200 protein-coding genes, 2 pseudogenes, 4 riboswitches and 2 other annotated features (1 of these 208 cut by a window edge) are annotated in these 230,686 nt (G+C 44.0%); of the genes and pseudogenes, 161 read left to right on the forward strand and 41 right to left on the reverse strand.

The window, feature by feature from the left end; translation table 11 throughout:
- Positions 1-188 precede the first annotated feature (188 nt).
- Positions 189-614, reverse strand: a complete 426-nt coding sequence (locus tag GK047_RS19065) for a MarR family winged helix-turn-helix transcriptional regulator (protein ID WP_163950887.1) — start codon at positions 612-614, stop codon at positions 189-191.
- 148 nt (positions 615-762) lie between these two features.
- Between GK047_RS19065 and GK047_RS19070 the strand changes: the two are divergent.
- From GK047_RS19070 to GK047_RS19105, 8 genes and pseudogenes are all read left to right on the forward strand, one after another.
- A pseudogene (locus GK047_RS19070) lies at positions 763-953 on the forward strand (MFS transporter); the annotation flags it as partial.
- A 171-nt stretch (positions 954-1,124) separates the two neighbouring features.
- Entirely contained in the window at positions 1,125-1,832 is a 708-nt protein-coding gene (locus GK047_RS19075) for a DNA alkylation repair protein (RefSeq protein WP_163950343.1), read from the forward strand.
- A 269-nt stretch (positions 1,833-2,101) separates the two neighbouring features.
- Positions 2,102-2,899, forward strand: coding sequence for a phosphonoacetaldehyde hydrolase (gene phnX, locus GK047_RS19080; protein ID WP_163950345.1), 798 nt, complete (start codon positions 2,102-2,104; stop codon positions 2,897-2,899).
- 2 nt (positions 2,900-2,901) lie between these two features.
- Positions 2,902-4,044: a 2-aminoethylphosphonate--pyruvate transaminase gene (gene phnW, locus GK047_RS19085; protein WP_205516892.1), complete on the forward strand. Its 1,143-nt coding sequence runs from the start codon at positions 2,902-2,904 to the stop codon at positions 4,042-4,044.
- Positions 4,045-4,165: 121 nt separating this feature from the next.
- The gene (locus GK047_RS19090; RefSeq protein WP_163950349.1) at positions 4,166-5,281 is read left to right on the forward strand and encodes a putative 2-aminoethylphosphonate ABC transporter substrate-binding protein; all 1,116 of its coding nucleotides are present in this window, start codon (positions 4,166-4,168) and stop codon (positions 5,279-5,281) included.
- Between the two features lie 154 nt (positions 5,282-5,435).
- Positions 5,436-6,482: a putative 2-aminoethylphosphonate ABC transporter ATP-binding protein gene (locus GK047_RS19095; protein WP_163950352.1), complete on the forward strand. Its 1,047-nt coding sequence runs from the start codon at positions 5,436-5,438 to the stop codon at positions 6,480-6,482.
- Complete coding sequence (locus tag GK047_RS19100) at positions 6,482-8,206, forward strand: putative 2-aminoethylphosphonate ABC transporter permease subunit (RefSeq protein WP_163950356.1); 1,725 nt, start codon at positions 6,482-6,484, stop codon at positions 8,204-8,206. The genes GK047_RS19095 and GK047_RS19100 overlap by 1 nt, the downstream gene beginning before the upstream one ends.
- A gap of 52 nt (positions 8,207-8,258) precedes the next feature.
- Positions 8,259-9,044, forward strand: a complete 786-nt coding sequence (locus GK047_RS19105) for a DeoR/GlpR family DNA-binding transcription regulator (RefSeq protein ID WP_163950359.1) — start codon at positions 8,259-8,261, stop codon at positions 9,042-9,044.
- Here GK047_RS19105 and GK047_RS30205 read toward each other — a convergent pair.
- Positions 9,041-9,172, reverse strand: coding sequence for a hypothetical protein (locus GK047_RS30205; protein ID WP_275901695.1), 132 nt, complete (start codon positions 9,170-9,172; stop codon positions 9,041-9,043). The two genes, GK047_RS19105 and GK047_RS30205, sit on opposite strands and share 4 nt — an antisense overlap.
- A gap of 182 nt (positions 9,173-9,354) precedes the next feature.
- Between GK047_RS30205 and GK047_RS19110 the strand changes: the two genes are divergently transcribed.
- The 8 genes from GK047_RS19110 to GK047_RS19145 are packed head-to-tail and all read left to right on the forward strand — an operon-like array spanning position 9,355 to position 16,032.
- Positions 9,355-9,786: a phosphonate C-P lyase system protein PhnG gene (locus GK047_RS19110; RefSeq protein ID WP_240344055.1), complete on the forward strand. Its 432-nt coding sequence runs from the start codon at positions 9,355-9,357 to the stop codon at positions 9,784-9,786.
- Between the two features lie 9 nt (positions 9,787-9,795).
- On the forward strand, positions 9,796-10,395 hold the full coding sequence (gene phnH, locus GK047_RS19115) for a phosphonate C-P lyase system protein PhnH (RefSeq protein WP_163950364.1): 600 nt from the start codon (positions 9,796-9,798) through the stop codon (positions 10,393-10,395).
- A 3-nt stretch (positions 10,396-10,398) separates the two neighbouring features.
- Complete coding sequence (locus tag GK047_RS19120) at positions 10,399-11,517, forward strand: carbon-phosphorus lyase complex subunit PhnI (RefSeq protein WP_163950366.1); 1,119 nt, start codon at positions 10,399-10,401, stop codon at positions 11,515-11,517.
- Complete coding sequence (locus GK047_RS19125; protein WP_163950369.1) at positions 11,514-12,383, forward strand: alpha-D-ribose 1-methylphosphonate 5-phosphate C-P-lyase PhnJ; 870 nt, start codon at positions 11,514-11,516, stop codon at positions 12,381-12,383. The genes GK047_RS19120 and GK047_RS19125 overlap by 4 nt, the downstream gene beginning before the upstream one ends.
- Positions 12,376-13,209, forward strand: coding sequence for an ATP-binding cassette domain-containing protein (locus GK047_RS19130; RefSeq protein WP_163950372.1), 834 nt, complete (start codon positions 12,376-12,378; stop codon positions 13,207-13,209). The genes GK047_RS19125 and GK047_RS19130 overlap by 8 nt, the downstream gene beginning before the upstream one ends.
- A gap of 56 nt (positions 13,210-13,265) precedes the next feature.
- Positions 13,266-13,979 (forward strand): phosphonate C-P lyase system protein PhnL, encoded by a 714-nt coding sequence (phnL, locus tag GK047_RS19135; RefSeq protein WP_163950374.1) that lies wholly within the window; start codon positions 13,266-13,268, stop codon positions 13,977-13,979.
- Positions 13,979-15,175: a phosphonate metabolism protein PhnM gene (gene phnM / locus GK047_RS19140; protein ID WP_163950377.1), complete on the forward strand. Its 1,197-nt coding sequence runs from the start codon at positions 13,979-13,981 to the stop codon at positions 15,173-15,175. The genes phnL and phnM overlap by 1 nt, the downstream gene beginning before the upstream one ends.
- Positions 15,172-16,032 carry a PHP domain-containing protein gene (locus tag GK047_RS19145; RefSeq protein WP_163950380.1) on the forward strand — a complete coding sequence of 287 codons (861 nt, stop codon included), beginning with the start codon at positions 15,172-15,174 and terminating at the stop codon, positions 16,030-16,032. Before phnM ends, GK047_RS19145 begins: the two co-directional genes overlap by 4 nt.
- 95 nt (positions 16,033-16,127) lie before the next feature.
- On the opposite strand, the gene GK047_RS19150 is transcribed toward GK047_RS19145, so the two are convergent.
- Positions 16,128-17,354: a DUF418 domain-containing protein gene (locus GK047_RS19150; protein ID WP_240344047.1), complete on the reverse strand. Its 1,227-nt coding sequence runs from the start codon at positions 17,352-17,354 to the stop codon at positions 16,128-16,130.
- 118 nt (positions 17,355-17,472) lie between these two features.
- Between GK047_RS19150 and GK047_RS19155 the strand changes: the two genes are divergently transcribed.
- Positions 17,473-18,186, forward strand: a complete 714-nt coding sequence (locus tag GK047_RS19155; protein WP_163950383.1) for a response regulator transcription factor — start codon at positions 17,473-17,475, stop codon at positions 18,184-18,186.
- Positions 18,183-19,946, forward strand: coding sequence for a sensor histidine kinase (locus GK047_RS19160; RefSeq protein WP_163950386.1), 1,764 nt, complete (start codon positions 18,183-18,185; stop codon positions 19,944-19,946). Before GK047_RS19155 ends, GK047_RS19160 begins: the two co-directional genes overlap by 4 nt.
- 80 nt (positions 19,947-20,026) lie before the next feature.
- On the opposite strand, the gene queF is transcribed toward GK047_RS19160, so the two are convergent.
- Entirely contained in the window at positions 20,027-20,527 is a 501-nt protein-coding gene (gene queF, locus GK047_RS19165; RefSeq protein ID WP_163950389.1) for a preQ(1) synthase, read from the reverse strand.
- Positions 20,528-20,631: 104 nt separating this feature from the next.
- Positions 20,632-20,675, reverse strand: a riboswitch (PreQ1 riboswitch).
- A gap of 259 nt (positions 20,676-20,934) precedes the next feature.
- On the opposite strand from queF, the gene GK047_RS19170 reads away from it, so the two are divergent.
- The 4 genes from GK047_RS19170 (at position 20,935) to GK047_RS19185 (ending at position 24,561) form a co-directional block, all read left to right on the forward strand.
- Positions 20,935-22,764, forward strand: a complete 1,830-nt coding sequence (locus GK047_RS19170) for a PAS domain S-box protein (RefSeq protein WP_163950392.1) — start codon at positions 20,935-20,937, stop codon at positions 22,762-22,764.
- Positions 22,765-22,830: 66 nt separating this feature from the next.
- A complete protein-coding gene (locus GK047_RS19175; protein ID WP_163950395.1) occupies positions 22,831-23,775 on the forward strand; it encodes a thymidylate synthase in 945 nt (314 codons plus the stop codon).
- A gap of 30 nt (positions 23,776-23,805) precedes the next feature.
- The gene (locus GK047_RS19180; protein WP_163950398.1) at positions 23,806-24,294 is read left to right on the forward strand and encodes a dihydrofolate reductase; all 489 of its coding nucleotides are present in this window, start codon (positions 23,806-23,808) and stop codon (positions 24,292-24,294) included.
- 3 nt (positions 24,295-24,297) lie between these two features.
- Complete coding sequence (locus GK047_RS19185) at positions 24,298-24,561, forward strand: YciI family protein (RefSeq protein ID WP_163950401.1); 264 nt, start codon at positions 24,298-24,300, stop codon at positions 24,559-24,561.
- 55 nt (positions 24,562-24,616) lie between these two features.
- On the opposite strand, the gene GK047_RS19190 is transcribed toward GK047_RS19185, so the two are convergent.
- The 3 genes from GK047_RS19190 to GK047_RS19200 form a co-directional block, all read right to left on the reverse strand.
- Entirely contained in the window at positions 24,617-25,255 is a 639-nt protein-coding gene (locus GK047_RS19190) for a YcnI family copper-binding membrane protein (RefSeq protein WP_481856019.1), read from the reverse strand.
- Positions 25,256-25,354: 99 nt separating this feature from the next.
- Positions 25,355-26,026 carry a response regulator gene (locus tag GK047_RS19195; protein WP_163950409.1) on the reverse strand — a complete coding sequence of 224 codons (672 nt, stop codon included), beginning with the start codon at positions 26,024-26,026 and terminating at the stop codon, positions 25,355-25,357.
- Complete coding sequence (locus tag GK047_RS19200) at positions 26,026-26,838, reverse strand: sensor histidine kinase (protein WP_163950411.1); 813 nt, start codon at positions 26,836-26,838, stop codon at positions 26,026-26,028. The genes GK047_RS19195 and GK047_RS19200 overlap by 1 nt, the downstream gene beginning before the upstream one ends.
- Before the next feature lie 171 nt (positions 26,839-27,009).
- On the opposite strand from GK047_RS19200, the gene GK047_RS19205 reads away from it, so the two are divergent.
- From GK047_RS19205 to phnE (GK047_RS19220), 4 genes are all read left to right on the forward strand, one after another.
- The gene (locus GK047_RS19205; protein WP_163950413.1) at positions 27,010-28,035 is read left to right on the forward strand and encodes a HoxN/HupN/NixA family nickel/cobalt transporter; all 1,026 of its coding nucleotides are present in this window, start codon (positions 27,010-27,012) and stop codon (positions 28,033-28,035) included.
- 170 nt (positions 28,036-28,205) lie between these two features.
- On the forward strand, positions 28,206-28,976 hold the full coding sequence (gene phnC / locus GK047_RS19210; RefSeq protein WP_163950415.1) for a phosphonate ABC transporter ATP-binding protein: 771 nt from the start codon (positions 28,206-28,208) through the stop codon (positions 28,974-28,976).
- Complete coding sequence (gene phnE, locus GK047_RS19215; protein ID WP_163950418.1) at positions 28,976-29,755, forward strand: phosphonate ABC transporter, permease protein PhnE; 780 nt, start codon at positions 28,976-28,978, stop codon at positions 29,753-29,755. The genes phnC and phnE (GK047_RS19215) overlap by 1 nt, the downstream gene beginning before the upstream one ends.
- Positions 29,752-30,540, forward strand: coding sequence for a phosphonate ABC transporter, permease protein PhnE (gene phnE, locus GK047_RS19220; RefSeq protein WP_240344048.1), 789 nt, complete (start codon positions 29,752-29,754; stop codon positions 30,538-30,540). The genes phnE (GK047_RS19215) and phnE (GK047_RS19220) overlap by 4 nt, the downstream gene beginning before the upstream one ends.
- Positions 30,541-30,610: 70 nt before the next feature.
- Here phnE (GK047_RS19220) and GK047_RS19225 read toward each other — a convergent pair whose 3' ends face one another.
- The gene (locus GK047_RS19225) at positions 30,611-30,868 is read right to left on the reverse strand and encodes a hypothetical protein (RefSeq protein ID WP_163950424.1); all 258 of its coding nucleotides are present in this window, start codon (positions 30,866-30,868) and stop codon (positions 30,611-30,613) included.
- A 144-nt stretch (positions 30,869-31,012) separates the two neighbouring features.
- A complete protein-coding gene (locus tag GK047_RS19230) occupies positions 31,013-31,936 on the reverse strand; it encodes a phosphate/phosphite/phosphonate ABC transporter substrate-binding protein (RefSeq protein ID WP_163950426.1) in 924 nt (307 codons plus the stop codon).
- Between the two features lie 146 nt (positions 31,937-32,082).
- Between GK047_RS19230 and GK047_RS19235 the strand changes: the two genes are divergently transcribed.
- Complete coding sequence (locus GK047_RS19235) at positions 32,083-33,678, forward strand: bifunctional metallophosphatase/5'-nucleotidase (RefSeq protein ID WP_240344049.1); 1,596 nt, start codon at positions 32,083-32,085, stop codon at positions 33,676-33,678.
- A 67-nt stretch (positions 33,679-33,745) separates the two neighbouring features.
- Here GK047_RS19235 and GK047_RS19240 read toward each other — a convergent pair whose 3' ends face one another.
- Together GK047_RS19240 and GK047_RS19245 are read right to left on the reverse strand one after the other, a co-directional pair.
- Positions 33,746-33,994: an HD family phosphohydrolase gene (locus GK047_RS19240; protein WP_163950430.1), complete on the reverse strand. Its 249-nt coding sequence runs from the start codon at positions 33,992-33,994 to the stop codon at positions 33,746-33,748.
- Positions 33,991-34,311 (reverse strand): YbjQ family protein, encoded by a 321-nt coding sequence (locus tag GK047_RS19245; protein ID WP_163950432.1) that lies wholly within the window; start codon positions 34,309-34,311, stop codon positions 33,991-33,993. The genes GK047_RS19240 and GK047_RS19245 overlap by 4 nt, the downstream gene beginning before the upstream one ends.
- Before the next feature lie 42 nt (positions 34,312-34,353).
- On the opposite strand from GK047_RS19245, the gene GK047_RS19250 reads away from it, so the two are divergent.
- From GK047_RS19250 to GK047_RS19305, 12 genes are all read left to right on the forward strand, one after another.
- Positions 34,354-34,575: a hypothetical protein gene (locus GK047_RS19250; protein WP_163950434.1), complete on the forward strand. Its 222-nt coding sequence runs from the start codon at positions 34,354-34,356 to the stop codon at positions 34,573-34,575.
- Between the two features lie 602 nt (positions 34,576-35,177).
- Positions 35,178-35,465 carry a CD3324 family protein gene (locus GK047_RS19255; RefSeq protein ID WP_163950436.1) on the forward strand — a complete coding sequence of 96 codons (288 nt, stop codon included), beginning with the start codon at positions 35,178-35,180 and terminating at the stop codon, positions 35,463-35,465.
- Positions 35,466-35,608: 143 nt separating this feature from the next.
- A complete protein-coding gene (locus tag GK047_RS19260) occupies positions 35,609-37,432 on the forward strand; it encodes a sensor histidine kinase (protein ID WP_163950438.1) in 1,824 nt (607 codons plus the stop codon).
- Positions 37,425-38,945 carry a response regulator transcription factor gene (locus GK047_RS19265; RefSeq protein WP_163950440.1) on the forward strand — a complete coding sequence of 507 codons (1,521 nt, stop codon included), beginning with the start codon at positions 37,425-37,427 and terminating at the stop codon, positions 38,943-38,945. Before GK047_RS19260 ends, GK047_RS19265 begins: the two co-directional genes overlap by 8 nt.
- Positions 38,946-39,122: 177 nt before the next feature.
- On the forward strand, positions 39,123-40,604 hold the full coding sequence (locus GK047_RS19270; protein WP_163950442.1) for an ABC transporter substrate-binding protein: 1,482 nt from the start codon (positions 39,123-39,125) through the stop codon (positions 40,602-40,604).
- A 71-nt stretch (positions 40,605-40,675) separates the two neighbouring features.
- A complete protein-coding gene (locus GK047_RS19275) occupies positions 40,676-41,614 on the forward strand; it encodes an ABC transporter permease (protein ID WP_163950443.1) in 939 nt (312 codons plus the stop codon).
- Between the two features lie 28 nt (positions 41,615-41,642).
- Positions 41,643-42,566: an ABC transporter permease subunit gene (locus GK047_RS19280; protein WP_163950446.1), complete on the forward strand. Its 924-nt coding sequence runs from the start codon at positions 41,643-41,645 to the stop codon at positions 42,564-42,566.
- A 43-nt stretch (positions 42,567-42,609) separates the two neighbouring features.
- Entirely contained in the window at positions 42,610-43,929 is a 1,320-nt protein-coding gene (locus GK047_RS19285; protein WP_163950448.1) for a glycoside hydrolase family 125 protein, read from the forward strand.
- Positions 43,926-47,045: a beta-galactosidase gene (locus tag GK047_RS19290; RefSeq protein WP_163950449.1), complete on the forward strand. Its 3,120-nt coding sequence runs from the start codon at positions 43,926-43,928 to the stop codon at positions 47,043-47,045. Before GK047_RS19285 ends, GK047_RS19290 begins: the two co-directional genes overlap by 4 nt.
- A gap of 3 nt (positions 47,046-47,048) precedes the next feature.
- Positions 47,049-49,784 (forward strand): alpha-mannosidase, encoded by a 2,736-nt coding sequence (locus GK047_RS19295; protein ID WP_163950451.1) that lies wholly within the window; start codon positions 47,049-47,051, stop codon positions 49,782-49,784.
- 201 nt (positions 49,785-49,985) lie between these two features.
- Positions 49,986-50,360 (forward strand): response regulator, encoded by a 375-nt coding sequence (locus GK047_RS19300; RefSeq protein WP_163950453.1) that lies wholly within the window; start codon positions 49,986-49,988, stop codon positions 50,358-50,360.
- A 49-nt stretch (positions 50,361-50,409) separates the two neighbouring features.
- On the forward strand, positions 50,410-52,164 hold the full coding sequence (locus GK047_RS19305; protein WP_240344050.1) for a response regulator: 1,755 nt from the start codon (positions 50,410-50,412) through the stop codon (positions 52,162-52,164).
- Positions 52,165-52,329: 165 nt separating this feature from the next.
- On the opposite strand, the gene GK047_RS19310 is transcribed toward GK047_RS19305, so the two are convergent.
- Complete coding sequence (locus GK047_RS19310; protein ID WP_163950455.1) at positions 52,330-52,524, reverse strand: YgaP family membrane protein; 195 nt, start codon at positions 52,522-52,524, stop codon at positions 52,330-52,332.
- Between the two features lie 162 nt (positions 52,525-52,686).
- On the opposite strand from GK047_RS19310, the pseudogene GK047_RS19315 reads away from it, so the two are divergent.
- From GK047_RS19315 to GK047_RS19345, 7 genes and pseudogenes are all read left to right on the forward strand, one after another.
- Positions 52,687-52,838: pseudogene (locus GK047_RS19315) on the forward strand (DsrE/DsrF/DrsH-like family protein); the annotation flags it as partial.
- 37 nt (positions 52,839-52,875) lie between these two features.
- On the forward strand, positions 52,876-53,136 hold the full coding sequence (locus tag GK047_RS19320; protein ID WP_163950457.1) for a metal-sensitive transcriptional regulator: 261 nt from the start codon (positions 52,876-52,878) through the stop codon (positions 53,134-53,136).
- A gap of 24 nt (positions 53,137-53,160) precedes the next feature.
- A complete protein-coding gene (locus GK047_RS19325; RefSeq protein ID WP_163950459.1) occupies positions 53,161-53,547 on the forward strand; it encodes a rhodanese-like domain-containing protein in 387 nt (128 codons plus the stop codon).
- Positions 53,548-53,743: 196 nt separating this feature from the next.
- On the forward strand, positions 53,744-54,217 hold the full coding sequence (nikR, locus tag GK047_RS19330) for a nickel-responsive transcriptional regulator NikR (RefSeq protein ID WP_163950461.1): 474 nt from the start codon (positions 53,744-53,746) through the stop codon (positions 54,215-54,217).
- Positions 54,218-54,275: 58 nt separating this feature from the next.
- Complete coding sequence (locus GK047_RS19335; RefSeq protein ID WP_163950463.1) at positions 54,276-56,015, forward strand: sensor domain-containing diguanylate cyclase; 1,740 nt, start codon at positions 54,276-54,278, stop codon at positions 56,013-56,015.
- A gap of 42 nt (positions 56,016-56,057) precedes the next feature.
- Positions 56,058-56,459 carry a DUF2203 domain-containing protein gene (locus GK047_RS19340; RefSeq protein ID WP_163950464.1) on the forward strand — a complete coding sequence of 134 codons (402 nt, stop codon included), beginning with the start codon at positions 56,058-56,060 and terminating at the stop codon, positions 56,457-56,459.
- An 11-nt stretch (positions 56,460-56,470) separates the two neighbouring features.
- A complete protein-coding gene (locus GK047_RS19345; protein ID WP_163950465.1) occupies positions 56,471-58,120 on the forward strand; it encodes a copper resistance CopC/CopD family protein in 1,650 nt (549 codons plus the stop codon).
- Between the two features lie 267 nt (positions 58,121-58,387).
- On the opposite strand, the gene glsA is transcribed toward GK047_RS19345, so the two are convergent.
- On the reverse strand, positions 58,388-59,344 hold the full coding sequence (glsA, locus tag GK047_RS19350) for a glutaminase A (RefSeq protein ID WP_163950466.1): 957 nt from the start codon (positions 59,342-59,344) through the stop codon (positions 58,388-58,390).
- A 52-nt stretch (positions 59,345-59,396) separates the two neighbouring features.
- Positions 59,397-60,317 (reverse strand): aldo/keto reductase, encoded by a 921-nt coding sequence (locus tag GK047_RS19355; RefSeq protein ID WP_163950468.1) that lies wholly within the window; start codon positions 60,315-60,317, stop codon positions 59,397-59,399.
- A 178-nt stretch (positions 60,318-60,495) separates the two neighbouring features.
- Here GK047_RS19355 and lepB point away from each other — a divergent pair, with 178 nt between their 5' ends.
- The gene (lepB, locus tag GK047_RS19360) at positions 60,496-61,017 is read left to right on the forward strand and encodes a signal peptidase I (RefSeq protein ID WP_163950470.1); all 522 of its coding nucleotides are present in this window, start codon (positions 60,496-60,498) and stop codon (positions 61,015-61,017) included.
- A gap of 56 nt (positions 61,018-61,073) precedes the next feature.
- Here the strand turns inward: lepB and GK047_RS19365 are convergent, their stop codons facing one another.
- Entirely contained in the window at positions 61,074-62,648 is a 1,575-nt protein-coding gene (locus GK047_RS19365; RefSeq protein ID WP_275901697.1) for an MDR family MFS transporter, read from the reverse strand.
- Between the two features lie 113 nt (positions 62,649-62,761).
- Positions 62,762-63,190, reverse strand: coding sequence for a MarR family winged helix-turn-helix transcriptional regulator (locus GK047_RS19370; RefSeq protein ID WP_163950472.1), 429 nt, complete (start codon positions 63,188-63,190; stop codon positions 62,762-62,764).
- A gap of 206 nt (positions 63,191-63,396) precedes the next feature.
- Positions 63,397-63,661 (forward strand) — a binding site (T-box leader).
- A 59-nt stretch (positions 63,662-63,720) separates the two neighbouring features.
- Here GK047_RS19370 and pheS point away from each other — a divergent pair.
- The 4 genes from pheS to GK047_RS19390 all read left to right on the forward strand — a co-directional run bounded on the left by pheS (position 63,721) and on the right by GK047_RS19390 (position 69,467).
- Positions 63,721-64,755: a phenylalanine--tRNA ligase subunit alpha gene (gene pheS / locus GK047_RS19375; RefSeq protein ID WP_163950474.1), complete on the forward strand. Its 1,035-nt coding sequence runs from the start codon at positions 63,721-63,723 to the stop codon at positions 64,753-64,755.
- A 99-nt stretch (positions 64,756-64,854) separates the two neighbouring features.
- A complete protein-coding gene (gene pheT, locus GK047_RS19380; protein ID WP_163950477.1) occupies positions 64,855-67,308 on the forward strand; it encodes a phenylalanine--tRNA ligase subunit beta in 2,454 nt (817 codons plus the stop codon).
- 92 nt (positions 67,309-67,400) lie between these two features.
- A complete protein-coding gene (gene zapA, locus GK047_RS19385; protein WP_163950480.1) occupies positions 67,401-68,906 on the forward strand; it encodes a cell division protein ZapA in 1,506 nt (501 codons plus the stop codon).
- Positions 68,907-68,918: 12 nt separating this feature from the next.
- Entirely contained in the window at positions 68,919-69,467 is a 549-nt protein-coding gene (locus tag GK047_RS19390; protein ID WP_163950483.1) for a CvpA family protein, read from the forward strand.
- Between the two features lie 77 nt (positions 69,468-69,544).
- Here GK047_RS19390 and GK047_RS19395 read toward each other — a convergent pair whose 3' ends face one another.
- The 3 genes from GK047_RS19395 to GK047_RS19405 all read right to left on the reverse strand — a co-directional run bounded on the left by GK047_RS19395 (position 69,545) and on the right by GK047_RS19405 (position 71,336).
- A complete protein-coding gene (locus GK047_RS19395; protein WP_163950486.1) occupies positions 69,545-70,237 on the reverse strand; it encodes an SDR family NAD(P)-dependent oxidoreductase in 693 nt (230 codons plus the stop codon).
- Positions 70,238-70,397: 160 nt separating this feature from the next.
- Entirely contained in the window at positions 70,398-70,775 is a 378-nt protein-coding gene (locus tag GK047_RS19400; protein WP_163950489.1) for a cupredoxin domain-containing protein, read from the reverse strand.
- A 192-nt stretch (positions 70,776-70,967) separates the two neighbouring features.
- Positions 70,968-71,336 (reverse strand): phage holin family protein, encoded by a 369-nt coding sequence (locus tag GK047_RS19405; protein WP_163950492.1) that lies wholly within the window; start codon positions 71,334-71,336, stop codon positions 70,968-70,970.
- A gap of 242 nt (positions 71,337-71,578) precedes the next feature.
- Between GK047_RS19405 and GK047_RS19410 the strand changes: the two genes are divergently transcribed.
- The 22 genes from GK047_RS19410 to GK047_RS19515 all read left to right on the forward strand — a co-directional run bounded on the left by GK047_RS19410 (position 71,579) and on the right by GK047_RS19515 (position 92,642).
- On the forward strand, positions 71,579-73,942 hold the full coding sequence (locus tag GK047_RS19410; protein ID WP_163950495.1) for an endonuclease MutS2: 2,364 nt from the start codon (positions 71,579-71,581) through the stop codon (positions 73,940-73,942).
- A 130-nt stretch (positions 73,943-74,072) separates the two neighbouring features.
- The gene (locus tag GK047_RS19415; protein WP_163950497.1) at positions 74,073-74,753 is read left to right on the forward strand and encodes a PspA/IM30 family protein; all 681 of its coding nucleotides are present in this window, start codon (positions 74,073-74,075) and stop codon (positions 74,751-74,753) included.
- A gap of 82 nt (positions 74,754-74,835) precedes the next feature.
- Positions 74,836-75,255 (forward strand): DUF350 domain-containing protein, encoded by a 420-nt coding sequence (locus GK047_RS19420; RefSeq protein WP_163950500.1) that lies wholly within the window; start codon positions 74,836-74,838, stop codon positions 75,253-75,255.
- A gap of 156 nt (positions 75,256-75,411) precedes the next feature.
- Positions 75,412-75,912, forward strand: a complete 501-nt coding sequence (locus tag GK047_RS19425; protein WP_163950503.1) for a hypothetical protein — start codon at positions 75,412-75,414, stop codon at positions 75,910-75,912.
- A gap of 113 nt (positions 75,913-76,025) precedes the next feature.
- Complete coding sequence (locus GK047_RS19430; RefSeq protein WP_163950505.1) at positions 76,026-77,351, forward strand: MFS transporter; 1,326 nt, start codon at positions 76,026-76,028, stop codon at positions 77,349-77,351.
- 86 nt (positions 77,352-77,437) lie between these two features.
- Positions 77,438-78,346, forward strand: a complete 909-nt coding sequence (gene cysK, locus GK047_RS19435; RefSeq protein WP_163950900.1) for a cysteine synthase A — start codon at positions 77,438-77,440, stop codon at positions 78,344-78,346.
- A gap of 147 nt (positions 78,347-78,493) precedes the next feature.
- Positions 78,494-78,784: a GNAT family N-acetyltransferase gene (locus GK047_RS19440; protein ID WP_163950508.1), complete on the forward strand. Its 291-nt coding sequence runs from the start codon at positions 78,494-78,496 to the stop codon at positions 78,782-78,784.
- Between the two features lie 185 nt (positions 78,785-78,969).
- Positions 78,970-79,461 carry an Lrp/AsnC family transcriptional regulator gene (locus GK047_RS19445; protein ID WP_163950510.1) on the forward strand — a complete coding sequence of 164 codons (492 nt, stop codon included), beginning with the start codon at positions 78,970-78,972 and terminating at the stop codon, positions 79,459-79,461.
- A gap of 15 nt (positions 79,462-79,476) precedes the next feature.
- Entirely contained in the window at positions 79,477-80,682 is a 1,206-nt protein-coding gene (locus GK047_RS19450) for an aminotransferase class I/II-fold pyridoxal phosphate-dependent enzyme (RefSeq protein WP_163950513.1), read from the forward strand.
- A 67-nt stretch (positions 80,683-80,749) separates the two neighbouring features.
- The gene (locus GK047_RS19455; protein WP_163950516.1) at positions 80,750-81,016 is read left to right on the forward strand and encodes an aspartyl-phosphate phosphatase Spo0E family protein; all 267 of its coding nucleotides are present in this window, start codon (positions 80,750-80,752) and stop codon (positions 81,014-81,016) included.
- A gap of 62 nt (positions 81,017-81,078) precedes the next feature.
- On the forward strand, positions 81,079-81,606 hold the full coding sequence (locus GK047_RS19460; RefSeq protein ID WP_163950518.1) for a hypothetical protein: 528 nt from the start codon (positions 81,079-81,081) through the stop codon (positions 81,604-81,606).
- A gap of 63 nt (positions 81,607-81,669) precedes the next feature.
- A riboswitch (cobalamin riboswitch) is annotated at positions 81,670-81,872 on the forward strand.
- Positions 81,873-82,030: 158 nt separating this feature from the next.
- Entirely contained in the window at positions 82,031-83,053 is a 1,023-nt protein-coding gene (locus tag GK047_RS19465) for an ABC transporter substrate-binding protein (RefSeq protein ID WP_163950521.1), read from the forward strand.
- On the forward strand, positions 83,054-84,091 hold the full coding sequence (locus GK047_RS19470; protein WP_163950524.1) for a FecCD family ABC transporter permease: 1,038 nt from the start codon (positions 83,054-83,056) through the stop codon (positions 84,089-84,091).
- A gap of 5 nt (positions 84,092-84,096) precedes the next feature.
- Entirely contained in the window at positions 84,097-84,873 is a 777-nt protein-coding gene (locus GK047_RS19475) for a heme ABC transporter ATP-binding protein (RefSeq protein ID WP_205516882.1), read from the forward strand.
- 32 nt (positions 84,874-84,905) lie between these two features.
- Complete coding sequence (gene cobT / locus GK047_RS19480; RefSeq protein WP_240344060.1) at positions 84,906-85,946, forward strand: nicotinate-nucleotide--dimethylbenzimidazole phosphoribosyltransferase; 1,041 nt, start codon at positions 84,906-84,908, stop codon at positions 85,944-85,946.
- A 51-nt stretch (positions 85,947-85,997) separates the two neighbouring features.
- The gene (gene cobU, locus GK047_RS19485; RefSeq protein ID WP_163950530.1) at positions 85,998-86,564 is read left to right on the forward strand and encodes a bifunctional adenosylcobinamide kinase/adenosylcobinamide-phosphate guanylyltransferase; all 567 of its coding nucleotides are present in this window, start codon (positions 85,998-86,000) and stop codon (positions 86,562-86,564) included.
- Between the two features lie 27 nt (positions 86,565-86,591).
- Positions 86,592-87,584: an adenosylcobinamide-phosphate synthase CbiB gene (gene cbiB / locus GK047_RS19490; RefSeq protein ID WP_163950906.1), complete on the forward strand. Its 993-nt coding sequence runs from the start codon at positions 86,592-86,594 to the stop codon at positions 87,582-87,584.
- On the forward strand, positions 87,560-88,399 hold the full coding sequence (gene cobS / locus GK047_RS19495; RefSeq protein ID WP_163950533.1) for an adenosylcobinamide-GDP ribazoletransferase: 840 nt from the start codon (positions 87,560-87,562) through the stop codon (positions 88,397-88,399). Before cbiB ends, cobS begins: the two co-directional genes overlap by 25 nt.
- Before the next feature lie 15 nt (positions 88,400-88,414).
- A complete protein-coding gene (gene cobD / locus GK047_RS19500; RefSeq protein ID WP_163950536.1) occupies positions 88,415-89,527 on the forward strand; it encodes a threonine-phosphate decarboxylase CobD in 1,113 nt (370 codons plus the stop codon).
- Positions 89,520-91,121 (forward strand): cobyric acid synthase, encoded by a 1,602-nt coding sequence (locus GK047_RS19505; protein WP_163950538.1) that lies wholly within the window; start codon positions 89,520-89,522, stop codon positions 91,119-91,121. Before cobD ends, GK047_RS19505 begins: the two co-directional genes overlap by 8 nt.
- Positions 91,122-91,134: 13 nt before the next feature.
- Positions 91,135-91,704, forward strand: a complete 570-nt coding sequence (locus GK047_RS19510; protein WP_163950541.1) for a cob(I)yrinic acid a,c-diamide adenosyltransferase — start codon at positions 91,135-91,137, stop codon at positions 91,702-91,704.
- Entirely contained in the window at positions 91,701-92,642 is a 942-nt protein-coding gene (locus tag GK047_RS19515) for an RluA family pseudouridine synthase (protein ID WP_163950544.1), read from the forward strand. Before GK047_RS19510 ends, GK047_RS19515 begins: the two co-directional genes overlap by 4 nt.
- Positions 92,643-92,735: 93 nt before the next feature.
- On the opposite strand, the gene GK047_RS19520 is transcribed toward GK047_RS19515, so the two are convergent.
- Entirely contained in the window at positions 92,736-93,368 is a 633-nt protein-coding gene (locus GK047_RS19520; protein WP_163950547.1) for a pyridoxamine 5'-phosphate oxidase family protein, read from the reverse strand.
- Positions 93,369-93,554: 186 nt separating this feature from the next.
- Here GK047_RS19520 and GK047_RS19525 point away from each other — a divergent pair, with 186 nt between their 5' ends.
- The 5 genes from GK047_RS19525 to GK047_RS19545 all read left to right on the forward strand — a co-directional run bounded on the left by GK047_RS19525 (position 93,555) and on the right by GK047_RS19545 (position 98,660).
- The gene (locus GK047_RS19525; protein ID WP_163950549.1) at positions 93,555-93,923 is read left to right on the forward strand and encodes an arsenate reductase family protein; all 369 of its coding nucleotides are present in this window, start codon (positions 93,555-93,557) and stop codon (positions 93,921-93,923) included.
- A 3-nt stretch (positions 93,924-93,926) separates the two neighbouring features.
- On the forward strand, positions 93,927-95,021 hold the full coding sequence (locus GK047_RS19530; RefSeq protein ID WP_163950552.1) for a site-2 protease family protein: 1,095 nt from the start codon (positions 93,927-93,929) through the stop codon (positions 95,019-95,021).
- A gap of 55 nt (positions 95,022-95,076) precedes the next feature.
- On the forward strand, positions 95,077-96,252 hold the full coding sequence (locus tag GK047_RS19535) for an aminotransferase class I/II-fold pyridoxal phosphate-dependent enzyme (RefSeq protein ID WP_163950554.1): 1,176 nt from the start codon (positions 95,077-95,079) through the stop codon (positions 96,250-96,252).
- A gap of 90 nt (positions 96,253-96,342) precedes the next feature.
- Positions 96,343-97,479, forward strand: a complete 1,137-nt coding sequence (locus tag GK047_RS19540) for a DNA sulfur modification protein DndB (protein ID WP_163950556.1) — start codon at positions 96,343-96,345, stop codon at positions 97,477-97,479.
- The gene (locus GK047_RS19545; protein WP_163950559.1) at positions 97,479-98,660 is read left to right on the forward strand and encodes a DNA sulfur modification protein DndB; all 1,182 of its coding nucleotides are present in this window, start codon (positions 97,479-97,481) and stop codon (positions 98,658-98,660) included. The genes GK047_RS19540 and GK047_RS19545 overlap by 1 nt, the downstream gene beginning before the upstream one ends.
- Before the next feature lie 74 nt (positions 98,661-98,734).
- Here the strand turns inward: GK047_RS19545 and GK047_RS19550 are convergent, their stop codons facing one another.
- Positions 98,735-101,089 (reverse strand): glycosyl hydrolase family 18 protein, encoded by a 2,355-nt coding sequence (locus tag GK047_RS19550; RefSeq protein ID WP_163950563.1) that lies wholly within the window; start codon positions 101,087-101,089, stop codon positions 98,735-98,737.
- 975 nt (positions 101,090-102,064) lie between these two features.
- Between GK047_RS19550 and GK047_RS19555 the strand changes: the two genes are divergently transcribed.
- The 6 genes from GK047_RS19555 to GK047_RS19580 all read left to right on the forward strand — a co-directional run bounded on the left by GK047_RS19555 (position 102,065) and on the right by GK047_RS19580 (position 110,726).
- Positions 102,065-102,676 carry a hypothetical protein gene (locus tag GK047_RS19555; protein WP_163950566.1) on the forward strand — a complete coding sequence of 204 codons (612 nt, stop codon included), beginning with the start codon at positions 102,065-102,067 and terminating at the stop codon, positions 102,674-102,676.
- Between the two features lie 796 nt (positions 102,677-103,472).
- Positions 103,473-103,736: a DUF7667 family protein gene (locus GK047_RS19560; RefSeq protein WP_481856020.1), complete on the forward strand. Its 264-nt coding sequence runs from the start codon at positions 103,473-103,475 to the stop codon at positions 103,734-103,736.
- Between the two features lie 89 nt (positions 103,737-103,825).
- Positions 103,826-107,041 (forward strand): glycosyltransferase family 39 protein, encoded by a 3,216-nt coding sequence (locus tag GK047_RS19565; protein ID WP_163950583.1) that lies wholly within the window; start codon positions 103,826-103,828, stop codon positions 107,039-107,041.
- A 161-nt stretch (positions 107,042-107,202) separates the two neighbouring features.
- Positions 107,203-107,745, forward strand: a complete 543-nt coding sequence (gene ssuE / locus GK047_RS19570) for an NADPH-dependent FMN reductase (protein WP_163950585.1) — start codon at positions 107,203-107,205, stop codon at positions 107,743-107,745.
- 358 nt (positions 107,746-108,103) lie between these two features.
- Positions 108,104-110,443, forward strand: coding sequence for an RNA polymerase recycling motor HelD (helD, locus tag GK047_RS19575; protein ID WP_163950587.1), 2,340 nt, complete (start codon positions 108,104-108,106; stop codon positions 110,441-110,443).
- A gap of 55 nt (positions 110,444-110,498) precedes the next feature.
- On the forward strand, positions 110,499-110,726 hold the full coding sequence (locus GK047_RS19580; RefSeq protein ID WP_163950589.1) for a hypothetical protein: 228 nt from the start codon (positions 110,499-110,501) through the stop codon (positions 110,724-110,726).
- Between the two features lie 85 nt (positions 110,727-110,811).
- On the opposite strand, the gene GK047_RS19585 is transcribed toward GK047_RS19580, so the two are convergent.
- The 3 genes from GK047_RS19585 to GK047_RS19595 form a co-directional block, all read right to left on the reverse strand.
- Positions 110,812-111,822, reverse strand: a complete 1,011-nt coding sequence (locus GK047_RS19585; RefSeq protein WP_163950590.1) for a 5'-3' exonuclease — start codon at positions 111,820-111,822, stop codon at positions 110,812-110,814.
- 515 nt (positions 111,823-112,337) lie between these two features.
- Positions 112,338-112,634 (reverse strand): hypothetical protein, encoded by a 297-nt coding sequence (locus GK047_RS19590; RefSeq protein WP_205516884.1) that lies wholly within the window; start codon positions 112,632-112,634, stop codon positions 112,338-112,340.
- 98 nt (positions 112,635-112,732) lie between these two features.
- The gene (locus GK047_RS19595) at positions 112,733-113,026 is read right to left on the reverse strand and encodes a DUF3055 domain-containing protein (protein WP_163950592.1); all 294 of its coding nucleotides are present in this window, start codon (positions 113,024-113,026) and stop codon (positions 112,733-112,735) included.
- A 199-nt stretch (positions 113,027-113,225) separates the two neighbouring features.
- On the opposite strand from GK047_RS19595, the gene GK047_RS19600 reads away from it, so the two are divergent.
- Entirely contained in the window at positions 113,226-114,239 is a 1,014-nt protein-coding gene (locus GK047_RS19600) for an HRDC domain-containing protein (RefSeq protein WP_163950595.1), read from the forward strand.
- Positions 114,240-114,300: 61 nt separating this feature from the next.
- Positions 114,301-114,537 (forward strand) — a binding site (T-box leader).
- A 58-nt stretch (positions 114,538-114,595) separates the two neighbouring features.
- Positions 114,596-115,855: a tyrosine--tRNA ligase gene (gene tyrS, locus GK047_RS19605; RefSeq protein WP_163950598.1), complete on the forward strand. Its 1,260-nt coding sequence runs from the start codon at positions 114,596-114,598 to the stop codon at positions 115,853-115,855.
- Positions 115,856-115,924: 69 nt separating this feature from the next.
- On the opposite strand, the gene corA is transcribed toward tyrS, so the two are convergent.
- Complete coding sequence (gene corA, locus GK047_RS19610) at positions 115,925-116,860, reverse strand: magnesium/cobalt transporter CorA (protein ID WP_163950601.1); 936 nt, start codon at positions 116,858-116,860, stop codon at positions 115,925-115,927.
- Between the two features lie 628 nt (positions 116,861-117,488).
- On the opposite strand from corA, the gene GK047_RS19615 reads away from it, so the two are divergent.
- The 13 genes from GK047_RS19615 to GK047_RS19670 all read left to right on the forward strand — a co-directional run bounded on the left by GK047_RS19615 (position 117,489) and on the right by GK047_RS19670 (position 134,956).
- Positions 117,489-117,857: a hypothetical protein gene (locus GK047_RS19615; protein ID WP_163950604.1), complete on the forward strand. Its 369-nt coding sequence runs from the start codon at positions 117,489-117,491 to the stop codon at positions 117,855-117,857.
- 137 nt (positions 117,858-117,994) lie between these two features.
- Complete coding sequence (locus GK047_RS19620) at positions 117,995-118,180, forward strand: hypothetical protein (protein ID WP_163950607.1); 186 nt, start codon at positions 117,995-117,997, stop codon at positions 118,178-118,180.
- Positions 118,181-118,633: 453 nt separating this feature from the next.
- Entirely contained in the window at positions 118,634-120,271 is a 1,638-nt protein-coding gene (locus GK047_RS19625; RefSeq protein ID WP_163950610.1) for an RNA dependent RNA polymerase, read from the forward strand.
- 448 nt (positions 120,272-120,719) lie between these two features.
- Positions 120,720-121,661 carry a hypothetical protein gene (locus GK047_RS19630; RefSeq protein WP_163950613.1) on the forward strand — a complete coding sequence of 314 codons (942 nt, stop codon included), beginning with the start codon at positions 120,720-120,722 and terminating at the stop codon, positions 121,659-121,661.
- A gap of 4 nt (positions 121,662-121,665) precedes the next feature.
- Positions 121,666-122,433, forward strand: coding sequence for a hypothetical protein (locus tag GK047_RS19635; RefSeq protein WP_163950616.1), 768 nt, complete (start codon positions 121,666-121,668; stop codon positions 122,431-122,433).
- 722 nt (positions 122,434-123,155) lie between these two features.
- Positions 123,156-123,446 carry a hypothetical protein gene (locus tag GK047_RS19640; RefSeq protein WP_163950618.1) on the forward strand — a complete coding sequence of 97 codons (291 nt, stop codon included), beginning with the start codon at positions 123,156-123,158 and terminating at the stop codon, positions 123,444-123,446.
- Between the two features lie 12 nt (positions 123,447-123,458).
- Entirely contained in the window at positions 123,459-124,181 is a 723-nt protein-coding gene (locus GK047_RS19645) for a hypothetical protein (RefSeq protein WP_163950620.1), read from the forward strand.
- A 48-nt stretch (positions 124,182-124,229) separates the two neighbouring features.
- Positions 124,230-125,009 carry a hypothetical protein gene (locus tag GK047_RS19650; RefSeq protein ID WP_163950622.1) on the forward strand — a complete coding sequence of 260 codons (780 nt, stop codon included), beginning with the start codon at positions 124,230-124,232 and terminating at the stop codon, positions 125,007-125,009.
- Between the two features lie 126 nt (positions 125,010-125,135).
- The gene (locus tag GK047_RS19655; protein WP_163950624.1) at positions 125,136-125,606 is read left to right on the forward strand and encodes a hypothetical protein; all 471 of its coding nucleotides are present in this window, start codon (positions 125,136-125,138) and stop codon (positions 125,604-125,606) included.
- 31 nt (positions 125,607-125,637) lie between these two features.
- On the forward strand, positions 125,638-125,772 hold the full coding sequence (locus GK047_RS30210) for a hypothetical protein (protein WP_275901696.1): 135 nt from the start codon (positions 125,638-125,640) through the stop codon (positions 125,770-125,772).
- 153 nt (positions 125,773-125,925) lie between these two features.
- Positions 125,926-131,226: a phage tail tape measure protein gene (locus tag GK047_RS19660; RefSeq protein ID WP_163950626.1), complete on the forward strand. Its 5,301-nt coding sequence runs from the start codon at positions 125,926-125,928 to the stop codon at positions 131,224-131,226.
- Positions 131,227-131,279: 53 nt separating this feature from the next.
- On the forward strand, positions 131,280-132,065 hold the full coding sequence (locus GK047_RS19665; RefSeq protein WP_163950628.1) for a phage tail domain-containing protein: 786 nt from the start codon (positions 131,280-131,282) through the stop codon (positions 132,063-132,065).
- Between the two features lie 17 nt (positions 132,066-132,082).
- Positions 132,083-134,956 carry a phage tail spike protein gene (locus GK047_RS19670; protein ID WP_163950629.1) on the forward strand — a complete coding sequence of 958 codons (2,874 nt, stop codon included), beginning with the start codon at positions 132,083-132,085 and terminating at the stop codon, positions 134,954-134,956.
- Positions 134,957-134,969: 13 nt separating this feature from the next.
- Here GK047_RS19670 and GK047_RS19675 read toward each other — a convergent pair whose 3' ends face one another.
- Positions 134,970-135,635 (reverse strand): stalk domain-containing protein, encoded by a 666-nt coding sequence (locus tag GK047_RS19675; RefSeq protein WP_163950632.1) that lies wholly within the window; start codon positions 135,633-135,635, stop codon positions 134,970-134,972.
- Between the two features lie 175 nt (positions 135,636-135,810).
- On the opposite strand from GK047_RS19675, the gene GK047_RS19680 reads away from it, so the two are divergent.
- From GK047_RS19680 to mqnC, 10 genes are all read left to right on the forward strand, one after another.
- Positions 135,811-136,956, forward strand: a complete 1,146-nt coding sequence (locus GK047_RS19680; RefSeq protein ID WP_163950633.1) for a hypothetical protein — start codon at positions 135,811-135,813, stop codon at positions 136,954-136,956.
- 95 nt (positions 136,957-137,051) lie between these two features.
- Complete coding sequence (locus GK047_RS19685) at positions 137,052-140,516, forward strand: hypothetical protein (protein WP_163950635.1); 3,465 nt, start codon at positions 137,052-137,054, stop codon at positions 140,514-140,516.
- 60 nt (positions 140,517-140,576) lie between these two features.
- Complete coding sequence (locus GK047_RS19690; protein WP_163950637.1) at positions 140,577-143,567, forward strand: peptidase G2 autoproteolytic cleavage domain-containing protein; 2,991 nt, start codon at positions 140,577-140,579, stop codon at positions 143,565-143,567.
- Between the two features lie 54 nt (positions 143,568-143,621).
- Entirely contained in the window at positions 143,622-143,933 is a 312-nt protein-coding gene (locus GK047_RS19695; protein ID WP_163950640.1) for a hypothetical protein, read from the forward strand.
- 117 nt (positions 143,934-144,050) lie between these two features.
- Positions 144,051-144,269, forward strand: a complete 219-nt coding sequence (locus GK047_RS19700; protein WP_163950641.1) for a hypothetical protein — start codon at positions 144,051-144,053, stop codon at positions 144,267-144,269.
- Complete coding sequence (locus tag GK047_RS19705; RefSeq protein ID WP_163950643.1) at positions 144,269-145,018, forward strand: glycoside hydrolase domain-containing protein; 750 nt, start codon at positions 144,269-144,271, stop codon at positions 145,016-145,018. The genes GK047_RS19700 and GK047_RS19705 overlap by 1 nt, the downstream gene beginning before the upstream one ends.
- Before the next feature lie 186 nt (positions 145,019-145,204).
- Positions 145,205-145,336, forward strand: a riboswitch (SAM riboswitch).
- 99 nt (positions 145,337-145,435) lie between these two features.
- Entirely contained in the window at positions 145,436-146,374 is a 939-nt protein-coding gene (metA, locus tag GK047_RS19710; RefSeq protein ID WP_163950644.1) for a homoserine O-acetyltransferase MetA, read from the forward strand.
- 16 nt (positions 146,375-146,390) lie between these two features.
- Complete coding sequence (locus GK047_RS19715) at positions 146,391-147,581, forward strand: aminotransferase class I/II-fold pyridoxal phosphate-dependent enzyme (RefSeq protein ID WP_163950646.1); 1,191 nt, start codon at positions 146,391-146,393, stop codon at positions 147,579-147,581.
- Positions 147,578-148,750, forward strand: coding sequence for a trans-sulfuration enzyme family protein (locus GK047_RS19720; protein WP_163950648.1), 1,173 nt, complete (start codon positions 147,578-147,580; stop codon positions 148,748-148,750). The genes GK047_RS19715 and GK047_RS19720 overlap by 4 nt, the downstream gene beginning before the upstream one ends.
- Before the next feature lie 172 nt (positions 148,751-148,922).
- Positions 148,923-150,059, forward strand: a complete 1,137-nt coding sequence (gene mqnC / locus GK047_RS19725) for a cyclic dehypoxanthinyl futalosine synthase (protein ID WP_163950649.1) — start codon at positions 148,923-148,925, stop codon at positions 150,057-150,059.
- A 58-nt stretch (positions 150,060-150,117) separates the two neighbouring features.
- Here the strand turns inward: mqnC and GK047_RS19730 are convergent, their stop codons facing one another.
- Positions 150,118-151,188, reverse strand: coding sequence for a GGDEF domain-containing protein (locus tag GK047_RS19730; RefSeq protein WP_163950652.1), 1,071 nt, complete (start codon positions 151,186-151,188; stop codon positions 150,118-150,120).
- Positions 151,189-151,389: 201 nt separating this feature from the next.
- Here GK047_RS19730 and ytxC point away from each other — a divergent pair, with 201 nt between their 5' ends.
- The 4 genes from ytxC to GK047_RS19750 all read left to right on the forward strand — a co-directional run bounded on the left by ytxC (position 151,390) and on the right by GK047_RS19750 (position 156,386).
- A complete protein-coding gene (gene ytxC, locus GK047_RS19735) occupies positions 151,390-152,337 on the forward strand; it encodes a putative sporulation protein YtxC (protein WP_240344051.1) in 948 nt (315 codons plus the stop codon).
- 344 nt (positions 152,338-152,681) lie between these two features.
- Positions 152,682-154,616, forward strand: a complete 1,935-nt coding sequence (gene thrS, locus GK047_RS19740) for a threonine--tRNA ligase (protein WP_163950655.1) — start codon at positions 152,682-152,684, stop codon at positions 154,614-154,616.
- A 429-nt stretch (positions 154,617-155,045) separates the two neighbouring features.
- Positions 155,046-155,567, forward strand: a complete 522-nt coding sequence (locus GK047_RS19745) for a 3D domain-containing protein (protein WP_481856022.1) — start codon at positions 155,046-155,048, stop codon at positions 155,565-155,567.
- A 441-nt stretch (positions 155,568-156,008) separates the two neighbouring features.
- Positions 156,009-156,386 (forward strand): hypothetical protein, encoded by a 378-nt coding sequence (locus GK047_RS19750; RefSeq protein ID WP_163950661.1) that lies wholly within the window; start codon positions 156,009-156,011, stop codon positions 156,384-156,386.
- A gap of 70 nt (positions 156,387-156,456) precedes the next feature.
- Here GK047_RS19750 and GK047_RS19755 read toward each other — a convergent pair whose 3' ends face one another.
- Positions 156,457-157,746: an ammonium transporter gene (locus GK047_RS19755; protein ID WP_163950665.1), complete on the reverse strand. Its 1,290-nt coding sequence runs from the start codon at positions 157,744-157,746 to the stop codon at positions 156,457-156,459.
- 315 nt (positions 157,747-158,061) lie between these two features.
- Between GK047_RS19755 and liaF the strand changes: the two genes are divergently transcribed.
- The 14 genes from liaF (at position 158,062) to GK047_RS19825 (ending at position 173,412) form a co-directional block, all read left to right on the forward strand.
- A complete protein-coding gene (gene liaF, locus GK047_RS19760) occupies positions 158,062-159,156 on the forward strand; it encodes a cell wall-active antibiotics response protein LiaF (protein WP_163950667.1) in 1,095 nt (364 codons plus the stop codon).
- 23 nt (positions 159,157-159,179) lie between these two features.
- Positions 159,180-160,196 (forward strand): HAMP domain-containing sensor histidine kinase, encoded by a 1,017-nt coding sequence (locus GK047_RS19765; protein ID WP_240344052.1) that lies wholly within the window; start codon positions 159,180-159,182, stop codon positions 160,194-160,196.
- A 25-nt stretch (positions 160,197-160,221) separates the two neighbouring features.
- On the forward strand, positions 160,222-160,869 hold the full coding sequence (locus GK047_RS19770) for a response regulator (protein ID WP_163950673.1): 648 nt from the start codon (positions 160,222-160,224) through the stop codon (positions 160,867-160,869).
- 77 nt (positions 160,870-160,946) lie between these two features.
- Complete coding sequence (locus GK047_RS19775) at positions 160,947-161,360, forward strand: YugN family protein (protein WP_163950677.1); 414 nt, start codon at positions 160,947-160,949, stop codon at positions 161,358-161,360.
- A gap of 199 nt (positions 161,361-161,559) precedes the next feature.
- Complete coding sequence (locus tag GK047_RS19780; protein WP_163950679.1) at positions 161,560-163,164, forward strand: S1C family serine protease; 1,605 nt, start codon at positions 161,560-161,562, stop codon at positions 163,162-163,164.
- A gap of 116 nt (positions 163,165-163,280) precedes the next feature.
- A complete protein-coding gene (locus tag GK047_RS19785) occupies positions 163,281-163,970 on the forward strand; it encodes a response regulator transcription factor (protein ID WP_163950682.1) in 690 nt (229 codons plus the stop codon).
- Positions 163,971-163,973: 3 nt separating this feature from the next.
- Positions 163,974-165,452, forward strand: a complete 1,479-nt coding sequence (locus GK047_RS19790) for a sensor histidine kinase (protein ID WP_163950685.1) — start codon at positions 163,974-163,976, stop codon at positions 165,450-165,452.
- A 56-nt stretch (positions 165,453-165,508) separates the two neighbouring features.
- Entirely contained in the window at positions 165,509-166,465 is a 957-nt protein-coding gene (locus GK047_RS19795) for a 4-hydroxy-3-methylbut-2-enyl diphosphate reductase (protein WP_163950688.1), read from the forward strand.
- Positions 166,466-166,524: 59 nt separating this feature from the next.
- On the forward strand, positions 166,525-167,046 hold the full coding sequence (locus GK047_RS19800; RefSeq protein WP_346010365.1) for a DUF2062 domain-containing protein: 522 nt from the start codon (positions 166,525-166,527) through the stop codon (positions 167,044-167,046).
- A gap of 137 nt (positions 167,047-167,183) precedes the next feature.
- A complete protein-coding gene (gene aroF, locus GK047_RS19805; protein WP_163950692.1) occupies positions 167,184-168,227 on the forward strand; it encodes a 3-deoxy-7-phosphoheptulonate synthase in 1,044 nt (347 codons plus the stop codon).
- A gap of 238 nt (positions 168,228-168,465) precedes the next feature.
- The gene (gene glnA / locus GK047_RS19810) at positions 168,466-169,890 is read left to right on the forward strand and encodes a type I glutamate--ammonia ligase (RefSeq protein ID WP_163950695.1); all 1,425 of its coding nucleotides are present in this window, start codon (positions 168,466-168,468) and stop codon (positions 169,888-169,890) included.
- Between the two features lie 188 nt (positions 169,891-170,078).
- Complete coding sequence (locus GK047_RS19815) at positions 170,079-170,627, forward strand: NADPH-dependent FMN reductase (protein ID WP_163950697.1); 549 nt, start codon at positions 170,079-170,081, stop codon at positions 170,625-170,627.
- Between the two features lie 213 nt (positions 170,628-170,840).
- A complete protein-coding gene (locus GK047_RS19820) occupies positions 170,841-172,154 on the forward strand; it encodes a DUF1800 domain-containing protein (protein WP_163950700.1) in 1,314 nt (437 codons plus the stop codon).
- Positions 172,155-172,173: 19 nt separating this feature from the next.
- Positions 172,174-173,412 (forward strand): DUF1501 domain-containing protein, encoded by a 1,239-nt coding sequence (locus GK047_RS19825; protein WP_240344053.1) that lies wholly within the window; start codon positions 172,174-172,176, stop codon positions 173,410-173,412.
- Positions 173,413-173,453: 41 nt separating this feature from the next.
- Here GK047_RS19825 and GK047_RS19830 read toward each other — a convergent pair whose 3' ends face one another.
- The gene (locus GK047_RS19830; protein WP_163950703.1) at positions 173,454-174,344 is read right to left on the reverse strand and encodes a GNAT family N-acetyltransferase; all 891 of its coding nucleotides are present in this window, start codon (positions 174,342-174,344) and stop codon (positions 173,454-173,456) included.
- A 131-nt stretch (positions 174,345-174,475) separates the two neighbouring features.
- Between GK047_RS19830 and GK047_RS19835 the strand changes: the two genes are divergently transcribed.
- Both GK047_RS19835 and GK047_RS19840 read left to right on the forward strand, forming a co-directional pair.
- A complete protein-coding gene (locus GK047_RS19835) occupies positions 174,476-174,994 on the forward strand; it encodes a uracil-DNA glycosylase family protein (RefSeq protein WP_163950919.1) in 519 nt (172 codons plus the stop codon).
- The gene (locus GK047_RS19840; RefSeq protein ID WP_163950921.1) at positions 174,994-175,614 is read left to right on the forward strand and encodes an NUDIX hydrolase; all 621 of its coding nucleotides are present in this window, start codon (positions 174,994-174,996) and stop codon (positions 175,612-175,614) included. Before GK047_RS19835 ends, GK047_RS19840 begins: the two co-directional genes overlap by 1 nt.
- On the opposite strand, the gene thpR is transcribed toward GK047_RS19840, so the two are convergent.
- A complete protein-coding gene (thpR, locus tag GK047_RS19845) occupies positions 175,589-176,221 on the reverse strand; it encodes an RNA 2',3'-cyclic phosphodiesterase (protein ID WP_163950705.1) in 633 nt (210 codons plus the stop codon). The genes GK047_RS19840 and thpR overlap by 26 nt on opposite strands.
- Before the next feature lie 143 nt (positions 176,222-176,364).
- On the opposite strand from thpR, the gene serC reads away from it, so the two are divergent.
- The 4 genes from serC to nrdF all read left to right on the forward strand — a co-directional run bounded on the left by serC (position 176,365) and on the right by nrdF (position 181,736).
- On the forward strand, positions 176,365-177,453 hold the full coding sequence (gene serC / locus GK047_RS19850) for a 3-phosphoserine/phosphohydroxythreonine transaminase (RefSeq protein ID WP_163950708.1): 1,089 nt from the start codon (positions 176,365-176,367) through the stop codon (positions 177,451-177,453).
- 436 nt (positions 177,454-177,889) lie between these two features.
- Positions 177,890-178,097, forward strand: a riboswitch (cobalamin riboswitch).
- A 184-nt stretch (positions 178,098-178,281) separates the two neighbouring features.
- Positions 178,282-178,641: a class Ib ribonucleoside-diphosphate reductase assembly flavoprotein NrdI gene (nrdI, locus tag GK047_RS19855; protein WP_163950711.1), complete on the forward strand. Its 360-nt coding sequence runs from the start codon at positions 178,282-178,284 to the stop codon at positions 178,639-178,641.
- The gene (gene nrdE / locus GK047_RS19860; protein ID WP_163950924.1) at positions 178,628-180,712 is read left to right on the forward strand and encodes a class 1b ribonucleoside-diphosphate reductase subunit alpha; all 2,085 of its coding nucleotides are present in this window, start codon (positions 178,628-178,630) and stop codon (positions 180,710-180,712) included. The genes nrdI and nrdE overlap by 14 nt, the downstream gene beginning before the upstream one ends.
- A gap of 22 nt (positions 180,713-180,734) precedes the next feature.
- Positions 180,735-181,736 (forward strand): class 1b ribonucleoside-diphosphate reductase subunit beta, encoded by a 1,002-nt coding sequence (gene nrdF / locus GK047_RS19865; RefSeq protein ID WP_163950713.1) that lies wholly within the window; start codon positions 180,735-180,737, stop codon positions 181,734-181,736.
- A 191-nt stretch (positions 181,737-181,927) separates the two neighbouring features.
- Here the strand turns inward: nrdF and GK047_RS19870 are convergent, their stop codons facing one another.
- Complete coding sequence (locus GK047_RS19870; RefSeq protein ID WP_205516886.1) at positions 181,928-182,803, reverse strand: AraC family transcriptional regulator; 876 nt, start codon at positions 182,801-182,803, stop codon at positions 181,928-181,930.
- Positions 182,804-182,934: 131 nt separating this feature from the next.
- On the opposite strand from GK047_RS19870, the gene GK047_RS19875 reads away from it, so the two are divergent.
- The 9 genes from GK047_RS19875 to GK047_RS19915 all read left to right on the forward strand — a co-directional run bounded on the left by GK047_RS19875 (position 182,935) and on the right by GK047_RS19915 (position 199,032).
- Positions 182,935-185,442 (forward strand): glycoside hydrolase family 2 TIM barrel-domain containing protein, encoded by a 2,508-nt coding sequence (locus GK047_RS19875; protein ID WP_163950715.1) that lies wholly within the window; start codon positions 182,935-182,937, stop codon positions 185,440-185,442.
- Between the two features lie 72 nt (positions 185,443-185,514).
- Positions 185,515-186,624, forward strand: coding sequence for a glycoside hydrolase family 88 protein (locus GK047_RS19880; RefSeq protein ID WP_163950928.1), 1,110 nt, complete (start codon positions 185,515-185,517; stop codon positions 186,622-186,624).
- A gap of 96 nt (positions 186,625-186,720) precedes the next feature.
- Entirely contained in the window at positions 186,721-188,358 is a 1,638-nt protein-coding gene (locus GK047_RS19885; RefSeq protein ID WP_163950718.1) for an SGNH/GDSL hydrolase family protein, read from the forward strand.
- Positions 188,359-188,577: 219 nt separating this feature from the next.
- The gene (locus tag GK047_RS19890) at positions 188,578-190,896 is read left to right on the forward strand and encodes a helix-turn-helix domain-containing protein (RefSeq protein ID WP_163950721.1); all 2,319 of its coding nucleotides are present in this window, start codon (positions 188,578-188,580) and stop codon (positions 190,894-190,896) included.
- Positions 190,897-191,102: 206 nt separating this feature from the next.
- Positions 191,103-192,749 (forward strand): extracellular solute-binding protein, encoded by a 1,647-nt coding sequence (locus tag GK047_RS19895; RefSeq protein WP_163950724.1) that lies wholly within the window; start codon positions 191,103-191,105, stop codon positions 192,747-192,749.
- 97 nt (positions 192,750-192,846) lie between these two features.
- Positions 192,847-193,803: an ABC transporter permease gene (locus GK047_RS19900; RefSeq protein ID WP_163950727.1), complete on the forward strand. Its 957-nt coding sequence runs from the start codon at positions 192,847-192,849 to the stop codon at positions 193,801-193,803.
- Positions 193,804-193,817: 14 nt separating this feature from the next.
- Complete coding sequence (locus GK047_RS19905; RefSeq protein WP_205516887.1) at positions 193,818-194,696, forward strand: carbohydrate ABC transporter permease; 879 nt, start codon at positions 193,818-193,820, stop codon at positions 194,694-194,696.
- A 36-nt stretch (positions 194,697-194,732) separates the two neighbouring features.
- Complete coding sequence (locus tag GK047_RS19910) at positions 194,733-196,958, forward strand: glycosyl hydrolase family 95 catalytic domain-containing protein (RefSeq protein WP_163950730.1); 2,226 nt, start codon at positions 194,733-194,735, stop codon at positions 196,956-196,958.
- Positions 196,959-197,163: 205 nt separating this feature from the next.
- Positions 197,164-199,032: a chondroitinase-B domain-containing protein gene (locus tag GK047_RS19915; protein WP_163950734.1), complete on the forward strand. Its 1,869-nt coding sequence runs from the start codon at positions 197,164-197,166 to the stop codon at positions 199,030-199,032.
- Positions 199,033-199,263: 231 nt separating this feature from the next.
- Here GK047_RS19915 and GK047_RS19920 read toward each other — a convergent pair whose 3' ends face one another.
- On the reverse strand, positions 199,264-199,977 hold the full coding sequence (locus tag GK047_RS19920; protein WP_163950737.1) for a response regulator transcription factor: 714 nt from the start codon (positions 199,975-199,977) through the stop codon (positions 199,264-199,266).
- Positions 199,978-200,121: 144 nt separating this feature from the next.
- Between GK047_RS19920 and trmL the strand changes: the two genes are divergently transcribed.
- Positions 200,122-200,586 (forward strand): tRNA (uridine(34)/cytosine(34)/5-carboxymethylaminomethyluridine(34)-2'-O)-methyltransferase TrmL, encoded by a 465-nt coding sequence (gene trmL, locus GK047_RS19925; RefSeq protein WP_163950741.1) that lies wholly within the window; start codon positions 200,122-200,124, stop codon positions 200,584-200,586.
- A gap of 182 nt (positions 200,587-200,768) precedes the next feature.
- A complete protein-coding gene (locus tag GK047_RS19930) occupies positions 200,769-201,023 on the forward strand; it encodes an AbrB/MazE/SpoVT family DNA-binding domain-containing protein (protein WP_163950744.1) in 255 nt (84 codons plus the stop codon).
- A gap of 290 nt (positions 201,024-201,313) precedes the next feature.
- Here the strand turns inward: GK047_RS19930 and GK047_RS19935 are convergent, their stop codons facing one another.
- The 4 genes from GK047_RS19935 to GK047_RS19950 are packed head-to-tail and all read right to left on the reverse strand — an operon-like array spanning position 201,314 to position 206,253.
- A complete protein-coding gene (locus GK047_RS19935; RefSeq protein ID WP_163950747.1) occupies positions 201,314-202,381 on the reverse strand; it encodes a phosphodiester glycosidase family protein in 1,068 nt (355 codons plus the stop codon).
- Positions 202,381-202,809 (reverse strand): hypothetical protein, encoded by a 429-nt coding sequence (locus GK047_RS19940; protein WP_163950750.1) that lies wholly within the window; start codon positions 202,807-202,809, stop codon positions 202,381-202,383. The genes GK047_RS19935 and GK047_RS19940 overlap by 1 nt, the downstream gene beginning before the upstream one ends.
- A gap of 52 nt (positions 202,810-202,861) precedes the next feature.
- A complete protein-coding gene (locus GK047_RS19945) occupies positions 202,862-204,493 on the reverse strand; it encodes a response regulator (RefSeq protein ID WP_163950753.1) in 1,632 nt (543 codons plus the stop codon).
- The gene (locus GK047_RS19950) at positions 204,490-206,253 is read right to left on the reverse strand and encodes a cache domain-containing sensor histidine kinase (RefSeq protein WP_163950757.1); all 1,764 of its coding nucleotides are present in this window, start codon (positions 206,251-206,253) and stop codon (positions 204,490-204,492) included. The genes GK047_RS19945 and GK047_RS19950 overlap by 4 nt, the downstream gene beginning before the upstream one ends.
- Positions 206,254-206,439: 186 nt before the next feature.
- Between GK047_RS19950 and GK047_RS19955 the strand changes: the two genes are divergently transcribed.
- The 5 genes from GK047_RS19955 to GK047_RS19975 all read left to right on the forward strand — a co-directional run bounded on the left by GK047_RS19955 (position 206,440) and on the right by GK047_RS19975 (position 212,035).
- A complete protein-coding gene (locus GK047_RS19955) occupies positions 206,440-207,324 on the forward strand; it encodes a carbohydrate ABC transporter permease (RefSeq protein WP_163950760.1) in 885 nt (294 codons plus the stop codon).
- Positions 207,324-208,160, forward strand: coding sequence for a carbohydrate ABC transporter permease (locus tag GK047_RS19960; protein WP_163950764.1), 837 nt, complete (start codon positions 207,324-207,326; stop codon positions 208,158-208,160). Before GK047_RS19955 ends, GK047_RS19960 begins: the two co-directional genes overlap by 1 nt.
- 174 nt (positions 208,161-208,334) lie before the next feature.
- On the forward strand, positions 208,335-209,651 hold the full coding sequence (locus GK047_RS19965) for an ABC transporter substrate-binding protein (protein WP_163950766.1): 1,317 nt from the start codon (positions 208,335-208,337) through the stop codon (positions 209,649-209,651).
- Positions 209,652-209,762: 111 nt separating this feature from the next.
- Positions 209,763-210,998, forward strand: coding sequence for an MFS transporter (locus GK047_RS19970; protein WP_163950769.1), 1,236 nt, complete (start codon positions 209,763-209,765; stop codon positions 210,996-210,998).
- Positions 210,999-211,084: 86 nt separating this feature from the next.
- Positions 211,085-212,035 (forward strand): NAD(P)/FAD-dependent oxidoreductase, encoded by a 951-nt coding sequence (locus GK047_RS19975; RefSeq protein WP_163950772.1) that lies wholly within the window; start codon positions 211,085-211,087, stop codon positions 212,033-212,035.
- 22 nt (positions 212,036-212,057) lie between these two features.
- Here GK047_RS19975 and GK047_RS19980 read toward each other — a convergent pair whose 3' ends face one another.
- Complete coding sequence (locus GK047_RS19980; protein WP_163950775.1) at positions 212,058-212,852, reverse strand: DUF2161 domain-containing phosphodiesterase; 795 nt, start codon at positions 212,850-212,852, stop codon at positions 212,058-212,060.
- A 269-nt stretch (positions 212,853-213,121) separates the two neighbouring features.
- Between GK047_RS19980 and GK047_RS19985 the strand changes: the two genes are divergently transcribed.
- The 9 genes from GK047_RS19985 (at position 213,122) to GK047_RS20025 (ending at position 219,654) form a co-directional block, all read left to right on the forward strand.
- Complete coding sequence (locus tag GK047_RS19985; RefSeq protein ID WP_163950778.1) at positions 213,122-214,021, forward strand: D-alanyl-D-alanine carboxypeptidase family protein; 900 nt, start codon at positions 213,122-213,124, stop codon at positions 214,019-214,021.
- Positions 214,022-214,151: 130 nt separating this feature from the next.
- Complete coding sequence (locus GK047_RS19990; protein WP_163950781.1) at positions 214,152-216,047, forward strand: PrkA family serine protein kinase; 1,896 nt, start codon at positions 214,152-214,154, stop codon at positions 216,045-216,047.
- 117 nt (positions 216,048-216,164) lie between these two features.
- A complete protein-coding gene (locus GK047_RS19995; protein WP_163950784.1) occupies positions 216,165-216,392 on the forward strand; it encodes a hypothetical protein in 228 nt (75 codons plus the stop codon).
- Entirely contained in the window at positions 216,364-216,684 is a 321-nt protein-coding gene (locus GK047_RS20000) for a hypothetical protein (protein ID WP_163950787.1), read from the forward strand. Before GK047_RS19995 ends, GK047_RS20000 begins: the two co-directional genes overlap by 29 nt.
- Before the next feature lie 117 nt (positions 216,685-216,801).
- Positions 216,802-217,122 carry a hypothetical protein gene (locus GK047_RS29285; protein ID WP_205516888.1) on the forward strand — a complete coding sequence of 107 codons (321 nt, stop codon included), beginning with the start codon at positions 216,802-216,804 and terminating at the stop codon, positions 217,120-217,122.
- A gap of 252 nt (positions 217,123-217,374) precedes the next feature.
- On the forward strand, positions 217,375-218,298 hold the full coding sequence (locus GK047_RS20010) for an NAD(P)/FAD-dependent oxidoreductase (protein ID WP_163950790.1): 924 nt from the start codon (positions 217,375-217,377) through the stop codon (positions 218,296-218,298).
- A 33-nt stretch (positions 218,299-218,331) separates the two neighbouring features.
- Positions 218,332-218,571 carry a glutaredoxin family protein gene (locus tag GK047_RS20015; RefSeq protein WP_163950793.1) on the forward strand — a complete coding sequence of 80 codons (240 nt, stop codon included), beginning with the start codon at positions 218,332-218,334 and terminating at the stop codon, positions 218,569-218,571.
- Between the two features lie 68 nt (positions 218,572-218,639).
- Positions 218,640-219,206, forward strand: coding sequence for a peroxiredoxin (locus tag GK047_RS20020; RefSeq protein WP_163950794.1), 567 nt, complete (start codon positions 218,640-218,642; stop codon positions 219,204-219,206).
- Positions 219,207-219,417: 211 nt separating this feature from the next.
- Entirely contained in the window at positions 219,418-219,654 is a 237-nt protein-coding gene (locus tag GK047_RS20025) for a hypothetical protein (protein ID WP_205516889.1), read from the forward strand.
- Positions 219,655-219,765: 111 nt separating this feature from the next.
- Here GK047_RS20025 and GK047_RS20030 read toward each other — a convergent pair whose 3' ends face one another.
- Entirely contained in the window at positions 219,766-220,839 is a 1,074-nt protein-coding gene (locus GK047_RS20030; protein ID WP_163950797.1) for a LacI family DNA-binding transcriptional regulator, read from the reverse strand.
- Between the two features lie 231 nt (positions 220,840-221,070).
- Here GK047_RS20030 and GK047_RS20035 point away from each other — a divergent pair, with 231 nt between their 5' ends.
- Positions 221,071-224,196 carry a beta-galactosidase gene (locus GK047_RS20035; protein ID WP_205516890.1) on the forward strand — a complete coding sequence of 1,042 codons (3,126 nt, stop codon included), beginning with the start codon at positions 221,071-221,073 and terminating at the stop codon, positions 224,194-224,196.
- 78 nt (positions 224,197-224,274) lie between these two features.
- Here GK047_RS20035 and GK047_RS20040 read toward each other — a convergent pair whose 3' ends face one another.
- Entirely contained in the window at positions 224,275-224,511 is a 237-nt protein-coding gene (locus GK047_RS20040; protein WP_163950806.1) for an AbrB/MazE/SpoVT family DNA-binding domain-containing protein, read from the reverse strand.
- Positions 224,512-224,657: 146 nt separating this feature from the next.
- Between GK047_RS20040 and GK047_RS20045 the strand changes: the two genes are divergently transcribed.
- On the forward strand, positions 224,658-225,425 hold the full coding sequence (locus GK047_RS20045) for a DUF817 domain-containing protein (RefSeq protein WP_163950808.1): 768 nt from the start codon (positions 224,658-224,660) through the stop codon (positions 225,423-225,425).
- Positions 225,426-225,532: 107 nt separating this feature from the next.
- Positions 225,533-226,063, forward strand: a complete 531-nt coding sequence (locus tag GK047_RS20050; protein ID WP_163950809.1) for a hemerythrin domain-containing protein — start codon at positions 225,533-225,535, stop codon at positions 226,061-226,063.
- Between the two features lie 71 nt (positions 226,064-226,134).
- On the opposite strand, the gene trhO is transcribed toward GK047_RS20050, so the two are convergent.
- The gene (trhO, locus tag GK047_RS20055) at positions 226,135-227,040 is read right to left on the reverse strand and encodes an oxygen-dependent tRNA uridine(34) hydroxylase TrhO (RefSeq protein WP_163950811.1); all 906 of its coding nucleotides are present in this window, start codon (positions 227,038-227,040) and stop codon (positions 226,135-226,137) included.
- A gap of 80 nt (positions 227,041-227,120) precedes the next feature.
- Positions 227,121-230,686 carry the 3' portion of a response regulator gene (locus tag GK047_RS20060; protein WP_163950816.1) on the reverse strand. 217 nt of this gene lie beyond the right edge of the window, so the window shows 3,566 of its 3,783 coding nt (coding positions 218-3,783); the start codon falls outside the window, past its right edge; its stop codon occupies positions 227,121-227,123.

Below are 230,686 nucleotides of genomic sequence, written 5' to 3' on the forward strand. Positions count from 1 at the left end.
AAGAAACCGTCTCCTTTGAAATGGTTGGGTGGTACCTCCATTTTACCAAAGAACGGTTTCTTTTTGTTGCATAAAATGAAAAAGAGGCCCTCCCTCAGTCATTATTCATGACTTTTGGGACAGCCTCCTTTGTGCAATAAATAAGGCAGTTTCGTGATGGGCATAGCTTCCTAACTGTCCTACCGTATTCAATCAATGAAAGTTCGATTTAAGCGGCTAAGCAGCTCAACGAATTTCTGTCGATCTTCCGTTGACCAATCCTTCAGTAGTTTGTTGAAGCGATCTAATCGGGTTTGCTTCGTATTTTGCAGCTCTTGTTCGCCGTATTCAGTTAATTGAAAGAAGCTGGCACGCCCGTCTTCGGGATCGGGCAATCGCTCAACGTAACCCTTGGCTTCTAATGCTGCGGCTTGGCGACTAGCTGTAGACATATCCAAATGAAAAGCGTCAGCGAGAGCCTTTACACCCATCGTTCCATTTCGGGATAGCTCATAAAGCATAAGGTAATGGGAGCGTTCCAGATTCCCGAGTCTCTTATCGATAGCCGCTGAGGTAGCTCGGCGTACGAGTAAAGTTAGTTCATAGTCAATTGCTTTCAGATCGTTGTCTTCCATGCTCATGTTCATGTCCACCTTTTCGGCATATTGTCTCTATTGTAACGTAATTTTGGGGGGTTGACAGTCAAAATAGTAATTGTGTAATGCAAATATAACTATTTGATTGCTTATACTACCTTGTGATGGTGATTTGACAATCAACTTAGTGAGCGGGGGAGGCCCTGCTGAGGTTATTATTTTGTATGAAGCTGCCCTTGGCTTTGCATTGCAGTTGGACTGCTGTCAGGCGGCGAGCTCGGATCTATTTCTTGGCGTGGGCCGTTATTTGGCGCAGGTGTGTTAATGCTTATCGCTTTTCTTGCTATCTTGGCGCTGCTTCCCAAAATACCGAAGCCCGGTGTTTCACCCTGAGTTTTTGTTGAATGCGGGCCCGATTGCGGTTTTGTGTGGAATTGCTTTTATTCGGACTGGCCGTCACTACTTAAAGCCTATTGAACCTGCTGCTATGCATATCGATGAGTTCAATCGTGGTACACTATAGAAAAGTAATTCGATGTAGGTGAACCTATGACATTTGAAGAAGTTATGAGTAAGCTGGAAGAACTAGGAAGCGAGCAAACAAAGAAGACTTTTCTAAGGCATGGTGCAAGGGAACCGTTTTTCGGCGTAAAAGTCGGCGAGCTTAAGAAGCTAGTGAAATTCGTTAAAAAAGATCGTGAGCTAGCGTTAGCGCTGTATGAATCAGGCAATCATGATGCGATGTATTTGGCTGGACTTTCGGTTCAGCCGAAGACGCTTAGTAAAGATGAGCTTCAGAAATGGGCGAAGCAAGCTTATTGGCATTTGCTTGCTGAGTATACGGTAGCAGGTGTAGCAGCAGAAAGCGGTTATGCGCTTGAATTAGCTAGAGAATGGATAGCTTCATCTGATGAAATGATCGCTGTATGTGGATGGAGCACCTATGCGAACTACGTGTGCATGACACCGGATGAGCAGTTGGATTTTACGGAAATTCGCCTTCTCTTAGAGCAAGTGCAAACAACCATTCATACGGAGAAAAATCGGGTTCGTTATGCAATGAACAGTTTTGTTATCGCAGTAGGATGCTGTTGTGAAGCGCTGCATGAGGAAGCGATGGATGTAGCTCGTAGGATTGGAACCATTCACGTCGATGTTGGGCAAACGGCGTGCAAAGTTCCGTTGGCTGTCGAATCGATTGATAAAGTAAAGGCAATGGGCAGGGTTGGAACAAAGAAGAAGACGTGTATGTGTTAGGAATAAAATGTGGAATTGACGATTAGAAGCACGGCTGAAAGGGCTGCTGGGCTTGTAATCGTCTTTTTTATGCAATAAAAACAATTAAAACAATACAAAAAAAAGAAAATACATAGATTTTACGTGTATTTAATCTTATGATTACAAACGTCCTGTAACATAGATTTTAGAAAGAGCTTATTTCATTCATGAGGTGCTTCATATTAATGGAAGCTTACCTTGCGCTAGGTCGAGCAAACTTTAAACACAGATAAACTGGAGGCAGACAGATGATACAAGCAGTTGTTTTTGATTGGGCTGGTACGATGGTAGATTACGGTTGCTTTGCACCGTTGAATGTGTTCATGGAAGTTTTTCGTAAAAGAGAGATAGCGATTACGATCGAAGAAGCTAGAGCGCCGATGGGGCTGCTCAAACGTGATCATATCCGCGAGATTTTGCGCATGGAGCGAGTCGCTGGCCTCTGGCAAGCGCGTTATGGTGAACTTCCGCAGGAAGCTGATGTCGATGCGCTCTATGCCGATTTCGAGCCGATGATGCTTGCGGTTGTGCATCAATATGCAGAACCGATTCCAGGAGCGCTTGCGCTTGTTCAGCGTCTGCGGGAGCAGGGGATACGCATCGGCTCCACAACGGGCTACACCGCGGAGATGATGGCGATTGTGACCATGGAAGCAAAGAAACGAGGCTACTCGCCAGACCATCTGGTCACGCCGAATGACGTGCCTGCGGGGCGTCCTTATCCATGGATGATGTACAAGAACGCGACTGCGCTGAACGTTTATCCGATGTCTAAGATGGTCAAGGTTGGGGATACGGTTAGCGATGTGCAGGAAGGTGTTCATGCGGGCGCTTGGACAGTCGGCGTTGTGAAAGGCGGCAGCGAGCTGGGAATGAGCGAAGAAGAAGTGGCGACTTGCGGAGCGGACATTCTCCAGAAGCGAATGGATGTGGTAGCGACCAAGTTCCGCACTGAAGGAGCTCACTATGTGATCGATACGGTTGGCGATTTGGATGCGGTTATTGAACTTATTAATCAACGCATAGAAAGAGGAGAAAGACCATGATGATGAAAGCAACTGTGCATGTAAGCCAACTACCTGATAACCCTTATATCTTATTAACACCTGGCCCCTTATCCACAAGTAAAAAAGTAAAAGCAGCCATGCTCCGCGACTGGTGTACATGGGATCAAGACTATAATCAACTTGTGCAGTCGATTCGCAGCAGGCTCGTTCATATGGCTTCAAGCGACCCAGAGGCCTATACGACTGTATTGATGCAGGGAAGCGGCACCTTTTGTGTAGAAGCCGTAATTGGCTCCGTTATTCCTAGAAACGGCAAGATCCTTATTATGACGAACGGAGCCTACGGTAAAAGGATTGCGCAGATGGCGGAAGTACTCGGCATATATGCCATTGTGCTGGATGCTGGAGAAACGAGCCCGGTTAGCGTCAAACAACTAGATGAGATTTTGAAGGTAGACACATCCATCACACACGTAGCGGTCGTTCATGTGGAAACGACAACAGGCATGATAAATCCGGTTGCGGAAGTGGCGCAAGTGTCTAAGAAATATGGCAAGACAGTTATCGTCGATGCGATGAGTTCCTTCGGTGGAGTTCCTCTGGACGTTGCTGAACTGGGAATTGATTATTTAATTAGCAGCGCGAACAAGTGCATCCAAGGCGTTCCAGGATTTGGTTTTATTATTGCTCGTAGAGAGGCACTTCACAGCTGCAAAGGCATTGCACGTTCCCTGTCTCTAGATCTGTATGATCAGTGGGAAACAATGGAGCAAGGTAACGGCAAGTGGCGTTATACTTCTCCTACGCATACTGTACGCGCATTTGATCAAGCACTCACCGAATTGGATGATGAGGGCGGCGTGACGCAAAGATTTAATCGGTTCACTCTTAATCAGCGGACATTGGTCGAAGGAATGGAGAAACTCGGCTTCAAGACCCTGCTGTCAACTGACCTGCAATCGCCGATTATTACTTCTTTCTTATACCCTGATTCTCCTGTGTTTTCATTCGATGAGTTCTACGCGCGTATTAAACAGGAGGGGTTCGTTATTTATCCGGGCAAAATAACAGCGGCTGCCACGTTCCGTATTGGGAATATTGGCGATGTTCATCTAGCGGATATTCAACGTCTTCTGCAAGGTGTAGAGAAGCAACTTTTCTGGAAAACAACAAAAAACAACTAAATAAATATAAAAACAATATCTTAACTTGTATTTAATACTCATTTTACAAAACTATTTTATAGTTAAGGTATCAGGAAGAAGTTAACCAACTGATACATAGGAAAAGGAGTGGGGAAAAGAAATGAAGAAGTCATTCGTAAATGTAATTGCCTTGTCGATGGTTGTACTGTCCTTATCAGCATGCGGAGGTAAGGCAGCGAATCCAGCAGATGCATCCAAAGGAACTGCTGCGCCAAGTCCGGCTGCAAGCGCAAGCACACAAGCAAGTGTAGATACAACTAGCAAAGATTTAACGGTTTACACAGCTTTGGAAGACGATCAAATCAAAACCTATCTCACTACCTTTAAAGCGAAATACCCGGATGTTAAAGTAAACATCGTGCGTGATTCCACAGGTATCGTTACAGCGAAGCTGCTTGCTGAGAAAGATAACACACAAGCAGACGTTGTATGGGGGCTAGCGGCAACAAGCTTGTTGGTTCTTGATCAACAAAGCATGCTTGAGCCTTACGCGCCAAAAGGTGTGGATCGCATTCTTCCGGAATTTAAAGATAAAAATGCAGTAACCCACTGGGTAGGTATTGATGCCTGGGAAACAGCTTTTATCGTGAATAAAGTAGAAATGGAAAAACGTAAACTAGCGATTCCACAATCCTATGAGGATCTGGCTAAACCAGAATACAAAGGGCTAATCACGATGCCAAACCCTTCGTCTTCTGGAACAGGCTTCCTGACTGTATCTGGTCTTGTTCAACTGAAAGGCAAAGATGCAGCCTGGGATTATATGAGTAAATTGCATGAGAACATCGCGATGTATGTTCACTCCGGGTCGAAGCCAGCTAAATTAGCAGGCACTGGCGAATATCCAATCGGTATTTCCTTCGGCTACCGCGGTATTCAAGAGAAGAAGAATGGCTCGCCAGTTGAAGTGGTATTCCCGAAAGAGGGTTCTGGTTGGGACGTAGAAGCGAATGCGTTGCTGAAAAAGAAAGCTGTTAAACAAGTAGCTAAGGACTTCCTTGACTGGGCTATTACAGATGATGTGATGAAAGAATACAACAAAAACTACGCGATTCTAGCGATTAAAACAGATTCAGCCAAAACGCCAGACGGTTACTCTGTTGATCCCGTGAAACAATTGATCAAAAACGATTTGAATGATGCTGCGAAAAATCGTGATAGCGTTCTAGCTGAGTGGGACAAGCGCTTTAACGCGAAAAGCGAACCGAAAAAATAAGCGTAAAACCAATAAAACAGCTGACTGCGAACCAAGCTTTGCAGCCCGCTGTTTTTCTTTGAAGAGGCAGGAAGGGCATCATGAAGACGATGAGAATAGGCAACCTCGTCAGGGATCTTATACGAAAACGACTAAGAAAAAGGAGGCTCTTGTGATGACACAAGCTTACCTGACCATACAAGGCGTAGATAAATCATTTGGCTCTTTTAAAGCCTTAAAAGAGATTAACATTGAGATTCAAAAGAGCGAATTCATTTGCCTGTTAGGTCCAAGCGGGTGCGGCAAAACAACGCTGCTGCGTATCATCGCGGGGCTTGAGAAGCCCTCGTATGGTCGCATCACTGTAGGCGGTAAGGACATCACGGCACTGCCCCCAGCTAAAAGAAATTTCGGGATGGTGTTTCAATCCTATGCGCTATTTCCAAACCTAACTGCGTATCAAAATATCGCCTATGGGCTGCAAGGCAAGAAATTCTCGAAAAAAGAAATCGACGAGAAAGTGAAAGAAGTGCTCGCGCTTGTAGATCTGACGACCTTGCAAGATCGGTATCCAGCGCAGCTTTCCGGTGGACAGCAGCAGCGGATTGCGCTGGCTCGAGCCATCGTTTTGTCTCCTGATTTTTTGCTGCTAGACGAGCCTTTATCTGCTCTGGACGCCAAAGTTCGGGGCAAGCTGCGCGAGCAAATTTGCGATCTGCAAGAAAAGCTAGGCATCACAACGGTTATGGTGACGCATGATCAAGAGGAAGCGCTCACGATGGCGGATCGCATCGTCGTTATGAAGAACGCGGAAGTTGTGCAGATCGGAACGCCTGAACAAGTCTACGATGAGCCCAACTCCCCCTTCGTTGCCGACTTCATCGGTTCGATTAATTTCTTGGCCGGAGAGAAGGGACAAGGCAGTAACGGCGCTCACAGGAACATGGCCGTTAGACCTGAGCATATTCGCATATCTGCTCCTGGCTCAGCGACTGGGATTCCTGCGATTGTGAAGCATGTGGAATTCAGGGGGGCTTTCTATCGCTTGCTCCTCCAGCCTTCACGGGGCTACGGCAGCGAAGCGGGTGATCAACTTATTACTGTCGACGTATCAGCCCACGTATCGCATCATCTCCAATTAACGAAGCATTCGGAAGTTATGGTGGAATTTCCGCAGGAGAAGATGATTAACTTCGGCTCGCAAGCGATGGTGAATGTCTAATGGAAAAACAAGCCGTCATCATGAATCCGCCCATTCGACGCAGTTGGGGAGAGTTTTTATCCTTGCAAAATGTGCTCATCGTCGTGCTTGTTCTGACCTTGTCGCTGAGTACGCTCATCCCTCTTATTTTGTTATTTAGCAAAGCCTTTCAGAATACCAATGAACAATTCGTTGGATTCGCGAATTTTATTAAATACTTCTCGACGCCTTCATTGGCGCAATCGTTAACGAATACGATTTGGATCTCAGTTCTTTCAACGTCGGTGGCCGTTGCACTCGCTTTCGTTTATGCTTACGGGATAAGTCGGACAGCAATTCGCGGCAAAAGCTATTTTCATTACATCGCGCTGCTTCCGCTATTCGAGCCTACCATGATGCACGGTATCGCCCTGACCTATTTGTTCGGCAATCAAGGATTGCTCACAACAGGATTCTTCGGCTTGCTGCCTACGGGCTTGCACATTCCGATTTACGGGCCTGTCGGCATTGTCATTTCGGAAGTTATTTACTTGTTTCCGCAGGCGTTTCTAATTTTTATCACCGCTTTATCGATTACCGATCAACGCCTTTATGAAGCGGCGGAGTCGCTTGGCGCGGGTAAATTCAAAACATTCATGACGGTGACCTTGCCGTCCGTTAAATATGGCTTAATCAGTGCTATTTTCGTTTGCTTTACGGCAAGCTTCACCGATTTTGGAGCGCCGCAAGCGATCGGCGGGAAGTTTAACGTACTGGCTACCGACATCTATAAGCAGGTTATCGGCCAGCAAAATATGTCCATGGGTGCGACGGTTGGCATCTTATTGACCATTCCGGCCATTATTGCTTTTGCAGTGGACCGTTTCGTAGATCGGAAGCAGCGTTCGATGCTTTCATCGAAGTCTACGCCCTATCAGATTCCTGCGGGCGGCCTACGGGATCGCATTTATCGTGTGTTTTGCTGGGTCATTTCGATTGCGATTTTGATTCCTTTAATCACGATTTTGTTCGCCTCGCTCATCAAGGTATGGCCTTACAATTTAAGTGTGAGTTTGAAACACTATGACTTTTCGAATGTGGCGGGATCAGGTCTTGAGCCATTTTGGAACAGCATAAAGGTATCGCTGATTACCGCAGTAGTGGGTACGATCATTACCTTTGTATTTGCTTACCTGATTGAGAAGTCACGTACGATGAAAGGGATGCGACAAGTCGGTTACTTCTTATCCGTTTTGCCGCTTGCTTTACCAGGGATGGTTATTGGGTTGGCTTACATCTTCTTCTTCAACGATCCAAGCAATCCCTTGAATTGGATTTATGGAACGCTTGCTATCATCGTGCTTGCGAATATTACCCATTTCTACGCGGTGCCGTTCATTACAGCCACAACAGCGCTCAAAAAACTCGATAAAGAGTTCGAGCTTGTTTCCGAATCGATGCGGGTTCCTTTTTACAAAACGTTTTTGCGGGTTACTGTACCTATGTCCCTGCCAGCTATTGTTGAGATTGCGATGTATTTCTTCGTTAATTCGATGGTTACCGTTTCTGCGGTTGTTTTTCTGCGGTCTGCGGATATGAACTTGGCTGCCGTTGCCTTGGTGAACATGGAGGATGCCGGGGATGTAGCTGCCGCTGCAGCGATGTCTACCTTAATTGTCGTGACGAATATTATCGTCCGCATGATCTATGAACTGATTTTGAAAAAAGTGAAGAAAAAAACCTCAGCTTGGCAAATTCATAAGTAAAACCATATAATTACATTAGGATATTGCATAGGAACTGGGGGCTTGAAAAGAGATGTCTTTGATTGGCGAAGAGCGGAAGGATTATATCCTGAACCAGCTCAATTTGGAAGGCAAGGTAAGAACGAACGATTTGGTTGAGAAGCTGAACGTGTCTTCGGAGACGATTCGTAGATATATGGAAGACCTCGAAGAGGAGAACAAGCTGAAGCGGGTGTACGGCGGCGCCGTGAAGATCAATCTTTCTCGCGAGGAGCCCTCTCATTTGAAAAGGGAAGTGCTGTATGCGGATGAGAAGCGCAAAATTGGCCGGGCCGCAGCAACGCTGGTTGAGGATAATGACGTTATTTTCATCGACGATGGAACGACAACGCTTCATATGATTGACTATTTGCTGAACAAGAAGAACATTACGGTTCTTACGATATCTGTTCCGGCCCTTTATTTATTGATTGATTACAAGAATAAGGAGCTGTTCTCGGGCGATATTTTCTTTATCGGAGGTAAAGTAAGCTCAATGCAATCGCGGGTTGCGGGTTCACTTGCCGAAAAAATGGTGGAAAATTTCTACGCTGATAAAGCGTTCATATCTATCGATGGCATCATGATGGATAAAGGCATTACTGGCTTTGACGAAGAGCGTGGCCAGTTAGCTAAGAAGATTATGGAGCATTCCAAGACGAGTATCGTCGTCACGGATCACTCCAAGTTTGGACTTGTGCAATTTTATAAAATCGCCGATTTGAAAGAAATTGATTTGATCGTAAGCGATGTTCCTGCGCCTAAGGAATGGGAAACCTATTTATCGAAAAAAGACGTAACTTGGGTTGCGGCTACTTAAGTGCTTTTGAATGTTAGCAGGTCGGCTGCAAAAGCATGAAGAAGGCGTGAGATCGGCCCGACAGGTTCCGCTATGTAATTGAACGCGATCATAAACAAGTTACAGCGGGCATCAGTGGCAAGTAACATGACAAATACCCCTCCTGGAATACGGAGGGGTATTTGTTTTGTTTAAAACAACATAAAAACACTTTAATTACGACATTTACACAAAATTAACGTGTTTTTAGTTGTTTTTACTTGTATATTTGACGTGTGAGTCACAGAAATGATGCGTAATTCAAACTTGCCGAGGGGGAATAGGCTTGAACATGAGGGAACGAACGGAGATTGCCGCCACAGTCCCAGAGTCAATTTGGGGGTCATGGAAACAGCGGATAGAGGCGCTGGGAACGATTGAAGTCATTCATCCAGCCAGCATGGGGTTGGTCATGATGAAAGCGGAGGAATCCGTGGCGAAAGAAGTGTTCCATGTTGGGGAAATTTTGACGACGGATGCTACGCTAACACTGGATGGGGTATTAGGGTATGGCATCGTTATGGGCAATCATCCAGACAAAGCGTTTACGTTCGCTCTTCTCGATGCCCTTTACCATAGTACGGACAAGAAATGGATAATCACGAAGCAGGGAATCGATGCCGAACTGATGCGGCAAGCAGAAGAACAGAAACAGCAAAAGCAGCGCCACTATCAACTGATAAAGCGGACCATGGTTAATTTTGAAGTCATGGATGCCGAATAGGAGGCTTCGATGGGTACAGGTACAGTTCAGCATGACGAAAGAATTCACTATACACAGCGTTTGTATCGTTCACTGCTAGATACGATGGCTAGACCAGGGAGCCTCATTCAACTTGAACCTTATGCCTATAGCGGCTGTCCGAGTGAGCATTACTTTAGGATTGGCATCGCACTTACCTTATTGGACCAAGAAGTCAGCTTTCATGAGACAGCAACGGAGAAAGAGTTAACGCAGCACTTACAGTTGTTGACCCGTTCTACGGCAAAGCCGCTTAGCGAGAGCGATTATATATTTGTACAAAGTGGCGAAGCTCCTGACTTGACGGAAGCGAAGCGTGGCACAGATTTGTATCCTGACCAAAGCGCGACGATCGTCTGTCAGGTGAAACGAATTGCTCAGGATGGCAACGGCGAAGTCAGACTAAAGCTCAAAGGGCCAGGCATACAAACAGCTCGTCAGCTCAGTTTAGATGGATTTAGCCCCGATTTGCTGCCTGAATTGATAGCCAGTAGCGAGCAGTTTCCACTTGGCTTGGATTGGATTCTTGTGGATGCTGAGGGGCGATTATGTTGCTTACCCAGAAGCACCAAGATCGTGAAGGAGGCGTAAGGTATGGCTTATGTAGCAGTTAAAGGCGGTCAGCAAGCGATTAAAGAGGCGGAGAAGCTGCTTCATTATTATCGCTTAAAGGATGGGGAACAGCCCATCGCGATTAACCAGATTCGCACACAGATGCGGCTTGCCGTAGATAAAGCAATGAGTGAAGGCTCGCTGTACGATCCTGATCTAGCTGCACTTGCTTTAAAGCAAGCAGAAGGAGATGCGATCGAAGCGTCGTTCCTGCTTCGTGCGTTTCGCTCCACGCTTCCGCGCCAAGCGTATACGCTCGCTATAGATACCTCACAGATGGAAATTGTTCGCCGTATTTCGGCGACCTTCAAGGAAGTGCCAGGCGGCCAATATTTGGGCCCGACGCGGGATTACACCAAGCGCCTGCTGCGGATGGAGTTGACGGAAGAAACGGATACCGAGGCGCAGGAAAGGTTGGCTGTGTTTTTGAAAGAGTTGAATCTTGATGCGGCCGCACTGGCCTCTGAAGAAGTTCCTACGTTCCCTCGTGTGATTGATTTGCTAAAAGAGGAAGGCTTGATTGCGGGGGCTCAAAAAGTGACGTCCAACGCAGCGGGAAGTGTTGACGACATTACCCGCGATGCGATCTCCTTCCCGGCCTCCCGCTCCGTTCGCTTGCAAGCGATGTCGCGCGGTGAAACGGGCGCCTTGCTCGCTTTTGCTTACTCTAGCGTGAGAGGTTACGGTGACGTGCATCCCACGATTGGAGAGCTTCGCGTAGGGTACGTTCCTGTGTATATGCCGCATCCGATTTACACAGAGGAGACAATTGCGCTAGGAACTGTGCTTGTGACCGAGGCAGAGATCGTTGTGCGACAGCAGGATGAAACGACGGACGGCGCAGCGCAGTTCGCAGTCGGCTATGGCCTATGCTTCGGACATAACGAGGACAAGGCGATTTCAATGGGGATTTTGGATCAAACGATGCAGGCTGAGAACCCGACTTCGCCCGCGCAGGATGAGGAATTCGTTCTTTATCATATCGATGGGATTGAATCTTCTGGATTCATCTCCCACTTCAAGCTGCCGCATTACGTTGATTTTCAAGCGGAGTTACAACGAGTTCGCTCGATTAACAGGCAGGAGGAGAACGAAGGATGAGCATGTACAACTATGGCTTCCTTGATGAGAATACCAAGCGCGAGCTGCGCAGAAAAACGCTGAAGGCCTTAGCGATCCCAGGATACCAAGTGCCTTTCGGCTCTCGCGAAATGCCCGTGGCACGCGGATGGGGAACAGGCGGACTTCAAGTTACCTTATCGCTAATCGGTCATGGAGACATATTGAAAGTCATTGATCAGGGCAGCGATGACAGCGTTAACGCGTGCAATCTTCGGGATCTCATCAGTGAAACGAGCGAAGTGGGAACGACAATCGATACGTTGGAGGCTACGGTCATTCAAACTCGTCACCGTATCCCGGAGGAAAAGATGACGGCAGAACAGATTCTTGTATTTCAGGTGCCGACACCGGAAATTTTGAGAACCGTGGAGCCCAGTGAGCAGGAATCCCGCCGCATGCATGCAGAGCGAGATTACAGTAGATTATGGGTTCACTTGTACGAGGACATTGTGCAATGGAAAGAGATTCGAATCTCCTATGATTATCCCGTTCTCGTTAACGGTCACTATATTTGCGATCCATCGCCAATCCCAAGGTTTGACGTGCCGAAGCTGAATCAAGCCGAGACATTATTCTTGTTCGGAGCAGGTCGCGAGAAGCGAATTTACGCGATACCGCCGTATACGGATGTTGTCCCGCTGCAATTCGAGGACTACCCTTTCGAAGTCGAGAGCTACGAGACAGGCTGCGAGAAATGCAGCAGCACGCACACTTATTTGGAGGAATCGTTCGGTGCAGGGACAGGTCAGCGGCATCTGTATTGCTCGGATACAAGCTATTGTGGGAAGCGACAGCTTCGAGCGCACAATCAACCAGTCGAAATAGGAGTGGGTTGGAATGGATAATCGGGTAACGATTCGAAATGTTAGTAAAATTTACGGAAAAGGCTGCGGCAGCTGCGTAGCGCTCACGGGCCCTGAGTACGCTCGCAATCGTTGTCCCGTATGTGGGACGATCGTCGCATGCGCAGACATTGGCTTTGACGTGTACCCTGGAGAAGTGCTAGGGATTGTCGGCGAGAGTGGATCTGGCAAAAGCACACTGGTTAAGACGCTTTATTTCGATGAAGTCCCGACTACTGGGGAGTTTTATTTGCAAGATTTTGAAGAGGGGCGCAGTAATATTTATGGGCTTAACTCCTTGCAAAAGCGCTACATTCGCAATCATCTCATGGGCATGGTGTATCAGAATCCTCATCTTGGCTTGCGTCTTGATTATTCCGCAGGGGGAAATATTGCAGAGAAGCTGCTTATGGCCGATTGGAACCACGTTGGCGACATTCGCGAGCGTGCTAGTGAACTTTTGACGAAGACACAAATCCCGGTAGAGCGGATGGATGATAAACCCAAATACTTCAGCGGAGGCATGCAGCAGCGGGTGCAAATTTCCAAAGCGTTGGCGAACAATCCGCCGCTCTTGCTGCTCGATGAAGTAACGACTGGACTTGACGTTTCTGTTCAAGCGTCTGTGCTCGATCTGATTCGTCAGATTCAACGTGAGCTAGGTATCAGCATGATCGTTGTATCTCATGATTTCTCGGTTATTCGCATGCTGACGAATCGCACAATTGTGATGAAGAACGGGCGGATCGTCGAGCAAGGTTTGACGGATCAAATCATGGAAGACCCACAGCATGCCTACACCCAGCTATTGATCAACTCGTTGATTTAATGGGATGAAGCTTACGGAATCAGTTTTGTAACGAAAAAGCGAAAGGAGCGATAAGCATGACGAGACCTCATTTGCATATTCAGAACCTAACGAAAGCTTTCACGCTCCACCAATTTGGCGGCAAGCAAATCGTGGGCTGCAGTGATATTCATTTGGAGCTGGCGCATGGCGAATTTATAGGCATTACAGGTAAAAGCGGCGCTGGCAAATCAACGATTTTGAAATGTATTTACCGTACGTATATCCCATCTTCAGGCCGTATGATTTATCATTCAGACACGCATGGGTTTATTGATTTGGCGGAGGCCAAGGAGCGCGACATTCTCGAAATCAGACAAAAAGAAATCGGCTATGTCTCCCAGTTTCTTAAGGTCTTGCCTCGTGTGACGGCTTTGGATTGCGTAGTAGAAGTGCTCGTAGAAACAGGAACGGATAAAGAAGCGGCTGTTGCGGAGGCTCGAACAATACTACGTCATTTTCAATTATCTGAATCTCTGTGGGATTCCTATCCCAATACGTTTAGCGGGGGGGAAAAGCTGCGCTTGAATCTTGCCAGAGCGATGGTTAAACGTCCTAAATTCCTGCTTTTGGATGAACCCACGGCTTCGTTAGATCAAGGATCTAAAGCATCGGTACGAGACATGATTATTGAATTGAAAAAGGGCGGTACGAGCATGATTGGCATTTTTCATGATTTGGACTTTATGGAAACTGTTGTAGATAAGGAATTTAATATGAGAAATGGTATCATGGTGGGAGGACATGCGTAATGAGAACCCATGAAGTATGGATAACAAACGCCAAGCTGATTTTACCTGAAGAAATCATAGAGGGACACGTACATATTCGACAAGGCAAGATAGCAGCCATTGTGACAGGGGAGATGAATGAGGTTGAATGCACGTCTTATGTTCAAGTGATTGATGCGGCTGGACTTCATCTGATGCCTGGGATTATCGAAACCCACAGCGATGCGATTGAGAAAGAAATCCAGCCTCGTCCGAACTCTGTATTTCCATTAGAAATGGCGATGCATGAGCTGGAAAAAAAGATGGCTGCGGTTGGCATTACCACCCTGTATCATTCTATCTGTTCGTCAGATGGTACGCCTGTTCGCAACGATAGAATGGTTGCCGATATCATTGAGTTTGCTGCCCGCAGACGCCAGGAGCCTTCTATGCTAAGACATCGTGTTCATCTTCGTTATGAAGTGACGAATGTGGCTGGCATCCCGATGGTGCAAGAGATGTTGGAGCTAGGTCAAGTTGATCTGCTTTCTTTCATGGATCATACGCCAGGGCAGGGTCAATACAAGACGAGAGAAACGCTGCGCGATTATCTCATCGGAACGGAGCACATGAGCACGGAAGAAGCGGAAGCTACCGTCGATCAACTGATTGCCTGCCAGCAGCAGGTAGATTGGGAGAAGCTCAAGGATTTAATCCAACTGGCTAAAGAGAAACGTGTACAGCTTGCGTCGCATGATGACGATACAGCAGATAAAGTTCAATTTATGAGAGAGCTTGGTATATGGATTAGTGAATTTCCGGTTAGCTTAGATGCCGCAAAAGCCGCAAAAGCTCAGGGTATGTACGTGAGCGTAGGGGCGCCGAATATTGTAAGAGGCGCTTCACATAACAAAAACTTACGAGCCATGGATGCCATTGAGGCAGGCGCCGTTGACATTCTGTGCTCAGATTACCATCCGCCATCATTGCTTCCTGCAGTAAGCAAAATCAGTGATACGGCCGTAGGGTTGGCACAAGCGGTTCGAATGGTTACATTGAATCCTGCACAGGCGTTAGGCATCGATCAAGAGTTTGGTTCAATTGAGGTTGGAAAAGTAGCGGATTTGGTTTTGGTGGAAATGAGAAACGGTTATCCACTCGTGCGTAAAACCTTAATCGCAGGTAAGTTCGTATACCAGTCGGATTATTTTCAAGTGCAGGGAGAGGAACTACGATGATTGATCTTCATTGTCACACACATATCTCCGACAATTCTTACTCGATCGAAGAGGTTATTGGCTTGGCCAAGGAGCAAGGCGTCCAGCATCTGGCCATTACAGATCATGATACGACGATAGGCTTACCCAGCGCCATTCTTCATGGAGCGAAATATGGCGTGAATATTATTCCTGGCATTGAAATCTCCGCTTACGATCATAAGCGCGGGGTACGCGCTCATATTTTGGGGTTGTTTGTTACACCTGGACATTCGGCGCTCTCCCAGCTGTGCGATCCATTGATCCAACGAAGGCATGAGGCCTCCTATGAGATGGTAGAGCAAATTATAGCCGCTGGCTACAACATTTCATGGCAGCAGGTTGGTCAGTATTCCGCCAGAGGTACTGGCGTGTACAAGCAGCATATTATGCATGCTTTGCTCGACGCTGGTTATACATCAACCATCTATGGTGAATTATATAAAAAGCTATTCGCCCGTGGCGATCAGGCCAAGGGGATCGCAAGAGGTCTTGCCTACCAAACCATCACCTACATCAATATGTTTGATGCGATTAAGGCGATAGCCGAGGCTGGAGGAATTCCTGTTCTCGCGCATCCTGGACAAATGGGCAATTTCCCAGCAATTCCAGAGTTAGTTGACGCAGGCTTGCAAGGAATTGAAGTGTGGCATCCTTCACATAATCAGGCAGCGGAACAGCAAGCCAAAGATGCTGCGGACGCTTTTAATCTTTTACAAACGGGAGGTTCGGACTTTCATGGCTTTTATACCGATTCTCCAGGTTTCCCTCTGGGTAGCAAAAGTCCTGGCAAGGCAAATCTAGAAGCATTGATGAGCAGAGTAGGCAAGCACCTATAACTTGAATTGTATTAAAAGAAAAAACCACCCTTGGCAGGATGGTGAAAATGCGAAACTTATTGAAGTTAGTGCTGCGTACAAGTCTGATCTTAGAGCTATGAAGCTGAGGTTGGGGAGGACTTGGACGCAGCACTTCTTTTTGATTCTCCAGATAAGGAAAAGTAGGTCCACATGCGCAGCAGCCGCTCAACTGGCCCCGAGTCAAAGCGTGTTAAATACCAACGACTGGCAAAGAGCTGTGCCGCATAGATAGCAAGTGCGAGCGCACATCCTGCGATAACGCCGATCTTGCCGAACCATCCAAGCCCGTAGCCGTAAAAGAGCGTCGTGCAGATGATCGTTTGCAGCAGATAATTCGTCAAGGATAGCTTCCCGACGGCTTCGAAGCGTAGAAGCCAAGGCGAAGACTTCGCTGCCATGTATAGCGCGGCAAAGGCGAATATATATCCAAATGATAAGAGGCTCGCGCCGATCATCTCACCTGCTGCACTCCAACCTTGCCCTGGAAATAGGTGCTTTAGGGATTTCAGGAGCAGTCCTGCGGGAAGGAAGAGCAACATTCGTTTTAAATAAACGAGCCGCTCGTCATCCGGATTCTGGAACCATTGTTTCTTTGCGGCATACATACCAAATAGAAATAATGGTGCAGCAATGAGTGGAGCGAACAGCAGCGCGATGAGAATAAATAAGCCATCCATACCAAGCGGATCTGAAGTATTCCGGTGGTGCTTGATTTCTTCGTAGGTGCCCGTTCCATAAATATGGATTGTTTCCTTGACGTATGTTTCCATACGAGTGCTGCTATCCTTCGTGGAAGGATGATTTGGATCTTCAGGCGCAAACCCGAGCATGCCGGACAGCGACAATAGGATCAGCCCCCATATTAGCAGCGTTTTGGCCTTCCGATTCATAAATAGGAGCAGAAAAAAGCCCATGCAGCCATAAAAGGTTAAGATATCGCCTTCCCACAAAAAGTTGGCATGCACAGCGCCAATAGCGAACAGGAGAAGAAACCGGCGGGACAAATATCGTTTCGGTTTCAAACCTTTGCGCTCTAGATTCTCTTTCATCTTAATAAGCCCAAAGCCGAATAGGAATGTGAAAATCGGCATGAAACTGCCCTCGACGAGAATGTTTACGAGAATTTTTGCAATCGAATCTGGTTGAGATAAGGAATAGAACTGCATTTCGTCCTTTCCCCATATCCCATATTGAAAAATAAGCATGTTTGCCATCAAAATGCCCAATAAGCTGAATCCCCGCATGCCATCGACGATTCGCATTCTGTGTTGTCGTTCAACCAAATCTATCACCTCGACCATAATATAACATGACAGATTGAAGACCAGCTAAAGCTTATCTTAATTTTGGCTTAACACGGAGGAGCAGCGTTTAGCTCGAATTAAGGTTTATTCGGTATAATACCTTTGGAGGGATTTCATGCACAACGCAAAAATATTATTGATCGATGATGAGAAGTCGATTGTTCAATTGATTGAAATGGTATTGCGCAAAGAGGGGTTTCGTCATATTTATTCAGCAGGGACGGGGCAGGAAGCGCTCATGCTGCTTGCCAAGCACGGGGCGGATATTATTTTGTTGGACGTTATGCTGCCCGACCTAACCGGATTCGAACTGTGTCCGAAAATTCGTGAGCTATCGGATGCGCACCTTATTTATTTAACAGCAAGAACGTCCGATCTTGATGTACTGACCGGTTTTGCTACTGGTGGAGATGATTATGTGACCAAACCGTTCAATCCGCTCGGAATCGCGGCAAGAATCAAGGCAAGGCTGCGAAGAGGCGTTCAATCTTCGATACAGCGGACAGAGGACACCCGGAACCGATATGACTTTGGAGCGTTCGTGTTGGACGAATATGCAGGGGAGCTATTAGTGAATGGCGACTCGGTTCCTTGTCCAGCCCAGGCGTATCAATTGCTGCAGTTTTTGTGTAAAAATCCGAATATCGTTTTCTCCAAGTCGCAATTATATGATGCGGTATGGGGAATCGGGGGAGTCGGAGACGACAATACGGTGATGGTTCATATCCGCAAAATTCGCGAGCGGATTGAACCGGACCCAAGCGAGCCTCGTTATCTGGTAACGGTACGCGGGCTTGGCTATAAATTAATGAAGGAAAAAAACGGATGAGACAGATCAGAAGGAGGCTTGCCATTCACTTCACTGTTCAGTTTTTTTTCTTATGGGTGTTTGTTATGGTTACCTTGATAGCAGCCCTGCTCTTGATCATTCAATATTTAGTGAATCAAGATTTGAAAAGAAACTTTCCTTCAGGGGCCATGGATACCATTATCACGGAAACTGTCTTAAAAGGCGGGGACCTAACAATCCCTTCACGGTGGATTTCGCGTCTTACTGAGCGGGGCTACTGGCTGCAAGTCTTAGACGGCAACGGACAAGTTATTTATTCGGCAAACGTGCCTGCACAGTTAAAAACATCTTATGGTGTAAGCGATCTTCTCCAAATCCAAGAGACAGGACACTATGAGGTATTTCGAGTAATGACGAAGCTGGATACGACAGAAGGTAAGCCGTTTCTTTATATGCTCGGAAGCGAGGATCACGGGGCGGAGAGGCTGCAGGCCTGGTTAAGCTCCTATGTAGAGAATGGGCTGATCCGTTCTGATGCAGTCATAGAGCTTGAATCACAGCTTACGCAGTCCAAAGAAAATTTACAAATTATTGATGCTGGGGGACAAATTGTTCAAACGGTCGGCCCCTCGGTGCGCCAGGAGCCTTACCGTCCTCTGGACTTGATCTCGATGCAGTCGGAACCTGGTAGCTATCCATCGAACATGTCCTTTTATTACGACCAATCTTCGGGATATATCTGGATTCTGCAAGTTCCCAAGGAAGGGGGCGCTTTTGCCAGCCAGCCCATCCTTCATGATGTCATCCTAGTGCTTGTCATTTCGGGCCTATTCGTGCTGCTGCTGACCTTCGCTTTCGCAGTATGGCACGGTTACCGTTACGGTCAGCCGTTGCTGCTGTTTGCAGATTGGTTCGAGCGGATGGGACAGGGACACTATCATGAAGCATTAACCGAGAAGGACCGGAAGAAGGTGTTTCGTAAAAATGGCACAATCCGCTTGCGCTACCGGCTGTATAAAGAAGTCATTGCTGGCTTCTATGACATGGCTACAAAGTTGGACGCTTCGGAGCAGGAACGGGGGCGTTTAGAGAAGACGAGGGAGGAATGGATGACGGGCATCTCGCATGATCTTAGAACGCCATTGTCGACGATACAAGGCTATGGACACCTGCTAGAAAGCGGTCAATTTGAATGGACGGATGCCGAGCTGGAAGAGATGGGAAAGATGATCAGAGAGAAAGGGAACTTCATGCTTGATCTGCTTCAGGACTTCTCCTTAACGTTCCAATTAAAAAATAAAGCGATTAGCTTTCCACTCGAAGACATCGAACTGAATGAATTTGTGCGTCGCGTCGTGCTCAGGTATGTGAATGATGTAACCATTCAGCACGTTTCCTTTGTTTTTGAAGAGGAAGAAACGGATTTGATCGTGAAAGCCAATGCCAAGTGGTTTCAGCGGATGTTGTACAACTTGATTACGAATGCGGTCAAGCATAATCCAGCAGGTACGCTGATTAAGGTAAAGATGAGAAAAGAGGGGGATGCTGCTCTCATCGTCGTGGAAGATAACGGCAAGGGGATGGATGAGGAGACGAAACGGAATTTGTTCGAACGATATTACCGCGGTACGAATACGGAGGAAGGCACTGATGGAGCGGGACTTGGCATGAGCATTGCCAATGCGATTGTTACCGCACATCATGGCACGATCAAAGTGGAGTCCCAAATAGGCAGGGGGACGAGAGTTATTTTGCGGTTTCCTCAGGCCCCGTTTCGCAGCCCTGACACGGTTCATTAGATGAGCATCGAACCTGTGTTTAATAAAAAAATCTTCCTCATTTCATGCTGAGGAAGATTTTTTTATTAGCTTTTTATAGATTACCGATTATCTATTTTTTCCGGATACAGGTCATGGTTCATGAGTCGATGCTCAGCCATAGCTTCGTATTTGGTTCCAGGCTGTCCATAATTGCAATAAGGATCGATGGAAATACCGCCGCGTGGCGTGAATTTTCCCCATACTTCGATGTAGCGCGGGTCCATAAGGTCGATTAAATCATTCATGATGATATTGACGCAGTCTTCGTGGAAATCGCCGTGGTTCCTGAAGCTGAACAAATACAGTTTGAGCGATTTGCTCTCAACCATTTTAATGTTCGGAATGTAGGAGATATAGAGCGTTGCGAAGTCCGGCTGTCCCGTTACAGGACATAGGCTTGTGAATTCCGGGAAGTTGAATTTGACGAAATAAGCGCGGTCAGGGTGCTTGTTATCGAAGGCTTCCAATAATTTCGGGTCATAGTTGAAAATGTACTGGGTCCCTTGGTTACCTAACAAGGTAATGTCTTTCAAATCTGCGTGACTTCTTCCTGCTGACATGGGTAAAATCCCCTTTCTTTTCTAAACGAAAAGAAGACTCAGACGCTTGAAATCGGCTCTGTTTCAAACTAATAAACACGAAAAAAACGATACCTAGGGTACGTTTCTCCTTAGTTTTTTATAGAGGGAATTTGCGAACCTCTCCTATGAGCGTTAATAACTCGTAGATGTGTCTTCTTTAGTTTTCACTAGAAACTCTACCACAACCACTCAAAAAATGCATCAATAATATGTTAATACACATTATTTGGAAACGGAGGGTGCTTATAGCCAAGTCGAGGAGCGCCATTGTATACTGTCTATAAGCTTTATTTCCGCTGTTTTGCAGCAAGATAATTAGGATTCCGTAAGAAGGTTCAAAATGGTTTTTTAAATATCCGAATTGGGTAGGTAGGGTGAAATGAACCATGACAATTGTAAAAGGAAATTCTCTTAAAGATCCAGTGACTGCCCTTTTTGAACTTGCGCCAATCGGTGTAGTGATGATTGAGGAAAATGGTCAAATCTTAAAAGTAAATGCCATTTTCTCTCGATTTATTGGCTATACAGAAGAAGAATTACTTCAAATGAGTGTTCATGAGTTTACGCATCCTGAAGATCGCATAATTACAAGTAAGCGTCTTACCTTTATCGATCAAGCCCCAGCCACTTTTCACATGGAGAAACGGTATTTGCATAAAGAAGGGCATATTATTTGGGGGCTTGTTCAGGGATTAAGCAAAAACAGCGACATTTCACAACAACATACAACTAACTACATAGCATTGATTCAAGATATAACCCAGATAAAAAGACAAGAGGAAGAGTTAAGAGCAACGAAGGAGAAATACGAATCTTTCATTCAAAACTCATCCGATGCCATTATGATTTATGATTTAGAAGGCCATGTGCTGCAAGTTAACAAGGCTTTCACGCAATTATCTGGCTGGCAGGAAGATGAAGTAATGGGTGTGAAGCTGCCAATAACGTCTTCGGACCAACGATTAAAGTTTGAAGGGATTATTCATAAAGTAATTCTTGGCCAATTCGTACATAATTTAGAGACTGTACAAAAACATAAGGATGGAACGGATATAGAGGTGAGTATGTCCGTTTCGCCCATCAGAAATGTGCATGGAGATGTCATTATGCTGGCGGCTATTTTGCGCGATTTGACTGTACAGAAAGCGTTATCTCGTCAAGCCAAGCAGCATGAAGCTTCATTTAAACATCTTGTGGAAAATTGGCCGGATGCGTTCATGATTGTAAAAAAAGGCGTCTGGGTATATAGCAATCCGGCAGGTCTAGCCTTGCTTGGAGCGAGTCAAGCCGAGCAAGTGATAGGTCACTCTGTGTGTACTTTCCATGATCCCGAAGAACATCCGGATATTCAGAAGCGGTTAGCAAAGGGCCATCAAGGTAAAATTTACCGTGCGCAGCTTCAGAAATTTACACGTTTGGACGGTCAGACCATCCACGTTGAAATGACGAGTATACCTGCTGTTTATGAGGATGAGCCCGCTTTTCATCTGCTGCTTCGCGATGTGACAGAACATATCAAAACCGAAGAGCTAATGCGTGTATCGGATAAACTTAACGCCGTCGGACAGTTGGCGGCTGGCATCGCTCATGAGATCCGTAATCCGTTAACGGCTATTAAAGGTTTCGTTCAGCTTACGCAAATCAGATACCCAGACTCCCATCATTATTTTGACATTATTAGATCAGAAATAGAGCGCATCGAACTTATTACGGGGGAGCTCCTTCTTTTAGCGAAGCCCAGTCTTAAGACCGAACAAGCGATGGATTTATGCGAAATCATTAATCAAGTGAGTCCTCTAGTAGAAACACAAGGGATGCTGAATAATGTGCAAATCGTACGCGATTTCAAGGCAAATCACCTTGCTGTTCTATGCGATAGTAATCAGTTGAAGCAGGTGTTTATCAATTTACTTAAGAATGCCATCGAAGCGATGCCAAGCGGTGGAGAAATCAAAATTGTAGTCGAGCTAGAAGAAGGAAATATTAAAGTGACCATTACGGATCAAGGTCCTGGCATTCCTTTCGATCAGTTGAGCAGTATCGGACAGCCTTTTTTTACAACGAAACTAAATGGTACAGGCCTGGGTCTTGTTGTTAGTTATAAAATTATTCAAAATCACGGAGGGACGATTTCCGTTGAAAATATGCCCGATCAGGGCGCCGCTTTCACCATTAAGCTGCCTCGTGTAGGTTCAGATTCCGGGGATTCGCATTGATGCCTGTTCGGTTAGCGTGTAAAATAGAAAGTAGATTAGGTGAGAGTGAGATGGAGGTAACAAAGGTTGAAGGCGTATCTAGAGCTATTGCAAGACATCTTAGACAACGGCACGAGAAAAGAAGATCGTACAGGAACCGGAACGATCTCGGTATTTGGAAGGCAACTTCGTTTTGACCTATCCAAAGAATTTCCATTACTAACGACCAAAAGAGTGCCCTTTCGATTAATTGCCAGTGAATTACTGTGGTTTATTAAAGGCGATACCAATATTCGCTATCTGCTTCAGCATAACAACCATATTTGGAATGAATGGGCGTTTAAGAAATGGGTAGAAAGCGTTGATTATTCTGGACCGGATATGAGTAACTTTGGTCTTCGTTCGCAGCAGGACGAGTCGTTCAAGCAGGAATATGACATGCAAATGAGCATATTCGTTCAGCGTATACTGGAAGACGAGGTCTTTGCGGGGCAATATGGTGAATTAGGGGACGTTTACGGTAAACAATGGCGAGATTGGACAACGCGGCAGGGAGGAACGATTGATCAACTGAAAGAGGCTATTCACACGATCAAGACGAATCCGGATTCCCGTAGAATCCTTGTATCGGCTTGGAACCCCGAAGATGTGCCGAGCATGGCGCTCCCGCCATGTCATATGTTGTTCCAATTTTATGTGGCGGAGGGCAGGCTGTCTTGTCAATTGTATCAACGAAGCGGAGATACGTTTCTTGGCATCCCTTTCAATATTGCCAGTTATGCGCTTTTAACCCATCTGATTGCTCATGAGTGCGGCCTTCAAGTTGGAGAGTTCGTACATACGATCGGAGATGCTCATATTTACACGAATCACCTTGAACAAATTCAGACGCAGCTCGGTCGCGAACCGCGAGATCTGCCAACCCTCAAGCTGAATGCAGATGTGAATTCGGTGTTTGAGTTTGAAATGAGCGACATTGAGATCGTCGACTATCATCCACATCCAACGATTAAAGCTCCCGTAGCTGTATAATTATAATGAACGGAAGGACGTGAGCTTGTTATGAGTATCTCATTTATTTTTGCGATGGATCGGAATCGAGCGATTGGTATCAACAATAAGCTGCCTTGGCATTTACCGGCGGATTTGAAATTTTTTAAATCAGTTACAATGGGGCATCCCATCCTTATGGGGCGCAAAACGTATGAATCCATCGGTAAACCGCTACCTGGCAGACGCAATATTATATTGACACAGAATGCGGAGTTCCAAGCGGAGGGGTGCGAGGTTGTTCATTCCGTTGATGAAGTGGTGGGAATGTTCCGTGACGAAGAGCTATTCGTGATCGGCGGCGCGGAAATTTTCAAGCTGTTGGCTGTCAACGTAGAGCGTAAGTATGTTACTTACATTGATGATGAGTTTGAGGCGGATACCTATTTTGCTGAAACAGACTTATCGGAATGGACATTAGTTTCTACGGAACAAGGCGAGCGCAATGAGAAAAATCCATACGACTATTACTTCCGAATCTATGATAGAAAGAAGGCTTAGTCCATGAAATATTTCGCTGTATTCCTGCAAATGAAGGATGAAGAGTTGAGTAAACAGTATCGTCCCGAGCATCTCGTCTATTTAGAGAAGCTCAGAAATGAAGGGAAGATATATGCGAATGGACGCTTTGTAGATGGCTGGGGAGGTCTTGTGATTTATAAGGCCGAGACGTTGGAGGAAGCGAAGATACTCGCTGAGGAAGATCCGATTGTAAAAGTGGGAGCTAGACATTGCCAAATTCATGAATGGGAACTGGTTATTGCTTAAAATCAAAAATCCCCGAGATGCCTCTGCCTGAGCAGAGGGTTCTCGGGGATTTGTTTTATTTGCGTTTTCTCACGAGTGAAACGATTAAGGCTAAAGCGCCTAATACGACTGCTGCGATTGACAGATACAGCGCCGTATTGGAAGAAGAAGAGGAAGAATTACTACCCTCAGCTGCTTTTCCAGTCTTTGTTTGACCATGGCTGTCTGTAGTTGTTCCGCCAGCTGCTTTTGCTTTAACCGTTGTTACAGATGCAGGTTTATCTGCTCCGTCAGCGCCAACCCATTCGACAACACTGCCATCTTTGTAAGTTTGGTAGGCTTTCCAGACGATTTGTGTAGCAGCATCCGCTACTTTACCTTGCATATTGAAATCGCCGAATTCCGTGCTAGCTAATCCGTCTCCAGCAGCTTTCCAGATGACGCCTGTGATTTTACCTGAGGTATCTTTGGTAATTTCATAAGTCCAACCTGCTTTAGGTTCAAAGCGGGAAATCGCAACGGAGTCTAATGGGAACTTCACTTCTACTTTAACAGTTGGAATTTCTTTCTCACTTGGAACACGCACGGTGAATTTCTCGTAAGTGCCTTGTGTTGTTTCTTTCGGGTATACCACGACATGGGCGCTTGCAATTCCAGCAAGCAACATGGAGCAAACAAGTAAAAGAGATAGATTTAACATTAATTTTTTTAACACAGTTTGTATTCCCCTTTCGAATCAATAGCTTATATCATGAAGTCCATCTTACCTGAACGACAAGTAAAACCATATGACTCGAACGGGCTATTTATTCGACTAATTTTGTCCTTTTCGTGTCAAACCGAATTTAATAGCGAAAGCTGTGAGCTGAACACGATTTTCAAATTGAAGCTTCTCTAAAATATTTTTCATGTGATTTTTGACGGTGTGTTCCGAGATCAGAAGAATTTCAGCGATTTGTCGATTGTTGTTGCCCATTGCCACATAAGTGGTGATTTCTTGTTCGCGTGTGGTGAGCATAGCAGGATTGGGGCCGATCGAATCGGCTCGGATTGGTGCCCGGAAGCGATGGAATAGCTTGTCCGCCATTAGCCGGGCGACTTCCGAATTATCATCCAGCAAAGCATGCAGATAAGTAAGCCACTCGTCGGGATCCATGTTTTTGAGGAGATACCCTTGTGCCCCGAATTGCAGGGCTGTGAAGAGGTCGGCTACGTCATCAGAAACGGTCAGCATGACGATGCGAGTCGATGCATGCAATTGTTTAATGCGGCGTGTGGCTTCAAGGCCATTTACAGGAGTCATATGAATGTCCATGAGGACAACGTCGGGTTTGAGCTCATTACATAAAAGAACGGCTTCTTCACCGTTAAAAGCTTCACCGACAATGAAAAAGGCGGAATCCGGTTCTAGCATACTGCGGATGGCTTTACGAGCTAAGGGGTGATCGTCTGCGATAAGAACGCGATAAGGCTGCTTGGCTACCATTAAGCTTTCCTCCTTAAACTATACACGTCAAGCCTAGTGCCACTAGGCAAATCTTCCGTTCCACTTGCGCGCAGTTCCAGTGATGCGCCAAGTTCAGCGGCTCGCTTATGCATTAATTCGATGCCATATTTCTTGCTACTCAACGCGTCTTCAAGTAACCCACAGCCGTCATCCGTGATGGTTAACCTCCATCCCATAGGAGAGACCTCGAACACAATCGTGGCTGATGTTGCCATGGAGTGCTTGCGAATGTTCGTGAAGGCTTCTTGAATGATACCGAACAGCTGTACTTCTTCTGCTGAACTAAAGCTATTTTCGGTTAGCGTAATCGTCTTCTGCAATTCAATTCCCGTCACAAGCTGCCAATCCTGCAGCCAGGTATGAATGCGTTGTTTGAAGCCCGTGCCTTCCTCAGGAGGTGTCCGTAAATTGAAAATAGCTTGGCGAAGCGAGTTATCAATCTCCGAGACGGCACCTCTTGCCTCTTCCAGATGACCTTGTTTCAATTTCACATTAAGAAAGAAAAGCGTTTGAGCCAGATCATCATGCAGTTCTCTCGCTAGCCGCTCACGCTCTTCGTAAACAGCTCTGCGAGCCTCCCCCGCAGCCAATTTTTCGTTCGTACGTTCAATGCTCTGAAACATCCATGAAGCGAAAAGATAGGATAGTAGGAAGGTAATGACTGTAATCGTGAAATTTCCTGCTTCCATCGTTAAATAATTCAATAGAAATTCATGCCGTATATACTCAAAGCCGCCGATTATGAGGACAGGCAATAAGATGGTAAACAATTTCAGTGTGCGCAGCGACATCGTATCCATTTGCTCCTTTAATAGACCTAGTAGTTGGAATGGTTTCTATTATAACAGGATAAAAATTAGAATTCTTCACAAAAAACAAGGGATCATCTTCTCAATCATGCACACGTGTGCTACATTATTAGTAATTCGTGGCACGAGATCAAAGCAGTTGGAGGGAATTCTATGTGGAAAGCGATCATGCAGCAGAAAAAAAGCTGGGGCGGGTATGTTGGTTTCATTATACTCCTGCACATTCTGGGACTCATTGGTTTGTATACGGTAGCAAAGACAGCGCCTGCTTTCTGGGCTATCGGTTTGCTTGCTTACACACTCGGTGTACGTCATGCTTTTGATGTTGATCACATTGCCGCTATTGATAACACCGTGCGCAAGCTTGTTCAGCAAAAGAAAAATCCGCTTGGTGTTGGTTTTTACTTCTCGCTAGGACATTCTTCGGTAGTTTTCCTGATGGCGATTGCAACCGCATTCTCCGTCCAGTGGGCAGCGCGGGAACTTCCTTGGTTACAACGATTCGGTGGGGTTATCGGTGCTTCAGTGTCCGGTTGCTTTCTTGTTATAATCGGTATTCTAAATTTACTTATCCTTATGAACTTGTATCGCTTGTTTAAGAAATTTCGCAATGGGGAACATAGCGACGATGAGTTTGAGGAATTGCTTCAATCCAGAGGATTCATTGCAAGAATGATGAAACCGTTATTTCGTTTTATTGGGAAAAGTTGGCATGTTTATCCACTCGGTTTCTTGTTCGGTCTCGGGTTTGATACAGCAAGTGAAATCGCTTTGCTTGCGATCTCAGCGAATGCTGCTAAAGATGCGATTCCGTTCATCGGTGTAATCTCACTTCCGCTGCTGTTCGCTGCGGGAATGAGCCTTTTTGATACAGCCGATGGCATGTTCATGACTAGGGCCTACCGCTGGGCCTTTCATACGCCCGTTCGCAAATTGTACTATAATTTAACAGTGACCACCTTGGCTGTCATCGCGGCACTTATTATCGGTGTAGTCGAGTTAGCTCAGGTTCTCTCCGAAGAGATTGGTATGGAGGGTACCTTCTGGACGTGGCTGCAGGATTTGGATTTTGGAACCCTGGGTTATGTTCTTGTCGGATTGTTTGTCTTGGCATGGGCGATTTCGGTTGGTATTTGGAAATGGATGAGAATTGAAGAACGATGGAATGCCAAAGTGTAAGAAGGAGAGCGGTAGCCGCAGTTAACATACTGAAGGCTATCGTTTTTTATTATGTCAAATAATGGAACGTTAATATTTCGTTAAGGGGAACCTAAAAAAAGGATTTTGCCGAATTACGTTGAAAGTAGTCTACTGATCTTTTTAACACCATTAAAGAAAGTAGGACTTATATGATTGAGTTTCAGCACATTTCCAAAGTGTATCCTAACGGAACGGTAGGACTGAACGATATTAACTTGACGATTCACCCCGGTGAATTTGTGGTTATCGTAGGGCTTTCGGGCGCCGGTAAATCCACCTTGCTTCGTTCCATTAACCGTTTGAATGAGATTACAGACGGTCAGATTCTAATTGATGGTAAATCCATTACTTCTGCAAAAGGTTTGGAACTACGTCGGATGCGTAGAGACATCGGAATGATTTTCCAAAACTTTAATTTAGTCAAGCGTTCTTCTGTCTTGCGTAACGTCTTGTCGGGTCGTGTAGGCTATCATTCGACATTGAAAACACTCCTGGGACTTTTCCCAAAAGAAGATATTGATTTGTGCCTGAATGCACTGGAGAGAGTAAACATTCGCGAAAAGGCTTATTCACGCGCTGATGAATTGTCCGGTGGTCAACAACAACGTGTATCCATCGCCAGAGCGCTTGCTCAAGAGGCCAAAATCATATTGGCAGATGAGCCTGTGGCATCCTTGGATCCATTGACAACGAGACAAGTGATGGATGACTTGAAGCGGATTAACCAAGAGCTAGGCATTACAACGATTGTCAATTTGCACTTTATTGATTTGGCGAGAGAGTATGCAACTCGCATTATCGGTCTACGCGCTGGACAAGTCGTGTTCGACGGCCCAGTTTCTGAAGCGACAGACGCCAAATTCTCAGAAATTTATGGACGTGCCATTCATGAAGACGAGCTTCTGGGAGGGAACGCGTAATGAAGGGAGCCCCTCTTAAGCGTCCCGATCGTACTAAATTCTATTTGAACATGACGATAGTCGTTCTGCTGCTCGCTTGGAGCGCTTACAAGACAGACGCAAGCTTGATCAATTTGATCACGAATTCAGATCAAATGTTCCAAATTGTGTGGGAGATGCTCCCGCCCAACCTTAGCTACATGTCAACCATTTGGGAACCGATTCTGGAAACGATTCAAATGGCGATTATTGGTACAACCATTGGGGCGATACTAGCCATTCCAATTGCTTTTTTTGCCTCTCAAAATGTGTCGAAATATCCAGTCCTCTATTATCCGGCTCGATTCATATTGAACTTGTTCAGAGCGATTCCTGAGTTGCTCTATGCAACTTTGTTTGTGACGATCTTCGGTATCGGACCTTTGGCAGGGGTGCTAGCGTTGGTTGTATTCTCTTTTGGTATTGTATCCAAGCTTCTATATGAATCCATTGAAGCTATCGATCCAGGACCGCTAGAGGCGATGACAGCCGTAGGTGCAAATAAATTACAGTGGATACATTACGGTGTTATCCCGCAGGTTACGTCGGCTTTCATCAGTTATTTTCTATATACATTTGAAGTGAATATCAGAGCTTCAGCGATTCTTGGTATGGTGGGAGCAGGGGGCATCGGCTTCTTGCTTGAGAGATCCCTCAATCAGTTCCGCTACGATAATACAGCGATGATTGTCCTCGTAACCTTTATCGTCGTAATGATTATTGATTACGTCAGCAATAAAATTAGGGAGAAATGGCTATGAACCCTGTAAAACCGGCTCGCGAACGAATTCGCTTTTGGCTCATCGCAATCGTTATTGTAATTATTTATGTTTGGTCTATTCAGGGAATTCACTTTTCTTCCATTAAAGAAACAGCTGGTGAATTTACGGTAGCCATCTTTAAAGGCTTGTTTCATCCCGACTGGGGTTATGTATATATGCCTGAGGGAGAGGACTTGCTCCGCGGTATCTTAGACACGCTGGCTATCGCGATTTTAGGAACATTCATTTCAGCAGTCCTATGCGTGCCGTTTGCTTTCTGGGCAGCGACAAATATGAGTGTAAGAAAATGGATTTCTGGCTCGGGTAAGTTTGTACTGACTTTTATCCGAACGTTCCCGGAGCTCGTACTTGCCGTAATGTTCATTAAAGCCGTCGGACCTGGCGCATACGCGGGTGTTCTGGCACTTGGATTGCATTCTATCGGAATGCTGGGGAAGCTGTACTCTGAGGCTATCGAAAACATGGACAAAGGACCTACAGAGGCGCTGGTCGCTTGTGGCGCGAATCGGCTGCAAATGTTATGGTTTGCCGTTATTCCACAAGTACTGCCTGAATTTTTCTCATTCACCTTATATCGCTTCGAAATTAGCGTTCGCTCCGCTGCGATTCTTGGAATCGTTGGAGCAGGGGGGATCGGTACACCGCTCATCTTCGCTCTGGAAGCCCGTTCCTGGCCACGTGTAGGAATCATTATTCTAGGTATCATTGTAACGGTAACCATTATCGATTACATTTCCTCCTACTTGCGTAAAAAGCTCGTTTAAGCGAGCAGCATAAAAGAAGCCATCCTAAGTTGGTGGCTTCTTTTTTTCTTTTCCCCCAAATGTGACTACATTAAGTGCGGGCTAGCCTCTTGGCGAACAGATCAATAGGATTTGAACGTCTATCTTCTGTGCTTTCAGGTTCATGCAGGGTGGATGAGGCGCTGCTCTCCAGCACTTCAATTTCTCTAATACATTCAATGGGAATTAATACATTCTGGATTTTGATGAGCTGGAAGGCTTTGTAATAATTTGAGATTGTACCTACAAGGGTATGTGCCCCGCAAGTAATTTTAACCTGTTCCTTACAAATAATGAGCCATTCAAACATCAAAATTCACCTCTCTACTATACTATGACAAGCAGAAGTGTGTATTCGTCACATGAGGGCGAAAAATAATTTTCATAAATACAAAAAAGCGTACCTTTTGGTCACGAAAGACCTGGAGGTACGCTCTTTTTATAATGAAAATTATTATTTCTTCTCGCCTGCTACTGCTTTGCCATATTCACGAACGATATCGAATTTCTTGTCATCGGATACTACGTAACCTTGGTGAGAGTAAACTTCTTGAATGATTTTTTTGCCTTCTTCGTTCTTACCGATTGCGATGAATGCATCTTGAAGTTTCTTAACCCACTCAGCGCTCATGTCGGAACGAACGGAGATCGTATCATTAGGAATAGGTTGTGTATAAAGAACAACTTTGGTTTTGTCGAAAATGTCTGGCTTGTCTTTTTTCACAGTATTACGAGCATCTTCAAAGATCGCTGCTGCATCTGTGTCACCGTTCAGAACGGAAAGAACGCCTTTATCGTGGCCTTTAACTGTGATGCCTTTTACGTCTTTCTCAGGATCTACGCCAGCTTTTTTGACTTCAGCTGCTGGCCATACATAACCTGCGGAAGAAGTAACGTCCTGCCAAGCAATAGTTTTGCCTTTCAGGTCTTTAACATCTTTAATCGGTGAATCTGCTTTTGTAATGATCATTGCGCGGTAGAAGTCAACGAGATCCTTTGTGTTACCGCCTGTTTTTGGGTCTACACCAAAGCGTTGTGCTTGAAGAATAACTTCAGCTGCGCCTTTTTCTTTGGCTTGTACGTATGCGGTAGGAGGCAAGAAGCCTACGTCTACTTGTTTGGATGCCATAGCTTCTACGATTGTGTTGTAGTTAGTAGATACACTAACTTTTACAGGAATTTTCAATTGATCAGTCAAAAGTTTCTCAAGCGGTTTTGCTTTTGCTTCCAGCGTTTCAGCACTTTGGGATGGCACGAATTGAACTTTTAGTTCTTTTGGCGCATAATTTTTAGCGGATGTTTCTTTTTTTGCACACCCAGCTGCTAAACCAGCTACCACCACTAAAGACAAACTAATTGCTGCAAACTTTTTAATCATGTTTTGACCTCCGTTTAATTATTTACAATGACACAAGAAGTAATATAACATTAACACAGTAGTTATGGAAGATGGTGTAAAGTATTTGTTAATGTGACAGAATCCCTGTGAATTGTTACAAAATAATGGCATTTAGGAGTGAAAAAATGGTCGGAAAACAGAGCTCTGAGACATGTGTAATTACAATATTAGAAACGAGTGATCTGCATGGCAGCATGCTGCCCATCCACTATGCAAATAATAAGTCTAACGACGTAGGTCTGTCGAAAATTGCGACATTAATTGCTGACGAACGCAGGAAAGAACAAAATGTGATTTATATTGATAACGGTGATCTCATTCAAGGAACTCCGCTTGCTTATCATCATGCAAGATTGGACAATACGCCGATAGACCCCATGGTGTTGGGCCTTAATTACTTGCAAGCTGACGCAGCGGTTCTTGGCAATCATGAATTTAATTATGGGCTTGATGTATTAGGGAAAGCAGTGAAAGAATCACACTTTCCATGGTTGTGCGCAACCGTTGTGGATGCGGCAAGCGGAGAACCTTTTCTAGGAAAGCCTTATTTGATCAAAGAACTGCCCAATGGCGTCAAAATAGGAATTTTAGGTCTGACAACGCCTTATATTCCAAATTGGGAAAATCCGAATCATATTCAAGGGCTGCGATTTGAAGATGCGGTACAAACGGCAACGAAGTGGGTTCCTATAATGAAGGAGCAAGAACATGCGGATGTGGTTATCGTTTCCTATCACGGAGGGTTTGAAAGAGATCCTGGGACAGGCGCACCAACCGAACCGCTAACAGGCGAAAATCAAGGGTATCGGCTGTGCACAGAAGTGGAAGGAATCGATGTTTTGCTTACGGGACACCAACACCGGAGTATCGCTGATATCGAGATCAATGGCGTTGTGATTGTACAGCCGGGAAGCTTGGGCGCCACACTTGGCAAAGTCCAGGTGGAACTGGTCCAAAGCGATGGAAAGTGGCTGCTTAATGCTAAGAAGTCCGAATTGATTTCAGTCGTGGGTGTCGATGCGGATCCGAAGCTGGTTGAGCTTGTTAGTGAGTACGAGGCAAAGACGCAGAAGTGGCTCGATCAACCGATTGGCAAGCTAACAGGCGATATGCTGGTTAAGGACCCGATGCAAATTCGTTTGAAAGATAGTGCACTCATAGAATTCATTAATAAGGTTCAGATGGAGTTATCTGGCGCGACTATTTCCAATACAGCTCTGTTTGATAACATATCGCCTGGCTTTCCCGCGGATATCACGATGAGAGATATCGTATCTAACTATATTTATCCGAACACACTGAAGGTAATTCGCATTACAGGACAAGACATCAAAGATGCATTAGAGCAATCGGCGGAGTACTTTGAACTTGCACCGGATGGGGCGATCCAGGTAAGCGCCAAATTCCGAGACCCGAAGCCTCAGCACTATAACTATGATATGTGGGAAGGGATTTCTTATAAAATCAATCTATCCCGTCCTGTTGGCACTCGCGTTATCGAGCTTGATTATGCTGGTAAACCGCTTGATTTATCCGCTTCGTTTGAGGTGGTCATGAACAACTACCGCGCCGGTGGCGGCGGAAACTATGCCATGTTCCAGGACAAGCCTGTTGTTAAAGATATTCCGACAGATGTAGCTGAGCTTCTTGCAAGCTATATCATGGAAAGAGGCACGATTGAAGCAACGATCAATAACAATTGGGAAGTCATCTGGGATTAAACAGCCAAAGCCACTTACAAGCTTGGAGCATCTGCTCTTGCTTGTAAGCGGCTTTTTGGCATGGTGCTTACTCGTTCTCACGAATGTATGCTCGATCGCCAGATCGAGGGTTGTAGTATACTCTGTAGGTTAATCCGTCCTTGGGATCAATAAATACTTCAGCGGTCCACACGAAGCCATGAGATGGCTTATTCGAATGCGCCGTTTCCTTGCTTTGGTATCGTTTATCATAGACGAACCAGCCAAGAAGAAGTAGAACAATAAAGCCGATGAACCATAATCCATACATAAGAACAAGTGGGGCGAGGCTGTTCATAACCTACGCGTGCGAACGGCTGTTCCGTAAGCGACGATCTCACTCATATTCTGGCCGATATCGCCACTGTCAAAACGCATCATAACAATAGCGTCGGCACCCATGGCCGCTGCATTTTTGACCATCCGATCCATGGCTTGACGACGTCCGTCCTCAACCATCTGAGTGTACTGAGTCACCTCTCCGCCTACAAGACCTTTGAGAGAAGCCAGAATATCTCCGCCAATGCCTCTAGCGCGAACAACGACTCCGAATGCGCTTCCGAGCACCTCAGTTACCTCATAACCCGCAATGCCTTCTGTTGTAGCTACAATCATGATTAAATCGCTCCTTTTTAATAAAAAAATAGTCTATGCTCCATGGCTAGGGGATTAGATAGTATTAACTTAGTACGAATGAAAAAGCAGGGGGTTCCAAGAATGAACATGATTGAATTATGGCCTGAAGCATCCAATTGCATTCATGGCGACGGGAAGCACACCGTGGAGTTCGCGCGCGATATCCGCGCGCTGCTTGGCGCCAGTGGTGTGGTCATCAAGCGTTGGACGAGAAGTGAAGATTCTAAGACCTGCCAAGGATAGTCCAGGAAGATGACGACGACTGGCCCCCAAAATCACTTACTCTTAGTCCTTTCTCTTTAGGAGAGAATCAATATAACCATTCTTTCACTTGAGGAAGGATTGGAAATATGAGTAAATAGAGATGTAGCCGGCCGGCTTATTCCTGAGGAAAGGAGTGATCAAAGTGATTACAACAACAACAGAGGTGGTCTCTGCGTAAGCGGAGGCAATCGTTTTACGGAGGCCGAAAGGCCTCCCAATAATTTTTACATAACGAGTAGACAGCAAGAAGCTTTTTACATATAATGAGAATTATGAACCATCATGAACACCAACCAATACAAAGTGAAGGGAGTGTATTTCAATGAACAAGATGAACACAATGACAGTAGCGATGATTGCGGCAGCCGCAGAGGTACTCGTCTCCTAACTGAATATCATTCGTGGAATAACCGTTCACCTGAATTTTGTATAATTGCATATACAACCGGCAGGCACGATTATGATCGTGTTTTTTTTATTCCATTTTTTGAGAATGGTAGGAGGTTTAGGGGCGATGAAGATACTCTCTGCAAATCAGACAAAGTTTACTTTGATCTACACATTTGAGGAGGTTCTCATCCATGAGTTACAAGAACGGGAAGGACGTTCTTCCCCCAAACCTATTAAAACAATTACAAGAATATATCCAAGGTGAAATTGTATATATCCCTAAGAAAGAGCAGAAACGCGCAGGATGGGGAGAAAACAACGGAACTCGAGTTATTATTGAGCGTAGAAATCGTGAAATTTTTCGTTTGTATCAGAATGGTTCCACAGTGATGGAACTGATCAAAGTCTTTCATCTTTCTGAAGACAGCATTCGCAAAATTATCGTGAAAACTCGCGAACTAACTGCAAATCAAGCGTAGAAACAGCGACCATAGGGTTGCTGTTTTTTTTTATGTTCAAATATCGAAATATCTAGTTCATATAGCTTTTTAACCTAACATATTTTCGTGCGTCGTACATGACATGTTATAATGAAACCTGACTAACAGCAGGAGTTGATTGTATGGGGCTCGGGAAGATCTATCGGAACTACTTAAAAAATAATTTGTTTATGAGGCTGCTACTTCTGTTCTCTCTAATTACGGTGATCACAATTATTTCGTTCTCCTATTTCATGTATCACTCCATGTCACAAGCTGCGCTCAATCGAGAACTGGATACACAGAAGAAAGCAATGGCTAACGTAACTAATTATTTGGGCGATAAATATGAAGCGGCGCAATCGATTCTGTTCGGCTTATATCGGGATAGCTCGCTGTCTGCGGGAGTGTCCTTTATGCTTCAGCATCCCTTCCAGGAGTATGTGCAGCATGGTCTCGAACAGTATAATTTAGGCGGAAACAGCACGTGGAAGGATGGCTTGCAATATTTCAAAAATCGTTTGGAAGACGATGGAGATATTCGCAATTTGATGCTGTACAGCGTAGATCAACAGGTTTTGTATGTGTTAAGTCAAGATCGGCAGCTAAGGATAGCCTCTGCCAACGCGGCGCATTCTTACATTCCTGAAGCAATGGCGTTGGATAATAAGAGTGTGTCGTTGCCGAATGTTTGGCTGCGAGAAGCCGCCAACCAGTGGGATAATCATTTGTATTCGATACGTTCGCCTATTAACGATAAACAAACCTTAAAAAATATAGGTCAACAGGTTGTATATTTTAGCTCCGATGGCATTTGGAAAGTATTATCCGCAGATAAGAAGGATCTGAAAGGGACGATTCTTGTTCTAACTCCTGATGGCGGCGTATTGTTCGATTCCTCTGACCATTTCTATGGGAAGCCTTATCCTTACATGGATCAAGTTAACTCGCTGTATGAGAATAGTGATTACAAGAATGGTGACTATGTGACCAAGTTGACGCAAAATAAAGGGGATTTTATCGTTGTTGGGATAATGCCCAAAGAGGAGCTTGGCGCTTCCTCCCGGCGCATAGGGAGTACCATTTTTATGATTAGCGCGATTTGCATTTTTTTCGCGATACTATTACCTTCACTCGTCATGATGAACGTTGCGAAACGAACGAATTTGATTATTCGCTTTACTCGGAAGGTCAAACAAGGGGATCTGACCGCACGGATTCCAGATATCCGCGAGGACGAACTTGGGCAAATATCCCGCAGCTTTAATGACATGATTGATGAATTGAACCAATACATCGACCGGGTGTATAAGGCGGATATTAAGCAGAAGCATACAGAGTTGTCAGCTCTACAGGCCCGCGTTAACCCTCACTTTTTATACAACACGCTCGAAGTAATCCGCATGCGGGCCATTTCTCAAGGCGCCCATGACGTTGGTGAAATGATTTATAGCTTATCTGCATTATTCCGAAGCTTTGTCCAGCAGAAGAAAATATATACACTGAAGGATGAGCTCGAAGCTTGCCGCTTGTACTTGGAGTTATTCCAGATACGCTATAAGGATAAGTTTACATATTCGATCGAGTGGGATCGGAAGTTGGCTCACATTCGCGTGCTCAAATTGTCGCTGCAGCCGATTATTGAAAATTATATTGTGCATGGCTTACGAAACGATTTCACTGATAATGAGCTTCAAATTCGAGTGAAGCAGGTCGAAAATTTTCTTCATGTTCAAGTGAAGGACAACGGAAAAGGCATTGCAGCTGACCGTTTAATTGTTATGGAGCAATCCTTGCATGCCGAGGAAACTGAAGAGGGATCTTTCGGTCTTCGCAGTATCAATCAACGCCTCAAGCTGCTCTATGGCAGTAAGTACGGGATTAAGCTGCATAGTGAACCTGGGGTAGGAACCACGGTGGACGTGTGGCTGCCAATGGACGATGGGAGAGGGGTTTACGATGTTTAGGGTCTTTATTGTTGATGACGAGCCTTTTATTCTAGAAGGACTCTATGACATAATCGATTGGGCCGAAGTGGGGCTTGAAATTGTTGGACAAGCCAGCGATGGACAGAAGGCGTTGGAAGCCTTACAAGAAACATCAGTGGATATTTTAATGACGGATATATCCATGCCAGTGATGAATGGTCTAGATTTGATTCGAGAAGCTAGAAAGGTTCACCCTGATTTAAAAGTGATTGTCCTGAGCGGATTCGATGAGTTCTCTTATTTAAAAGAAGGCATGATGCTCGGGATCGAAAATTACTTATTGAAGCCAATTAATATTAAGGAACTTAAAGCAACGCTTCACAATACGATTAAGAAGCTCAATACGTTCAAAGAAACTAGTTTAGCTCAGGCTTTCAATAAGCAAGTTTTGAAGGATAACACGCTGCATCGCTGGTTAACTCATCAAATTGCGCCATTGGAATTTTACGAGCGGGTGGATCTGCTGGGTATCGATCTCGACCGCGCCTTTATGGCGGCTTCTGTGTTAAGGAGTGAGTCCGATACTGCGGAGATATTCGAGCACATTTCAGCTCAGGTGGAGCCGTACGACTGGATTACCTCATTTTGTGATATGGATGGGGACGTCATCGTCCTTGCTGCGATGGATGAGGTCGAGCATGGTAAAATGGAACTGATTCGTTTGTTTCAGGAGCTACAGGTCGGCATGCAGGATCAGCCTCTCCGTATTTCAATCGGCAATGTGGAGCATCTTCCCGAGCAGGCTGGACAAAGCTATGCAAGCGCTAAGAAAGTACAAGAATATTTCTGGATTTATCCGGAGCTGCAATTGATAGATGCTAGTGAGCTTGCTTTTAGTCAGGGCAATCAAAAAGTGGATTTCTCCATGATTGAGTGGGCTATCTATGCCAAACTCATTGTTGCCAGGGATCAAGAGAACTTGCGCCAACAGATTCAGGGGGATTTCAAACGGATTCAGGGACTGGCGGGAATTACGCCCCAGGATTTTCGGGATATTGCGTTCGAGATGGTGATCCGTTTTAAAATGGAGTTAAAAGCGATACGCCATACTGAGGAAAACGACGTATATAATGAAGCCTTTCAGCAAATAAGGCGCGCTGAGACGATAGAAAATCTAGAAGCTGCGATCCAAAAGATGGCAGACACTACGATTGGATTTTTAATTTCAGATGTTCGAAGTCCGATTGTTCAACAGGTGTTGAAATATATTCATCAAAGCTATGCGGAGGAGCTATCCCTTAAAATGCTCGGAGCGCACTATCATATTCATCCCGTCTATTTAGGGCAGTTGTTCCACAAGGAAATAAATGAATCGTTTACGGAGTACATCAACAGGTACCGAATCGAGAAGGCGAAAGAGCTGCTCAAAACGACACATTCGAAGGTGCATGTCATCGCCAGAGAAGTCGGATATTGGGAAGCCGGGTATTTTTATAAACAATTCAAAAAATATGTGGGGATCTCCCCGTTGGATTATCGAGGACTGCTCTAGGGAAAACTGGAGAGCTAGTCCTTTTTTGTATCGTTTTTATGAATGATAGCGTTTTTTTCTTTGATTTTTACAGCGTACATTTAATTTATCGTCTATTTGTAAATGCTTTCATGCGGTACTGTAAGGATAGCCCTTAGGGCAGAAACAATAGAGCAATCAACACAGGGAGGTATTACTATGAGTAAGGCAACCAAAAATTTTGTTAGAACACTTACACCCGTGCTTGCAGTTTCCATGCTGCTTAGTGCATGTGGCGGTAGCAAAGAAACCAGCGATGCTAAAGGAGCGGGAACGTCGGCTAAGCCAGTAGAGTTAATCTGGTACACAATCGGAACTCCACAAAAAGACGTTGATCGCGTAATGGCGGAAGTTAGTAAATACACAGCAGAAAAAATCGGTGTAACCGTAAAAATGAATATGACGGACTGGGGCGACTATCCGCAAAAAATGCAGGTTATGACGGCTTCAGGAACTCCAATGGACATTATGTTCACCTCATCATGGGCTTTTGATTATGTACAAAATGCTCGTAAAGGCGCATTCAAGCCAATTGACGAACTTCTCCAAAAAAATGGACAAGGCATCGTGAAAGCACTGGATCCTGCATTCTTGAACGGTTCCAAAGTCGATGGTCATAACTATGGCGTGCCCGCGAACAAAGAGCTTCCAGCTCAGGACGTATGGCGCTTTAACAAAAATTTAGTCGATAAGTATAACTTGAACTTGGATAACGTAAAATCGATCGAAAGCTTGGAGCCTTTGCTTAAAACGATCAAAGAAAAAGAACCGAACATTTACGGATTAGCTGTGGACAAAACCTATATGCCGTTTGTTCCTTATGACTACATCATCGAAAAAATGCCGATGGCTGTGAAAATAGAAAACACAGATTATAAAGTGGTTAACATTTTGGATACGCCTGAAATGAAGCAATCGCTTAAAACAATGAATAAATATTACAAAGCTGGTTACATCCCAACAGAAGCATCAACACTTACTTCTTTAAATGATGTACAAGTGACTGGCAAATGGTTCTCTGACAAAGCGACGAACCAACCATTCGCGGATAACCTTTGGTCTGCTAGCTATGGCTACCCGGTTGTTTCCAAACAAGCAAGTCCAGCTTATATTTACAACTGGTCCGTCATGGGCTCTATGCAAGCGATTTCGGCGAACTCCAAGTATCCAGAGAAAGCTATGGAATTCTTGAACCTGCTGAATACAGATCCAGTGCTTAGAAATATGGTCGATTCCGGTATTGAAGGCGTTCACTTCAAAAAAGTAGACAACGACAAAATGGAAAACCTGCCAGAGTCCAAAAACTATGATATGCCAACCTTCTCATTGGGTAACGTCTTGCTTACGTACAAAGATAAAAAAGATCCAGAAAACAAATGGGAAGAGTTCAAAAAGTTTAACGATACTGGTGTAGCTGCACCTCTTCTTGGCTTCAACTTCGATCCTTCCAAAGTGATCAATGAGATCGCGGCGGTTCAAAACGTGAAAGAAGAATTCTGGGCTACCTTGATGACAGGAACGGTTGATCCTGACAAATACATTCCTTTAGCGAATGATAAGTTTAAAGCAGCTGGACTGGATAAAATCATGGCTGAAGCACAAAGTCAGGTTGATGCATGGAAAGCAGCAAATAAGAAATAAATCAAGTTTTGGATTAGGCGAATGTTGAACATTCGTCTGATCCTTTTAATCTTATCGTGAGGGGTGACTTTATGAATCGGATAGGAGCATTTTTTAAAGATGTCAAACAAAGTAGAGTGCTGCTGCTCATGGCATTGCCAGCAACGCTTTGGTTTCTGTTCTTCTCTTATTTGCCGATGGCCGGCATGGTGATCGCATTTAAGCAATACCGATACAGCCGAGATGGATTCTGGGCAAGTATTATAGAAAGTAAGTGGGTAGGGCTTAAAAACTTCCAATTCCTATTCAGTACCAATGATGCTTATATCATTACCCGGAACACAATCCTTTACAATATTGTGTTCATTATTGCTGGGCTTGTGCTTTCAGTAGGCTTAGCTATTGTGCTTTCTGAGATTGCCAATAAGAAGCTGGCGAAGGTATACCAAACGGGAATGTTCCTGCCTTATTTCTTATCTTGGGTTATCGTTGGTTACTTCGTGTTCAGTTTCCTAAGCTTCGATAAAGGGATGCTCAATCATATTTTTGCATGGTTTGGCGTCGATGCAGTCCAGTGGTACAACGACAAGACGTATTGGCCACTTATTATTATTCTTGTTTACTTATGGAAGTCGGTCGGATATAGCAGCGTCATTTATTTGGCTGCGATCATGGGGATTGATAAATCGCTTTATGAAGCTGCGATGATTGATGGCGCGAGTAAATGGCAGCAAATTAGGCATATCACCTTCCCAATGTTGAAACCGCTGATGACGATTCTGACGCTATTAGCTATTGGGCGCATTTTCTATGCGGATTTCGGATTGTTCTTGCAGGTACCTAGAGACTCAGGAACCCTGTACTCTGTAACGAATGTTATTGATACGTATGTATATCGTGGGCTTAAATCCACTGGGGAGATTGGTATGAGTACGGCAGCTGGTTTATATCAATCGGTTATTGGCTTTATTCTTGTCATCACTTCGAATTATATTGTAAGAAAATTCGATAAAGACAATGCGTTGTTCTAAATTCTTCGATTGAAAGGAGGAAATTATCGTGTCTGTATTTGCAAAATCGATTAAAAGTCGTGATTTTCATAAATTGCCACCCGTGTTGAATGTGCTTTTTAATCTAGTTGCTGCGCTTTTCGCGTTGGCGTGTGTGTTTCCTTTTCTATTTGTGACGATCATTTCGTTTACAGATGAAAAAACTTTGAGTACGAACGGTTATCGGATCTTCCCTGAGAAGTGGAGTCTGGAAGCCTACAGATATTTGTTTAAAGCAGGGGATCAGCTTCTTCTCTCTTACGGTGTAACCATTCTCGTGACGGTGGTCGGTACGATCGTAAGCTTACTTTTGACCGCTACATTTGCGTATGCAATTTCAAGAAAAAGTTTTAAATTTCGCAATTTTTTTGGTTTCTTCGCTTTTTTCACGATGCTGTTCAATGGTGGTCTTGTGCCAACCTATATCGTCGTTACCCAATTGATGGGACTTAAAGATTCGCTTTGGGCTTTGGTTTTACCTTTAGCGGGAAATGCTTTTTACATTATGATTATGCGTACTTTCTTCAGTACGTCTGTTCCTGACGCGATTATTGAATCGGGGAAAATCGACGGAGCCGGCGAATTTGGGATTTTCATAAAATTGGTGCTGCCGCTTTCTCTTCCAGGGCTAGCAACAATAGGTTTGTTTAGTACTTTAGGTTATTGGAACGACTGGTTTAATGCACTGCTTTACATTGATACGCCAAATCTCGTGCCGCTGCAGTCGATGCTGATGAGAATTGAGAACAGTATGCAGTTCCTGCTTCAGAACACAAGCAATCCGTCCATTGGTATTCGCTTGCTGGAATCACTGCCTCAAGATACGTCGCGGATGGCGATGGTTGTTCTAGCTACTGGACCGATAATTTTTGCTTATCCATTTTTCCAACGTTACTTTATTCAAGGTTTGACAATTGGAGCTGTGAAAGAGTAGTTCATTAGACATTCATTAATTAAATAGACTTGGAGGACTTACCATGGAACAATTCAGACTGCCGAAAATTCCGATGCCGAAGCTAGAGCTGCCAAAGGCGATTCAAGAAGTATTGGACGAAGCCGAGGAGAAGCTGGCTCATCGCCCGAAGCTTTTACAATTATTTAAAAATTGCTTTCCTAACACCTTAGAAACAACGACCAAACTGATGGAGGATGGAACGACCTTCGTTATTACCGGGGATATTCCTGCGTCATGGCTGCGTGATTCGGTTGAGCAAGTGATGCATTACGTGCCTTTTGCCAAAAATGATTCTGATCTTCAGCGCATTATTAGCGGATTGATTAAACGGCATATTCAATATATTCATATTGATCCTTATGCCAACGCATTTAACGAATCAGCCAACGATTGGCATTGGAACAAAGCAGACCAAACGGATATGTCGCCATGGGTATGGGAGCGGAAGTTTGAGCTTGATTCACTCTGCTTCTCGATGCGCCTCGCATTTGCCTATTGGAAAGAAACGGAGCAAACGGATATTTTCGATGCTGGTTTCAAAGCGGCCATGCGCAAAATTACCGATTTGTTTAAGACAGAGCAGCATCACTTTGAACAATCCCCTTATCGCTTCATCCGGGATAATGGGATTCCTACGGACTCACTGCGCAATAACGGTCTTGGTATGCCAGTGAATTATACAGGAATGGTATGGTCAGGTTTTCGTTCTAGCGATGATGCTTGTGATTTCCATTACAACATTCCGGCAAATATGTTCGCGGTTGTTGCGCTGCGTCATATGCAAGAGTTCGCGGAATGGGTGTTCCGTGATATGGACTTCTTAAAAGAGCTGAAAGATTTGGAAGCTGATATCGATCATGGTATCCAGTTGTACGGCATTTATCGCCATCCGACATTTGGACCGATCTACGCATACGAAACAGACGGCTTCGGCAACTACTGCCTCATGGATGATGCAGGTACGCCAGGAATCATGTCTATTCCTTACCTAGGTTATGTGTCTGCTGACGATCCAATCTACCAGAACACAAGACGCTTTGCGCTAAGCAAAGAAAATCCGTTCTATTTTGAAGGCAAGGTTGCAAAGGGGATCGGAAGCCCGCATACGCCAAACGATTTTATTTGGCATATGGCTTTGTCGATGCAAGGATTGACGGCTTCTACAGCTGAAGAGAAGCTAGCGATGATCGCCATGCTGGAAGCGACCGATGCAGACACCGGATACATGCATGAAGGTTTTCATGTCGACGATCCATCCATTTTTACAAGAAAATGGTTCGCTTGGTCGAATAGCTTGTTTTCTCAGCTCGTGTATAAGGCGATGAAGGAAGGGTTGCTATGAGTCGCCCGATCCTTATTTTCTATGATCCATCCTTTCCAAGCAGCATGGCAGTTGAAGCGCCTAGCGACATATTAGCAAAGGATGGGATCGTCGTAGACGCTGACGGGCTAGGCGAGGCGCTGCGAACGGCCGAGGGCGGATGCTTCGTTAATCTGCATGCTCCTTATTTTCCGAAGTCGGTATGGCCGGAAATCCTTGCGTTTTTGAAGCGAGGCGGCGGGCTGCTGAGCATCGGCGGCGCAGCTTTCAAGCGTCCCGTGCGAAGCGAAGCGGACGGTTGGCATGTGGAAGCCGAGCAAACGGCCTATCATCAGGAATTGCACATTCATGAAATGCTTCATGTCGAAGCTGCTCCGATTCGCACGTACAAAGCCCTAGAGACCATCCCACTGCTTAATGGGTATGAATCGTTGTTCCCGATTGCAGATACATGGAACCTAGTGCCTCATACGACTCGCAATAGTGATTTGCCTCATCAAATGGGTGCAGCAGGCACGATGAGCACGCAAATTCATCCGCTGCTGAAGGGAATAAGTGCGGATGGCCGTGAGGTCGCTGCGCCAGTTGTCCTTTGGGAAAATTCCCGAGGCGCGTTCGTTGGTTCTCGTTGGATATTTGTAAATGTCTCCTTGCATGCATCATTTTGGCAGGATGGAGGAGCTCAGGCCTTACTTGAGTGGGCGGCATTTTGCGCCAAAGGGGTTACTGAGCTTTGGATCAAGCCCAATTATGCAAGCTACGAGGCGGGCGAACACGCCGTATTAACGCTCCAGACCCAAGTAATGGAACAGAGCGGAGATTCTGCATTATGGACATTCGATCTTACAGTCGAACATGTGGATGGCGTGCAGACGGCATGGACGCATCGTTTGAAGGCTGAAGTAAATAAAGAGTTTAATGTGCTGCGTATTCATGTACCTGAAGCTATTCAAAGCGGCTTGTACCGTGTGACCTGTAAGGCGGAAGCGGAAGATGGAGAGATTCGCGTACTCCGTCAGGGCTTTTGGGGACACGACCCTATTTTGCTAGCACAGGGCAATCCAATTACATGTGGCCGAGATTACTTCATCAAGGATGAACGCCCGCTTCCCGTTGTTGGGATGACGTACATGACCTCTGATGTAGCTCGCAAATTTTTGTTCTTACCTAATGCTGACGTCTGGGATCGAGATATGGCCCAAATGGCTAAAGCAGGTATTAACTGGATTCGAACTGGTATTTGGACAGCATACCGTAACGTCATGCAGGTAGATGGGCATGCTTCGGAAGAAGTCATGAGAGCCATTGATGCCTTCTTTTTAACAGCTAAGAAGCATAATTTGCAGGTGACTTTCACCTTTTTCTCCTTTACACCGGAGACTTGGGAGGGAGTTAATCCCTATTTGGATCCACAAAGCGTAGAGGCGCAAAAGCGGTTTATCCGCTCAATCGTGTCGCGTCATCGCACGACGACGCATGTGGATTGGGATTTAATTAATGAACCATCGATGTTTGATCCTGCGCAAATTTTTTCTGACGGCCCCCGCTCTTGTAAGGATGCCTTCGAACAAAAGGCATTTGTGGAGTGGCTTGAACAGCGTCACGGCAGCATTGAACTCCTACAGGAGCGATGGAATATGTCGCCAGAGCAGCTTCCTAGTTTCGCGGCGGCGACCATTCCTGAAGCGGGAGAAATTAACTTTGACGTACAGGATATGCATCGGGCGAAGAAAGGAACACGCTGGCTGGACTATTGTTTATTCGCAATGGATATGCATAACCGCTGGGCCAAAGAGCTTTATGATACGATTAAGGAGCTTTGCCCGGAGCATCTCGTTGTGGTTGGACAGGATGAAGCGCTTGGCGCGCAGCGGCCTTCTCCATTCTTTTATCAGGAAGCGGTTGATTATACAACCGTTCATTCTTGGTGGCTGAACGATAACCTTGTTTGGGACGGCATTTTTGCCAAAACGCACAATAAACCTAATGTGATTCAAGAAACAGGCATCATGTATGTGGAGACGCCAGATGGACGCGCCAAGCGTTCGGAGCATGAGCTGCGCAGCATGTTGGAGCGTAAATATGCGTATGCCTTTTCAACGGGTGGCGCTGGGGCTGTTCACTGGATTTGGAACACGAACTTCTATATGGACAATGCCAACGAATCGCATATCGGTGCACTTCGTGCTGATGGCACAGAGAAACCGGAGGCAGATGTGTCTTATGCGTTCGGACAATTTATGGGAGAAATCAGAGATTTGTTCCAGGAACGCGAGCTGGAAGATATCGTGGCGATCTTCCCTTATTCGAATGATCTGTCCAATCGGAAATTAGCTTTCGATGCAACGACTCGCTTGACTAGAGTATTAGCTTACGAAATGAATATGCCGTTCCGCGGGGCATCGGAATATCACTTGGATGTACTAGAGGATCAACCGCCGAAGCTGATTGTGCTTCCAAGCGCGCATAACATCGATGAACAAGCTTGGAATAAGCTTGTGGATATCGTGAAGCACACGGGGGCCATCTTGCTCGCAACAGGGCCGATCAGCCTGGATGCGTATTGGAAGCAAACGCCGCGTTTAACCAATGAGCTGGGAATAAGTGAACTTCAGAATGTGCGTCGCGAGGAGCTTCTTCATCTGCAAGGAACTGAGCTGCCCGTGTCATTCGGTCAACGCCGCATTGCCCAAGTGGTCAAAGAGGTGAGGACGGGAAGTGAGGGCGCCTCTTCAGAAGCAGTTACAAGAGGCGATGCTGTTGTTGATGTAGCTCTTGGTAAAGGCAGGCTCATTTGGAGTCCACTACCGCTGGAGTTAAACGAACGGACAGATACGATGATGGAGCTTTATCGTTACGCTATCCAAGAGGCTGGCTGTCAAAGTGGGCTGCACTGGATTCAAGGCGGCGATATTGCAGGTGTATATGGAAGAAAACTACGCTTTAAGAGCGGTTTTTTATATGTGTTCGTTTCTGAATTTGCTTGGAATGTGAAGGTGGAAGTGAAAGATACAGACAGTGATGCCACGTACGCTTTCACGTTAGAGAAGGAGCGGTCTGTGCTCTTTGCAGCAGACTTAGAAGGAAAGCTCCTCTCTGTTTACCGTCCGCATGAAGTTCATATTGAGAGGAGTTAGGCGATGAATACGAAGAGAACAGCGCATATTATTTCCCACACGCACTGGGATCGAGAATGGTACTTACCCTATGAGAAGCATCATGTTCGTCTCGTGAAGTTGGTGGACACCTTACTGGATAAGCTGGATAATGACCCGAATTATCGCAGCTTCTATTTGGACGGGCAAACGATCATTCTAGAGGACTACCTGCAAGTTAGGCCGGACCAAAAAGATAAACTGGAAAAATATATCCAGGATGGACGTATTTTGATTGGTCCTTGGTACATTTTGCAGGATGCGTTTCTAACTAGCGGTGAAGCTAATGTGCGTAACATGCAGATCGGGCATCAAGATGCGAGAAAGTACGGGGCTATTGCGAAGGTCGGCTATTTCCCTGATACGTTTGGTCTTGTAGGGCAAACGCCGCAATTGATGCAGCAATCAGGCATTACGAATGCCTTATTTGGTCGGGGCGTCAAGCCAACAGGCTTTAATAATACAGTTTCTGATGGCGATTATGAATCCTCCTTTTCCGAGCTTCTATGGGAAGGACCAGATGGTTCTCAAGTCCTTGGGGTTCTTTTTGCGAATTGGTATTCGAACGGAAATGAGATTCCTGTGAATCCAGAAGAAGCAAAGGCTTACTGGGAACGCAAGCTGGCGGATGCAGAGAAATACGCATCGACGGGTGAACTGCTGTTCATGAATGGATGCGATCATCAACCGATTCAGGTTGATTTACCAGAAGCGATTCAAGTCGCTCGCGAGCTTTATCCGGATACGACCTTTATCCATTCCAATTTTAACGATTACTTGCAGGCCTTGTGGCGTACATTAGGACACGAACTTTCTACGGTAAAAGGCGAGCTTCGCAGTCAACGCACCGACGGATGGTCAACGCTTGTGAACACGGCGTCTGCGCGCGTTTATTTGAAGCAAATGAACCAGCTTGGACAAGCGATGCTGGAAAAAGTGGCCGAACCGCTAGCAGCGATTGCGCATGTTCTTGAAGTTGGAGAAAAATACCCGCATCATTTGTTTACTTACGCTTGGAAAACATTGATGCAGAACCATCCGCATGACAGTATTTGCGGCTGTAGCGTGGATGAAGTGCACCGGGAAATGGTGACGCGCTTTGAGAAAAGCAGACATGTCGCCGAAGCAATTGTCGATGATAGCAAAGCTGCGATTGCGGAAGCGATCGATACGTCGAGCTTATCTGAAGCAGGCAAGGACGCGCTGCCTGTGGTCGTCTTTAATACTACGGGCTGGGAGCGTTCTGGTGTTGTTAGTATCGAGGTTGATGCCTTGCGTTTGTATTTCCGTGACGGCTATACGCTAGAAGAAGCGAGTCGTCTTGCGAAAGAAGCGGATCTAACGGGGCGCGTGCTTGTTGACACAGAAGGAGCTGTAGTTTCATGTTCGGTGGAAGATCTCGGACTGCAATTCGGTTATGATTTGCCAGACGATAAGTTCCGTCAGCCGTACATGTGCCGCAAAGTGAAGCTCACCTTCGAAGCGGAGAAGGTTCCTGCGTTAGGATTGAAAACGTATGCGTGGGTTCAAAGCGATTTGATAACGGAGCAAGCTACGCTGCTTACGGGCGAACGTGTTATAGAAAATGATTCTTTAAAAATCGAAATCGTCGATGATGGCTCATTTACCTTAGTCGATAAGAAGAGCGGCCGTATGTACAGCAATTTGGGCGTATATGAGAATACCGGCGATATCGGCAACGAATATATGTACAAACAGCCAGATGGCGAAGCACCACGAACAACGCAAGGAGTACCAGCCCAAATTCGTGTTTTAAAGGATACGCCTTATCAGGCAGCTTTTGAAATCATCCACGATTGGGAAATTCCAGTTTCGGCCGATGAGAAATTGGAGGAAGAGCAGCGCGATTTGGTTTACTTCCCTCACCGGAAAGCACAACGCTCTACTCAGCTCGTGCCTATGAGCATTCGCACAGTTGTTAGCTTAAGCCGCAGTGGCAAAGGCGTGGAGATTGAAGCTTCATTCAATAACAAAGCCAAAGATCATCGTCTTCGGATGTTGTTTCCAACTGATTTGACGACTAGCGTTCATCAGGTGGACTCGATGTTTGAAATTCCACAGCGTGATAATAAACCATCATCCGAATGGGAAAATCCTAGCAATACGCAGCATCAGCAGGCATTCGTAGATGTCAATGAAGGTGGGGCGGGACTACTCGTTACGAACCTTGGTTTGAATGAGTACGAGGTCCTACAAGACGGACGCAATACAATTGCGGTTACCTTGCTTCGAGCTGTTGGCGAGCTTGGAGATTGGGGCTTGTTCCCAACACCAGAAGCGCAATGTTTAGGCGAGCACACCGTTCGCATGGAAGTTATTGCGTATAGCGAGAATGGCATTCAATCCGGCGCTTACTCACGCGCCTACCAATTCCAAATTCCATGGACGTTGTGTCAAACGGGTCTACACACCGGACGTATCTCTCCAGTCTATACACCATTCCAGTGGGAAGGCAGTGATATGGCCTTTTCATCTCTGAAAATGAATGAAGGCACTGGGGATTTACTGCTTCGTTGGTATAACATGAACGCTCAGCCTACGGAGTTGAAACTTCATGCGCACATCCCGTACTACTATTTCTACAAGAGTACGATACTTGAAGAGCATGGAACACGCATCGATGTTGATGCAGAGAGCCAATTGGCTCTGCAGGCAGGACCATGTGAAATTATAACCATCGGAGTTAATCGCTCCCAATAAATGATGCTCATGCCAAGAAACTCTCAAACTGCTCATGCAGGATGAGAGTTTTTTGTGGTTTCATTGGAACTTTGATTTCAATATTTGTTTACGGGGCATTTCTTGCGAGCGCATTCGACGTCTCTCGACAAGATAGTTTCTTGCGTGGTCGCATAATGTTATAATTAAGTGTAATTTCACACAGGTTAAGGAGAAGCACTCATGTCTGTTTATAAAATATTACTTGCGGATGATGAAATCGCCCTTCGATTTCTGTTGACGGAAACACTCTCCGATGAGGGGTGCGAAATTACAGAAGCAGAAGACGGTCAGCAAGCCATAGACCAACTGCAAAAACAAGCTTACGACCTCGTTATTCTTGATTATATGATGCCTGAACGCACGGGTGTTGAAGTCTGTGAATGGTTACGACAAAGCGATAACATCAATCGTGACTTACCCGTTATTTTATTGACGGCCAAAGCACTGGATAAGGATAAAGAGAAGGCAAGAGCCGCAGGGGTCACCACCTATATTGTGAAACCATTCAGTCCTCTACAGCTGTTAGATACGGTTCAACAATTGTTGAAGGGCTGATCGTCCGTATAGATTAAGATTTCTTTATTACAAAGGGTGATTGTCTGAAATGAACAATGATAAGCAAGAACACATAAAGGACAAGGATTTGGACGCCGATAAAGATGCCAGAATTATGAGGCAAGGACGGAAATTATTCGTTCGGGAGTTTGACAAACAAATTCAACAGCTTCAGTTGCTTCTTACGACCATTCAATCTTCACCTATATCCGATGATGTGCAGCAATTTTATCGGATTGTTCATACGGTGAAGGGAAGCGCGCCGATATTCGGCTACCAACGCATTGGTAAGCTAGCGGAAGAGCTAGTTCGGGCTTGGGAGTGGACGCAATCGATTGCCAAGGGCAGTGAAACTGCTCTCTTGGCTGTAACTCCCCTGGAAGAAAGCGCAGCTTATAGTCAGGATGTTTTACGACAAATGAACATGGAATACGATATTTGTGTGACTGAACTTCACATGGACGAACAGCAAAGTCCAAGTGGAGGTTCTCTGCTCGGGACGTTAAAGAGTCGACTGCTGCTTGTAGATGACGATGAAGTGCTAAGGTCCTATTTGACCCGTCGGCTCCAGTTAGATGACTGTGTAGTGGATGAAGCAGCAGATGTGGAATCTGCGGTCAAATTGCTTAGAGAGCATACGTACGATCTGGTGACACTCGATTTAATGATGCATCCCCAATCAGGTTATGAGCTGTTCGAATTTCTTAAAGAAGATCCAACCTTGAAATGGCTCCCCCTTATTGTTCTTTCAGGACGAAATGATTTGCATGATAAGGTTCGATGTTTCCATCTTGGTGCCGATGATTATGTTACGAAGCCTTTTCAATATGAAGAATTAGCCGCACGGATCTATGGGTTGTTAAAAAGGACAAAAAATTTCGAGCAGCTTGCTTTTCGCGATCCATTGACAGGCGTATTTAATCGGCGTTATTTTGATTTGCAGATCGGTTTGGAGCTGCAGCGAATCGAGCGCTATCCCGCGCCTATTTCGCTTGTTTTCATCGATATTGATCGATTCAAAAGGATTAATGACGGATTTGGGCATCATGTCGGGGATTTGGTGCTTCAAGGATTGGCTCACTTGCTGCAAGTTAATTTACGTGCGACTGATTTGTTGGCCCGTTTCGGCGGTGAAGAATTTGTGATTGCCCTGCCGAATACGACGGCAGCGCAAGCGATGAGGATCGTGCAGCATATACTCGATAAGGCGCGTCAAAATCCTGTCGCGCAGTACGAAGGGAAACCTTTCTTTGTTACGTTTTCTGCGGGTGTTGCAGAGTGGCAGGCAGGACAATCCGTAGCGGAGTGGATTAGCAAAGCCGATGACGGGATGTATCAAGCCAAGCAGCAGGGGCGCAATCGCGTAGTAGGTACCCAAGATGATATCTCTACAACCCCATCAAGCAACGGGGCTAGCAGTGCAGACAAGAAGAAACGGCTGCTTATTGTGGATGACGATTCTATTCTGCGAGCCATCTTAACTTCACAATTGGAGCATTTGCCGATTACAATTACGCATGCTTCTAATGGAGAAGAAGCGTATCGTTTACTGGAAGAGAGCTCTTACGATGCGTGCATTCTTGATGGCATGATGCCCAAGGTAGATGGCTTTCACTTGCTTGAGAAGCTGAAAAAGAATCCAAGCATGGCTCAAGGGGATATGAAGATTCTTATGCTCTCAGCCAAGAAGAAGGAAGACGATCTGGTTAGAGGGTTTCAAATGGGGGCGGACGATTATATGACGAAGCCGTTCTCATTGGTAGAACTTGAAATTCGAGTCAAGCGTTTGATGAAATTAGCATGAGATAGGGCATCTGTAAATTTTAGAGAAATAGTGCATATCAAAATTGATATGCACTATTTCTCTTTTTTTGAATTCTGGATGATCTAGGTTACGACATTAAACCATCTTTATCATCTGCCAAAGTCAAAGACATTAGAGTTTTCTTCTGTTTTTTAACAATTTGTTTCAAGTCTTACGATTAGCTTTGCAATTCGATATTCCCAAAACAGCATTCAGTGGACAATAACGAGTCGCTCCCGTAACAATAGGTGCTATTCCAATAAAGCCCCACCATCTTTTGTAATATGCTCCAGCGAGAATTATAGCGGACCCAATTGTAATTCTTATCAATTGCTCTGTTTTCCCAACGTTACACTGCATAATAGAACCTCCAAGTAATGTTCATACGTTTACAGCAGACATTGACTAGGTTACCCCTCTCTAAGTCAAACAATCACTCAAATGAGCTTGTAATTTCAGGGGTTGAGGCAAACGGAAATCTTTATTATAGTAACTATATACCTATACGGGTATAGGTAATTAATCCTTTTTAGTGGAGAGCTAGATAAAGCTAATGCCGCATTCATTATCACAAATGGAGCTGCCGCCTATGATCACGAAGTTACGATTTCTTTACCTTTTGGGGACTGAATGTACTTCGTAAAGATCAAAAAAATTGCGGTGGAAAAGGGATTCCTTGGCCTTTATAGTATAATAAAAGGATGGAAGAATATGAAATACGATGATGATCTAAAAAAGAGATTAAAGCGTATGGAAGGCCAAATCCGAGGCGTCTTAAAGATGATGGAGGAAGAACAGGATTGCAAGGATGTTGTTAGCCAAATTTCCGTAGTCAGAAGCGCCGCGGATAAAGCGATTGCCTACATTGTTGCGGTCAATTTGGAGCAGTGTATCCTTGAAGAGAAGGAAGCTGGAAGAGATTCGAGCAAAATGGTCCAACAGGCTGTTGAATTGTTAGTTAAAAGCCGTTAAGAGAATCAGGAAAGAGGTTAGAATATGACGTATACATCCATTTTTAATATTGTGGCGTTAGCGTTTTTAGTCTGGTTTATTTATTCCAGGTTTGCAAGCGTAAAAGGTCTAAACAATCTATCGTCGGATCAACTTGAGGATGAATTGAAGGGAAACCATAATTGTGTTCTGATTGATGTACGTGAACTCGGCGAAGTAAAGCAAGGCTACATCCCAGGTGCGATCAATATACCTTTATCCCAAATGAAACAAAGAGTTGGAGAAATTAAAAAAAATGATCGTGTATATCTATATTGTCGGAGTGGAATGAGGAGCAAACAAGCAGCAAGGATTCTAAAGAAGAATGGTATTAACGAATTATCTCATTTGCAGGGCGGGATTATGTCCTGGAAAGGGAGTTTAACCAAATAAACAAAAAATCATTAGCCCCGTGGGTTAATGATTTTTTGTTATATATAAGTTTGATTGATGTACATATAGCTCTATCGTTAAGGACAGGCGAATCTACCAATTGTATGGGTATTCGTCAGGCTAACTTTCTGCTAGAGTAAGGATTGTAAGTAAAATCAAATTTGTTGCGTACCTATTCAGGAGAGGGGGAGTACCGTTGTCTGACAAAGATGCTCTCGTTCGATTCGGTATCTCGATGCCGCAATCCTTAATTGAACAATATGACCGACTAATCGCCCTGCAAGGCTATGATAACCGTTCAGAAGCCATTCGTGATTTGGCACGTAAAGCTTTGCTTACTTCCAGTTCAATGAAACTTGATGAAACTGTCGCTGGAACCATTGTGATGGTGTACGACCATCATGTTCGTGATTTGCCGATCACATTGATGGATCTCCAACATGATTACCATCATGAAATTATTTCTACGATGCATATCCACTTGAATCATCAGCAGTGTCTAGAAATACTTGTTGTTCGGGGCAAAGTCCATCAGCTCAGGGAACTCCAACAACGGATACAGGTGCTTAAAGGTGTTGGATATGCCGAGCTATCCGTTACACATGTGGACGAGCAGCAAGAACATCTTAGCCATACGCATAGGCATCCTCACAACCATCATGAAAGTTAAGTTGTCTGGAACTCCTTTCCTACATCACCAGCCTGTTACTTAAGTGGAGTTGATAACAATGAAAGTACATCTAAACCGTTTCCGTTTACTATTACTCTGTGTACTCATTTTATGCCTATATGTAATCGTTTCTTCGAAGGCAGAAGCAAGCAGTATGTTGGAAATCAATGATTCGAAAAATGAGTACGAGTTGATTCCTTATACAAGTGTTTTAGAGGACAAAAGCGGCAGGCTGGTTATTTATGATCTTATTCAACCAGAGCTGTCTGATAAATTCGTACAAGTGAAAAGCGAAACGCCGAATTATGGTTTCACTCCCTCCAATTACTGGACAAAGTTGAAACTGACAAATAAATCAAGCAAAGAGGATTGGCTATTGGAAATAGCGTACCCACCGCTTGATTCGATTAATTTGTATGTTATGGATGGATCCAACGTGGTCGTGCAGAAGCATACAGGCGATGATACGCCTTTCCCATACAGAGAAATGAATAATCGTAAGCTTGTTTTCAAAATTCATGCTGAGCAAGATCAACCGTTAACGTTGTACATGAGGTTTCAGACGCAAGGCGCCATGGTAATGCCGTTAAATCTTATTCTGCCCGTCCATTATGCTGAAAAGGAACAAGCTTCTTATTTATTGCTAGGGGGCTTTTACGGCATCATGCTCATTATGACTGTATACAATTGTTACTTGGCTTTTTCTTTCCGGGCTAAGGCATATTTGTACTTTGCGTTATATTGCGCCTCCGTTTTTTTGTTTTTTGCAACAATGAACGGCATTTCTTTTCAATTCATCTGGCCGTATCAAGTAGAGTGGAACAATCGTGCCGTTATCATATTTATGTGCTTGAGCGATATTGCAGCACTCCTATTTTCTAGAAATTTTTTACCGATAAAATCGATTTCTACCCGTTTGAATGGCTTATATAACCTCTTTATTATTTTTGAATTGAGTAACATTTTATTGCTAGTATTAGATTATTCGTTGGGTTTGGAAGTTGCTATGATTAAATTTGTTTTTTTTCATTTACTTATGCTCATTCCAGGAATTAGAAGCACTCAAGCAGGGTTCAAACCTGCAAGGTACTACCTGTTGGGCTGGGGAATCTTTATGCTTGGCGCTATGCTGACCACACTTGCTGAGATCGGATGGACACCAATGGATCGTTGGCGTATTTATGGTTCTCAGATTGGTTCGACGCTAGAGGCGCTCATAATGTCTTGGGGACTCGCCAATCGTATTCACTTGATGAGGAAAGAGAAAGACCTCGCTATTGAGCAAATGGAAGAAAGTAGGAAATTGGCAGATTCCGATTTTTTGACTGGACTGTACAATCGACGCTACATTATGAAAACGTTCAGTTCTGTACTAGGAAGAAGCAGTCAGAACACCATGGCGTTCCTCATGATGGACGTGGACCATTTTAAGCGTATCAATGATACGTATGGGCATGATATTGGGGATAGCGTCTTACAGAAAATAGCTGCTCTTTTACAGCAATGCTTCCGCTCTAATGATGTGATTGGCAGACTTGGCGGAGAAGAGTTTATCGTTTTAATGCCTGATACGAATATCCAACAGGCCCATCAGGCCGCAGAATATGTATTAAATTCCATACGAAGCTACCCCTTTGAGGCTGCTGGTCAACGAATGAATTGTACGGTGAGCATTGGTATTACCGTATGGAAGGGCACGGATGAAGATGATATTCACCAAGCGCTGCGAAGATCCGATGAGGCTCTCTACGAGGCCAAAAAGTTAGGCAGGAATCGGATATGCATGGCAGATTCGTAGTTGCTCTTTATTTTTGGTAGAATTAGTTGTGGGAGGTGCTTTATGTCTAGTAAATTATTCACGGTACAAGAAGCCAACGCGATGCTAACGACTGTAGATCAAGAGCTACGGAAAATTCAAACATTGAAACGTGACTTCGAGGCAAAATATATGGATCTACGCAGACTGAAGAATGAACAGGCTGAACAGGTTAGTGGGGAGAAAGATCCATTCTTCTTCATGGAGACGGAGCTTGAATTTCTGCAAATCGAGGCTAAAAGTCTGATCCAAGGTTTTCAACTCAAAGGTGTGGAACTTAAAGATATCGATACGGGCCTAGTAGATTTCCCTTGTATCATTGACGGACAAGAAGTGCTTCTCTGTTGGAAACAGGGAGAAGACGCGATCCGTTATTACCATAGCAGGCACGAAGGTTTTGCTGGGCGTAAGCCGATTTCGGAATAGAGGAGTACATTATGCAAATGTATCGAGGTTTGAAACGTTTCCAGGTGCAACTGGTCCTTGTGTTGTGCGTATTTGCTTCTGTCATGTTGAGTGCGGTAATCGCACCTCAGACGGCTTCAGCGCATGCCTCTTTGGTTCAGGCAACACCAGAGGCGGATAGTAAGCTGGAAGAATCGCCAGCTGGGGTTTCGGTTACTTTTAATGAACGTTTAGATGCAGGACTTTTTTATATCAAAGTATTTGATCATACCGGAGACGAAGTAACACGCAACAAGGCGCAAATGAATGCGCAAGAGAACGGGGTGGATTTGGCGCTACCCAAATTGCCTGAAGGCATCTATTTAATTAGTTATCATGTCATTTCAGCAGATGGACACCCTGTTGGCGGTAGTTATCCGATTACGATCGGTAATCCCCCGCAAGAGCAAAGGTTGGAAGTGCCGTCGATTCAAACGAGTCATCAACACGGCTTATCAAGCTCATTAACTACGAAAGAATTGCTTCAGTATACATTTCGAGGGCTCTGGTATCTCATGGTGTTAGTGTTAGCGGGTTGGGTCTGCTGGTTAAGGTTCCCCAGGGCTGGCGGAGCAGAAGAAAGGAAGTCCATGTCTTCGTGGACACTGAACTTGCAGCGCGCACAGCTGGTCGCTCTGCTGCTGCTTATTTTCACGCATATCGAAGATTTATTGGGTGGCGGAGGCGCAGAAGAAATATGGCAGCTCTTTAGCGCCACGAGTATCGGTATATCCTGGGTGCTGCTCTTAGTGCTAACCTTTATTGGTTTTGTACTCGTAGGCAAAGTTGCCTGGCTGGATGTGGTTTGGGCACTAGCTCTTCTAGCTGTCAAAAGTTTCAGCGGCCACGCGGCTTCCTTTTCACCAGTATGGGCAACGATTGGGCTGAACTTCATTCATTTAGCGGCATCAGCCCTATGGGTGGGTGGCTTGATCCTGTTAGTTGTGAAGTGGCGTAAGCAAGGCCAGGAAATGGGCTCCTTTCTGCGCGCTTTCTCGAAGATGGCTTTCTTATCCATTATCATTTTGACGCTAACAGGCTCTGCATCCGTGCTGTTATTTCTACCGAACTTGCACTATTTACTCTACGCTTCATGGGGGATTTTGTTAATAGTGAAAGTTGGTGTCGTGCTGTTTGTCGCGATTGTTGGTTTTATACTCCGACTGTACATGCGCAAACAGAAAGAGCAGAAGGCGTACCTGTGGGTCAAAATTGATGTTTCCCTAATGGTCATTATTATGCTGCTGGTTGGACTCATTACCTATATGGCGCCGATTCCAGAAAATCAACCTTTACAGTGGCATCAGATGGGGGAAAAGGTGCATGTGTCTGCAGACATAACGCCCAAAGTGCAGGGAACAAACACATTTATTGCTAAAGTATGGCTTCCTGAAAAAACAGGTAAACCGAAACAAGTTCAAATGATTCTCCACTATACGGATGATGAAGAGATTGCGCCAATTACTGTGCCTCTCGCAGCGTTCGTAGATAAGGTTCAAGAAGAATCTTACGGTCTTAAGAAATTCAGTTATCAAGGGGTAGGCGCTTACTTGCCGTTCCGTGGAAATTGGGACTTAGAGATGCGCGTTATGGATTCCGATGATAATGAGACGGTATATCATAAAACATTTTTAGTGTACTAGCGACAACTCACTGGAGACGATGAAGGTGGGTGTCTAATGGCTTGGTACAACGTATTAGACAGAGAGCAGTTGAATGTGAAGCCAGATGTTAAAAAGGGGCTCTCCCAAAAGGGGTTGAGTAAATGAGTGAGTCCCAAATCATGTGAAAAAACGCCTTCGAAACCACTAAGTAGTGGGGATGAAGGCGTTTTTAGATAGGTTTATTCATGTCAGAGTGGGGGTTCAAAAATCTGGAAATGATTTTTGAGACAGCCTCCTATATGACGTTTAGAACAGGCTCCAATCAAACTTTTGGGACAGCGTTCCTAGGAGGTGTACACCTGCGGTGCTGTTCCCTTTACGGTTCAGTGCGGGGCCGACAACCCCTATACCGTATCGTCCAGGCACCATGGAGAGTATCCCGCCAGACACGCCGCTTTTGGCAGGCAGTCCAACGTTCATAGCGAATTCACCAGAAGCATTGTACATCCCGCAGGTAAACATAAACGTTTTGGCGATTTGCACAAAGCGGCGCGGGATAATCTGCTTTTTCCTGATCGGATCGACGCCGTTATGAGCTAGAACGAGCGCCATTCGTGCCAAATCCGTGCAGGTTGCTTCCACAGAACAGTGACTGAAATAAACCTCTAGCACATCATCCACCTGTTGGTCCAATACGCCATTGTCTTTGAGAAAATAGGCCAAAGAGCGGTTGCGGTGCGCTGTATCGGATTCGGATTGGTGAACATCTAGGTTAATATCCAGTGTAGAATTATCGGCAATGTCCCGGAAAAAATGGAGCATTCGATCCGTCTGCTCGGCGGGACTATTACCGGCAATCAAGGAAGATATGGCGATCGCCCCCGCGTTGATGAGTGGATTGAAGGGAATACCGGGCTCCACAAGCTCCAGCTTCAGCATGGAGTTGAAATCATCCCCTGTGGGTTCCATACCAACCTTGGAGAATACAACCTCTTCACCGCGATCCATCAACGCTAGGATGAGCGTGAACACTTTGGATATACTTTGCAGCGTGAAACGGAAGTCATGATCTCCACTTAAGGCTGTTTGTCCTTGTGAATCCATGATACAAATACCTAATATGTCTTTGGGGGCATTGGCTAGCTCAGGGATATAGGAAGCAACATTTCCTTCCATACTATGCGATTTGCTTTCCATGACCCACTGAGTTAAGTTTTCATTTAAGTAATTCCATGTGTTTTCTTGCTGCTTATCATCGCTCATATAAAGCCGTTCCTTCCTGTTCGATCCTTTGCCATGCGAGTAAGCTTACCTATTAGGCTTTCCAAGCTTGAGGATGGTTATCACTGATGAGTTCAACTGCGCTAGCGTTAGCGACGACCTGCTCGGGATTTTTGCAGCCCGGAATGACGGATGTTACCGCATCATGCTTCAAGCACCAGGCAAGAGCCCACTTAGCCATATCCATACCTGCAGGAACTTCATCCCGCCTAATCAGCTGGACTTCTTCTAGTCTTAGCTTCGTGATTTCTTGATCGTGGCGATGGCGCACATCGGTCTTATCGAAGATAGCGCCTGGCTTATACTTCCCGCTTAAATAGCCGCTAGCCAGTGGGACACGAGCGAGGACGCCTAGATCCTGCTGTCTGCAAGAGGGAAACACAAGCTCTTCAGGGGCGCGGTCCAGCCGGTTATACACCACTTGGATCACTTTGGCATTTACTTTATCAGAGCTATCTGTTTGGTGAATGTTTGCATTACTTGCAATTGAAGTTCCTAAATGACGAATTTTCCCTGCTTGAATTTGCTTGTCTAGTGTTGTCCAGAGAGCGTCATTGTCGAATAAGGAATCGGGCCCGGAATGAAATTGATATAAATCGATATAGTCCGTTTGCAAAGCCTTGAGAGAGGCATCGAGCTGTTTTACCACTTCTTCAGCGCTGAATGTATCGGTTCTGGTGAAACGCTCATGAAAGTGATGTCCGAACTTCGTAGCAACGATCCAGTCCTCACGTTTACGTCGTGATAAATAACTTCCTATGAAAGACTCGGACAAATGGTCTCCGTAGCATTCTGCCGTGTCGATCAGATTGATACCTAACGCCGCGGCCTGGTCCAAAATAGCATCAGCCTCATCTTGCGTATATTCAATTCCCCACTCACCGCCGAATTGCCAAGTGCCGACACCAACGATGGAAACTTTTAATTCTGTTTTACCGAGTCTGCGATATTTCATGATGATCACTCTCCTTTTAGGGTATCCAACATCATTAAACGCTATAGCATGCTCCATGTCAAAAGAAACAGGAAAGTCTAATTATTTATTTTATATTAAGGTTAGAACTTGTGAAATCCTCTACTGTTATAAATAGAGTCAAATAAACGATAAGGAAGAAGAAAGAAGGGAGATCACGATGAAATCCATCCTAAGATTTATGAAAGAGTGGGTGCCTAGCATCGCCGTTGCTGTTATTGTGGCACTAGTAATCAATACGTATGTGGCCCAAGCTATGACTGTTCCTACAGGTTCAATGCTGCCTACGATTCAATTGAAGGACGAACTGATCGTGGAGAAAATGAAGCCGATCACTGACTTTGCAGTTGGTGACATCGTTGTTTTCTGGCCTCCTATTCCTGGTAACAAAGATCGTTATGTGAAACGTCTGATTGGCTTGCCCGGTGATACCATTGAGATTAAAGATGGAGCCTTGTATAGGAATGGCCAAAAGGTTGATGAGCCTTATGTGAAAACGCCAATGACGTACACATTTAATAAAGTTACGGTTCCTGCGGGAAACTATTTTTTTCTTGGGGATAACCGAAATGAAAGCTATGACGCTCATTTGTGGCCTACACCTTTTGTACCTGAAAAAGACTTGATCGGTAAAGCTGTTTTTCGCTTGTTTCCTTTGAGTCATATAGGCAAAATTGAATAATAAAAATGCTCCTAGCCTCTAGATGAAGAGGATTGGGAGCATTTTTTAGTTAGGATTTATGCAAGTCCCGTGGAGACTTCGGTTTCCGACTCGTCTTTTTTGGATTTACGGTCAGATAATTTGATGTTACCGATAAAGAAGGTGAGCAAGGCGCCTAACAGAACAAACGCTAAACCAATAACGAAAACTTGATGAAGTGAAGTCACGAGCGCGTCTTTTAGAATAGGAAGCATATGTTCTACGAATTCTTTCGGCATTTTGGCTAATGTTTCAGGACTAAGAAGCGATGAATAAAGGCCTTGCGGGTTCGTATGAATCATATTCGTGAGCCCAGTCGCCATTTCGTTTGCTTGTTCTGGCAGTTGTTTCACGACAGGCGTTAAATTTTGTTCCAGTAGTACGGACGATTTATGATTCATGACGGATCCAAGAATGGTCATACCGAAGGTTCCCCCGATTTGACGGAAAAATTGGCTGGAGGAAGTAACCACACCAAGCTCGGATTTCGGAAAGCTTTCCTGTAAAGCAAGCGTCAGAATCGGCATGACAAGGCCCATACCTAAACCTAGAATCAGCATATAACTAGAGGCAAGCAGTTTCGTTGTATCAATTCCCATTGTGCTAAGCAGGTAGAAGCCAACGGCCATTATAATCATTCCAGTGAACATTTGCTTGCGGACACCCAGTTTTTGTATGAACTGACCGGATACGATACTAGCTACAATCATCGTGATCATCATCGGTGTCATTACCGTACCGGACTCTGAAGCGCTAATACCAACGATGCCTTGCATAAAGAGTGGAACGAACATAATAGCTCCGAACATGCCCACGGACATCAAGAAACCGATACCGTTAATCGTTGTGAATATTCTACTTTTGAATAAACGAACGGGAAGAATCGGCTCTTTGGCTCTGCTCTCAATGAAGACGAATGAAACGAGCGAGACCACAGCGAGAACGAATAGGCTAATAATTTGCCATGAGCTCCATGCATAATCCTTACCGCCGAATGTCAAAGCAAGCAATAAACTGACAACCCCGATAATCATTGTTAGAATGCCGGGAACGTCGATTTTTACATGGCCAACTGCTTTATGCTTAGGTAGGGCGATTGCAATTAAAATCACAGCTAGAATGCCAACCGGAAGATTGATGTAGAAGACCCAACGCCAGTTCAAAGAATCGACGATCCAGCCGCCGACCTGCGGTCCAACAACGGTCGATAAACCAAAGATTGCGCCGAATACCCCTTGCCATTTGGCACGCTGTTTACCTGTGAACAAGTCCCCGATAATAATCATCGCCATAGGCATCATGATGCCGCCACCGATACCTTGTAAGCCGCGGAACCATATAAGCTCTGTCATGTTTTGGGCCATCCCGCAAAGCGCTGAAGCTCCAATAAAGATGACGAGTCCAGTTACATAGATCACGCGGCGGCCGATTAAGTCAGCCAGTTTACCCGCTATGGGCACGACAACGGTTGAAGTGAGCATGTAGGCAGTTGTTAACCACGCCATTAGGCCGAGTCCACCGAATTCACCGACAATACGCGGCATAGCCGTTCCTACAATGGTGCCGTCCAAAGCGCCGAACAGCATGGCGATGATGAGTCCTGTCAGCAGCAGCCCTCTGTTTTTAAGCTCGGGGTTAGCTGTGGCCTCGAGTGAATCTTCAGATGTCGTTTTATTGTTTTCCACAAGTACCACTCCTTTGATGTGATGTCATCTTATTAGTTTAATTAATAAAAGGAAGCTAGTTTCTCAAAAGCTTCTACGAGGATATGAAGCTCCTCTGGAGGAAGCTGTGATAAGCTTCGAGCGGTTACTTCTTTATGAACCTCCTCGGCTTTCTTTAGAACTTCTTCGCCAAGCGGGGTCAGCTCAACCAGTACAATGCGGCGATCTGATTCATGATGCTTGCGAATGACATGCTCGCTTTGTACGAGTCGATCGATCATGACCGTAATGGCGCTTGGCTTCACGCCCATTTTCTCGGCGAGATGCGTTTGCTTAGGCATACCCTCTTTGCGAATCATATGGAGCATGAAAATTTGCGGCATCGTTAAATCGGATTCCAGCTTAGCGAAAACAGCCTGCCCCAATTTGCGATGGGTGATTTCAAAGGCCGTCCGAAAACGGTCGGTGTAAGAACTTAATTGGTCGCTCATAGCAAGCCTCCTTCATTCATAAGTTGAGAGAATAATTTAAATAAAGAAATAATTAAATTGTATTATTATTACATAAGATAATTATTAAATTGTTTAAATAAAATATACACGGGATTTAGGGGTGAAGTCAACTGACATTTTCAGGAACACCTCAGCTAACTTGCATCTCTAGCGTATCTTGCATATAATAACTGATAACTATACGTGTAAATGCTTTGACGGAGAAGAGTACGCAGTGCTTCTTGACAGGGAGGGAAAGCCGAAGATTGAGAGCTATCCCCAAGAATCAGGCTGCCGAAGTTCGCTCCTGAGCAGTCCTTTGAACAGAGAAGGCGGCTGGACCGCTTCTAAGTAGAGGGAACCGGACACATCGTCCGTTATCTGGAATGAAGTGAGATACGCTTCTGTTTGCCCATCGTGGCACTCAGGCGGATCTAATTAGGGTGGTACCACGGCTTTCTCGTCCCTTGTCAGGGGAGGGAAAGTCTTTTTTTTGCGTTTATTTTTTGGCAAATTCAGGAGGGATTTCGATGAAAGAACGTTTAGAAGCGTTGAAGCAGGAAGCACTGCAGGAGCTGAGCGGCGTACAAAGTCAGCAGGAACTGAATGATCTGCGCATTAAGTATTTAGGAAAAAAGGGTCCTTTAACAGAAATTTTGCGCGGCATGGGCGCTTTAAGCGCTGAGGAGAGACCAGTTATCGGTCAGGTTGCTAATGATGTGCGCGCAGCTATCGAATCGGTTGTTGAAGAGAAGCAAGCTGCTTACCAGCAGCAGGAAACAGAAAATCGTCTACGCGCAGAAATGATTGACGTCACGCTACCAGGGCGACCATCCGAGCAAGGCGCTGTTCATCCTTTGAGCAAAGTGATTCAGGAGATCGAAGATATTTTTATCGGAATGGGTTATTCCGTAGCAGAAGGACCTGAAGTTGAACATGATTATTACAATTTTGAGGCGCTTAACCTGCCCAGGGATCACCCCGCTCGCGATATGCAGGATTCTTTTTATGTAACTGACGAGATTCTTATGCGTACTCAAACTTCCCCTGTTCAAGTTAGAACGATGGAAAAACGCAAAGGCGAAGTGCCGATTAAAATCATTTGTCCAGGTAAAGTATTCCGCCGCGATGATGACGATGCGACACATTCTCACATGTTTACACAAATCGAGGGTCTGGTTATTGACCGGAATATTCGGATGAGTGATCTTAAAGGAACGTTACTCCAATTCGTGCAAGAAATGTACGGCAATCAAACGAAAATTCGTTTGCGTCCAAGCTTTTTCCCCTTCACAGAGCCTAGCGTTGAGGTTGACGTGAGCTGTGCTATGTGCGGAGGTACAGGTTGTCGGACTTGTAAGCAAACTGGCTGGCTCGAAATTCTTGGAGCAGGTATGGTGCATCCTCGCGTGCTTGAGATGGGCGGTTTTGATCCAAAGGAATATACAGGCTTTGCCTTTGGGATGGGTGTTGAACGGATTGCAATGCTGAAATATGGCATTGAGGATATTCGTCATTTTTACACGAATGACCTGCGTTTCTTGAAACAGTTCTTGCATCTGTAACCACAAACTCAAGCTTGCCAAGGAGTTTTCATAGAATAACGGAATAACGTTTACGAACACAGTTTTGCAAAAGCAAAACGCTAAGGAGGAGTTGAAACCATGAAGGTATCTTATCAGTGGTTGTCAGAATATGTAGATGTATCAGGCCATACAGCAGAGGAATTAGCCGAAAAGCTAACTCGAAGCGGTATTGAAGTTGATATTGTAGAAAACCGAAATAAAGGTGTAACGAATGTGCTTGTCGGTTATGTGAAATCTCGCGAAAAGCATCCTGATGCAGATAAACTAAGCGTTTGTCTCGTAGATGTCGGACAAGGCGAAGATTTACAAATCGTGTGTGGCGCTAAAAATGTGGATGCGGGACAAAAGGTTCCTGTAGCTATTGTTGGCGCTGTGCTGCCTGATGGCTTGCACATCAAACGCGCTAAGCTGCGTGGCGTAGAATCACAGGGAATGATTTGTTCAGCTAAGGAGCTTGGACTTAACGACAAGCTGCTGCCAAAGGAGATCCAAGAAGGTATTCTAGTTCTTCCAGAAGATACGGAAGTGGGCAAATCCATTCTTGATGTACTGGCTATTAATGATAAAGTGCTGGAACTTGACCTGACACCTAACCGTTCGGATTGCTTAAGCATGCTTGGAGCTGCCTATGAAATCGCCGCGATCTTGGGTCGCAGCGTTAAGCTGCCGGATACGGAATCAGCTCTACAAGCTGCTGGAACAGCAGCAGGCAAAGCCGCTGAAAGTATCAGCGTGAACATTACGGCAACGGAGCAGTGCACGCATTATGCCGCTCGTTTGATCGAAGGCGTACGGGTTGGCACCTCGCCACTGTGGATGCAGAACCGCTTAATGGCGGCCGGTATTCGCCCTATCAACAACATCGTAGATATCACGAACTTCGTGATGCTGGAATACGGACAGCCGCTGCATGCTTTCGATGCGGACCAATTGAATAATGGCCACATCGACGTACGCCTGGCCCAGCCAGGCGAGAAGCTTGTTACGCTTGACGATGTTGAGCGTACGTTGGAGCCTCACATGCTGCTTATCACTGACGGCACGAAACCTGTGGCAATCGCTGGTGTCATGGGCGGTGCGAACTCCGAAGTGACTGAGAGAACTACACGGATTCTGCTTGAATCTGCCAAGTTCGCAGGTAGCTCGGTGCGCCGCACCTCACGCCAGTTAGGTCTTCGCTCGGAAGCAAGCCTTCGCTTCGAGAAAGAAGTGAACCCGGAAGCGGTGCTTCCGGCGCTGAACCGCGCAGCGGCCTTAATGGCCCAATACGCAGCGGGGCAAGTGGCAGACGGCATCGTAGAAGCCGTTGCTGGCTCTAACGAATCGGTTCACATCGAGCTTGCAGTGAACCGTGTGAACAGCTATCTCGGCACGTCACTATCGTTAGCTGAGATTGAGGCAATCATTGAACGCTTGCACTTTACTTATGAGCAAGCAGGCGACAACAAACTGCTCGTGCACGTGCCTAGCCGTCGCGGAGACATTTCACGGGATGTCGATTTGATCGAAGAGGTGGCGCGTCTGTACGGTTATGACAACATCCCGACAACGTTGATGAGCGGTGTGACGACGCCCGGCTCTCTAACGAAAGAGCAGTCGATCCGTCGTATCACGCGGAACCTGTTAACTCAAAGCGGGCTGCATGAAGTCATTACTTATGCTTTCACTCAGCCAGATCAAAATACACTGTTAACTGGCTTGTATCCTTCTGCGAAGTCGATTTCCCTCGCGATGCCGATGAGTGAGGATCGAAGCCAACTGCGTACGAGCTTGCTTCCGCACCTGCTGGAAGTAATTAGTTACAATCGTAATCGCAGCATGGATAATGTAGCGATTTTCGAGATGGCTAAAATCTATACAACGGAAGAATCAACCCTGTCCGCTCTTCCTGAAGAGAAGCTGCTTCTGTCTATCGCATTGACAGGTAAACGTCGTTCATCGCATTGGGCGCAAAAAGAAGAATCAGTTGATTTCTATGATATTAAAGGGATTTTTGACCGTCTTGTAAGCTATTTGGGCGTTGAAGGACTTGAGTATGTGTCCGCGGCTCCAGCTGGCTTCCATCCAGGGCGCACAGCTGAGCTTTATCTGAACAATGGGAATGGACAGCAGCTTATCGGCCGTATCGGGCAGCTTCATCCAGGACTACAACAACAACGTGATCTTGATGATACGTATGTACTTGAAATTGAACTAACTCCGCTGATGGCTGCAGCGAACGAAACCATTGCTTACAGATTATTACCTCGTTATCCTTCAATTGGACGCGATCTGGCCGTTGTTGTACATGCAAATGTGCCTGTTGGTCACATGGAACAGACGATCCGTCAAGAAGCTGGAGAATTGCTCGAGTCCATCCAGGTTTTCGATATTTACACCGGGGAGCGATTGGGCGCAGATCGTAAAAGCGTAGCTATCGCACTTGTTTATCGTCATGCAGAGCGTACCTTGCTTGATGAGGAAGTAACAGAGCTTCATGCCAAAGTTGTTGCTGCGCTTGAGCAGCAATATGAAGCTGAGTTAAGAAAATAGTGTGAATTTCACCCCATTGGCAGGAAAACAGGCTGGTCTTATCGAATTGATGTCGATAGGACCAGCCTTTCATCTAAGGGAGGATATGAAGAGTGAGCACTGAAGATAAAACAAGAATTACTGTTGAAATATATGGAAATCAATATAAATTAATGGCCAGTACAAGTACAAATTACATGAAGCGTGTGGCTGAATATGTAAACGATCAAATGTTTCGGATTGCAAAGGGCTATCCTCGTTTAGATTCTCAACGAATTGCTGTGCTTGCTGCCGTGAACATGGCCGATGAATACTTCCGCCAAAATGAGGTCATGGAGGATATTTCTAAAGTTCAAAAAGAGAAAGAAGCTGTGCAAGCAAGCTATGAGAATATGCTGCAAGCTTATAATGAGCTGAAACAGGAGCATGCAAACAAAGTTAATCTTGCCGCTGAGCAGCTCGAACAATTTGAAGCTAGCAAAAAACAGCTGCTTGAAGAACGTGATGCGCTGACTAAGCAGCACGCGGCTGAAAAAGAATCATTTCTTCAAAAGCAGCAGCAGGACAAGAAATTAGCTTTCCAACAGCATGAGCAAGAAAAGCAAAATATGTTAGCTAAGTATGAGGCTGAAAAAGCAGCCTATATGAAGCAAGTTCAAGAAGATAAGGCAAATACGATTAATCAGCTCAAGGAAAAGCAAGCCGGTATGATGCAACAGCATCAAGCAGATAAAGAAGCAGCAGCTCAAAGATATCAGAAGGACAAAGAGCTTTTAACACAACAATACGAAAAAGAAAAGCAAAACCTCATAACCCAACAAGAAGCAGATAAAGAGACTTACACGAAGCAGCTTCAAGAAGTAAAAGCTAGCTCTTTAAATCAACTTAAAGAACAGCAAACAATGATCACTCAACAGCACAATGATGAGCTAGAGCGGTTAGCTGAAAAACATCGGAGAGAGAAAGAATTTCTGAATCAACAATTTGAACATGATAGACAAAGCAGCTTAGTCCAACAAGAAGCAGATAAAGAAGCTTATTCGAAGTCGCTTCAAGAAGAAAAACAAGCTTTGCTTAATCAGTTCAAGGAACAGCAAGCGAATTTCATTCAACAGCATGAGGAAGATAGAGAAAGATTAGCTCAGAAGTACGAGCAGGACAAAGCTTTATTAACCCTGCAGTACGAACAAGAAAAACAAATGCTTCTAGAAGATTATGAAGCAGATAAAGCGACACATGCCAGACAGCTTCAAGACGAAAATCTAGTGATTATCAGACAGTATCAGGAACAACAAACGAATATTTTTCAACAGTATGAAATCCAGAAAACGAATATCATTCAGCAATTTCAATTACAAATCGAATCATTGGTCGAACAGCATAAAAAAGATAAAACAAACCTCGTTCAGCAATATTTGGATCAAAAAGAGCAGCTCATCGAGCAGGTTCGGAAAGATAAAGAGGAGCTCATGCAGCAAGGGCTTCATGATGAGGAATTACAGAAAGAGCTAGACAGCGTAAAGGAAGAATATCGTCAATTACGCGAAGAATATGCGAAGCTGCAGACCGAATACAACGAATGGATTCAACTTGTAGAAATTGATGCACCCGGAAGGTAACCGCCAGTGACAATGAATAGCTTAGACTATATGATGTTGGCCGCGGTAGCACTAGGGTTGCTGCTGGGTTATTTAAGAGGTTTTATTGCTCAAATTGTCTCATTAGCTGGCTTCATACTTGCCTATCTGGTGGCCTTTTACTTTTATAAGGATTTCGCGCCCCTGCTGAGCAATGCGGTTTCGCTTCCTACTTATCAGAATTACCAGAAATATGAGTTCATTGTTAAAGGGTTTAATTTAGACACCTATATCTTAAATGCGATTGCTTTTGCTATTTTATTTTTTGGGGTCAAATTTGCACTTGTTATCATTGGCAGAGCCTTGAACATGATCGCCAAAGTTCCTGGCCTTAACTTTATCAATCGATGGAGTGGAGCTCTTCTAGGCCTGGCTGAAGCGCTCCTAATCTTAATTATTGCAATTAATATTATAACAATTGTTCCTTCGGACGGACTGCAGAAGCTCCTCGCAAGCTCGACCATAGCCCCGTACTTAATCAACGAAATGCCCAATGTGGCTGGGAAGCTCCATGAGCTTTGGAAACAAGGCATCCACACATAAAAGCTACCCTCCTTTTTCTAAAAAGGTGAGGTAGCTTTTATTTTTGTTTCTTTTTGTGTATATGATTTTGTTTTGTTCTAGGAATTTATGAAGGCACCGGCTTCAACGAGTGCTCCGTTCATGCTTTGAGCTGGAAGGGATGCAAGTTGAATGAGATCCGAAGTTACTTCGAGAGGGTCGCGTCCTGTTGCGTGCATTTCCGTACGGATTGTACCTGGGTTAAACATATTGCACAGAATGTCTTTGCTGCTCATCTCATCTGCTACCGTACGAGTTAGAGACTCCAGACCTGCTTTACTGGCGCTATAGGCTACGAATCCGCCTGCTCCATTGACAGCAAGCCCGGAAGTAATGTTAATGATTCGTCCATAATTATTGGCTTCGAAGACTGGCAAACACTGTTTAATTAAAAGGAATGCGCCTGTCAGATTGTTTACAATATGGTAGTTCCAGCTGTCTAGGGAGGTTTCTTGTGTTTGTCCCGCTTCGAATACAGCGGCATTATTGATAAGAATATCGATTCGTCCCGTGAAGGATAAGGCCGCGGCAACAAGTTTCTTTACATCAGGCTCTTGAGAAACATCTGCATGTACGGCAAGGCTGCTTCCACCTAAAGAAGTAATTTGTTCATGAACGTCCTCGATCTTGTGAAGTCTTCTACCACAAAGAACGACATGTGCTCCTTCTTGTGCAAAAGTAAGTGCCATTGCCCGACCAAGACCGCTTCCGGCTCCAGTGATAATGGCCGTTTTTCCATTCAATTTCCCCATGGCCTATGCTCCTCCTCGATACATAATCTATTAGCTTCATCGTAGCAGAAGGGGAACGGGAAGAGAAATTAGACTTTCTTATACACAATTGGAGAAAATATTATAGTCCACAAAAAACCACCTCAACGCAGATGCCGCGAAAAGGTGGTTGCAGTCGAGTTTATTCAACAATTAGTGTGGATTTCATATCTGCGTGTCCTGATCCACACATAATGGAACAGATGATGGGAAAGGAGCCTGCTTTGTCCGGTGTAAACGTAACCGTTTTGGTACCATTACTTAAATTTACTTTAAAATCCTTAATTGAAGCACCGTGCATGCCTTGAGCGTTGTCAAGGGTAATCGTTACCGGCTCCCCTTTTTTAACTCTATATTCGGGTTGATCAAATTTGAAATTAGTGGCTTTAAGCGTAACTGCTTGTCCGCCTGCTTGCGCTGCAGCAGTTGCATTGGGTGCTGCGGCTTTATCTTTGTTTCCGCAAGCTGCAATGGCCAGAACCAAAGCAATACCCATTAGGAGAACGAGTAATTTTTTCATTATAGATAACCTCCGTAAATCCTATTTTAAATGTAACATCATTGTACACGACTGCTCAAAAAAAAGCAGTGACAAACTAGTGAATGAGGAGATACATGCATAGGAAAAAGATCGGCCCGGCGATTAGAATCGCTGCAGGCCGACCTTTTTTAGGGCTTTGCCATCGGTATCATTTTCCCGTAAGCGTACAGGTCAATGATGATCTTCTTTACCTGTGAGACCTTGCTCGAAAGGGGTCTTGACAGGGATAAACAGATCGATGATCCCGATGACCAAAGCGGCTAATACTGCACCTATCATACTACTGGAAACGTTGTGAACGACGAATTGAGCTGTCCAAATGACCAGCGCGCTCACAAGAAAACCAACGATTCCTCTGCCAAATGGAGTAATTCTTTTGCCAAAGATCCCTTCAATGATCCATGCGGCTACGGCAATTACCAGGGCAAGGAAAAATGCGCTCCAGAATCCACCGACCTGAAATCCAGGCACGAGCCAACTGACAAACATCAAAACCAAAGCAGATACAATAAACCTGACAACATGACCAAGAAGATGCATCTTTGGTACCTCCTCTTTTGTGATGAGACTTTTCTCACGACAAGAAGCGTTTTGTAACAGGATTTGGTGCTTTTGAAGGTTTGCGCGACTCCTTTTTGGCAAGAGAAGTAGGTGCACAGCTTAGTGTGTCCTACGTCTTTTCATAATATGGGAGGCAGCATCTTCCATATAAACGATAGTCTCCGTAGCTAATCCAGTTCCCTTTGGTTTATAATATAGCTAGAGAAAAGAGGTCGAGGACGTTGAACAAGAAAATTATTAAAACATTGGATTACCAGAAGATTTTATATAAATTGAGTCAGCATGCAGAGACTTCGTTGGGTAAAGAGGCAGCTGAGAAGCTTGAACCCATCGGAGAGTTCGAAGTAGTTAAACTGCGTTTACAAGCTACAGATGAAGCTGTTAACGTGGAGAGACTTAAAGGTAACGCGCCCTTTGGGGGGATTCGGGACATCAGAGCTTCTCTGCATCGTGCTCGAATCGGAGGTATGTTGAACCCCGGAGAGCTGCTTGATATTTCTACCACGTTGTTTGGTTCAAGGCGATTAAAGCGATTCGTCCTTGCTGTTCATGAGGAATATCCGGTTCCGATGCTGAAGGATCAAGTAGAGCTCCTGACGGAAAACAAGCAGTTGGAAGATAAAATCAACAGCTGCATTGATGAGAACGCAGTTGTGGTTGATAGTGCAAGTCCTGAACTGGGACGTGTGCGGAATGAACTTAGAACAGGTGAGGCTAGAGTTAGAGAACGCCTAGAGCAGATGATTCGAAATTCATCCGTTCAAAAGATGCTTCAGGATGTACTGATTACAATTCGTAACGATCGTTACGTCATCCCTGTGAAAGCCGAATACCGTTCCAGTTTTGGCGGTATGATTCACGATCAATCGGCTTCTGGTGCAACGCTATTTATCGAACCTGAATCTGTTGTTCAGTTGAATAATAAAATTCGAGAACTCAAACTTAAGGAAGAAGTTGAGATTGAGAAGATTTTGCGCGCGCTAACCGAGCTTGTCGCGGAGCAAGTCGACTTGCTTGTAATGGATGTTGAGCTTTTGGCGCAGCTTGATTTTATTTTTGCCAAGGCTGGCTTAGCCAGAGAACTGAAAGGTACTCAGCCTAGACTTAACGATCGTGGTTTCATTAAAATCAAGCGAGGTCGCCACCCCCTGATTGCAGCAGATGCGGTCGTACCTCTTGATCTGGAGCTAGGGAATGACTACTCGGCGATTATTGTTACGGGTCCTAACACAGGCGGTAAAACAGTTTCACTAAAAACAGTAGGTCTTCTGAGCCTGATGGCGATGTCTGGGCTTTTTGTGCCTGCGGAGGAGGGAAGCCAGCTGTGTGTTTTCGACGCCATTTATGCGGATATTGGGGACGAACAAAGCATCGAACAGAACTTAAGTACTTTTTCCAGCCATATGACGAACATTATAAGCATTTTGCGAGATATGACTCCCAAAAGCCTGGTATTGCTGGATGAGCTCGGCGCTGGGACGGACCCGGCGGAGGGTTCAGCTTTGGCGATTTCTATTTTGGACTATATGCATCAAATTGGTTGTCGCATTATTGCAACGACGCATTACTCTGAACTAAAGGCGTATGCCTATCAAAAACAAAACACGATTAATGCAAGTATGGAGTTCGATGTACAGACGCTTAGTCCGACATATCGTTTGCTTGTAGGCGTTCCAGGACGAAGCAATGCCTTTGCTATCGCTGAGCGTCTCGGCCTGTCTCGCCGAATCATTGAGCACGCCCGCGGTCAAGTAGGCGAGGAGGATCTGCGTGTCGAATCCATGATCGCTTCGCTTGAGGAGAATCGACTGATCGCCGAGTCCGAGCGCTTAAGCGCAGAACGGCTGCGGCGGGAAGCGGAAGAATTGCGTCTTGAATTGGAGGCGCAGACGAACAAGTTCCACGAGCAAAAGGATAAGCTGCTCGAGAAGGCCGAGCGCGAAGCGCGCGAGGCAGTCGCCAAGGCGCGCCGCGAGGCGGACGAGGTCATCGCCGATCTGCGGCGCATGGCGCAAGAGGAAGCCGGTGGAGTCAAGGACCACCGGCTGATAGAGGCGCGCCGCAAGCTGGATCAGGCGGCGCCGGAGCTGCGCGAGAAGCGTGAAACTCGCGCAGTGAAGAAACGGCCAGAGCAGATTGCGGCCGGTGATGAAGTGCGTGTCGTGAACCTTGGTCAAAAAGGTCACGTGGTTGAGATCGTCAGCAGTACAGAAGCAACTGTGCAGCTTGGTATTATGAAGATGAAGGTCAACCTGTCTGACCTTGAAAAAATAGGCGCTGCCTCACAGAAAAAGCAGCAGCACCAAACGGCAACAACCGTGAAGCGAACTCGCGATGAAAACATTCGTTCGGAATTGGATATGCGCGGCCTTAACATGGAGGAAGCGCTGATAGAAGCAGACCGCTTTCTCGATGAGTCGTTTTTAGGCAATCTTGGTCAAGTTTTCTTGATTCATGGCAAGGGGACGGGCGTGCTTCGCACGGGGATGCAGGAATATTTACGCCGTCATAAGCATGTGAAGAGCTATCGAATGGGCAATTACAACGAAGGCGGGGCCGGGGTCACAGTCGTCGAAATGAAATAACAAAAAAAATTATGATCTTTTTTGAAACCCTATCTTTGCAAACACGTATGTAATGTGTGTAAACACCGGTGAACAAAAAAGAATTTGCAACACCCAATCATAGATGTTCAAAACTAGGAGGAAATTACAAATGGGAATTTTCAAAAGATTACGCGACATGACAATGGCTTCGGTTAACGACTTGCTAGACAAAGCAGAAGATCCAGTAAAAATGTTAAACCAATTTCTTCGCGATATGGAAGAGGACATCCTTGAAGCGGAATCTGCAGTAGCGAAACAAATCGCTATTGAGAAAAAATTCAAGCAACAATTTGAAGAATCACAAGAGATGGTTGAAAAGCGTTCGGAGCAAGCACTTAAAGCATTGGAGCAAGGCAATGAAGATTTGGCTCGTCGCGCGCTTCAAGACAAAAAAGAACACCAAGAGCGTTTTGATGAGCTTAAGCGTCAATATGATATGGCCAAAACGAATGCGGATCAACTTCGCAATCAGTTGACTGAGATGAAAGATGAATTCGGTAAAATGAAAAACAAGAAAGATTTGTTAATTGCTCGCGCTGAAACAGCCAAAGCACAAAAGCAAATCAATCAAGCAATGTCCGGCTTCGGTACAGACAATGCGGCTAAAGGCTTTGATCGCATGAGTGAGAAAGTTCTTCAAATGGAAGCTGAAGCACAAGCTAGCGGAGAAATTCGCGCTAAAAGCCGCAGCCTAGATGATGAGCTTGATCAACTTAACAAATCCGATAGTGGCGTGGATGATGAGTTAGCTGCTATGAAAGCAAAGCTTGCTGAAAAAAAACAATCCTAATGATATAATAGTGTATGCACCTGCGAGAGACTGAGTATAGCTCAGTCTCTTCTACCTTTTGTAAGGGAAGGCAGGAGTCGATATGAACGAAGAGGTGGATGTATTGCTCAGCAACCCGTATTTGTCTACGCTCGCTTTTTTTACCGTAGCTGTTATCGCACTCGTGGTATTCCTTACTCTGTTTGAGTTGGTAACCAAGTATGATGATTGGGCTGAAATTAAAAAAGGGAACATCTCCGTGGCAATGGCTACGGGTGGTAAGATTTTTGGGATCTGTAATTTATTCCGATTTGCTATTTTGAACAATGACACGATGATTCATTCGCTCATCTGGGCAGGGTACGGGTTTGTATTACTTCTCGTGGCTTACTTCATATTTGAATTTTTAACGCCTTATTTCAAAATTGATGAGGAAATAAAAAATGACAACAAAGCGGTAGGTCTGCTTTCTATGATGATTTCGATTTCTCTCTCCTATGTAGTTGGAGCCTGCGTAACCTAATAGTCAAACTACACAGAGACCACATCCCTATTAAGTTGTGGAGGCTTGAACAATGAAATACCTCTGGGGTACCTTGTTTGCTATTGCAGTTGTGTTTATGGCGGCAGGGGTTTATTATTTATTGAAGTATGCATGAAATAGGTGGAGGATTAAGCAATGAGTACCAATGAGGAAGTCGTTTGTCCTTGGTGCCAAACAGAGATTGTTTGGGACCCTGAGATAGGGCCAGAGGACGAATGTCCGCACTGCTTTAATGAATTAAACGATTATCGCAGTATTAAACTTACTGTCAAACAAACAGGCCAACCGCTTCGTTTTCAGGAGAATGAGCAAACAGAGCCAGATGAAGATCTATCTTTGGCCTGGGATGACTCTGATGAGCCTCTCGATAGCTATGGAGAAGCCATTCAACGGATTTCGGATGAACAGGAAGAAGCGCCAGAGTGTTCAGGTTGCCACGAATTTTTGCTTTTAGCTGGCAAAGAGGTTATCAGTCAAGGCTCCTTTACACCTCACATTCCTAAAACTTTAGGAAATGCTTTTCTAACCGCTCCGGTAACACTTCACGTGTACGTATGCCCGTCCTGCTTCAAAGTGGAAAAAGTGTTATCTGATACCGATCGCCTTTTGATGGTAGAACGAATTAAAGACAAGTAAGCCAAGCCGAATCCTCGTGGATTCGGTTTTTCTATGTGGCGTTCGTTATATTTTCACCTGGTTGGGGAAGCTTAACAAGAATGATTCTATCCAGGGGAAAGGTGAGTAGACGAATGCAGCAGGATCAGAATGGGCAGCGAGTTCATCGAGGGAGGACAAAGGATGCGATCCCTACTAACTATTTTGGAAATCGGGGAAATGTTCCGACAGGGAAAGCCTCCAAAGAGCAGGATTCAAAAGGAAAGGGGAGACTTGATGCGCAAGCCATCTTGTTATTGGTTATGCATACCTTATTCGGAACTGCGAATGCGCTATCTGGGACCTTTGTTGGCGTATATCTGTGGAAGGCCAAAAATGATTACGCATTAATTGGCTGGTTTACGCTCACTACTCATTTAACGATGGCCATTACATTCTGGCTGGCCGGCAAATGGGTCAAAGAACATAATAAGATGAACTGCCTGCGAGTAGGTATGGCGGTTTCTGCGTGTTTCTACATGCTTGTACTATGGTTAGGCAGCAACAGCTTTCATTATTTTATTTGGCTTGGGATCGTGCAAGGGATATCAGCTGGTTTGTTCTGGATCTCATTTAATGTTGTTTACTTTGAAGTTACAGACCCAGATAACCGAGATCGATTTAATGGGTGGATGGGCTTATTAGGCTCTAGTGCTGGGATCGTAGCTCCGTGGATATCTGGTTTACTCATTGTGGGACTTGGCGATATTGTTGGCTACCGCCTGATTTTTTCGATTTCATTAGGCATCTTTGTTCTTGGTGTTATTGTCAGCTTTTTTTTGAAAAAGAGAAAGGTACAAGGATCTTATGAATGGTTACTACCCGTTCGTTGTTTGAAACAATCGGGAACGCCTTGGAGGCGAGTCAGCTTGGCTTTAGCCGCGCAAGGGTTCAGGGAAGGCGTATTCGGCTTCATGATTGCTCTCTTAGTCTACATAGCTACGTCCAGTGAAGCGAGCTTAGGCAAATTTGTGCTCATAACGTCGGCTGTCTCACTACTTAGCTTTTGGGTAGTGGGGAAGTTTATTAAACCGCGATTTCGCAAAGGCTCGATGCTCTTAGGCGCATTGATGATGGTAGCTGTCATCTTGCCTTTTTTTTGGAAAGTGAATTTTACCACACTTTTACTATTTGGCGTGGGTGCTTCTTTATTTCTTCCGTTGTATACGGTTCCTATGGTATCAGCCGTTTTTGACCTTATTGGTTCGGATGAAGCAAGTGCAAAACAGCGGGAAGAGTATGTTGTACTTCGAGAATTAGGTCTGAACGTAGGCCGTGTGCTTGGAGTCTTGTTATTTATAGGCGTCGTATCTTGGAGTACTACACCACTGGTTATCAATCTGCTTTTGCTCATCATAGGAAGTTCACCTTTGATCAGCTGGTATTTTATGAGAAAACAACTAACGCTAATTAAACCTTGACATCCGTAACGTTCCCGATAAAAATGTGTGTAGAGTAAGTTATTGGGAAAAGGAGCGTGTGGCCCGTGACGCATAAAAATAAAAAAATGGTTAACAGTGTTGCAGAGCTTATTGGGGACACGCCAGCCGTTAGAATTAACCGTCTCGTGCAGGAAGGCGATGCTGAACTTTATGTGAAGCTTGAATATTTCAATCCCAGCGGCAGCGTGAAAGATCGGGCAGCATATAATTTGATAACGCAGGCGGAAAAGGCAGGACTGCTTCGACCTGGGGCTACCATCATTGAACCGACAAGCGGTAATACGGGCATCGGCCTAGCAATGAATGCGGCTGCCAAAGGTTATAAAGCTATTCTCATCATGCCCGACAATATGAGCAAAGAGCGGATTAACCTCTTGAAAGCTTATGGAGCAGAGGTTGTGTTAACTCCCGCTGCGCTGCGCATGCCTGGGGCCATCGCCAAAGCGGTGGAGCTGAGGGATCAAATCCCTGGCAGCTATATTCCGCAGCAGTTCGAGAACCCCGCGAATCCGAGCATTCACCGGACTACGACAGCGCTTGAAATCCTCCAGCAGATGGAAGAGCGGCTCGATGCGTTTGTTGCTACCTCAGGAACTGGAGGTACCATAACCGGAACTGGCGAGGTGTTAAGAGAAAGGCTGCCGCACATTCAGATATACGTTGTAGAACCAAAGGGATCTCCTGTATTATCAGGCGGCAGCCCAGGACCGCATAAGCTGGTAGGAACGAGTCCAGGCTTCGTGCCAGCGAACTTAAATACAAGCGTATATGATCAAATCGTTCAGGTATCCGATGAAGATGCCCTACAAACCACAAGAGACCTCGCTAGCAAGGAAGGCATACTGGTTGGTCCGTCTGCCGGAGCATCGGTATGGACGGGCTTACAAGTGGCTCACAGGCTTGGAGAGGGCAAACGAGTGCTCTGCATCGCGCCGGATACAGGAGAAAGATATTTAAGTATGGATATTTTTTAAGGAATTGCTGGATGCAGTAAAGACCGTACCCTCTTGAGGGAGAAACAGGACTTTACTGTTTTTTTACATTCTGAATGTTGCATAAAAATTCAGTAATAAGTATAATTATAAGGGTAAAGAGGTTATTGATGAAAGGTGGTTGTTTCGTTGAAGTTAGCCTATGTGAATGAACTCCCGCAGAAAGATCAACTTGCTGAATTTATACAGATCTATACAAATGAATGCATAAAATTTGGTATTCAAACAACTAGTTTGCATATTCAAAGTCCACAATGTGTAATTTCGGTGTACGATGATAATGTGCTTGTCGGAATTGGTTGTATGGACGATGTCATGCATGTTCATGTGCGTCCTGCATACCGTCATCGCCAAATTGAAACGACTGTTCATAAGCTGCTGCAAGCCGAGTTTAAGTCTTTGCATGCGCTAGCGAAGTAACTTAAAGTAATTTGTAATGACCATGGGGCTAATTCCTGTGGTTTTTTTGCTTGCTTATAGAGGAGAAATCTGTTTTATAAAAATAATCTGCTTATTAGGTAGCACACTAATTGAATTCGGACAGCAGTTCATTGTAAGATTGTAGGATGACAGATTAACAAATCAATGAAAGGTAGGTTTAACCAATGGATGCTTTGAAGCTTAAAATTCTCGAACTACTGAAAGAAGATGCCCGCAGGAGTGCGGAACTGATCGCCACGATGCTAGGAACGGCGGAGGCCGAGGTGGCGCGAGCGATAAGCGAGATGGAAGCGGAAAAGGTCATCGTCAAATACGCGACAGTGGTCAACTGGAGCAAAGTGGATGACGAAAAGGTTACCGCCCTGATTGAAGTACAAATTACACCGGAACGCGGACGCGGATTCGATGCGATTGCGGAACGGATTTATTTATATCCGGAAGTAAGATCGGTTTATTTAATGTCTGGCGCTTATGACCTTCTTGTCGAAATTGAGGGAAGCTCGCTTAAAGAAGTTGCTTCTTTTGTATCCAATAAGCTTTCGCCAATTGATCGCGTGCTTTCAACGAAAACGAATTTTATATTAAAAAAATACAAACAAGACGGCATTATTTTCGAGGATCAGGAAGATGATCACCGAATGCTCGTCTCACCGTAAGGGAGAGATAACGCTATGATCAAAGATGACATAACGATTCCGCAAGTAAAGGCAAAGTCGATGGCGGATTATCTCGCTCCTGCGGTGCGTGAGATTAAGCCGTCGGGCATTCGCAAGTTTTTTGATTTGGTCAGTAATAGCAAGGATGACATCATCTCACTTGGTGTAGGGGAGCCGGACTTCTCGACACCATGGCATGTTCGTGAAGCAGCTGTGTACTCGTTGGAGCGCGGCCGCACGAAGTATACGCCGAACTCCGGGATTCCAGAGCTTCGTGAAGCAATCGCCGACTATTTAGACAATTCCTTCAAGGTGAAATATGAGCCTAGGGATGAAGTGCTTGTGACGGTTGGAGGAAGTGAAGCCATTGACTTGGCCCTTCGCGCTTTAGTCACACCGGGAGACGAGATTCTTATTCCAGAGCCTTGTTACATCTCCTACTCACCGATTACAAGCATTAGTGGCGGTGTACCTGTTGGGATTGAGACATCGGCTGGAAATCAATTCAAACTTACTGAAGAGTCTCTTCGTGCGGTGTTGACCCCACGTTCCAAAATATTAATTCTTTGTTATCCAAGCAACCCGACTGGCGGCATCATGACGTATGAGGATTGGCTGCCTATAGCCAAGGTTGTTGAGGAAAAGGATCTGATCGTCATCTCCGATGAGATTTATGCAGAGCTTACTTATGGTCAGAAGCATGTTAGCTTCGCCTCAATTCCTGGGATGAAGGATCGGACGATTTTGGTTAGCGGATTTTCTAAAGCTTTCGCGATGACAGGCTGGCGGATGGGCTATGCATGCGGTCACCCAGAGCTCATCTCAGCGATGACCAAAATTCATCAGTATACAGTAATGTGCGCACCTGTTATGGGACAGGTAGCTGCACATGAAGCGTTGACAAACGGTTTGGAAGAAAAGGATCGAATGATAGAGTCCTACAATCAGCGACGCAGGTTGATCGTCAAAGGCTTCCGTGAAATTGGGTTAGAGTGCCATGAACCGCAAGGCGCATTCTATGCATTCCCGAGCATCGTGAAGACGGGTATGACTTCGGACGAATTCGCACAGCGTTTGTTGTACGAAGCGAAGGTAGCTGCAGTACCTGGAGATGTGTTCGGATTAGGGGGAGAAGGTTTTCTACGATGTTCTTACGCATATAGCGTCTCACAATTGAACGAAGCGCTCGAAAGAATCGGAAATTTCCTCAAAAAATTGTAAAAATCCAGTAAAAAAATATGTTCATTGGAGACAAAAACTGGTATTCTTGAAGTAAGGAGGGGTGAGCATGGCTTTTATGGAATATCAATTGTCAACGTACCGAAACCATCTGCATATACGTGAAAATGAGTCCGAACGACGTTGGTTGTTCAAGCATGCGAAGAAATCCAACTCCCTTACTTCTTTAGAGGAAGAGATTCATTCTCTGAGACGAATGCTAGAACAGATGGTGATGGATGGAAGAGAAATGACATCGGCATCCGTAGTTGAATTAAGCACTGTCCTTGATCACAAAATAAACGAATATATGAATAAAGGGAAAAAGAGTCGGTGATGAGCCGACTTTTCTCATGACTATCGAACGCTAGAGATCGTACACGGAGGGACTGTCACAACATGAAAGTGAAACTGCTGCTCATCACGATGATTGCACTCATGATAATGCTAGTTGGCTGCGGTGGACCAAAGCCAGATGTATCTATTTTCATTATGGGAAAGAACGGTTTTCCTAGTGAATTAGGGGACAAGTTGGGAGCTTCACTCAAATCGAAGGTCGGTGAAATTCCAACCGTGAAAGTTGTTTCTTCACCGATATTTTCGATGGAGAAAATGATTGTTGAGCTTGCAGCTGGCGGCAACGGCATTTTCATTCTAGCTGATGAACAATTCCAAACCCTGACAAAGCAAGCTGGTTTTGTACCTTTGGATGATACAATTAAACCAGAGGAATATCCAGATGGTGTCGTTGAAATTGCAGAGGATGGGAAGCCAGCAGAGAAACACCTCTATGGGATTCCCCTTGCAGGTAACAAGTGGATGAAAGAACAGGGATTAGATGGTAAAGGACTTGTTGCCTTCATTCCGCAAAATGCAGAGAAAATCAATGAAGCTAAACAGGTTCTCAAGGTAATTGCTCAAAAGTAGCGGGCAGGAACCTTGTACAACAGTTGAAACTCATCTATAATCGACAATAAGATTAGATTCGTACTTATTTATGCAGCCATAGGTGTTGGCAAGCTCATCTTTGTGAGCATGCCGCTTAATAGGGAAGCCGGTTTGAATCCGGCGCGGTCCCGCCACTGTAATCGGGAAATGTCCTTGAAATGCCACTGTCCTGCTTCATGCGGAATGGGAAGGCAAGGAAGCTAATGCCCGAAAGTCAGGAGACCTGCCTGTGGTGCCGTCTACAACATCCTTCGTGGAAAAGGATTGCGTTAAATCAGGAGGCAACAGCTCGTTGTTTTGCAACCCGTGATTTATCGTCCCCTCTGTTCCTTAGGAACCCAGGGGGCTTTTTTGATTGGGGACGGCAAGTTGAACATAAAAAGATGAGAGAAGGATTAAATGAATGTTACATAGTAAAAATTGGAAACAAACGATATTGTTAGCGACAGCCTTGGCAGCAGCGGTGAGTCTAGCAGGCTGCGGCAAGAAAGAAGCTCAGCCTGAACTCTCAGATCCGGCGAAACTCGGTTCGACAACGACTAAGGCTCCTGCGGGAACAGCGGCGCCAACGGCAGCTGCGAAGAAAACACAATATCCATTGAAAATTAAAGATGCAACAGGTAAAGAGTTTAAGTTTGATAAAGCCCCAGACCGTATTGTGTCTGTGTCACCGGCAGAAACAGAAGGCTTGTTCGCACTCGAATTGGGTGACAATATCGTAGGGGTATCGGATTTCGATGATTATCCAGATGCAGCCAAATCCAAGCCGAAAATGGGCGGGATTGTTAAGCCTAACCAAGAAGCATTAATTGCTGCGAACGCTGGAGTGGTTTTTGCTGGCGTATCAATGAAAGCCGACACGGTGGAGAAACTGCGCGCGATGAACATTAATGTGTTCAAAGTGGAGCCCAAAACATTGGATGATGCGATTGCAGATATTCAGACGTTTGGAGTTATTACTGACCGTCAGGAGCAAGCGGATAAGGTTGTTTCTAAGATGAAAGCGGATCGTCAAAAGGTCGTTGACGCAGTGAAAGATGTTAAGGCTGATCTAAAGAAAAAGGTATACATTGAGTTCAGTCCAGGTTGGACTGTGGGCAGCGGGGAATTTATGGATGAGCTGATCAAGATTGCTGGCGGTGTCAACGTGGCTAGCGATACGAGCGGCTGGCATCAAATCAGCGAAGAGAAAATTATTCAACAAAACCCTAGTGTTATTTTGTATGCAAAAGGGTTTGTAGATGATAAAACAAAAAAACCACTGGATGAAATTATTGGTTCACGCAGTGGATGGGATCAAATCGATGCAGTTAAAAATAAGAAAGTTATTGGCGTTGACCAAAATTTACTAAGCCGTCCAGGTCCAAGAATGACAGAAGGATTGCTTGAAATGGCGAAAGGCATTTATCCTGAACTGGTGAAATAAATGAAAAGAAAATTAATGTTATGGGGAGGAGTAGGCGTTATACTCCTTCTTCTTTCTATTCTAGTCAGTTTATCTCTTGGAACAGCAAGGCTGCCCATACTTCAGATTGCCAGTATTTTAGTTAAACATATCCCCTTGTTGGGAGATCACATTCATATAAGTTGGCCGCAATCCTCTGACCAGATTATTATGAAGGTCAGATTTCCGCGTGTCATACTGGGCATTCTAGTGGGCGCATCGCTTTCCGTTGCTGGGGCGGCGTTTCAAGGAGTACTACGAAATCCGATAGCTGATCCTTATACGCTTGGCGTATCATCAGGCGCGTCGGTGGGTGCATCCATTCTAATCTACTTCGGATTGCAATATGCCTGGTTCGGTCAATGGTCTATACCTGTTGTAGCCTTTGGAACAGGACTCATTTCTCTGCTGCTTGTCTTGCGGCTTGCTCAGATTGATGGAAAGTTGAAAATGGAGACATTGATTTTATCCGGCGTAGTTATGCAGGCTTTCTTAGGGGCTATTGTCTCTTTCGTGGTATCTCTTTCAAATCAAGTGATTAACGAGATTGTGTTTTGGTTAATGGGAAGCTTGGCTATGCGTGGTTGGTCGTATGCATCGCTGATGTCTCCTTACATTTTGATTGGCTTTGTCATGCTCATCAGTTATGCGAGGCCTCTTAACTTGTTGGCGCTTGGCGAACGTCAGGCGGCTCACCTTGGGGTGCATGTAGAGCGAACGAAGCTTATCGTGCTCATCGTAGGCACTTTTCTCACAGCAGCTGCTGTTTCTGTAGCTGGGATTATCGGTTTTGTCGGGCTCATCGTACCGCACTTGGTACGCTTACTAGTAGGGCCGGATTATCGTTTAATCATACCGCTGTCCGCGTTAGGCGGGGGGATATATGTATTATGGGCGGATACGTTAGCTCGCACGCTGCTGAGTCCAACGGAAATTCCGCTTGGGGTGATCACGGCTTTTTTAGGTGCTCCGTTTTTTGCCTACCTGCTTCATAAGGATAAGAAAATACGAAGAGGCTGATTAGGATGATTGAAGTTGAGCAGTTGTCCAGAAGCTTCAGAGGACAGCAAGTACTAGATAAGATTAGTTTTGAGATTAAGCAAGGAGAGTTTTTTGGCATTATCGGGCCAAATGGCAGCGGGAAATCAACGCTGCTCCGTTTAATATCGGGGATCGATCCTGTAGCAAGCGGAAGTGTCCGTTTGAATGGGCAAGCCGTATCTTCTTACTCTCGGAAGGAATTAGCTAGATGGTTGGCTGTCCTTCAGCAGAATGCCTTGCCTCCCGTAGGTTTTACGGTTAGAGAAGTTATAGAAATGGGACGCTACCCCTTCCAAAGCTGGATGGGTGAAGACTCCTTAGATGCAGAAACGCTCATTGCAAGCATAATTGATAAATTAAATTTAGCTCCATTAGCCCAGCGAACGATTGAGCAGCTGAGCGGTGGCGAATGCCAGCGTGTTGCCCTTGCCAAGGTCATGGCTCAGCAGCCGCGACTCCTGATGCTTGATGAACCTACGACGTTTCTCGATATTGGTTACCAGATTCAGATGATGGACTATATTAAGGAATGGCAGCTTGAGTCGGAATTGACTGTTGTTGCCGTGCTTCATGATTTGAATTTGGCCGCGCAGTATTGCAGCCGATTGATGGTTGTTAATCAAGGAAAAGTAGTAGCCGTAGGGACGCCTGAGGAAATCATTACGAGCTCTTTAATTGCTAGGGTGTATGGAACGGAACCTATTGTTTTAAGGCACCCCGTAAATAAAGCCCCACAAATCTTACTGCAGCCAGGCAAATAATGGATAGGATAGGAGACGCAAACGTGAGTCATATGGAACAAATCATTGCAAGCATTAAGCCGATAGATCAAGCGTTTGTTCATTTAGCTGAGCAGCATTTGGATCAACTAACCAAGCCGCCGGGAAGTTTAGGTAAACTGGAAGACATCGCTCGTCAAATGGCAGGGATTACTGGAGAAATCATGCCTGTATTTGAGAAAAAAGCTGTTATCGTTATGGCTGGTGATCATGGTGTCTGCGAGGAAGGCATCAGCGCATTTCCTGCGGAGGTGACTCCGCAAATGGTGTTTAACTTCGTTTACGGCGGTGCTGCCGTTAACGTTCTTGCCAGACATGCAGGGGCTGATGTTGTCTGCGTAGATGTCGGGGTAAATGCGGATATGGAGCACCCTGCTCTCGTATCGAGGAAGGTTAGAAAAGGTACTCGAAACATGGCTCGCGAAGCAGCCATGACTCGAACAGAGGCTCTACAGGCGATTCAAGCTGGCTTAGAGGTTGTAGATGAGCTGGCTGCAAAAGGATACCGTCTCTTTGCGACGGGAGACATGGGTATTGGCAATACGACGGCCAGCGCAGCGATTCTATGCGCGCTGACAGGTATTGACGTTGGCTCCGCCGTAGGCCGGGGAACAGGTATTGACGATGCGAAATGGCTGCATAAGCAATCGGTGGTGAAAAAGGCGTTAGAAATGAATATGCCTAACGCTGAGGACGCACTTGATGTGCTTGCCAAAGTCGGCGGACTCGAAATCGCCGGCCTCGTTGGGGTGATTCTTGGCGCGGCGAAGAACCGATGTCCGGTTGTAATCGACGGCTTCATCTCGTCGGCAGCTGCGCTTGTGGCGAGCCGATTAGCCCCGCTAAGCGCTTCCTATATGCTCGCCTCTCACTTGTCACATGAGCAGGGACATGCGAAATTGCTCGAAGCTGTTGGCCTAGGGGCGATGCTACAAATGGACATGCGGCTAGGAGAAGGCACAGGTGCTGTGCTTTGCTTCAACCTGATCGACGCCGCAGGCAAGATCATGAAGGAAATGGCTACATTCGAAAGCGCAGGGGTTTCGCGCGGTTAATGGATGCTAACAAATCGAGTATCCAACTGGAAAGTTCGTAGGAGGGAAGCCATGGCGATTCTAGTTACAGGTGGCGCGCGAAGTGGTAAAAGCTCTTTCGCCGAAAGGCTCTCGATGCGCAGCAGTGAGCAGGGGATTTATATTGCGACCTCCCAAATCTACGATGAGGAAATGCGGGAGCGGGTCGATCTACATCGGCAAATGAGGCTTGAAACGGGGTACCCTTGGGAAACCAGAGAGGAGCCGTATGCGTTGCGGGAGCTTTTGCTCCAATTACAGGAGACAGGCAGCAGCGAGCGAGCTGTGGTGATGGTCGACTGTCTGACGCTTTGGCTTTCTAATTGGCTGCTTCGCTTTGAAGTTGAGCCAGATACTGCCGCTTCAGTGATCAAGCAGATCGATGCGCTTGTTGACACAGTGTCCACCTACAGTGGACATTTGGTGCTCGTCACGAACGAAGTGGGCAGCGGTATCGTACCTGAATATCCACTTGGACGGAGTTTTCGCGATTTAGCCGGAAAAATGAATCAGCGACTGGCTGAGTGTTGTGATGAAGTATTTCTCGTAACGGCAGGCATACCGATTGAATTAAAAAGATGGGCGTACCGCTTGGACTAGAGCGGCAGGTATGAAACGGTGATGGCAATGTGGTTGTATTCTTGGCAGGAAATTGTTGCGATGACGGCAGCTGCTATTTGTGTAGATTGGATCATAGGTGACCCCAAGTGGCCGACACATCCAGTCATTTTCATAGGGCGCTGGATTCGTTGGGTCGAAAGCAAGCTGCGTAAGGAGAGCGAGGGGCGGGCAGTTAGCGATAGCGGCTCTCAACTTAAGGCGAAGGGCGTTGTGCTAGCCGTATCCACTGTTCTTCTCAGCTTCTTGATGGTGTTGGCACTTGTTTGGACCGCTCGTTCGATCAACGAGTGGTTGGGCTACATCGTCTCTACATGGCTCATCTCTACAACAATAGCCATTAAGGGATTGAAAGACGCGGCGTTTCTCGTCTCTACCCCTTTACGCAGCGGCAATCTTGTTGAAGCCCGTAAATATACGGGCTATATCGTAGGTAGAGACACAGAGCAGCTCGGCGAGGAAGAGATGACGCGGGCGGTTGTGGAAACTGTCGCGGAGAATATCGTGGATGCCGTCATCTCGCCGTTGTTTTACGCATTAATCGGTGGCGCCCCGCTGGCGATGTTCTATCGGGCATCGAATACGCTAGATTCGATGGTTGGCTATCGAAATGACAAGTACCGTCATTTCGGTTGGGCGTCGGCCCGATGGGACGACGTAATGAATTGGATTCCAGCCCGGCTGACCGGCCTCCTGCTTATTTTCGTCGCTCTGCTGCAGCCGGGGCTCTCTGCGAAGCGATCAGCGACAGCGATTCGTTGCTTCGCACACCTGCACCCCAGCCCTAACAGCGGAATTCCAGAGTCGGCGGTAGCCGGAGCGTTGGGAATTGAGCTGGGTGGGCTGAATGTCTATGGGGGCGTTGCAAGCGAACGCGCCCGACTCGGTTGGCCGCTGCGGGAGAGATCGCAGCGGGATATTGTGCTCGTCGTAAGGATGCTCTACGGCGTCAGCTTTGTGGTGATGGGAGGCCTCCTATGCGTTCTACTCGCATGGCTCTAAATAATTGGCTGCATGGCGGGATAGCAGCCTTTCAGTTTTTAACGAGATTGCCAATCCCCGTGCAAATTGAATATACGGGACAAGTATTTCGAAGAAGCGTTGTTTTTTATCCCTTGGCAGGTCTTGTCATTGGTCTTATTTTATTTTTTGCAGGACAAGGGTTGAGATTTATGATGCCCGCAATGCCAGCAGCAGTGCTGCTGCTCGGTTTGTGGGTGTTTTTAACAGGCGGATTGCATTTGGATGGGTTAATGGATACAGCGGACGGTATTTTAAGCCACAGACCTCTCGAGCAAATGCTAGAAATCATGAAAGATAGTCGAGTTGGGGCGATGGGCGTTATCGTATGTGTGCTGCATCTGCTTCTCAAGTTTTCGCTCCTATTCAGCATGTTGGGCAGTGAACAAGGAGGATGGAAAGCGGCAAGTTTCTTCCTTGTGATGATTCCGATCTGGAGTCGCTGGTTTATGGTTGTCGCGATTTATGGGTGGCCTTATGCGAGAAGGGAGTCGGGTCTCGGGAGCTTATTTCACGGAGTGACCAAGGGGTACGTAGCATTATCAACAGTCGGAGCCCTATTGGTCACGACGATTGCTGCTGCGATAGGACATAGCAGGTTAACTGCTCTTTTGGGTGCCGTTCCTGCGTGGAGCTTCGTTATTGGATTCTTTGTTCTAACTTTCCTTGGAGGTTATCTAGCAGCGGTGTATATTAGCCGCAAGTTAGGCGGTTTAACAGGCGATACATATGGCGCTTTGAATGAACTGCTTGAAGCTTTTTTGCTTCTCGTGGCAGTTGCAGTATGTATAACATGAAAGGGAGAGAGAAACATGCTGGAACGATACGGACATGGGGGAGATTTATGGACAGCAGAAGAGGCGTATGGGCGTCCAAAGGAGCAATTTTTAGATTTTAGTTCTAATATGAATCCGCTTGGGCCACCGAAAGTTGTAGAGCAGATTTTGAAGCATCAATGGCGTGATATGGTGAAGTATCCAGACCCTGCTGTGCGGGAGCTGCGGGCCAAGCTAGCAATGAAATACGAAGTTCCTATTGAAAGTATTTTAGTTGGAAATGGAGCCGCTGAGCTGATTGATTTGACAGCAAGAGTATTGAAATCCTCTGTGACTGCTTTGGCGAGGCCTTCTTTTAGCGAGTATGAAGAAGCGGTAACCAAATCGGGTGGAAGGGTCTATTCCATTCCGCTAGATCCTTTGCACGAATTCGTTTTGCAAGAGCAAGATGTGGAGGGAAGCTATTCTTCAAGCGATCTTCTCTTTTTGGGACATCCGAATAATCCAACAGGACGGCTTATCCCTCAGCGATTATTAAGTCGCATCGCACAAAGCGGACGCAACTTGGTGATTGATGAAGCCTTTATGGATTTTGTTCCGAATGAGACCGAATATTCCATGCTCAACTACGCAGCTGCAAGCAAAAATGTGTTCGTGATTCGCTCAATGACGAAATTTTATTCCATCCCCGGTATTCGTCTTGGGTTTATGGTGGCACATCCAGCATGGATTGAGCAAATAAAGGAGCTTCAGGTTCAGTGGAGCGTTAATTATTTGGCTCAGCGAATCGGAACAGCGGTTCTTGATGATCTAGCCTTTGAGCATGCAAGCAGGCAGTGGCTCTATGAAGAAAAGCCTTGGCTCATTGAGCAGCTTGGAAGGTTAGGTCTAGAAGTTATCCCGAGTGATGCGAATTTCTTGCTTTTCGCTTTCCCTGTGGAGGCGGGGATTGACGTGAAGCAAGCTCAGAAGCATATGGGTCAACAAGGGATTTTAATTCGAGACGCTTCTCTGTTCGAAGGCCTCGATCGTCGCTACTGTCGTGTTGCGATCAAGCTTCGCGAAGAAAATGAGCAGCTTGTTCAAGGCATACGAATCATGATGCACGACTTAGGCGTCAGACGGAATCGAGGGAATGAAAATGAATGAATCGAATGAGACGAATGCGCAAGCTATCACCCTTATGGTTCAAGGGACAGCTTCGGATGTAGGTAAGAGTATTCTAACGGCTGCTCTGTGCCGAATTCTTGTTCAGGATGGCTGGCAAACAGCGCCCTTCAAATCCCAGAACATGTCTCTGAATTCCTATGTTACCTATGACGGTAAAGAAATTGGTCGCGCTCAGGGAGTACAAGCTGATGCTTGTAAAATATTGGCGACGACGGATATGAACCCGATTTTATTAAAACCCAAGCAGGATATGGTCGCACAGGTCGTTGTGCACGGCAAGCCGTATTCTGATCTTGATGCGCGAACGTATCGGGAGACTTACTTGCCTCAAGCGGAAATCATTGTAAAGGATGCGCTTACTCGATTAAGGAGTTCATACGACGTTGTTGTATTGGAAGGTGCGGGAAGTCCGGCGGAGATTAATCTGAAGGATCGAGATATCGTTAACATGCGGCTAGCGGGTTGGGCCGATGCTCCAGTTCTTCTCGTTGCGGATATTGATCGCGGTGGCGTATTTGCTTCGATTGTCGGCACATTAGAAATTTTGCTGCCGGAGGAAAGAGATCGTGTGAGAGGCTTTATTATTAATAAATTTCGCGGAGACGTAAGCTTGCTGAAGCCAGGATTGGATTGGCTGGAAGAGCGAACGGGTAAGCCTGTGCTTGGCGTCATTCCTTATTTGCCGCAGCTTGGGATTGAAGATGAGGATTCGGCTTCGCTGGATTCTAAAAGAGTGCAGCGTAAGTGGAACGAGAATGAGCGTATTCGAGCAAAAGATCAACTCGACATTGCCGTTATCAGGCTCCCACGGCTTTCGAACTTCACGGATTTTGACCCTCTTCAGGAAGAAGAAGACGTCCATTTTCGTTATATTTCCAACTTGTCAGAATGGGGACAACCAGACGTTGTGTTACTTCCGGGAAGCAAAAACACGATGGACGATTTACGATATTTAAAGGAATCTGGGCTTGCAGAGCGCATTGCTGCTTTTTCGCAAGATGAGCTTGGGTGGGTTGCTGGTATTTGTGCCGGATATCAAATGCTCGGTAAGAAGCTCTTGGATCCGCATAGGTACGAATCGGATCATCTGGAGCTAGAGGGTTTAGGGCTGTTGCCCACGGAAACGATTTTTACATCGGATAAACGAACTGTTCAGGTTCAAGGAATCAGCACACTTTTTGCTGATGAAGGATCTGACATTGTGATAGACGGTTACGAGATCCATATGGGGCGGACTACCTATATCGAGCCGATTAAAGCTCCTTTCAATATTCAGGCTCAAGTGGAGACAGACAGTGAGCATCAACGAACTGATTTTCATGGAGATGGGGCCTCTGTTGAAAATGGTCGGGTTTGGGGAACTTATTTACACGGTATTTTACATAATGATGATTTTCGCAGGGCCTGGTTAAATACAATTCGTACCCAAAAGGGTTTGATGCCAATCGTGGGTGGACTTCGATTCAAGGAACGAAGGGAATCGGCTTTCGACCGATTGGCTGAACATGTGCGCAATCACTTGGATATGAAGCAAGTTTATGAGATTATGGGAGTAATAAAGACCAGAATATAGGAGGGTACCGTTGATGAAAATTTATACACGTACTGGAGATGCTGGCCAAACTGGCGTGATCGGAGGAAGAGTCGATAAGGATGATGATCGTGTAGAAGCTTATGGAACGGTTGATGAGCTGAATTGTTATTTAGGTCAAGCAATGAGTTTTATGAATCCAGAGAAATACCCTGATCTGCTTGCCGATATGCTTCAAGTACAGCATGAGCTATTCGATTGCGGCTCTGACTTGGCGCTATTAAAGCAAGAACTTCGTCCATATAAAGTATCCGCAGAGATGGTGGATGCTCTTGAGGGTTGGATCGACAAGTATGATGCCGAAACGCCCGATATTACTCGTTTTATTCTCCCAGGTGGCAGCACAGTATCGTCCACTATTCATATTTGCCGCACGGTCTGCCGCAGAGCGGAGCGACGTGTCGTTACTTTGGCTCGGACCCAGGAAATTAATCCTGAAGTACGCCGTTATTTGAACCGTTTATCGGATCTCTTCTTTACGATAGCTCGGACAGCTAATCATCGCGAAGGTGTTGCTGATGTTGAGTACGCGCGCAGTGCTGAGGTGTTTAGACGTAAATCATGAGTTACTACGAACCCCTTGTTTATATCGTTCCGCCTGAAGAAGAAGGCTTTGTTCTGAAGACGATTTTGCAAAAAAGATTAATGGTTTCCCGCAAGCTGCTGTCGCGTGTCAAATTAACGGAGCAAGGCATTACGGTTAACGGAATAAGGCAGTACATCAGCGTGAAGGTCAATGCAGGAGATCGGGTCGAACTTCGTATGGAAGAGGAGCAGTCTGAAGATATACTGCCTCAAGAGCTTCCGCTCCAAATTATTCATGAGGATGAGCATTTGATCATCCTCGCCAAAGATGCTGGCATCATTGTGCATCCGACGCACGGTCATTATGTAAATACGATTGCTAACGCAGTTGTTTATCATTGGCAGCAAGCAGGCACCACTTGTCGCTTTCGTCCTGTTCATCGATTAGATCAAGAAACTTCGGGTGTGCTTGCCATTGCTAAGACTCCTTACGTGCACCAACAGATATCTGAACAAATGATTCAGCATACGGTCAAAAAAGAATATCTGGCCTTCGTTTGGGGTGTCGTTGCTGAGAAAACAGGCACAATCGATGGGCCAATTGACCGCGATCCTGACCAACCGCACATTCGTATTGTTACGCCAAGCGGTTACTCGGCAGTGACACATTACGAAGTGGTGGAACAATATAAGCAAGCAGCGTTAGTGCGCATCTGGTTGGAAACAGGTAGAACGCATCAAATTCGTGTGCATATGACGCATTTGGGTCACCCGTTGATCGGGGATAAAATGTACACACTGCCTGAATTCGAAAAAACGGATGCAGCTTCTAAGATTCTCGAACATCTTGATCGTCAAGCGCTGCATGCTTTCAAGCTAGGCTTTGTGCATCCGGGGTCACGGGAGTGGGTTGAATATAACGCACCTCTGCCGTCTGATTTGGCAGCTTTGCAAGGCTGGTTACGGTCGTGCATGTAGAAAATCAAAAACCATTAGGGTATCCTGAATGGTTTTTTGATTTATTAATCTAACTGGTTAACCATTCATCACTGGAGCCAACATCAATGTCCATCAATCTCCCTTAAAAGACTCTTGGTGGAACGGACAGTATTTACGCATCAGCTCGGCTGTTTCAAGGTCATCGGGAAGCCCGCGTTCAGAAAGATCTTGAATGATGCTTTCACGGCGTTCTTCCTTTAAATTTTGACCAAATTTGAACTTTGCAGTTAGTTCTTGGATGGAGAGACGCACAACAGATACGCCTTTGAGTTCTGCTCGGTAAGTGGGGTCGTCAGGTGTAATTGGTGCATAGCCTCCTTCTGGCTGCAGCTTCGACATCAACGCTGCAAGTACCTCGGCTTTTTCAACTAGATCATCTGCAGGCTCTGCCTCTCCTCGGATATGGACGGATTTAAAATAAGAGGTGGCCGGACAAGCTTGGCGAGGATCAGTGAAATAGGAGGGAATGATGGCATATTCTTTGGATACAGCAAAACTGACTTTCTTGGAAGCTGCTATTTCAGTCATTTTACTTCCTTTTCTGGATCCGTGAAAATAGATATGACCATTCAGATATACAAAATTGATTGGTGTTAGATGCGGCCAACCTTCTTCTCCTGTTGTTGCTAAATAGCCGTAAGAGGTTTCCTGTAAAAATTGTTCCACCTCTTCCTGTTCTTGAACAGCAAATTCTTTTCTTCTCATTTCAGACGCCTCCTTTTTAAAAAAATCATACCGAAAGAGTGGTTAGATAAAAAGAACCAATTTTCCCGAATTATTATGTACCACTCAATGGATAGCTCATCTGTATAGCTTGACTTTATGTATGGATTAGCCCAAAATTTTAAGGAATGCAACTTTTTATTTTATTTATAAAGGAGAACAATTTCCATGGGAGTTAAAGTATTTGGTTACGATAAATGCGGCACTTGTCGCAATGCAGTAAAGTGGTTAAAGGCAAATAATGTAGAAATAACTGAGAATATTCCCTTATTTGAAGCGCCACCTTCAGTGGCAGAACTAACAAAATTGTTATCGGATAGCGGTTTGGAAATTAAAAAATTTTTCAATACATCTGGTGAGGTTTATAAGGAAATGGGCTTGAAGGACAAGCTATCTGAGATGACTTTGCAACAAAAGCTTGAGCTGTTGGCATCAAATGGGAGGCTGATCAAGCGACCGATCGTGACGGACGGAACTCATGTTACAGTGGGCTTTAAAGAAGCAGAGTACGAGAAAGTATGGACAAGGGGGGGATAAGGTTTGGAACAGAAACAAAGACCTGAACGTAAGAAATCATCTTGGGCACTAGGTGGATTCGTTGCTGTGCTGTTATCTCAAGCCAAGTTAATTTTTGCAGCACTAAAGTTTGGGAAAATTGGCGGAGCCGTAATCAGCATGTTCATTACAATCTGGGCCTATGCTTATATTGCTCCGCTGCCTTTTGCTATTGGTATTGTTGTCATGATATTGATACATGAACTCGGACATGTCATTGCCGCTAAGATGAAAGGGCTTCCCGTTTCAGCGCCAGTATTCATACCCTTTCTAGGGGCGCTGATTACGATGAAGAAACATCCCACTGATGCGGCTACAGAAGCGTTTATCGGGATTGGCGGTCCTATTCTGGGCACAGTTGGAGCAACAGCAGCCTTTGCTTTGGGCGTTTATACGGACTCTGGGGTCATTGTTTCAGTTGCGTATGCCGCTTTTTATCTGAATCTCATTAATTTGCTGCCCATTCATCCGTTGGATGGAGGTCGTATATCCACGGCTGTTACACGCTGGTTGTGGATCGTAGGTTTGATAGGCGGTCTTGTGTTTATTTACTATTTGGGGAACACCGTAAACCGAGTTATCTTTTTTATCATCTGGGCTCTGTTTGCCTGGGATTTGTACAAGAAGTATGTGAAATATAGAAATCGTGAAGAAATCATCTCGGTTTCATCTCGGTTTGAGTTTTACGCGGAGCATCTTCTTCAGCAGGGTTACATGATTCCAGGTGAAAACCACAGCCGTGAGCTTGATTTTACAACATATACGGAATTAACCGGAGCGACAGAGGGGCGTCAAACGATTGTTATGTATTGGCAAGCTATCGGATTCGAAGGCCACGCCTATTTACCTCAACAAGCGCTTATTAAGAAAGTTCAAGTCGTCAAGGTGGAGCGAATTCAAAAAGGGAATGGGCTCAATTTGGCTTTGCAAGTACAAGTTGACTTTGCACCCATTGGCCAACAGGATTCGTACTATGAGGTTCCGACAAAAACTCGCTGGAAATTCGGTGGCGCTTATATTGGGCTCGTGCTGTATCTTCTATGTATGATTCGACTTGTACATCAAACTGCTGTCATGTAACAAACGTGAGTGCTAATCATTAATGTCATTAATTATTACAATAAGGTTGTGAACAATGAAACTATCAGGATCAAAGAGGTTAAGTCAGTTAGGCTCCGCTATTTTTTCAGAAGTGGCCGAGTGGAAGAGAGAGGTTATGAATCAAGGGGTAGATGTCATAGATTTAGGTATAGGAAGCCCTGATTTGCCTCCATCTGAGCGAATAATTGAAGCGATTACGCAAGCTGTTCGCAATCCTTCTTTGTATGGATATCCTTCTTCAGAAGGCAGCCTGACTTTTAGAGAAACGGTTGCTAGGTGGTATCAGTATCGTTTTGGGGTTGAACTTGATCCGACAAGTGAAATTTTAACTTTGATGGGTTCACAAGATGGGCTTGCTCATTTAGCGCTTTCACTCTGTGATCCTGGGGATATAGCAATCGTTCCAGATCCAGGTTACCCCATATATTCGGCAAGTTTAGTATTGGCAGGGGTTGAGCCATACCTGCTTCCGTTGCGGGCGGAAAACGACTTTTTACCAAAATTAGAGGACATTCCGGCAGACGTGGCTGCAAAAGCGAAGTTCATCTTGCTTAACTATCCTAGCAACCCGTTGTCTGCTGTTGCAGATCGAGCTTTCTTTGAGCATCTCGTTGCATATGCCAAGAAGCAAGACTTGCTTGTCATACATGATCTCGCCTACTCCGAAATGGCGTTTGATGGTTATCGGCCGATGAGTATTTTGGAAGTAGATGGAGCGAAGGAGGTAGCCGTCGAGTTTCATTCGTTATCCAAAAGTTTTAACATGGCAGGCTGTAGAATTGCCTTCCTAACTGGAAATGCCGACGCTGTGAAGGCACTGAAAACACTGAAGTCGAATATTGACTATGGCGTATTTCAGGCGATACAAGCCGCTGGAGTTGCAGCTCTAGAAGAAGACATGGAAAGTGACCACTCCGTTGCTGGCGTCTACGAAAGAAGGCGTAATGTCTTCCTGGAAGCTTTGGCGCAAGAAGGATGGAATATTACCCCGCCAAAAGCGACGATGTTCATATGGGCGCCAATACCAAGAGGTTGGACATCTCGACAAATTTCCCGGGAAATGCTGTACCATGCAGGTGTTGTCGCAATTCCAGGTGACGCTTTCGGAGCAGAAGGAGAAGGCTTTGTAAGGATCGCTTTAGTACAAGAAGAAAGCAGATTATTAGAGGCTGCAAAACGAATTGGCAAATGGCTTCGTACAATAGAATGAAATAAAGAGATTTTGGTAAAAATAGGAGAATGAGAGACATCGACTGGTATACATAAGTTCACAAATCTTTCATCTGAAAGGGGTACACATATGGATGCAATTTCCTCATTATCCGAGCTCTTAGCTGAGCAAAAACATTCATCGTTTGTAGAAATTCCGGGAGTTATGGGGCAGACTTTTGGTCAATCCACAATTGCTGCTACATTACCCATGAGCAAGCTGTTCTCTATTTATGAAGTTGATATGGAAGTGCAGCGTGCGATTATTCCACGCAATCTTTCGAAATTGATTGATTATGTCAACTTGTACTTGGAAAATCGGCAGCCGATCTACTTCCCGGGCATCATCTTCTCCGCAAGAGGGGCTGGTCATTATGATGCAGAGCATCAACTGCTGCGTTTGCAACCGATTGAAAAGCTGTATGTTGTAGATGGTCAGCATCGCTTGGCTGCTTTCCAACGTATTATGGAAACTCTGCAGAGTCAGATGGCTCGTGCCAAAGATCGTCGTGAGTATGAGAAGATGGAAGACATCACGGAGAAATTACGTAGATTGTACGCATTCCCCATCTCTACGATGACTTATTTGGACATTAACGCTAGACAAGAGCGTCAGCTATTTTCCGACATTAACAAGCTTCCTCGGAAACTTGGCGGGAATTTGGCGGTGCTTCGCGATCAGCGCAGGTTCTATCATGTTGCTGCAACAGAGCTTGCTTCTAAAGCGCCTGCTATGCAAACTTTAACGGTCGATATGTTCTCTGAGCGCGGCAAATCGCCAGAATACTTGTTTTCATATCACTTGTTAATTGAAATATTGGTGGCTTTGTTTGAAGGTCGAATGAAATCGGCAGCCCGTAATAACGGCTATCAATATGAAGACAAGGATCTGCAAGAGCAAATATTTTTGGCCAGTACTTATTTCAATGGGCTGCTGAATTATTTGCCAACCCCAGCCAAAGGTGAACTTGTCTGGTCCGAAAACATTCAAATCGCGTTAGCGTTGTTCATTCATGAAGAGTCGACCAAGACAGGCAGATTCAACCGTTACGCACTGGAACACGCGCTCAAAATTATTCCGCATATGAACTGGAATAGCATTTATGTTGGTGATGAGAAAGACCGCCTGCCAAGACGAACCCGCATCATGAAAGCGTATCAGCACATCAAAAACTTTTATCAAGAGAAGAACATGTTTCTCATCAGTGATAAGGAGGATGTCGGCTAATGGAAGGATTACGCTTAAAGATGACGATTCACCCGTTTTGCGACAAATTCGGACTCTCCACGGTAGCTCTACGTGTACAGGATTTGCTCAATTACACGATGATCGACCCCATGGTGCAGCGTAAGCTCAGCCATATGCAAAGGCGAAAAATATCCACGTATTTGCAAGAGCGAGAACTCGATCATGTGTTCTTTGGTCCTGTAACCCTTTCTTTACGAGAAGTGAATCAGCTGTCCAAGGGCGAAAAGGAGTTTTTGCTCAAGCATGGCGCCAAACTAAGTATTCTGGACGGTCAGCATCGTATCTTGGCTCTTGGTTATGTGAATGAACAGATGCAAAAGGAAGTTCGGCGTTATGAGAAGAAGTTAACGGTGCTAAAGATCAAGCAGCGGAAATTTCCAGAAGATGTTGAACTGAGGCAAGAGGTTGAGCAAGCGGAAGGAACAGTCAATCAGCTGGAGAGCAGACGACTGGACTTGATGGAGACACAGCTGGCTGTGCAAATCTATATCGGCTTAACAGAGGAAGAAGAACAGCAGTTGTTCGGGGATATTAATTCGAAAGTACAACTTGTGAGCAAGGAGTTGGGGCACTCGTTTGACTCGATTGATCCACTTAACCTAGTCATTCAACAGGTTGTGGATCATAATGTGTACTTAAAAGCAGCAGGTGTTGAACGCCGCAGTAACTTGACCTCGTTCAACCGTAATTTTACTTGTTTCAGTTGGTTGTACGCGACGGCTACGATGTTGTTCTCTGGAAGAATGCAGCCATCTTATGAATTGCAGCGTAGAATTCGGCATGACCCTTCCACTTATGTGGAAATCTTACATCAATTTTTCAATACCCTGCTTCCATTTATGCCTGAGCAACCCGGTTTAGCACAATATTCCTCTGCGAATCGAGTCGTTCAAGAAAGCATCGCGCTTTATGCGAATCGCTTCCTGTTTCCAAACGGCCAATACAATGAAGAATGGACAGATTCACTGCAGATCCTTGACGGCTTTGATTGGTCACACGATAATGAAGAGTTGATCTATGTGTTCGGTTCTTTGGACAATGGCAAAATCAATCTTATTCATGAGAAGTCATTGAAAAAGCATGTAAAGCTTGTTCAGTTCTTTTTGGAAGGCACGGATAACGAAAGTGCTGGTGAAGCAGAAGTTGCATCTCCAGCGTAATAGAGGTAGTTAGGAATTAAAAAACAAGACGGAGCCACCCGATGGGTGACTCCGTCTTGTTTTTTAAGCTAACCTTAGTGCGGTAGATCGTTGGAGACGATGGTTTGCAGTGTTTTATTGCTGTCGGCGTTAAGCTCCCAGAACATGCCGCCACGCAGGCCTTTGGTTTTAAGATATTCATTTTTCAAATGAATGGATTGCTCGTCGTCATAAGTGATGAAAATTTGAGTTGTGGAATTGTATAAGAACGGTGTTTTGGTGGTGTTATTCCAATAACGGGTGAACCCTTGGCCTCCGATCGTATAGTAACCGCTTACATCTTTCGACAAGAAGCCATTGCTTTGTAAGAAAGCAAAGTCATAGGTAGAGCCGGAAGAGCCTCCAGTTGCTTCGCCTGAGCAGCTTTGATACAGTCCGTTACCATTAGGGCCCGCTGAGCAGCCCTTCCAACCATAACCGTAGAATGGCTCGCCGATTGCAAGCTTACTCGCTGGAACACCCTTATTCAAGTACATGTTAACAACGTAATCGACGCTGAACTGCGTGTTTCCTGACGGATCGCTAGGGTCGTGATAAAGTGGGGCTACCATGTTGCTGGAAGAATCCCATGGACCATAGAAATCATAAGTCATAATATTGATCCAATCTAAGGATTGCGCTGCTTTGGAGATCCAATTTGTCGTACCGCCAGCCTCGGCTACGAAGCTTGAGCTTGCGCCAGATGCGATTGTCGTATAGTAGTGTTTATTGTCCTGTAGTCCTGCTTTATCAAGTTCTTGGCGTAAGGTTTGCAGCAGTAATAAATAGTTGGCTTTATCTTGTGTACGCTGGCACGTTTGACCGGATGCGCAAGGCACTCCGATGTTATTTGGATATTCCCAGTCAATGTCAATTCCATCGAAATTGTATTGGCGCAGGAAGCTGACGGCAGAAGCTGCAAAGTTCGCCCTTGTTATCGGATCGGCTGCCGTGTTGGAAAATTGATTGGACCACGTCCATCCCCCAACGGACGCGAATAATTTGAGGTTCGGGTTCGTAGTTTTGAGTTGCTTTAATTTTTTGAGGTTTTCATATCCGCCTCCCCCGCCTGTGCCTTCCGTCACGGGGTCACCAAGCACGATTGAGCCATTAGGAACGCTAATCGTTTGGCCGTCTTCATTTTGGCAAGTCCAGGTAGCGGAATTCGGGTTACCTGGATCAGTTGATGGGTTACCATGCCTGCCATTCCAACAAATGTCTAGGAAAGCGTAGTTAATGACGGTCAGTTTAGAAGCATCAACATTTGCAGGTGTGTAGGCAGGGGTATTGTAGGCAGCCCAACTAGGGAAATAGCCAACAATTTCATATTTCGTTGAGCTAACGGGGAGTGTTGTTGCTGAGACAGAAGCGCTCGGAGCGGAAATATTACCTGCCGCATCTTTAGCCTTAACCGTAAAGGTGTATGGCGTATTGGCTGTCAGTCCAGAAACGGTAAAAGATGTCGAGGAGGTTGAACCAGCCAGAGCAGATCCATTGTAAACATCGTATCCAGCAACGCCTACATTATCTGTCGACGCTGTCCAGCTCAAGGCGATTGAAGCGGTTGTAATTGTCCCTGCGGTAACATTCGAAGGAGCCGTAGGGGCTTGTGTATCTGGGGATGTAGTCAGTACGCTCAATGCTGCACTTGCAGGAGATACATTGCCCACTGCATCTTTGGCTTTGACTGTAAATGTGTAAGTTGTATGAGCCGTTAAACCGGTAACGCTATAGGCAGTTGATACCGATGACCCTACTAATGTCGCACCGCTATAGATATCATAGCCTACAACGCCTACATTATCGGTAGATGCAGTCCAAGTTAAAGCAACGGTAGTGGATGTGACCGTTCCCGCGCTAACATTTGTTGGTGCGGTAGGAGGTTGCGTGTCAATAACAGGAGAAGCTGTGAGCACGGCTAATGCCGCACTTGCAGGAGACACATTGCCTGCCGCATCTTTGGCTTTTACCGTAAACGAATACGTTGTATTGGCGGTAAGACCTGTAACCGTATACGATGCGGAAGCTGAGGAGCCTGCGAGCGTTGTTCCGTTATAAATATCATAGCCGACTACGCCAATGTTATCCGTGGACGCTGTCCAATTGAGTTTTACGGACACTGTAGTTATATTACTTGACGCGAGTGCGGTTGGAGCTGAAGGTGCCTGAGTGTCTGGCGCGCTAGTTTGTTTGGACCAAAGCGCTGGCACGTTCGGCGGTTCCCACCCGTTAAGGGAGGTATGTCCTTGAACACACTGATAAGTATTATTGCTGTAAGTGACCACATCACCTGTTTTATAGGCGGTATTCGGCGCCCACGGTGTTGCGCCAAGTGCAGTAAGCGGCAATACAGTCATTATAAGCATGAAAGCTAGAAGTAGGGAAATTCCTACTTGTTTGACTTGTTTCATTCGTCTATTCACTCTCCTCAATAGGTTGTGATTGCAGAAACTAGATGCAATAATAAGCGAATGCTCACCTCACCTCCCAGAAAACTTGGTTAATGGGCTTGTTAGACCATGAATAAACATCGATCACTCCTCTCCAAATCAACACAAATGTTCTCATTTTGAAAATTAAAGCTTGTTATGCTTATGTAGAATGATTCGTTAATCTTAACCTTTTTCCTCTCGAATACGAGGGGGAGATTTCAACGATACGAATCTTTTATGTAGAATATTATATACCCTGCGGGGGTATTTATATTAAAAAGCAATCCAATTTAAAGAACCAGGATCCACTACAAAATGTAATGGAATCCTGGTTCTTTAAAGTAAAAAGGCACTGAGCAAATTTGTCGGCTGCATAAACATTCAAAAACTACTCTTTTTTAAGTGTCCTTGAGAAAGTGGCCAGATCATAATACATAAAAAACTTTCTACCTTTTTCCGAAATGTTCCAAAAAGTTTTTCGTGAATTGATGATCTTCCTCAGAAATGTAATATTATGTTTCAAGGGATAAAGTCAGCAAGGCGTTCAGTTGGGGTCACCCTTGCACGCGAAAAATTCGGTAAGCTTCAATCGACCAGCTTAACATTCTTTCTATAGTCTGGGACAGAACACTTGCTTCGAGCTTCACTATTTATGCTGTTCGATCTCGTTCTCAAACGCAGGCAATTGGTTTTTGAGGCACTCAATTTTCATACTCATATTCTTGAATGTAGTAATAGTTTGATATTTTCCATAAAATTGACATATGGAAAATAGTTTAATATAATCCTAATAGTTGGAAAAAATTAACTTTGAGTCGCGACGAAGTGAGCTATCCCAACAATAATTAATATAATCAAAATAATTAGAAAGGATGTTATTAGCATTTTAACCATTCACCACACCACCTTTATTCATTTACATTATTATACAATAATTCTAGGAGATGATAAAATATGAAAAAGAAAATTGTAGCAACACTACTTTCCACTGTTGTTGGTCTCACCCTTGTTTCTAGTGCTATGGCTGCAACTAATGAAAGTTCAAATAGTTTAAATGCAACAAAAGTCATTAATTACAACAAACAGATTACGCAACATGCTAGTGAACTTCAAGTGACAGAGCAAAATCCTTATAAAGAAGTAACACTTGAGGATGGTACCGTTTTATTCGCAAGCATATCCGTAACTAAGCAGAATTCTTACTTGAAATCTTTTTCCACTAGTGAAGATCAGGCAACTCAAACCATGACTTCTAGTCAAGGGGCAAAAAATGCTTTTGGTTTTACACTGTATAAATTAGATTATACGACCGTGTGGACATATGACTATGATAAAGTTGTAAGTAGTTACTCTTATGCTTCTGTTGATAATGGAGTTGGTTGGTCATACAAGAGTTCCACTTCAGGTGGGCCAGGTATTAATGATAACGGGAGAGAGCATCAATGGACAGGAACTGCTTCGTTTGCAATTATTGTAGGCGGAATTGACATTTCAAATGAAACACTTATTAATTCCCATAAGGTCCGTTATAACGGGACATATGCTTGGAATTATAGTCATTCATAATTCGAATTTATCACGCAATAGATAGCTGAGGGTAATCTAACAAGCATCACTTTAATACATCTGCTGTTAGCAGTAGATAATTGGTCTCTGCTGAATTAAAAGAAAAGTGTATTTGTATCAACAAAGAAAAAAGTATCTCACTTGAGGAGCTGCTTTTTTCTTTGTTTTTTTACATATATTTACATATTAAATGAATCTAACATTCAACATCCTCGTCTTCTGATGAAACAATAACCTGATTATAAGACTAATTTGATCCCTTCAAGTATTTTGCTATGGCATCTCTACAATGAGTAAGTATTGGATAATTTCACTAGGTAAACCATATTTTTCTGGTATCAGCATGCGTGTTTTTACCCGATGCCACCAAGATTCTCTAGAAGAATAAAATGTTTACATATCATCGTTGAACAGATTGTCATATTATAAATACATCCTAATATATGTGTTTTGGTCGTTATTTTTCCAAGCAAATATTGAATTTGATTTTGAAGAACAAAGTAACTATTCTGTCTCTTTCTTACAGAACATAATGCTGCAGCGAAACCTGTAACGACAACAAGACTAATCTCACGCTCGACCAATAGTTGCTCTAAATTCGTTTTTCAGAAAGCATTTGGAATAGGTCTTGGTTATAATAAAATCCTCTTGTTCCATATGATTTTCTGGAATGAACGCCAGCTGTTCAGGACTTACGGAGTCAGCATCTTCTATATCTTGAATGGGGATCACTCCCTTTTACATAGGCAATCCTAAGAAACGGTTTTATAAATCCATTCTTTGACCATACTGCATAATGTTAGCCAATACACATGCAGGAGGCAGTTGGACGATGTTGGCCGTTCATCAACGTATGGCAGAGTTATGGACTTTACGCAGAGCGAGGGAGCTCACACGGGCGGAGCAAGATGAACTGATGCTGTGCTTGGAAGCAAATGCGACGTATGTCTGGAATCGCTTAAAGCTAGAAAATTTATCGCTTTGCGCATCGCTCACAAGCGATTATGATTGGCTACATGAAATATGTGAGCGTATTGAAAAGCTTGAACCAAAGCACTGACCCTTCCGGTCGGTGCTTTTTTCCTTTTCTGCGGAGAGGGGGGCGAGTATAATGGGAATAGTCATGTTTTGGGAAAAGGAGATTTCTACATGGTTAGCTGGTTCAAGCAACTAGGGAGACCCCCTGGAAGATTGCTGCTCCTAGGAATTATTTTATTGACAGGATTGCTGTTACGGCTCGTTATCGCACCGATGTGGGTAGGTTACGATACGGACGTTCGAACGTTCTTAGCATGGTCAGACCGCGCATACACAGTAGGTTTATCCGGTTTGTATACGAATGCCAAAGATTATTTTCTAGATTACCCGCCGGGTTATATGTATGTCCTTTATTTGGTTGGCATGCTGCATCACAAGCTCGCCATCCCTTGGGTAAGCTCGGAATCCTTAATCTTATTAAAGCTGCCTGCCATTTTAGCTGATTTGGTAACAGCCTGTATCGTATATGGGATAGCTAAAAGCGAGAACGCTAGCAGCCGAAAGTGGCTTCAATCTTTGGGATTTGCTGCCTTGTTCACATTTGATCCGGCAATCTGGGTGAACTCTGCCGTTTGGGGGCAAGTGGACTCGTTTTTCATGTTGTTTATTCTCATTACTTTCTTGTATCAGCAAAAGGGAATGCTTCCGCAGGCTTCTGTGTTCATGGCCTTATCGATTTTATTAAAACCCCAGGCTTTGTTATTTGGCATTTTTCTACTTATCGATGTCATCCGTAAACGGAATGCTATGTTATTTATCGTATGTGTTCTGAGCGGTGTGGCTACCATCGCTGTATTTACGCTTCCTTTTGCGGTTGGAAGAGGATATGGCTGGTTGATCGATCTTTATTCGGGGACATTAGCTTCCTATCCGTACGCTTCACTGAATGCCTTCAATCTCATGGCGCTGTTGGGTGGTAATTTTATGGATATGACGACAGGCGTTGGTCCTGTTTCCTATCAACTGATAGGTTGGGTGCTTATGGCGCTATCAATCGTATACACCTGTTTTTTGTATATTCGCAGTCGAGGACAACGCGGAGCCCTATTTTATCTCGCATTCCTTTTTATCACGGCTGTATTCATGTGCATGACCAAAATGCATGAGCGTTATTTACACTATGGTCTGCTGCTGGCTTTAATGAGTTTTCTATCTATTAAGGATCGAAGAATTTTAGGTTTGTTTATTGGGTTTAGTATAACGCATTTTATTAATGTGGCGGATGTGCTCTTACGAAGTTTCCATCAAGATTACCACATTCCACGCTACGATTCGTTAATGCTGATGATTTCCGCGATCAATGTCGTTATGTTTGGTTATGCATGTTTATTGGGATGGAGGCTTTTCGTGAAACCACAACAAGATCAGGGATCGGACAATGAAACTCCGCATCTGCCGAATAAAAAGAAGGTTGCTTTCACTGAGCGGTGGAACGCAATTTTTAAACCCAGTGAAGATGTGATCGAGCGAAGTGAAAAGGGGCGCTTTTTTTCCAAAAAAGATGGTTTGTATATAGGCGCTTTGGTTCTTGTCTATACATGTATTGCTTTGTTCCATCTGGGTGGACTCAAAGATCCTACAACGTTCTGGAAGCCTGCCAAAGCAGGAGAGGCGGTCATCGCCGATTTGGGCGCGCCGCACACTATTACGAGAATAAACAGTTTTGCTGGTGTAGGGGAGGGTTCTTACTCGTACTGGTTTTCCCTTGATGGTCAGGAATGGAAAGATCAAATTACCGTAAAGTCCGATCATACAAAGGTTTTAACCTGGAATACGGTAGAACCCAAGCATGAAGCAAGATATGTGAAGATCACGATGGATACGCAGGAGAGTGCTGCGCTTCATCTGCACGAAGTGGGTATTTTTGGTGATGGAAGCGACAAAATTCTAAGGGTAGCCCTGGTGACGGAACAAGAAGTGAGTGCTGCTGATGAGGGGAAGCCTGCGTTTTTATTTGATGAACCTCGTGTGGTTCCCTATACACCTACATATATGGAAGGTACTTATTTTGATGAGATTTATCATGCGCGAACAGCCTATGAGCATCTTAACAAGATTGAACCTTATGAGAGCACGCATCCACCGCTTGGGAAAATTCTTATATCGATTGGTATTTATGTGTTCGGTCTGAATCCGTTTGGTTGGAGAATCGTAGGCACATTATTTGGGGTGGCTATGATTCCGCTCATGTATGTGTTTGCAAAACGCATGTTCGGGCGATCGGAGTATGCCTTCATCGCAGCATTCCTGCTTACCTTTGACTTCATGCACTTCGCACAAACTCGCATTGCTACGATTGATGTGTACGGCGTGTTTTTCATCATGTTGATGTTTTATTACATGTATCGCTATACAACGCTTAGCTTCTACAGGGAACGACTTTGGACAACCCTGCTTCCGCTTGGGCTGTCCGGACTGTTCTTCGGTATCGGCGCAGCATCGAAATGGATTGTAATTTACGGAGGCGCCGGGCTTGCACTGCTTTTGCTCTTGTCACTGTTAGAGCGTTTCAGCGAATACCGATTTGCTAGTAGATTGCTGCGTGAAGATAGGTCAATATCAGCTATTCCTCCTGAGGAGTCAGATAAGGATATAGAAATATCCGAACACCTTCCACTTCAGAAGGATGAGCGCAGCCGACTTCAGCTCGTGCAGCGGCTCTTTATAAGGAACACGCTGCTTACGCTAGCTTGGTGCGTATTGATGTTTGTTATCGTCCCACTTGGCGTCTATATGTTATCTTATATCCCTTTCATGATGGTGCCTGGTCCAGGACACAACTTGAAAGATGTAGTCACCTATCAGGTCCATATGTACAAATATCACAAAGATCTCGTAGCGACGCATCCGTTCGCTTCGCCTTGGTGGGAGTGGCCGATGATGCTAAGGCCGATCTGGTATTATCAAGCAAAATTGATGCCGCAGGGCATGTTATCTAGTATCGTATCGTTTGGAAATCCACTCGTCTGGTGGCCAGGATTAGTAGCAGTTATCTTTTCGTTTTATGTGGCCTTTCGTAGGAAAGATCACAAGTTGCGCATGCTGCTGATCGCTTATTGTTCACAGTATTTGCCCTGGATCCTTGTTCCAAGGTTGACTTTCATTTACCATTACTTTGCGATGGTGCCGTTCCTCATTCTCATTTTGACCTACTATGTGAAGGCGTATTTGGAGGAAGGCCCGCTTCATAAGCGGCGATGGGTGCTTGGATATTTGATTGCAGTTTTTGTTATGTTCGTTATGTTTTATCCCATTCTTTCTGGAATGATGATTCCATCGGCGTATTCGTTCTTCCTTCGTTGGTTACCTGGTTGGAATTTCTTTTGATCAACTAGGGTTGACGATAGGAAATGGCGATGTTAAGATAAATCCAAGTTAATTACTATGGATTTATACAAGTTGACCAGATTGCTGGAGACTCCCCCTTTGCTCGAAAATCAAGGGTAGCGGAGTCTTTTTTTTCAATTATAAAATGGAGAGTGAATCACATGCCTAAAGTTGTCATTATTTCAGGAAGCCCAACACCAACATCTCGCTTGCATGGCGTTATCGAAGTGGCCAAAACGGTGCTGCTTCAAGCAGGTCTTGAAGTTGAATGGATCAAAGTACGCGATATCCCTGCAGAGGATCTTCTATATGCCAAGTTTGACAGTGAGGCCATTGTGAAAGCAAATGCGTCAATAGCTGAAGCAGATGCCGTATTCGTAGCTACACCTGTGTACAAAGCTTCGTACACAGGCGTTCTTAAAGCGTTTCTGGATCTTCTTCCACAAAAAGGGCTTGAACGCAAAATCGTGCTTCCTCTTGCGGTAGGCGGGACGATTTCTCATTTGCTCGCAATTGATTATGCATTAAAGCCAGTACTCTCCTCACTTGGCGCGCAAAACATCCTTCAAGGTGTGTACGTGCTGGATAAACAAGTGACTTGGAGCGATCAAGGACAAGCAATTTTGGACGATGAAATCTCTACGCGTCTGCATGAGTCTGTTTCTGAATTCATTCAAGAAATCAAATGGCATACAAGCCGCTAAGGAAATATATTCACTAAAAGTCGCGTAAACAAGTTGGTTTAGCAAAAAAACGCTCTAATGGTAACGGATCACACATCCGTTATCATTGAGAGCGTTTTTTTGTACTTGCATTAAATTATATTAAAAAACAAAAATAACCAATTCTCCTAGTCAATAAAAATAGAGAATTGGATAATTCATATATATGGTTGAAATGAAGATACGCTTATGCTAAAATCATGAATGAGGTATTTATTTACATTTATAATAATAAATTACATTTTTATAATTTAACTTTATCGAAAATGGATTGAGTTGTCAACTGCAATTTCGATGCCTTTCAATTTCTTAATTAATTCCGCATAAAGGAGTGTTTAAGATGAGCGTAAAGTATGAAAGCTGGCAAGAGGAACAAGAGCGTGTCGACAAGGTTTTATCCGAAATCGATAAACAAACAATCGAACTCCAAGGGGACGCTAACGAAAAAAAATCGGATATCGTGGAATTCCGGAAAAACTTCTGGGGGGACGTTTCCGTAAATTTTGATGATGCGGGTACCTATTCGAGCTTGAAGCAGCAGACCGAGGTCTTGTCGGAGATAGAACGGACCTACCACCAAGCGCAGAAGAAACTGAAGACGTTAGCAAAGCTTAAACAGTCGCCATATTTCGGACGTATTGATTTTCTTGATGCATTTAGTAAGGAAGATCAGCAAATTTACTTGGGCATTGCTTCATTAGTTGATGATGATGGGATTAATTTTCTTGTGTATGATTGGCGCGCGCCAGTGTCCAACTTGTACTACGATTATTCCCCTGGCCCAGCTAAGTACGAAACGCCCAGCGGAATCATTTCAGGTGAAATGACAGTAAAAAGACAATATATAATTCGGCACGCCCGCATTACGAGTATGTTCGATACCGCCGTAACGATTGGAGACGAGTTGCTGCAAGATGTGCTCGGCAAACAGTCTAATTCTCAAATGAAGAGCATCGTAGCGACCATCCAAAGAGAACAGAATCTTATAATACGTAATGTGAGCAGTCAAATGCTTGTCGTGCAAGGGGCGGCGGGCAGTGGAAAAACCTCAGCGGCACTACAACGGGTAGCTTATTTGCTGTACCGATACCGGGAGACACTTCGTGCAGATCAGATCATACTTTTCTCCCCAAATCCGATGTTCAACAGCTACGTTTCTACCGTTCTTCCTGAACTGGGCGAAGAAAATATGGAACAGACAACGTTTCAAGCGTATTTGGATCATCGTTTAGGAGGGACCTTCCAGATGGAAGATTCTTTCAGCCAAATAGAATATACCCTTTCAGCAATGGATAAAGTCGGATATGAAGAACGAATCGAGGGTATTCGATTTAAAGCTTCACAGGAGTTCATGCAGTTAATTGAGCAATATATCGTAGATTTAGGTAGCGAAGGGATGGAATTTAAGGATATCACTTTCCGTGACGAAGTTCTTTTTCCGGCTGAGCGTATTAGGGAGCAATTCTACACGCATGATTCGGCTATGCGGATTCCGAACCGGATGGCGCTTCTCTCGGAGTGGCTATTGAAAGAATTGAAGAAAAAAGCCGTTGAAGAAATGGCTAAGCCTTGGGTTGAAGACGAAATTGAACTGCTCGACAAAGAAGAGTACCTTTGGGCGTTCAAAGAGCTTCAGAAACAAAATCGGTTCGCTGGAAATACTTTCGACGATTATAACAGTGAAAGGGGTTTTCTTGCCGAGAAGGTTGTGGATCTATTCTTCAAACCGGTTCGGCAGGGGATCCAACAATTCAGGTATGTGAATATACCTTTAATATACCAGCAGTTGTTCAGAAATCCCGCATATGTCCCCTGGTTTACGGTTAACAATAGGTTCCCGCAACATTGGTTGAAAATTTGTAAATTAACGATTGAAAAATTGGAGCGTTCCGAGTTGTTTTATGAAGATGCTACGCCCTTCCTGTACCTGACGGAGTGTATAGAAGGATTTCAAGTCAATAATAGGGTTCGGCATGTTTTTATTGATGAGGCGCAGGACTTCTCTACATTCCAATTTGTCTTCATCAAGAGGCTGTTTCCAAGGAGCAAAATGACTGTGCTCGGGGATTGGAACCAGAGAATATTCATTCATGATACGGCAAGCTCCAACATGGGCACATTGAATGCTTTGTACGGGGAAAAGGCCACAGAAAGCCTCACACTAACTAGAAGCTACCGCTCGACACGACAAATCATCGAATTTACGCGTGCATTAATCGAGGGAGGGGAGGCGATTAAGCCGTTCAATCGTGAAGGTAATAAACCGACTTTAAAAAAAGCCAACGACACAGCGGAGCTCGTAACCCATGTTGTGAACAGTATTCAAGAACTGCAAGCAGACGGTCATAGGACAATAGCTGTCATATGTAAAACCGCTAAGGAGAGTAGCGAAGCGAACGAGGCATTAAAAGATAAAGTTAAGGTAAGGTTGATCGAGAAAGAGACGGCTTCCTTCCAGGAAGGCATATTGGTTATCCCAACCTATTTGGCCAAAGGGGTAGAATTCGATGCTGTTATTATTTTCGACGCTTCTCAAACACAATATGGCAGATCGAGCGAGCGAAAGCTATTCTACACCGCCTGTACAAGGGCCATGCATGATTTACATATCTGCTTCAACGGTGAAATGAATCCGTTAATTGCGAGAGCTTCACACGCAACTTACAATCTGAATGAATGAGGCTTTAGAGAAAAAATAGATTGGTGGTTGTTGGACGCTTGCAGTGTGTGTCATTATGTTTGTAATGAACGGGCTGCTGTTTTTGACGCAGTATTTTCAATTTACCAAACAAAGCAGACCATATGAAACGGGGCTCATGATGAATCTGTTCACGGCAGCAGCGAACAGTGATCCGAGAGTGGGCACCTTCTTCCAAAGTGTTCATCTCTCGGGTCACAGCTCAAAGGAACGGACTGCTTTTCATCCTTTTTTTTTCAGTTTAAGAAGATTGGTTGCGTTTTAAAGTAAGGTTTTTGCAAAGATGATGAGCTCTACATGCGTTTTCTGCATAGCTGTGTCTTCTGCTTTTCTTATACATGCAACTGATGTCAAGCCACTGTATCCGGCTCTAACAATTGTTCAAAATCTAACTCTTCAAAAGCTTGCCTTTTACCTACGCTATTAATATTAAGTTTTAGGCTCTCCAAAGTTACAGTAGACAATTCTTCTACTTCACAACAAATCGTAGCAAGTTTTTTGCTCAAGAGAGCCAGTTCTTTATGTTCGATCAACTTTTTCAGTGGCGAACGTTTTATACTTAGTGATTTGATGAGGTCTGTAACTACTTCTTGGGAATTTGCTTCAATAAAATCATAGATATTTTCTACTGAATAAAAATGTTTTAAAAGCGGAACGGATGTCTTCTCTCCTATTCCAGACACACCAGGGATATTATCTGATACGTCTCCCTCAATCGCCTTTCGATCAATGATTTGTAAGGGATTGACTCCATAGAAATGCTCTACTAATTCAGGGGTGAATTCGAAAACTCCAGTAGGTAAGTTAAGGTTCTTAGGATTTATATTAACTTCCTTATACATTTCTTTAGCCTTATTCGTAATATACCAGTGACGAACATTTTCGTTAACTAATTGTAATGCATCTTGGTCTTTCGTAAGAATAACTACCGGAATTTGATTGCTGAGATTGGATCGTAATGTGCCAATAAGATCATCTGCCTCGTAGCGGCTCGATACAAACTGAATAATATTCATTTGTTCAAGAACTCTCTGAGCCATCGGAAATTGCATGCCGAGTTCAAAGTTCAACTCACCCCTCTGTGCTTTGTATTGCGGGTAAAGCTCTCTTCGAAAAGTTTCGCGGCTCAAATCCCAGGCGACTGCAATATGCGATGGCTTTTGGTTTTTAATTAAATTAAGCAATGTTCTCACCATGGTATAGACTCCATTGGTATACACGCCTTCGCTAGCTTGCATAATCTTTTTGCGTGCTCTTGCATAGTCTTCTTCTGACTTCGCGGTTTTATATTCAAAAGGCAGTGTACCGAAGAAGCTAGTAGACAACAATGATGAACCGTCAATTAATAATAAGAAACTCATATAACCCTCCAGTGACGATGTGGGTACCATTCTTGATGGAAATCACATTGCTCTTCATGTTTTGATTCGTTCAACAACAACACTATGTATAAACTTCGCTATGTTACATAGTACCATCTTTCAGGTTGTAAGTCGTTCTTTCGTCTGATGATGCACGAACGAAGAGTTCTCTTAATGATATCATCATCTCTAAAATAATGCTTCGTGATATCTTTTTCCAGTTCATTCATCTGTTGCGTTTTCAAGTTGAACTTATATTAGTAAAAATTAGGCAGACAAAAAGACTAGAACTCAATGCGTGCTGCGTTTGATTGAAGTTATTTTTCCAAAAAAGGGACGGCCGCTGATGCGATCAAATCATTTTTGGAAAAATTTATGGAAACGAGCAGCGCCCGCAAGGGTAGCTTTCACCCCTAAGCTTCTTGAGGAACAGTACTAAGCTAGAAGCAAAACAACCCGTTGAACACTTGAGAAACAAGTGTTCAACGGGTTGTTTTGGCTTAAATAGGGAGTCCTCAGTGGGGGTCATTTTGCAGATCATCTTCACCGGGATAGTCTCGCTTTAAACCCTCATGCAGCTCACGATTCTCATAGGAGAAACTGTTGGGTGAGCGCTGATCCTTCCGCCATGGCGTGCTTTTGCCAAGGGATTCGGTGTTCAAACTCGTTCCATAGGGACCCTCAGGGAATTCCTCGGGAATGAGGTCGTTACGCTGCGATTCGACCGTTTCCAAATCGGTGTAAGCATCCCGTTCTTCATGGATGAACCCATGGGGCTGTTGCTTTTCTTGCTCTTCAAAGTCACTGGTCATGGAAAAATCCTCCTATCCAAGGGGTTTTTTCTAATGTCTATTTTAGGGGGATGCAGCTCAAGCTGCCTGTGCTTTTTCCAGTTTCCCCTTCCGCGTAATTAAATATCCGTGAAATGGATCGATCCAATGACTTGCGATAAGAAACCAACAAGCTCTTGAGCTTGTTCCTCAGTGACTTTGAAAACATGTTCCAAATAACCTTCCTCTGCCAGATCATCGGGTCCAATTACAGCGCTGCGCCCCGATTGCAGATCGATGACGAGCTTCTTGCCGTAGTAACGGGTTGTTGTCATAATTGCTAGATCGAAGCGATGTAGCGCTTCTCCAATAAAACAAACAAAACGAGTCGTTGTTTCCTCCGAATGGTCATATAAAAAGTCAAAATCAGACATGATGGCCCTCCATTCTCTTCCTAGTATGCATTCATTATACCTGAAAAAGGCTCATCAACAAAACACATCTTGCGCGCGTCTTACAAACATGGTATGATTTGGATATTCGAAAGGGAAGCACCTTTTCTACGTACGCGTAGAAGAGGTGCTTTTTTGCTTTTTTGAACCTAATTTTGAGTCGACGATTGGAGGAGAATGGATGAATGTTGTATTTTTAAACACCTTAGAGAAGGAAGCGGGGGATCATGGAGTTACATCAGCACAAGTATCAATTGGGGAGTCGCAAGGGATTTGGAATGTGTTTTGGAGTGAGCCTGATGCTCAGGGCAGAGTCAGTCAAGATCAGTGGTATCAAGGAATTAGCTGGGATGAGATGCTGGGTGCCTTCCGACAAGGTCTTCGCGAAAAAATGCGATTCGGATTTCGTCCGCTAGTTAATACAGACTGGGAATCCACACAAGGACTTTCGGGTAAAGCGAAAATGACTCAGATGCTCGCTTATTACTGTGAAGAGATTCCGAATGAAGAGGTATTCGAAAGCTTAAGAGCATGGCGAAAGGAGCAGGCTGCGCGCGAGGGAAGGGCACCGTATATCCTTGCAACGAATCGTGTACTTCGTATGATTTCTGTTTTTTTGCCGCAGACGCCCGAAGAGCTGCTGCAAATTCCCGGCTTTGGTGAGCAAAAGACAACGATGTATGCTGCTGATGTATTAAAGCTAACTGCTGAACATGGGCGCATGCATGGTTTTCCACTGGATTGGGTTTCGAGAACTGTGGATATCGCTAAGTTTGAAGCATGGTTAATTGCTCAGAAAGAACAAAAGCTTCGCATGGAGCTCGATCGGGAAGTGAGTAAGCGTAAGCTGCTCGAAATTGTAGCCAAGGGAGGTAATCTGGATGATTTGCAAGTTGCCATATCCATGCCGCGCAGGGAACTGTTGATGTGGGTAGAAGAGCTCGAAAGAGAGGGCTATGATATGGATCCGCTCGTCGATACTGAGCTTACTTCTGTTTCTGAGGAAGAGCAGATTAAGGCATGGAACGCCTTTGAGTCAGAAGGTGATCGCTATCTAAAGCCTGTGTTGCAGCGGATCAATACGACAGAGGAGCTTAAGGGCAAGGCACTGGATCGTGCTTATGAATGGCTGCGTCTTCTAAGGTTGCGCTTTCGTCGGGAGAAGGAAAGTATCGCCTCGCAGGCGGCGAGCTAGCATTGACAGGTCGCTTGGATTGTGGTTAAATGAACTCTAATCTTCATATCAACCAAAGCGATGACGGATATGGGTGGATACCCTAGTAGGAGAAATGCCGCTGCTACAGAGAGTCGGTGCAAGGTGCGAACCGACGCATGCATAGATCTGAATTACAGTCCTGAGTTGGAAAAGGGAACATGCTGCACTTGGCATAAGTAGCTTTTACCCGGCAGTAATATGCCGTTATATATCTAAGTGAAAGAGATGATTCTCTTTAATTAGGGTGGTACCGCGAGACAACCTTCTCGTCCCTTTATGGGGCGTGGATGTTGTCTTTTTTTTATTATATATAGATAAACAGAGGAGGATTTCGTATGCATGCATGGGATCAACTAACAGAAGGGCAACAGGCAGAAGTTGAGCGTCAATTATCAATCATTCGCCGCGGCGTCGCCGAAATCGTTCCAGTAGAAGCGTTGAAACAGAAAATAATAAAGGCTGTAGTCACAGGTGAGCCTTTAAAGGTGAAACTAGGTTTAGATCCATCCGCACCAGATATTCATATTGGACATACCGTGGTATTACAAAAACTACGCCAATTTCAACAATTAGGACACCATGTTCAGCTCATTATTGGCGATTACACGGGGCGTATTGGCGACCCAAGTGGCAAGTCAGAAACAAGGAAACAGCTGTCTGAGGAAGATGTCCAGCGAAACGCAGAGACTTACCAGAAACAGCTTTATAAAATATTAGATCCAAAACTAACTGAATTTTATTACAACTCATCCTGGCTAGGCGAACTGAAATTTGATGATGTTCTGAAATTAGCCGGGAAAGTAACTGTAGCACGAATGCTGGAACGGGATGACTTCGCTAAAAGGTATGCGAGCAATCAGCCGATTCATATCCATGAGTTCTTTTACCCGCTTATGCAGGGATATGATTCGGTTTCATTGCAAAGTGATATTGAGCTAGGCGGAACCGATCAAACCTTTAATATATTGATGGGAAGATCCTTGCAAGGCTCCTATGAGATCAAGGATGGGCAAGTTGCCATACTGTTGCCGCTTCTCGAAGGCTTGGACGGCGTTCAGAAAATGAGTAAAAGTCTGCGGAATTACATTGGTATCGATGAGTCGCCGACTGAAATTTTCGGTAAAACGATGTCTATTCCTGACCATTTGATGCTCAAATATTATGAATTAACAACAGGGATTTCAAATGAAGCGCTGAAAGAGCTGGAGAATGGTCTGCAAGCAGAAACCGTACATCCAAGAGATGCAAAAATGAAATTAGCTCGAGCATATGTAGCCATGTATCATGGCGAGCAAGCAGCCGAGGAAGCCGAACAGCATTTCGTAACGGTTTTTCAAAAGCGAGCTTTGCCCGATGAAATTGAAGCTGTTAATCTTCCTGTGGAGCAATTAGAGGAAGGTCGTATTGCGATGATTAAGTTATTGGTTGCGCTTGGTCTCCAAGCTTCTAACGCAGAAGCTAGACGAAGTATTGAACAAGGAGCAGTAAGGGTGAACGAGGACAAAATCAACGATATACATGCGAAAATTGTCCTGAAGGATGGCGATATTGTGCAGGTTGGCAAACGTAAATTTGTAAAAATCAAACTTAGTTGAATTAAAAATAAGGAGCCATCCTGCTGGCAGTATAACTGCTAACGGGATAGCCCCTGAACACAACATAATCTACAACCATTCTTTTTTCTTAAACAGCCAGTACATGGCTATTCCCAAAAACGCCATAAAAGCTAATACAATTTCATCGCCATGGGCCACATGAAGGCCGAGTATATTATCGAAATTCATCCCGAACACACCGGTGATGAAGGTTAACGGCATAAAGATGGTAGTCAGTGCGGTGAACACGCGCATGATTTCATTCGCTCGGTTTGCAACGCTGGATTGGTAGGCTTCTCGCAAGTTGCCCATGAGATCTCGAAGCGTATCAAATGTATCGACGATTTTTACCGCATTTTCATAAATATCACCAAAATATTTTTGCAGTCGATTGTCAATTAATCTTAAATCCTTTTTGCCGAGCGTGCCGATGACGTCCCGTTGCGGGACCAACACTTTCTTGAGCCAAAGAATTTCTGATCGAAGTCCGATGATTTCATTCAAATGCGTCTTTTTCGTTGCCATCAGGATATCTTCTTCCAGTTTCTCAATTTTCGCTTCGATACGGTCACCGACTGCAACGTAGTTATCGACGACAAGATCAACCAAATGGTACAAAAATCGATCGGCTGTGTTGACTTCTTCTTCCCAAAGAAAAGGCTTCAAGGCGCGAAGCTCGTTAATTTTTTGCCGAGTCACGGTAATAATTACGTGTTTACCTAAGAAAATATTAAGAGCGCGTAGGAAAATCTCTTCGTCATCGAATCGAATGCTATTGATAACGATGAAATAGTGCGAGTCATATATTTCAATTTTAGGACGTTGTTCTTCTTCGCTTAAACAGTCCTCTACAGCCAGATCATGAAGATGAAACATAGGCTGCAAAATTTCTAAATCTTCTACCCCCGCGTCTATCCAATAAAAGCCGGTTTGTGGCGGTGTAAGTGCGGCGGTCACATCCTCAATCAAAGTAAATACGCCGTCTTGTACCCATCGTGTTTTCATCTGATCCACCCCTTTGATTGGAAGCAGCCAGTGAAATATCCCTATCGTAATGAGACTACGAATGGAGGGAGAACCGACTGCTGTCCTGCCTATGAAATTGTTTGCTTATTGTGCAGCTTCTACTACCTGGGTCTCCGTCCATGCGTATGCCCCCCTTTTCCGTCCATGTCGAATACTTGTCTAGTATACCCCTTCATATAGCGTGTTTCAAGCTGAAAAGTTAGAAAGCTAGTAGGTTTCTATGGTTAGGATACAGTATGGAAAAAAGGCATGTTTGGTGCTTGCTGCAAACAACGGTTGCCCAAAGTAAGGTAACCGTTGTATGATCTAATTTATAATAATTGTTAAGTAACTTTGCATATAAGTAAAATTTCAACAACATGACGATATTTCGGAATCGAATTCATGAGCTTCGAAGCCTAGCTGCGTGAAAAAGCGAATTTGAATGAGACAAGCTAGCCTATTCATTAAAGTTTATGGAATTTACGTTCTTAGAGGATTTTGTAGAATGTAAACGTAAAAAAAGAATGAAAATGTTCTCGAAATTTCATTTTTTTCCATTTTTTTATTAACTTTTCGTGATATACTTATTTCCAGTAATGTCCTATTTTTGAGGGAGTTGATTTGTTTGGATCATATGGAGGAGTTGTACAAAGGGATTGGGGAGCGTTGCCCTTATAAATTAGCCAAACATCAAGGAGTCAAACTGACGTATCTCGATGATCTTGGCGATATATGCGGACTTTATAAGCAAACCACATCAGATAGTTTTCACATTTATGTGAACGCTAATGTTGATATCGAAATGCAGGAAAATGTCGTTCATCTGCTGATCGAGCATCACAACACAGAGTTGAGGGGTACTGAACGATGTTTGCTAAAAAAAGATCTGCATATGCTTCGGCGCATAGGGGAAGAAATTCGTAAAACGGATACGCTTATCGCTGACATTTTCCTACAAGGATTCCTTGGTATACGTAGAAATAAACAACGCTAAAATGACATGAACATATAAGCGAACCCTTGAGAATCAAGGGTTTTATTTTTTGACTTGAATATTCGAATTTTGAAGCTTCTTTTTAATTTTCCTATCTTTTTGGTATTATGTTAGTGTGTAAGAGAGGAGGGAATTGAATGATTAAATTGGGATTGGGTCAAGCTGAACTAGAAGCCTTGCTAACAGGCGTCCAGGATGAGCAGGCAAGGGCTGCAATAGCAACAGCTATCTCAGCTAATAATGAGGAAATTGCAAAGCAAGTACTAGCGTTAGTTTCTAGTGATTTGATGAATGCATTTAAAGCAATGGGCATGAAAGCATAAGGTTCAAAAAGGAGAAGCATCGAATAAGCGGTGCTTTTTTTTTATTTCTCTCGAATTTCAAAGTCCAATTATTTAAACTAAATCTCAGACAGTTAAGGCAGGTGTGTTTTTAGTTGTTTAAACCAACACCAACTGTAGCTTTAGACATATGGTCAGTGAATGGCAAGTTATTTCATGGGGTATTTATGTTTCAACAATCAAAACAAATGTTTTGATTTACAACACAAGCGTTTGGTATTATAATCCATACATAAGAACTTATGTTCTGTTTTTTTTGTGGGGGGATAGATCGATATGGAAAATAGAGCTTACTAATTTAACAGAATAAACGTAAGGTATGTGGAATTGAGTCAGTTCCGTTCTGTAGTGCCACACAAATAGACACCCAATAAGAACGGGGAGCTAGTCATTTATATAGATGCATAAAAATACTTATCTGAGGTGAGGAACGTATTGTCTAAGTATAAAAAAAGTTTAAGGTATGTGTATAAAATTCATAGTTCTCTTCTGAAAAACAACAAGTGGAGTTTAACGCTCAGTCCTTATGAGGCAAGAAGAAGTGGAGATGTAGTATCTTTAGCAAGCAGCCAAGCGATTGATTTTGTTGATGAACTATCAGGCAGCGGATTTTCGGAAACAAGGGTGAGGGAGTTGAAAAGTGAAATTAAACGACTTAAAAGAGAAAAAACAAGTAAACCTCACCTCAAAAAAATAAAGTGGCTGTTTGAGCAGTTAGATGAATTATTGTTTATTAAGGACTATATTTGCGTAATTATGGATAACAAAGATAAAGATTTTGACCGTGCCAATGAAGGCTTTTATTTCAATGAAATGAGATTTACAAGGTTGTATGGAACTACAGGTGGTGTTAAAAATCAAACGATTGTCTATGTTAGTGAAAAAATTAGTAGGCAATTAAAAGTGAAAATTGAAAACAATCGAAATTTACATATAGAAACGGTTCCAGCTAGACTAGAGGCTTACAAATCGCTTGTGAGCAGTGCAAGTACGCCTGTTCCTTGTCCTGATGGCGTTATACTTGTCAATGATTATGTACACGAAATTGAAGCAGATATTATCAGAATTAGTGATGATAAGCATAGCCAACAGCCTGTTTTGTCTGAAGTAAGAAGCAAGGTAAAGTTAAATATCAACGATGGATACGGCTTAATATCCCCTGAATTGAGTAAGAGGTGGGCTGAACATTTAGGGCTTGATTATATTCCGAGTGGTTTTATTGTTAGAAATAGTTTTTGCAAAGGAAGCCTATTCACCTATGATTTTAAGCTTTGGGCAGAGGAAGTAGCTGGAACCAATGAGATTTCTGACGCATGGGAAACGAAAAAGGATATTTCTAAGGCTCAAATGATTCTAACGACAAGCATGTTGAAATTGTGGGACAGTTATGAAAATATGGAGCATTACTTGCGTAGCTGCAAAGAGCATGGGTATACGTTTCGAGTAACTAAAGTAACACCAGAGGTGTTAGAAAATGAAAGGAATCTCAATTATCAATTCATTCAATCATTAGATTTATCAGATACAGCTATTGATGAACTGATTGAACCCACTGTGAATGAGATTAAAGAGGTGCTTGGCGAAGATTGGAGAAAGAGCCTTCTCTTTTTAAAAGGTACGCATCTAACTGATAAGAACATTGAATCTTTGACCTATGATTTTGCCCAAGCTTTAATGATAGATGAAGAAATGATCAACGATCCCTTTGTGAAAAGCAAAATACATCAAATGATTGATGAGCGTATCAATCATGCGAAAATTGGCGATCTCAAGATACGAGGGAACTATAGCTTTGTTGCTGGTGATCCGTACGCTTTATGCCAAGCAATGTTCAGCTTAAAGGTTACAGGATTATTGCAAGAAGGCGAATTTTATTCTAAATATTGGCTGGATAGGGATGTAGATAAAGTCGCTGCGTTTAGAGCACCTATGACTTCCCATAATAATAATAGAATTCTTAGGTTGAAGGAAACGGAAGAAATGCAAAAATGGTTTCGTTATATGAACACGGTAACTATTCTAAACGCCTGGGATACAACAACTCATGCATTAAATGGCTGTGATATGGATTAATAAATAGTCCCATATAGTAGTAATACTATACTGCAAACTCGGTGAACCTGCATATGCAGGGTGTGGCTCACGCTGCTAACGGTGAAACCCCTAACGTGAAGTCGAGGGCAATACCGTGCCAAGCCTAGCATTTAGGAAGGTGTAACGACTATTCCGCAAGGAAGTAGCTTTCAGGTGAAATTCCTGTTTGTGAAGTGCCGAGCAACCCTAGAGGTTGATGAGATAGTCTAGTCCCCATATAAATACTGTGAAAACAGGGGTGTAAACGGGAGATGCCATCCTGACAACAGATAATCAAATTGTAGTTCAGGCCATTCGTGAGCTTAAAGCTATTGTATGTGAACAAAAGACTGCTGGGAAGAAGATTGCAACAGAAGAGGACTTCATCCAAGCGAATAAAAACAGTTTTGGCGACGATATAGGAGCAATCACGAATAGAGCGACTTCGATGTATGATAAGCTGGCACAGTTTCATCCAGACAGTGAAGAGTATCAAACATTGGAATATCGGATACGTAGTTGTCAACATTATCAGCAAAATGCAATTGATAAGGCTAAAGGGATTGAAAGCAATCCAATGCCTAAGCATTGGTTCAGTTATGAATCGAATGTTGTGATCGACAAAGAGACGCGGCAAGTGATAAGCAAAGACACATTCAATCTTCGTTTATTGGCGAATAAAAAACCGTATTTTATGATTTATAGATATCCGCAATTACTGAGTGCATACAAGAAGTATATGGCAGATACTAGCCAAAACTGTCGGAACAGATTTGGTATAGAGGTTGAGGAATTACTTGTAAAAGAAGATCGAAGCGAAGCCGAGGAAGTATTCGTGACGTCTTATCACAATCAGATGCCAGTTTCAAAAGAAAAATCAGTTGTAAATAAAATATGTTGGAAAATTGAAGAACATTTTTCGAAACGAAAGAAGAGATCTGTAAAAAAAGAGATGGATTATCAAAATTTAATGTCTCTAGATCAAAAGTTTAAAAAGAAGACATATGAAGCTATAGAAGAATTATATGATGAATATAAGTATATGACACAAGCTTATATGCAGAGCATCAAATCAGGCGATATTCATGTCGAAGATGACCAAAAGGTATCTACTCAACGTGAATTATTTAAAGAGAGATTTAAGAAATTAGCTAATCAATTATGTAGTAATGAAGACGAGTTATGTAATATCATTGTCACACTTTGCTATACGAATACGAATTCCAAGCAATTTGCATGGGATATCGTCGGTGAAACAATGATTAAAAACTTACTCAAAAGAAACAATTATGTCTTAAAATATCCAGAATTCGATGTGCATGGTGATATTGAATTTGCAGGAAAGAGATTTTCAATGAAAAGCAGGCATATTCTAAAAAACGAGGAGTGATTGAATGAAAATACTTTTGAATGAGAAAGAATTAGTAGGTAAGGCTTTGAATGACAGATATATGAGCCCTAAAGTGACTGATACGATTAGAGCGCTGACTAAATTTTATTATGGGGAAGGATTAACGAAGAAACAAGTTAAAGAGGCGCTTGAAAACTTCATTATTGCTAAATACCAACACTATGATCCAATGAAGTGGGATGCTTTACTTAATCGAAATGTGAAACAGCTTGAGAAATCGGATCACAAGTTATATGTAGTGGATGAAATAAGGATTTCTCTGGATGAATTAAAAAAGATAGCGGCAATTGATAATTTGGAATATGAGAAAATTGCGTTTGCGCTGCTTGTACATACCAAAATTTATAACTATATCAAACCAAGCAATGATGACTGGATGAACAGTAGTCAAGCTGATGTATATGGAGATTCAAATCTAAGTATAAAGGCAGCTGAACGGAAATTAGTCATTCATGAGTTGACCAGTAGAGGTTTAATCTACAATCCAGTAGGTATCAAAAACACCAAGATTAAGATTCTATATGTTAATAACCAGTCGGATACAGAAATAATTATAAAAGATCTTAGAAATTATGTTTATGAATACCTAAGATGGAAAGGCCATAAGGATATTATGAATTGCTTGCGATGTGATTTACGTATTCTGAAAACATACAAGACGAATAAATATTGTGCGGAATGTTCTAAAAAAGTGAAGCAAGAACAAAAAAATAATTGGAAAAAAGAAAAATGGTTGCAAGAAGAGAAGTGATAAATATAGATTGAATAATGGGCCACTCCATCAGAGTGGCCTTTTGTCATTCTCATAGGAGGAGAGGGGGAAATCTTGAAAAAGAAACGGTGAAAAGCAAAAAAATAGCCAAGAAGAAAAAATAAAAAGCTCGAAATACGCAGTGTTTAAAAGGGGAAATCGCATTTTTGCATAAAAGACTAATGTGATAGATATAGGGTGGGAAAATATCGGAACGAAGGGGACATTCATTGGGAATTGGTGATTAGGAATGCTTACATACACAGTGGATAAGAACGGTGTCGTTAAAATTATTGACTATGATGTTGGGAAAAAGAAATGAAAGTTATACCTGTGCCATTTAAAGACTTACGCTTTAAGCGCATCTAAATGTAGGTGAATTTACAGCGTAAGTTTTCATGTGTATAGGCAATTCATGAAATAGCTTGTACGCATGGATTTTTATGTGGAAAGGAGAGTGTGCTGTGCGAAGAGACTTTAAGATTGAAAGTTGAAGTAAGGATGTAAATGAACGCTTTTTGAGAGGGGATGTGAAGGTTTTTGCTAAATTTACAGAGTTAAATGAACAAATGGTGACTACATTACTGAGATTAGTTTCCTCTCAAGATTTATGTAAATTAATCGAATATAATTCGAAAAATCCTTTAAGTGAAAATGATATTTCGAAACCTTCTGAATTACTATTTAAGAAAATATGTCCATTTCCTAAAGCTCCTGAACTCATGACGTCTGACACGTTGTTGACGGTCATTTTTAACAAAAGTCAATTGAGTAGATCGAATGCTGGATATAGGGAGACTACGCTTAGTTTCAATATTTTATGCCATATCGATAATTGGCAATTGGATCGTGGAATTCGACCTTATTCCATATTAGGTGAAATTGATAAGTTATTTAACAACGAGAAAGTCATTGGTATCGGGAAAGTGCAGTTTGATCGAGCGAGATTTATGACTGCAAATGAAAAGTATGCTGGATACAGGCTGGACTACACCGTCATTAATTTTAGGTAGTGGTGATAAGCAATGAATATTGAAGATATGAAGCTAAGAACCTTAGCAAATGCACCTACAAAAGTGAATGGAATTGATATTCACCCAATTCGATTAAGGGAAATTATTGATTATGGCTACTCAGCATATAATCGCTCCTTGAGTGCGATTACTTTGAAAAGAGAAAATCTAATTAATCCAGATTATCTAGCCCAGATTCCAACGGATGTAGGGGTAGTTGATATTATTTTTGAGTTGTATGACACGGACTTTCAAAATATTTTCCTTGATGGCCTAAAGCTGTTTTTAAAAACGGAAGAGGTTACTTACTTTAAAGGAAAAGGGTTATTTGTTTTCAATAAGCGAGTAAGTTTTGAGGATTTTCAAGAAATGATCGGAGTCATTAAGCTTCAAAACTGCATCATTTCAAAAGAGGAAGAGACATTCGTTCCATTAAATGAACACGCAGCTAGAATCAGAAAGAAAATGCTTGAGAATAGAAGGAAAATACAAGAGTTAAACAGGGAAGCTCCTGAAAATGATTCCTTACATCTATCGGATTTAATTTCAATCGTATGTTCGAATGCAAATGGCATCCATCTGTTAAATGTCTTCGAATTAAATATGTTTCAGTTCAATGATCAATTTAATCGTATGAAATTACTTGATGAATATGAAGTGAATATTCAAGCATTGCTGCATGGGGCGGACGCAAAAGGAATACAATTCACGCATTGGATATCTAAATTAAAGTAGGAGAAAATCCTGCTTATTATATGTAACTACTAGGAGGAATTATTTATTATGCAATACGGATCACGCGAGATTTGCAACGTTGTTTTGAAGGATATTAAAACGAAAGAACCGGTAGTCTATCTTGAGAGCTTAACGACAGCTGATATTGATGTAAAGGGAACGACGGTTTGGGCGAAGGGCGGCAGAGGCGCACCCAAGAGAATTGGTTGGGATTCTGAGAAAGATATTACGCAGAAAATGGAGTCGGCGCTAATTACTAAAGAGGCCTTCGGAGTACTAGCAGGCAGTAAATTTAGTGCAACTACGAAGCCGGTTCATAAAAAAGAGGTCCTAACCGTCGTTGATGATGCAACGGATAAGAGTGTAACACTTTCTGCAAAGCCAACCGCGACAGCGGGTTACCTTACTTTCTTTTATAAAACAGATGACGGCTCCAGTATCGGGGAGAAATTGACAGCTACTGTAACTACAACTGGAACAGGCGCGGCAGCCGTAACCAAAGCTAAGTTTACAGGCGCTCCAGTGTTAGCTACTGGCGATATTGTCATTGTTGATTATTATGTAGATGCTCCTGCAAAGTCACAAACCATCTCGATTGATGCAGATAAATTCCCTGGCACTTACATGCTTGAGGGAGAAACGATCTGGAGAAATGAAGCAGGACACGATGTACCTGCACTTTACACGATTCCCAAGCTAAAGATTTCGCCAAACTTTGTCATCTCGATGGCTATGAACGGCGAGCCTAAACCGTTCCACTTCGAAGCGGCGATTTTGAAAGACAGCAAATCACAATCCATGATTCTTATTGATTTGCTAGAAGAGTAAACATGCGAAGGCAGAGGATTAAAGCTCCTCTGCCTTTTATTTAATAAGGATTTTCTTATTGAGTGACTCTTACAATAAGGGTTTTTGAAAATGATAATTCTAAAACGATATAAGGGAGAGATTGGATTGAGTAAAAATGTAAAGAACCTGTCAGTAGCAGTAGTTAAGAAACAAAATGCACAAATGTATAAAGACAAGAAAACGATTCACTTTGAGAATGCAAAGCTGCTTGTTGATATTGTATTTCGTCCGTCTAAAAAAAGCCTAGTTATTGCTGAAATGCTGGATGTTCTAAAAGAAGCTATGTTAGAGAATCAAAAAATTGATTCTGCAAAAGGGATTGCACTAAGTACAATGTTGATTATCAAGCACTTCACTTCCATTGAAACGGATGCTCAAGGGTATAACGGTTTGCTTGATATGCTAGTACAGTTAAATGACGGTGAGTACACTCCGAAAATTATTGAATCGTTTGAGCAAATCGAACTAGAGAAAATGTTCAGTGAGCTGAGTAACTCAATGGAACTTGTAAAGAAGCAACTAGATAATGACTTTGGAGACACAATAAAAGAGGCTGAAGCTAATAGACTTCAATAATATAGAAATTTAATTAAGGAGAAACCGATTAATGAAATACGAATTTGATGAAGCAACATTGAAAAATTTGACGGTGTTTTTAGCAAGAGTGAATCTTACTGGTGCAGAAGTCTCGGAATTTAATAAGATTATTCAGGTATTATCGAATCCTATTAACGAAGAATAAATAGTGATAAATTCTAGATCGAACATTCTACATCATTTCAATGGTGTAGGACATTGGGTTAAGAATTACGGCAACAACCAAGTATTGCTTTACTATAGGGACAGTCTATTGACTGTTCCTTTTTTTATTATCCTAAAAAGGAGAGAAACAATAATGGCAGAGGAAAATCTACGCATATCCATTCAAGCTAGTTTAAATAGGGCAGATTTAATTACTGATATAAATAAAGCAATACAGCAGATTGAGAATGATCCTAAGTTACAGAGGATTAAGATTAAACTTAAAATTGATATTGAATCGAGGATTTTTGAGACGTTATCTAATTTTGATAAGATTATTAATAAAATTACACAGTCAACTAACCAGATTAAAGCATTGACACCTGCAACAGAGAACTTTAGGAGTGAGGCTTCACGTCTAACAAATGAGCTTGATAAAGTAGGCGCATCTGCTCAAGTTAGTTCTGGTCATGCTATTAATTTTGGAGAAGTGCTGAAATCTTCAATGACTAAGGTGTCTACCTTTATTATAGGTGGAAGCTTAAGCACAGCACCTTATCAATTCATAAAAGACGGGATATCTTATGTAAACGAATTGAACAAATCCTTAACTGAATTATCTATTGTTACGATGAAGAGTCAAACTGAAGTAGCTAAATACGGTACGCAGTTCCATTCAATGGGTATGGAAATGGGGATTTCAACTCAAGAATTAGCACGAGTTGGAGTAGAGTTTGCTCGACAGGGTCTGGCACCCGAAGAAGCTAAAAAGAGGATGGCAGCAACTGTTCAATTTGCTAAGATAAGTAACCTTGATTACAGCACATCAAATAAGATATTATCAGCAACCGTTAGTTCAATGGGGGTTGATATTAATAGGGCTGCTGACGTATTTTCATATATGGGTGATGCCACTGCTACTTCCGCAGATAAAATTGGTGTTGCCATACAAAGAGTCGGTGGTACAGCAGGGGCAGTCGGTGTTGAGTTTGAGAAAGTATCAAGTTGGATAGCTACAATTTCGTCAAGAACAAGTGAGTCGGCATCAACCGTTGGTGATTCGATTAAATCAATCTTAGCGAGATTTAAATCATTAAAAGAGCGTGGAATTGACAATTCTGATGGCACAAGTACAAAACAGGTTGCTAAAGCGTTTAATGAAATCGGAGTCCAACTTATCGATGCACATGGGAATTTCCGTAACTTTGGCAATGTGATGGATGAAATTGGAGTTAAATGGAGCACCCTGTCTGTTGGACAGCGTGAATTTATTGCAAATATAGGAGCAGGAACTTTACAACAAAGTAAATTTTCAAGCTTAATGGATGGCTACGGAGAGTCGGTTGGCTTATATAAAAAATCACTTGACTCTGCTGAAATTGCCCAACAGAAATTTAATCTCTACCAAGAAGGCACAGAAGCGAAACTTACAAAACTAAATAATGCATTCACTGGTATATTCCAGTCTTCATTTGAATCTAGTTCAATTAACACAGCGATTAGTGTTTTAACCAGTTTCACTACAGGAATAGACTCCCTTGTGAAGGCATCTGGAGCAATTCCTCTTTCATTTGGACTAATAGGAGCAGCTACAATAGCTTTAAATAGTCAAGTTAGAGCCACGGTAGTTGAAGGTAAACTACTTGATTCCATTTTTAAAGGTTTAGCAGTTTCTGCTGAAGTGTTTGCTAAAGCTACAAGAGTAGCTTTAACTTCTACACTTGTTGGGATTGGAATTTTTGCTATCAGTTTTGCTTTAGAAAAATTGATCGGTTTGTATTACGATACTGACAAGGCTCAAACACAAACGTTTGAATCTTTAAAGGAAAATGTTAATAAATCTCAAGAAGCAACAACTAAACTTTCACTACTGAATGATCAGTACAAGTCGAATAAAACATCTCAAGTAGAACTGAATAATGTTCGACAACAAATGATATCTTTAATGCCTGAAGTTATTGATCACTACGATTCAGAAGGTAATGCAGTATTTAAAACAGGTCAAGAAATTGATGAGCTTATTACTAAAGAAAAGGAACTTCATCTACAAAGAAAGAAAAACTTTGCCGATACTCTTACGGAAAATCTAAAACCCAATGCAGGGTATATTAGTAAAAGTTATAGTATTATTGCTGACACCACAGAAAATTCTGATTACCTAAAAGCTAGGTTGGAAGCATTGAAATATGCTGAAGACTACATAAATGAAAATAGTCTGATGAGTTTGGATAAGTTTTCTAAAGGATATACCGATAAAATGGATGCTTTACAAACAAACATACGAGAGATATTTGTTAAAAACAACTCATTTAATTCGGATACTTTTTTATCCTCCGAACTTATAAATTTCAATGGAAACCTAGGAAATGCTGTTGAGGATGCTCGAAATAAACTTGGTAAAGTTAATTCAACTGTAGTGGATGAGACTGCAAAGATAAAAGAGAACTTAAAGAAATTTTCAGAAGGATTTAAAGTAATAAACGATGTTTTAGTTGAAGAATATGGAATAAAAGATAAAAACGTTAAAGTATTTCTCGATAAATTTTCAAACAGTTTTGTTAAATCGAGTGGCGTCAACAAAGATAACTATAAGGAGATCATAGGAAACTACCGCAATCTAGCTGAAGATATAAGTACAGCAGTTACAGATAAAGAGATTGATTTGAGTAAGATGATCCAAATAGGTAACTTTGATGAGTTAGGTAAAATATTCAGTAAAAATGGGATACCTCTTGATATTTTCAATAAATCAATAGATGACTTTCAAAGAGGTCTATCTACAGGGAACAAAGAAACTGTAAAGGCAATTAATAATGCAAGTATGTTGGAAATCAACATGGCTAACGCCGAAAAATCAATTGCTACCCTAGCTACTTCGTACCAGAAACTGCAAAGCGGTGAACAGTTATCAGTTGATGAGACACTTAAATTAGCAAAACAGTATCCTCAGTTAATGGCATACCTTGTTCAACATAATGGACTTATTGAAGATAAGGGCGCAATTCTAGAAATAGTAGCAAATAAGGAGAATAATGCAAATTTAGCAGAAGCAGTGAGTTTAGAGAATAGTGTTACTAATACATATAACGCTCTTGAAGCTAAACGTAAAATGTATCTTGACTATTATGAAATGAAAGATGCCGGAATAAATATAGACGTAATTCAGTTCGGATTAGATAAAAAATATACTGGAAAATTGTCAGTAGAAGAAAAGGACGCTCTAGATAAGGAAATTGCTGCACAAAAGAAAGTAGTTCAGGATGCTCATTTAAAAGTTCAGCTTCTTTCCAAGCCAATTAATTTAGCCACCTATGGGAAATCGCCAAGCAAGCCTAAATCTGAATCTTCTTCCGTAGATGAATCAGATAAACCCAAAATTACTGATGTATATGAGCAGAAACTCACTGCTGTTGATGCTAAAATCAAAGAATCTCAAGCTATCCAGAATAATTACACCGATGCACAACAGGAATTCCGAGATGAATTAGCGACACAAATTAACTTATACAAAGAAAAGCAAAAGCTTGTTCATGAGGAAGCTGTTGCATTGCGCAGCTCTAATGTTGAAATTGAAAAGCGGTTGTCAGCTGAAAAGCTCACTCAAAAACAACAAAATGATTTAAATAAGCAGCTTAATGATAATAAAAATAAGATTTTTGATCTTTCAGCCGCGTGGTTCGATTATGAAAAATCTGCTTCTGATGCTAACAGAAAACTAAAAGAGATTTTATTTAACTCTTCAAAAGATTGGATAAGCAACGAAAAGGCATCAATGGAATTATTGGGCAAGTCCGAAGTCGAAGTCGCTCAAATGGTTTATGATGCTTGGAAACGTGTTAGAGATAATCGTGATGAGTACACGCAAGATCAAAGAGAGGAAATCAACAAAAATCTTGTGCGAGCCAATAACGAATTAAAGAAATCTCAAATGAATCATAGTGAGAAATGGATTTCCGAAGAAACTGATCGCATGATACTTGCTAGAAAGTCTGAGCTTGAAATTGCTCAAATGGTTTTAGATTCACGTAAACGTATGGCGAATGATCTATGGACAAAGGAACGAGAAATAACTTCGCTTACTACTTCTGAACAACTGAAAGCAGATAAAGAAGTTTATGAAGCACGTAAGAAGTTAGATGATTTACAAAAGACAAATCAGGATAAAGTTACTAATAATGCAAAAGATGTAGTTAGTAAAATTAAAGATGCTTACAACGATTATTATGATGGCCTGATCGAAGCGGAAAATAAGCGACATGATGCAGTTAATAAAAATCTCGATGATGAAATGTCTAAGTATGAGGAAAGTATAAATCTCATTAAGAAATCAATGAGCCGTGAATCTAATGCGGAAGAGTACGACAAGTCGTTGTCTAAAGCCCAGGCAGAAGCACAAGATATTCAAAACCAACGAAATCTTATTTCATTGGATAATTCAATAGAGGGTCAGGCAAAGCTTAAGGATATTGATAAGCAGTATGCGGATAAGCAAGATGAAATCCAGAAGATGCAAAATGATCGAACAAAGAAACTCCGTGAAGACAACTTGGATGATATGCTGGAAGCTGAAAAGAAAAAAGTGGATGCAGCTAAGAAAACTGAAGATACTCAGAACATTACAAAGAAGAATTCTTTGGACGCACAAAAGAAAGCATCTGAATTATACTGGCAGAATATCGTCAATGACACAGCTCTATTCAGTAAATTTCAAAGTGATATTATTGGCGGTCATTTTGACGAAATTACTGGTAAAATGGAAGGATTTAAAAACAATATATCCAGTATATCTTCGATTATTGGAGATGCGCTTACAAGTGGTATTACTGAAAAGTTACAGAATGCTATAAATTTAGTTAAGGCATACAGTTCAAATCCAACTAGTGATGGTTTGAATTCAAATCCTAAGAATTCTTCTGGATCGACTTCATCAGGATATTATGTACCTACCAACGATAGAGAATCGCACATTAGGGACATGATGAAACGAAATAGTGATTCTTGGAAGAACACGACGGATAGTGAAAAACGTAAACAACTTGAACAATCAAATAGAGATTGGGCTTCTGAGCTAGGTTCTGGCGTAACATATAGCAATGGGATTTGGTATAAAGGTGGTTTGCAGCTTTATCATAACGGTGGGGAAGTAGGTATAAACACATCCTCTGGAAACTGGTTGCACAGATTGCTTAATCTTGGTATTGGAGAAATTCCAACAATTTTGAAGCAAGGTGAGTTAGTACTACAAAATCCCGTTGGTGCAATAAATAATTTACTAAATAATATTAAGTTAGCTGATTTCACCAATATTGCTCCGAAGTCTGCAATCGCTGGAGCGAGTGGAGATACTAACTATCATTTTAATGTGAATATTGATAAGTTGTTGGGTGGTCAAGAAGGAGCGCATACTTTCTTTGCGGAGATAAAAAAAGGAATTCAGACAGGAAAGCATAGGTAGATATTATCGGAGGCTAGAGAAATCTAGTCTTTTTTTCATTTGGAGGTGAACTTATGACAATAGGATCAAGTATGTATTTTATTTTTAATGGTGTTACTTCTGAGTCTATGGGTATTTATAACGTCAACATGGAAAGCGGCATGCAAAAAGAGCCTTTTTCAGCTAATAGGACGATTAAGGAACAAAAAATTAGAGGGAATGATAAACCCTATTTCCAAGAAATCGAACTTCAACCACTTGTATTAACTGTATGCTTTGCCTTTGAAGATAGGTGGGATTCGAATAAAATCCGCGAAGTAGCCAGATGGCTGCTAAGTCCGAAGTATTATGTCCCTCTCATATTCATGGAAGACGATGATGTAAGTAAAATATATTATTGCCTCTGTGTGGACAGCCCTGAGCTAATCCATAACGGTTTGTCGCAAGGGTATATTAATCTGAAATTTCGCTGTGTAGATGCATATGCCTACACTCATTACTACAATAAAACGATTGATTTATCTGCAAATCCATCTACAGGCACAATTTACAGTTTTGAAAATTTAGGCGATGAGGTTTGTAAGCCGATCATTCATATTAATAAAATTGGTGATGGTCGTGTAAGTTTTATTAATTTATCTGATGGTGGAACGGAGTTTGCTATTCATAATTTGCTGAATAAAGAAATAATTGTAGTCGATTCAGAAGCCGAAATAATTGAAAGCAATATACCACTAACCAATAGATATAAAGATATAGAAGGTGATTTTGTAGGGTTACGAGCTTGGAGTATTAGCAATTTATTAATTAAAGGAACATGCGAATTGAAGTTTACCTATCAATTTAAGAGATTACAATAGGAAATAAGGTGAGAAAGTTGTACGAGAGTTATGAACATGTTAAAACTCAAAAACCTAAACTATTTATCGCAAAACCAAATCGTGAAATTATTGGTGTTCTTAATGAAGCCTACAACATCAAGCGTGAAACTAAACTTGGAACTGTTCCTACGCTTTCATTTGATTTGCCATACTATATAGATATTCAAAAGAAACATACAAGGAATCCTAATATAAATAACACTAAGAACAGATACTTAGTACAGTTTGTTCAAGGAGATATTGTTGAGTGGTATCTGATTAAGTCTCCCTCAGAGGTAATGGATGAGTCTTTTGATCATAAGACAATTGAAGCCTATGGATTAGCGTATGAATTAGCAGATAAAACAATTAGAAACTATTCTGGAACAAGCATAAACGCTTCCCAAGCTTTACAAACTGCGCTAAGTGATACTATATGGAATATTGGTAACGTTGATGCAAGCTTTAATACAATGTATCGGAGTTTTAGTTCAGTATCGAGTAGTGTTTTGGATTTTATTTTTCAGATTGCTTCAACTTTCCATGCATTGGTTGATTTTGATTCAGTCAAAAGACAGATAAATTTCTTGATTTTCGAGAACTATGGGGCAGATAGAGGGACGACAGTTTCCTACGGGAATTTGCTTAAGTCAGCTACCAAAGTAGAAAACACAGATGAGTTTTACACTCGGTTAAAAGTGTTTGGCAAGAGTGATACAGGGATTTTGAAAACGAATATTACGGGCCAAAACTATATTGAAGACTATTCATATTTCATCTCTCCGTTTAAACGTGATGCTAACAAAAGCGTACTATCTCATTCTGACTATATGAGCGATTCATTGTGTCATGCGCTACTCGATTATCAGGCGTTACTGCTTCGCTCAGGTGATTCGTATCAGACTCTACAGACACAACTGGCAAGTTATCAAACAACACGGACATCGCTTCAAACCAAATTGAAAAGCTATACAGATGAGCTTGCTATTATCGAAGATTCTATTATTGTTGCAAACAATACGGGGCAAAGCACAGCAGCATTAGTAACTCAGAAAAATGCAAAGAATGAACAAATTAAATCGCAAAATGCATTAATTGCTTCAGCGCAGTCTCAAATAGATACAGTTACTAACAATATTTCAACTTTGAGAAATAACTTTGCCATTTCAAAAAATTTTACTCCTGAGCAAATTAAGGAATGGAATCCATTTATTCTAGTTGGAACGTTTGAAAATAATAATGTTGAAGATGCTGCACAATTGTTAGCTTTGGGAAAAGAAGCGTTCGAGAAGCTAAAACAACCTAAAATTGTTGTTGAAATTAATATGGTAAACCTATTCGAATGTATTCAAGAGTATAAACGATGGGGTGAGTTTAATTTAGGCGACACGATTATAATTAAAAATTCTACCATTGGATTGAACGTTAAAGCTAAAATCATCGAAATGAATTTTGATTACGAATCAGGTGATATTAAACTAACCATAAGTAATGTCAAGGAATTGCTTACAGATAAAGCCCGTTTCTTGAAAGATTTATATAAGGCGACGACTACTGCAGCAAGTGTTGATATGAGTCAATATAAATGGGATTCGGCTTATGCAGATGTAAACGATGTTAATTCGATACTGAAGAATAAATGGGATGCTGCACAGAGAGAGATCGTTGCAGCTAATTCAAATTCAGTATCCATTGGAAGAAAAGGTGTCATAGTTAGTAAAACTGAAAATCCAGATCGGTTATTAATTTTGCAAGATGCTCGAATAGGCATATCGACTAATGGGTTAAATACAATTGATACAGCAATTGATGAAACAGGTGTTTATGCCAAAAAACTAATCGGCCAGATTGTTGCAGGGGTCAATTTATCTATTACTAATAGTGGAGGTTCGTTTCTTGTAAATCAGAATGGGGTTACAATTGCAGGAACCTCACTGACCATTACTGGTGGTTTGCCGGACGGTCAAATTACTTCTTCGGGATCGTGGAACACAGCGGCTACCCAAGCAAGTAATTCAGTTCAACTTGGAACAGGCTATGACAACGTTGTAATCAGATCAACTGGAGTAGATAAAGGATTAAGTGTCGTAGATTCCACTGTTGTGAGCAAGACGTTAATGAATTCGGGAGGATTTAAGATACAAAAAAACACTGGAACACAAGCAAGTCCAGTGTGGTCAAACCAATTCTATGCAGATGCGAATGGTAACTTGAATATCACAGGGAACATTACGGCTAACAGTGGTACTTTTAATGGGATTGTGAATGCGAGTTCAGGTACATTCAATGGCGTTGTGAATGCTCAAGACTTCAAAATTAATAACACAAGTATACTCAACGGAAATAAAATTAATGGAGCCTACGTAGACTCCATTACGACAGGTCAATTGGTGGTAACAAGTAAGCTTGGTGATAATGCCATTAACTCAGCAGGGACATGGAACAATAGTGCTGCTGTAGCTGCTAACTCTGTACAGCAGAATAATTCCTATAACGGAGTAATAATCAATACGAGTGTTGGCGTTCAGGTAACTTCGGGAAACGTTGTAACTACAGTAAATGCAAGCAATGGATTCAGTATTACAAATGGTGGTAGTAACGTCTTTTCAGTAGATAAAAATGGGAACCTATTAGCTACAAATGGCACCTTCCAAGGAACAATAAAAACTGCTGCTAGTGGAGCAAGGGTAGTTCTATCGTCAAACTACGGTGATATTAACTGTTTTAACAGTGCAAATATGAATATCTTTCAGGTCTATGATGAGACAAACGGCAACTCATCTGTTAGCAACCCCTCTGGAAACCCGATTTACGCTAAAGGAAGATGGAATTTTAGTGGGGCGGTAACTTTCACTGGCTCAGTATCTGGGGTTGTTGCAACATTTGGATAAATAAAAAAGCCCTTTATTGGGGCCCTTTAATATCCTTACTGGCTTCTACAAAAAAAGATTCTTTAACATATGTTGAGCCATCATAGTTAAAAGCTTCACAGCCATTTGCATAAGAATCGTTGTAGTTAATTTTTATAGAGCTACCTTTGAATGTTATTGACTTGTCTGAATTATTATAAACAATCTTATCCCTAATACTGTATTTAGATCCACCTGCTGATAAATTCATATAAACTATATTTCCATCTTTGTATGCATCTTTACCATTAAAATAATTTTGCAATAGTACTAATGATTGAATCGAATCTTTGTTTAGGTGAGTTACGCCTTCCTTTGCCTTATCTTCAGGTTGAGTGCCTACCTGCCCAACATCTTTACTGGGGACTGTATCAGTAGGATTGATGACCGACTTAAGCTCAATACTCTTTGTCTTATCGTTCCAACTTACATCTTTGCCAACTACCTGCCCAATACTCTTAACAGGAAGATAGCTACTACCATCGATAATCGCAACTGGCTTGTCTAGGCTGATTGTTTGGCCATCTAGTGTCACAGGAATAGAAGGATTAATGTACGCTTCTACCTTAGAGATTACACTATCAGCAAATGAACTCGTACCAATCGTTAAAACTACTCCTGCAACTAATCCAACTGTGATTCCTGAAATGAATTTTTTCATATGTCAACTCCGATATCCAGAATATGTATGAATTTAGTATAGCATGGCACAAAGTGGTTTGGAATATAATGTTCACTGGAGTCCAGTAAATCGTCCAGTGAAAAGCAATTTTTTAGTATAAAAACATTTAATCAACAGAAAGCCGTGAAATGAAGTAATGCCAAGTAATGTTTACATGTCTAGCAATACCCAGAATAGTATTACAATTGTTGTTACAAGCAATTACTATAATGCTTCTTACTTTAGATTCGAAAAAGATAGTAGTTGGGACTCAACAACTTATTATAGTGGATGGCAACAATCGCAAGCAGGTTATTACCAATATAGTTATACTTTCAATGGACTTCAAGCAGGTAGAAGCTATTACCTAAAAGCATATTCATATGAATATAATGGTCAAATTGCACCAGTCGAATCAGGAGGAACTTATTTCTCAACGCAAGCTGCACCACTTCCCCCGCAAGGAACGCCAAGCGTAAGTGCAGATACAGCATATTCTGGTGGAACTCATTATATCAACGTTTATTGGAGTGACGTTTCTGGTGAAACAGGTTACTACATATATGCAAATGATAACTATAAGGCTTTTGCAAATGCAAATGAAACATATAAACAAATTTCAGTTGATTCTGAGTACACTTTGTATACAATCAAAGTAATTCCATATAATGGTTCCGGTAACGGGAATTATGGTAGTACAAATGTAAGATCAAGAGATATTACAGCACCAATAGTAAATAGTTATTATGCAACAGACATACAAAAAGATTATATAACGATGTATGCCAGCGGTTCAGATAGCGGCTCTGGAATGAACGGATTTGATTTTTATTGTTATAGTTCCGACGGAAACACGCTTATTAATTCCGCGACGAAATATGGGAGTTCAGCGTATTGTTCATTTACAGGTCTTGCGCCAGATGTTAGCTATGTATTTAAAGTAAGAGCTTTTGATAATCAATTAAATTATGGCTCAATTGGGTCGAATTATTCTGCAAGAACACTCAAAAACAGACCATATGATTTTAGTTGGGATAATAGTAAAGCCTCTGGTGCAAGATTTAATGTGTCCTCTAGTGAATGGAATAGGTTTATTGGCAGGATAAATGAATTTAGGATTTACAAAGGGTTGAAGGGCTATGGTTTTACAACTGCGCCTTACTCAGATGGTAAATTCTATGCGTTCATGTTTAATCAAGCAGTAGCAGCGATTAATGAAATGAATCCACCTGTACACGCTCCTGCTTCACAAAGTAGTGGTGGAATCATATATGCGAGTTTATTAATTGATATTGTAAGATCATTAAATTCTGTTTCATAGTTCGTATGAGACTTATATAAAAGACGGATTTTATTTAAACTTTGACATGCTAAAACCGCATGGTAGCAAGGTTTTTTTATTAAAAGGAGGTCAAAATGGTTAATTATTTAAACTATAGTGATCCGTTAATTATTGTATGGAGAAAAGGCGATGCAAGTGATCCCTATTCAGATAAGTCTGAGTCATGGAAAGTAATAAATAATGTAGTAACTTTAGCTGAAATTCCAGATGAATTTAATCATGTTGTTATATCTGGGTACACAGAGGTGAGAAGTGAAGATGTAAGCATCCCAGCTTCAAACCAGTTTATCGTAAATTACCAAAACGGAATGATTACTTTTAATGCGAGTGAAAATGGAAAAACAATTTCTGCTCAATATAAGGGTAAAGGGATCATTTTATATCCAGCGTCACGCATTTATGTAGAAACTGATGTCCCAAATATTTTCAAAACGTTGCAAGAAGTAGTTAATAACAGTCAGGGAATTGCAGATGCGCTAAAGAACCTTACAGAAGTATTAGCTAGTGCAAAACTTACCAAGAGTGAACTGGAAACAGACATTACGGTTGGTAATGCATTAAAGACTAGCTTAGGATCAATTATTTCCGATGCAAATAGCATAAAAATGGAACTATCTAAATTGCTAGCAGATGTAGCTCCAGCAAAATCGTTGATTGATGCTTCAGTAACTACTGCCAACACTTTGAAAACAGCGTTAGACGAAAGTATTACTTCTGCGGGCGCAAAGAAAAACGATCTTGAAGGGTCAATAACAACAGGATCTGCACTAAAGCTAGCATTAGATACAGCTATAACCGATGGTGGGGCTTTAAAAACAGGACTAGATGGTGATCTCTCGCAGGGTAATAAGTTAAAGGTTGATTTAGATACTTTAATAAATACAGCGACAACCCAAAAGACAGATCTTGATACGGTGATAACGACTGCTACTAATAAGAAAATAGCATTGGATGAAAGTGTCAAAAGCTCAGAAGCAAGCAAGAATAGCTTGGATGCTTCCGTAGCGTCAGCTGCCGCTGCTAAAGCAGGGATTGATTCTTCAGTTTCTGCTGCGTCTACGCTAAAGACGAATCTTGATGCTTCTATTAGCACTGGAGCCACATTGAAAACTGGATTAGATGGTACTGTGACTAATGCAGTAGCAATCAATACTACGTTAAATGGTAGCGTTATTGCAGGTCAAAATAAAATTGAACAAGTTGATTCCAAGCTTGGCGAAATGACTACTGCGATTAATAATACGAATAGTGCTATTGGTAACTCTAATGATGTAGCTGTCAGGTTATCAGTATTTGAGAACTTCAGCGGAACAAAGGTTTATTATCCTTTAAATAAAGTCGCGTATAGTGGAAGTTCTTATGTATGTATTAAAGAAACTACAGCAGGAACGTTGCCAAGCAATCAGATTTTTTGGACGATGATCGCTCAGGCGGGTAGTGGAAACGTTAGCAGCGTAAATGGTGACGGTACAGGCGATTTAATTGTTGCCAACCCCACATCAGCTGTTCAAATTGCTTTAAACACAGGTATTGGGGCAAATAAGATCGTAAAACAAGATAGCAGTGGCAAAGTAACTGCGGATATTCTTAAGGATGGTGACACGAACCTTGTTGTAACCTCAATGGATAAAACAAAATGGGATAGAATTGCCGATTCTGTTTCTAAGACTTCACTTGCTGTGCCAAATGGTGTAGCAACACTAGGTTCAGATGGGTTAGTTCCTGTAAGTCAATTACCAAAGATTTCTTCATTGACAGTTGTAAATACAAACGAAGAATTTGAAGCTCTAAAACCACAAGCACACTCAGTAGGTGACGCTGTTATGGTTAAAAACTTCATTAATAGACTTGATGTACCAAAAATTTTATCATCCACTGTAGTAACTGGTAGTGGAAGTCAGTATATTCCAGCGGGTACTTCCACGTTCTATGTGGAAGGTCTTAACTCTGATGGGAAAACTTCTGGTGTTACAGCGGCTTATGCAATTCCTCAAGGTTCTAATCCAACGCCAAGTAGTTCATACACATTGCAAATGACTATTAGCATTCCTGCAAATGTAGTGACTATCAAAGTATATGTAAAATATGGATCAATTACAAAAACATTTTCGTTGTCAGGTGTAAATAGTATTCCTGTAACTCCTAATACTCAATATATATTTGATCCAACAGTAGGTAGTTGGACAACAGGATTTACGGGTTCAACGTTGCCAACAAGCAATACTGTGCAACCTCCAGAAACAACAATCTTTACTTGGAATGGGAACTTATTTATACAAGATGTGACGAAAACAAAAGTTGCCGCTAGTTTAGGTTACTACCCTGCGCAGACTTATATTGTTGATAGTATGACTGTATTAAATAACATAAAGGGTTTAAACAATGGAGATAGAGGTTACGTCAAGAAAATCTCATCTTCTTCTACGTATACAACTTTAACAAGCGACCTTAAAGCATATTTCACTGTTAAAAATGATCGTGGTGGATTTAATTCAGACATTAAGTTCGCCATTCTCACAACAACTGACTTGGGAGAAAGCGCACCTGTTTATGTTGATATTGCAATACCATCTGGAGGTTATTCAAATGCACGTGTTGATATTAACTTTAGTGGGCATAAGCTTCTTTCAAGAGCAAAAAACGTAACTGTATTAAGAAGTACAGATGGAGGAGTTCTTTGGTATCTGGTTAAATCTAGTCCTATCATTTTAGGACAATGGGTAACAACAGATTCAGGATTTGCCACTGCCAATTTAACGAAAACATTTACAGCGAATGCAAGCGATTTATACGTGAAACAATCTACATTCACGTATGACAGTACAATTCAATCATGGATAAGGGACAGTAATACATCAAGAGTTATTAACGTATTCCTTCCAAGTGATTTGCCTAGTATTAGCAGCGTTTCAAATATTGGTGATATTGGAGTAGTTTATGCATCAAGTCAAGAAGTGCAAATTCCAAAACCACTAGCGACTGTTTCAAACATAACACTTTCAAGAGATGCCAACATCGTTTCTTCAATTGGAACTGGATCAACTATGGACTTGCATTTTGCATTTACTGCTTTCACAGATGTAGGTGAAACAGACGCAACATTTGTGAAAATTCCAAAAGCTGATCTTCCAAGCGGTTCAGGAAACATTATTGCTACCATCAATGTTTCTGATATATATCCTAGTGGTTCATATGGCATTAGAGTTTATGCAACAGTAACTTCCAGTGAGGTTACACCCTCAAATTCTAACTTTAAATTGGCAGGTGTTTTAACTGGTGGTTATGATTCTTTCATCTATAATTTTTCTTGGAAAGGAAACGAATCCCCACCAACTGTAAACACAGCCTACAAAAATAAATATTCTTCCATGTACTATTTTGATGGAGCGCTACATCAAAAGGCGTATAGTTTATCTCCAACTGAGTTAAGTAATGTTATGAGTTCTGGGAATTTTCAGTTTAAAAATAACATTTACATTGGAACTACTGCACCACTGAATCCTACTCCAAATATGATTTGGATTGATACAACATATTAAGTCTTAATTGATAGAGAATTCATATTATTGTCCTCTATCCAATCTAAAAGGAGAAATGAAATGAGTAAATACAAAATAAATATTAACACACCTGAATCACCAGTTTGGTATGAACTTGATTTTGGCTCTAACACTAGTATTGGCACAAATACACATGTAGATGGACTAAACACCGTTGCGGCGACAAAAGGGTCATCTGCTTCTGGTATTTTATCGTACTCTGGATATGCTGAAAAGATATTGAGTGCATCAAGTATCACATCATGTACATTGGTTAATGCAGATCATAAATTCGAAGTTGGAGATATGGTGTTCGGTATACCAGATCAAGATGCTGACTCAATAAACCCTGTTGTTATAACCAGCGTAGATGTAAGAAACCTTATTTTTGATAAGCCAATTAATACATTCGGCGGTACACATGAATATGTACTACTCTGGAAGAAAGGCGTTTCCGCTCTAAATACAACACCAAAAGCGATACATGCAGAAGGCTATAATACTATCGCATCTGGTAATGGTTCACATGCAGAAGGATACTCGACTAGGGCAATTAACGACTATTCACATGCAGAGGGTTATAAAACAACTGCTTCTGGATTGAATTCACATACCGAAGGCTGGCAGACTGAAGCAAGAGGTGACTACTCTCACGCAGAAGGTTTCTTAACAAAAGCAAGAGGTGACTCCTCTCACGCAGAAGGGAAATTTACCTATTCTGGCTCTTCTGCTTCCCACGCAGAAGGTAGTGGGAATGTTGCTTCTGGAGCGTACTCACATGCAGAAGGTCTAAATAACGTGTCTGGTTACGCTGAGAAGATTGTAAGTACAAGTGGAAACTTGGCTACGTTTAGCACTAACAGTTTACTTTTCAGTGTTGGGGAAGAAGTATATGCGTACAGAGATAGTTATGACTATCCAACGTCAATGACTGTAACTGCTGTGAATGGAAACAATTTAACACTCTCTAGTTCAATTACTGGCTACTATTCTATAGCCAGAATTGGTGGAACAATAAATGGAAATGGAGTTTCAGCGCATGTAGAGGGAAGTTATAACATTGCAAGAGGAATAAGTTCTCATGTTGAAGGTAGTAAAAATAATGCGGTAGGAAATTACTCTCATGGAGAAGGTTATAATACTGTCGCATCTGGTATTGGTTCTCACGCAGAAGGAAGTAATACAGTGGCAGATGGAAATGCATCACATACAGAGGGTTATCAAACAACAGCATCAGGTGTTGCCGCTCACGCAGAAGGCGACAGCTCAATGGCGTACACAGATTATGCTCATGTAGAAGGAAGATATGCATTAGCCGCTCAAGGGAAAATTTTTAATGTAACCTCATACGATGGTGTAGGACAGACCTTAACGTTGGATTCAGTCAGCACTTTAGTAGTTGGTAGCAATATTATTATTAAAGTCAAAGACTCAATATCTGTAGAAGATGTAATTACTGCTATTAATGGAAATGTTATAACGTTAACAGCGAATGTACCAACGAGTAGCTATTCAAATGTAATTAGAAAGGCTACAGGAACAATAACTCCAGTACACGCAGAGGGATTGAATACAATAGCATCTGGTATTGCATCCCATGCAGAAGGGGAAAAAACTACGGCTTCTGGCAACAACTCTCACGCAGAAGGCTATCAAACAACAGCGTCTGGCGACTGTTCACATGCAGAAGGGAAAGTAACAATTGCATCTGGAGCAGATTCGCATGCTGAAGGAGATTATACATTGGCTAGTGGAAGCAGTTCGCATGCAGAAGGTCACGCTACAACAGCATCAGGAACATCTTCCCATGCAGAAGGCAATGATACAACAGCATCTGGCGACTATTCACACGCAGAGGGTTTGGGTGCGATTGCTGTTGGAACTGCTTCACATGCAGAAGGATCAGGAAAAGCATTAGGAGACTTTAGTCATGCTGAAGGTAGGGATACATTCGTTGGATACCAAGAAGCGGTAGCCTCATATACATCTGCAACAGCAACATTAGTCGCTAGTAATCATTTTTTTGTAGTTGGTGATGATGTAGCCTTTTATATATCTGATTCGTATTTGAGGAGAGCTAAAATTTCTCTTATTACCAATAATGTAATTACATTCACCATTAATCCTACAGGTTACTCTAAAAATATTTTCTTAATGGGAAGATCAGTATCTGGAAAAGGTGCTCAAGCACATGCTGAGGGAAAAGGTACAATTGCCAGTGGTTCATACTCACATGCTGAAGGGGAGGGTACAACTGCATCTGGCTCAGGTTCTCACGCAGAAGGTAGTCAAACAACAGCATCTGGCTATTTCTCTCACACATCAGGGTTAGGTACTGCCGCTAAATACTGCCAAACGGTTATTGGTCGATACAATACAATTTCATCTGCCGCAGACGATACTTACTCAGATACGAATGAATTGTTTATCATTGGTAACGGAACTGGTACTGGATCAAGAGGTAGCGCATTTAAAATCTTGGGTAACGGTTCAACATACGCAGATGGTGCGTATGCATCATCAGGTGCGGATTACGCTGAAATGTTCGAGTGGCTAGATGGTAATCTTTCCAATGAAGATAGAGTGGGACATTTTGTGACTCTTGATGGAGAAAAAATCCGTAAAGCAAATTCGCAAGATAGTTACATTCTTGGTGTTGTTAGTGCTAACCCTTCGATTGTTGGTGACGCTGGAGGTTTGCGTTGGAAAGGTAAGTACATTGCTGATGATTGGGGAAGAACGCAGTATCACTTTGTAACAATTCCAGAAGAGTTGGACGAAAAAGGAAATGTCAAAATTCCTGAACGTCTAGAATGGCAACCAAAAATTAATCCAAATTGGATAAATGATGAAAACTATGTTGAACGTTCTACAAGACCAGAGTGGTCGGCAATTGGCTTAATGGGGAAATTGCTTGTTCGTGACGATGGAACATGTGTTGTCAATGGATATTGCAAGTCAAACGATAATGGCGAAGCAACCAAATCAAATGTTGGTTATAAAGTAATGAAAAGAGTAACTCCAAGTATCATCCAAATACTGGTGAAGTAATTATTGATTGGGCTGTTTTTATATAAACGGTCTATTAGGAGTTGTGTAGAAACAATGGGAAACGAACTGAACGAAGGTGAGAGACTCGTAAAGTTAGAGACTAAACTAGAGACAGAATTAACTGCTATCAAAGAAGCTTTGTATGATTTGAAAAAGATCGTATTGATCAGAGAAGAAATTTATGTGACAAAGGATATTCTTGAAAGCAAACTTGAATTGCATGATAAGGAAATCGAAGGATTACATCGTGGACTAAATGAGATACGTGATAACAATAAATCCAATAAGCAACTTGCTCCAGCTTGGGGGCAGGTTGTTTTTGCGTTAGCTGCTGTAATTGTTGCGATTGTTGCTTCGTGGAAGTAACAATATTTGTATAGTTTACAAAAAGTGCAATATGCCCTGAAATTAACGCTTAACTAGACATGAGAAGAAAAATGGAGATTTATAAATTAAATTACAAACTGATAAGGAGAATTGAAAATGAATATTGATAAAGTTAAGGTGTTACGATACGTATCGCTTATTTTTGCTGTGCTTGGAATTAGTAATATGATAGCTGGTCACTATGGATACGGGCTGCCTGAAGGGGAAATTGATTTTTATGCAAATTTGATTAGTTATGCTGCTACTATTCTTTTTGGCATTACAATTGAATCCAGAGCAATTCGTTTATTGTTTAAGGGTAAGAGTGGCGTTTAATGGCTAAAGGATTTGACTGTGCGACAGCCTTAACTTCCTCCACAATTCAACCATTTGCTACGCAAGGATTTAAATTCGTTGGTAGATATCTTGCTGATGCAGGTTCTTGGAAAAGATTATCCCCCAATGAAGTAAAGATCATATCTGCTGCCGGGTTATACATCGTTTCCTTTTTTGAACGTTCATCTGACCGTGTGAAGGAGGGGGCTCTTGCTGGTACAGAAGATGGTAAATTAGCGCTCCAGTATGCCAAAGAAGTCGGTCAGATTGCTGGATCGGCCATTTATGCTGCGGTAGACTACGATGCTCCAAGTCGTGACTTCAACGCGATAGAGGCGTATATGAGAGCATTTGATAAAGAGATTGATGGGTATGAGCTTGGAATCTATGGCTCATATTCAGTCGTTAAAGCGATGTATGAACGTGGGGTAGCGACGAAATTGATGCAAACCTACGCTTGGAGTAGAGGACAGAAATTTGCTCCTATTGGTATTTATCAGTATCAGAATGACATTATTGTTAACCAAATAGGGATCGACCTAGATGAGTCTAATGGCGATGCAGGAGGTTGGAAATTAGGTATGGCTGTTGCAAAAAATGGATTTTCTTTGGATGATCGGGTTACGGACTACATCTTAGATGTATTGGGAGATTACTGGAAGCATATGGAAGGTAATAAGGATGTTCAGGAATATACGCATCAGGTTTCAAATTCGTTGCGCAGGGCAGTAGGTAGACCAGAAGAATGAAATTGAACTGGGCTTTGATATTAAAATGAGGGATAAGATGTTCATGTAAAGAAGGCGGTTCATACGCTTCTACATGTACATGTTATCCCTTTTTTTTACTTTTTCAATCGTAAACATAACATGGAATTTTTACGTGTTGACATTTTGCGAAAAACCCGTAATATTAAGATTAACTAAATAGTCAAATACTTATCAAGAGTAGGTGGAGGGACTAGCCCGATGATACCCGGCAACCGACAAACCTTTGCAAAACAAAGGAATGCACGGTGCTAATTCTTGCGGAAACGCTGCAACACAAGCGAATCTGGGAGATAAGAGTGAGGACATCTTTTTGGAATTTACATGACCTTTCTCTGATCTCAGAGAAGGTCATTTTTGCATTTCCACTAAAAAAATTGCGAAAAAGGAGTGAACAGGATGCCGATCAAGATTCCAGACAACCTGCCAGCCAAAGAAATTTTAAACCAAGAGAACATTTTCACGATGGATGAGTCCGTCGCGTATCATCAAGATATTCGTCCACTTCGTATTGCTTTGTTGAACTTAATGCCTACGAAAGAGACGACTGAGACGCAGCTGCTGCGCTTAATCGGTAATACGCCGCTGCAGGTGGAATTCGTGCTCCTGCATCCCAAAACTCACACTTCCAAGAACACATCCGCTGAGCACTTGGATACGTTCTATAAAACATTTGAAGATATTCAAGACCAGATGCTGGACGGCATGATTATTACAGGCGCACCTGTTGAGCAAATGGAATTTGAAGACGTGAATTATTGGGAAGAATTGACGCAAATTATGAACTGGAGCAAAGAGCATGTTACTTCGACGCTGCACATTTGCTGGGCTGCTCAAGCAGGGTTGTATCATCACTTTGGTGTTCCGAAGTACCCGCTTGACAATAAGGTGTTCGGCGTGTTCCCACACACAGTGGGCGTACCGAATACGAAGCTGCTGCGCGGTTTTGATGAAGTTTTCCACGTCCCTCAATCTCGTCACACGGAAGTTCGCCGTGAAGATATCTCTCGATGTCCAGATTTGGAGATTTTATCTGAATCCGAGGAAGCAGGCGTTTATATTGCTGCAACGCCAGACGGCAAGCACATTTTTGTTACGGGTCACTCGGAATATGACGCGTGCACATTGAAGTGGGAGTATGACCGTGATGCTGACAAGGGACTCGAGATCGCTATTCCTAGCAATTATTATCCTAACGATGACCCGAGCAGACAGCCATACAATACATGGAGAGCACATGCAAACTTGTTGTTTTCAAATTGGTTGAACTATTATGTCTATCAACAGACGCCATTCGACCTGAATGTCAATAAAAGTCTGGCAGGCTCACAATTGTAAGTCAAACCTGGAACTTATGAAGGAGGAATTCCCTTTGTTAAAAATCGAAAGCCAACTCGCCCAAATCGGCTCGCAAAATGAACCAGGAACTGGAGCTATCAGTTTTCCAGTCTATCAAGCTACAGCTTTCCGCCATCCGAAGCTTGGACAAAGCACAGGATTTGATTATGCGCGTACCAAAAGTCCAACCCGCACAGTGCTTGAAGATGCGATTGCCGAGCTTGAGTCAGGCGATGCAGGCTTTGCTTGTTCTTCAGGTATGGCGGCGTTGCAAACGATATTCGCCTATTTTAGCCAAGGCGATCACTTAATTGTTTCTTTAGACTTATATGGCGGGACCTACCGTTTGCTTGAGAAAATCATGGCGCGTTTCGGTGTGACTGCTTCTTATGTAGACACAAATGATTTGGATGGGTTAGAGGCGGCCTACCAGTCAAATACCAAGGGGATTGTTATCGAGACGCCAACGAATCCTTTAATGATGATAACAGATCTTGAACTCGTATGTACGTGGGCCCGTAAAAAGGGCATCGTGTCCATTGTCGATAACACGTTGTTAACGCCATTTTTGCAGCGCCCTATCGAGCTGGGCGCTGATATCGTCATTCATAGCGCAACCAAATATTTGGGTGGCCATAATGATGTGCTCGCTGGTCTTATTGTAACCAAAGGCAAGGAGCTTTCCGAGCAAATGGCGTTTCTGCATAACTCCATTGGAGCTGTACTTGGGCCGCAAGATAGCTGGTTGCTCATGAGAGGGATGAAGACGCTAGCGCTTCGTATGGAGCGCCATGAGTTCAATGCTACGGCTATTGCCAAATTTCTACTTGAGCATCCGCTGATCGATGAAGTGTACTATCCGGCATTGGAATCCCATCCAGGTTACGCGGTGCAGAACAAACAATCGAGCGGGAATACCGGGATCTTTTCCTTCAAGGTGAAAGACGCCAGATTAATTGAACCGATCCTGCGTCACATCAAGCTGATTGCTTTCGCAGAGAGTTTAGGCGGCGTTGAGTCATTGATGACATATCCTGCCGTGCAAACACACGCGGATATTCCATTAGAAATTCGTCAGCAGGTAGGTGTGGACGATCGTCTGCTCCGATTCTCCGTCGGCATCGAGCATATTGATGATCTGATTGCGGATCTATCCAATGCGATCGATCAGGCGCAAGCCGAGCTGGAAGGAGGCCTCCTCGAATGAGTTATTCCAAAGACGATAAGCGCCATCCACATGGCAAATTCGCTACTAGGCTGATTCATTTTGGAGCTGAGATTGATGAGACAACAGGAGCTTCCAGCGTGCCCATCTATCAAGCATCAACCTTTCATCAATCGGATTTAGAAGTCACTCCGGACTATGATTATACACGTTCAGGTAACCCGACTCGTCAAGCGTTGGAAGACTATATTGCACTTTTGGAAGGCGGCCATCGCGGTTTCGCCTTCGCATCAGGTATGGCGGCTATTTCATCAGCGCTGATGCTTCTTTCTCAGGGCGATCATGTCATTTGTACAGAAGATGTCTATGGTGGTACATACCGTTTGCTTACTTCAATCATGAATCGGATGGGGATTGAATCCACTTTCGTTGATATGACGGATATCGAACAGGTGAAAGCGGCGCTGCGTCCGCATACGAAAGCGGTGTTTATTGAAACGCCGTCTAACCCTACGCTTAGAATCACGGATATCGGGGAAGTGGCTGCTTGGGCTAAAGAGCACAATTTGCTTACGATGCTGGACAACACCTTTATGACGCCCTACCATCAGCGTCCTATTGAGCTAGGGATTGATATTGTGCTGCATAGTGCAACCAAATTCTTGGGCGGACATAGCGATGTTCTTGCTGGACTGGCTGTAGTCGCCAATTCTAGTCTAGGACGTCAGATGAAGCAAATACAGAACGGCATGGGCAATGTCCTCGGCATTCAAGACTCATGGCTGCTCATTCGCGGTATGAAAACCTTGCAAGCCCGTATGGAAATGTCCGAAAAAGGCGCTCGCAGATTGGCTCAGTGGCTTTCGGAGCAGCCTGATATTGATTATGTGTATTACCCTGGTTTGCCGAATCACCCTCGCAGAGAAGTTCACGAGAAGCAGTCGCTTGGTTATGGGGCGGTCGTTTCTTTTGATGTCGGTTCTGGCCAGAAGGCGAAAAAGCTTTTGAGCAAAGTGCGGATTCCGTTGGTCGCAGTGAGCTTAGGGGCTGTGGAAAGCATACTCTCTTATCCAGCAATGATGTCTCATGCGGCAATGCCTAAAGAGGTTCGCTTACAGCGCGGCATCACAGACGGTCTAGTGCGGTATTCAGTAGGTCTTGAAGATATTGAAGATATTATTGAAGATCTTGAACAAGCGCTCAGAAGCTAATGAACAAACGAGGTCTGAAGGTTAACAGAGCAGCGAACAGCTGCTTTTTTTGCCGTTTTCGTGTCAGATGGCCGTTTTGCCTTCTAGAAAGAAGGGAATAGCCGTGACGCTGCGCGGTGAATATGGTACCATAGATAGATAAAGGTATATAGTAAAAAAGGAGTGAGTAGTCGTGAAGCCTATTGATCGTATCTTACATAAATCACTTTCGGGTGGACGAATCGATGTAGAGGAATGCATCACACTTTTCGAATCCGATCAAATAGAAAAAATTGGCGATACGGCCAATCAAATTATGAAAAAATGGCATCCAGATCCGATCACGACCTTTGTCATCGGTCGGAACATTAACTATACGAACATCTGCGATGTGTATTGTAGATTTTGTGCCTTCTATCGCGCTCCAGGATCTAAGGAAGGTTACGTACTTCCCGATGAAACGATTTTCCAAAAGATTCAAGAGACGCTTGACGTAGATGGTACGGAAATTCTTATGCAGGGCGGAACGAATCCAGATCTGCCATTTAGCTACTATACGAATATTTTACGTGAAATTAAGAAACGATTTAACATTACCATGCATTCTTTTTCACCTGCTGAAATTATGAAGATGAAAGACGTTTCGGATGGATTGTCGTTGGAAGAAGTTGTACGTCAGTTGCATGAAGCGGGTCTGGATTCTCTTCCAGGCGGCGGCGCTGAGATTTTGGATGACCGTACGAGACGTAAGATCAGCAAGCTCAAGGGATCTTGGCGCGATTGGATGGACGTTATGCAAACCGCTCATAAAATCGGAATGCATACAACGGGTACAATGGTTATTGGCTTCGGTGAGTCCATGGAAGAACGAGCGCTTCACATGCTGCGCATTCGTGATGCTCAGGATGATGTATTGCTGCAGAAGCTGAAAACCCCAGGTTTCCTGGCGTTCATTCCGTGGACCTTCCAACCTGACAATACGAACATGAAGGCGGAGAAAGTAACGTCTGAGGAGTACCTGAAGACACTGGCAATTAGCCGAATCATGCTCGACAACATTCCGAACTTCCAGTCGTCATGGGTGACGATGGGACCAGAAGTCGGTAAAATGACGCTGAGCTATGGCTGTAATGACTTCGGCAGTACGATGATCGAAGAAAATGTGGTTTCGGCTGCGGGCACGACGCACAAAGTGAACGTAAGCTCCACACTTGACATCATTCGTCAAGCAGGTAAGACTCCTGCTCAACGGAATACGAAGTATGAGATTTTACGCGTGTTTAATGATGAGAATGTCAAAGTGAATAAAGATTTTGTGATGCAGAACTAACGGACAAATCAGAAAACGCGCTTTCCCCCTTCAAACCTGAAGGCGGAAAGCGCGTTTTTTAATTTGCTTCTTTGAGTGAAAGCGTATGAATGACTGTTTTGTTTTTGCCTGTTTTTTTCGCTGCGTATAAGGATTGATCGGCTCCAGCGAAGAAAACTTCTTTACCAGTTCCCTTGAGGTATTCGCAAAGTCCGATGGAGATTGTAACTGCGTGTCCGCTCAGCTCCTCATACTTTGACTGTGAGATGTACCAGCGAATGCGTTCCAAAATTTCGTATACGTCTTCCGTGCTTTTCTCCGTGAAAATGATAGCAAACTCCTCACCGCCATACCTAGCGGCAAAATCATTCAGGCCTACTCGTTCTTTCAAAATCGCACTAACTTTCGTAAGCACGGCATCGCCAGCTCGATGGCCATAGGTATCGTTCACTTTTTTGAAGTTATCAATATCAATGATAGCAAGATGAATGTTTAGATGCCCGTACTCGCTTTGTTCAATTAGTTTTTCGAGATATTCATGAAAGGTTATGTGGTTGTAGAGGTCTGTTAATGCATCGGTTTTGGACAATTTGTCCATAATAATATTCTTGATCATTAGCTCCTGCTTCAGCTCAGTCGTTGCGCGGAGGTTGATCAATATTTCAACGCCGCGTTTCATAATACCGAATGCAATGAAGGTAGCAATACCTAAGATAGGAATCGCTGCTAATAGATCGTTGACGGTAAAGAGGATGAGGATGGATACAAGCGATAATGCGACTGAAAATAAAAATTTGGAGCGTTGAAAATAATAAATCGATACGATGATAGGTAGCAATGCATGGAGTGGCGCCATTCTCACATTGTAATTGAAATAAATAATTAAAAAGGAGAGCAGAGCACCACCACTTATGATGTAATAATCTAACCTTCGCTTTGAAAATTTGTGGACAACTTCTAATAAGCCCATAACAACCACCATGATTATAAGTGGAATGACGATGTGGTTGACAATAAAATGCTCGTTATTCGGACCAGAGAGATAATAAAGGAACTGAACCGGAATTTGAACGAAAACGAGACCCCAATAGAGATGAAGCAGCTTGCGGTTCCAAATCTGTTTGTCCTGACTATATGCGTTAGTTTGCATCTATACTCACTCCACAAATATCCTACTTAAGCACTAGTGTATCTGTATCATAACATGAATATCCTGGAAATTGGAATAACTTTCCGTAAAGATTCGACAGGAATACATAATTGGAAATGGCAAATTGTTCGTTGTATATCTGATTCTGTTCGACCATATACTCTTAAAAGGATCCAACTACAGATGGAAAGGAGTGAGCCCATGGAATTGTTTACAATCATTATGATGAATGTTGATGAATCATGTGTTCGTTCGCTAAGTGCTCAAATTGAGCATGAGCTGCGGCTTTTACATATCGCTGGAGACGGTTTGATCTTTCAGGCTGATTGGCATGAAAATTACGCGCATATTCGTGGCGAAGCGGTTGGTTTAGCTGAGGAACCTCTATCTGAATCTCTAGAGAAAGAGATGAAAGCGAGGCTGGCTGACGTATTGGCGGAGCATATTATAGCAGAGAAAGAACCGCTCATTCTTCGTCATCTCATTATCAAAGAGTATAAGTATGAAGGCAAGGAAGATTTCGAACGAATTGAAGGGTATTGCAAGCAGTTTATGTATGGTGAAACGGAAATCGAAGAGGCCTCCATTGCGAATGCAGAAGCGGGAAGGCTTCGGCGGAAACAGTTGCTTACCGAGCAATTAGCGCTCTATTTTGAAGAGAAATCAAATCTTAATTTAGATGGATTTCTCAAGTTCCGCTTACAGGATTATATAGAAGAGCTTCGAGAAGTTGTTGAATACGCCGTTGATGAATATATGATGGATCGTCAATATCAGGAGTTTATTTCTCTTTTGCAATACTTTGTGTATATTCAAGAGGCGAAAATTCCGGCTGCGCACCTTATCCATAAAGGTGGCCATGAATTTGTAATTTTGAATGATCGGTTGGAGCCTATCGATGCCAATGAATTCGATGCAACATTTAAATTGGAAGTGCTTGAGAAAGACATTAATTTCGAAGATATGATCGTGAGTACGCTTATTACGGTATCACCTGCCAACATTTATATTCATACAAGGGATCCAGATATGACGGTCATCAAAACGATCAGACAAATATTTGAGGATAGGACGACAGTCTGCTCCTACTGTCGAACATGCCACACGTATTTAGGCGAGGGGAAAAAGCAGGATCAACTATACCCTTGACCTCGTACGAAGAGGCAATTATAATAGTGAACGAAGGCGTTAAGATCAAAGACATGAACTTCCTGTAAGAGCTGCTCAGAGAGAGGAGACTTGGCTGTAATCTCCTTCAGTGAAACGGTGCGTTTACCCCTTTGTAGCCGTGATGTGGAACTTGGTCTGCTGCAGGCCACTAGTATACAACACCGAATCATTCCCGTTACCGAATGCTGATGAGGATTCGCCTTATCCATTGGGATAGGTTGGCGAGTCGAACTAGGGTGGAACCACGAGCTAAGCGCACTCGTCCCTTATGGGATATAGTGTGCTTTTTTGCGTTTAAGTAGAGACTCAGGAGGATGGCAAACATGGTTGTACAGGTGAAATTACCAGATGGAGCAGTTAGAGAATATGCGGTTGGAACGACCATCGAGCAAGTAGCAGAATCCATTTCATCCGGACTAAAGAAAAATGCGATCGGTGGCAAAGTTAACGGGAAATCCGTTGATTTGACCTTTGCTTTGGAACAAGATGCAGACGTTGAAATTTTGACTGTTGACAGCGATGATGGGCTAGAGATGTACCGTCACAGTACAGCTCATTTAATGGCACAGGCGATTAAACGGATTTATGGCGAAAAAGCCGTTAAGCTCGGAATCGGACCTGTAATTGAAGACGGCTTCTATTACGATATTGATTTAGAAACACCGCTCAATCCTGAAGACCTGGTGAAGATCGAGAAGGAAATGGAACGAATCTCACAAGAAAATCTGGCGATTACTCGCCGTGTGGTTTCTCGTGAGGAAGCGATTCGCATTTTCACAGAATTGGAAGATCCATTCAAGCTTGAATTGATTCGCGATCTGCCAGAAGATGCCGTACTGACGATCTACGATCAAGGTGAGTTTTTTGACCTTTGTCGTGGACCTCATCTCCCTTCCACGGGTAGAATCAAAGCCTTTAAATTGCTAAGCGTAGCAGGTGCTTACTGGCGAGGCGATGCAAAAAATAAAATGCTTCAGCGTATCTATGGGACAGCATTTCCCAAGAAAGCACAGCTTGAGGAGCATCTTCACTTGCTTGAAGAAGCGAAGAAACGGGATCATCGTAAGCTGGGTAGAGAGCTCAAAATGTTTGCTTTCTCTCGCGAGGTAGGACAAGGTCTTCCATTATGGCTGCCTAATGGCGCTAAGCTGCGTCGTACGATGGAGCGTTATATTGTCGATCTGGAAGAACGTCTTGGCTATGAACATGTTTATACGCCTGTTCTTGCCAATGTTGAGCTGTACAAAACATCGGGTCATTGGGAGCACTACAGTGAAGATATGTTCCCGAAAATGATCATGGATAACGAAGAGCTCGTTCTTCGTCCAATGAACTGCCCTCATCACATGATGGTATATAAGAGCGACATGCGCAGCTACCGCGATCTTCCGATTCGGATTGCTGAGCTTGGAACGATGCATCGCTATGAGATGTCAGGCGCTTTAACAGGTCTACATCGTGTTCGGGCAATGACTTTGAATGACGCCCATATTTTCTGCCGCTTGGATCAGATTAAAGAAGAGTTTTCCCGTGTTATCAATCTAATTCGCCAAGTGTATGAGGATTTCGGAATCACGGATTACCGCTTCCGCCTTTCCTACAGAGATCCTAAGGATACAGAAAAATATTTTCAAGATGATGAGATGTGGGAAACGTCTCAGCGTATGCTTCGCGAAGTTGTTGAGGAGCTTGGTTTACCATTCTTCGAAGCCGAAGGCGAAGCTGCCTTCTACGGTCCTAAGCTTGATGTTCAAATCAAAACAGCGCTTAAGAAAGAAGAAACACTCTCAACCGCACAAATCGATTTCTTGCTTCCTGAGCGCTTCCAGCTTGAGTATACGGGCGAAGATGGTCAAAAACATCGTCCAGTCGTTATTCACCGTGGAATTATTAGTACAATGGAGCGCATGACAGCCTTCTTGCTTGAGAATTTCGCAGGCGCATTGCCAACTTGGTTGATGCCGGTTCAAGCTAAAGTAATTCCGGTTTCTCCTGCATTTGAGGCGTTCTCGAATCAAGTGACGGAGAAGTTGCGTGCTGCTGGCGTTCGAGTGGAAGCCGATAACCGTAATGAGAAACTCGGTTACAAAATTCGAGAAGCTCAGCTTGAGAAAATTCCTTATATGCTCGTCGTTGGGGAAAATGAAGTGAACAACGGAAGTCTTTCCGTTCGTAAACGGGGGCAAGGCGACTTGGGCACTCATCCGATCGACCAAGTGATTGAAATGATTAATGAGGAAATTCGTAAAAAACAATAGCCCTAGGGCGTCAATATCGCATTTAAGCAGAGGAGCATCAGCTCCTCTGCTTTTTTTAATTTTCGCAGCTAGATGGGCATGCATAAGTCAGTATATTTGGGAAACCTTAAGTTGTGAGTCTGCTTCCAGACGTATAAAAAAGGTAGGAATTGGACAACCTGCTATAGTAGGGGGAGGTATGAAAAATTTATGTTGAACGAATTGTTTAGCCAGTCCAAATGGTTCAGTATGCTGATGGTTGTTAACGTTTTGCTCGCTTTTTTTGGACAAGATGATGTCAAAGTCAAAGTAATGGAGCCACAACAGAAGGTGCAAGCAGTCGAAACTTCCGAGCCGCCAACTGCCTCGAGTGAGTCGGCCGATTCGTTGGCCCGTCCCAATGTAATCAATGAATTGAGTCATAACAGTGCGGCAGAAACCGTCACCCACATACAAGCCCCACAAGAAGTTGGTAGCGTAGTAAAAATGGGGCCTTTTTCGATGCCTGCAGCTCGAGAGCAACTGCAGCAAGTTAACTACCGCTATATTCCAAATCTGGACTCTGATTTGTCCAAATTAAAAGCGGTAGAAGTAGTGGCAACTGGCTATTCTGCGGGTAAGGAATCGACAGGCAAGAACCCGGATCATCCCGAATACGGGATTACCTTCTCAGGTATTAAAGTGAAGCGGGACAATAAAGCATTATCGACCATTGCTGCGGATCCATCTGTCTTCCCGCTTGGAACGGTCTTGTTTATTCCTGGTTATGGCTACGGTGTTGTCGCTGACACGGGGAGTGCCATTAAGGGAAAGAAAATTGATCTTTATTTTGACACGAAGGATCAGGTTTATAAAGAATGGGGCAAGAAGACGGTTAAGGTGTTCATCGTGAAGAAAGGGACTGGCAAAGTAACGGAGCTAATTTGGAAGCAGCTGAAAGATGAAATAATTGCGCCTACCCAAGCGCTTTAAGTTGTCATACACGTCCTAAAATTTCCAACATAATCTCTCCTGTTTGGGTAATCCTATTCGTAGGGGAGGTGATTGAACATGGCAAAGAACAAAAGCAACAAAAAACCAGCGCAAGATGTAGAATTTGCTACGGAAACATCAGTACCTAACACGCAGCAACAAACCAATACGCAAAATCCAAACAAATAGTAATCCAAAGAACAAAGTAAGCCAAAGAAGAGACCACCACAGGGGTCTCTTCTTTTTTTCTTTTCAACATTCAGGTAAGGCTATTCAAATGGCTGGCTCGCTTGTCCTCATACCTGACATCAGGTCCAATTGGGCAGATGGAACGTTATAGGCATTGATTTGATGATGAAATAATAGTTCTCAAAAAAATTATTTTAGTGTAAAATAAGATTACTGTTATGAATGCTAACATGGGGAGATAGGTGATTTATCATGTTGAATGTTTTGCGATCGGATGGTAACCCTCAGGGTTCACAAAGAAGAGCGGCTGAGGTGTTCCCTTTCTTGGAAGCTTATATCGCTCGGAAGGAGCAGCAAGCTGCAGAAATTGAGCAAGTCGTTGAGCGCTACGAAGTGAAAAGAATGAAAGAAGAGCGCGCTTATCAGTCGATGTCTTCGCTGCGTCGCATGTTCTCAGGTAAGAAACCCGATCATCATCTAGCGGTTGAGTACATTCACTATGTAAAGAAGCCGATGGAGCAAGTGAAAAAGCTCCGCGCTGAGATTAAGCAGGCACGAACTATTTTGAATGAATCCAAGCCGAATGATGTTATTTCCATTCCAGAAGAGATTGCACAAGACTTCGTTTAATTGGAATTTGATCATAAATAACCCTTCCGTATCGGAAGGGTTATTCGTTGTTAGCTAAGCCTTTTTTTCTTTATTTGCGGCTTTTTAGTTGGCCTAAATCAATGAAGCCCTCTTCTTGACTATAGGCGGGTACGCCGTGTATGCCAACATCGAGTCCGACAAGTTCTTCGTCTCTGCTTACCCGTAAAGGTATGATGAGCTTTATAAGCTTAAGGAATCCCCATGTCAGCAAAAATCCCCATAAGGAGACAATGATAAGTCCGAGCGCTTGCACGCCAAGCAGTTCAATGCCACCACCATAAAACAATCCAGCTGTCCCTTTTTTAATGGCATCAGGCTGTGCGAACAAACCTACCGCAATCGTGCCGATACTGCCGCTAATTCCATGGACAGGGAACGCGCCTACAGGGTCATCAATACCTTTGGATTCAAGAAATTCAGTTGCATAGACCATAGCGATACCACAAATGGCTCCGATGATGATAGCGGCTACATCACTAACAAAGGCACAACCTGCTGTAATGCCTACGAGCCCTGCTAGTGCGCCGTTGATAACCATTGGAGGGTCGGCTTTGCGATAGCGCATCATCGTGAATAGGATACAGGTTGCACTTCCGGCTGCGGCAGCTAGCATCGTGGTGACAGCAATATGACCGATGGAGGTGTTAGTGGCGCTTAACGTACTTCCTGAGTTGAAACCAAACCAACCGAACCATAAAATAAATGCTCCCACTGAAGCTAACGGTAGATTGGAAGGTGGTACAATATTGGCCGTGCCGTCTGGTGAGAATTTACCGATGCGTGGTCTGATTATTAAAGCTGCCGCTAATGCAGAGAAACCACCAAGTGCATGAATAACGGCAGATCCAGCGAAATCAACCATGCCTAGCTTTCCCAACCAGCCATTAACAGCCCATACCCAATGTCCCGCAATTGGATAAATGATACCAGTCATGGCGATTGTATATAAAATATAAGCCCGGAAGTTAATCCGCTCCGCTACGGCTCCAGAGACTATGGAAATGACGGCAATGACGAAGGCACATTGAAACAACCAATAGGTTTCATGTGAGATCGATAAGCTGATGTGTGTCAAGTCTCCTCCCATGAAAAAACCAGATGTACCTATCAATCCTCCTGCATCTTTTCCGTACATCAATGCGAAACCGAAGAAGTAAAAAATAAGTGCTCCGAACGAGATGTCGACAAATACCTTCATAATGATGCTTACTGCGTTTTTTTGCCTTACAAAGCCTGCTTCTAATAGCGCGAAGCCGCCTTCCATAAGTAAAATCATAGCTGCTGTCAGGACTACCCATATGGTATCTAGACCGCTGGATAGCTGTTGAATTGCATCCATTTCTTTATCGCTCCTTAGAGTTTCTAGCTGGATAAACGCAGTTTCTTAAGTTAGATTTAATGGGCTAGCAAGTAGTTGCAACAATTATACGGTTCTCATGATAAGCATGTCAACGAAATAGGTGAGATTATATAACATTTGAATCGAATGGGTTAAGTTTGGTTAAAGGATGTGAATTAACCTCTGGACGGAAGAATGAAAACTCAGTCTTGAGACCGAGGACAGCTTCAATCTCTCGTCTCTTTTCAATCTTGTCTGTATCTTATAGACTAGAAGTAACTTAACAAATGATTTACTCAAATGGAGGAAGTAAGTATGAATCCGCATATGTTTAAGCGCATTATCTGGGGGCTGATCCTCGTAGCAGCAGGAGTTTTATTTCTACTCAATCAGATGGGGCTTATTGAAATTAGTATTCGCTATTTGGTTAGCACTTATTGGCCGGTCATTCTTATTATTTATGGTCTGTTAGGTTTCGTATGGCAGCGTAAATATCATTGGGGCGGTTCGATTTGGTGTCTTCTAGTTTCTGGAGTTGGAACGATATTTCTATTAAGAAACTTAAATTTAACGGATTTATCACTGAGAGACATGTTTCAATATCTCGGCCCAGCAGCGCTTATTTTGTTTGGATTAAGCGTCATTTTCAAGCCTGGGAGAAAAGAGTCTCCTAACTGGGAATCTTTCAAGGAAGCAAAGGATCGAGCGAAGGAAGCGAAATATCAAGCAAGAGCAGCCAGACATGCGATCAGACGCGAGCAGCATCAAAAACATAGAAATCCATGGGACGCAGATCAGTGGTCGGGGACGAAGACAACGGAGACTCGCGATGATAAACCGTCGGAATTGAAAAGAGAATTGAGCGAGGAGGAGAAAGCGGTTCTCAAGGATATTCATGGTGAGTTCGTGAGTAATCATCATACGCATTGGGAGCAGCCAGAAACGCCGAAACCATCTGAAGAACCACGTAGAGCTCAAAATAAGTATGCGCATAAGTATGATGATTTCGTTCGTAACTATGATTCTGGGGATGTGCTGCATAGACACGGCTTTATTGGAGATGTTCACTTAGGTCAAGATCCTTGGGAACTGAAACCGTTGCAAATTTCACATTTTATTGGAGATTCAGTCATTGACTTGACTCGTGCTTCAATTCCATTGGGAGAAACGCCAATTCATATAACAGCTTTTATCGGAGATGTGAAAATATTCATTCCGAATGATATCGACGTGGAGGTTCGTGTCATGGCGAGCTCATTTATTGGCGACATGAAGGTGCTGGATCGACGCGAGAGCGGATTTCTACGGAACGTTAGAACGCAAACCTCACATTATGAAGAAGCTGAGCGGAAGCTGATCGTTACGACGAGCATGTTTATTGGAGATATCACGATAAAAAGGATAGGTTGAGAAGCGGCATGTACAAATTGCGAATGTATAATATGAAATGGCAACTGCTCAATTATTTTCTCATATCCAGTTTGATTACCGGATCTAGCATTTATGTTGTCCTCGAATATTTCAAAGACGAGCTGAATTCGTGGGAATTCAGACTCTGGTTTGTTGCTGCCATTCTCATTGTGTGCTTATCAATTGGCTACTTTGCAACGCGAAGATGGCAGCGTAAAGTGGATCAACTTCACTTAGCAATGTTAGAAATTTCAAAGGGGAATTTCTCAAGTCGAATTGAGATGGAACCAGTTGAGCCCTTCCTGTACCTTTACGAAGCTTTTAATACCATGGCAGCTGCTGTTGAAGAACGAGTTCACTTATTGCAAAAGTTTGGTGAAGCCGAAGCGATTCGGGATCAGGAGCTTACGGAGAGCGCGGTTACAGAGGAAAGACGACGCTTGGCGCGCGATCTTCATGACACGGTTAGTCAGGAACTGTTTGCGATCCATATGTCGGCTTCTTCACTGCCCAAAATTTTGGAGAGAAACCCGGATGCCGCACCTAATGTTATGAATCAATTGATTCAAATGTCGCACCACGCGCAAAAGCAGATGCGCGGCTTGATCTCCCAGCTAAGACCGATTGAATTGAATGATATGAGCTTACAAGAAGCTCTGGAGAAATGGTTTCCGGAATATTGCCGGGCTCATGAGCTTCAGGGCCAACTTGATGTTGTTCTCACTGGAGCGATATCCGAAGCGATCGAGCATCAATTTTTTCTTATCATTCAAGAAGGGCTTGCCAATGTGGTTAAACACGCCTCGGCAAATCAGGTAAGGCTGGCAATTTACGAACGAGAGCATCAATACGTGCTTCAGCTGCAAGATGATGGTCAAGGATTTGAGCGGAGCGAGATCCCATCGGCTTCGCACGGACTTTCGACAATGAGGGAACGAGCGCAGAAACTGGGTGGGGAAGTAGAGATTGATAGTAAGCTTGGAACGGGTACGCGAGTGCGGGTGAGGATTCCACGTTTCACGGGGCTAATAAATGGATGAATTGCGGGTAGAGAGGGAGAGTCGAATGAGTAACAATATTCAAGTAATGATTGTGGATGATCATGATATGGTTCGAGTCGGATTGCGAACTTATATTTCTCTAGAGCCAGATCTGGAGGTTATCGGAGAAGCCAGTAATGGCAAAGAGGCGCTAGAGAAGCTGGAAAAGGAATTCGATACCTTGCCGGATATTGTCCTGATGGATTTGACGATGCCCGTTATGGATGGAATTGCCGCTACGAGGCTTATATGCGAGAAGTACCCTGCGATCAAGGTCATCATGCTGACCAGTTTTTTAGAAGAGGCCAAGGTCGTGGAGGCTGTAGAGTCGGGGGCTATTAGTTATATGCTCAAAACAGTCTCCTCTGATCAGCTTATTCATGCGATCCAAAGCGCTTACCGCGGGATGCCTGTCATGAACTCAGAAGTTTCGTTAGCTCTGACGAGAGGGATTCGGCAGCGCAACGCAAAGCCTGAGGAAGAGGGGTTGACCACGCGGGAGAAAGAAGTCCTCCTTCTTATCGCGGAAGGAAAGACGAATAAAGACATTTCGGAGGAGCTTTTTATTAGTATCAAAACGGTGAAAACGCATGTTAGTAATTTATTGATGAAGTGTGAATTGGAAGATCGCACTCAACTGGCTATCTTTGCGCATCGCAAAGGATGGGTCTAACTAACACATAAAAACTATATTTTGGCACACTCTAACCGTAAGCAATAACTAATACAAACGGCTAAGGAGTGTCTGGAATGAAAACATTATCATCATCATTGGAACGTGTGCAGGAGTCTTTTGACAACGTTCGTGACCAACTCCATGAGTTTGAGTTTTCCCTGGGGGGGAACTGGGATTATGATCACGGCTATTTTGATCGATATTTAGATGAGGCCCACAAGGTGTGGTTGCGAATTCCCTTTCAAGTAGTGACTGGGAGAATTGATGGGGATACGGAGTCGACAGATGCTATTGTTGAAGTGGGAACGCCGTTCCTATTAAAGCATGTCTATAATGAGGGACTTGATTATAAGGCGGAAGCGGAGACCTATGGAGCACTGATTGATCAATTTCAGACCCCACTCGATGCTGATGCTCAAATTGAAGATAAGTGGGTTACAGAGGCGACTGAATTGCTGCAAAAAGTCGAACAAGCTTGGGTTCAATGAATTCGTTCTAAATTTAGTATTCCAAGAAATATCTTATTAGAGCACTTTTTTTACCTCCATTTTATCGTTTTTTAATATTGGTTTAAGGTTGTAGGTGCATGATAGATCCATAGACAACAAGACCTACTACTTCAACGAGAACCACCATGCATGCACTTATAACTTTATCGAAAAATGCGAAAATATGGAGGTAAAAACAATGGAAGACAATAACAAAAAAGACTACAGCGACTTCTTCAAGCCGCAGAACAATGATAGCAGCAATAATGACAGGAACGAAAACAGGAACGAAAACTCACAGGATGCAAATCAAGAAAAACCTTCCTACTATTACTCTTATGGGCCAAACAAATCAGCGTTTAGTGAAAAGAACGAATTAGAGCCCATGACAACAACTTCTGCATCGGGTTCCGAAGGAACCTCAAGTGTTGAAGTTACTCCGCCCCCCAATTTACGTCCTTTCAGTTTTCAATCTGATGGCGGACAACAAGGTCCGGGTCCATGGGATTACAACGCGAAAAAGCGTACCTCTGTGAAAAGTGTTTTCGCAGCTTTTATGGCTGGTGCCTTGGTTGTAGGCGGATTGATGTTCAGCGCTGATAAAATGAACCTATTCACAGGTCATCAACCATTAGCTTCCAGCAGTTCTTCTTCACCAATAGCGACGAAAAGCTCAAGCAGTAATGGCGGCGAAGTGAAAAATGTCGGATTAGATATCGCTCGTCCGAACAACATCTCGGAAATCGCGCAAAATGCAGGGCCTGCAATTGTTAAGGTTGAATCGTTAGTAAAAGCGAAGCAGTCTAGTCGCAGCGGCGGAAACTCACTCTTCGACGATCCGTTCTTCCGTCAATTTTTTGGCGATAATGGTGGAGGCAGCGGCGGGAACAACGACCAGAATCAAGGTCAACAGGATTCAAGCAGCGGAGGCATGCAGGCAGCGGGGATGGGAACCGGATTTATTTTCGAGAAATCAGGCTATATCTTAACGAATGAGCACGTCGTGGATGGTGCCGATGAAGTTCAGGTGACCGTTGAAGGTTATGATAAACCGTTCAAAGCCAAATTGTTGGGAAATAGTTACGATCTAGATTTGGCTGTGCTCAAAATTGAAAGTGATAAAGATTTTCCGATTCTGCCGCTTGGCAAAGCTGAGGATGTCAATGTAGGTGATTGGGTTGTAGCTATCGGGAACCCTTATGGATTTGACCACACAGTGACGGTAGGTGTATTGAGTGCCAAAGAACGTCCGATCAGCATTCCGGATTCCAAAGGTACACGGGAATACAAACACTTATTGCAAACGGACGCCTCTATTAATCCAGGCAACTCTGGTGGACCGCTTCTTAATCTCAACGGTGAAGTGATTGGGATTAATACAGCAGTCAGTTCGCAGGCGCAAGGTATTGGTTTCGCTATTCCGACGAGCACGATTTCATCGGTTCTGGAAAACCTCAAAAACAACGTTCAAATTCCTAAAGAGCCAGTTCCATATCTGGGTGTAGGGCTTTCAGATATCGGTAAGGATTGGGTAACTGAGTTGAAACTTTCAAGCACAGACGGTGCATTAGTAAGTAGTGTGCAACGTAAGAGCCCTGCGTTCCAAGCGGGTCTGCGCCAATACGATGTAATTGTTGATATCAATGGAGCCAAAGTGAAAAATTCGCAAGAGTTAATCACGAAGGTTCAGGCGGCCAAAGTGAATGATAAAGTAACATTAGGGATCATTCGCGATGGGAAGCGTGTGGAAGTACCTGTTGCTATCGGAGATAAAAATGCCTTGACTGAGAAAACAACGAAGTAAAATCAGCAAATTGCAGATAAAGGAAGTGGAGTCCAGCGGCCCCAAGCTTGCAGGCTCGACTTCTTTTTGCTTCTTGACGATTTTTGATACAATGAAGTGAGAGAGGCGGTTGTAGGATGAGAGAACAAATATTGGTTGTAGATGATGATGAGAAGATTACGTCCATGTTACGACGCGGACTCGCCTTTGAAGGCTATACAGTTACAACTGCAGGAAATGGTGCAGAGGGATTGAAGCAGATGCTTGGTAACGAACCTGATCTGCTTATTCTTGATGTTATGATGCCGCACATTGATGGATGGGAAGTTGTTCGACGCGTTCGCGAAAGCGGAAGCGAAGTCCCTATCCTAATGCTCACGGCCAAGGATGAAATTAGTGATCGAGTCAAAGGACTCGATCTTGGTGCAGACGATTACTTAGTCAAGCCATTTGCACTGGAAGAACTACTTGCGCGTGTACGCGTTCTTTTGCGTCGAAGAGCGGAAAGACCGGAGCAGCCAACGAACCGAATCAGCTATGACGATACTATTTTGGATTTGGATACGCGGGAAGTATTCCGCGAAGACAAGCTCATTGAGTTAACAACGAAAGAGTTCGATTTGCTTCATCTCTTTTTGCTAAACCCGAAGAGAGTGTTATCGCGAGATGTGATTATGGAGAAAATTTGGGGCTACGACTATAGTGGTGAGTCTAATGTCCTTGAGGTTTATATAGCGCTGCTTCGTCAGAAAACGGAAGAGTTTGGACACAAGCGTCTCATTCAAACTGTCAGAGGAGCGGGATATGTGTTGAGAGGAGATTCCTAAAGCATGTCTCTTCGCTTACGACTAACACTTTGGTACTCCGGCATACTGGCAGTAACGATGCTGTTGTTTGGGATTCTTTTGTATTTTTTCTTGAATTATTTCTTGTATGATCAAATCCGTCAGGATTTGAAAAGAGAAGCGGATGTTACCTATTCTCGTGTACAGAAAAGTTTTGCGCTTTCGCTCAAAGGACTTGTTATCGATCTGGAACTGGAGAATCGAGATTTTTATTCAACCAATACGTTTTTGCAATTATATAATGTTCAGCTCAAAACGTTTAATCGTTCTGCAAATCTTCAGTACTATAATGTTACATTACCAATTACAAATACGACCATAGATAAATTAAAAAAAGAAACAGCTCTTTTTGAGAAGACAAAGGTTGTAGGACAGGACTTTTTGATCTATCATCAAGGCATTTATGAATCGCCAGATAACCCTGAGAAGCTCATTGGTATTCTTCAGGCTGCGGTTCCAATTGGAAGCTATGAAAGAACCTCGGTCGTGCTGCGCTATACATTGATTATATGGGCGATTTTGACGATTATTGTTGCGGGCTCTCTAGGTTGGTTTTTAGCGCGAAAAGCGCTTAAGCCGATTGACCAAGTCATCGAAGCGGCCAATCAAATCGGAAGCGGCGATGATTTGGAAAAGCGCATTCTGTATGACGGACCTAGAGATGAGATCGGTCGATTGACGGACACGATTAATGGGATGCTTTCTCGCATCCAAGTTACGTACACGGAGCTTGATGAAGCTTACCGTACACAGCGGCGATTCGTATCCGATGCTTCTCATGAGCTGCGGACACCGTTAACGACGATTCGTGGTAATGTGGATTTACTGGAAAAAATGTGGAAGATGACCTCAGGCAACGCGCAGCTTGCAACTGCTGATCAAATACAGCTTTCTTTGGAAGCTATGCACGATATTTCTGGTGAGGCCCAGCGGATGAGCCGGTTGGTCAACGATTTGCTCGCTCTGGCTAGAGCGGATGCCGGCGTATTGATGGAGAAGACGGAAATTGAGATGCTCCCTCTTGTACAGGAAGTCGTAAGACGGGCTCAATTTCTTGCGCATTCGGCTGAATTTGAGATTGGAGATCTTGATGCTATACAAGATATTTTTATTTTTGGAAATCGAGACTACTTGCAGCAGCTCCTTTTTATTTTTATCGAAAATGCATTCAAGTACACACCGACTGGCAAGGTCCTATTTGATGCGTTGCGCAGAGAGGCCTTCATCGGTATTCGTGTAGCGGATACAGGGATCGGTATGGACAAAGAAGACGTCCCCCATATTTTTGATCGATTCTATCGTGCTGATCTATCCAGAGGTCAGACGACGGGTACCGGTCTAGGGTTATCTATCGCCAAATGGATCATCGACGAGCACGGAGGATCCATCGAGGTGACGACTCGGAAAGAGGAAGGAAGTACGTTTATCATCTGGTTGCCAGTCAACTTTCCTCTATCTATGTAATCAGCTATAATGGAGAGAAGACACAATTAAACATTTTTCTCGGAGCAGGTGAAAAGATGGAAGTTCTTAGAATATCCCCAAGAGGGTACTGTTATGGGGTTGTTGATGCTATGGCGCTAGCCATGCAAACCGCTAAAAATCTTAATTTGCCTAGGCCCATTTATATATTAGGCATGATCGTCCATAATGCCCATGTGACTGACTTCTTCAAAGAAGAGGGCGTCATTACATTAGATGGAGAAAACCGACTTGACATTCTTCAGCAGGTTGAGAAAGGAACGGTTATCTTCACGGCTCATGGCGTATCCCCAGAAGTGCGCCGGATAGCGCGAGATAAGGGGCTGACCGTCGTGGATGCTACATGTCCGGACGTCACCAAAACGCACGATCTGATTCGTGAAAAAGTGGCCGATGGGTATGAAATCTTATATATAGGAAAGAAAGGACATCCAGAGCCGGAAGGTGCGCTGGGCGTAGCTCCTGGACGTGTACATCTTATAGAAAAGCTAGAAGAAGCGGAACTGCTGGATTTGAAGTCTGAACGGATCATCATTACGAATCAAACAACCATGAGCCAATGGGATATTAGACACATTATGAATCGCTTACTGGAGCTATTCCCTACAGCAGAAATTCATAATGAAATATGCCTTGCCACGCAAGTTAGGCAAGAAGCTGTGGCAGAGCAGGCGAAGGAAGTTGACCTCGTTATCGTCGTTGGCGATCCCAAAAGTAACAACTCCAATCGCTTGGCGCAAGTTTCAGAGGAGATTGCAGGTGTGAGAGCGTATAGAGTATCCGATATTACTGAACTTAATCGGACATGGTTCGCGAACGTCCGCAAGGTGGGTGTTACCTCAGGGGCTTCTACGCCTACTCCAATCACTAAAGAGGTAATCACCTATTTGGAAGGTTACGATGCGAAAGATGAAACCAGCTGGGAAATCAAACGTACCATTAATATGAAGAAGCTCATTCCGGCTGTAAAATCAAAAGCTGCGAGCAGTGAGTGACTGCTTAACCATTCTACCCGATAGGATTGAGACCCAGCATGCAAAGAAGCTTACAGAAGGTGAAAACTAAAAAAGCTCGCTACGATTGGAATAGCACCAAACGTTGGTTCAAGTTTAAATACTTGCTACTTTTACGTGCCAAAGGAGGCCCTTCTAAGGTAGCTCGCGGCTTCTCAATCGGTTTGGCTGTTGAAATGTTCACGTTACCTACTGCGGGATTCGCTTTCCTCCTTATATTCCCGCTCGTTTATTTGTTAAGAGCCAATTTTGCTGGTGCATTAATTGGATTTGTTTTCGGTAAAGTGATCTACATTCCCTTTTCTATTTTGAATAAACAAGTCGGCAATTGGTTAGTGCCGAAGCATTTCAAAGTGTACCTTATTCATCATTTGCCGCATGTGCTCTCGAATATTATCAGAAGCGGCTTGGATCTTATTGTTGGCGGTATGGTTGTTGGTGCTGCCCTAGGTATCATTGCATACTTCCCCGTTATGCTGTTGCTTAGGTATCATTCTAATCGGCGTAAAGAAAAACGCAGAATTCGTAAGGCTCAGCTGGTTGCGTCAGATACAAATGAATAATGAAATAAATTAGGGCTTGACGAAAATTCGTCAAGCGTTGTATATTTACTTTAACGATTAAAAGCGCAGAAGCACAGAAGCATAAAAGCGTTGAAGTGTTCAAGTGGAATTAAATTTCTATATAGGAGCGTGTATACATGATTGCCGTTACATCCAACAAAATTTCTGATGAGCGAATTCAAGAGCTTACCCAATTTATTGAAAAGCAAGGTGTGCAAGCTCATGTGTGCAAAGGTGAAGATCGCACCGTTATCGGTATTATTGGCCAAGCCGATCCTAAATTAGCAGAACAACTGCGACAAATGTCAGGAGTGGAGCAAGTCTTGAAAATTTCAAAATCTTACAAATTAGCAAGCCGTGATTTTCATCCGGCGGATACTGTAATCAACATTAAAGGTGTGAAAATCGGTGGTGAGGAACTCGTAGTAATGGGTGGTCCTTGCGCGGTAGAAACGCCGGAGCAAATTGACGAGATCGCTCGTCTTGTCAAGGCGGCAGGCGGTCAAGTTCTGCGCGGTGGAGCTTTTAAGCCAAGAACGGGTCCTTATAGCTTCCAAGGTGTTGGGATTGAAGGGTTGATAATGATGGCAGAAGCGGGTAAGAAGCATGGGCTTCTTACGATCACAGAAGTCATGACGCCAGAGTATGTAGACGTGTGCGCGCAGTATGCGGATATTCTTCAAGTTGGAACACGTAACATGCAAAATTTTGATCTACTCCGCAAACTAGGAACGATTCAAACTCCAGTTCTTCTGAAGCGGGGGTTCAGCTCAACCTACGATGAGTTCTTGAATGCTGCCGAGTACATCCTAGCTGGTGGCAATCCGAACGTAATGCTCTGTGAGCGCGGTATTCGCACATTTGAAACGTATACACGCAATACGCTGGATCTGTCCGCTATTCCAGTCCTTAAGCAATTGAGTCACCTTCCTGTTATCTCTGATCCAAGTCACGGCACTGGACGCAGAGAGTTGGTAGTGCCTATGACCAAAGCTTCAGTTGCAGCAGGAGCAGACGGTCTTATTATTGAAATGCATACAGATCCGGACAATTCCATGACTGGCGACGGCGTGCAATCCCTGTTTCCAAACCAATTTGCAGAGCTGTTAGTTGACTTGGAGAAACTGTCACCGCTTCTCGGAAAGAAATTCGATACGAAAAAAGAAGCCATATTTGCTTAATGTTAGTCATTCATAGGGGCTGGTTACTTCTAACAAGAAGAGCCAGTCTCCTTTTTGGTATATTTAGGTCGAAATTGTGAAGAATGTGAGCATAGCTCACACCTAAATAAAAAATACCTGACATAAGTATTGACTGTGTTAGCAAATTAGCTATATAATATGTGCAAGATAACAACCAAAAAGATGAACAATAATCATGTTAAGTACGTTGAATGTACGGAAATGGGAGGGTTTTTAAATGTCAGTTCAAAATGTGTTGAACATTATTAAGGAAAAAAACATTGAGTGGGTAGATTTTCGTTTTGTTAGTCTTTCCGGTAAAGCCCACCATATTTCTCTGCCTGCAACAGAAGTAGATGAAGAAACTTTCGTAAATGGGGTAGCTTTTGACGGTTCCTCCATCGCGGGATTCCGTGGTATTGAACAATCTGACATGGTTATGATGCCAGATACAGAAACTGCATTCGTAGATCCTTTCACAGCGCATCCAACTTTGGTTATCATGAGCAACATTCATACGCCTGAAGGCGAGCGTTATGATCGCGATCCTCGCAGCATCGCTCAAAAAGCAGAAGAGTTTCTGCAAACTACAGGTGTTGGGACAACTGCATATTTCGCTCCAGAATCCGAATTCTTCATCTTCGATGATGTTCGTTATGAAAATGGTATCAATAAGTCGTACTTCGAAGTTGATTCCGAAGAAGCGGGTTGGAATACAGGCCGCAAAGAAGAAGGCGGGAACCTTGCTTATAAAGTGCCAGTTAAAGGCGGTTATGTTCCAGTAGCACCAGTTGATTCCCAACAAGATATTCGTTCCGAAATGTGCAACAGACTTGCAGATTCCGGTTTGCGTATCGAGCGTCACCACCATGAAGTAGCTACAGCTGGTCAAGCTGAAATCAACTTCCGTTTTGACACATTGACTAAAACAGCAGATAACCTGCTCAAATACAAATACATTGTTGCTAACACGGCTAGAGAATATGGGAAAGTAGCTACTTTCATGCCAAAACCACTGTTTGGTGACAATGGTAGCGGTATGCACGTACACATGTCCATCTTTAATGAAGGCGAGCCTTTGTTCTATGAAAAAGGTGCCTATGCAAATCTTAGTGAATTAGCAATCCATTATATCGGCGGTATCCTTTATCACGCTCCTGCGTTGATTGCAATCACGAACCCAAGCACAAACTCTTTCAAACGTTTGGTTCCAGGTTACGAAGCACCGGTTAACCTTGTTTTCTCCAAAGGTAATCGTTCTGCAGCAGTACGTATCCCAATTGCGGCTGTGACACCTAAAGGTTGCCGTATCGAATTCCGTACACCAGATAGCACAGCGAACCCATACCTTGCTTTCGCGGCTATGTTGATGGCAGGTCTTGACGGTATCAAAAAGAAAATCGATCCACGCGCTCTTGGATATGGTCCTTTCGATACAAACATCTATGAAATGTCTGACGCTGAAAAAGCGGAAATCCGCAGCGTGCCTGGTACACTAGACGAGGCTTTGGATGCTCTTGCAGCTGATTCTGACTTCTTGCTTGAAGGCGGCGTATTCACACAAGACTTCATTGATAACTACATCGACTTGAAACGTGGCGAAGCGAAAGCCGTTGCAATTCGTATTCACCCACACGAGTATAACTTGTACTTTGATTGCTAATTTTTAGCACTTATTCTATGTACCCAACAAGCTGTTTCTTCAATAGATATCTATTGAAGAAACAGCTTGTTTTTTGTAGAAAACCATCAAAAATTAGTGGGAGAAATAATCATTCTCCCAGCTGATGTCCAGCGTAGAAAGATGTCATATAATGTACTTATAAATAAGGTTTAGAAAGGAAAAATGATATGAAAATTGCTATTGTAGCAGGAAGCAACCGAAAAGCAGCAACTAGCACAAGTCTTGCCCATTATATCCAAACGATCATGGAGTTAGAAGGAGTTCAAGTATCATTCGTCGATTTGTATCAGTCACCAGTACCATTCTATAATCCAGATGAGGACTATGAAGAGCATCCAGCGCTGATCAACTTAAAGCGAGTCATGAATGCTGCCGATGCGATTGTGTTGGCGACACCAGAGTACCATAGTAGTATATCTGGTGTATTGAAAAATGCGCTGGATCATTTGGGGCAGGAGCATTTCTCAGGAAAAGTGGTGCTATCCGTCAGTTCAGCTGGAGGTGCAGTAGCTGTAAGTTCTTTAACGCAGCTGCAAACGATTGTCCGCAATTTACATGGAATTAACAGCCCTGAATGGATATCCATAGGCGGAGATCAAAGAAAGAGCCTCCAGTCCGATGTTCATGGTAGTGAGATCCATCCAGATTTGGAAAAACGAGTTCGCCGTGTTGTTGCTGCATTCCTTCAACTGGTGGGGCTTGTAAGTAGCAAGTAATTCATTCATTTATTGCTAGACATAATTGAAAATTAAATGAAACTTGGCGACAAGGCTGCAGGTAGGTTGATTTTTATAACTTCAATCTTTGTTATCATTCTTCCGATATTAACCGTAGGGATTTATTGCCTAGCGGTTTTTTCGTTTATACATACTTATGACATATTTCTATGTTAGGGTATGGAAATCAGGGAGAGAGGTGGGATCATGTCGATGATGTGGACTTACAAGGAAGTGACTCATTTATTAAATCGAGCTGCCTTTGGTGCGACTCAAGAGGAGATTGCCGTATGTGTCAAGCTGGGTCGAGAGGAGACGGTAAGGCGTTTAATTGAGGGCGAACCTTTAATAAACGATCAACCATTACTTGTCTCGATAGACCAAGTGACGGCGGATGGCAAGAAGGCACTTGATCCTACACAACTCGGAGACCAGCAGATGTATTGGCTATATCGAATGGTCCATTCTGGAGCGCCGCTAATCGAGAAAATGACCTTGTTTTGGCACGGGCATTTTGCCACGGCTAACTACAAAGTTAGAGATGTATCGCTGATGGTTCAGCAAAACGATCTGTTTCGTAAGCATGCCCTTGGTAATTTTAAGGAGCTTGTCCTTGCATTAACTGAGGATCCAGCGATGATGATTTGGTTGGATGTGAATAAGAACAAAAAGGGAAAACCTAACGAAAATTATGCGCGAGAGGTTATGGAGCTATTCACGCTTGGTATCGGTCAATACACGGAGCAAGATGTGAAGGAAGCTGCGCGTGCCTTTACGGGCTGGACATATGATAAGAATGAGAATAAGACCAGCTACAATCTCAAGCAGCATGATAACGAGTCTAAGACCTTTCTTGGCGAAACAGGGAAATGGGATGCAGTTGGGGCGATTGATGTCATTTCCCGTCAAAAAGCATTCTCTACCTTTCTAGCTGCTAAGCTGTTAGCTTTTTTTGCTGTTGATAACCCAACTCAGATGTGGATTCGTAGAGTTGCCGAGGATATCGAGACGAAGAAAACGATTGGCGAAGTCCTTCAAGCTTTGTTCGTATCGGAGGACTTTTATAATGAAAAGTTACAAATGTCGTTAATTAGAACGCCAGCCGAATACGTGGCGAACATTATAAAATCATGTCAGATCCCTGTATCCAAAGGATACTCACAGGCAATGCGAAAGATGGGACAGGAGCTCTACTCCCCACCTGATGTTGCAGGCTGGAGGGGTGGCGTAACATGGCTTAGTACAAGCTCCCTGCTTGCTAGGTATCAATTTGCAGAGTCTATCGCCAAGCAATTAAATGGGACCTTTTTAACATCAACCATGTACACGCCGAAGCTGGGGGATTCCTCAGAGGAATGGGTTAAGCTATGGACTCAGAATCTGGGATTGCTTCAAGTGTCGGATCAAACCATGCGAAGCCTTCGGGCATATGTGGAAGACACCTTATTACATAAAAAGCAAAAAAATGCAGGTTTACGCGGATTGCTTCAACTTGTGCTTATTAGTCCGGAAGCTCAAATGAAATAGCTAATAGGGGAGGAGATCGATGATGAAATTGACAAGAAGAGATTTTCTAATTAAGGGTACAGCCTTGTTCGCTACGTTAGGGCTTGGTGGCGGGTTGTTGTATACGCAGACTGGGAAGTCTATATTCGCAATTGGCTCCGAACAAGAAATCGATGATCCGGTACTAGTTGTTGTGCAGTTAAGTGGCGGAAATGATGGGATCAATACATTAATTCCATATGGGCAAGGCGTCTACTTCGATGCAAGACCTACCCTAGGCTATAAGCAAAGCGAAGTGCTTGCACTTGATCATCGCGTAGGTCTCCATCCAAGCCTAGAGGGGGTGGCTGCGCTGTATAAGCAAGGGAAGTTGGCTGTTGTTCAAGGGGTTGGATACCCCAAGCCCGATCATTCCCACTTTCGATCGATGGAGATTTGGCAAACGGCCGAGCCTGATAAGATAAGCCATAGCGGCTGGCTGGCGCGTTATGTCGAATCCTCCCTAAGGCAAAGCAGCAATCCACTTAAAGCTGTTCAAGTAGGCAATTCTGGCAGCAAAGCCTTCCATTCAGATACGATGAGTTTTCCGGTGATACAATCACTTGATACCTATCATTTAATTGATTCCAAAACAGGGATACAGGAGAAGAGTCGAATCCTGAAAGCTTTTCAGGACATGTATGGTCCGCAAGATCAAATGGAGCAGTTACGCATTACATGTCAGCGAGGAAGCGACGCTTATAAGAGCGTTGAGGCCATTCAAGCGCTATCCGCGAATTATTCAAATGCGATTGAATATCCGAACTCAAGTTTTGCAAAGGATTTGCAGCTTGTCTCCAAATTGCTCGCGGGGAAGTCAGGAACAAGAGTTTTCAATGTCCAGTTAGGCGGATTTGACGATCATGCGGATGAGAAAGTGCAGCATGCCAAAGTATTGAAGCAATTAGATGAAGGGTTGACCGCCTTTTACAAAGATATGGAGTCGCAAGGCTTGCAGGATCGCGTTGTTGTTATGACATTTTCGGAATTCGGACGTAGGGTGAAAGAGAATGGCAGTGGCGGGACGGATCATGGCACAGCAGCTCCAATGTTCGTGCTTGGCGGCAAAGTGAAGGGTGGGCTCTACGGCGCCTATCCGAATCTGTCGAATCTGGACAATGGCGATTTGAAATATGAAGTGGACTTTCGGTCTGTCTACAGCACGATCATTGAAAATTGGTTGGATGGGGATGCTCCTGGTGTGCTCGGTAAATCGTATGAGAACTTAAGATTTATATAATAGAAGGAAGCCGAGGGACGCGCCTCGGCTTTTTACGGTTCTCAGACATGCTGAACCATATACACTTGTTCCAACTGTAAGGTGAAGCCTGCGCGGCCCAATGCTTCAATGACAAGATGGTTTGTACTAGAAAGATTAATAGTCATTCGCTTGCACGCGCCTCTATGTGGTGCGTAGACCTCAGTTAACATCTCATTAATGATGTTAGCAGCGTTACTTACGCTAGGGTCAACTTCACACTGATATAGGATGATGGTACTAAGCTCACCTTGTTCATTATAGATACTTCTATAAAGGGAATATCCAATAACTTCACCTGAGTGCTTATTATAAGCAAGCACGAGCTCACCGCTGCGCAGACTTTCCCACTGCGTTTGCCAAGCACGATCGTTGCGATATATAGGAAGAAATCCGAGCTCGGCAGGGGATGCTTTTTTCAGTGTAAAATAATCTTCATGATTGGATCTGGGTAGGAAAGCATTAGACAGTAGCGCATCAGTCGTTTGGAACATAAGGAGACGATCCTTTGTTTGGTAACCCATGTTTTCGTAAAGTCGTATCGCTCGTTCATTCTCAGAGAGCGCTTCCAGTGTTGACACATGTACTGCTTGTTCACGATATAGGCTGATTGCTTGTTCAATAAGGAGCCTACCTATTCCCTTGCCACGATAATCAGGGATGATACCGGTACCTCCGTTCCAAGCAATTTTCTGTCCTTGGTAGGTGCGGAAAGCATTGGCAACAAAGCCGATAGGTGTCTTTTCATCAAATGCAACTATAGAGTGGTCAAGGGAAATACCTTCATTGGCAGTGCGCTGTACGAATGTATCTACAGTCAAAGTTATTGGGATTAAATAGTGCTCAAAGCCCTTGTTCCAGAGAGAGACGGCATCTTTTAATGATAGTTCGCTAAACGTATGGAAGGTAATCAAGGTGGATCACGCCTTTCGTCCTAGTCAAATTAGAGTCTATTTTCAGTTTAGCACGCTGAGGGAAATAATGGTAATATGTAGAAAAGATACAGTGAGTTACTGTGTAGCCGGAGGGAGTATATCGTTTGAAAATCAAACCTATTTCAGATCATCTGCAAGAGAACTTAAGCATCCTGTTTGTAGGTTATAATCCGAGTCTTCGTTCTGGAGAAACCGGTCATCATTATGCGAGTCCAAGCAATCGATTTTACCGAATTTTGTTTCAAACAGGGTTAACACCACGTTTATACAAGCCTCAAGAAGATGGTGATTTACTACAGCTAGGCTATGGTTTTACAAATATTGTTTCCCGTCCAACGTTGACTGCTGCTGAGATTTCACCTGATGAGTATCGTGAGGGAAGCGTAATTCTGAGGGATAAAATACAGACCTATCACCCAAAGGTTGTTTGTTTTGTCGGGAAGGGCGTCTACGAACAATATAGCGACAAACGGGGGATGCCATGGGGGGTTCAACCACAGCCTGTTGTGACTGGGGTCATCGAATACGTATGTCCTTCTTCCAGTGGGCTTGTCCGAATGAAACTGGAGGAACTGGTTGCGATTTATAGCGGTTTGCTGGCGTATAGCCAAGCAGAGAGGAGCACATGATGAATATGCCATGGTTGGAGTGGGCGAAGCAAATTCAAGCGATTAGTCAAGCAGGTCTTGAATATGGTGAAAATGGGTATGACTTAGAGCGATACGAAGCGTTGCGTACGATTAGCGTTGAGATGATGAGTTATTTTACCGACACACCCGTCGACAAGGTGCGAGAGCTGTTCGCTAGCGAGACGGGCTATGCCACGCCTAAGGTCGATATTCGCGCTGTCGTTATTCAAGAAAATACCATACTGCTTGTGAGGGAAAGAGCTGATGGCGCTTGGTCTTTGCCTGGCGGCTGGGCGGATATTGGATATACCCCCTCTGAGGTCGCCGTGAAGGAGACCAAAGAAGAGGCTGGGTATGACGTGCGGCCAGTTCGTTTACTAGCGGTTCTCGACAAGAAGCGCCATCCGCATCCTCCCTCGCCTAACCATGTGTACAAGATGTTCATCTTGTGCGAGTTAGTAGGCGGGGAGGCACTAGAGACCGGTCTGGAGACGACCGGTGTCGGTTTCTTCGACATGAGCGGGCTGCCGACGCTCTCTACGGAGCGGAATACGGCTGGCCAGCTCCAAAAGATGTTTGAACTCGCGCGAAACGCTAATTCACAGGTATTGCTTGATTAGACGGGACAAGATCCCCAAGAGGAAATACGTCTAGCCGTTCATAAGCTGGCTGTTGTCCCAGGTGACTTCGATACAGGACGATGTCTCCTGCCTGCCATGTGGGCCATCCACCAGTAGGTGCTTCTACTTCTAGCCATGATCGCTGAAACGGACCGGATGCTGCTCGAAATCGCCGGGCTAGTGTAAGATGCGGTCGATAGGGGCGAGCCTCCGTAGCGAAACCTCTGCGGTTGCAGGCATCCTCGACTTTGTGTTGAAGTTTGTTCAGCGCACTGAGATCTCCCCCCACACCTGCCCACAGAATCGATGGCGCTGCCTGAGGGCCGAATACACCCAGGCCTTCAACATGAAGAACGAGTGGAGATGAAGCGGCGGCCATCTGACGTAAGTCGGATGTGAGGAGATCCGCAATTTCAGCGGTCGTATTCCCAAGAAATTTCAAAGTAATGTGGACGTCCAGCGGGTGGGTCCACTTACTGAAAGGCAGTAACTGCTCAAGGGTGTCTTTCCAAATCGTCATCACCTCTTGGGCTTCTTGCGTGAGCTGGAGTCCAACGAACAGCCGATAAGTGTCAGCGGTCATTGAAGAAGATGGATAGGATCTCATTGTTGTTGAAAGCTCCTTTTTTTGCGAAGTAATAAACCGTTGGTCAAATCTTCTGTTAGCATTGCCAACTGAGGTTTTACTTGATGCATAGTGAGAATATTGCTATCATAGCCATAATACAAAAAGCAAAGGTGTGGTGAATCATGGGTAATCGGGCCTACAATTTCAATGCAGGACCAGCGGCACTTCCGCTAGAAGTTCTGCGGAAAGCACAGGAGGAGCTTGTCGAATTCAAAGGAATCGGCATGTCCATTATGGAAATTTCTCATCGCAGCGCGGAGTACGAGCAAGTACATAATGAAACACAGCAATTGCTCAAACAAATTTTTGGCATTCCAGATGGCTATCAAGTGCAATTTCTACAAGGTGGCGCGAGCACGCAATTCGCCATGATTCCGCTGAACTTTTTGAAACCTGACAAAGTAGGCAGCTATGTACTTACTGGGGCATGGGCTGAGAAAGCTGTGCAAGAGGCGAGCCTGTTTGGTGAAGCTGCTATCGCGGCTAGCTCTAAAGAACAAAAATTTATGAAAATTCCAGATCTGAGCGAGATTCATCTTCGTTCGGATTCCGCTTATCTCCATCTGACTTCCAATGAAACTATTGAGGGTGCACAGTTCCAAAGCTACCCGGACACAGGCAATATTCCGCTCATCGCAGATATGTCCAGCGACATCTTGAGCCGACCAGTCGATGTGTCCAAATTTAGCATGATCTATGCAGGGGCTCAGAAGAATCTTGGTCCATCTGGTGTTACTGTCGTTATTGTCAAAGAGGACATGCTGCACGATTTACCAAAAACGATTCCTACAATGCTGCGCTATGAAACGCACAGCAAAAATAACTCCTTGTACAATACGCCGCCAGTGTATTCAATTTACATTATGAACCTTGTGCTGAAATGGATTCAGGAGCAAGGCGGCCTAACTGTCATTGAGAAAAATAATCTTGAAAAATCAGGCCTAATCTATGACGCTATAGATCAAAGCGGTGGCTTCTATAGGGGACCAGTTGATAAAGGCAGTCGTTCGACGATGAACATTACCTTCCGCCTGCAGGACGAAGAGCTTGAGAAGAAATTCATTAAGGAAACAGAACAACATGGTTTTATAGGTTTGAAAGGACATCGCAGTGTAGGCGGCTTGAGAGCCTCGACCTACAATGCAGTTCCTTACTCCTCATGTAAAGCATTATCCGATTTCATGACCGATTTCCAAAAACGAAACGGCTAGTAGATAGAATCCGTTTGTGATCTTCGTTAATAAGCTATTCATGACGCACTCAGGTGCTCGTGAATGGCTTTTTTGGTGCTGGATGAATATGTAGGCATAGAACAAAAAATGATCGGTTAGAGGCCCTATTGAGACTCTAATAGACATCATCATCCTTCGTTTAATGTAAGGGCTAGAGGTTGTATTTTTAGGGTTCGAAGGTTACCAAAATGTACTTGACTATTGTTGATTAGGGGGATATTATGGAGAGCCATCTAGATGTTGTGACATTCGACAAATAGGAATTTGCAAGTAAAAAATTTTTGGATTTGTTGCAAACCTTGAGAGCCGCATCCTGCTTAGGTTTTGGTGTTTAGAGGGCAGGGAGAAGGTGAGTGTTGCCGGTTTTTATGCATTGACAAACACAATATATTGATATAAATTTGAATCTATCAACTACATATCGTGATGAAAAGGCGTGATCACGTTTCAAAGAATCGTGACTACTTAATAGGGAAAGTCAGGTTAAAAGCCTGCGCGGTCCCGCCACTGTAAGGAAAAACACCTCTTCGAAAATCCGCAGGTCTTGTCGAATAGACGGCCTGAAAAGATGGAAGAAGTAGATGATTCCGAGCCAGATGACCTGCCTTTTCTTGTGACATATCCCCTACGGCAGATAGGCGGCTGTGACGACTCCCACTTGCGCGGCAAGCGTTTATTTTCGCATGTCTTCTGTGGCGTATTCGGTCCTTGTTTATGCCGAGTGCGTCATTTTTATTTGTTCATGATACCTTTGCTTACATAGACCACTAAGATAGAAGTTTAAGATAGAGAAGGAGACAAATTCCTATGCTGATTGCGTACGATTCAAAAACGGGTAATGTTCGTAGATTTATCGCCAAGCTGCAGATGCCAGCGGTTCAAATCGAGGAAGCCTTGAAGATGGACGAGCCATTTGTTCTCGTAACCTACACAACTGGTTTTGGTCAAATTCCACAGAAGGTTGCTTCATTCCTAGAACAAAATCACCCGCGTATGATCGGCGTAGCAGCCAGTGGTAATCGCAACTGGGGAGATGGTTTTGCGAAAAGCGCAGATACGATCTCAGAACTATATGATGTACCTGTGTTAACGAAATTTGAATTATCCGGCACCAAAAATGACGTAGAACGCTTTGTACAGGGGGTAAATGCAATTGCGGCACATTGAGCTTAATAACCAATTAATGCAACGCGGAGCGGATGGTTTTTTTCAATTAGAGAAGGATAAGGAAGCTGTTCAAGTATTTATGGAGGAAGTTCAAGGCAGCAGCATCGCGTTTCCTGACACCACTTCCAAGGTGCGTTATATGATCGATAATAACTTCTATGAGGACGTATATAAACATTATACAGAAGCGGAAGTTGAGCATATTTATCAAGTAACTCATGAATCGACGTTTGAATTCGCCTCCTATATGGCGGCTTCGAAATTTTATACAGACTATGCGCTGCGCAGTGACGACAAGACGCTATATCTAGAGCACTACCCGGATCGCGTTGCGATTGTGGCCCTCTATTTGGGACGCGGTGATGTGCAGACAGCACGCGTATTGGCTCAATCGATGATGGAACAACGTTTGCAGCCAGCGACACCAACGTTTCTTAATGCAGGGAAGAGCCGACGGGGTGAAATGGTTTCTTGTTTCTTACTAGAAATGGATGATTCGCTTAACTCGATCAATTATGTGTTAGCCACTTGTATGCAGCTTTCCAAAATCGGTGGCGGTGTAGCTGTCAACCTATCTAAGCTCCGCGGACGTGGAGAGTCCATTAAAGGCGTCGAACATGCGGCCAAAGGAATTATGCCGGTGCTGAAGCTGATGGAAGACGCCTTTTCTTATGCAGACCAAATGGGTCAGCGCAAAGGATCAGGAGCAGCGTATTACAACATTTTCGGTTGGGACGTTATGGAGTTCCTAGACAGTAAGAAAATCAATGCGGACGAGAAGTCGCGATTGAAGACATTATCGATTGGCTTAATCGTTCCGGACAAGTTCTACAAGCTCGCAGAAGAAAACAAACCACTGCATGTGTTTGCGCCTTACACTGTATTCCAAGCATACGGCAAGCATATGGATGATATGGATATTGATGAAATGTATGAAGAATTACTTGCTAATCCGCGTGTGAAGAAAAGGGTTGTCATGAGCGCGCGCGATATGCTGGTCAAAATTGCGACTACCCAGCTGGAATCCGGCTATCCATATATGATGAACCGCACGAATGCGAATCGTGATCACGCCTTAAAGGGGATTGGCACGATTAAAATGTCTAACCTGTGTACGGAAATTTTCCAACTGCAGGAGACTTCGGAAATTAACGATTACGGGCAAGACGACGTTATTCTTAGAGATATCAGCTGTAACCTGGCTTCAATGAATATCGCCAATGTAATGGATCGCAAAAAATTGCGTGAAACGGTGCACGAAGGTATGATCGCTCTGACTGCTGTTAGTGATATGACAACGGTTGGGAATGCGCCAGGCGTAGCCAAAGCAAACCGTGAGCTGCATTCAGTTGGCTTAGGTGTTATGAACCTGCACGGTTACTTGTCCAAGAATAAGATTGCTTATGAGAGCGATGAGGCAAAGGATTTTGTTCGTACGTTCTTCATGGCGATGAATTACTATTCAATTGAGCAAAGTAAAGAAATTGCTAGAGCGAAAGGCCAGAAATTCGATGGGTTTGAGCTTTCGGAGTATGCGAATGGCGCTTATTTCGACAAGTACTTGACTACGGATTACCAACCTGTTACCGACAAAGTAAAAGCATTATTTGAGGGTATGCACATCCCTTCGCATAGCGACTGGGCTGCGCTGAAAGAAGAGGTGCGTGTACACGGCTTGTACCATGCATATCGGTTGGCGATTGCTCCCACGCAAAGCATTTCCTATATTCAAAATGCGACTTCCAGCGTTATGCCGATTGTTGAGCCTATCGAGACGCGTACGTACGCAAACTCAACTACGTACTATCCAATGCCTTTCATGGAAAGGGATAATTTCTTCTACTATAAGTCTGCTTACCAAATGGATCAGTTCAAGATCCTCGATCTCATTGCCGAAATTCAAACGCATGTAGATCAAGGTATCTCAACGATACTCCATGTGAATAGTGACGTTTCGACTCGACAGCTTGCCAGATTTTACTTATATGCGGCGCACAAAGGACTTAAATCGCTCTACTACACGCGAACGAATCAGCTCTCCGTCGAGGAGTGCGTCAGCTGCGCGGTGTAATTCGGAAGGGGATTGAACATAGATGAGCACCATCATCCATTCTACTAAAAAAGCCGTTAACTGGAACCGGCCTGATGATGATTTCACGATTACTTTTTGGAATCAAAATATTATGCAGTTTTGGACGGACGAGGAAATTCCGCTATCCGATGATAAAATGTCATGGATGACGCTGAATAACGCGGAACGCGACTTGTACATGAAGGTGCTTGGCGGACTTACGCTGCTTGATACGATGCAGGGCGGCGTTGGCATGCCTAAGATTCTGGAGCATGTGGACGGACTTCAGCGCAAAGCGGTACTTAGCTTTATGGGGATGATGGAGCAAATTCACGCAAAGTCGTACAGCAGCATCTTCACGACGCTTTCAACGACGGAGGAGATTAACGAGCTCTTCCTATGGGTGGAGCGCAATCCGCATTTACAGTTTAAAGCGAACACGATTTCCCGCTATTATGAGTCGATTCATACACGCAAAGAGCTGTATTTGGCTATGGCAGCATCCGTATTGCTTGAGAGTTATTTGTTCTATAGCGGCTTCTTTTACCCCCTTTATTTGGCCGGACAAGGTAAAATGACGAGCAGTGGCGAGATCATTGACTTGATTTTGCGTGATGAAAGTATCCATGGACTTTATATTGGTGTCTTAGCACAAGAGGTTTACGCAGAGCTAAGCGCCAAGGAACAGGCTGAGGCTTACGAGATCTTGTGCAGCTTGCTCAAAGAGCTGCATGCGAATGAAGAGCGCTACACGGAGAGCCTATACGGCACGCTTGGGCTGGCGGAAGATGTGAAAGCATTCTTGCGTTATAATGCGAATAAAGCTTTCATGAACCTGGGTGTTGAGCCGATGTTTGAGGAAGAGGAGATCAACCCGATTGTTCTTAACGGTCTAAGCACGAAGACGAAGCAGCATGACTTTTTCTCCAAAAAAGGAAACGGTTATGTACGCACGATCCATGTTGAACCGCTGACGGATGATGATTTCAGCTTTGAAGAGCTGAAGGAGAAGGTTGAAGCTTAAAATTATTTGAGGAAACTCAGCAAAAAAGACGATTTTCAATTCGATTTTTGAATTGAAGGTCGTCTTTTTTTGAAAGCCAGACGGACGCCCTATCCTTGTATATCGTTTCTTTAGAAATGAAGGGCGATTGTAGATGCACTAGATATCTGACGCTTGTATTGACGGGCGTAGATGATTTGCAGTTTATCTATCTACATACGAGGTGTTTTTTTAAACTGATACGGTGTCATACCAACGTGTTTCTTGAACATTTGGCAAAAATAAGAGAAGTTGCCCAGCCCCACAGCCCGTCCGATTCCTTGAATCGGAAGGTCGCTTGATTTGAGCAGCCAACAAGCTTGTCGGATGCGTCGAGCAGTCAAATATTCAATAATGCTGCTGCCTACCATTTGCTTAAAAACCGCGGATATGTGATTTGGCGATAAATGAATAGCCTGTGCGAGCTGGCTTAGCTCAAACGGCTCCATGTAATGGATTTCGATCCATTCCATGACCTTCTCTGCAAGGGAAGAGGACTTTACTTGGGAAGTACGTTCAGCCGATCGTTCATAATTGGTTAATGGATAGGAAGTTTTCAGATGATGCATCAAGCTGATCAAGAAGAACAACTGCTCTTCAAGCAAGTGTTCCGGCTTGGCATGCTCAATATTTTGCTGGTGCGTATGGAGTAAGTTATGCAAAGCATCCGTGTTTAATCCGCTTATGTTTTGTATGGACAAGGGATCCTTCCAAAGCTTCTGGAAAAATTCGCGTGTGGAAGGGAACGCGACCAAACAGCTATCAAGCAGCGCGGGCTCGAAGACGAAAAAAGATCGGATATACGACTGCTGGGCTAGTTCGTTCATGCGTATTCGATGCAGCTGGAAAGGCTTGAAGTAAAAGAGTCTACCAGGTACCAAATCGAAAATTTGTTGTTCCACAACGACTGTTCCGGTGCCTTCGTGAACAATGAGAATTTCCATACCTTGGTGTGCGTGGTAGATTTCAGCGAATGCATTTGTTCGATTTCGATAAAATTGAAGATGTGCAGGGTGCTGATTAAGGTTCAAGTAATTCATGACCTTCATGCTCCGAATGACTCCCCTCTTCTTAAGTAACTAAATCATAATTTAACAACATTTTATCATAAGATCACTACACTCTGTTCGATTGATTTTTGCTATACTGAGGGCAACAATTTTATCGGGAGTGATGGGCATTGCTTGGCCAACGTTTGATTCAAAATTGGGAGCACTACTGTGGGAGTTTGGGAGGCGTGTGGGAGGTATGGCGGGGCGAAAAGCTTCAAAATCACTATAACGTGCCATGGAAGGAAACGGAGCTTCCACATTCTTATAATGCCTTGGATACCATGGACCCGGACAACAAGTACTATCAAGGGCAGGGCTGGTATCGGACGAAGCTGGAGGTGAACAATCCGTATCCGAGAGGACGAACACTGCTGCACTTCGAAGGGGCTGGACAGCGTTCTAACGTATATGTTTATACCCAGCAGGTAGGAGAACACCTAGGAGGGTATGACGAGTTCACGATCGATATTACAGAGGCTACGGCTCAGGCGCAGACAATCGAACGCTATGACGGTAAAGTTCCAGTAGCCGTTATGTGCGATAACACCCGTGAGCTTGAGACGATTCCATCAGATGCCAATGATTTTCACCTATATGGCGGTGTGTATCGTTACCTTAACCTGGTCTATGTGCCAGCGGTATCGCTGGAGCATGTGCATATCGAGACAAACACGAGCAATTTGCAAGAAACTGCGGAAGCGGGCTTTCATTCAAAACCAACCTGCAGTGTGAAAGTTCGCGCCGCGTTGTATAATCCGGAATTGCTGAGCGATAACGTGCAGTTGACGATCCAACTAAAGGATCATACGGGTAAGGTGATAGCCGTATCGAACGTGAGCTGTATGCCTTGGGAAGGGGATAAAGAGTTAACAGTCATCGAACTTGATTCACCACAGCTTTGGTCGACGGATCGACCTGTCTTGTATAGCTGTACCGTGGCACTTTCGAGCGTTTATGGAGAAACGGCTGTGAAAGAGAAATTTGGGGTGCGTTTCTTTGCGTTTATCAAGCAGGGTCCTTTCAAGCTAAACGGCGAACGGTTATTGCTGCGTGGTACTCATCGGCATGAAGATCATGCCGGCGTTGGACCCGCGATGACAGAAGCGATGATTCGCGAAGAAATGCTTTTGATTAAGAGTATGGGCGCAAACTTTATTCGGCTTGGTCATTACCAGCAATCGAGAATCGTACTGAATTTATGCGACGAGCTCGGCATACTTGTGTGGGAGGAAATTCCATGGTGCCGTGGAGGGCTTGGAGGCGAGGCTTATCGGCAACAATGTCGTGATATGTTAAGCGCGATGATCTCTCAGCATTACAACCACCCATCCATTATTCTTTGGGGACTCGGCAATGAAAACGATTGGGAATGCGATTTTGATTATTTTGATCAGGAACAAATCCGAGGTTTCATGAAGCAGCTTCATGATCTGTCACACCAGTTGGATGAAGGGCGTCTAACCGCGATACGAAGATGCGAGTTTTGCAAAGACATTATTGATGTCTATTCGCCTTCAATATGGGCAGGGTGGTATCGGGGGATATACACAGACTACGAGGGAAGCTGCCGGACGGCTTTCGAACAGGTAGATACCTTTTTCCACATGGAGTGGGGGGCGGATAATCTGGCAACACGCCATGTGGAGCAAACTTACACGGGCTTCGCGTATATTCCTCGGGGCGATGGGGCTGCAGAGGAGCGGGACGGAGATTATTTGCTCACTGGGGGCGATTCGCGTGTCTCTAGGGATGGGGATTGGTCAGAGACCTACTTCTGTGAAATGATCGATTGGTATTTGAAATGCCAAGAGGGAATGGATTGGCTGACAGGGGCAGCCCAATGGTCTTTTAAGGATTTTGCTACACCTGTCCGTCCGGATTCTCCGATTCCTTATCTGAACATGAAGGGAGTCGTTGAACGAGATTGGACGAAGAAAGAAGCCTTTTATGTATTTCAATCCTATTGGACGAAGGACCCTATGGTACGCATTTATGGTCACACCATGCCAGTTCGCTGGGGTACACAAGAGGAGCTGAAGTGCCTGAAGGTGTACTCGAACTGTTCGAAGGCGGAGTTGTTCCTTAACGGGGTTAGCTTAGGTGTGAGGCAGCGGGATTCTAATGACTTTCCATGTGCGGGTCTACGTTGGCATACATCCTTTAATCCTGGCATTAATCATGTGCAAGTCATCGCTGAGAAGGACGACATCATCGTGAAAGATGAGCTGGTCTTTAACTATCAGACAGAGTCATGGGGAGAGCCGACGGAACTTAAGCTAACAACAGAGAAGCAGGATGATGGCCGTATCTATGTGGAGGCGCGTATGTTCGACGAGAAGGGTGTCTTTTGTCCGAATGCTGCTCATTTTGTTCGATTCGGGCTTTGTGGAGATGGCAGGCTTCTGGATGGCCTTGGCACGATTCATGGTTCACGGCTCGTTCAACTGGCAAGCGGACATGCAGGTATTTATGTCGATCCGCAGGGTGGAAGACAGGCCGCGATCGGCGAGACTGCGTTCGTGTCTGCGGGCGGGCCGTCAATAGCTGCTGTAAAAGCAAGCACGCATGCTTATAAGCCAGTTTCTGTCTTGAGCGCAAAATGCGAAGGCATGGCTACGGCCTTTATTAACATATAGTAAAAGAGAGGGAGCTAACCAATGATGAACAAGACACCGATTCACTCTGAGAAGTGGAAGAATGCGGCAAGTATGAAGGAAGCACTGCCCTCAGTATGGGAAGCGCTGCAGGTTAAAGTGGATAGGATGATCAGGCAAATTGGCGCCAAATCACCGCATGTGGCTAAGGCAGATGGCATCTATGATGATATGCGGATCGATTGGTGGACGTCTGGTTTTTGGCCGGGAATCCTGTGGATTATGTACGATATGACTGGCAAAGAACATTACAAAGATGCGGCTTGGAGTTGGGATGAGCAATTTGAAAAAAAGATGATTGAAGCAAACAATTATCATCACGATGTAGGATTTCAATTTCTGCCGACGGCGGTTATCAAGTATAAGCTGACTGGTGATCAGGACGCAATGCGCCGAGGGCTCTTCGCGGCAAACTTCTTGGCAGGGCGTTTTAATTTGGCAGGGCGATTTCTCCGGGCCTGGAATCAGGATAAGATAGGTTGGTCAATTGTAGATTCATCGATGAATCTATCGCTGTTATTTTGGGCTGCGGAGGAGACTGCTGACCCGCGCTTTGCACAGATAGGCAGGGCGCATGCCAATACGGTAGTGGACCGTTTTATCCGTGAGGACGGTTCCGTGAATCACATTCTTAGCTTCGATCCTGGATCGGGCGAGTTCATTGAATCGCTTGGAGGGCAGGGGGCAGGACCCCAATCTTCCTGGAGTCGCGGGCAGGCATGGGCGCTGCATGGTATGGCTAACACGTACCGCTTCACGGGGGATGTGAACTATTTAAGAGCGTCTCAGCGAGTAGCGCATTATTTTCTAGCCTGCCTGCCCGATGATCAGGTGGCTCACTGGGACTTCCGCGCAGACGAATCGCCTGTGGGCATCCCGCGGGACACATCGGCTGCAGCCTGCGCCGCATCCGGTCTTCTTGAGTTGGCTGATGCGGTTCCATCTGCGGAGGGCGCACTTTATCGACGGGCAGCCGAACGTATTCTGTTTTCCTTAACCCAGAGCTATGCAACATGGGATCAACCCGAGCACGAGGCGATTCTCATTGAGGGTACGGGTAATTTCCCAGCCAGTCAGAACATTGATGTTTCATTGATCTACGGGGATTATTATTACGTGGAAGCCATTGCGAAGCTGCTTGGTTGGAAAAATCGTATTTTCTAGAAAAAGGCCTGTGAAAAGCTAAATTCATTATGAATTAGCAGATCGCAGGCCCATTGTATGTTCAATCGTCGTTGTATGAAGGGAGAGGATATATTCATGCCTACGTTGATTAACTTCAACTCACTTGTACCTGAGAAACAACGTCTTACTTTTTTGGGAGATAGCATAACGAATTCCGGCTTGTTTATTGCTTATATGGACGCCTATTTTCGTCAGCATATGCCTGAGAGAAACATCACGCTTATTAACCTGGGGGTAAACAGCGAAACCGTTTCAGGGCTAAGCGAACCCGACCATCCGTTCCCACGGCCCTGTCTACAGGACCGATTATCCACGGCTTTGGAGCAAAGTAAGCCGGACTGGGTTGTTATTGGGTATGGCATGAATGATGGGATTTATTCTCCATATTCGGAAGATCACTTCAAGGCTTACCAGGAAGGGATAAGGAAGGTTGTCTACGAGGTCAAACGCAGGGGTGTTAAAGCGATAGTGATGACACCGCCTCCGTTTGATGCGGCTTCCTTTGAGGGTGAATTGATTTTGTCCGGCAGCTATAGCTGGAAGACGCCTTATCGGAGCTATAACGAGGTATTGAAACGATACGCAGATTGGCTGCTGTCTCTTGGAAACGAGGTGGATGGAATCGTTGATATCTATCAACCGCTCTTGCAAAGCGTAGAAGCTGAAAGAAGGAAAGATCCCTCTTATCTGTCTGGAGATGGGATACATCCTAACGCCAAGGGGCATTGGGTTATGGCCAAAATATTGCTGGGCGAGCTGTTTAATATTACACTCGCACGGGAACCCGCCTATGTGGAGAAGCCGGAGGAAGACGCTTTTTTCACGATTGTACAAAATCGGCATTCGATCTTAAGCGCTGCTTGGAAAGAACACGTTGGGCATACGAATCCGAACAAAGACGAGGCTCTGCCGCTTCATGAAGCGATCCTTCGCAGCGCGGAGATGGATGAGCAAATAGGTCACTTGCTGAAAGAACAAAGTGACGCTATTATGGAGCAGCCCTTTGAGAACGGGGCAGTCCGTAAAGATTTTTATTTGAACGGTCGCGAAGCCGTGCTGATTTGCCCCCAAACGCCAGCCCCAGGCAGGCCCTGGGTATGGCGGGCTGAATTTCTAGGTGCTTTCGACTATGCTGACAGGGCGCTGCTTGAGGAAGGTTGGCACCTCGCGTATTATCGGCTTAGCCATATGTTTGGCTGTCCCTATGCAATTAGCCTCATGCATCACTTTCAGCAGCATTTGGAGATTAGCTACAACCTGTCTCCTCGAGCAGTTATGTTCGGGTTCAGCAGAGGGGGCCTGTATGCGATGAATTACGCGGCAGCCTATCCGAACAACGTGCGGCTCTTATATCTGGATGCGCCGGTTCTGGATATTCGAAGCTGGCCTGGCGGCAAGGGGCAGGGTCAAGGCTCACCGAAGGATTGGGAAAAATGCCTTGCTATTTATGGAATTAACGATGAGACGGCTAAAGGTTTTTATGGTAATCCGCTTGATCATATAGATAAAATTGCGAGTGCGCTTCTCCCGATTATGGTGGTAGTTGGAGATCGGGACCGAGTGGTTCCCTTTGAGGAGAATACAGCTATATTGGAAGCGCGTATTCGAAGCTTAAAGGGCAACATTCAAGTACTTGTTAAACCGGGTATCGACCACCATCCGCATAGTTTAGAAGATCCTGAACCGATTATTGAATTTATTAAAAAGCATTAAAAACCCCAAAATATGAAGGGATTCCATGCATCTGATCAACCCATTGCACCCTCTTCCGCACGAATTACCATAGACGCGCTAAACGTTAGCTATACTTACGGGAAGTCGCGTATTTCCCGATTCGTTGAGGCGCTAAAACAGAAATGTACCTCTTACTGTAACAATTTAGGTATAATGGTGATGAAAGCAGTTACAACATGGTGATGAGGGGTCATTCAGATGCGTCTTGCTCGAATTCGTTTTAACAAACGAAGTGTCATGGTTACTTGGCTTATATCTTATATTTCAGTGCTGTTTGTTCCGATTATTATTAGTGGTGTTTTATACGCTGCTGCCTGGCATGTCGTGGAATCGGAAGTCAATCGTGCGAACAATTCAGTTTTAGAGCAGATGGAGCAGGCGATTGACAACAGCCTTAAAGGGATCGAGCGGTTAAGTGTAGAAATCGCTCTCAGCAAACAAGTGACAGGATTCATGAATACGGTGAAGCCGCTGACGGATAGCGACTACTACGACTTGGTCAGCATCGCTAACGATCTGCGGGTATACCAAACAGCGAATGATTTTATCGAGCAAATTTACATCTTCTACCGGAACAGCGACACGGTTATATCCACTCGCGATCATACGGACAGCCGCAAGTTGTTCGAAGCGATACGTATGAAGGATGAGCTTAGCTACGAGGAATGGGCGCAATTTTTTGAAAAGCCATACATTCAAGAATATGCGCCCATCACGTTAAGAGAGGATGGCAATTCAGTTAAAGCTGTGATGTATGCCAAATCGGTCATTCTCGCTAATCCAGATCATCCAGGTGCGGTCATTTTATTTGTGATGAAAGATTCGAAACTGCTCGAGAATATTCCATCTGCCTCTAATAAGACCTCGATAGCGGTTCTAGATAAGGAAAACCGTCTGGTTGCTTCGACTGGCTTCAAACATAGACCGGACTTTCTGGATTACGATAAGTTCTCTGGGAAAAACGGTTTGTTTATCGGCACCGATTCTGGCAAACGGGCGGCCGTTTCCTACATAACCTCGGGCAGTACGGGGTGGAAATACATAGCGATGATTCCTGCTGAGCTGTTTGACGACAAAATGAAATACATGAAGAAGCTAATCTACGCCAGTATTTTATTAAGTCTTTTCATGGGCGGAGTGGTTACTTACTTGTTTTTGAGAAAAAATTATATGCCAATTCATCTCCTCATTCGGAGTTTTTCCGTAAAATCAGGTATTTCCTTTCATGAAGGCTCCAACGAATACGGATTTTTACAAGATACATTGAATCATACATTCGCAGAGAAAGAACAAATTGATAGACGGCTGCATCAGCATCGGGATGCCATCCGTTCACATTTTCTTCAGGGACTGCTGAAAGGCCGTTTGGAACAAAATGTTCCTGTGCACGAATCGCTGGTTGCCCATGATATTCGCTTGGCTTCGCCGCATTTCGCTGTGCTGCTGTTCCAAATCGAACATTTCGGTAAGCTTGAAATCAGTGATTATGCCGCTCCCCAGAAGGTAAGGATGCTTCATTTCATTATTATGAACGTGGCTGAGGAAGTCATCGGTAATCACAATCGCGCCTTCACTACAGAGATGGACGATCTGCAAGCATGCATCGTTAATTTCGGGTCAGAGCCGGATAAGGAAGAGCTGAAACGAGTGGCCATGCAGGTGAAATCGTATTTGCTCGATCACTTCCATGTTCACTTGACGGTGGCGATTAGCGGCATTCACCAAGAGATCTATGGGATTCCGACAGCCTATCAGGAGACGCTGGCTGCATTGGAGTACCGACTTGTTATGGGAAGCGGGGAAATTATCGGGTACGATGATTTACCGAGCTCTGAAACAGTACGGCAATCCAGGAGCTATTACTATCCGCTGCATGTGGAGCATCAGTTGATTAATTTCGTTAAGAGTGGCGATTATGAAAAATCGAATGCGCTTATCAATGAAATTATCGAAATAAATGTGTCGGATGCTTCCTTGTCCGTATCGCTCGCTAAGTGCCTCATGTTCGACTTGATCAGTACGCTGCTGAAAACGATGGATGAAATCGGGGCGAGCAGCAACAAACGAGAATTTATAGAGCGTGGGAATCAGGTTGATCGGTTGATAGGCTGCCAAACGATCAAGGAAATGAAGTTGCAAATCCGAGAGGTGCTGAATCAGGTGTGCCGATCCATCCAAGAAGACCGACAACAGGAGCATAATCAGCTTAGTCAGCATGTGATCGAGTACGTAATGAACAATTACAGTGACGAAAATCTTAACATCTCGCTGGTGGGAGAAAAGTTCGGGCTGACACCCTCTTATTTATCCAAGCAGTTTAAAGCACAGACAGGTGAAGCGCTTTTAGATGTTATCAGCAGAACGCGTTTGGCGGAAGCGAAGAGGCTGCTCTCGCTGCAAAAAATGACGGTGGCGGAAATTGCAAAAAAGGTCGGATATACCGATATCAATACGTTCAATCGAATCTTTAAGAAGTTTGAAGGGATAACGCCGGGCAAGTATAAGGATATTCAATGATGTTAATCCCAAACGGAAAAGTCGTACAAGCATGCTTGCGCGACTTTTTCGTTTTTAGATAGCGATTTCATGAATGAATGGTGGGCATTATCGATTTTAATGATGCAGTTTAGGTTTTAACGCTATCGGATTCAACCGTTTTCAATCGATAATAAAACCACGGTTCACCGAAGTGCGTTGGACCCATTTACAAGAGGGGGATTCACATGGAGAAATATGCTAAAAAGAAATCGATAAGTTTTGTATTAAGCGTGGTAGTAGCATCCAGTTTGTTCGGCGCGTGTTCCAATCAACCTACAAATGAAAGCGCGATCACATCTGCATCGACCTCGTCGAAGCCAACGACAGCAGGCAAGTACCCGATCAGCACGCAAGAAACGTTAACATCTTGGGAGCCGATGGACACGAACTTGTCTTCGTTCTTTCCTAATTTAGCTGAATCGCCTTTCGGTCTACAGTTGGAAAAAGAAACGGGCGTTAAAGTGAAATATACACATCCGGCTGACGGACAGTCGAAGGAGCAATTCAATCTGTTGATCGCATCCAATAAATTGCCTGATGTCATCGAATACAACTGGGGCGGCGGCGGTGGAGGGAGCGGGAGCTCTGTTTATCCGGGGGGGCCGGAGAAAGCGATCACAGACAAGGTTATTCTTCCGCTCAATGATTTGATTGACAAGCATGCGCCCAATTTGAAGAAATTGCTCCAACAAGACAAGGAATTAGACAAGATGATCAAAACGGACAGTGGGAAATATTACACATTTCCGATGATCCGTCCTGACAATGGATTAGTATTCAGGGGTCCAATGATCCGCAAGGATTGGCTTGATGAATTGAATCTTCAGGTTCCGACGACGATAGACGAATGGTATACGGTATTAAAAACGTTCAAAGAAAAAAAAGGTGCGCCCGCACCATTTACCGCCCAGTATACGAACGAGCTGAATATACAGGATGCATTCATCGGCGCCTACAAAACGGCCAACAGGTTCTATATCGATGATCAAGGGAAAGTAAAATACGGCCCCATCGATCCGCAGTTCAAGGAGGCTTTGATCTTGCTGCGTAAATGGTATGCGGAAGGGCTGCTCGATAAAGACTTTGCACTCAACACGGATTCCAAATCATTAGATAACAAGTTAATGAGTGACAGTGCGGGAGCAACCGTAGGTCTATTAAGTGGAGGTATGGGGAGATGGATGGATACCGGGAAGAAGAAAAATCCGAAATTCCAACTGGTTGCTGCCCCGTATCCGACCTTGAAACAAGGAGAACGCGCCTTCATTGGACAACGTGATTTCAAGTACAATCCGCTCGCTAGTAAAGCGGTTTCGGGTGATACGAAGAACGCCGAGCTCGCGGTTAAATGGTTGGATTATGCTTACGGTGAAAAAGGCAGCCTGCTGTTCAACTTCGGCATTGAAGGTGAAAGCTACAAGATGGACAACGGCGTGCCTAAATTTAGCGAGAAAATTACCAAAAATGAGAAGTTTAATCTTCAACAAATGGTATCCCAGTATACGAAGCCGAACGGTCCATTTCTCGGAGATAATAGAAAGAACTTCAACACGTTCAAGGAGCAGGATGAAGCTATCCAAATTTGGGGTGCAACTGACGCTGTTAAACATGTAATGCCCCTATTCATCACACCAACTGTAGAAGAGAGCAAGGAAATGGCCAAATTGAACACGGCGATTACCAGTTATAAAGAAGAAATGTTCGTGAAGTTCGTAATGGGTAAAGAGCCCATCGAGAAATTCGATGAGTATGTAAATCGGATTAAAGAAATGGGTATCGACAAAGTAACGAAAATTAATCAAGAGGCATTCGATCGCTATAATAAGCGCTAAAAATCATCATGGCGTCTTGCAGGTCAATAAGAACGCTTGGTTGGCAGCCATAATTGCCTGCAAGGAGCTAGCCGATGGATAGAGAGGGAGAGATCCAATGAAAGCAATCAACCATGAAGCTGTCATCTCTTTCATACCTAAAAAGAGATCCCAACTTGGGATATGGACGGATATTCGAAAAAATAAACTGCTCTATGTCATGCTGCTACCCGTGCTGCTCTATTATGTGATATTCCATTATGCACCGATGTATGGAGCCATTATTGCCTTTAAGGATTTTTCTCCGCGACTAGGTATATGGGGGAGCGAGTGGGTGGGATTTGAGCATTTTCAAACGTTCTTTACTGGCCCCTATTTTTGGAGGACGATAAAAAATACGGTTCTGATCAGCGTCTACCAGCTAGTGTTCGGATTCCCGGCGCCCATCGTATTGGCCCTTCTTCTTAATGAGGTGAGACATGCCTTATTTAAACGTACGGTGCAGACTGTTACCTATATGCCGCATTTCATTTCACTTGTTGTCATTTGTGGCATCATTAAAGATTTCACCACTAGCGATGGCGTAATTAACGACCTGGTTGTTTTTTTCGGTGGGGAACGAACCACCTTTCTACTTGAACCGAGCTTTTTTCGTTCTGTGTACATATCCTCGGGTGTTTGGCAGCATATTGGCTGGGGAACGATTATCTTTTTGGCTGCTTTGACCGGAATTGATCAGGAGCAGTATGAAGCGGCGAAAATAGACGGTGCCGGCAGATGGAAGCAAATGACGAATGTGACGCTTCCTAGTTTGATGCCGACAATCATTATTCTGCTCATTTTGGAGATCGGACGGATGATGAATGTCGGATTCGAAAAAATCATTTTGCTTTATAATCCAGGCACGTATGAAACAGCAGATGTGATCTCATCTTATGTGTACCGGGTTGGCTTGCAGGATTTCAATTACAGCTTTAGTTCGGCGGTCGGTTTGTTTAACTCTATGATCAATTTCGTTCTGCTAATTTGTTCTAACTGGTTAAGCCGTAAATTCAACAATACGAGCTTATGGTAGGGAGGAGGGTCTACATGCTGAATCGGGTGACTGCTTCGGAGAAAAGCTTCGATTATATGAATATGATTTTTTTGACCTTTCTTATGGTCATAACCATATATCCGCTTGTATATGTTGCGCTGGCTTCGGTTAGCGACGCTGGAGCTCTGATGGGTCATAAAGGTATATTATGGCGACCACTCGGATTTTCACTCGATGCCTATACAAATGTGTTTCGGAACGCCATGATCCTGAGAGGATACGGGAACACGTTTTTTGTCGTACTGATCGGTCTTGCGCTCAATATTGTACTTACTGCTTTTGGGGCGTATGCGTTATCGCGCAAAAGCTTGGCATACCGCCGGCCGCTTATGCTGTTTATCGTGTTTACAATGTTTTTCAGCGGAGGGTTGATTCCTTTATATTTGACGATCAAAGGGGTAGGACTGGTAAATTCGCTATGGGCGCTCATTATCCCTCAAGCGATCAACACGTTTAATCTCATTCTCATGAAAACGGCGTTCGAAGCGATTCCTGATGCTTTGGAAGAATCGGCCAAGATAGATGGGGCGAACGATTTTGTTATTCTGTTCCGGATTATTTTACCGCTTTCTATGCCCGTTATTGCTGTTATGCTGCTGTATTACGGCGTCAGCCATTGGAACTCTTGGTTCAACGCGATGATTTTCATACAGGATCGATCGCTGTATCCACTTCAGCTGGTGCTGCGCGAAATTTTGCTTCAAGGGGAAGCGAGTTCGAACTTAGGGGCCTCCGACGGAGCTTCCGCGATGCTGTCGGTTACACTGAAGTACGCAACCATCATTGTAGCGACGGTGCCGATTCTGCTCGTGTATCCGTTCCTTCAAAAATATTTCGTTAAAGGCGCGCTTATCGGAGCGATTAAAGGATAACGGATAACGGATAACGGATAAAGGAAGGAGCATGCAATGAACGACGTGGAGACAGCAAAAATGGCGTTGGATGTACCATGGGAGCATTTTATGGACAACAATGACATGGAGTGGGTCGTTAAGCCAGTCAGCTGGGATGAAGGCGCCTTTATTGGCAATGGTTCGATCGGCGCGATGGTTTATGGGGAGGAAAATGCGAAAAAACGTCATGTGCTCCGCTTTGTTACGGGTCGCACAGATGTGACGGCAAGCCGAACGGACAGACCGGGATTCCCACCGCGCGTACCGATCGGTGAGCTTAACCTCGAGATGGAAGGCATGATCTATCACCCAACGAGCCTCCGGGTGGACTTATGGAACGCGGAGCTGCGCGCGACTTTGACGACGACACGGGGGGAGGTAAGGCTCCGTTCTATTGTCCATAGCATGAAACCGATTATGGCCGTCGAGATCGAGACATCGGAAGGAGAGCTCGGTACCCAGTATGCATGGTACGCCTATTCAGAAGTGGATCATGTGCTGAAAAATGCAGACGGTTTTAATTTAAATCAATATATGCCTCCTGTAGAAGTGGAAAAGTTGGATGTGCACGGAGTGAACGTATGCATTCAGCGATATTCGCCAGAGGAAGGATGTGTGAGCGCGTGGAAGGAAATTCAAACGTCTTCGAATCGTAAGGTCTGCTTTATGACGATCTCCAAAGGCCATGATGAAGCCACGATTATAGAGGCTGTGGAAACGGTTATTCAGGCTTCCGACGCAGATTTCGACCAATGGGTACAAGCTCATCGTCAGTGGTGGCAAGAATATTACCAGCAAAGCTTCGTCTCGATACCAGACGAACGTCTCCAAAGCTTTTACTGGATTCAAATGTATAAATTGGCTTCAGCTACGAGAGCGGATAAGCCAATGATCGATAATCAAGGACCATGGCTTACTTCAACTCCTTGGCCGGGGGTATGGTTCAATATGAATGCACAAATGAGTTATTCGCCAGTCTATACGGCCAATCGACTGGATATAGGGACATCGCTTGTTCGTACATTAGATGAGAACCAGGAGAATCTAATCAACAATGTGCCGGAGTCCTGCCGGTACGACTCCGCAGGACTCGGCCGCAGCTGCAGCTATGATTTGCGGGCCGAGGTGGATGATGAAGTTGGAAATTTGATCTGGATTTGTCATAATGTATGGAGGCAGTATCGGTACTCCATGGACGATGTGATGCTGAATAACGTCTTATTCCCCCTATTGCGCAGAAGCGTGAATTATTATCTTCACATCCTAGAAGAAGGAGACGACGGTTGTCTGCATTTGCCGCCGACCATATCACCTGAATACGGCTCATTTATGCAGACGAGAGTAAGCGACTGCCACTACGATCTCGCTTTGCTGCGCTGGGGCTGCGCAACGCTTCTGGAAATCTGTGATCGGCTAGGGGAAAACGATCCACTTATCGGCAAGTGGAAGGAAGTTCTGGAAAGACTGACTCCGTTACCTGTTGATGAATCTGGCTATATGATCGGCAAAGACACACCGCTCGCATACGGACACCGGCATTTTAGCCATCTTCTAGCCATTTTTCCGCTGCATTTGATCGCTTGTGACCGTGAGGAGGACCGAGATCTGATCGCAACCTCACTTCGTCATTGGATCGGGAAGGAAGGCGACTTGCGGGGCTTCAGTCTTACAGGTGCTGCTTCCATCGCAGCCACACTCGGTCGGGGCAATGAGGCGTTACGGTATTTGCAAGCCCTGATGTTGATCATTAAGCCGAACACGATGTACAAGGAAGCAGGTCCGGTTATCGAAACGCCGCTTGCTGGCGCAGAAGCGATCCACGACATGCTGCTTCAGAGCTGGGGCGGAAAGATACGGGTATTTCCGGCAATGCCACACGAGTGGCGTGAGGCAGCTTTTGATAACCTGCGAACGGAGGGGGCTTTCTTGGTCAGCGCGATGCGCTTTGATGGTGAAACCCAGTTTATCCGAGTGAAGAGCTTGGCCGGAGAGCCATGCGTAATGAGGACGGGCTGGAAGGGTGTTGTCCGCTGGAAGAAAACGGGGGCCAACGCAGTGGAGCAAACTACCTATTTAAATGCAAGCATAGACGAAATTGTATTGGATTTGAGAAAAGGAGAAGAAGTCATCATGTACCAGGGCAACGTGGCACCCGATCTGCGAATTCGCCCCGTAGAATCCGAACGAAAGGTGGTTCGTTATTTCGGAGGACATAAGCCTTGGCGTCTTTATGAATTGTAGAGGAAATGAAAATGCAGGGCTATTTTGGGTTATGAGGGGGTGCTGTTTCGATTTTAATGAATAATTAACATTAATGAAGATTTACAATCACAGTGGTTCATATACAATTGGACGTAGAGTGCGCACTCTACGAGTTGAAACGTTTTAAATATGAGAGTATTGGTTAAAGGACTTATGAATTCATGTAAAGAGAGGGCGTGTAACAATGAGAAAAGGTAAACAGGCAGGCGCTGTCATTTTGTTCATTTGTTTATTGTTTAGTATGATCCCTGTTTCTGGCTATGCGGCAGACACCAAATTGTTGGTCGCACCGTCTGGCGTTACTGCTAGCGCGGATGATGGGAACGTGCCGGCCAATACGGTAGATGGAAGCTTAACCACACGTTGGTCTGCTAACGGTAATGGACAATGGATCAAGTTCGATTTAGGTTCGAATAAGAAGGCTGCTTTTATTAAAATAGCTTTTTTATCCGGGGATACGAGAACATCCAGCTTCGATATTCAAACGTCCGTTGACAACGTGAATTTTACGACAGTTAAAGCCAACGTGACTAGTAGCTTAAAGGCAGATTTACAGACCTTTGACTTTCCTGATGTCGACCAAGTCCGTTATGTGCGCGTTGTTGGACATGGGAACTCTGTCAACACATGGAACAGTTATAACGAGGTAGAAATTTACGGTGTTGGCGTCGACACGGGTGTAGTTCCAGTTTCCAACTCCCAAGAATTAGTTTCTGCTCTTAGCAAAGCGAGTGCTGGAACAACGATTGTGCTTGCTAACGGAACCTACACACAAAACGGCCCCTTTATTGTGAGCGGAAAAAACGGCACAGCAAATAGCCCCATTACAATTAAAGCAGCTAATCGGGGAATGGCAATTATTTCAGGCGGGGCATCTCTGCAAGTTCAGAACTCGTCCTACGTGCATGTCGAGGGTTTGAAGTTTACGAATTCAGGTCATACGGGCCTCCTCTTAGATGGATCCAACAACATTCGGGTTACCCGTAATTTATTTGCCCTACAGGCATCTGGAGGAGCCTTAATCTGGCTTCAGGTTAGCGGGGTCAATAGCCACCATAATCAAATCGACCACAATGACTTCGGTCCAAAGAGCGACACGGACCCGCTCATTGCTTATCAAGGTGATGGAGATGGGAACATTTCGCAGCATGACGTGATCGAATACAACTATTTTCATGATGTCGGTCCGTGGGTTGCTAACGGTAAAGAAACGATACGCCTTGGTTTATCGGGAATCTCATTATCTAACGGGGACAATACCATCCAGTACAATCTGTTTGAGAACTGCGATGGCGAGCCTGAAATCGTTTCTGTGAAAAGCAGCAACAACACGGTACGTTATAATACGTTCAAAACCTCGAAAGGAGGGCTTACCTCAAGACACGGTCATAACAACGCATTTTACGGGAACTTCTTCCTTGGTGATGGCGTAGAAACGGAACAGGCAGGTATTCGGATTTACGGAAACGACCATAAGATTTACAACAATTACATGGAAAATCTGACTGCTAGCGCTATCATTCTTGATAATGGTAATTTTGACGGCGGTTCGGGCGGGTATCCTCCAAATCCAACACCCGATGATTTGAGAGCGCAGTGGAAAATTTACCGCGCACAGGTCGTCAACAATACGATTGTTAACAGCTCGACGGGTATTATTGTTGGTTCCGGTAAAGCCTATGCTCCGCAGGATAGCAGAGTGGCTAATAATATCGTGCGAAATTCGGCAGGTACCCTTTATAACGAAGTTGTAACCACCAACACCATTTTCGAAGGAAACATCGGGTTCGGCAGTACAGTGAGTAATAAATCCCGAGCTGCTTCCGAGATTTGGGGGATAAATCCGTTATTTACAACCGTAAACGGTTTGCAAAAATTATCCTCTACGAGCCCAGCGATCAACGCTGCCAAAGGAACCTACACGTATGTTACGGGGGATATGGATGGAGAAGCTCGCTCTACCAATGATATTGGAGCGGACGAGCGCTCATCAAGCACAGTTTTCGCGAATCATCCTCTGGTGAGCACAGAGGTTGGACCAAACGCACCTTAAGTAACCAATGCTCGCAAGAATGAAAAGGTGTTCAACTTGGAAGAGTTGTCCCGAAAGAATCCTGTGTTTAAGGGCTATCCCAAAAGGACCTGAAACGGTCAAAGGGATAGTCCTTTTTCTTATGTCGGGCATTTGCATGAAAATGGCCTGCTTTTTTGTGAAAACAACACTAAAAGCCCCTACGTAGGGGCTTTATCATGATTTCCGCCGGATGCGGAGAGGAGCGACAAATCAAGCAAGGGACTCTTTGACCGCAGGTTCGGTTAGCTTGTAGCCAACGTTCCTGATCGTCATAATATATTCCGGATTTCGCGCATTGTTCTCAATTTTATCGCGTAAATGAGAAATGTGCACATCGACGATACGCGTATCACCTAAGAAATGGTAATCCCACACACCGTGAAGCAATTGCTGTCGGCTTAGTACTTTCCCGCGATGCTTGCATAGGAATAACAGAAGCTCGAATTCTTTTGGTGTTAGCTCAATAGGAGCGCCATTGACGGTAACTTCCCGTTGATCCGCCTTAATTGCGATTTGACCAATCGTGATAGGGGCGTTCTCTGTTGTAGAAGGCAGTGTTTGAATACGACGCATAATCGCCTGGATGCGTGAAATTAATTCTTGAGGACTGAAAGGCTTCGTCATATAATCGTCGGCTCCGTTATCGAGTCCAGCGATTTTATCCGTAAGGTCTTGCATGGCCGTCAACATAATAATCGGTACGAGGTTATTCTGATTTCTAAGTTTACGGCATACTTGGAAGCCGTCCATCTTAGGCAGCATTAAATCGAGAACGATTAAATCGGGACGGAACGTTTGAATAGCTTCAAATACGGCCTCTCCATCAAATACACAATGCACCTCAAAGCCCACAAGCTTTAGGTTAAATTCTATGAGCATGGAGATTGAAGGCTCGTCATCCACGACTAATATTTTCTTTTTCATCGATTGGTTAGCTCCTTTTATCGAATGATAACTCTATTATCGCAGGACTCTATCATCGACATATTAAGATAAAGTTAACGCAGTGTAAAATTGATTTCCAAGTTGTCTTATAATAGGATAGAGTGTGAGGTGAAATTCACAGCTATGGCTTTTCATATTGTATTAGTAGAACCTGAAATTCCAGCCAATACAGGCAACATTTCGCGTACCTGCGCGGCTACGGGAACCCATTTGCATCTAGTTAGACCTTTGGGCTTCTTAACGGACGATAAGACGTTGAAACGGGCTGGACTGGATTACTGGCATTCCGTTAAGCTTGAGTATCATGATTCGTTTGAGGAAGTGAGGCAGGCTTATCCTGAGAATCGATTTTTCTTTGCCACTACGAAAGCGGAGAAGTGTTACACTGATTTTACATTTCAAGATGGTGATTTCTTCGTGTTCGGTAAAGAAACCAAAGGACTCCCAGAACAGTTGCTCCGCGCCAACCCTGATACCCTGCTGCGATTGCCGATGTCCGATGCGGTAAGATCGTTAAATTTATCCAACTCCGCAGCCATTATGTTGTACGAAGGGCTGCGTCAAACAGGCTTTATTGGACTTACATGAGTGATTATCGGATAAAAAAAGTGTTTAAATCGAGGTAACGCTTTAAAAAGAGAAAGTTTCATTTTGAAAATAGAAGGATTTTCTTTCAAAACGGCGAATAGGTACGGTATAATGCGTATAGATATGCTATTATAGTTCTAGAAGCATGGAAAACGTGAGCGGAAGAGAGGTGAAGTCCTGTGATGAAACCAGCCGGTGTTGTTCGTAAAGTAGATCAATTAGGACGTATTGTGTTGCCTAAATCGCTAAGAAAGCGATACCAAATGAACGAAGGTGATCCAGTAGAAATTCTCGTGCAAGGCGACCATATTATTCTAGAAAGATATCGTCCTAAGTGCGTGTTCTGCGGGAACATGGATGGGGTCAGCGATTTCAAAGAGCGCCATATTTGTAGTATGTGTAGTGCTGAAATGAATATGCTGAAAGCCAGAGTATAAGCAACAAGCAAAAAGCATCGCTTTTCCCTAGGGAGAGGCGATGCTTTTTTTTTTTGGTGTATAGCATGTTGTTTTGACTTACAGCCCTTTTGTCTTATCTTCGTTATAGGAAGCCGTCATCATAGCGACGATAAATAACAAGAAAACGGTATTAACGAGCCAAAATGTTGTTGATAATCCAAACATGTGCTGCACCTCCTACAGGGTTTGAAGAACGAAAATTCATATAGTTAGAATTTATTATACCCCAATGCTCGAATAAAAAGAAACAAATAAAATGTGAATTTTCGTTATTTGAAGAAAAGGAAGTGTGTCGCTAAGGGCCGCAGCTTTCCATCAGATGGACGGTTAATGACGCTTCCATTGAAAATCAAGGTAGAGGAGCCGCCTCCATCGAGATTATAAGCGTCGGTTATCCCTAACTGCTGCAGCTTGTCCTGCAGCTCTGCTAGGGTGGCGCCGGAATTTCCGCTCTCGTCATATCCATCTGTGACGATGAATAGCAGTTGGTCGTTCTTATAATTAGCCATAATGGTTCGGGCAGCGCGGGCTGGCGAGCTTTGCCACTGATAAGGAATCGACGTCTTGCTGCCATTTTTGAGCAGGGTAGGAACGAAGGTCGAACCCATCAACGGGTCTAGTTTGTCCAAATCGGCTTGGCTTGCGAACTTACCGCCGATCAGCTTACGATCTTTATTTAAACCAATAAAGATTGTATCGTTATTGCTTGGAAAAAAGCCATTCAAATATTTACCGTTAATGACTGTTGTGTCAAGGGGAAAGCGTCTACCCCTGCTGTCATCCGCGAAGCCGCCAGCATTCACCCCAGCGACGGCGCCGTATCGTTGAACAGCATCCAAGGTTGTTTCGCTCGATCCCATTTTGTCCTTACCAAGAACAAGCTTAATCCCTTTATCGCTCTTGAGGTTTACTTTAAGCGCATAGCCTTTGTAGTTGCTTTCGCTCAGTGTAAACAATTTAAGGTCGATGTTCCCAGAGGCAGCTTGCTTCATTGGGCTGCCTAGCTTCGCTGTAATACGAGAATCATAGATAAGACCAGGTCTGGCTGCTTGTGCGGCAGCGTTTTGAAGCATACCCGAAACTTCTGCGGTACTTTTCTCATATAATTCAAAATATTGCTGAATAATCGTCTTGGTCTGAACAGCTTCGACATTTGCTTTAACCAGCTTATTGTCTAAGGTAGACGCCTCTTGGTGAAACGAGAATGTAGCGGAGCCCCCCAATTTGAAGGTAGTAATAGGTACGCTCGCACTAGCGAAGAGCAACCAAATGAGCATGCCGAGAAAAGGGGCACAAGCTAGTAAGAAGACACGATTTATTTGCTGGATGGAAGTCATTATTTCAACACATCCAGATTTTTTTGCAGTTCTTCGAGTTTCTTTTTCACATCAGCAAGCTGAGTATAAAGCTGGTTGCTGTTATCGGTCTTACTGTTGGCGCTATCCTTGGTGAAAGCGAGCAGTTCGTTGAGTGAGTCCACTTTGGTTTGCAGGGCTTTCATGTCAGTCGTAACGCTTTCTTTCAATTGCGAGACTTGCTTTTGATAGTCTTCTTGAATAACGGTTAATTGCTGCTGGGTTTGCTGTGCGATATCGGCTGCGATTTTCTGTCTCAAATGCTCAGTGTATAGCATAGCTGCTGCCACTCCGATTGCGATTAGCAGGGCCCAGCCCATGAATAAATACAAGTACGTTTTCCTTTTTACTTTTGTGGTTTTCGTCGTGCGCGGAAACGTTGCTGTATTCGTTTCGATGGGCATATTCATGTAAATCACCTCTATTTGCTAGTATACCATATTCCAATTTTTTTACAGAATTTTAGATGGATTTCGAGCTTTTTCGGTATTCGTTAGGAGAGAGTCCTTCTTGTTTCTTGAATACTTTACTAAAGTACTTTTCATCCTGGTAGCCCACCATTTCGGCGACTTGTGAGATCCGAAGATGAGGATTGCGCAGCAGTGTCTTCGCTTTATCCATACGTATTTGACCTAAGTAATCGGATAAATTGACTTCAAACTCCTGCTTGAACTTTCTTGAGATATACTCGCGGCTGAGGAAGAAGCGGCTGGAGATATCTTGAAGCGTAATATCCTCGTGGTAATGCTGATCAAGAAAAGCAGCGATTTCGAAAATGATATTTTTATCCTTCTGTTGATGCTGAAGCAGTAATTTGGACAGCTGCAGCATGCTGCGTGTGAGCTCCTGTTGCCAAAGCGTCAGCGACAATATCCCATGCTCATCGAGTGGAACGATCATGCTGGACGGCTCATCTGCGAGCATCATTTTAACCTCGTCCTCATTTTTGCGCGGGAAAAATTCCTGCACCCAACGACGCTTCATTACAGTATATTCACGCCACCAATGATCCAACTGCTCAAACGTAATGGTATCGCTCTGTTTGACGGCGTCGATCCACTGTTGAACAGATTCTTGGATCTTCTCCATGCTGCCGCTGCGAATAGCCAGATGGATTCGCTCTTCATAATGGCTGAAGGCGAGAGCGCGATGCACGGACTTAGCGCTTGGTGTAAGTGTACTGTGAATCCAAGTGTCCTTACTCATGAGATTTCGCTGGCGTAAAGCTTCCCTCGCCTCTTGATAGGATAGCAACAAGTCAGATGGAAAAGGGTGCGAGCGACCAATGCCGAAATCTACGCGACTTCGTAGCGTTACGCGCATACCTTCATTAATCTTCGTAAGGATCGCTTCAGCCTCTTGCTGATCCTTCCATAGAAACAATACGATCTCGTTATCACTGTTCCAGTAACGGAAGGCGAAGCCTCGCTGCTTGCTGCTCAGAAACTCGTTACAGATATTGACCAGCGAGAAGAGAAGGAGGTCCAGGTTATGGCTGAACTTGTTCTTCAAGCTGCGTTCCATCGTATCCAGTGAAAGGATCGCTACACGGCATTGCGTGATGTTGCGTGACAGGCCAAGCTCCTTGTCTAGTTGATCAGCAGAACCGTCATAGGTGGAGGGCTCCGCAATCAAATTCGAGAGCAATTTGTCCCAATAGACAGGTTTAATTTGGTTCATTTCAATATTGCGCTCACGATTTACATGTCGATGTTCCTCCTCTTTGGTCCAGGCGAGTATAGCTTTAGCCAAGGCTTCATTCAATTGATCGGCATCGATAGGCTTGAGGATATAATCGGTGCCGCCATATTTGACCGTGTGACGCAACAGGGAGAAGTCGTCGTGACCGCTAATTACGATTGTTTTGCTGTTAGGGGCATTGACATGCAGCCACTCGAGAAGCTGAACCCCATTCATAACGGGCATCATCATATCAGTCATAATGATTTCGGGTTTATCACGTACGATCTGTTCCATAGCTGCTTCGCCATCAGAGGCTTCTAAGATTGTCACTATCCCGTGATGCTTCCAATTGACGAGCAGGCGGATTGCATCGCGTACGTGTCTTTCATCGTCCACAATTAATACTTTCATTCGTTTACTTCCTTCTGCATGGGAATCTTGATGGTGATTTTCAAGCCATGTGGGTTGGTTGGACTGATCTCTAGCTTGGCATCATCGGTAAAATACAATTGTATCCTCGTTAGCACATTGCTGAGGCCGATGCAGGCTTCATCCGTGATGGAAGGCGCATGAAGTCGGCTTCTCACCTCACGCATTCGTTCTTCTGTCATGCCAATTCCGTTATCTTCAACAACGATCATCAGAATATTTCCAGTTTCCTCTAAAATGTTCGCCGAACGTATACATAATAAGCCCGTATTTTGGCTAGGTTTAAACCCATGCTTGAAATAATTTTCAACAAGGGGCTGCAGGATCATTTTGGGTACGGAAATTGACTTGGTGCTTTCTTCAATCTCAAAGACGATTTCAAACTGGTGATCAAAACGTTGCTTTTGCAACTCCAAATAAGAATTAACATGATCGATCTCTTTGCGTAATGGAACGACAGAATCACTTGTGTTCATGCTATAATGCATCATTTTCGCTAGGGATGAGATTAATCCATATACTTTTGGCGCATCATGCTGTAAAGCTAGTGTTCCAATGGACTGAAGGGCATTATTCAGAAAATGCGGATTGATTTGCGCTTGCAAGGCCATAAGTTGATTCGACTTATTGGCGAGCTCTAGCCGGTATTCGCGCATGACCATTTGATTCAAATCCTGCATAAGGCCATGGAATCGGTTGGCCAGAATACCTAGCTCATCCGTACGGGCAAGCTCGATATCCGCGTTCATCTGTCCGGCTTGGATACGTGTAATGTAACGAATAAGCTTCTTAATGGGTGCTGTGAAACGAATGCTAATATAAATGGTTCCTGCAATCACAATCACGAGAAACAGGGTCAAAACAAAGGAATTGATCAAAGTCAACTGTCTTGCGTTCTTCGTTAATTGCTCATAAGGAAGCCTTTTTACGATGATCCAATCCACAGAATCGGTTTTCATCTTCTCGTAAACATTTACGCCAGCATAGATGCCTTTGGTCCATTCGTAGCTGCCATTTTCAGTCTGGCTATGGATGGCCTCATTTCCCCAGTTGCCCTCTAAAGGATGGCCCCATTGAGAGGGATCAGGACCGAATACGACGAGGCCGGAATCATCAAGAATATACAGTTCTTCTTGGTCATGGGTGTACAGATTTTTGCATATTTCAGAAATCAAATCGAGATCGAGATCGATAACAAGCTCGCCGATTGAGCTATTGTTCGGTGAATACATGATTTTCCGATGCATAGATAGAACAGGTGAAGGAGCAAAATAGACAGTAAGTGGAATGCCATAGTTATTGCTTTCATGGGTAGTTTCGAAATAAACGACCTTATTTTCGGGAAAAGGACGTAAATTTTCGTATTTACCGCTTGAACTTTTAGTTATTTCATTAACGACAAGATAGGAACGGTCACTCACACCTGCATAAAGATAAACCTGTTTGAATTCTTTAATCGAATGGGCCATTACTTGTAGCCCAACCTTGATGTCCTTTTCATCCGAAATATCGAATTCCCGTTGTCTCTCTAAGTAGTTGTATAGCTTTTCATTTGTATAGAGGGTAAGGGATGCCTGGGTAACGCTATTCAAGTAGTTAATGAGATTGGTTTTGCCTTGTGAAATCAATACGGCGTTGTTCGTGATTGTATCCTCTGTTACTCTCTGTTTCGTGAAAAAATAGGAAACGACAATGGATGTCAGGAACGGAATCAAAGTGGCAAACAGTAAAAAAAGAATCAATTTATTTCGAATGCTGTTGCGGATCAGGGAACATCAACTCGGTTTCTTATGGGTTGTTTTTTCCCTACATTGTAGCAGGAGAGGTCAACAAATTCCACCTAATGCGTCACGATTATCTGTGTTTTAGAAGAAGCAAGGTATTTATACTTAGTATAAAGTTACCTAATCGTAAGGGGGAAAATTCCCATGAAAAACAACAAAGGTATAGCAGGACTTCTCCAGCAATGGGTATTCGTTGGCCCGGCGCTGATCTTTTTCGCGCTAATTGTCGTCGTTCCTTTTCTAATGAGTATTTATTATTCATTTACGGAATGGAATGGTGTGACAACAACTGTGAAGTTCAACGGCTTGGACAATTTCAAACACATTCTGTTTGAGGATACGGATTACCGCAATGCGTTCTGGTTTACAACACGTATAACCGTGACGGATGTGATTCTTACGAATCTCGTCGGATTTCTTCTCGCTCTCTTGCTCACGCAAGCTTTGAAAACCAGAAATGTACTACGTACCATTTTCTTCATGCCGAACGTAATCGGTGGGCTTTTGCTCGGTTTCATTTGGCAGTTTATTTTCGTCAAAGGCTTTGGGACGTTAGGCGATTTGACGCATATCGGTTTCTTCCAGCTGCCGTGGCTCGGTGATGCGCCTACTGCCTTCTGGGCAATCGCTATCGTTAGTATATGGCAAGGCTCCGGTTACTTAATGATTATTTATATCGCGGCACTTTCCAATGTGCCCAAGGATATGGTTGAAGCGGCTTATATTGACGGTGCTACGCGTCTTCAAGTGCTGAAGAACATTATCATTCCGCTCATTATGCCCGCTATTACGGTATGTTTGTTCCTAACCATTTCGTGGAATTTCAAAATGTTCGACCTGAACTTCTCCTTGACCAAAGGCGGACCATTCAATTCGACGGAATCCGTTTCTATCAATATTTATCAAGAAGCGTTCCGGAACAATCATTATGGTTTAGGTACAGCCAAAGCGTTAGTATTCTTCATTGTAGTGGCCATTATATCGACCATCCAAGTCATGTACACGAAACGCAAGGAGGTTGAAGTGTAATGGAGAACGTTAAGAAATATTCAGGACGACTGTTTACGCTCGAAGTTTTGGGCATCGTGCTTGGCATTCTATTCTTGATTCCTTTCTACTTCGTGATTGTAAACTCACTAAAGACATTTCCGGAGCTAGCAGCCAATACGGCAAAGCTTCCCAAAAGTTTATACTTCGATAACTATATGAAGGTATGGACGATTATGAAGTTTCCGAGCGCCTTCTTTAATTCTTTAGTTGTTACGGTGCTTAGTAATGTTGGGCTTGTCGTCATTAGCTCCATGGCGGCCTATCGTATGGTGCGTAAAACAAGTAAATTCAACAACTTTGTATTTCTAGCATTCGTTGCTGCCATGGTAATCCCGTTCCAATCCATTATGATCCCGCTTGTGCGTGTAGCAAGTCAAGTCGGTCTTATGGACAGCAAGTACGGTTTAATTATTTGTTATTTTGGATTCGGCGTATCGCTGAACGTGTTTTTATATCACGGCTTTATTAAGTCTATTCCCTTAGAAATTGAAGAATCTGCCACTGTCGATGGTTGCTCGCCGTATGGTGTGTTCTGGCGAATTGTTTTTCCGCTTTTGAAGCCCATGTCTACAACGGTCATCATCCTAAACAGTTTATGGATTTGGAACGATTACTTGCTGCCTTCGCTTGTCTTGAATAATCCAGATCTGCGAACGATTCCGCTTGCTACTTTTTCTTTTTTTGGTCAGTACACGAAGCAATGGGATTTGGCCCTGGCAGGCTTGACACTTGGCGTATTGCCTATCGTTATTTTCTTCCTTGCGATGCAGAAGCACATCGTTGAAGGGATAACTGCGGGTTCCGTAAAAGGTTAAAATTATTGCGAAATAGTTCAAGATCTTCCACCTTTATGTTCAATATTCTCTGTGTTCTGGGTTTAAGTAAGTGTTTACAATAAACCATGTAAGCTGTTAAGAAGCAGCTCGTCCAAAGAAATTGCCTGTTGGCGATTGACGGATTTAAACCAAAAAAAGGGAGGCAATACATCAATGAAAAAACTGACGATGCTCAGCATGGCGGCTGTACTCACACTATCTGTGGTCGCGGCGGGTTGTGCAAAAAAAGAAACAACTCCGGCGCCCTCGGCTTCAGCAGGTACAACAGCAACTACGCCAGCTACAGGCGGTAAACAAGTTACAATAAAAATGTTCCAATTCAAAGTAGAGATTGCTGATCAATTAGGCAAACTCATTCAAGAATATCAGAAGCAAAATCCGAACGTGAAAATTCAAGTGGATACAGTTGGCGGCGGCGCAGACTATGGCGCAGCATTGCTCGCTAAGTTTAATTCAGGCGATAAACCGGATATTTTCAACAATGGCGGTTTCTCAGATCTGGATAAATGGATTGACAATCTCGAGGATCTTTCCGATCAGCCTTGGGTGAAGGATCTCGTAACCGTTGCGAAAGAGCCGATGACCAAGAACGGCAAGCTGTACGGTCAACCTTTGAATTTGGAAGGCTATGGCTTTATTTATAACAAAGATTTGTTTGCAAAAGCCGGTATTACTGAGCTTCCCAAAACTTATACGCAATTGGAAGCGGCTGCTAAGAAATTGCAGGATAGCGGAGTTACACCTTTCGAAACAGGCTATGGCGAATGGTGGGTCCTTGGTAATCACTTCGTAAACTTACCTTTTGCTTACCAACCTGATCCGAATGCCTTCATCGATGGCTTGAACAAAGGCACGGCGAAAATCCCAGGTAACGAAGTATTCAATAAATGGACCAATTTGTTCGACTTGCAATTGAAATACGGCAACAAGAACCCATTGCAAACCGACTACAACACGCAAGTTACTGATTTTGCTACAGGTAAAGCAGCGATGACCCAGCAAGGGAACTGGACGCAAGTTCAAATCTCTAAAACAAATCCTGATATCAAAATTGGCTTCTTGCCAATGCCGATCAGTGACGATGCAGCAGCAAACGATAAGTTGTTTGTAGGCGTACCGAATAACTGGGTTATTAACAAAAACTCTGCTGTCAAAGAGGAAGCTAAGAAATTCTTGAACTGGATGGTAACTTCGGACGTAGGTAAAAAATACATCACGGACGAATTTAAATTCATTCCTGCCTTCACTACGATCCCAGCAGATGAGAAAGTGCTTGGACCGCTTGCAGCAGATATTATCAAATACAGCAAAGACAACAAAACACTCAGCTGGAACTGGTTTAAATTCCCAGGTGGCGAAGCTTCTAGCAAAAAATTTGGCGATATTATGCAAGGTTATGTTGCCAAGAAGTATACGAAGGATCAAATGCTGGATGAATTCCAGAAAACGTGGGATAGTCTTAAGAAGTAACACCATTATGAACCAAAATAAAGCCTCAGCGTCAATGCTGAGGCTTTTTGCCGTTTAACAGAAGGGGAAGGGGCTGATACAATGAGGAGGACTGGAGGGTTTACGATAATCATGGGAATTAGAACCTGGCTGCAAGTGAAACGAAATCCGCTTCCATTAGAGAAACAATTATCTCGTGAGGCGATTATTTCGCTAATTATTCATTCAACCTTTCAATTCGGAGCTTCAATGTCAGGTGTATTCTTGAATTTGTATTTGTGGCGTCTCACGCAAAGTCTGGCAGTAAACGGTACTTATAATCTCATTGTTTACCTATTAACACCGCTTGGATTCGCCATTGGTGGATGGATGATCAAGAAGAAAGACAGGATGGTTTCTTACAGGTTAGGGATCGTGCTGGTCGCACTGTTTTATTTAAGCGTTATCATTGCGCAAGAGAAATTAGTCGAGTACTATATCCTCTTCGCCGTCTTTAATGGACTAGCCTCGGCTTTTTACTGGGTGGGCTATCTTACTTTGATGTATGATGTTTCAACAGAGCAGAATCGCATTCGCTATTTGGCCTTTAACATGATTTTCTTCACGGTAGCTACGCTAGCAGGACCTGCATTGGCTGGATTCATCATCCGTTTGCAGGAGGGCCTTCGCGGTTATACAATTGTTTTCTCGATTGCATTTTTTATGTTTTTATTGGCAACTCTTATCTCTCTGAAGATCAAAGCGTTCAGTAGTCATCATAAAGTGTACTATTTAAAATATACGGGACTTATCATGAAAAAGGACAAGGATTGGCTGAAGTCACTGTTAGGTTTTACAGGAATGGGTCTTCTTCAAGGAACGATGTTATTTCTGCCTAACATTCTTCTATTTAAAGTAGTGCCGCGAGAAGATATTGTAGGTTATTTGGGCGTACTTTACTCAAGCTTAAGTATCGTAATGGGGGTCTTTATTTCCAAATATGCTCAAGCAAGCAAAGCGCGTATGTATTTGGCCATTTCTACGATTGGATATTTGATAGGCGCTTCATTATTGTTAGGAAGTATTAATGTATGGTCGGTGGTAAGCTTTATGATTTTGTATTCGATTTTCGCTCCTTTGCAGGGGAATACGATGACGGGCTATTATTATGGGCTTATTTCAAAGCTTCCGCTAAAAGGAGAACTAAAGGTCGAAAGCGTCGTTGTTCGAGAATTTTTCTTAAATGTTGGCAGGGTTATTTCAATTTTCTGTTTAATATTTTTTGGCAGCGAGCTCGATGGTGGCTGGATCCCATGGATTTTGATTACGGCTTCCTTTACGCAAATAGCTCTGGTATGGTCCGTCAGAACGCAAACTCAATCATTATAGCGTTAAGTTCGAATATATAGCATGAGAGTGTGAACTCGCGGGTATTCTTATAAGGAGGAAGTTTGGGAAAAGAGGGCGTGTAAGCGATGGAGCATTATGATTGCGTCATTGTAGGTGGGGGCATTGCCGGTCTTCAAGCAGCTATTCAACTAGGCAGATATGAATATCGGGTGCTTGTGATTGATGCAGGATCAGGGCGTTCTACGCTATGTCGCAGCTATCACAACCTATTAGGATGGCCTGACGGCGTATCCGGCGAAGAGCTACGCAAAATTGGCCGACAGCAGGCGGAGCGGTTAGGTGTTATTTTTGCCGAGGATGAAGTTGTGCAAGCGGTGGCAAAAGGAAAATTAGGGACAGGCTTCGAGCTGTGGGGAAAATCAGGTAAAGGGTATGAAGCTCTAACCTTGCTGCTTGCGACAGGACTGATGGATCGCATGCCTGAGTTACCAGGGTTGAAAAGCTGTTTGGGGTTAACTATTTATGTATGCCCAGATTGTGATGGTTATGAAATCAAAGATAAACGAACGATCGTAATGGGTTCGGGAAATGCCGGAGCAAGTATGGCGCTAATGCTGAGCAGGCACACTCCGTATCTTACGTATATAAATCATGAGCAAAGACCCATACATAACAAAAATATGTCTGAACTAAAGCATAAAGGGATATTGTATGTGGACGAAGACATCCACGAGGTCATCGCTGGAGCGGACGGCAAAATACGGGCCGTTCGCTTAGCTAGCGGCAGGCAAATCGAAGCGGAGCGAGGCTTTATCGCATTTGGCGGCAACGAAGTGAAATCGGATTTAGCTAGGCAGCTTGGAGCTGAGCGTATGGAGAACCGACACATCGTAACCGATTCCCGCAGCAAGATGACGAGTGTACCGTTCGTATGGGCTGCGGGAGATGTCGGTGTTCATGCGGAGCAAGTATCGATTGCGATGGGGGAAGGCTCCCAGGCGGCGATATGGATGAATAAAGCGCTTCTTATGATGAAGGAAGAAACAACCGCTTATCAGGCAATTGTTCGGTCATAGTCACCCCAAAGTGAAGAGAAGATCAATCGTGGCTTTCGTTTGGGGTATTAAGTTGGGTTGCAGCTGGAACAAGCTCATCCTGGACGATGTTTTGGACAACAGCAAGGGGAACTAAGGCGGTAGGAAATGCGGCTACAACATGAGCATACTCGCTCAGTGCCTTCTCTCCTAATGGCGTGATATGATAAATGCCGCGGCTCTGACGGACGAACCAACGGTAGTAGTTTTTTTGGAGCAGGGAACTGACCGCTTTGTTGCCCGTGTAGTCGCGCAGTTGACGAGGGCTTAGGGGGCCATACGTGATAAGAAGCTGAACACAGTGCAGCGATTTCTCTCGGTATGCTGTCATCAGCTTCTGTTGAAAGCTTCCGCCTACATTGTAATCGCCGCTGCGTTCATGAAATTCATTGACGACTTTGAGGGCTGCGCGCTTGTTGGCGCGCAGCATATAAGGTGTAGGCTCGCAGACAACATCGACTGCGGGCTTTTTGCGTTTATAGAATTGCACGGTCATGATGCCCAAACCGAGCATACGGCATAATCGGCGTAAATCGTCCCATTGGAGTCGATGAGGGGCACGCCCCTTGTTAGGCAGCTCGAAAGCGACATAGACTTCCGAAGTTAGGCGCAGCCGTTCAATGCCTTGAACAAGAAGCGGAATATTGAAGCTCTTCTTCAGTTCGACAACGACGGGGGGCTCCTCGCCACGAATCGCTACCATATCGCAGTGCTTCACTTCACCGCGAACGGTATAGCCTCTTTCTTCGAAATATTGTTTAATCGGAGCATACAGCTCCGTTTCGTTCTTGATTGGCATGTTAATCCGTTTCCCCTATCGTTATGGCATGCTAAGTAGAATGTGTTTCATTATAGCATAGCTTTTGTTCCAATAGGGGTGAAGTAACTTATCTAACATGCTGAATGAACTAGACGAATAACAGAGGGGAAGCCAGGAGTGGACATCATCCACTGAAATGGACGCCTATTTGGAAGAAGGGCATGAATTCTTAAGATTTTCTTTAAGATTACTTATAAAGCTTTTAATTAATCTTCCTTATGATAAGAACATGAAGGGAGTTACCGATCATGTTTAAACGTAAGGGAAGATTTTTGTTTATGTTGATCCTTGTTGTGATAGCTGCGTATGCCCTTAGACATCCCCTGTCTAATCTACCATTGTTAAAAAGTGTTAATCAACAAGGGATACCCTCTCTGCAAGCAGAAGCTGCTGTTCTACTTCAAGCAGATACAGGAGCTGTTATATGGAGTAAAAATGCTAACAAACGTCTTTATCCCGCTAGCACGACGAAAATTGTCACAGCGCTTGTCGCGTTGGAAAGAGCTAAGCCAGAGGAGCAAGTGAAGGTAGGTAAAGAAATTCATGAACGCACATCAGGCGAAAGTAGTGCTGGATTGGTTCAAGGGCAAACGATGACCTTACGGGATTTGCTGGCTGCAATGCTGCTGCCCTCTGGCAATGACGCTGCCAGAAGCGTAGCCGTGTATATTGCTCAGAAAGAGACGGGGAAGAAGCTCACACCAGAGCAAGCCATTGACAGGTTCGCTGAGATGATGAATGCGAAGGCAACGAGTCTTGGGGCGAAAGATTCTCATTTCGTCAATCCGCATGGGCTGCATGATGCTAAGCATTATGCGACAGCTCATGATTTGGCGTTAATTGCTCAAGCCGCGATGCGTCAAACGACGTTCCGTGATTTAGTTAATCAAGGTGAGTATACGGTTAAGACATCTTCGACCCGTCTTGTTTTTGAGAATAGGAATAAGCTGCTTCAGCCTGATAGCGAGTACTTTCTTCAAGGCGTAAACGGTATCAAAACCGGCTTTACGGACGAGGCCGGATATTGTCTAGTATCTTCTGCAACCCGGAAGAACCAACCGTTCATCGCGGTTGTCCTTCATTCCACAGAAACGGATGTTTGGCTGGATTCGAAGGCGCTGCTTCAATACGGTTTTGAAAAATCTTGAAGACGAGAATTCAAACTCTCTTAAAAAATTTCGGGCAACTTATCCTCCATGGGCGCATAGGATTGTAATACACAATTCACCATCACGAGCCGACCTGATCTATGAGAGGTGGCAGTGAAAGGAGGTACCCATGGACATATTCAAAAGAATTACGGAGCATCGAACGGAGAAGGAAACACTGGCCTGGACCGGTACGTTCGCGGAGTACATAGACTTGGTTCGTCAATATCCTGGACTCGCGAAAACCGCGCACGCAAGAGTATATGAAATGATTGCTTCCCAAGGGATCAATGACCAAAGCGGCAACAAGTCGTACACCTTTTTCAACAAGGAAATATTTGGTCTTGATCGGGCTATTGAAAAGCTTGTGGAAGAATATTTCCACTCCTCGGCTCGTCGACTGGATGTTCGAAAGCGTATTTTACTGCTGATGGGACCTGTCAGTGGTGGTAAATCAACGATTGTGACGATGTTGAAGCGAGGACTTGAGCAATTTTCCAAAGATGATCTTGGTGCTGTATACGCCATTAAAGGTTGTCCTATGCACGAGGATCCACTTCATTTGATTCCCCAGGATCTCCGTTCAGAGGTTGAACGAGAGCTTGGTGTGAGAATTGAAGGAACCTTGTGTCCTTCGTGTCAGATGCGCTTAAAAACAGAATATAACGGTTGTATTGAAGATGTGCTCGTAGAACGTGTGCTAATTTCAGAAGAAGCGCGTGTAGGCATCGGTACGTTCAGCCCATCCGATCCCAAATCACAGGATATCGCCGATTTGACGGGAAGTATAGATTTCTCCACCATTACTGAATTCGGTTCGGAGTCAGACCCGCGTGCTTACCGTTTCGACGGAGAGCTGAATAAAGCGAATCGCGGTATTATGGAGTTTCAAGAGATGCTCAAATGCGATGAGAAATTCCTATGGAACCTACTTTCGCTCACGCAGGAAGGCAATTTTAAAGCTGGAAGATTCGCGTTGATCAGCGCCGATGAGCTCATCATCGCCCATACAAATGAAACGGAATATAAATCGTTTATTGCCAACAAGAAAAACGAGGCGCTCCAATCTCGGATGATCGTGATGCCAATTCCTTATAACCTGCGGGTTTCGGATGAAGAAAAAATTTACTTCAAGCTGATTGGTCAGAGTGACATGTCGCATATCCATAGCGCCCCGCATGCTCTGCGTGTAGCGGCCATATTCTCGATTCTCACCCGCCTTAAGGAAACGAAGAAGCAGGGGATGGATCTGGTCAAAAAAATGCGTATGTACGATGGAGAAGTGGTTGAGGGCTACAAAGAAGCTGACCTGAAGGAAATGCAAAATGAATTTATCGAAGAAGGCATGAGCGGGATTGATCCTCGCTATGTCATTAATCGGATTTCCAGTGCTTTGATTCGTCAAGATCTCCAGTGTATTAACGCGCTAGATGTGCTCAGAGCCTTGAAGGACGGTCTGGATCAGCATCCATCGATTACGAAGGATGAGCGAGAGCGCTATCTCAACTTCATATCCGTTGCACGCAAAGAATATGATGATATTGCTAAGAAAGAAGTACAGAAAGCGTTTGTATATTCCTTTGAAGAGTCGGCTAGAACCTTATTTGACAACTATTTAGATAATATTGAGGCTTATTGTAACTGGGGTAAAATTAAAGATGCATTGACGGGGGATGAAATGGATCCGGATGAACGGCTCATGCGCTCGATTGAAGAGCAAATTGGCATTTCGGAAAATGCAAAAAAAGCATTCCGTGAGGAAATATTAATCCGAATCTCCTCTTATTCGCGAAAAGGACGTAGATTTGACTACAGCAGCCACGAACGCTTGCGGGAAGCTATTGAGAAGAAGTTATTCGCTGATCTGAAAGATATAGTGAAGATCACCACATCCACAAAAACACCGGATGAGAAGCAATTGAGGAGAATCAATGATGTGACGAAGCAATTGATCGACGGTCATGGTTATTGCCCCGTATGTGCCAATGAACTGCTGCGCTATGTAGGAAGTTTGCTCAACAGATAGTTACTGCAAAGACTGTTCCTTTCTCTATGATATTGGAGAAGGAACGGTCTTTTGTCTATCACCGAATCTAGTAAACTCTCATATATTGTTTCATCAACGTATAGGGAGGTGCTAGTTATGAGGCTAGGAAGTAGGTTGAAAAAAGTAGGATCATTTTTATTGTTTATTGTGAGTTTCCTGGCGTATTTGATGACTTGGTTCGTGGAGCTGCTGTCGCCCTTGGGGGGGATCTGTATCGTGGGAGTCAGTATTGGCATTGCTATTCTCATGTGGCTGGATGGGGAAGAAGAGCCCGTGCGAGTAAGTAGGAAAAAGAATGCCAACAGAGCGGAAACAGACCGCTGAGCCAGAAGTTGAAAAATCCCCCCAGAAACCTTCCAATAATACTGTAAAACGATCAGACTTGTTTGGCTTTGGCAAGATTTTGGATAAGCTTCCGCTTTATAAGTTATCTGCTCGAATGGCGTATTGCATGTTCTTTGATCTCATCTTGTTATTATTTGTGCTTATCCTTCGTGCTTCTGGTACACAAGTGAACGAGTTTCCTAATGCGTGGGATTTTCGCTTCATTTTGGTTACGACAATCGTTGTGTTTTTCGTTGGACTTGGAGATTTATGGAAGGGGCGCCATAAATAAGAGGTGTGGGAACCGAGTTAAGCGCCCAATTTTGAGAGAGTATTCACCAATTAGGCAGCAGTGCACATACAGTATATTAGGCAAATAACCTATACAGAAATGTGAGTGATTCCAACAATGACGAAAGCAGAAGAACAAGAATTTCGTCCACCAGTAGGTGGCTTTCATGGCGGCGGCATCGGACATGGCGGAGGTATTGGCCATGTAGGCGGTATCGGTCATGGACTTGGATTTGGGCATGGCGGTCCAGGTCATGGATTTGGACACGGTGGTCTCGGGTTTGGCCATGGGCATGGTCACTTTCATGACATTGATTTGTTTCCAGTAATTGTAGCTCCCTATGCGTATCCTCCATATCCAACCTACTATCCTTACCCATGTCCATATCCACCCTACCAGTACCCATGTCCGTATCCACCATACCCATACTATGGGTGATGGTGTCTATCCAGTAGCTGCTCTACTTCCTGGAATCTAAATGAAAAAGTTAGATGTTTATCGCAAAGAGTCTCCTTATAAGGAGACTCTTTGCGTTTCTCAAAGCCGGATAATCATACGGCTAAAGGGCTCAGTCTTTAATTGTAATAATTATAAAGTAGTATTGACTTTAAATAAAACATTATTTATAATAATTATTATCTGATAGAGGTTCTCAATGAATGCACTTGAATAAAGGGGAGGATGGTAGAAATGTACGATGTCATTATTATTGGAGCGGGTCCCGCTGGCGCTTCTGCAGCCATCTATACAGCAAGAGGGAATTTAAAGACATTGGTTATTGATAAGGCTCCCAATACAGGAGCATTGGCAATTACACACAAGATTGCGAATTATCCAGGTGTTACTGGCGAACTATCCGGTAAAGAACTATTGGACACGATGCGCGATCAAGCGAAGAGCTTCGGTGCAGAATTCGTGCAAACGACGATAACTGCTGTTGATGTGGAGGGCGATACGAAATACGTCTTTACGGCCGATGGCATTTATGAAGGCAAGTCGATCATCATCGCGACAGGATCCAAAGGTCGCAATCGGATGCTGCCGGGTGAGGAGAACTTGTTAGGACGAGGCGTGAGCACATGCGCAACCTGCGATGGCGCCTTCTTTGAAGGAAAAACGGTCGCTGTAATTGGTGATTCCGAAGAAGCCTTGGAGGAAGTCCAGGCGCTGACCAAGTTTACGGAAAAAATCTACTTCGTTATTCCGCGGCCTGAGTTACAGGGTGTCCCGCATGTTCCTGAACTACGCAATACAGAGCTGCTTTACAAAACAAGAGCGCTTGAAGTTCTTGGCGATCAACATGTGAATGGGTTGAAAATTCGCACAGCAGCTGGCGCGGAGGAAGTGCTGAACGTAGACGGCGTGTTCGTCTTCTTGTCTGGCAGTAAACCCGGCACGGATTTTCTACAAGATCAAGTTCCGCTCGATGAGGAAGGATTCATGGTGCTTGATACCTCTATGCAGTCGCCCGTGCCTGGCGTTTTTGGAGCGGGGGAAGTCAGACGTACGCCAGTGAAACAAGCTGTCGTTGCCGCTGCTGACGGAGCTATCGCAGCGATGGCTGTCGATAAATTTATTAACAAACGCTCACAGTTAATTCCACAATATAAATAATTAATTTTACATCTAATGAGGAGATGAATAGTTATGTCTAATGTAGTCGTTTATTCCAGCACGAATTGTCCTTATTGCCAGCAATTAAAAAAGTATTTAACCGAGCAGAATGTGGCATATGAAGAAAGAAACATTGATCTGAACGATCAATTCGGACAAGAACTCCACGATATGGGACTCATGTCATTGCCTGTGACAGTGATTGGAGAACATAAAATTTTAGGGCTCAACGTAACCAAATTGAAAAAAGCATTAGCTGAAATTGCTAATTAACGATAAGCTAGACGAACTCATAAATAGATAAATGTCTAAATCGGATAATAAGAGAGGAACAACTAACAATGACACAAACAACCTTGCTACAAACGTATCCATTCGCCAAAATCGGATTGCCTGCGCCTGCGTTTTCACTGCTATCAACCAAAAACATGGAGACACTGGAGGAGAGAATATCTCTGGAGGATTACAGAGGGAAATGGCTTGTATTCTTCTTCTGGCCGTTTGATTTTACTTTTGTATGTCCTACTGAAATCACAGCATTCAGCGACAATTACGAGCAGTTCTTAGAACTGGATACGGAGATCGTCGGCGCATCTGTAGATAGTATTTACACACACAGAGCCTGGACCCAGACGCCGCGTGAGCAAAACGGGATCGGTCCAGTTAAGTTCCCTCTGGTCTCTGACTTCTCCAAAGAAACCGCACACGCTTACGGTGTGCTGGACGATGAAACCGGAGCTGCGCACCGTGGCTTGTTTATTATCGATCCTGAGGGTGTTCTTCGTTATCAAGTCGTTACCGATATGAACGTAGGGCGCTCCGTCGAGGAAACACTTCGTGTGCTTCAAGCGCTTCAAGCTGGCGGATTGTGCCCAGCGAACTGGAAACCTGGCGATAAAACGTTATAAGCCAATGTTTACAAATGCTTGAAGCTAACTGCGATGCATGGAAGCAGGTTACTTCTTTCTCGTAAAATTCAGCCGCGGCCGACTCTCACTCGGTTGCGGCTTTTCAATGTGTTTTTGCGCCTAGGTTTGCAGTATAATAAGAAACGACTTCTTATTTTATTGACGGTGGGGTAATAGGGATATGCTGCATGCGGTATCAGACAAGCTATTTATGGGTTCATTAATCCTCCTGATGATTTCCGTGGTTATAAGCGGAATTGGTTTTCAGTTTGTAAATTGGCGTTCAGAGGTTTCAGACGAGGTCGAAGGAGAAACGAAGAGCAGCAGTTCGAGGAAGAAAGCGATAATCGCCCGACAAGACAAGAGCTTGGGAAGAGTGTATCGCTCGTATTTATTTTGGATTGCTGTGGCAGGCATTGTGGTGTCGATCGGTCTTTCCTATTTGTAAACCAATAAGGAGTCTGGCGTTCAGGATGAACGACAGACTCCTTATTTTGTATGTACATAGGCCTATTCGTAAAAAGGGGAATCGTAATCTCCTTGCCAATCTTACACGTAGCTAGCCGGAACCACGCGCTATAAAGCTGGAGGTTAGCATGATTTTTTCCGTTTGTCTGCCTGGGTGTTTTCTACGATAGAGCAGTGTCTCTACGGCGCGGATGCCAAGAGCTTCTTTCGCAAGCTCAATGGTGCTCAATGGCGGGTGCGAATAGGCGGCCGCATCGATATTGTCTAGGCCAATGACCCTGATCTGCTCGGGAATTTCGAAGTCTCTGCGCTTTAGCAAAGGTATAAGCTCAAGAGCAATATGGTCATTTGCGCAAATAATGCCATCAGGTAAAGCATTGGGGTGAAAGGTGGAAACTTTTCGTTCTAGGCTAGGGATCATTGATGGCTGGCAATAAGGAATGTTCCATTTCTTCAAGGAAAACTCATCCATAGATCCTGCTATATCCTCCATGGCTAATCGGCAGCCCCACCAACGCTCCTTGAAGCTGACAGCATAAGAATCGTCGCCAATAAAAACGATCCGCTTACAACCGAGGGCAAGCAAACGCTGACAAGCTATTTTGCCAGAATCCATATTGTTGTTCAATACGCAATCGACATCAACGAGCGGCTCGTAGTGATCGATGAGCACAATAGGAAGACCCGTTTGCTTCAAGGAAATGATAGACAGCGAAGGAAACTTGCCTGTAAGAATATGGCCTATGCAGTGCGCTTGATTGACGTAAGCAGGAATCTGCAATTGGTAAGAAGTATTGTGTGGGACAGGTACGATAAGGTGATCATACCTCAGCTCTTTGCTTGCAGTGGCGATGCCGGCGAGAACTTTTCCCCAGAAGGTATTATCTTGTTGGTACATGGTTTGAATCCAAACAAGCATATAAGGTGTTATTTCGGGAGGTCTTGAAGGGTTATCTTCTTCCGTCGCTGCTTCTGTAAACGCTTCTCTGTCAGGGAAGGAGGATTTAGTCACCTTGACTTGGTATCCCATTGCGCGGGCAGCTTCTTCAATCCGTAATCGGTTCTTGTCACTAACACCGGATTTGCCGGATAAAGCTTGGGAAACGGTATATTTAGACAAGCCGAGACGGTCGGCAATTTGCTGCATAGATACTTTCTTACTCAACGTTATCACCTCCTTGCTTGGATAAGTTAACATAACTAAACTAACAAATTAATTGTCGAATAGATGGAACGATATGTCAATATACAAAGTGTCTAATATTATTAATGAAAATAACATTGACCTTAAGGGTGAAAGTGTTTACATTATGGGAATATACTACAATTGTTAGCCTAACAATACTAACTAATTTGAACGATTTGCACCGATCATACATGAAGATGGAGGATGATTATGAGTCAAACGATCATTTTTTATGATGTGAGCTTTCCTTATGAAGGTATCCGTCCTGATAACAAGCAATTAGACGAGTTGGCAAAGTTCGGACGAATCGTGACAGCAGACGCACTGGAGGAGGCCTTGCGGGGAGCCGACAATTTCATTCACCTGCACGGACGTTATTTTCCAAAGCAAGCTTGGACAAGCATTCTCGCACATGTGAGCAGGGGACAAGGGCTCGTACATGTAGGTAGCGCGCCGTTCAAAGTTCCGGTATATCGCAGCGAAGAGGGGTGGCAGTTGGAGACCGAGCAAACTGGTTATCATCAGCAGCTCCAAATCCACGAGGCCCTGCCTGTAGATCCGGAGGCAATTGACCATTACTCCGCGTCCGTTGAATTGCCCATCTTACATGGTAAAGAGGCGATCTTCCGTGTACAACCGACAGTGGGACTTGCGCTCCACGTGACTCGAGCGGATGATCAACCTGGGCAAATGGGTTCCAGCGGGCCAATGGATGCGCATATCCTGCCTCTGCTTAAAGGGATTTCAATTGAAGGGCGTGAAGTTGCAGCGCCAATCGTGCTTATTGAAAATACCAAGGGGGCTTTTGCTGGAGGACGCTGGATTCTAGCTAACGTTGTGACGGATGAGACGTTCTGGACACAGGGGGGCGTCTCGCTGCTTGCCGATTTGACTGCTTATACGGGAAGAGGCGTGACGGAACTTTGGTTTAAACCGAATTATGCCTGCTACGATCCAGGGGATCGCGCGGCGCTAACGGTTCAATTGCAGACATTGGCTAACAATGAGGATGCTCCTTCAACGAATACAGTATGGACATTTCGAATACAGGTAAGCAAGGAAGCGGGAACGGAGCCAAGCTGGTCCACACAATTCCAGATGAACGCATCACGCGAACTAAGCTATAAAAAGGTGCTGGTGCCTGTAGATTTGGAAGCAGGCTATTACACGGCTTTATGTAAAGCAACAGCCAACACGGGTGAGGTACGCTTGCTTCGTCAAGGGTTCTGGTGCTATGATCTAGGACTGCTTCGACAGGGGACGCCGATGTCTTGTGATCGCGATTATTTCATCAAAGACGGGCGACCGATGCCAATTGTTGGCATGACTTATATGACGAGCGATGTGGCGCGCAAATTTTTATTTTTGCCGAATGTTTCCGTTTGGGACAGGGATATCGCTCAAATGGCTAAGGCGGGCATTAACCTGATTCGCACGGGAATCTGGTCGGCGTGGCGACAAGTCATGTTCGTCGACGGCCATCCGTATGAGGAAGTGCTGAGAGCTATCGATGCTATGATTCTTACGTGCAAAAGGCACAACATGGAAGTGACGTTTAATTTCTTCGCGTTTACACCAGAGCTATGGGAAGGCGTGAATCCCTATCTGGATCCACGCAGTGTCGAAGCTCAGAAGCGTTTCATTGCAGCTGTGGTGTCCAGACATGTGGAGACGACGAACATTCACTGGGATTTGATCAATGAGCCGTCCATGTTTAACCCCAAAAAACCTTTTGCCGGCCCGCAATCGGCCCATGATAAGTTTGAGCAAGAAGCCTTCGCGGCATGGCTTCAGCAGCGCCACGACAGCATTCGAAAGCTGCAGGAACGTTGGAATATGACACCAGGCGAGCTGCCTAATTTCGCCAGCGTTCGTCTGCCTGATGAAGCTCAGATGAACATGAATACGACTGAAGTACATGAGAAAAAAGGCGGGCCATGGCTCGATTATACGTTGTTCACGATGGATATGCACAATCGCTGGGCACAGGCATTAATTGCCACGATACGCAGCTACAATCCGAAGCAGTTGGCGACAGTCGGTCAGGATGAAGGGCTTGGAGCGCAGCGTCCGTCACCCTTCTTTTATGCCGAAGTTGTGGATTATACAACGGTCCATACGTGGTGGTTAATGGATCAGTTGGTGTGGGACGGTATTTTTTCCAAAGCCCCGGATAAGCCAAGCCTGATTCAAGAAACAGGCATCATGTATGTAGAGACGCCTGATGGTCGAGCGAAACGCTCCGAGCAGGAGCTGCGTAATATTTTGGAACGAAAATATGCTTACGCGTTTTCAACAGGCGGGGCTGGCGCCGTTCAATGGATTTGGAATATCAATTTCTATATGAATAATATCAATGAATCTCATATCGGAGCACTGCGAGCGGATGGAACGGAAAAGCCAGAGGCGGAGGTTTCATACGATTTTGGAGCCTTTATGGGCAGCATTCGCGATTTGTTTGTGGGTAGAAAACTGGAAGAAGTTGTGGCGATATTTCCTTATTCCAATGATTTCTCTACACGAAAATTCGCTGGTGGCGCAACGGCCAAACTCACACGCACGCTCGCTTATGAAATGAACATCCCTTTCCGTGCATTGGGTGAGTATCATCTGGCGCATCTGGAGCAAGAAATCCCTAAGCTCATTATCGTACCTAGTGCTCATAACTTTAGTGACAGCGCACTAGACAAGTTGATTTCGCACGTGCGGATACATGGAGGAACGCTTCTGGTTACGGGGCCTCTAGGCTTGAATGAGTACTGGACACCTGTGGATAGGCTTACTGAGATTACTGGCGAGACCGTACTGAGCAACGTGCTGCGTGAAGAAATGATGGCGCTTAACGGTAATCTGTATCCGGTATCTTTCGGTGGTGCGCGCATTGCTCAATTGAACAAGGAGGTCATATTGTCTGGTGGATCCAGCAACGGCGGCTCAACAAGCGGGCAAGTTGGCGCTGTAAAAAGCTACGAGCTTGGTCAAGGTCAACTGATTTGGTGCCCGCTGCCGATTGAATTGAATGAACGCAGCGAATCGTTGCAGGCACTTTATACGTACGCTTTACAGCAAGCCGGTGTGGCGTCTGAACTCGAATGGCTGCATGGCGGAGAGTACCCGGGCGTTTATGGGCGCAAGCTGACATTTGAGCAAGGCGCATTGTATATTTTTGTTTCGGAATACAGCGTGGATACGCATGTAGAAGTGAAAGATCCAGTAACCGGAAAGAGCTATGAGTTCGAGCTCGAAAGTGAGCGAACGGTCATGTTTGCAACTGATCGACAAGGTAATGTATTGACTGTATACCGACCACGCCAAGTACAGATAGAAGTCAAATAAAGGGAAAAGCCTCCGTTCGGAAGGAGCTGCTGTGAACAGCTTCAAGGAACGGAGGCTTTCTGGTAATTCAAGGGAAAGCTATTCAATTTCTTCGATACAACTATTGCATACGAGCTTTCCTTTGAAATAGGTCATGTTCTCAAAGTTTCCACAAAAAATACACGCCGGCATATACTTTTTGAGTGTAATGCGTTCCGGATCTACGTAAACTTCAATGGCATCGCCGATATCAATACGTAACGTGCGTCGTAGTTCAATAGGCAATACGATTCTGCCTAATTCGTCTACTTTTCTTACAATTCCTGTCGATTTCATCCGTTTCCCCTCCTTGTTCATCCCTAATCGTGGAACATGAACGTGTCCTAATCTTATATTCCACATATGAACACGAATCCCTTTTATTTACTGTGAAAAGAAGCGATAATGAGAGAAAGAAAATAGCCAACTCTGGGAGGTTCATCATGTATGCTATTCGTCAATTGTTTCGCTTTACTTATTTAGAAGCACTTTCGTGCTTGTTTCCTGCACTTATTTTTCTTACTTTAGCTGTGCTTAAGATTGTTCATGTGCCATACATACCTAGATATGATTTGATCCTTATTGTTTGCATCGTGATTCAGGTAGTGATGATTTGGACGAAACTAGAAACCTGGGATGAGCTTAAAGTTATTTGTTTGTTTCACCTGATTGGTTTAGGTCTAGAGTTATTCAAGGTACATATGGGCTCGTGGCAGTATCCGCAGGAAGCTTGGACCAAAATAGGAGGAGTGCCGCTTTACAGTGGGTTTATGTATGCAAGTGTAGCCAGTTACTTGTGTCAAGCCTGGAGGCGACTGGAAGTAAACCTGGTTGGTTGGCCACGTACGGTGTGGACAGTTCCACTAGGGATAGCCATTTATTTGAACTTTATGACCCATCATTATGTGTATGATTTCAGGTGGGTGCTTACAGTACTCTTATTCATCTTGTATTTCCGCACTTGGGTCCTTTTTCGGGTTGGGAATGCGCAGTATCGTATGCCGTTGGTTGTTTCTTTTCTGCTTATTGGATTTTTTATCTGGATTGCTGAAAATATCGCTACGCTCCTAGGAGCTTGGCAATACCCTAATCAAGAAGCTGGCTGGAGCTTAGTCTCCTTTGGTAAAATAAGTTCTTGGTCGCTGCTGGTTATTGTTAGTTTCATGATCGTTGGGCAGCTCAAACGTGTGAAGCAATCGCAAGAATCTTAAATAGGTGATAGTGATTTTCCTGATAAATTTCCTTCGCATGAGAGCTCCCCTGTTGCGCATACAATGGTAATGTTGCGCGAGTAGCTATGAATGAAGGAGGAAGCCTGATGGAATACCGTTTGAGCATTCAGACGAATAGGGAGTATGCTTCACATGGGACCCTTTTCCCAGCGATGGTGGAGCGATGGAAGGAAGAGCATCTGCAGATGCGGAATCAGTTAAAAGAAATCCGGGTGATGGCGGCTTCCATGTATTCCCTTGAGGATTGCTCAATAGGGATGTGCAAGCTCATAGAATTGCAGGATCGCATGCTTTCACTCATTGAGGATTTGGAGCTGCATTCGGAATGGGAAGAGATGGAGCTTTTCCCTCTGCTGCAAACGTATCTGCATCCAACGACGGCTCTCTCCATTTCACGTTCGGTGACCGTATTGGAGCAAGATCATGATTTGGCCAAAAGGGTCGTTCAATCCTATGTCGACGGTGTGAATAGCATGAGAGTGCCGATAGATTTGGAATTTCTACATCTCATGACTTCCGAGCTTGTTACAGCGTGTTTGATTTTGCTTAAGCATTTTACGTTGGAAGAAGAATTAGTTTACCCATTGGCGGATCGAATTTTGGAAAATTTGGATTAACTATAAAAAATTAAAAAGAGGGCTTCCTGAGATCGATCTAAATCTCACGGGAACCCTCATCTTGTATTAACTTAAGCTTCTAGTCGGCTTAGTGTCTTTTCTTCGCATTCCTTGGAGCAGAAGCTATTATGATCTTCTTCGCAAGCTTCGCAGCAAATATGTTTCAAGTGGCACGCGTCGTTCGCACAGTTGATATAACGGTCTTCGGCTTTGCCGCAATGATAGCATTTACCTACAACGATATCCTCTTCCGTATGGTTGATTGGCACGGAAATACGCTCATCGAAGACGTAGCATTTGCCATCAAATAAGCGACCTTGAACATCTTCGTCCTTGCCGTATGAGACGATGCCCCCGTCAAGTTGGTAGACTTCCTTGAAGCCTTCCTTAATTAAAAAGCCAGACAGTTTCTCACAACGAATGCCGCCGGTACAATAGGTAAGAATGGGCTTGTCTTTAAATTCTTGCAGATTATTGCGAATCCACTCCGGAAACTCTTTGGTCGTTTCAACCTCAGGACGAATTGCGCCGCGGAAATGTCCAATATCGAACTCATAATGATTGCGTCCATCAAGCACAATGACATCGTCTTGCTGGAGTTTTTCATAGAAATCCTTCGGTTTAAGATGCGTACCTGTGAGTTCGTTAGGGTTCACATCTTCTTCAAGACGGAACGTTACGAGTTCCTTTTTAGGGCGGACAAAAATTTTATGGAACGCGTGCTTCTCGCTCTCATCTATTTTGTAAACCATATCCTTGAAAAGCGGAATTTGGCGCATCATGGCCATGTAGGCTTCGGTTTGTTCTACGGTACCCGAGAGGGTTCCGTTAATTCCTTCTGGAGCAATGAGAATTCGGCCCTTGACGCCAATTTTTTTGCAATAAGCTAAATGTTCGCTAGCCAGTGCCTCATGGTCCTCAACGGTAACAAATTTATAGTACAACAAGATTCGGTATGGAGCGTTTGCTGCTATCATGCGTTAACCACCTATACGTATAAATTACATGCTTGATGTTGACATAAGCTAATAGTGACATAAATCGGTTCAATTTTCAATCAAACGCCCGTTTTTGTGATGGTGTGAAATACTTCCTCCAACGCGTCCCCTACAGCCTTAAGCTTCTTGTGCAGCCTCGTTGCAATTAAATTATCGGGAGAATCGCTTACAGTCTCCAGCGTATTTTTGAGCGCTTCTTCAAGTACTTCTTCTAAAGCTGTCGCTGTTTCAAATACGCGATTCGCGGAAAGGTTGCTAGAAGCTCCCCGCAAAGAATGAGTAAATCGAACCGCTTCCTCATAATTTTTTGTGCGAATCCACGTCTCCAGTTGATCGACGCAAGCAGCGTATTGTTCTCGATACTTGTTAAGCATTTGATGATAAAGAGAAGACTTGCCGCCAAACCGCATTAAAGCTTGTTTCGTATCTAAAATAAGAGGGGAGGTTACTTGATTCTCCCTCACATAACGGTCTACGATTTCAAACAAATGCTCGGGAATAATGGGCTTGGTTACGGTGTCATTCATGCCAGCTTCGATACAAGCATTTCGCTGTTCCAGCGTGGAATCTGCTGTGACAGCAATGATAGGGATATGTTTTCCTTCAGGCGTTTGGCGGATGTGTTTCGTTGTTTCAATGCCACCGAGCATGGGCATATGAATATCCATTAGAATTAAATCATAGGATTCATTCTTTAATAGACTTAGGGCCTCTAAGCCGTGAGCTGCAATGTGAACTATACAGTCCCTGCTTTCGAGGAGCGACCGAGCAACCGTCTGATTGATTTCGTTATCTTCCACAAGTAGTATGCGGTGCAGTGTTTTAAAGACGGTTACTGGGTACTGTGTCGTCGGGTGCTTGTGCGTATTTTCAACAGACTTTATCGTCATCTCCTGCAAGGTTTGATACAATACCCCGCGTGAGAGCGGTTTGACCAAAATCGCGCATGGCGCTGCATCTTCAGGCAGTTTTTCAAGCGCGTCGCGGCCGGGAAGCGTTGTGCATACGATTGTGCGAATCTGCTTGCTGTTGCAGTGGCGTAGCATATCCACCCACACTTCTTCGCCATACATATCCGGCGCCTCCATATCAAGCAGCACGACGTCAAGCGGGGTGTCATCAATTGTTTTCCGCGCTTCCTTCCACGAATGGACGCCTGCGGCTTCTTGACAGATGTTTTGAAGCATATTGACGAGTACCTGGATTAATTTCGGATGATCCTCTACAACTAATGTCCGTAAGGGAAGAACAGGCAGCATTTTCGGCTGCAGGAAAGACAAGATGAAGGGAATGGATACGCGGAATTCACTTCCGAGCCCTGTGGCGCTCCACACTTGAATATGACCACCCATGTTCTCAATCAAGTTTTTTGCAATGACAAGTCCAAGTCCTGTTCCACCGTAATTTCGGCTCGTTGAACCTTCTGCCTGAACGAAAGGTTGAAACAGCTTAGCGAGTTGTTCTTCACTCATTCCTATACCTGTATCGATGATACTGAAGACCAGTCTGACGCTCTCTTCTCCCGCCTTTTCTCCGTCATACTCCATTTCTACACGTAAGGTAATTGTGCCCTGCTCAGTAAATTTAATCGCATTGCTCGTTAGATTAAGCAGTACCTGATACATACGAAGAGGATCTCCAATAATTCCTAAAGGAACGGATTCGTCGATCTCACAGATGAAATCAATCGGTTTATGTCCAAGAAGCACGCTCAGTGTTTCGCAAACGTGATCGATCGTTTCGTCTAATTGAAACGCGATATGCTCAATTGCAATTCGATCTGCGTCGAGTTTGGAGAAATCCAGAATGTCATTGATAATCTCAGAAAGCGAGAGTGAAGATCTGGTTATTTTGCTCATATAATCGTATTGCAGAGGGGTCATGCTTGTCCGTTCCATTAAGTAGGATAATCCAATGATCCCATTCAGGGGTGTTCGAATTTCATGACTCATGCGAGCAAGGAAGATCCCTTTGGCCAAGTTGGCTTCATCAGCCTCTTGCTTGGCGCGAATCAGCGCTTCTTTGGATCGAACTTGATCCGTAATATCTCTTGCTATCGCTGAATAATAACAGTCTCCCCCTTGGGCGGGGCAGTGTGGAACAATGGTCAATGAACTGAAAATCTTCCTTTGTTGCTTCGTTATAATCTCAGCCTCGAACTCCCAAAATCCTTGTTCGGCTGCGATAGCTAAGCCCTCATCTAACTTACTGCTGCTAAGAATATCAACAAAATTACTGAAATGACTATGCTCTATTTGCAATTCGTGGACGCCAATAGAGTGTCTCGCCACCTGATTCATGTAGGAAATGTTACCTTCATGATCAAAGGTGAGAATGGCATCATGCGCGCTTTCGACAATCGCTAACAGTCTTTCTTTTGTTTCCGCGCTTTCTTTAATATCACTAATATCGCGGGCAATAAAGACATAGCCTTTGAGACTGCCATCGGGATGCGTGATAAGGCTTGCATTGGACTGCACATAAATCCGGTGCCCTTCCTTGTGATGCCAGATCCACTCGGTATCTTCTTTGAGATGACGTAAGGATTTGATCACAAGAGCTGTGCAATCTGCGGGTACATCTTCTTGTAATTCGACACTGTATTGAATGGCTCTTTCCTTCAATTGATCAGCATCCAACCAGCGTGTGGGAGTTGCTTTCTTGTGAACTTCCTCATAGGTGTAACCCAACATTTCCTCTGCGCGCGCATTGAAATGATTCACTTTAAATGAGGGATCAGTGACGATCATAGCATATTGGTTGTGATGAATGAACGAATCAAACGGTTCAAACAATTCACGTAAATTTTCGATCATCCCATTGACCGAATGGGCCAGTGAGCCCAGTTCATCCTTGCTTTTAACCTTGAGGGGCAGCATGTAGAAATTCCCGTCTGCAACGGCTTCTGTTACCCGCAGAATTTGTCTCACTCTTGTGATGACTAACGTGTGCGTAGTCCAATAAATAAGGAAGACAAGCACAAGTTCGGTGACTACAAGAATACCAACCGTCCACCATAGCAAGAGGCACGTAGGAGCTTCAAAGGCGGCGATCGGCATCGAGTACGAAAGATACCAGTCTAAATCAGGAATGCGGGCATAAAACAAGCGAACCTTTTGATCTTCATAGGTTTCATCAATGAATCCACTGTCTTTGGAAATGGCCTCAGCGAACGTAGGAGCAAATTCAGGATATTTAGTGTAAATATTTAGCATGAGTATTTGAGCAGGATCCGTGTGATACAGCATAAGCCCTTCTTTATTAATAATTATCGTTTTGTTGAACTCGGAAGGAGGATGAAGATGCTGACGAAAGGTTTGATCCGCGTCAAGGGAAATATCGACGATGCTCGTCACTAAATTAATGTCATTAAACACAGGAACGGTAATGGATATAATGTATTTATTGGATAATTTATACAAATGAGGATCGGAAATAAAGGTTTTTCCTTTTAGAGCTTCTTGAAACCTCTTGTCTCCTGATATGTCCAGCGTACTGCCGGAAGTGAATACCATATGTCCGGAAAGGTCGCTGACGCCCATGGAGTAGTAGCGGTTAGCTCCTGTTTTCAGCTCTTGTTTTAGGAAATCAAGCTGCTCTTCCATAGTCCCCTTTTTCATAACAC

Origin of the sequence: Paenibacillus sp. SYP-B3998 (genome assembly GCF_010820665.1) — a bacterium.
Taxonomy (GTDB): domain Bacteria; phylum Bacillota; class Bacilli; order Paenibacillales; family NBRC-103111; genus Paenibacillus_E.

Bases quoted from the DNA above. Each gene is read 5' to 3' on its own strand.
- GK047_RS19635 (WP_163950616.1), top strand. From the start codon at position 121,666: ATGAAAATACTTTTGAATGAGAAAGAATTAGTAGGTAAGGCTTTGAAT.
- GK047_RS19275 (WP_163950443.1), top strand. From the start codon at position 40,676: ATGAATCGGATAGGAGCATTTTTTAAAGATGTCAAACAAAGTAGAGTG.
- helD (WP_163950587.1), top strand. From the start codon at position 108,104: ATGAGCGTAAAGTATGAAAGCTGGCAAGAGGAACAAGAGCGTGTCGAC.
- GK047_RS19240 (WP_163950430.1), bottom strand. From the start codon at position 33,994: ATGAACAGCCTCGCCCCACTTGTTCTTATGTATGGATTATGGTTCATC.
- GK047_RS19290 (WP_163950449.1), top strand. From the start codon at position 43,926: ATGAGTCGCCCGATCCTTATTTTCTATGATCCATCCTTTCCAAGCAGC.
- GK047_RS19100 (WP_163950356.1), top strand. From the start codon at position 6,482: ATGGAAAAACAAGCCGTCATCATGAATCCGCCCATTCGACGCAGTTGG.
- GK047_RS19770 (WP_163950673.1), top strand. From the start codon at position 160,222: ATGAGTAACAATATTCAAGTAATGATTGTGGATGATCATGATATGGTT.
- GK047_RS19465 (WP_163950521.1), top strand. From the start codon at position 82,031: ATGTTACATAGTAAAAATTGGAAACAAACGATATTGTTAGCGACAGCC.
- GK047_RS19235 (WP_240344049.1), top strand. From the start codon at position 32,083: ATGGTCGGAAAACAGAGCTCTGAGACATGTGTAATTACAATATTAGAA.
- GK047_RS19560 (WP_481856020.1), top strand. From the start codon at position 103,473: ATGTTAGCCAATACACATGCAGGAGGCAGTTGGACGATGTTGGCCGTT.
- tyrS (WP_163950598.1), top strand. From the start codon at position 114,596: ATGCATGCATGGGATCAACTAACAGAAGGGCAACAGGCAGAAGTTGAG.
- GK047_RS19880 (WP_163950928.1), top strand. From the start codon at position 185,515: ATGAAGGAAGCACTGCCCTCAGTATGGGAAGCGCTGCAGGTTAAAGTG.
- nrdF (WP_163950713.1), top strand. From the start codon at position 180,735: ATGAGCACCATCATCCATTCTACTAAAAAAGCCGTTAACTGGAACCGG.
- GK047_RS19590 (WP_205516884.1), bottom strand. From the start codon at position 112,634: ATGACCAGTGACTTTGAAGAGCAAGAAAAGCAACAGCCCCATGGGTTC.
- GK047_RS19535 (WP_163950554.1), top strand. From the start codon at position 95,077: ATGAAACTATCAGGATCAAAGAGGTTAAGTCAGTTAGGCTCCGCTATT.
- GK047_RS20040 (WP_163950806.1), bottom strand. From the start codon at position 224,511: ATGAAATCGACAGGAATTGTAAGAAAAGTAGACGAATTAGGCAGAATC.
- GK047_RS19125 (WP_163950369.1), top strand. From the start codon at position 11,514: ATGAGCATGTACAACTATGGCTTCCTTGATGAGAATACCAAGCGCGAG.
- GK047_RS19940 (WP_163950750.1), bottom strand. From the start codon at position 202,809: ATGAATATGCCCATCGAAACGAATACAGCAACGTTTCCGCGCACGACG.
- GK047_RS19930 (WP_163950744.1), top strand. From the start codon at position 200,769: ATGAAACCAGCCGGTGTTGTTCGTAAAGTAGATCAATTAGGACGTATT.
- GK047_RS19525 (WP_163950549.1), top strand. From the start codon at position 93,555: ATGGGAGTTAAAGTATTTGGTTACGATAAATGCGGCACTTGTCGCAAT.
- GK047_RS19775 (WP_163950677.1), top strand. From the start codon at position 160,947: ATGAAAACATTATCATCATCATTGGAACGTGTGCAGGAGTCTTTTGAC.
- GK047_RS20045 (WP_163950808.1), top strand. From the start codon at position 224,658: ATGTATGCTATTCGTCAATTGTTTCGCTTTACTTATTTAGAAGCACTT.
- GK047_RS19430 (WP_163950505.1), top strand. From the start codon at position 76,026: ATGCAGCAGGATCAGAATGGGCAGCGAGTTCATCGAGGGAGGACAAAG.
- GK047_RS30205 (WP_275901695.1), bottom strand. From the start codon at position 9,172: ATGTTACTTGCCACTGATGCCCGCTGTAACTTGTTTATGATCGCGTTC.
- GK047_RS19095 (WP_163950352.1), top strand. From the start codon at position 5,436: ATGACACAAGCTTACCTGACCATACAAGGCGTAGATAAATCATTTGGC.
- GK047_RS19335 (WP_163950463.1), top strand. From the start codon at position 54,276: ATGAAAGTACATCTAAACCGTTTCCGTTTACTATTACTCTGTGTACTC.
- GK047_RS19550 (WP_163950563.1), bottom strand. From the start codon at position 101,089: ATGAAACAAGTCAAACAAGTAGGAATTTCCCTACTTCTAGCTTTCATG.
- GK047_RS20015 (WP_163950793.1), top strand. From the start codon at position 218,332: ATGTCTAATGTAGTCGTTTATTCCAGCACGAATTGTCCTTATTGCCAG.
- GK047_RS19885 (WP_163950718.1), top strand. From the start codon at position 186,721: ATGCCTACGTTGATTAACTTCAACTCACTTGTACCTGAGAAACAACGT.
- GK047_RS19965 (WP_163950766.1), top strand. From the start codon at position 208,335: ATGAAAAAACTGACGATGCTCAGCATGGCGGCTGTACTCACACTATCT.
- GK047_RS19420 (WP_163950500.1), top strand. From the start codon at position 74,836: ATGAACGAAGAGGTGGATGTATTGCTCAGCAACCCGTATTTGTCTACG.
- GK047_RS19970 (WP_163950769.1), top strand. From the start codon at position 209,763: ATGGGAATTAGAACCTGGCTGCAAGTGAAACGAAATCCGCTTCCATTA.
- phnE (WP_163950418.1), top strand. From the start codon at position 28,976: ATGAAGGGAGCCCCTCTTAAGCGTCCCGATCGTACTAAATTCTATTTG.
- GK047_RS19975 (WP_163950772.1), top strand. From the start codon at position 211,085: ATGGAGCATTATGATTGCGTCATTGTAGGTGGGGGCATTGCCGGTCTT.
- GK047_RS19285 (WP_163950448.1), top strand. From the start codon at position 42,610: ATGGAACAATTCAGACTGCCGAAAATTCCGATGCCGAAGCTAGAGCTG.
- glsA (WP_163950466.1), bottom strand. From the start codon at position 59,344: ATGAGCGATGATAAGCAGCAAGAAAACACATGGAATTACTTAAATGAA.
- GK047_RS19515 (WP_163950544.1), top strand. From the start codon at position 91,701: ATGAGTTACTACGAACCCCTTGTTTATATCGTTCCGCCTGAAGAAGAA.
- nrdI (WP_163950711.1), top strand. From the start codon at position 178,282: ATGCTGATTGCGTACGATTCAAAAACGGGTAATGTTCGTAGATTTATC.
- GK047_RS19260 (WP_163950438.1), top strand. From the start codon at position 35,609: ATGGGGCTCGGGAAGATCTATCGGAACTACTTAAAAAATAATTTGTTT.
- GK047_RS19985 (WP_163950778.1), top strand. From the start codon at position 213,122: ATGTTTAAACGTAAGGGAAGATTTTTGTTTATGTTGATCCTTGTTGTG.
- phnM (WP_163950377.1), top strand. From the start codon at position 13,979: ATGAGAACCCATGAAGTATGGATAACAAACGCCAAGCTGATTTTACCT.
- GK047_RS19705 (WP_163950643.1), top strand. From the start codon at position 144,269: ATGGCTAAAGGATTTGACTGTGCGACAGCCTTAACTTCCTCCACAATT.
- GK047_RS19955 (WP_163950760.1), top strand. From the start codon at position 206,440: ATGAAAAACAACAAAGGTATAGCAGGACTTCTCCAGCAATGGGTATTC.
- GK047_RS19155 (WP_163950383.1), top strand. From the start codon at position 17,473: ATGCACAACGCAAAAATATTATTGATCGATGATGAGAAGTCGATTGTT.
- GK047_RS19185 (WP_163950401.1), top strand. From the start codon at position 24,298: ATGAAATATTTCGCTGTATTCCTGCAAATGAAGGATGAAGAGTTGAGT.
- GK047_RS19200 (WP_163950411.1), bottom strand. From the start codon at position 26,838: ATGTCGCTGCGCACACTGAAATTGTTTACCATCTTATTGCCTGTCCTC.
- ytxC (WP_240344051.1), top strand. From the start codon at position 151,390: ATGGAATTGTTTACAATCATTATGATGAATGTTGATGAATCATGTGTT.
- GK047_RS19150 (WP_240344047.1), bottom strand. From the start codon at position 17,354: ATGGTCGAGGTGATAGATTTGGTTGAACGACAACACAGAATGCGAATC.
- GK047_RS19405 (WP_163950492.1), bottom strand. From the start codon at position 71,336: ATGCATCTTCTTGGTCATGTTGTCAGGTTTATTGTATCTGCTTTGGTT.
- GK047_RS19300 (WP_163950453.1), top strand. From the start codon at position 49,986: ATGTCTGTTTATAAAATATTACTTGCGGATGATGAAATCGCCCTTCGA.
- pheT (WP_163950477.1), top strand. From the start codon at position 64,855: ATGAAGGTATCTTATCAGTGGTTGTCAGAATATGTAGATGTATCAGGC.
- GK047_RS19895 (WP_163950724.1), top strand. From the start codon at position 191,103: ATGGAGAAATATGCTAAAAAGAAATCGATAAGTTTTGTATTAAGCGTG.
- GK047_RS19840 (WP_163950921.1), top strand. From the start codon at position 174,994: ATGAATATGCCATGGTTGGAGTGGGCGAAGCAAATTCAAGCGATTAGT.
- GK047_RS19700 (WP_163950641.1), top strand. From the start codon at position 144,051: ATGAATATTGATAAAGTTAAGGTGTTACGATACGTATCGCTTATTTTT.
- GK047_RS19685 (WP_163950635.1), top strand. From the start codon at position 137,052: ATGGTTAATTATTTAAACTATAGTGATCCGTTAATTATTGTATGGAGA.
- GK047_RS19110 (WP_240344055.1), top strand. From the start codon at position 9,355: ATGAGGGAACGAACGGAGATTGCCGCCACAGTCCCAGAGTCAATTTGG.
- GK047_RS19415 (WP_163950497.1), top strand. From the start codon at position 74,073: ATGGGAATTTTCAAAAGATTACGCGACATGACAATGGCTTCGGTTAAC.
- GK047_RS19675 (WP_163950632.1), bottom strand. From the start codon at position 135,635: ATGAAAAAATTCATTTCAGGAATCACAGTTGGATTAGTTGCAGGAGTA.
- GK047_RS19105 (WP_163950359.1), top strand. From the start codon at position 8,259: ATGTCTTTGATTGGCGAAGAGCGGAAGGATTATATCCTGAACCAGCTC.
- GK047_RS19470 (WP_163950524.1), top strand. From the start codon at position 83,054: ATGAAAAGAAAATTAATGTTATGGGGAGGAGTAGGCGTTATACTCCTT.
- GK047_RS19990 (WP_163950781.1), top strand. From the start codon at position 214,152: ATGGACATATTCAAAAGAATTACGGAGCATCGAACGGAGAAGGAAACA.
- queF (WP_163950389.1), bottom strand. From the start codon at position 20,527: ATGTCAGCAGGAAGAAGTCACGCAGATTTGAAAGACATTACCTTGTTA.
- GK047_RS19750 (WP_163950661.1), top strand. From the start codon at position 156,009: ATGTTGAATGTTTTGCGATCGGATGGTAACCCTCAGGGTTCACAAAGA.
- pheS (WP_163950474.1), top strand. From the start codon at position 63,721: ATGAAAGAACGTTTAGAAGCGTTGAAGCAGGAAGCACTGCAGGAGCTG.
- trmL (WP_163950741.1), top strand. From the start codon at position 200,122: ATGGCTTTTCATATTGTATTAGTAGAACCTGAAATTCCAGCCAATACA.
- cobT (WP_240344060.1), top strand. From the start codon at position 84,906: ATGGAACAAATCATTGCAAGCATTAAGCCGATAGATCAAGCGTTTGTT.
- GK047_RS19960 (WP_163950764.1), top strand. From the start codon at position 207,324: ATGGAGAACGTTAAGAAATATTCAGGACGACTGTTTACGCTCGAAGTT.
- metA (WP_163950644.1), top strand. From the start codon at position 145,436: ATGCCGATCAAGATTCCAGACAACCTGCCAGCCAAAGAAATTTTAAAC.
- GK047_RS19580 (WP_163950589.1), top strand. From the start codon at position 110,499: ATGTTTGTAATGAACGGGCTGCTGTTTTTGACGCAGTATTTTCAATTT.
- GK047_RS19545 (WP_163950559.1), top strand. From the start codon at position 97,479: ATGGAAGGATTACGCTTAAAGATGACGATTCACCCGTTTTGCGACAAA.
- GK047_RS19170 (WP_163950392.1), top strand. From the start codon at position 20,935: ATGACAATTGTAAAAGGAAATTCTCTTAAAGATCCAGTGACTGCCCTT.
- GK047_RS19355 (WP_163950468.1), bottom strand. From the start codon at position 60,317: ATGAAATATCGCAGACTCGGTAAAACAGAATTAAAAGTTTCCATCGTT.
- lepB (WP_163950470.1), top strand. From the start codon at position 60,496: ATGAAATCCATCCTAAGATTTATGAAAGAGTGGGTGCCTAGCATCGCC.
- trhO (WP_163950811.1), bottom strand. From the start codon at position 227,040: ATGATAGCAGCAAACGCTCCATACCGAATCTTGTTGTACTATAAATTT.
- GK047_RS19160 (WP_163950386.1), top strand. From the start codon at position 18,183: ATGAGACAGATCAGAAGGAGGCTTGCCATTCACTTCACTGTTCAGTTT.
- GK047_RS19510 (WP_163950541.1), top strand. From the start codon at position 91,135: ATGAAAATTTATACACGTACTGGAGATGCTGGCCAAACTGGCGTGATC.
- GK047_RS19715 (WP_163950646.1), top strand. From the start codon at position 146,391: ATGAAGGAGGAATTCCCTTTGTTAAAAATCGAAAGCCAACTCGCCCAA.
- GK047_RS19600 (WP_163950595.1), top strand. From the start codon at position 113,226: ATGAATGTTGTATTTTTAAACACCTTAGAGAAGGAAGCGGGGGATCAT.
- GK047_RS19825 (WP_240344053.1), top strand. From the start codon at position 172,174: ATGATGAAATTGACAAGAAGAGATTTTCTAATTAAGGGTACAGCCTTG.
- GK047_RS20025 (WP_205516889.1), top strand. From the start codon at position 219,418: ATGGGTTCATTAATCCTCCTGATGATTTCCGTGGTTATAAGCGGAATT.
- GK047_RS19310 (WP_163950455.1), bottom strand. From the start codon at position 52,524: ATGCAGTGTAACGTTGGGAAAACAGAGCAATTGATAAGAATTACAATT.
- GK047_RS19090 (WP_163950349.1), top strand. From the start codon at position 4,166: ATGAAGAAGTCATTCGTAAATGTAATTGCCTTGTCGATGGTTGTACTG.
- cobS (WP_163950533.1), top strand. From the start codon at position 87,560: ATGCGTTCTACTCGCATGGCTCTAAATAATTGGCTGCATGGCGGGATA.
- GK047_RS19890 (WP_163950721.1), top strand. From the start codon at position 188,578: ATGCGTCTTGCTCGAATTCGTTTTAACAAACGAAGTGTCATGGTTACT.
- GK047_RS19790 (WP_163950685.1), top strand. From the start codon at position 163,974: ATGTCTCTTCGCTTACGACTAACACTTTGGTACTCCGGCATACTGGCA.
- GK047_RS19910 (WP_163950730.1), top strand. From the start codon at position 194,733: ATGAACGACGTGGAGACAGCAAAAATGGCGTTGGATGTACCATGGGAG.
- GK047_RS19340 (WP_163950464.1), top strand. From the start codon at position 56,058: ATGTCTAGTAAATTATTCACGGTACAAGAAGCCAACGCGATGCTAACG.
- thpR (WP_163950705.1), bottom strand. From the start codon at position 176,221: ATGAGATCCTATCCATCTTCTTCAATGACCGCTGACACTTATCGGCTG.
- GK047_RS19630 (WP_163950613.1), top strand. From the start codon at position 120,720: ATGTATGATAAGCTGGCACAGTTTCATCCAGACAGTGAAGAGTATCAA.
- GK047_RS19540 (WP_163950556.1), top strand. From the start codon at position 96,343: ATGGATGCAATTTCCTCATTATCCGAGCTCTTAGCTGAGCAAAAACAT.
- GK047_RS19820 (WP_163950700.1), top strand. From the start codon at position 170,841: ATGATGTGGACTTACAAGGAAGTGACTCATTTATTAAATCGAGCTGCC.
- GK047_RS19120 (WP_163950366.1), top strand. From the start codon at position 10,399: ATGGCTTATGTAGCAGTTAAAGGCGGTCAGCAAGCGATTAAAGAGGCG.
- liaF (WP_163950667.1), top strand. From the start codon at position 158,062: ATGAATCCGCATATGTTTAAGCGCATTATCTGGGGGCTGATCCTCGTA.
- GK047_RS19565 (WP_163950583.1), top strand. From the start codon at position 103,826: ATGGTTAGCTGGTTCAAGCAACTAGGGAGACCCCCTGGAAGATTGCTG.
- phnH (WP_163950364.1), top strand. From the start codon at position 9,796: ATGGGTACAGGTACAGTTCAGCATGACGAAAGAATTCACTATACACAG.
- GK047_RS19460 (WP_163950518.1), top strand. From the start codon at position 81,079: ATGAAAGTGAAACTGCTGCTCATCACGATGATTGCACTCATGATAATG.
- GK047_RS19320 (WP_163950457.1), top strand. From the start codon at position 52,876: ATGAAATACGATGATGATCTAAAAAAGAGATTAAAGCGTATGGAAGGC.
- GK047_RS19995 (WP_163950784.1), top strand. From the start codon at position 216,165: ATGAGGCTAGGAAGTAGGTTGAAAAAAGTAGGATCATTTTTATTGTTT.
- GK047_RS19795 (WP_163950688.1), top strand. From the start codon at position 165,509: ATGGAAGTTCTTAGAATATCCCCAAGAGGGTACTGTTATGGGGTTGTT.
- GK047_RS19520 (WP_163950547.1), bottom strand. From the start codon at position 93,368: ATGAGAAGAAAAGAATTTGCTGTTCAAGAACAGGAAGAGGTGGAACAA.
- GK047_RS19245 (WP_163950432.1), bottom strand. From the start codon at position 34,311: ATGATTGTAGCTACAACAGAAGGCATTGCGGGTTATGAGGTAACTGAG.
- GK047_RS19640 (WP_163950618.1), top strand. From the start codon at position 123,156: ATGACGTCTGACACGTTGTTGACGGTCATTTTTAACAAAAGTCAATTG.
- corA (WP_163950601.1), bottom strand. From the start codon at position 116,860: ATGAAAACACGATGGGTACAAGACGGCGTATTTACTTTGATTGAGGAT.
- GK047_RS19205 (WP_163950413.1), top strand. From the start codon at position 27,010: ATGTGGAAAGCGATCATGCAGCAGAAAAAAAGCTGGGGCGGGTATGTT.
- GK047_RS19505 (WP_163950538.1), top strand. From the start codon at position 89,520: ATGAATGAATCGAATGAGACGAATGCGCAAGCTATCACCCTTATGGTT.
- GK047_RS19075 (WP_163950343.1), top strand. From the start codon at position 1,125: ATGACATTTGAAGAAGTTATGAGTAAGCTGGAAGAACTAGGAAGCGAG.
- GK047_RS19870 (WP_205516886.1), bottom strand. From the start codon at position 182,803: ATGAAGGTCATGAATTACTTGAACCTTAATCAGCACCCTGCACATCTT.
- GK047_RS19730 (WP_163950652.1), bottom strand. From the start codon at position 151,188: ATGCAAACTAACGCATATAGTCAGGACAAACAGATTTGGAACCGCAAG.
- GK047_RS19935 (WP_163950747.1), bottom strand. From the start codon at position 202,381: ATGACTTCCATCCAGCAAATAAATCGTGTCTTCTTACTAGCTTGTGCC.
- GK047_RS19980 (WP_163950775.1), bottom strand. From the start codon at position 212,852: ATGCCAATCAAGAACGAAACGGAGCTGTATGCTCCGATTAAACAATAT.
- cbiB (WP_163950906.1), top strand. From the start codon at position 86,592: ATGTGGTTGTATTCTTGGCAGGAAATTGTTGCGATGACGGCAGCTGCT.
- GK047_RS19620 (WP_163950607.1), top strand. From the start codon at position 117,995: ATGATTAAATTGGGATTGGGTCAAGCTGAACTAGAAGCCTTGCTAACA.
- phnX (WP_163950345.1), top strand. From the start codon at position 2,102: ATGATACAAGCAGTTGTTTTTGATTGGGCTGGTACGATGGTAGATTAC.
- GK047_RS19400 (WP_163950489.1), bottom strand. From the start codon at position 70,775: ATGAAAAAATTACTCGTTCTCCTAATGGGTATTGCTTTGGTTCTGGCC.
- GK047_RS19230 (WP_163950426.1), bottom strand. From the start codon at position 31,936: ATGATTAAAAAGTTTGCAGCAATTAGTTTGTCTTTAGTGGTGGTAGCT.
- GK047_RS19370 (WP_163950472.1), bottom strand. From the start codon at position 63,190: ATGAGCGACCAATTAAGTTCTTACACCGACCGTTTTCGGACGGCCTTT.
- GK047_RS19305 (WP_240344050.1), top strand. From the start codon at position 50,410: ATGAACAATGATAAGCAAGAACACATAAAGGACAAGGATTTGGACGCC.
- GK047_RS19755 (WP_163950665.1), bottom strand. From the start codon at position 157,746: ATGGATGCAATTCAACAGCTATCCAGCGGTCTAGATACCATATGGGTA.
- GK047_RS19765 (WP_240344052.1), top strand. From the start codon at position 159,180: ATGTATAATATGAAATGGCAACTGCTCAATTATTTTCTCATATCCAGT.
- GK047_RS19785 (WP_163950682.1), top strand. From the start codon at position 163,281: ATGAGAGAACAAATATTGGTTGTAGATGATGATGAGAAGATTACGTCC.
- GK047_RS19395 (WP_163950486.1), bottom strand. From the start codon at position 70,237: ATGGGGAAATTGAATGGAAAAACGGCCATTATCACTGGAGCCGGAAGC.
- aroF (WP_163950692.1), top strand. From the start codon at position 167,184: ATGATTGCCGTTACATCCAACAAAATTTCTGATGAGCGAATTCAAGAG.
- GK047_RS19180 (WP_163950398.1), top strand. From the start codon at position 23,806: ATGAGTATCTCATTTATTTTTGCGATGGATCGGAATCGAGCGATTGGT.
- GK047_RS19945 (WP_163950753.1), bottom strand. From the start codon at position 204,493: ATGAAAGTATTAATTGTGGACGATGAAAGACACGTACGCGATGCAATC.
- phnW (WP_205516892.1), top strand. From the start codon at position 2,902: ATGAAAGCAACTGTGCATGTAAGCCAACTACCTGATAACCCTTATATC.
- GK047_RS19450 (WP_163950513.1), top strand. From the start codon at position 79,477: ATGATCAAAGATGACATAACGATTCCGCAAGTAAAGGCAAAGTCGATG.
- GK047_RS19690 (WP_163950637.1), top strand. From the start codon at position 140,577: ATGAGTAAATACAAAATAAATATTAACACACCTGAATCACCAGTTTGG.
- GK047_RS19780 (WP_163950679.1), top strand. From the start codon at position 161,560: ATGGAAGACAATAACAAAAAAGACTACAGCGACTTCTTCAAGCCGCAG.
- GK047_RS20000 (WP_163950787.1), top strand. From the start codon at position 216,364: ATGCCAACAGAGCGGAAACAGACCGCTGAGCCAGAAGTTGAAAAATCC.
- GK047_RS19390 (WP_163950483.1), top strand. From the start codon at position 68,919: ATGAATAGCTTAGACTATATGATGTTGGCCGCGGTAGCACTAGGGTTG.
- GK047_RS19555 (WP_163950566.1), top strand. From the start codon at position 102,065: ATGAAAAAGAAAATTGTAGCAACACTACTTTCCACTGTTGTTGGTCTC.
- GK047_RS19425 (WP_163950503.1), top strand. From the start codon at position 75,412: ATGAGTACCAATGAGGAAGTCGTTTGTCCTTGGTGCCAAACAGAGATT.
- GK047_RS20020 (WP_163950794.1), top strand. From the start codon at position 218,640: ATGACACAAACAACCTTGCTACAAACGTATCCATTCGCCAAAATCGGA.
- GK047_RS19695 (WP_163950640.1), top strand. From the start codon at position 143,622: ATGGGAAACGAACTGAACGAAGGTGAGAGACTCGTAAAGTTAGAGACT.
- phnC (WP_163950415.1), top strand. From the start codon at position 28,206: ATGATTGAGTTTCAGCACATTTCCAAAGTGTATCCTAACGGAACGGTA.
- GK047_RS19255 (WP_163950436.1), top strand. From the start codon at position 35,178: ATGAGTTACAAGAACGGGAAGGACGTTCTTCCCCCAAACCTATTAAAA.
- serC (WP_163950708.1), top strand. From the start codon at position 176,365: ATGGGTAATCGGGCCTACAATTTCAATGCAGGACCAGCGGCACTTCCG.
- GK047_RS19065 (WP_163950887.1), bottom strand. From the start codon at position 614: ATGGAAGACAACGATCTGAAAGCAATTGACTATGAACTAACTTTACTC.
- GK047_RS19920 (WP_163950737.1), bottom strand. From the start codon at position 199,977: ATGAAAAAGAAAATATTAGTCGTGGATGACGAGCCTTCAATCTCCATG.
- GK047_RS19445 (WP_163950510.1), top strand. From the start codon at position 78,970: ATGGATGCTTTGAAGCTTAAAATTCTCGAACTACTGAAAGAAGATGCC.
- GK047_RS19650 (WP_163950622.1), top strand. From the start codon at position 124,230: ATGCAATACGGATCACGCGAGATTTGCAACGTTGTTTTGAAGGATATT.
- GK047_RS19905 (WP_205516887.1), top strand. From the start codon at position 193,818: ATGCTGAATCGGGTGACTGCTTCGGAGAAAAGCTTCGATTATATGAAT.
- GK047_RS19130 (WP_163950372.1), top strand. From the start codon at position 12,376: ATGGATAATCGGGTAACGATTCGAAATGTTAGTAAAATTTACGGAAAA.
- GK047_RS19195 (WP_163950409.1), bottom strand. From the start codon at position 26,026: ATGGTAGCCAAGCAGCCTTATCGCGTTCTTATCGCAGACGATCACCCC.
- GK047_RS19270 (WP_163950442.1), top strand. From the start codon at position 39,123: ATGAGTAAGGCAACCAAAAATTTTGTTAGAACACTTACACCCGTGCTT.
- GK047_RS19345 (WP_163950465.1), top strand. From the start codon at position 56,471: ATGCAAATGTATCGAGGTTTGAAACGTTTCCAGGTGCAACTGGTCCTT.
- GK047_RS19250 (WP_163950434.1), top strand. From the start codon at position 34,354: ATGGCTAGGGGATTAGATAGTATTAACTTAGTACGAATGAAAAAGCAG.
- GK047_RS19815 (WP_163950697.1), top strand. From the start codon at position 170,079: ATGAAAATTGCTATTGTAGCAGGAAGCAACCGAAAAGCAGCAACTAGC.
- GK047_RS19660 (WP_163950626.1), top strand. From the start codon at position 125,926: ATGGCAGAGGAAAATCTACGCATATCCATTCAAGCTAGTTTAAATAGG.
- GK047_RS19915 (WP_163950734.1), top strand. From the start codon at position 197,164: ATGAGAAAAGGTAAACAGGCAGGCGCTGTCATTTTGTTCATTTGTTTA.
- GK047_RS30210 (WP_275901696.1), top strand. From the start codon at position 125,638: ATGAAATACGAATTTGATGAAGCAACATTGAAAAATTTGACGGTGTTT.
- GK047_RS19455 (WP_163950516.1), top strand. From the start codon at position 80,750: ATGGCTTTTATGGAATATCAATTGTCAACGTACCGAAACCATCTGCAT.
- GK047_RS19665 (WP_163950628.1), top strand. From the start codon at position 131,280: ATGACAATAGGATCAAGTATGTATTTTATTTTTAATGGTGTTACTTCT.
- GK047_RS19720 (WP_163950648.1), top strand. From the start codon at position 147,578: ATGAGTTATTCCAAAGACGATAAGCGCCATCCACATGGCAAATTCGCT.
- GK047_RS19265 (WP_163950440.1), top strand. From the start codon at position 37,425: ATGTTTAGGGTCTTTATTGTTGATGACGAGCCTTTTATTCTAGAAGGA.
- GK047_RS19145 (WP_163950380.1), top strand. From the start codon at position 15,172: ATGATTGATCTTCATTGTCACACACATATCTCCGACAATTCTTACTCG.
- GK047_RS20010 (WP_163950790.1), top strand. From the start codon at position 217,375: ATGTACGATGTCATTATTATTGGAGCGGGTCCCGCTGGCGCTTCTGCA.
- GK047_RS20050 (WP_163950809.1), top strand. From the start codon at position 225,533: ATGGAATACCGTTTGAGCATTCAGACGAATAGGGAGTATGCTTCACAT.
- phnL (WP_163950374.1), top strand. From the start codon at position 13,266: ATGACGAGACCTCATTTGCATATTCAGAACCTAACGAAAGCTTTCACG.
- GK047_RS19225 (WP_163950424.1), bottom strand. From the start codon at position 30,868: ATGTTTGAATGGCTCATTATTTGTAAGGAACAGGTTAAAATTACTTGC.
- ssuE (WP_163950585.1), top strand. From the start codon at position 107,203: ATGCCTAAAGTTGTCATTATTTCAGGAAGCCCAACACCAACATCTCGC.
- glnA (WP_163950695.1), top strand. From the start codon at position 168,466: ATGTCAGTTCAAAATGTGTTGAACATTATTAAGGAAAAAAACATTGAG.
- GK047_RS19295 (WP_163950451.1), top strand. From the start codon at position 47,049: ATGAATACGAAGAGAACAGCGCATATTATTTCCCACACGCACTGGGAT.
- GK047_RS19595 (WP_163950592.1), bottom strand. From the start codon at position 113,026: ATGTCTGATTTTGACTTTTTATATGACCATTCGGAGGAAACAACGACT.
- cobD (WP_163950536.1), top strand. From the start codon at position 88,415: ATGCTGGAACGATACGGACATGGGGGAGATTTATGGACAGCAGAAGAG.
- thrS (WP_163950655.1), top strand. From the start codon at position 152,682: ATGGTTGTACAGGTGAAATTACCAGATGGAGCAGTTAGAGAATATGCG.
- phnE (WP_240344048.1), top strand. From the start codon at position 29,752: ATGAACCCTGTAAAACCGGCTCGCGAACGAATTCGCTTTTGGCTCATC.
- GK047_RS20035 (WP_205516890.1), top strand. From the start codon at position 221,071: ATGAGTCAAACGATCATTTTTTATGATGTGAGCTTTCCTTATGAAGGT.
- cysK (WP_163950900.1), top strand. From the start codon at position 77,438: ATGGTTAACAGTGTTGCAGAGCTTATTGGGGACACGCCAGCCGTTAGA.
- GK047_RS19325 (WP_163950459.1), top strand. From the start codon at position 53,161: ATGACGTATACATCCATTTTTAATATTGTGGCGTTAGCGTTTTTAGTC.
- cobU (WP_163950530.1), top strand. From the start codon at position 85,998: ATGGCGATTCTAGTTACAGGTGGCGCGCGAAGTGGTAAAAGCTCTTTC.
- GK047_RS19900 (WP_163950727.1), top strand. From the start codon at position 192,847: ATGAAAGCAATCAACCATGAAGCTGTCATCTCTTTCATACCTAAAAAG.
- GK047_RS19680 (WP_163950633.1), top strand. From the start codon at position 135,811: ATGTCTAGCAATACCCAGAATAGTATTACAATTGTTGTTACAAGCAAT.
- GK047_RS29285 (WP_205516888.1), top strand. From the start codon at position 216,802: ATGACGAAAGCAGAAGAACAAGAATTTCGTCCACCAGTAGGTGGCTTT.
- GK047_RS19475 (WP_205516882.1), top strand. From the start codon at position 84,097: ATGATTGAAGTTGAGCAGTTGTCCAGAAGCTTCAGAGGACAGCAAGTA.
- GK047_RS19645 (WP_163950620.1), top strand. From the start codon at position 123,459: ATGAATATTGAAGATATGAAGCTAAGAACCTTAGCAAATGCACCTACA.
- GK047_RS19585 (WP_163950590.1), bottom strand. From the start codon at position 111,822: ATGAGTTTCTTATTATTAATTGACGGTTCATCATTGTTGTCTACTAGC.